Genomic DNA, 224,084 nt, shown 5'->3' on the forward strand with positions numbered 1-224,084 from the left:
CGAGAATGTAGTTGGTGTTGGAGTACCCGAAGCCCTGGCCCGGCCCGAAGTAGGGCTGATGGGACATGGCGATCTCCACGAGCTGTTCCGGACGGTATTTCTCGTAGCGGTGCTTGAAGAACTCCGGACCCACGAATTTGGCGAACGCCTCCTCGTCATTGCCGTAGTTGAAGATCCCGCTGGAGTGGTTGAGCAGTTGCCTGATGCTGATCTTGCCGCCATCGTTGCCGTTGCCTTTCACCACCCCGGGCAGCCACTTCTCGACCGTGTCGTCGAGGCTCAGCCTGCCTTCGGCCGAGAGTTGCAGGATCACCGTCGCCGTGAACGCCTTGCTGGCACTCCCGATGCGGTACCGCTCCTGAGGCAGGCGCTTTCGACCGGTTCGGGTGTCGGCCACCCCCGCCGAGCCGAACCACGACCGACGGCCGTCACGGACCGCGGCGAGGATGCCGGGAAGACCGCCTTCGGTCACAGCCCGGTCGAGCGCACGCTGGACCGCCGCATGGCTTGGGGCGACCGCCGCCGAGGACGTCTCGGGAATCGCCATGACGCTCGTCGCGACCGTCGTCATGCCGACGATCACGCGGGCTGTGCGGGTGAGAGAGAAGATCCTTTTCATTGGTCACACCACGTCCCAGGTGACCGGAAGCCGGTGCAGGCCGTACACATCCGAGTGGGCGCGCAGCGGCACGTCCTCCGGCGGGATGGCCAGGCGCAGCGTCGGGAAGCGCGCGACCAGCGCGGGAAAGGCGACCCGCATCTCGACACGGGCCAGTTGCTGACCCAGGCACTGGTGGATGCCGTGGCCGAAGGAGGTGTGCCCGGTGGCGTCCCGGCGCAGGTCGAGAGTGTCGGGGTCGGCGTACTTCGCCGGGTCGCGGTTGGCGGCCTGGACCGAGACGGTGACCGTGTCACCGGCCTTGATCAGGTGACCGTCCAGCTCGACGTCTTCCAGCGCCGTTCGTATCCCGGTGTGGACGATGCTCAGGTAGCGCAGCAGTTCCTCGACGGCCTGGTCGGTGATGCCCGGGTCAGCGCGCAGGGCGGCGAGCTGGCCGGGGTGGGACAGAAGGGCGAAGGTGCCCAGCGCGAGCATGTTGGCGGTGGTGTCGAGGCCGGCGCCCAGCAGCAGCACCCCGATGTTGGTGAGCTCCTCATCGGTGAGGTCGCCGGTGCTCAGGTCGCTGAGCAGGTCGTCGGTGGGTTCGGCGCGCTTGGTGAGTACGAGCTCGCGCAGGGTCTCCTGCAGCGCGGCGAAGGCGCCGTAGCGCTCCTCCACTGTGGTGTCGTTGTCGTTCACCGTCGCCGCGTGACGCTGGAAGGACTCGCGACCGGCATAGGGGACGCCGAGCAGCTCGCAGATCATCAGCGCGGGGATGGGTTGCGCGTACGCCGTCACCAGGTCCACCGGCGGGCCGTGCCGCTCCATGGCGTCCAGGAGCTCGGCGGTGATCTGCTCGACGCGCTCGGTGAGCAGGCGCATCCGGCGGACGGTGAACTTCGCGGTGAGCAGGCCGCGGTAGCGGGTGTGCTCGGGGGCGTCCATCCCGATGAACATTCCGGGCGGCGCGGGCGGGGGCTGCTCCATGGTGCCCGCTCCGGGCAGCGGGGAGCGCATGAGCTCGTGCCGAGAGCTGAAGCGGGGGTCGGCCATCACCGCGCGGGCCAGGGCGTGGCCGGTGACCAGCCAGCCCACGTGCCCGTCGGGGAAGGCCAGCCGGCTCAGCGGCCGCCGCCGCGCCAGCTCCTCGGGCGGGTCGAAGGGACAGCCCGCGGGGCGCGTCATGGGAAGCCCTGTCAAGACGGTCATCTCTACTCCTTCAAGTCGCGATAGTACTCCTTCAGGACTTGCCAAAAGCTACGTTGCATTCAATATAAATGTCAATCAGCAAGACCGACATTTCACCATTTGAGCAGGTTAGAAGCGGAAATAATTGCAATGGCTATACGCCTGAATGCAACTGCCGAGTTGCAATGGATGGCGGGCGAACGCAATAATGGCCGTCGGACCCAACGGCAGGAGGCGTGGACAAGTGCCAGGAGGCAGGCTGACCGATCAGGACCGCCGGCAGATCGCCGCAGGACTGGCCGACGGGCTCACCTACGCCGAGATCGCCAGGAGCCTGGCCCGGCCGACATCGACCATCACGCGGGAGGTCATGCGCAACGGTGGAGCGGGCGCCTACCGGGCCGATCAGGCGCATCAGGCGACCGAAGGGCGCGCGCGCCGTCGCCGGACCCCCTCACCGCCGGCCGCGCCCGCCGCCACCGCCGCATACGGACGTGACCCCGAAGCGGTGCACGACTTCACCGAACGCGCCACGGCGCTGCTGGTCCAGCAGGGACTCCCACGAATGATCGCCAGAGTGCTGACCTGCCTGTACGTCACCGACAACGGCAGCCTCACCGCCGCCGAGCTGATCCAGCGGCTGCGGATCAGCGCGGCGTCGGTCTCCATGGCCGTCGGTTACCTCGAAGAGCAGGGGCTGATCAGGCGCGAACGCGACGCCCGGCGGCGGCGTGAGCGCTACGTCATCGACGACGACGTCTGGTACCAGGCGTTCCTGCTGAGCGCGCAGCGAAACGTCATGCTGGCCGAGGTCGCCCTGGAGGGAGCCGAGATCCTGGGCGCCGCCACACCCGCCGGCGCCCGGTCAGAGTACATGGGCCAGTTCCTCAAGCACACGAGCGAGGAAATGGTTCAGCTGGCCGAGCACTGGCGAGAGAGGCTCACGGCCAAGCGACGCGCCGCGAGCACATGAGCGCGCGCAGTGAATCACTTCCCGGTGGGCTGGGCGCGGACGTGCAGGCGTTCGCCCTGCGGGCCGAAGAGGGACAGCAGCTCGACCGGATCGCGACCGGCGTTGCCGAACCAGTGCGGGATACGCGTGTCGAACTCGGCCACCTCGCCGGGCGTGAGGATCACGTCGTGCTCGCCGAGGACCAGGCGCAGCCGCCCGGCCAGGACGTAGAGCCACTCATAGCCCTCGTGCACGCGGGGATCGGGCTCGGTGCCGGGCCAGTTCGGCGGCATGACCTGCTTGAACGCCTGAAGCCCGCCGGGCCGGCGGGTCAGCGGGATGAAAGTGGAGCCGAAGCGCTGGAACGAGCGCAGTTGCACGCGCGGGTCCCCGGTGGGCGGCGCGTCGACGAGCTCGTCCAGTGTCACCTGATGGGCGCGCGCCAGGGGCAGCAACAGCTCCAGGGTCGGCCGGCGCTGCCCGGACTCCAGCCGCGACAAGGTGCTGATCGAGATGCCGGTCGACTCCGACAGCTCTGTCAGGGTGGCTCCGCGCTGCTGACGCAGGGTCCGCAGCCGCGGCCCGACGGCATGCAGAACGTCGTCCAGGGCCGGCCCGTCATCGTCCATGAAATCCACCTTGCCACAACGGCAAACAACTCAGCCGCCTGACTGCGCGCTCACCAGCGCCTCCCCGGCGTCCGTACGGTCATAGAACACCGACCGCCCGGCCCGCCGACGCCGTACCAGCCGCGAATCGAGCAGGACCTTGAGATGACGGCCCACCGAGCCCAGGCCCTGACCGGTCAGCGCGACGAGCTGGGTGGTGCTCTTCGGGGTGTCGAGCAGCATCAGGACGTTGGCCCGCGCGGGCCCGAGCAGCCTGCCCAGCGCCTCGGGCACCGGCGCGCGACCGGCTTCGGCCAGCGCTCCAGAACACGGGTACACCACGGCGTGCCGGTGCGCCGTGTCCCACGAGACCCAGGTCTGGCTCGGGGTGACGGGGACGAACATCAGCCGCGCCCCGGACAGCTCGCGCGGCGGGTAGTCGTACGTGCTGATCTGCAGCCGGTTCTCGCCGAGCCAGCGCATCCCGGGGCGCATGTCGTCGAGGGTCGCCGCCCAGCCGCCCTGGCTCAGCCGCGCGGTGCGGGCGATGACGTCGGCCTCGATGACGCGCCGGCGGCGCGGCCAGTAGGGGAGCACCGCCTGCGTCCACACCCACTCCAGCACCTCGGCGGTGCGTTCCGGCAGGTCGCCGCGGTGGAGCGGGGCGGGCAGGGGGCCGCCGAGCGACACGGTCAGGTCCGCGCGGGCGGACTCGGGCGGTGTGTCGCGGATGCGCGCGAGCTCCTGCTCGAAGACGGGCTCGGTGTCGTCGGAGGGCGTGGGGGTGAGGAAGTCGGCGTTCCAGTTGCGGCCCAGAGCGGCCTGGATGAGCAGTGCGGTGACCGGGTCGCGGGCCTGCCGGGCGCGGTAGGCGGGCAGGTGAGCGTCGAGCCACGCACGCTCGCCCGGATGCGCGGCCGTGCCCCGCTCCAGGGTCTTCAGGCTCGCGATGGCCTCGGCCAGGGGTGAGACGACGAACCGGCTGCCCGCGAGCGTGTCCGCGTTGACCTGCCACCAGCCCATGGTTTCGCCTCCCTGCGAAACATTAACGCCCCGTCGGCAGGGCCCCCGACACTTTCCGCCATGCGCACCTATCGCGAGCTTTTCCGTACGCCGGAGTTCACGCCGCTGTTCCTGACCGCCGCCGCACAGGGGGCCGGCCACACGGTGAGCGGGCTGGCTCTGGGAACGCTGGTCTACTCGGCGACCGGGTCACCGCTGTTGTCGGCTCTGGCCATGTTCGGCCCGGCTCTGGTTCAGGTGATCGGGGCGGCCACGCTGCTGTCGGCGGCCGACCGGTTACCGCCGCGGGCCGCGCTGACGGGTCTGGCGCTGGTCTTCGGCCTGGTCACCGCCGCGCAGGCCGTTCCGGGGTTGGCGGTGTGGGCCGTCTTCGCGCTACTGCTGGGGCAGGGGTTGATCGCCTCGCTGGGCGGGGGAGTGCGCTACGGGCTGCTCAACGAGATCCTCACGCGGGAGGGGTACCTGCTCGGCCGCTCGATGTTCAACATGGCCGACGGCGCCGTGCAGATCTGCGGGTACGCGCTAGCCGGCGTGCTCGTGGCCGTCCTGTCGCCGCGCGGCGCGTTGCTGACCGGCGCAGCCCTGTACCTCGTCGCGGCGGCCGTGGCCCGCTTCGGCCTCAGCCGCCGGCCGCCGCGGGCCGCCGGACGGCCGTCGATCACCGAGACCTGGCGGGACAACGCCCGGCTGTGGTCGGCCAAGCCGCGCCGCTACGTCTACCTCGCCATGTGGGTGCCCAACGGGTTGATCGTCGGCTGCGAGTCCCTTTTCGTGCCGTACGCGCCCGAGCAGGCGGGGCTCCTGTTCGCCTGTGCCGCGCTCGGCATGCTGGCCGGTGACGTCGTGTCCGGCCGGTTCGTGCCGCCGCGGTGGAGGGAGCGGCTCCGGGTGCCGCTGTGCCTGCTGCTCGCCCTGCCGTACCTGATCTTCGTCCTGCACCCGGCGCTGCCCGTGGCGGTGGCGGCGATCGTGCTCGCCTCGGCGGGGTACTCGGCGAGCCTGCTGCTCCAGGAGCGCCTGATGGCGCTGACCCCGGAGGAGCTGAGCGGGCACGCCCTGGGGCTGCACTCCTCGGGGATGGTCACCATGCAGGGCGTGAGTGCCGCGCTCGCGGGTGCCGTCGCGCAGCTGACCTCGCCCGCGACGGCGATAACGGTGATGGCGGCGGCCTCGGTCGCGGTCACCCTGACGTTGGCCCCCGGGCTGCGGCACCCGCTACCAGCGATCCACCTAGGCTCCTGACCTCTCGTACGTACGGGTCACGGCCCAGCACACCAGCAACGCCACCCCGAACACCGGCAGCCAGCCCAGCCGGGCGAGCACCCAGCCGAAGCCGTCCGGGGCGGTGTGCAGACCGGGCAGCGCGTCGTTCACGAAGAGCCCGGCCACGGTGACCGTGATCAGCGCGGTCTGGTGCCACAGGAAGATCGTCATCGCCGACAGGTTCACCAGCGCCACCGCCGCCCAGGCGGCCGGGCGGCGCAGCGCCCGCCGCAGCGGGCCGAGCAGCAGCAGGGCCGCTCCGCACTGGGCCAGACCGAAGCAGACGACCGCGAGGGAGGGCGGGTCGAGGTTGGAGACCGGGGTGCCGGGCACCCCGACCATGGCGGCCGGGTATCCCGCCCACAGGACGAGCCCGGCCGCGGTGGCGGCGCCGCCGAGCAGCAGCGCCCAGCCCATCCCACGGCTGCTTAGCTCGCCCCGGGCCCAGGCCGCGCCGAGGCAGTACGGCACCAGCCACCCAGCCACCACGTTGACCCAGCCGAGCCAGGCCGGCCCGCCCAGGCAGTACAGGATCAGGTCGCCAAGCAGGACGGCGGCGAGCGGCCACAGCGGGTGCAGCCGGGCGACCAGCGGGGTCAGCGCCGTCAGCGCCGCGAACACCAGCAGGAACCACATCGGCGACAGCACCAGCTTGACCAGCACGCGCACGGTGTCCAGGGCGACCCCGGAGGCCAACAGCGCGCTCGCGACCACGGCCCACACCACCAGCACGGCCACGACCGGCCGGAACAGCCGGGCCATCCGCCCGCCGAGCCACCGCCCGTACGTCATGCCGCGAGCGCGGGCGCGGACGTGACCCGCCGCCCCCACCTGTCCACCCACCAGGAAGAACACCGCCAGTGTCTGCAACACCCAGGAGACGGGAGTGAGCTCGGGCAGGTGCTTGAGCGGGCTGGCGGCGCGCACCGTGCCGTCGCTGACAACCACGGCGGTCACCAGCCAGTGGCCGAGCACCACGCCGAGGATCGCCAGGGCGCGCAGCGCGTCGACGCCCCGGTCGCGGCCGGCCGGGGTCGACGCCTCGATCCGCCGGATGAGCTGGGAGGATGCCATGGCGCCGAAGCTACGGATCGCCCCTTGTGGTCGGCTTCCCCCTGGGGAGCGCACCCTTGGCGTAGCTCCGAGGTATCAGGCGGGTCAGTCCTCCGGGTAGGAGCTTGCTCCTAGCCGCACATCATGCGAAGGGCTGACGAATCGCATCAGCCGGTGAAGAGGCTGGATTCATGAAGATCAGAGCCTTGATGGCCGGCACCGCGCGGGCGGTGGGCGGGAGTCCCCAGCAGCCCGTCGAGGGCGCCGAAAGGGCGGGCTATCTGGCTCACCGGTGCGGCGACGACTCCTTCCTCTTCGACGGGACGCCGATCCGGCCGAGCGCGGGCGCCAGATCGAACGCCATTTCCGCGAGGAACGGCCTCTGGCGCCCCGCCAGCTCAACAAGGGCGAGTCCCTGCACGCGTTGCGCCGTGACCTGCACTAGGCCCACCAGGGCGTGGTCACCAAGCCGCACCTGTCGCAGCAGACCGAGCAGGCGTGGAACGCCGGGGGCCTCTTTCCGTCCGATGGAGCGAGACGGGACGACCCGGCCGTCCGAACCCGGCGGCGCGCCGAGGACGCGCCGCCGTCGTTGACAACCGGAAAACGCGCCCCGTATCGTCGGTGCCATCATAAACGGGGCGGTCTTTCCGAATAAGCCACCCGCTCTCAGGCTCTTGAACGAAACGAAGGTGGAGAAAGCCGTGTCGGAGTCAACCCCGAGTACCCGCGAGGTCGTCGAGCGGTTCCTGGCCGCCGCCCTCGACCCCATCGGCGAGACCCTCGCCGACCTGTACGGCGACCCGGTCGTCATCGAGATGCCGTTCGCCCCGCCTGGGTTCCCGCCGAGGACCGAGACGACCAACGCCGAGCTGCGCGCCCGCTTCTCCGGCGGCGCCGCGATGCGCACCTACGACAAGATCGACGGCGTCGTGATCCACGAGACCACCGACCCCGAGGTGGCCATCGTGGAGTACTCCGTCCACGGCAAGCGCGCCTCGGACGGCGAGGGCTTCGTCCTGTCCTACGTCAACATCATGACGATCCGGGACGGCAAGATCGTCCATTCCAAGGACCACACCGACCCGATCAACGCCCTCCGCGCGCTGGGCATGCTGCCCAGGCTGCTCGAGGCCCTCAACAAGGAAGCCGCAGGCTGACCCCCGAGCGGGACGCGCGATCGACGTGGAGAGGGAGGCGACGGGCATGCCCGGCCGTTCCGAGAAAGAACCGCTGGAGCCGGAGCTCCGCGCCCTGATCGGGATCCTCCTGGTCGGGCTGGTGGCGGTGCTGTTGGACACCACCATCGTCAACGTCGCCACCGCGCGGCTGGCCAAGGACCTGCACACCGGCGTGTCCGTGGTGCAGTGGGTGAGCACCGGGTTCCTGCTCGCCCTCGGCGTGAGCATCCCACTGACCGCCTGGGCCGTCGGCCGCTTCGGCGGCCGGTCGGTGTGGCTGGCGGGCGTCGCGCTGTTCACGGTCGGCTCGGTGCTGGCCGGCGTGTCGTGGGACATCGGCAGCCTGATCGCCTTCCGGGTGGTCCAGGGACTCGGCGGCGGACTGATGCTGCCGGTGCAGCAGACGCTGCTGGTGCGCGCAGCCGGTCCGGCGCGGCTGGGGCGCTTGATGGCCGCGATCAGCCTGCCCGCCGTAGTAGTCCCGATCCTGGGCCCGGTGGTCGGCGGCCTGATCCTGCAGGCGGCGAGCTGGCGCTGGATCTTCGTCATCAACGTGCCGATCGGCCTGGTCGCCTTCGTCCTGGCCTGGCGCGGGCTGGACCGCGACCGGGACCGGCAGCGCCGCCCGCTGGACGTCGCGGGCCTGGTGCTGTTCGTCCCCGGTGTGATCGCCGTGCTCTACGCCCTGACCCGGGTCGCGCAGCTCGGCACCCAGCAGGGAACCTGGGTGCCGCTGGCCCTCGGCGTCCTGCTCCTGGCCGGGTTCGCGGTCTACGCGGCGCGGGTCGGCGACGCCGCGATGATCGACGTCCGGCTGTTCCGGGTCCCGTCGTTCGCGGGCTCCTCGGTGCTGTTGTTCCTGTCCGGGCTATCGCTGTACGGGGTGGCGTTCCTGCTGCCCCTCTTCTACCAGCAGGTCTGCGGATACTCCGCGCTGACCGCGGGACTACTGCTGACTCCCCAGGGCATCGGCAGCCTGGCGGCGCGCAGGTCCGTCGGCAAGCTCTCGGACCGCTACGGGTCGCGTCCGGTGGTGCTCGCCGGGCTAGCGTGCGCGCTGGTCGGGAGCCTGCCGTTCGGCTGGGCCGGCGTCCACGGCGGCCAGGTGCCGCAGATCGCCGGCCTGCTGGTGCGCGGGGCGGGGCTGTCGGCGGTGAACATCGCCGTGATGGTGGCCGCCTACCAGGGCCTGTCCAAGGACCGGATCCCGCACGCCAGCAGCACCACCCGGATCCTGCTCCAGGTCGGCGGCTCGTTCGGGGTGGCGGTGGCCGCGGTGGTGCTCCAGCACGAGCTGGCCGGGCACCCCGGCGGCCCGGCGGCGCACGCCTCCGGGTTCGGCGCCGCGTTCCTCTGGATGACAGCGCTCACCGTGGTCGCCGTGCCGCCGGCGCTGATGCTGCCGGGTAGGCGGCGGCCGGAACCCGTGGCGGCCACGGCCGCGCCGCCCGTGACCCCGGCAGGGTCTGAGGCGCAGAGTTGACCGGGGTTGAGCCGACCACCCAGCGGCGGCTCGGCCCTGCGCCCCGGCGGCCCCGCCGCCGGGGCGAACCCGTCGGCGCGGGGCCGTTCCACCCGGCGCCGCCCGGCCCGGCGCCTGAGCGCGCCGCTCCGAAAGGCATGCACTAACCTGGAAAAATCCGGCCGGGCCCGTCGGGTCGCGGCTGTCACCGAGGGATCCGTACATGGCCATTGAGACATCCGCACCCGCTGAGATCCCGGCCGCCGAGCGCGCGGCCGCGCCGGCGATGCGCGCCGACGCCCGCCGCAACCGGGCCCGGGTGCTGGAGGCCGCGCAGGAGGCCTTCGCCTCCGTGGGGCTCCAGGTCGGCCTGGACGAGATCGCCCGCCGGGCCGGGGTCGGCGCCGGGACCGTCTACCGGCACTTCCCAACCAAGGAAGCCCTCTTCGACGCGGTGATCCTGGACCGCGCGCAGCGCCTGGTGGACCGCGCCGAGGCGCTGGCCGACGCCCCCGACCCGGGCGAGGCCTTCTTCGCCTTCATCTCCGGGATGCACCGGGAGAGCGCCGCCAAGCGCGACCTCATCGACGCGGTGGCCGGGATAGGCGTCGACATCACCGCCAGCCTCACCGACGTCAACCGGGACCTGTATGCCGCCGTCGAGGTGTTGATGCGCCGGGCCCAGCAGGCCGGGACGGTGCGGACGGACGTGGACATCACCTTGCTCAAGGTTCTACTGCGCGCCGTGTTCATCGCCAACGACGGCGTGGGCGGCGGGCCGAAGGAGGCCGAGGGCGTGATGGCTGTGATCTGCGACGGGTTGCGCACGGAAGCGGCCCGGTGAGCGCGATGTCGGTCTCACACGCGAACGGCCCGGCGAGACCAGTTCCGGTCTCACCGGGCCGTCGGCGGCCCCGCTCGTAGCGGAAACCGAGCGCGAAGCCATCCGCGAAGCCACCCTGGAAGGACTCGACGCCGCCGCCCGCAAGGGCAAGCACGGTGGCCGGCCACCCGTAATCACCGACGACATGCTGCACACCGTGCTCCGCCGCCGGGCAGGCGGCGAATCCGTCGAACAGATCCGCCCCGACCTGATTATCCCCACCGGCAAGCGCAAGGGGCAGAACCCCGGCCTGGCCAGCATCTACCGGGCACTCGCCCAGAAGACCCAGGCCTACCCTGAAGCCGTCGCCCAGGCCCGCGCCGACTTCGCCGACTCCACACCGTCGGGTGACCTCGCGACTCACGACGGCAGTAACTCCGGCGTGCCCTCGCTCATCGCCCCTGCAGCAAGCGATCTCATCCCCAGCCACAGAGTCCCAGGTGGGGTGCGGCTCTTGGGCCACCGCCCCGCCGGACGCTGTCCCGTTGGTGCGAACATCAATGGGGGCGGGGACCGAGCGCCAGTCAGGCACCCGGCTATTGCTGAACATTACCATATGATTACGCTCAGTAGCGGTCGATCGGAAGCTTCGATCACAGTTCTTCTGGCAACCACAGGTAGGCATAGCTGGCGCTGGCAACAGTTCGTACCCTGACCCGCATGAGCGAGGAAACCGAGCTGGTCCGGCGCGGCTACAACGAGCTGTCCTACCGCTACCGGGGCGACGAGGACGACGACGGCGCATACGCGCCGTGGCTCGAAGAGCTCCATTCCCGGCTGCCGCCACGCGGGGACGGCGGGCACGCCCTGTTCTGGGCCCGCAAGCCGGCCGGCTGACGAGATTCCGGGTGGGGTGCGGTAATCCGGGAGCGGCCGGAGGGACTACTGGGTGTGGACGATCCTCAAGAACGATTCACCGACCTCTACGACCGGCACTACCGGAGCGTGCTCGGCTACGCGCTGCTGCGCGCCGAGCGTGACGCGGCCGAGGACGTCTCCAGTGAGACGTTCCTCGTGGCCTGGCGGCGGCTGAACGACCTGCCCGAGCCGCCGCTGCCGTGGTTGCTCGGCGTGGCGCGCAACCTGCTGGCCAAGCAGCGCGACTCGCGCCATCGCCGGCAGGCGCTGGTCGACCGGATCACGGCGCTGACCACCTCGCGCGACCATGTCGGCTGGGACGTGGCCGACCACGTCATCGACAGGGAGAGCGCGCTGGCCGCGCTGTCGGCCCTGCCGGAGCAGGACGTGGAGGCGATGGTGTTCGCCACCTGGTACGGCCTGCCGCCCGAGCAGGCGGCCGCGGTCATGGGCTGTTCGGTCCGCACGTACAACGTCCGGCTCCACCGCGCGCGCAAACGGCTCGCCACCGCGCTGCGCCTGGAGCCGGGCGGTACGCGCCCGCGAGCCCGGACGACCCCCGCGACCCGTACGTCCGGTGGCCGGTTCCAAGAGAACCCGGAGACCTGATGCCCGCAGCACCCCACCACTCGGAGAATGACATGACCGACCGCCTGTTCGCCCAGCTCAAGCCGATGGAGCTGGAGGAGATGACAGAAGAGGCCCACCGGCGGCGCCGCGCGGCCGACCTGGCCGCCGCCTTCCGGACGCCCCGCTCCGCGCCCCCGTCCCGACGCCGGATCCGGGCCCCGTTCCTGCTGGTCGCGGGCACGGCCGCGGCCGGAGTGGCCGCCGCGGCGGTGATCGTCGTGACCGGCTCAAGCAGCGCGCCCCCGACCGCCACCGCGTCTCCCACCATGCCCGCCACCGGGCGGACCGCGATCGCGGCCGAGCCGGTGGACGCCCGCTCGTTCCTGCTCGCGGCGGCCGCGACCGCGGTGCGTGAGCCGGCCACGTCCGGCCGCTACTGGTACGTCCGCGAGCGCACCTTCACGAAGGTGCACGTCGTGCCGGGCGACTACATGACCCAGATCAAGGCCCTGCTGGCCGAAGAGCAGCGGAAGGAGAAGGAGCTCAAGGACAAGCCGGGCGAACTCGCCGCCCAGCGCAAGGAGATCACCGAGAAGATTACCGAGCTCAAGCAATCCGAGCTGCCGTACCTGGCCTTCACCGCCGACACGCAGGAAACCTGGCGCGCGATGAAGCCGGGCGCGGCCAGCCGCTACGTACGCGACCCGGACGTGAGCGTCACCTTCGGCTCCCCGCAGGACGAGGCCGACTGGAAGGCCGCGGGCTCACCCGCCCTGACGGAGAAGAGGCCCACCACTCGCGACGACAGCAGCGAGCGGGTCCTGTCGATCGACAACCCGAGCCTGACGATCCAGAACATCTCGCGGCTGCCCACCGGCGAGGACGCGTTGAAGCGCCGCCTGGACACCCTGTTCAAGCAGAGCCCCAACAGCGCCCGGGTCGGCAGGGCCGTCTACCTGTGGCAGACGGGCGTGGACCTGATGACCGCGCCGATCACGCCAGGCACCCGCTCCGCCCTGTTCAAGGTGCTGGCCGGCCGGGACGGCATCACCTCGCAGGGCCGGGTCACCGACGCGGTGGGGCGTGCCGGGGTCGCCCTCTCGACGGCGGGGGACGACGGGGTGGAGTTCCGGATGATCATCAATGAGGACACCGCCGACCTGCTGCAGTACGAGGTCGTGGAGAAGGGGCAGCCGCTCCTGCGGGTGGCGCTGGAGCGGATGGGCTGGGCCGACCGCCTGGGAGACGTCCCGTCCTGACGCGGCGTCGAGGCCCGCACGGGGGCAGGTGCGGGCCTCGACCCGCTTATCAGTTCAGGGTCGGTACGACGCCACCCTCGGCCCGTTCGATCGTGACGCCCGACATGTTCCTGGCCCATCGGCCGGTGATCTCGCTGAACCGCGCGGCCTGGGGAGGTGTGTGGCCCAGGCCGATCGCGTAGCGGGCCTGCCGGGGGCCGCGCTCGAACGGGCGCGGCCAGGCGTGAACGTCCGGCACCCCGGCCTCTTCCAGCCAGGTGAGCAACTCCAGCATGCGTCCTCTGACGCGGCCGAGAGCCGCGTCCAGTTCCTCAGAGCGCACGGTCAGCACCGCCCAGGCCGCGTGACGGCGGTGGAGGGGCGGCGGTGCCGGCAACTCCGCGGACCGGCCGTTCTCCGTGAGCTCCCATGCCTGATAGAGCTCGCGGGTGAGCAGGTCCAGGCCGCCGGAGGTGACGTGGCGAGCGCAGTTGCGTACGGGAGCGCTGGGCGTCATCACGGTCATCGTGGCCGGGGTCGGAGGGTTGGCGGCGGGGGTGAGGGTGACCGGCTCGTGCCAGTCCCAGGCGGCCCACGTGCTGAAGAAGTGGCGTAGGAGATCGGTGTCGGATCCGTCTGCGGCATCGAGGATGGTACGGGCGGCCAGCACCGTCCAAGCCAGACCGGGCAAGCCGCCGAACGGGGCCACGTCCAGGCCCTTCGCCCGAGCCCACGCCTTCACCTGGCGGGCGAGGCGGGCGAAACGCTCGTGTGCGGGGCCCACGGCGGCGCGGATCGCGTCCGCGTCGCTGACGGCGCTCAGGGCGATGGCCGCCGCCTCGCCCAGTTCGGCGCGGCGGGAGACGAGCCGCGCCGGAGGGATCTGACCGGTTGCCACCACGGTCAGATCGACGTCCAAGCCGGACACGTGCAGGCGCAGGCCGGGCACCCGTGCGCCGATCACCTGCCGCAGCCGGACGGCCTCAGGCAGCGCCGCCCGCACCCGCGCCTCCACGTCCATGCCGGACTCTTCCCCGTCGGGCAGTGCCGCCACCAGGTCCAAGTCGGCTGCGGGGAGCGCGCAACCCATCCGTCGGGAGCCCGCGACGTGCACGATCCCGGGACGCAGCGCCTGCGCCAGTCGGCGAGTGACGCGATCGGCCAGGTCGTCCAGGCCCGGAACCGGCTCGGGATCGAGCGCGGGCGGGGCAGCGGTGGGCTGGGGTTTGGTGGGCTCGGGCAGCCATCGGAGTTCGCCCGTTCCCAGGGTGATCATCGCGCGCGGGCGCATGGGTTCGTCTCCTCGCCGCGATAGCAGCACGACGGCCCCGACGCGCGCGATCATCGCGTCGAGCCGGATGCCCGCATGATCGGGGGCGTCCACGCGGCCCAGGGTCAGATACGGCGTGAAACCCTCCGGGCGGCCCACGCAGCGGGGGAAGCGCTGGTGGAGGACGTGGCGCAGGCGGGCCCATGGGGCTGGATCGGCGGCGGCCGGGTCGAGCCAGACGGTCGCGTCCTGGCGGTGCCGGAAAGAGCGGATCCCCTCCAGCCGTACGGCGAACGGCTGAATCTCGGCGACCGCCGCGGCCAGCAGCGGCGCCGCCGCATCGAACGCCGACTCCGGTACGAACCCGAAGAGCAGGTTGACGTGCGGCGGCCAGCGGGTCACCTGCGGATCGCGCGTCCGGCGGACCGCCTGAATGGGTGGCCACAGCTCCTCAGGCGGAATCCAGGCCACCGCCGTACGCGCGGTCGGCGGCATGTCCAGCACCCCGGCGGGCGCGCTGCCCGTGACGTCGAGAACGGCCTCCACCCCGTAGTGGTCGGAGGCGTGCAGCCCACCGGGATCGGGAGTGTCTCCGCGCAGGGCGGCGGCGACGGTCCGGGGGCGGCCACGCACCAGCACGCGGTCCAGCCGGGCGGCCCGCCCGGACAGCGAGGACAGCGCCGCCAGCGGGTTGGCGCGCGGGTCGAAGGTGGGCGTGTCGTCGCCGGGCCCGTGCGCCTGCGTCCAGGCGTCGCGGAGCCCGAGCGCCGACGCGGGGACGTCCGTGCCGTCGTTGAAGTCGCCCATCAGGACCAGGTCCCCCTCGACGCCGGCCAGCCCTTCGGCGATCCGGGCGAGCTCGGCCCGCCGCCGCGCCGCGCCGTCGGTGGTGTGGTCGCTGGTCAGATGGGTGGTGGCGACGACGAGCGGGCCGGCGGCGGTCTCGGCCGCGAGGGCGGCGACCGCCTTGTGCGGGCCGAGCCGGTGCCAGGCCGCCTCCCGTACGGGCAATCGGCTGAGCAGCAGCAGCCCGCTGTCGGCGACGTCCTCGCCGCCCGGGTCGGTGCCGACGGTGTAGCGGGCCCGCACCCATGGGGCGGCCAGCAGGAGCGACAGCAGCGCGGGCTCGACCTCCTGCAGCGCGATGACATCGGCGTCGGCCGCTTCCAGGGCCGCCAGCAGCAGCGGTCGGCGACGCGCGGTGTCGATGCGGTCGCTGTCGTAGCGGTCCCACAGGGTGTTCCAGGTCAGGACGCGTACGGCCGCACCTGTGGACGTCTGCGCCGCTTCCTGGCTCGCGCTGGGCCGCCAGCCGGCGGCCGGGTCCCAGGTGTGCGGGGTTCTGGCGCTGAAAACGGGCGCACGCAGGCGGCGCGGGGCGCCTACCCGGCCCGCGTCGCAGATGTCGATCCGGTCCAGTCCGGTGGCGCGGTCCCAGATCAGCTCGCCGTCCGCCTCGACGAACAGCACCCGGTGCCACGGGACGTCGCCGCCGGGCACGAAGGTGGGCAGCGGGACGCGCTTGGGGTCGGCGCCCCGCTGGCCGACGCCGAGCACGAAACGTGAGGGGTCGAAGCGGGGGTCCCAACGGACCCAGTGGTAGATCTCCTCGCTGGTACGCATCACGCCTCCTCCCCCTCCAAGGCGCCGTCCACGTCATCGACGGTCCCGCGGGCGCCGACGTACCAGGTGTGATGGGCCTGACCGGGATACGGCGGGACGTACCGGCGCACCTGGTCGTCCAGCACGTGCGGCGGCACCGGATGGGCGCGGCGGGCGTTGCGCCGGTGCAGCTCGTCCTCCTCCACCAGAGCGACCACGTGCGTCGTCAGCGCGGCGCGGCGGCGCGCCACGGCGTGGACCAGGGATCGCTGGTGCTGATTGAGCGAGGTGGCGTCCCACACCACGGTGCCACCGGCCGCCAGGGCGGCATCGAGGCGGTGCAGTCCCTCGCCGAGCACTTCCCGGTTGGCCCGCTGGTTCGCCCGCGAGCCTCTGGCAGCGCGCAGATCGTCCAGCGACAGGTACGCGTCGACCCCCGATATACCGGCCACCTCCGGCAACCCGGCCGTCTCCGTCGGAGCGGTCGCCTCTGGCAGACCGGCCCTCTTCGCCAGACCGGTCGCGAACGTGCTCTTTCCGCTGCCCGACGGGCCGACCAGATGCACCAGCCGGGCGAACCGCCCCGACCGCCACCGCCAGGTCGCCGCCACGGCCTCCTCAACCGTGGCGACCTTCCCCTTGGCCCAGGCGTCGCGCGCCTCCGCCCAGCAGCGCTCGGCCGTCTCCCCGCCGAGGCCGGCCAGGGCCGCGCGCAGACCGGTCCGAAACGGCTCCAATGGACGCGGCCCGAGCAGCCCGGCGTCCTCGGCGTACAGGGCCGACCATTCGACCTGCTCACGCTCATGGCGGGCCTCATCGTCCACGCGCCCAGTCAGCACGGCCGCCGCCACGGCGTGCAGCACGCCCAGGTCGGCGGCCAACGCCATGCGTCCCAGCCCGGCCCGCCGCTGCTCGTCCGGGTACGGCCGGCTCAGCGCGCCGTGCAGCCCGGTCAGATCCGCGACCCGCCGCGCCAGCCGCATGCCCAGCGGCCTGGCCAGCCGGGCCGCCAGCCGGGCCCGCGGTATGGAGTGCAGTGCCGTGGCCAGCACGCCCGCCAGCCGAGCGTCTCCACAGCGGCCGATCGCGTCCAGTCGAGCCGACACCTCGGCCACCGCCTCAGGGGCGATGCTCCCCGCTTCGGCTGGGGCGAGGCCCACCGAGGTCAGCAGGGCGTTCACCTCGCAGTCCGCGCCCGAGCGCACCGACCACAGCGCCGCGCCCGGGCCGAGAGTGTTCGGCACGACGGTCGTGTGCATCCAGTGCGTGCCGGTCTGGACGTGCCCCCGGCGCACCCACTTGGCCACCCGCCCCGCGAACTCCGCCCGCCCGAATCCTTCGACGGTCCGCACCACGTAGCCCTCTTGCCGCTCCGGGTTCAGCCGCAGCACGCGCAGCGCCCGCTCGTCGAACACGCCGCGCCACAGCACCGGCGGGACCGGAATCCCCAGACCGCCCAGGAAGGCGACCGTGCGGTCCCAGTCCAGGCATCGATCGTCGTCCCAGACCGAGAAGCCGTAGAACCAGCTGTCCAGTTCCTGGTAGGCGATGGAGTGCCGGGCGTACATGTTCTCCCCGCACACCCGCCACCCCGCCGGGATCCGTCCACCGATCCGCCCTTGCAGAGCCTTGACCCACGCTCGGGAGGGATGGTGAGCCGAGTCCAGCGACCGGGCGTGCATCCCGTCGGTATAGAGGGTGGTGTTCTCTCCGTCGAGCTTCTCCGTGACCACGACCTCGCGCCCGCGCAGCCCGGACAGGTCTCCCGCGCGAACGTCGTCCGGCGTCACACCGGGCGACCAGGGCAGGTGAGAGGTGCGCGGATAGTGCACGCGCATGATCCCTCCTCTGACAGCTGAGGTCACTGTACAAGCGGCAAGAGAGCGCCTCCATCGGATAAACGGCCGATCGCCTGCCGACCATTGCAGAATTCTTGACAACTATATTTTTCGGTGAGAGGCTGAGGGCACCTCAGACAAGGAGCACAGCGATGAGAAAGATCGTGGCGGGCCTGTTCATCTCCCTGGACGGCGTCGTGGAGTCCCCGGAGAAGTGGCACTTCCCCTACTTCAACGATGAGATGGGGGAGATCGTCGGCTCACAGATGGAGCAGGCCGACGCCATGCTCCTCGGACGGCAGACCTACCAGGAGTTCGCCGCCCACTGGCCGCACCAGGACCCGGCCGAAAACCCCTTCGCCGACCGCATGAACAACACCCCCAAGTACGTCGTGACCAACACCCTCGACACCGCCGAGTGGCAGAACACGACGATCATCAAGGGCGATGTCGCGGCCGGGCTGACCGAGCTCAAGCAGCAGCCAGGCAAGGACATCGGCATCACCGGCAGCGCCGCCCTGGTCCGGTCGCTGCTGGCCGACGGCCTGCTCGACGAACTGCGCCTGCTGATCCACCCGATCGTGGTCGGCTCCGGCAAGCGCCTGTTCGAGGAGGGCACCGGGCAGATCCCGCTGCAGCTGGCCGACTCCCGGACACTCAGCACCGGCGTACTCTCCCTCACCTACGCCGGGGCGTGACTTGGCTGGAGGCGAGCCGCCCTTCACCGGTGGCCGCTGGCCCCGGTGGCGTCGCCGGGCAGCCCCGGCTGCGCATGGAAGGTGATGTCGGCGTCGACGTCGGGGCGGATGCGCTCGGGGGGCAGGCGCATCAGCAGGCCGTCACAGCGGCAGGGCGAGCCGCACCGGTGACAGTGGCAGTCGCCCACCACCGAGGCCTGTTCCCAGTATCGGTGGACGGTGGTCACCGGCTCCCAGCCGGCCGCCTTCAGCACTCCGTCGGCACGCCCCGGCCGGTCGCGTAGCCACACCATCGCGTACGCCTCGGTGCACCGCTCCCTCAGCCAGGCGGTGCGCTGGGCGGCGAGGGCGGTGCCGAGGCCACGACGGCGTACCGACGGCACCACGGCCATGGTGCTCAGGATGCCGACCCGGCGGCCATCGGCGGACGGCGGCGTGGGGGAGAGGATCCCTTGCGGCATCGGGGCGGTGAACGCGCGATATTCCTCGTCGTCGACCACCTGGGCCAGGGCCGCGCCCACCGGCGTCATCGACCCCTGCGGGAAGGCCGCCAGGAACTGCACCCTCTCGTCATCGCGCATGTGCCGCAGGAGCCGGTCGACGGTGAGCACACCGTGGCCGAGAGCGGCGTTGACGACGGCGGCGGCCGCCGCGACCCCCCGCTCGTCCCCGAGATGAAGCCGGGCGATGAACCAGCCGGGCGGCGTGATGGGCGAATGCATGCGAGTCACGGTCCTCGTTATATCTGGGTACCGTTCTCGAATTCAGGTGAACGAAATTCACGTATCTCCAGCAGAGTACTATGATCAGAGTGGTTTGAATTCCGATCCAGGAGATACGCATGCGGCAGAACCCGGCACGACGGGCGGCGCTCCTCGACGCCGCCATCGAGGTACTGGCCCGCGAAGGGGCGCGCGGGCTGACCTTCCGTGCCGTCGACGTCGAGGCGCAGGTGCCCAACGGCACGGCCTCCAACTACTTCGACAACCGCGACGACCTGCTCACCCAGGTCGGCCACCGCTTCTACGAACGGCTGGAACCCGAGGCCACGATGGTGGCCACCGCGCTGGAGGGACCGCGCGACCGCGACCGGGTCACCGAGCTCATGCACGACCTGGTGGACCGGGTCAGCCATTTCCGCTCCGGCTACCTGGCCCTGCTCGAACTCCGCCTGGAGGCCACCCGCCGCCCCGAGCTGCGCCGCCTGCTCACCGAGCGCATCCGCGCCGACGTCGACGCCAACATCACCTACCACGTGGAGTCCGGCCTGCCCGGCGACGCGACCACCGTGGTCCTGCTCTACCTGGCCCTCAACTGGCTGATCCTCGAACGGCTCACGCTGCCGGACGTCTTTCCCGAGAGCCAGATCCACGACCTGGTCACCGACGTGGTCGAACGCGTCCTGCCCGGCCCCGGGCGTTAGCCGGGCGTCAGCCGAGCCAGTGTTCGTGGACGTTGGTCGGGCGTCAGCCGAGCCAGTGTCCGTCCCGCATGAGGTCGCGGCCCTCCAACTCGTCGGCCTCGCGCCAGGCCTGCAAACGCTGGGGCTGGATCCGGAAATAGAGGTAGGGGCTGCTGAGCCGGCGCGGGTCGAAGCCGGTCTTGGCGGCGAAGGCGTCACCGATCTGGTCAGAGAGCTCGCCGGCCGGGACTGCCTGGACGCTTCCCTCGATGAGGACCACATCGCGGGTCGGGCCGATGCCGAGACGGACCTTGCCGGTGGCCTGAAGGTTGCGGCTGGTGGGGCTGGCGGCCGGAGTGGAGATGAGCAGGGTGGCGCCGTCCCAGAGGAAGGACAGCGGCACCATGTAGGGCGTCCCGCCTTCGCCATCGGCCGTGGCCACCCAGGCGTCGACGTCCCGGGCGAGCCGGTCGAGGGTGTCCTGCTTGCGCTGGTGCAGGGTACGGGGCGAGTCGCTCATCGGAAGAGGTCCCTTCATGCTCAAGATCGATGCCTGACCTTACAGAACGACCTCGGACCGCCGCTTCACCGTACTGCCCACAGGCCTGCCGGCCGGGGATCCTGGCAGACTGAGACCGGCCACCCCGTGCCCCGGGCAACTGTCGAGGAGGATCGGTGCGTTACGTGTTGATGTTGTGCAGCGACGTGTCCGATGAGACGGTCGCCGGGCAGGATCCGGACATGGTCGGCTGCGGTGGCTGGAGCGAGGACATGGAGCGCCGCGGGATCCTGCGGGGCGCGATGGGGTTGCGGCCCAGCAGCGACGCGACGATCTTGCGCGTACGCCGTGAGGAGGTGCTGCTGACCGACGGGCCGTTCGCCGAGACGAAGGACCAGATCGGCGGGTTCAGCGTGATCGACTGCGCCGACCTCGACGAGGCCATCGAGCTGGCCGCCGCCCATCCGTGGGCGCGCGTGGGACAGATCGAGATCAGACCGGTCTGGCAACCGTGACGGACACAGATCGCGACCAGGCCGGACGGGCGACCGAGACGGACACAGATCGCGACCAGGCCAGCCTGGCAACCGTGACGGGGCAGGTCACCACGGCGGTCGCGACCGCGTTCCGGCAGGAGTGGGGGCAGGTCGTCGCCACGCTCATCCGGATGACCGGCGACTGGGACCTGGCCGAGGAGTGCGCGCAGGACGCCTTCGCCGCGGCCCTCGAACGGTGGCCGCGCGACGGAGTACCGCGGCGGCCGGGCGCGTGGCTGACCACGACGGCCCGCAACCGCGCGCTCGACCGGCTGCGCCGCGACGCCGTCGGGGCCGAGAAGCTGCGGCAGCTGGCGCTGCTCGACGCTCAGGACGGCGAGCGGGGCGGTGACGAGAGCGGGGTGGGCGATGACCGGCTGCGACTGTTGTTCACCTGCTGCCATCCCGCGCTCGCTCTGGAGGCGCAGGTGGCGCTGACCCTGCGTACGCTGGCCGGGCTGACGACGGCCGAGATCGCGCGGGCGTTCCTGGTCACGGAGCAGACGATGTCCAGGCGCCTGGTCAGGGCCAAGTCGAAGATCCGCAACGCCGGCATCCCCTACCGGGTGCCGCCCGCCCACCTGCTGCCCGAGCGCACGACGGCGGTGCTGGGCGTGGTGTATCTCCTGTTCAACGAGGGATACTCGGCCAGCGCGGGCGCCGATCTGGTGCGGCGCGATCTGTGCGGCGAAGCCATCCGCCTGGCCAGGGTGCTGGCGCGGCTGATGCCCGGAGAGCCGGAGATACGCGGGCTGCTGGCGCTGATGCTGCTGCACGACGCCCGGCGGGCCACCCGGGTGGACGCCGCCGGCGTGCTGGTGACCCTCGAACACCAGGACCGCGGCCGCTGGGACACCGGCGAGATCGCGGAGGGCGCCGAGATCCTGGAGCGGGCGCTGCTCGAAGGCCGTCCCGGCGCGTACCAGGTGCAGGCGGCCATCGCGGCCTGCCACGCCACCGCGGCCAAGGCCGCCGACACCGACTGGGCGCAGATCGTCGCCCTGTACGACCGGCTCGCCCTGCTGGTCCCCTCACCGGTGGTACGCCTGAACCAGGCGGTGGCCGTGGGTATGGCCGATGGCCCCCGGGCGGGGCTGGCGCTGGTGGACGGCTTGGCGGAGTCGGGGGAGCTGGACGGCTACCACCTGCTGCCGGCCACGCGCGCCGACCTGCTGCGACGTCTGGGACGCGACGGCGAGGCGGCCGACGCCTACCGGCGGGCGCTCGACCTGGCCGCCAACGACTCCGAACGCCGCTATCTGGCCGGACGACTGGCCGAGGTCAGCTGAGGGGACGCGGGTGTCGGTTCCGGCTTGTCCCGTTCGTCGGTGAGGCGAGATGACCGGCCAGGGAAAGAAGGAGCCTTATGCACACCGTGCTCTCAGCCGACGGCACCCGCATCGCGTACGACCGGTCGGGCAGCGGCCCGGCGCTGATCTATGTGACCGGCGCGCTGTGCGACCGCTCCACGGGTGCGCCGCTGGCCGCGCTGCTGGCGCCCTACTTCACCGTCTTCACCTATGACCGGCGCGGGCGGGGAGACAGCGGTGACACAGCGCCCTACCAGGTCGAGCGCGAGGTGGAGGACCTGGCGGCGGTCATCGCCGAGGCCGGCGGGGCAGCGGCGGCGTACGGCATGTCCTCGGGGGCGGCGCTGGCGCTGCGGGCGGCCGCTCAGGGGGTGGCGATCACCAGGCTGGCGCTGTTCGAGCCGCCCTACAGTCCCGACGACGCGGACCGGCCGGCGCGAGCCCGCGCCTATGAGGCCGAGCTGACCGAGCTGCTGACCGCGGGACGGCGTGGGGACGCGGTCGAGCTGTTCATGACCACGGTGGGGCTGCCTGCGGAGCTGATCGGCCGGATGCGGGGCGCGCCGATGTGGCCCGCGCTGGAGGCGCTGGCGCCCACCCTCGCCTACGACGCGGCCGTCATGGGCAACGGCTCCACGGGCAGCGCGTTGCCCGTGGAACTGGCGGCCAAGGTGGGCGTGCCCGTCCTGGTGGCCGACGGCGGCGCCGGCCCGGCGTGGCTGCGCGACATGGCGCGGCGCCTGGCCGACGCGCTTCCGGAAGGGCGGCACCGCACGCTGGAGGGTCAGACGCACGACGTGGATCCGCAGGTCCTCGCCCCGGTGCTGCGGGAGTTCCTCAGCGATCCCACCGTATGATCGCCTGATGTCCAAGAACCTGCTGGCCGGCGTGGCCCGATGATCACTCCCAGGGAGCTCAACCGAGCCACGCTGGCCAGGCAACTCCTGCTCCAGCGGCACGCGATGCCGGCGATACAGGCGGTGGAGCACCTGGTCGGTCTGCAGGCTCAGGCGCCGTTCCCGCCGTACTTCGGGCTCTGGTCGCGTCTGGAGGGGTTCCGGCCCGAGGAGCTGGCGGGGCTGCTGACCGGGCGTGAGGCGGTGCGGATCGTGCTCATGCGCGGCACCGTGCACCTGGTCAGCGCCGCCGACTGCCTGACGTTACGGTCGCTGACGCAGCCGCAGCTCACCAAATACCTGAACAGCGCGTACGGCCGGCAGCTGGCGAGTCTGGACCTGGCGGCGGTCATCGAGGCGGGCCGCGAGGCGCTGACCGGCGCACCCCTCACCGCGGCCAAGCTCGGAACACTGCTGGCCGGGCGCTTCCCCGGCACGAACGCCGCCGACCTGGCGCAGGTCATGCGCATGCTGGCGCCGCTGGTCCAGGTACCGCCCAGGGCGGTGTGGGGCAAGGCCGGGCAGACCGCGTACGCGACGGCCGAGTCGTGGCTGGGCCGCGAGCTGCATCCCTCGCCGTCGCTGGAGGACCTGGTCATGCGCTACCTGGCCGCGTTCGGGCCCGCGACCGTGGCCGACGTACAGGCGTGGTCGGGGCTGACCGGGCTGCGCCAGGTGGTCGAAGGGCTGCGTCCGCGGCTGGTCGAGCTGGACAGGGGGCTGTTCGACCTGCCGGACGCGCCCCGGCCCGGCCCGGAGGTGGAGGCGCCGGTGCGGCTGCTGGCGCCGTTCGACAACGTGCTGCTCAGTCATGCCGACCGTACGCGGATCATCTCCGACGAACACCGCAAGCGCGTCATCACCATCAACGGGCAGGTGCTCGGCACGGTCCTCGTCGACGGGTTCGTACGAGGGGTATGGAAGCGGGACAAGCGGGTGGTCAGCGTCGAGATGTTCGCACCGGTGTCGCCGGGGCAGGCCCAGGAGATCCAGGAGGAGGCGGCCAGACTGCTCGCCTTCGCCGAACCGGGCCAGGCCGGCGAGGTCAGAGGGATCTGATGGCGGTTTTCCGCAAGGGATGGTGAGGGTTTCCGCAATGTGCCGGGGCAGGCGCGGTCCCTAGCGTTGACGGGTGCTCCTGAACACTCTCGCGGCGCTCTTCCTGGCCGTACTTCCCGCACTTCCCGCCCCGCCGACCCCCACCTCGATCGACGGGTTCATCACCCAATATCGTGAAGCGACCGGATTGCCGGGTGTAGCGGTGGCGGTCACCAAAGGGACGCAGGTCGTCCACGCCGCGGGCTACGGCCGGACCGCGACAGGCGAGCCCGTGACCGCCGACACCCCCATGGCGCTCGCGTCGGTCAGCAAGTCCTTCACCTCGCTGGCCGTCCTGCAACTGGTGGAGAAAGGCCGGGTCGAGCTCGACAAGCCGGTTCGCGGTTATCTGCCCGAGTTCCAGATGGCCGATTCCCGGGCGGCCGACATCACGGTGCGCCAACTGCTCAACCAGACGTCGGGCATGGCCGACTCGGCCTTCCACGAGAAGAGCCTGCCTCAGCCCGACTCGCTCCAGGGCTCGGTGAGCCGGCTCAGAGACGCGCGGCTCGCCTCAAAGCCGGGCACCGCCTTCAGCTACCACAACACCAACTACCAGGTCGCCGCCCGGCTGGTCGAGGTGGTGAGCGGCGAGCCGTTCGCGGGCTACCTCAAGACGCACGTGTTCACGCCGCTCGGCATGCGCCACAGCAGCACGATCGACACCGATCGGGACCTGCCGGGCAGCGCCCGGGGTCACCTCTACCTCCTCGGCCAGGCGATCGCCGTGCCGGAGCCGCGCGGGTTCGGCAACGGCTCCGGCGGCGTGCTCAGCAGCGCCAACGACATGGCCCGCTGGCTGATCGCCCAGAACGGCGGCAGCGGCATCCTGTCTCCCGCGAACGTCAAGGAGCTGCGCACGCCCTCCGCCCAGAACCCGGACTACGCCCTCGGCTGGGAGCTCGACCGGACCGCGGGCGGCACACCCGTCGTACGCCACGGCGGCGACCTGTTCACCTCCACCGCCCAGCAGTTGCTGATGCCCGAGTCCGGTTACGGCGTGGCGGTCATGGCCAACACCGGCATGGCCTTCGCCGACAGCGCCGCGCTCATGGACGGCCTGGTCGCACTGATCGAGGGCCGGCGGCCGGACTCGCCCTCCTCTCCCTTCCTGGCCACCGACCTGGTGTTCACGCTGCTGACGCTGGCGACCGTCGCGCTGGCGGTGCGCGGCGTGGCCCGCTCCCGGCGCTGGGCCGCCCGCCGGACGGGCTGGCAGCGATGGCGGCTGCTGCCGTACTTGTTCCCGCTCATCCTGTGTACGGCCATCGCCCCGGTCTTCCGGGTGCTCGCCCGAGGCAGCGACATTGCCTGGATCCAGGTGGCATACCTCTACCCGACGTTCATGATCTGGCTGGCGACGGCCGCGGTGGCGGGGACGGCACTGGTAATCGCGCGCCTCTGGCCTTCACGTTCATGACGGCCATCGTCGGCACCGTTCTGGCCGGACTCAGTTGCCCACGCCAAGGTGGGACATGAACGCGGACGGGTATCGGTCGCCGCGGGCCGCGCCCGGCGGCACCGCCTTCTCGATTTCGGCGAGGTCGTCCGCGGTGAGGTTCAGATCCATCGCGGGCAGCGCCTCGGCCAGCCGCTCGCGGGTGCGAGCGCCGACCAGCGGCACGATGTCCTCGCCCTGCGCGGCCACCCAGGCGATGACCAACTGGGCGACGGTGCGGCCCTTCGCCTCGGCGATCCGGCGCAGGGCCTCCACGAGGGCGAGGTTGTGTTCCACGTTCCCGCCGGAGAAGCGCGGGCTGAGGCCGCGGCTGTCGCCGGGCCCGGCGGTGTGGCCGGCGGTCCAGTGCCCGGAGATGAGGCCACGGCCGAGGACGCCGTACGCGGTCAGGCCGATGCCGAGCTCCCGCAGTGTGGGCAGCACGTCCGCCTCCACCGCGCGGGAGATCAGCGAGTACTCGATCTGCAGGTCGGCGATCGGGTGTACGGCGTGCGCCCGGCGGATCGTCGCCGCGTCGACCTCCGACAGGCCGATGTGCCGCACGTGTCCAGCGTCGATCATCTCCTTGATCGCGCCTACCGTCTCCTCGATCGGCACCGCCGGGTCCAGCCGGGCGGGACGGTAGAGGTCGATGTGGTCGGTGCCCAGCCGGGTCAGCGAGTAGGCCAGGAAGTTCTTCACCGCCTCGGGACGGCTGTCATGCCCGCCGAACTCGTGACCCGGCCCCCGCAGCATGCCGAACTTGACGCTCAGCTTGTAGCTGTCGCGATCCCGGCCGCGCAGCGCCTCGGCGAGCAGCAACTCGTTGTGGCCCATGGCGTAGAAGTCGCCGGTGTCGATCAGTGTGACGCCGCTCTCCAGCGCGGCGTGCACGGTGGCGATGCTCTCCGCGCGGTCGGCCGTGCCGTACGCGCCGGACATGCCCATCGCACCCAGGCCCAGCGCGGAAACGACCGGTCCGGTGCGGCCCAGGGTTCGCATCTGCATCACATTCTCCTCGTTGTCCTGACGTCGTCCCCCCAACCTTGGGCCCGGGCCGGGACGGGCGGGAGCGGAGCGTTCATCGTGGGAGAGTCGCTCCCTGGCTCGGCTCGCCCGCCGCGAGAGACCATGGGGTCATGCAACGTGACCAGCTCGCCGACTTCCTGCGCCGCCGCCGGGAGGCGATCCGCCCGGCGGAGGTGGGCCTCGCCGACGGCCCTCGCCGCCGCGCCGTCGGCCTGCGCCGGGAAGAGGTGGCGATGCTTGCCGGCATGTCGGTGGACTATGTCGTACGCCTTGAGCAGGGCCGCAGCAGCCAGCCCTCGACCCAGCTGCTCGGCGCGCTGGCCCGGGCGTTGCGCTTGTCCGACGACGAGCGTGACCACCTGTTCCACCTGGCCGGCCACCGGCCCCCGCCCGCCGACGGGGTGGCTCGCCTGGCCCGCGCCGGCCTGATGCGCATGCTCGACCTGCTCGGCGACACCCCGGCCCTGGTGCTGTCCGATCTGGGCGAGGTCCTCGCCCAGAACCGGGCGGACGTCCTGTTGATGGGCGACCACACCGGCTTCTCCGGCGACCGGCGCTACGTCGCGTACCGGTGGTTCACCGAGCCCGCCGCGCGCGCCGTTTGCCCGCCGGAGGAGCAGGAGCGTCACTCCCGCCAGCTCGTGGCCGACCTGCGCGTGGCCGCCGGCCGCCGGTCCGGCGACCCCACGGTCGCCGCACTCCTCGACCGTTTGCGGGCCGCGAGCCCCGACTTCGGGCGGCTCTGGGCCGAACACGAGGTGGCGGTCCGGCGCGCCGACCGCAAGACCATGCTGCACCCGAGGGTGGGCCGCCTGGTGATGGACTGCGAGACCCTGGTCACTCCCGACCAGGGTCAGCAGCTCCTGGTGCTCACCCCGGCGGACGCCGAGACCCGCGAGCGGCTGGAGCTGCTGCGCGTACTCGGTATCGAAGAGTTCCCCACGGGGGCAACGGGCACGCCCGCCCGGTGAAGCGGCCGATGGGCACGCTCACCACCTCGATCTACACCACCACCGCCATCGAGACCGGCGCGTGGCCCTGCCGATGGTGGCCGGTAGCGGGGGAAACACGCCCGCCATCTGTTCACCGGATGCCTGGCGCCGAGCCTACTGAGGCCGGACGTTGTGGTTTCGGGCGAACAGGTTGCCGGGGTCGTACTGACGCTTGACCGCCGCGAGCCGCTCGTAGGTCCGCGTGGGATAGATCGCGGCGACATCCTCCTCGGTGGCGGAGGTGAGGAAGTTGGCATAGGCGCCGTTGACGTGGGGTGCGAGTCTCGTCCAGATCGCGTCCAGAGCAGGACGCGCGGCCTCCACGACCGGCTGCGGCCCCAGGATGGTGGTCACGAACATCAACTCCGCCTGGCGATGCGCGTAGGCGGTGGCATCGTCGCAGACTCGGGACACCGCACCGCCGACGCTGCGGACGGCGATGAACGGCGACCCCTGCGCGGCCCCGACCTCGACAAGGGCCCGAAGGAGCTCGGGCACCGAGGCCTTGCCGACGAACGCGCTTCGGGTGACCAGCTGGATGCCCGGCGGCGGGGTGGCGCCGTCCACAAGCGCGTCCGCATAGGGCCTCAGCGCGACATCGTCGTCGACCACCGTCCCGAGCCGGCGGAGCGGGTCGATGGCCCGCGCCGCGAGATCCGGGTCATCGCCGTCGAAGGCGACGCGGATCTCGACCGGCGCTTCGGGCCCGCCCGCGAAGGGATTGGCGAACTCCACGACGGAGGTGAGCTCTTCGGGCGCGGTACGGAGGTGGTCCGCCCAGCCCTGGAGCACGGTGGCCGCCTCCGACGCCGGGAAGGCGATCCTGCCGAAGAAGATGTCCGTCGTGGGGTGGGCCGCGAACTCGAAGGCGGTCACGATCCCGAAATTGCCGCCGCCACCGCGAATCGCCCAGAACAGCTCCCGGTTCTCCTCCTCGCTCGCCTGTACGACCTCTCCGCCGGCCGTGACCACCTCCACGGTGACCAGGTTGTCCAGCGCGAGGCCGTACTTCCTGACCTTCCAGCCGATGCCACCGGTCAACGTCAGCCCGCCGACGCCGACGCCCTTGGTGTCGCCTGAGGAGATCGCCAGGCCGTGCGGGGCCAGGGCGGCCACGACCTGACCCCAGGTGGCGCCGCCGCCGATCCGTACGAGATGACGTTCCTTGTCGATGACCTCGACGTCCGCGAGCTTGCCGAGGTCGATCACGACACCGTCGTCAAGGGTGCCGAAGCCCGCGAAGCTGTGCCCCCCGCCGCGTACGGACAGCGAAAGCCCCGCGCCGGCGGCGAATCTGACACCTGCTTGGACGTCCTCGACGCTCTTGGGCCGCAGGACATAGGCAGGGCTGCCCGAAGCCAATATCGAGCGGCTGGCCGATGTGTACTCGGCTGCGCCCGGTTCGATGATGTCGCCGCCGAAGTCATGGCGAAGGGTTTCAAGCGCTGAACTCATGACGTTCCTTCCAAATTTTCACGAGAGCCGGACTGGTGGGGCGGTGAGGTGCGCGACCGGCCCAGATGGACTCGATCCCGGGCCGGCGGGGATCGGTCTGCCGGTCAGTTCGCCATGCCGTCGAACATGCCGGGCTGGTAGGAGCCCCCCGGGTTGCGCACGATCACGTTGAGCCGGTTGTTGGCGTTGATCATGGCGATCAGGAAGACCAGCGCGACGATCTGGTCGTCGTCGTAGTGCTCGCGCGCCTGGGCCCAGGTATCGTCGGACACGCCGTGGTGGGCGTCAGCGAGCCGGGTGCCCTCCTCGGTGAGCGCGAGCGCGGCCTGCTCGGCCTCGGTGAACACGGTGGACTCGCGCCAGGCGGCGACCAGGTGGAGCCGGACCGCGCTCTCCCCGGCGGCCGTGGCGTCCTTGGTGTGGTAGTCGACGCAGAAACCGCAGCCGTTGATCTGGCTGGCGCGCAGCATCACCAGGTCCTGGATGGCCTGGGGGAGCGGCGACTGCTGGATCGCCAGGGAGGCGTTGTAGATTCGCTTGGCGATCTTGGCGCCGAGCTCGTTGGCCATCAGGTCCATGCGGGGTTCCATGATGTGGTCCTCATTCGCGGTGGTAGGTGCCGCCATCGTCGGCGCGGCGTCCTGGCGAACAAGAGATCCCGGCGACCCGATCCTTGTGACAGCGCGGCGATGTGACGTGCGCCACCGATTTTGGGTGTCACAAAGCGGTGGGGACCGGGATCTCATGCACGGCACGGTCGAGAACGAACAGGCAGGAACCAGTGATGAGCGGACAGCGAGGAAGCGGACAGCGAGGAAGCGGACAGCGAGGAAGCGGACAGCGAGGAAGCGGACACAGTGAGAAGCCGACGGACACAACAGGGCCCCTCGCTCATGACAGCCGCATGGACGCTGTCGTGGATTCGGCCACCGAGGCGTTCCTCGCCCACCGCAACCTGCTCTTCACGGTCGCCTACGAGATGCTCGGCTCGGCCACAGACGCCGAGGACGTCCTGCAGGAGACATGGTTGCTGTGGGCGGGCGTCGACCTCGGCATGGTGCGGGATCAGCGTGCCTACCTGGTCCGGATCACCACCCGCCAGGCGCTGAAACGGCTGCGTACGCTCGGCCGGCGCAAGGAGTCCTACGTCGGCCCCTGGCTGCCCGAACCGCTGCTGACCGCGCCTGATGTGGCCGAGGACGTCGAGCTGGCCGACAGCGTCTCGACGGCGATGCTGCTGGTGCTGGAGACGCTTCAGCCGACCGAGCGGGCGGTGTTCGTGCTGCGCGAGGTGTTCGATCTGGACTACGACGAGATCGCCGACGCCGTCGGCAAGAGCCCGGCCGCGGTCCGCCAGATCGCCCACCGGGCACGGGGACACGTCGCCGCGCGCCGGCCACGCGACGTCGTCTCCCCGGCCGAGACCAAAGCCGCGCTCAAGGCGTTCCAGAAGGCGATCGAAACGGGCGATCTGCAGCGCCTGCTCGACATCCTCGCGCCGGACGTCGTCCTCCTGGCAGATGGCGGCGGAGTCAAGCAGGCCGCGCTGGTGCCCGTCGTGGGGGCCGACCAGGTGGCCCGCGTGCTGGGCAACCTCACCCCCGTGGCGTCGCTTCAGCCTGCACAGGTCAACGGCCACCCGGCACTGATCGTCCGGCTCGACGGCATGATCGACACCGTCGTGACGGTGCGCATCGACGGCGGCCTCATCGCCGGGCTCTACGCCGTACGCAATCCCGAGAAGCTGTCGCGCATGGAGTGGGAGACCGCTGTGAGCCGCTGAGGCCGCGGACGATGTCGGGCACACCTCGGGAAATGCCGGTACAGCGTCGCGCGTCCCACACCGGCCTCGTCCGCGATCTCCGCCATCGCCGCGTCTGACCGTCGGCCCAGCACCCGGGCGGTGGCGTCCAGGATCGCCGAGCGAGTCCGCCGCATCCCAGCATCCGATTTCACCACTCGACCAGGCTAACGCCCCATGACGAGACATCTGCCTCTCGCCATCGTCTCGGCGATCTCCTGATCGGCGTCTCGATGGCCACCGGAGAGCCGCAGGCGTCCATGAAACGGGCTCGCCCCTAAGCGACCGTGAGCACGATCTTGCCTTGGATATGCCCTCGGGCGGCGCGCTCGTGTGCCGCCCGGGCCTCCGCGAGCGCAAACGTGCTGTCGATCGCGACGCGAACCGTGCCTGCGTCGAGCAAGCGTCCCAGTTCGGCGAGCTGCGCGCCGTTCGAGCGGACCTGGGTTCCCGAGACCGTGACGCCCAGCTTCGCGATCTCTTCGTCATCGAAGTCGCCGGGGAACACCGGGTACAACGCGCCGCCGCGCTTGAGCGTACGCAGGAAACGACCGCTGTCGCGGCCACCGACGGTATCGAGCACGAGATCAAGGTCGTGGATGAGTTCCTCGGGACGGCTCTTGGTGTAGTCGAGGAACTCCTCGGCGCCGAGCGTGCGCAGAAACGACTCATGCGCGCCCGAGGCCACCGCGACAACGCGGGCACGTTTCCACTTTGCCAGCCTCCTCGCGGTCGCGCGTACCGTCGTGACCGCGCAAGGCGCCGACGCATCGCTGCACGACGTCGCCCGCAGGGCCGGCGTCGGGCTCGGCACGCGCCTGGAGGTTGGTGGCGGTGCCGCGCCGTACACGAACAAAGCCAGGAACAGCAGGGCGGGGTTGCCGGCGACGGCGGCCAGGCCATGGTGCTCGTACGTCCCGACGGCTATGTCGCCCTGACCGTCGAAGCTCACGAGCCCGGCACCGTGCTGAGCTACCTCAAGGCATTGAAAGCCCTGCCGCCTGGTCGGTAACACGGTTCGCGACGGTCATGCCTGGCCGAGGCCGGTGCAGTGTGTGATCGTCGCGTCGTCGGCCGCCACCGCGTGGCGCGCCTCCGCCTGCCGGACACGATGGATGATCTCGCCGGGTCCGCTCGACGCCAGGACGGCCATGACCCCCGGCCAGTCGGCGAGCTGGAACCGGTCCACGATGCGGCTGGCTCCATTGCTGAGCAGGACGGCGCCGGTCAGCTCGGAGATCGCACAGCTTCCGGTGAGCGCCTCGTCTGCCGCCCGTGGATCGTCCTTGGCCACCCAGAAGCCGCCCGGCTGGTTCCGGTTGGCGCGCAGCTCCCGCAGGATGCGGTGGTAGTCGTCGCTGCCCTCGGCGGCGGCCTCGAGCGCGGGCTCGTACGACCGGCTGATGATCACCTCCCGGGGATCGGAGATGACGAGCGGCGCACCGTCGGCTCTGTCGAGCACGAGGACCGCGTCACCGAGCACCAGGTACTCGATGAGACCGTCGGACAGACGCAGGATGGCCACGGCCGCCGACGGGCTGATGGGGTCGGCGACGTCGCAGGTGTCGCGGTGATCGTCCGTCACCTGCTCGATGGCCTCGGCGAGCAGGGCCGAAAGGCCGCGGTCCCGTACGAGTGACGCAAGGGTGAGGAGGCTGCCTCCCAGGCGGCCGGCGTACCAGGGCACGCCGTGGCGGCAGGTCGCCGCGCCGCCGGGGATGCCGGCGCCGTCGACCAGCACCGCCGCCGTCGGTACGGCGCCGGTGAAGTCCTCGTTCACGCGGCCGATCCGTGCCGCGGCGCTCGTCATCGTCACCCGCATGTCCTGGGGCCTCCCGCCCTGGGGGCAAGGATCCCGCAGGCTAGGTCGTGTTCCAGGGTGCGGGCGTAGGACTCGACGGTGGCGACGATGTCGACGGCGTCGGGGTCGAGCAGCCACTGGGTCTGCAGGCCGTCGAGGGTCGCGAGGATCTCGGCGGCCTTGGCCTCCGGGTCGAGGTCCGGGCGGGCGACGCCGTCGGCCTGCGCGGAGCGGATGCTGTCGGCCACGATGGCGCGCATCGCGCGGTAGCGTTCGACGAAATGTTCATGGCCGGGCGAGCCCGGCTCGAGGCTCTCCGCCACCAATACCGTGAACAGTTTGGCCAGCCCGGCCCGCTGCTTGTTGCGGCGCGCGAACTCCGGCAGGGCCCGAAGCCGCCCGGAGGGTTCCATACCGAGCAGTTCCAGGGCGAACGCCTCGCTGTCCAGGTCGCGCCGCTCGATCACCGCCAGCAGCAGGCCCGCCTTGCTGCCGAAGTGGTGCAGCAGACCGGGCTCGGTGATGCCCGCCCGGGCCGCGACGTCGGCGAGCGAGGTGCCGCGGAAACCGCCGCGGGCGAACATCTCGCCGGCCGCCGTGATGATCTCTTCCCGCCGCAGGCGAGCGCGTTCCTGCCTGCCGGGCCCTTGTCTGCTCGGGGTCACGGTGTTAAACCTAACCCAACTCACTTACCGAGTACTAGGTAAGTGAACCCCTCTCCGGTACGAGCAGCGAGGTGCGACGATGCCGCCGAGACCCCACCGCATCCGGCCCCTACTGATCATCGCCGTCGCCGTGCTGGGCGGGCTCTGCACCGGTTCGCCGGCCCAGGGCGCGCAGCGGGAGCCGGTCATCCTGGTTCACGGCTGGAACGGCTCGCCCACCGAGTTCGCCCAGATGCGGACGGCGCTGGAGCAGGCCGGCTACCCGACGTACGCGATCGACCTGCCCGGCGAGGAGAACCTGGCCAACGCCCAAGCCATCGCCGACCTCGTGGAGCAGGCACGCGGCGAACACGGCGGCAGCAAGGTCAGCCTCGTCGGGCACAGCATGGGAGGGCTGTCCGCGCGGCACTACCTGAAGTCCCTCGGCGGCGCCGCCAAGACGCTCAGCTACATCTCGATGGGCACCGGGCACCTCGGCTACTGGCCCGCCTGCCTGCTGCCTGCCGGGCAGGGCGGGCAGATGTGCCCCACCAGCGGCTTCATCACCCAGCTCAACAGCGGCGACCCCACGCCGGATCCGGTCACGTACACGTTGCTGACGAGCTCGCTCGACGAGACGCGCAACGACGTCATCGCCGGTGTCTGGTGCCGGGCCGAATTCGCCGGCGTGCCGCATGCCGACGAACCGACGTCACCGGTGTTCATCGACGCCGTCCTCAGCGCTCTTGACGGGCGTTGCCCCTCCTAGGCCTCGTTAGAGTCCTGGGGTTTCCAACGGATTTGCCTGACCTGCACTGATGCAGGACGCTGGAACTGACGGCTCGGTGCGCTTACGACGACAAGCCGGGGTTCGGGTACGGCGCGGGCGGCCGCCCGATATGGACGGCGCGGGACCAGGACGCTGAGGTCATCCGGGCGGTGTTGCGCAAGGCGGGACGGCAGGAGTTCAGCGAGCGCCACGGTGGGTTCGTCGTCGAGGAAGGCGGCGACGGAAGGCCGTTCCAGGTCACCTGCGCCGACGACGCCGAGGTGCCCGCGCAGGCTGCCCGGCTCACGCCCAGGTCGGCGGTGATGCCCTTGTAGGTCGCCCCCTCGGTGGACTCGTACAAGGCCACGGCATTGGCCCTGAACTCGTCCGAGTAGTCCTTCAACGCCATTGGCGGTGTCTCGCTTCCTCTGGATCAAGCAAGATCCAGTATCAGCGTGTCCACCAAGCAGGGGGAGGCCCCGGACGAGCTGGCCACGATGCTGCCGTTCACGCCGATCGCCTCGCTAGTGATCGAGCTGGACGCGCGCACCGGCTTCCTGGACTGCTTCACCCACGCCGGCGGGCGCAAGCTGGCCAAGTCGGCGGAGACCAAGTGCAACATCCTCGCTGTGCTCATCGCGATGGCCACCAATTTGGGCCTGGCACGGATGTCGGAGGCAGAGAGATTTGGAACGGAATCCGGCGTTAGCGGGGTTCTCCCAGGTCAGTGGACCCCTGCCGTTGCGGTCTTCCGGACGTGATTAACGCCGGATCCCGTTCCATCGTACAGACGGTTGGCGGTGAAGAATGATCATGGTTCGGGAGGCGACCCCAGATTTCGATGTGGTGAAGGCGTGGCGGACGGCCGGTGCCGGTCTGGGACGATCTGAGGCATGGCGCGTGGTGATGGTGGCGGCAGGGACGGCCGAGGCGAGCCCGAGTGGCGGCCGGTGAGCGACATGGACATGATGACCGCGCTCGTGCTGGAGCAATTGGGCGCCAACCGCGAGCAGTTCGGGGTTGAGGAACCTGCGGACAACCGTTGGCGGTACCCGCGAGTAACTTAGTTGCGGGCTTCAGCAGGGTCGTCCCCGCGCTGCGAGTCAGCCTCGTCAACCCCGAAGCCCGAGGGTGAGATCCCCTCGGGCGACCCTCAGGCCCGGAGGAACGCGGCGATCGGCGCGGCCTGGCCGAAGACAGCGTGACCCACCTCGGGCAGCAGATGCACGGTCGCCTGCGAGATGCACTCACGCACGCGCCGCGCGGTCTGGTGGGAGTCGAACATCACGTCACGACCGCCGACGATGACGAGGACGGGCATGGTGAGAGCGCGCAACGCCTCGTCGGGGAACACCGGGAGCCTCTCCCTGCGCGGGTTGAAGTGCGTGAACGTCAGGACGACGGCGTCGAGCGCCTGCCGGTCCCTGTCCCCGTCCAGTCCTGCGACCGCCATAGCCGACTCGCGCAGTTCGCCGCGCCGGAACAGGCGGGTCAGCAGGGCCTTGAACATCCACCCGACCTTCTGCCGTCCCACGCCACCTGGGCACATCAACGCCAGGCGGGTCACCCGTTCTGGACGGCGGATGGCGTAGTCCAGGGCCATCCAGCCGCCGAGGGACGTGGCAACGAACGCGGCGTCGATGATCCCGAGCCCTTCCAGCACGTCGTCCAGCCAGAGTGCCACGGCGTCGGAGTCCAGGGCGGGACGCGAGGGCGCGCTCAGACCCGGCTCGCCGACGAGGTCGACGGCGTATGTGCGGAAGTTCTGAGACCAAGTGGCGACATCTCCTCGCCACATCGACGCGTTCGCGCCCGAACCGTGCAGCAGCACCAGGGGCGGCGCGTCGTGCGGGCCGGAGATGAGGACGAAGGTCTCGCCCTGACGGGTCGGCACCCGTAGCCGCTCGGCGGGAACCGGCCAGGCCTCCAGCGCCTGCCGGTAGTGCTCGAGGAGCTCGCGTCCACCAGCTTCGGACTTGTAGATCATGGTCATGACGCCTGCTCGCGTATCCCGAGGATGTATGCCGCGGTAAGTGCAACGGCACGGTCTTCGTCATGTGACAGATCCGCGAGGGCTCGTGACGCTGTGGTTCCAGGGATGTCCGCGAGCGCCTGCGTCAGCCGTCGGCGTGCCGACGATTCGACGGTGTCAGGGGCAAGGCGATCGACGAGCATGGAAGCGATCCGATCCGCCGACGCGGGACGACTCGCCAGCGCGCTCAGGGCATCGGCCGCATCGACGTCATTCGTCCCCTCGACAACCATGTCGATGAGCGTCGGAACGGCTTCGGCTACGCCACGGGCCCCCAGCGCCAGAGCCGCGTACCTGCGGACCACGATGTCGGGGCTCGTAAGGGCCTCCTGCAGCAGCGCGGTCGCCGTACCGTCCGAAATCTCGGCGATGGACTGGACGGCACGCTTGCGCACCTCGGCCACCGGTGAGCCGAGACCCTCCGCAAGCAGCGCCAATCCGTCGTCGCCCGATTGCGCCAGCGCCCATCGAAGGGCTCCGGCGACGTTCGGGTCCGTCTCGCTCAGCACTGCCTCGACCAGGGCTTCCACCGGCACCGGGCCCTCTTCGACAGAGGACAGGGCCGCGCGCTGGCGCCTACCGGCGCTCTTCGACCCCAGCGCTTGCAGGAGCGCCACGACCTGGAGGACGTCTCGCCAGCCCGCGGGTTCGGCAGCGCCGATCCGGCGCAGTCGCGTGAGCAGCTGTGTCTCAGCCGCGATGCGTTCTCGCGTCTGGCGGATGAGGTCGTCGACGAGCCCTGCGGGCCGGAAGTCAGGATCATCCAGTGCGCGCCCGACTTCACGCAGCGACAGCCCCAACGACCGCAGGCTCTCGATATGAAAGATCCGCCGGATGTCCTCGCTGGAGTACTCTCGATAGCCGCCATCGCTGCGACCCGTCGGCCGCACCAGGCCGAGCGAATCGTAATGCCGGAGCATGCGGGCGCTGACCCCGGACCGCCGTGCCACATCACCGATCAACACGGCCCGTCACTCCCCCTCGCCGGTGCCGCCGAGGGCCACCACACGCTTGGCCTCCTCGATCGCGAACGCCACCCCGGCATCCGGGTCGCGCAACAGCTTCTCCGTGGCGATCGCGTGCGCGCGTACCCGTGGGTCGGGATCCGTCGTCGCGGCGCGCAGCGTTGGCACCATCACCTCACCGAGCGCGACTAGCGCCCTGCTGAGGCTCAGCCACATCTCACGCCCGCCGCGCCCGAGCTGCGTCGACAACACCGCGGCCAACTCGGGCACTTCACCGTCTGGCACAAGCACGACCGCCGCCCGCCAAGCGCTCCGCGCCACCTCATCATCGGCGTCGCGCAGAAGCGCCCGTGTGATCGCCGGCCACGCATGCCGATCCCCGATCTTGGACAGCGTGTGCAACGCCTGGCTTCGTGCCTGGGCATGCTCCGAGCCAACTTCTTCGACAAGCGCCGGGACCGTCATTGACGCCGGGTGGCGCGTGAGCGCCCATGTCAGCATGTCACGCACAGAGAATTCGGGCTCGATCGCGCAGCGTTCGATGAGCTTGTCGATGAACCGCAAGTCAGGGCTCGTACCGAGCGCCAGCGCCGCCCGCAGCCGCACTGACGAGTCGCCGGCCTCCAGTCCCTGCAAAGCTGGGAACGCATCCGTGTCCTGTTTCGGCATAGCCATCGGGACCACCTCCTTGGCGCCAGTGAAGACCTTGTCACAGTGTCAAGGTCAAGCGAGGCCACGCAGCGAGGTCGCCAGGCATCCGCTGAGGGCCCCGAGCGGGTGAACCCGACCAGCCCAGCGCGAGCAGCAACTGGCCGATTCCGCCGCATCTACGGCCCCGAGAAACAAGCCCTCGGCGTCCTGGCCATCGAGATCGAGCTGGCCAGCGAACCCACGACCTGAGCACCGCGGACATCGGACGCCTGCACCCTCACGTGGGCAAAGTGGCCCAGGTCGTCGCGGTCGTCGAGGATCTCCTCCGGCAGCGTCACGACCCGGGTGATCCGGCGCAGCGCGACCAAGGTGTCATGCAGTTCCCTGGTGGCGCGTTCCCGCTCGCGCGCCACCAGCCGGGTCAGCGTGCTGATCCCCGGCAGCAGCACGTCGTTCTGGCGCAGCCAGCGCACCGCGTACTGGAAGCACGCGGTCGGGCCGTCGCCGGTGTTCCAGGCGTGCGCCCGCACTTTGCCCGCCAGCTCGGCCTCGGCCGAGGCGAAGTCCTTCAGCCCCGAACGCCTTGGCGATCTCCCAGGTGTGCTCCCGCCGCGTCGTGTCCCGCTCGGTGTAACGCTTCACGCAGGACGGATCCTCGATCCCCAACTGGGCGCCGCCGACGTCCAGGACCTCGTTCGGCACCTCCAGCGGATCAGCCAGAAAGCACCCCAGATAGCGAACGCTCACGAGCTGCAGAGCGAAGCCGCACCTGATGGGGCCGGCCGCGATGCCCCTTGATGAGGGCCGTGTCCTCGTTGTCGAGGAAAAAGATCTTCTCCATCTCGGCCCGGGAGGGCGGACCGTCGTAACGGCCGTACTTCGCCGCTTCTGAGTCGCTCAGGAAGTCGACAGGCATGCAAGCAACGTATGACTCAACAGACACATCGTCATCAGAGCAATACAACTGTTACCAAGTGCTATCTACTGTCACAGTCGGTAGCTCAATGTCGCGCTGTGAAACCGAACGGAATCTGGCGCGGGCCGCGTTCGGAGGCAGGGAAACGCTCGGCTCGCTGACCAGCGGGAACCTCCGTTAACGCCGGATTCCGTTCCAAATCTCTCTGACCCCCGATGTCGGAGGCCTGTGGGGTGTCCTATGACGTGCTGGCCTGGACGATGGAGTGGTACGTGCGGGAGGAGACGCTGCGCGAGGCCAACACGGTCATCCTCGTTCACCACTATCAGCTGGAGCTGGCCAAGGTGTTCGGCGGCGGCACCATGAGCTCATCCGACGGCCAGCGTTTCCCGGTCCGGGGTAAGACTCTGACCGGCCGGATCATGGTCACACGGCGGTCAGGTGCTGTCGACCTACACCCACGTCTCGGATCTTCTCTGCACCACTGTGTTGTCAGAGCGGCCGGTAGGTCTTGTATCGCCCCTCAAGCGAAGCTTTGGCGGCATCGGCTACGTCCTCTCGCGGGGAGGATGCGCATGAGGTGAGGAATGCCTTGACACGTGAGCCGTTCCAGCCAGCTGCTGCGGCCGCAGGCCAGAAGCGAAGTCCGCCGTAGGGAGTGCGCTTCTCGACAAAGTTCAGGATGCGGTCGATGGCGGGCTCGTCAAGAGTGAGGCGGAGCATTGCGACCGCACGCAGGGCACCGTCGGCGAGCATGTCGTTGCCCGTGCTCAGACACCAGTCAAGCGGCGCCGGATCGTTGGGGTGGTCTCGGCCGAGTCGGACGATTCCGTCGCCAATGGCGACATAGATCATCGTGGCGTCCAGCGGCTTGAGCGCGAGTTCTCTGAGCAGCGGGAGAGCGGGCTGGTGGCCGCACGTCGCCAGCGCCATGATCATCTGGTACTGCGTTTCCCAGGTCCGCGGATCGCGGATCTCTCGCCGCAGGGCGTCGAGCAGTGCAGGGCCAGCTGCGGGGTCTGCCAGAGCACGCAGCCTCTTTGCGGCGGCGCGGCGGCGCGGCGATCGAGTGTCGGCAAGTGTAGTGATCGCCTCCGGCAGGCCAAGCGCCACCGTTCCTCCTCATCCGGCTTGGACAAACGAGAATTTATCGCATCCGTCTGTCCCGGTCGGAGGCTTCTTTGCACTCCCGGTGGGCGGTGGCGTGATGGCCGCTGAGGTGATGCGAACAAGCCCCGTTGGGCGCTTGACGGTGTGGTCAGCGGGACGGGAGGCCGGCATCCCGAGGTCGGTTTGGCCGGGTGTGCCCAGGCGTGTGGTCCGCCGCCCTTGAGCGCGCTTGCTTCGCAGGAAGGTGCGGGTGAGGTCGATGCCTTCGATCTCGCCCCGCCAGTTCTCGTCAACGGCGCCTTGCCGGCGGGCGAGGAGATCTTCTTCGAGTTCATCGAGGCGGGGCAACATCCTGGGGTTGATGCTGAGCACCGGGCAGCGGATGCAGGCTTCTCTGAACTTCATGTTCAGGCTTCTGCGACGCAGAGTCTCTGATGGCCTGCTGCTCGGCGTGTCGCGGGCGCTCCGGCACTTGCGGAATGGCGCAGCATCATGGGACAGAATCTGCTCAGCGGTAGCGCCTCACCTCGTCAAGCGTCGAAACCTGCAGGTGGAAGTCAGCCAGCTTTGGCGAAGTCGAGATGGCGGGTGTCACCGAGGTTGATGACCTGGCGGCTGTGGAAGAAGTCGTCTTCATGCAGCGTGGTGATGCTGCCGGATGACACTCGGAAAAAGGCATGGCCGACCGCCTTGATCGGCATCTTGATCCAAGACGCCACAACGACCGTCAAGGAACCACCGTGCGTCACGATGATCTGGTGCTCGCAGGGACGCTGCACGATCTCGTCCATGGCCGCGTAGACGCGCTGCACCAACGCCGCCTTGGTCTCGGCACCCTCCACGCCCTCGTCGTGTTCCAACCGCTCTCCAGCAGGCGGCGGCGGGACGAATCGCTGATTCAGCCACTCCTGCGGCCTTCCCTCCGCCTCTCCGTAGGATTTCTCCCGCAGTCTGCGGTCCAGGATTGGTGTTACGTCGAACAACTCGGCAACCTTCTCGGCCGTTTGCCGGGTGCGCTGCAGATCCGAGGAGAATAGCTCCACATCGGCGCCGTCCGGGATCTGAGCCCGCAGTGCCTGGGCAATGGAGGCCGCCGCGCTGAGGCCGGCCGGCGTCAACTGCGAATCATGCCAACCGCCGACCACCCCCTCAACGTGGTGCGTCGCCTCTGGATGGGTGACGACGTAAATGGTGCGCATGAGTGAGCCCTTCCTGTAGGGAGGCTGTTCCTGAGCGATCTTAAGAGTGATTCACGAGTTCTCTGAGTTTCGATGATCACGCCTCTGCCGCTGAGCGTGGTCACGGGCTGTCAGCGGCGATGGTGCAACGACGACATGGGAGAAGAGCGGCATCCCAGGTAGATCGTGGTGCCGCAGGCCGCGAGGTCGGCGAGCGCTGGGCGAGCTTGCCTTCGGTGGCGGCCAGGCTGACCCGCAGGCCCTCAGCTTCGCCGAGCCAGCCCTGTTGTTTGGCTTCGGCGAGCCGGTCGATGAGGTTGGCGTGGATTTCTTCGAGCCGGGGTTTCTGAGCTGGGTCAACGCGAAGGAGTGGGCATCTGACACAAGCGTTTTCATGCGCGCAAGGGGTTCCATAATCGCGGCCGCATACTCCGAGTACGACTTTCCGTAGTTCGAAATGCGAGAGGAATCCTTCCCATTCGCCGGCGGTGAGGTCACGTATTCCTCGCTGGGGCGTTCGGCTCGGCGGCGGGCGATGAACGCGCGGTGGTGGGTGATGACGTCGTCGGGGTAGATCGTGGCGTAGCCCATCGTGGTGTCGAGCAGGGCGTGCCCGCATATCTTGGCGGCGATGTGGGGTGGGAGGCCCGAGCGCAGCCGCGTCGGTGACGAAGATTCGACGGAAGTCATGCGGCCGCCAGTCGAGGGGTTGTCCGGCGATGGTGATTTGCGCGGCGGCGGAGGTGGCGATCAGGCGTTCGCGGATGTAGCTGCGGGTCAGGGCACGATCCTCGGAACCGTAGCGGCGTTGGAACAGGAACGGCATCGGCGCGCTCCACGTCTGTTCGAACACGTCGTAGGGCGGAGACCAGCGGAAGAGCGGCCTGGCCGCGCCCGATGCGGAAGATGATCGCTCCGGGTCGATATCGACCATCCCCACACCGCACCGGTCAGGACCGTACGAGCCGTAGCTGGAGTGATCAACTATCGGAACAGGCCCGCATTGGTACAGATCAGGCAAATCCGTTGGAAACTTCCCTAGGACTACGACGAGGCCTCCTAGATGACGAGGGAAGAAATGCGATAGCCGATCGTGCGTGCGGCCAACTACTGTCGCGCGGGTGGGAAGCGATCTTCTGCCGTTGCTGTGGCTGTGCGGGCCGTCAGGTGTCGGGAAATCCTCGCTCGGCTGGGAGGTGTTCGCCCAGCTGAGCCGGGGCGGTGTCCGGGCGGCGTTCGTCGACGCCGACCAGATCAGCCTGTGCTACCCCCAGCCCGAGAGCGGCACCCATCGGATCCGGGCGCGGAGCCTGGCCGCGATGTGGCCCAACTTCCGGGAGCAGGGGGCACAGTGCGTGGTCCTGTCGGGTTTCGTCGACACCGCTGAGGAGGTTCGCGAGTACGCGGAGCGTCTGCCTGACGCCGCCTTCACCGTGTGCCGGCTACGCGTGGGCGCCGGGGAGCTCAAGGAGCGGTTTCTCGGGCGAGGATGGCGTCCCGATCTGGTGGCGGAGGCCGTCGCCGAGGCGGAGGCGCTGGAGCGCGGTGACTTCGCCGACCTGTGCCTGGACACCGGCGGGCTTACCGTGCCCGAGGCGGCCCGGATGGTGCGCGAGCGATCCGGTGGATGGCCGCGTCCCGGCTCGGACGTCGGCTTCGTTTCCCGCCCGGCCGCACCACTCTCCTATGACCCGGTCCCGGTGCTGTGGCTCTCCGGCGCCACCGCGGTGGGGAAGTCGACCGTCGGTTATGAGATCTTCTCGCAGATCGTCCGGACCGGTGTACGAGCTGCTTATGTGGATCTGAAGCAGGTCGGCATGTTACGGCCCGCCGCGGACGACGACCCGGACGGCCATCGCCTCAAGGCGCGCAATCTCGCGGCCCTCTGGGCCGGATACCGCGCGGCCGAGGCCAGGTGCCTGGTCGTCTCCGGGCACGCCGACCGGGACGACACCGTCCGCGACTACGCCGAGCTGCTTCCCGGCGCGGCGCTGACGGTGTGCCGTCTGCATGCCGGGCCCGCGACGCTGGCCGAACGGGTCATGCGGCGCGGCCGGGGAGGTGGGCCGGCGATACCGGGCGATGAGCTGAAGGGACTGGACCCCGAAGCCCTGCGCCGCGTCGCCGGGCGGGCGGCGGGCGAGGCCTCGGCGCTCGACCGTGCCGGAGCGGGTGACCTGCGTATCGACACCGACGACCGGTCGGCGCAAGAGGTGGCCGATGAGGTAAGGGCGCTCATCGGTGACTGGCCGGGCTGAGCCGAGCCGAACCGCTTGACATCCGCCATCTTCATAGGATAGTTGTGCTATCCAAAGCTAGATATTACAACTATCCAATGGGGAGACGTCATGGAGACGAGCATCGTCTTGGTGGTGGCCCTGCTGGGCTTCCGCGCGCTGGGAGCCTTCGGGGTCGGCCGGTTCGCCTCGTGGCCGGTCAGTGCGGCGCATGGGCTGGCCGTCATGCTCTTCATGACGGCCAGCGCGCACTTCGTCCCGGAAAGCGTCACGGTCATGCCCACCCACGCGGACCTCGTGCGCATGGTGCCGCCCTTCGTGCCCTTCGCCGACGCGGTGGTCTACCTGACCGGCGTGCTGGAGCTCATGGGCGCGGTGGGTCTGATCATCACCAGGACGCGCTGGTCGGCCGGGATCGGGCTGATCGCCCTCTTCGTGCTGCTGCTGCCGGCCAACATCTACGCCGCGCTGGCCGACGTGCCCTTCGACGGCGGCGAGGCGTCCCCGTTGTGGCTGCGGATTCCCGAGCAGGTCCTGTACATCGCCGTCGCGCTCTGGGGCATCCACTCGGCGCCTCGGGTGTGGCCGCTGCCGCTTCGCGTGGCGGCACTTCGTAGGTGATGTCGTACGTGGCGGCGAGGCGCTGATCGAGCGCGGCCGGGCCGACGGCGGGCCGCCTTGCGCGATGATTCCGTAAACATACCCGATACCCTGTTGACCTTGTAGGGAATTGGTGGATACGTGAAGGGATGAGCCTCTGGACCCCGGACCCCACGTTCTATCCTTCGCCCAGGGACGCGGCCGGCGCACCCGCCGAGAAACTGGCCTATGTCGCCGCCTTCGACCGGACGGCGACCAAGCCGGACGCGCTGGCCGTAGTCGACACCGACGCCGCCTCACCGCACTACGGCCAGGTGGTGGGCTGGAGCGACCTGCCCCACACCGGCGACGAGCTGCACCACTTCGGCTGGAACGCCTGCAGCACCGCCCTGTGCCCCAGCGCCCCGCACCCGCATGTCGAACGCCGCTACCTCATCGTGCCCGGACTGCGCTCCTCACGCATCCACGTCTTCGACACCAAGGACCGCATCAGCCCGGAACTGGTCAAGGTCATCGAGGCCGGCGAACTGGCCAAGCGGGCCGGCTACTCCCGGCCCCACACCGTGCACTGCGGACCCGGCGGGATCTACCTGTCCGCGCTCGGCGGCGCCGACGGCAACGACGGGCCCGGCGGGATCGCGCTGCTCGACCACACCACGTTCGAGGTGCTGGAGCGCTGGGAGGTCGACAGGGGGCCGCAGTACCTGGCCTACGACTTCTGGTGGCACATCAACCACGACGTGCTGATCACCTCCGAGTGGGGCACCCCGTCGATGATCGAGAACGGCGTGGTGGCGGAGCTGCTGCTCGGCCACAAGTACGGCCATAAGCTGCACTTCTGGGACCTGCGCAAGCGCAAGCACGTCCAGGAGGTCGACCTGGGCGAGGAGCACCAGATGGTCCTGGAGCTGCGCCCGGCGCACGACCCCACCCGCACCTACGGGTTCGCGGGGGTCGTCACCAGCACCGCGGACCTGTCGGCCTCGGTCTGGCTCTGGTTCCACGAGGAGGGCCGCTGGCAGGCCCGCAAGGTGATCTCCATCCCCGCCGAGCCCGCGAGCGCCGACCTGCTGCCGCCCGTCCTGCGGCCCTTCGGCGCCGTGCCGCCCCTGGTCACCGACATCGACCTGTCGGTCGACGACCAGCGCCTGTACGTCTCCTGCTGGGGCACCGGCGAGATCAAGCAGTACGACGTGTCGGACCCGGCCAACCCCGTCGAGCTGGGCTCGCTCAGGATCGGCGGCATCGTCCGGCAGGCGCCCCACCCCGCCCAGCCGGCACTGCCGCTGCGGGGCGGCCCGCAGATGGTCGAGATCAGCCGCGACGGCCGCCGCGTCTACCTCACCAACTCCCTGTACGGCGCCTGGGACGACCAGTTCTACCCCGAGGGCGTCGGCGCCTGGATGGCCAAGATCGACACCGGGTCCTTCACCTTCGACACCCGTTTCTTCCCGCACGGCGAGGCGTTTCGCGGCCTGCGCCCCCACCAGGTACGCCTGCAGGGCGGCGACGCCTCCTCCGACTCCTACTGCTACCCGTGACGATCGCCACCGTGCTCCTGCTGGGCGCCTTCCACGGCCTGAACCCGGCCATGGGCTGGCTCTTCGCCGTGGCCCGCGGCCTGCAGGAGCGCAGCAGGGACCTGCTGCTGCAGTCGCTGCCGGTCATCGCGCTGGGCCACCTGGGCTCGGTCGCCGTGGTCGCGCTCGTCGTCGGCGTCACCGGCTCGCTGGTCACCGGCCGGGTGCTGTCGATCGGCGGCGGGGTGGTGCTGGTCGCCTTCGGCCTGTGGCGGCTGCTGTCCACCCGCCACTTCCGCTGGGTGGGGATGCGGCTGTCGCTGTGGCAGCTGGCCGGCTGGTCGTTCCTGATGTCCTCGGCCCACGGCGCCGGCCTGATGCTCCTGCCCGTCTTCACCGGCCTGCACGCCCCCGGCCACCAGGGCCACGCCCTGACGGGCGGCCTGGCGGTGGCCGCGCTGCACACGCTGGCGATGTTCGCGGTGGCGGGCGTCATCGCCGTGGTGGTGTACGAGGTGGCCGGGCTCACGGTGCTGCGGCGCGCCTGGTTCAACCTGGACCGCATGTGGGCGCTGGCCCTCGTGGGCGCGGGGGTGATCACCCTGGTTCAGGCCTAGGCGCCCATTTCCTCTGGGAGTGGTCACATCGGTGGTGTCGGGTTGGTCAGTGCTATGACTCTATGACTTGCCTTGACGGAGGAATGTGACGATGGACGAGGAAGAGTTTCTGGCCGGCCGGTTCGAGGAGCACCGCTCCCACCTGAGGGCCGTGGCCTACCGGATGCTCGGGTCGCTGAGCGAGGCCGAGGACGCCGTACAGGAGGGGTGGATACGCCTCAGCCGCAGCGACACCAGCGAGGTGGACAACCTCGGCGGGTGGCTGACCACGGTCGTGGCCCGGGTGTGCCTGACCATGCTGAGCTCGCGCGAACGGCGGCGCGAGGATTCCTTGGAGGCGCGCCTGCCCGACCCGGTCGTGAGCCCCGCCGAAGGCGTCGATCCCGAGCATGAGGCCCTGGTGGCCGACTCGGTCGGGCTGGCGTTGCTGGTGGTGCTGGACTCGCTCGAGCCGGCCGAGCGGCTGGCGTTCGTGCTGCACGACATGTTCGCGGTGCCCTTCGAGGAGATCGCGCCGATCGTGGGGCGTACCCCGGTCGCGGCCAGGCAGCTGGCCAGCCGCGCCCGCCGCCGCGTGCGAGGCACGGCCCCGGTGCCCGATCCGGATCTGGGCCGTCAGCGCGAGGCCGTCGACGCCTTCCTGGCCGCCGCGCGCGATGGAGACTTCGAGGCACTCCTGCGGGTGCTCGACCCGGATGTCGTGGTCCGTTCCGACCGCGGCGCCGAAGGGGCCGTGATGGTGGCGCGCGGGGCGGCGGTGGTGGCCAAGCAGGCGATCATGTTCCGGCCGGTCGGCTCGGTGGGGCATCCGGTGCTGGTCAACGGGGCCGCCGGATCCGTCGCCACGGTCGGCGGCCGGGTGGTCTCGCTGGTCGCCTTCACCGTCAGCGGCGGCCTGATCGCCGAGGTCGTCATCCTCACCGACCCCGACCGGCTGGCCCGGCTCGACCCGATGTCGGCGGCGGGCTGACCCAGATGCTTCACGCCTTGCCGTAGGGGTGCGAGAAGACGCCCACCCGATAGGTGACGCCGGCTCGTCGTGGCCCTCGGGCGCGGATAATGTTGGCGCGATGGCCCGAACCCCGCCCCCGAGCCCCGACGGCCCGCCGGACCAGGCGCCCGACGCGCCCGGCGTCAGGGCGTTCCTGCCCTTCGTCCTGCTGGCCGCGGGCGCGGTATGGGAGACCGTCGACGGCTCGCTGCGGCCGGGCTGGCTGTCGTGGGCGGGCCTGGCCGCCATGTCGGCCCTGTACACCCTCACAGTGATCACGGCCTTCCGGCGCCGCACGGTGGCCGCCCGCATCGCGCTGGCCGGGCTGGCGGCCGTGGTCTTCGGGCTGGCGATCGTGCTGGGCGGCGGCTGGTACTACCTGTTCCCGCTGCTCGGCGTGGCGTGCGGCATCACCCTGCGCGGCAGGGCGGTGCGGGTCGCCACGGCGGCGCTGCCCCTCGGTACGGCGCTGGTGGTGTGGGCCGGCGGCGGCAGCCTGGAGTCGATCCTGGCGTTCTCGTGGGGGACCTTCAGCGCGGGCCTGGTCGTGGCCGTCATCCTGCACCTGCACATGGTCATCGGCGAGCTGAACCGGACCCGGCGGCGCCTGGCCGAGGCGGCCGTGGCCGAGGAGCGGCTGCGCTTCTCCCGCGACCTGCACGACCTGCTCGGGCACACCCTGTCGGTCATCGTGGTCAAGGCCGAGGCCGTACGCCGGCTGGCCCGCCGCGACCCCGGCCAGGCCGAACGCCAGGCCGCCGACATCGAGGCCGTCGGCCGGCAGGCACTGACCGAGGTGCGTGAGGCGGTGACCGGCTACCGGGCGGGCGACCTGGCCGACGAATTCGCCCGCGCCCGCGACGCCCTGGCGGCGGCTGGTGTGCGGGCCCGCGTCCGCCGTACCGGGCCGCCACCGGCGGCGCGGGCCGAGGCGCTGCTGGGCTGGGTGGTACGCGAGGGCGTCACCAACATCATCAGGCACAGCGGCGCCACGGAGGCCGAGATCGACCTGACCGGCCTGACCCTGACGATCCGCGACAACGGCACCGACGGGCCACGGCCCGCCAAGAGCGGCGAGAGCCCCGACGGACCCACCGAGAGCGACAGCGGCGCCGTCGGCCCGCAGCCGGCCGGGAGCGGCAGCGGGCTGCGCGGTCTGGCCGAACGGCTCGGCCAGGCGGGCGGCAGCCTCGAGGCGGGCCGCCATCCGGGCGGCGGCTTCCAGCTCACCGCCACCCTCCCACCCGGCGTTTAGGCGCTGCTGCCGACCACCCGGACCGCCACGTGGCGTGAGAGCGGCTCACAGTTCGGCACAATTGCCGATGTGAGAGTCGACTTGCTGGGACCGTTCGAGATCCGAAACCGCGATGGGGCCGTGGTGGAGGTTCCTGGGATTCGGCTGCGCGCGCTGCTGGCCGCGCTCGCCCTCGAGCCTGGCCGGATCGTCACGCGTGCGCGGCTGGTGGACTGGATCTGGGGGCAGCAGCCGCCCGCGGACGAAGTGAACGCCTTGCAGGCGCTGGTGTCCAGGCTGCGCAGGGTGTTGCCGGAGGGTGTGATCGAAGCGGATTCCGGCGGATATCGGCTGGCCGTGGCTCCTGATGCCGTGGACGTGTCCCGGTTCGAGCACCTGGTCGGCCAGGCCCGTGCCGCCGAGCCTGCGGCGCGGGCGGATCTGCTGCGCTCGGCCTTGGCCTTGTGGCGCGGCACGGCCATGGCCGACCTCGCGCTGCAGGGCAGCGACGCGTTCGATGCCGCGCTCACGCGTCTGGACGAACTCTACGTCGCCGCGCTCGGGGACCGGGTGGATGCCGATATTCGCCTCGGCCGGGGCTCGGAGCTGGTCTCGGAGCTGACCGAGCTGGTCGCCACGTACCCGCTGCGGGAGGGGTTCGTGGCGGCCTTGATGCGAGCGCTGGCCGAGGCGGGGCGTGGGAGCGAGGCGCTGAGCGTGTACCAGCGCACGCGCGAGCGCCTCGCCGAGGAGCTGGGCGTCGATCCATCGGCCCAGCTCTCCGCGCTGCACACCGCTTTGCTCCGTGGCGAGCTGGGCGAGCGGGCGGACAGCCACAAGACGAACCTGCGCGCCGAGCTGACGAGTTTCGTCGGCAAGAAGAACGACGTGTCCGCGGTCGCCGCCCTGGCCGTCAAGCACCGGCTGGTCACCTTGACGGGGGCGGGTGGCTCCGGCAAGACGAGGCTGGCCGCCGAGACCGCTCGGACGATGCTCGCCGATCTGCCGGATGGGGCGTGGCTGGTCGAGTTGGCCTCGGTGGGGGAAGGCGGTGATCTGGCGCAGGCCGCCCTTACCGCGATCGGCCTGCGTGACCAGGCATTGCTCGGTGGCGCGCGGGGCGGGGAGCCGATGGATCGGCTCATCGCCGCGGTCCGGGAGCGCGCGATCTTGTTCATCCTGGACAACTGCGAGCACGTGATCGAGGCGGCCGCGGCTTTCGCCGACCGGCTTCTGGGGGAGTGCCGCAGGCTGCGGATCGTGGCCACGAGCAGGGAAGCGCTCGGTATCACCGGGGAGGTGCTGTGGCAGGTCGAGCCGCTCGCGCTGCCCGCGAGCGGAGCCGATCCCGCCGAGGCCGGGTCCTCGCCCGCGGTGCGGCTGCTGCGCGACCGCGCGGATCTGGTGCGCAAAGACATCGGCTCCGACATCGACACCCTCTCGGCCATGGCGCGGATCTGCCGGGCGCTCGACGGGATGCCGCTGGCGATCGAACTGGCCGCGGCCCGGCTGCGCACCATGTCCATCGATCAGCTGGCGCGCCGGCTCGATGACCGATTCCGGCTGCTGACCGGCGGCAGCCGGACGGTGCTCGCCCGGCACAAGACGCTGCGCGCGGTCGTGGACTGGAGCTGGGATCTGCTGAGCGAGACCGAGCGCGGCGTGCTGCGGCGGCTGTCGGTGTTCTCCGGCGGGGTGAGCCTGGAAGCGGCCGAACGGGTGTGCGGGCAGGAGGCGTCCGCCGGGGAGCCGGTGTTCGACGTGCTGACCGCGTTGATCGAGAAGTCGCTGCTGCTGGCCGACGGCGGGGGCGTGCCGCGCTACCGGATGCTCAACACCATCAGGGAGTACGCGGCGCAGCGGCTGGCCGAAGCCGGGGACAGTGAGCCGGCGCGCCGGGCGCACCTGGCGTACTTCACCGAGATGGCCGAGACGGCCGAGCCGCGCCTGCGCCGGGCCGAGCAGGTGGAGTGGCTGTCCAGGCTCGGCGCCGAGCACGACAACATCAGTTCGGCCCTGCGCGGGGCGATCGCCGAGGGCTGGGCTCAGGAGGCGATGCGGCTGGTCGCGGCCGCGGGCTGGTACTGGTACCTCAGCGGGCACCGGGCCGAGGGCGCCGAGCTGAGCATCGCGGCGGCCTCGCTGGAGGGTGAGGCGTCCGATGAGGTGCGGGCGCTGGCCTACCTCATCGTGACGATCTTCGTGACCTCCGGGGTCAGCGGCGATCAGTATCAGGCGCGGGAGTGGATCCAGCAGGCGCACCGCTTCGCCCAGCGCAGCGAGTCTCGCCACCCGCTGCTCGGGTTCGTCGGGTTGCTGGAGCGGACGCTGCAGGGCCCGGCGGAGTTCATGCCCGCCTTCGAGCCGCTCATCGCCGACGACGATCCGTGGGTGCGGGCGCAGGCCAGGCTCACGCGTGGCCGGTTCCGGCTCACGCTCGGCGGCGACGAGACCGGCGTGGACCTCGACGCCGAGACCGCCCTTGCCGAGTTCCGTACGCTGGGTGATCGGATGGGGATCTCGCTCGCGCTGACCTTCCTGGCCGACCGGCTCGCCATGCGCGGCGAGTTCGCCCGCGCGTGTGAGCATTACGAGGAGGCGGCCACGGCGCTGACCGAGGTGGGCGCGCTCGAGGACGTGGTCGGCATGCGGGCGCGGCTGGCCCAGCTGTACTGGCTGCTCGGCGACGAGCGATCCAGCACCTCCACCATGGCCGAAGCGCAGCGGATCGCCGAGCGGATGGTCTGGCCCGACGCGCTCGCCGAGCTGGCGCTTTCGCAGGCGCAGCTGGCGCGCCTGCGCGGCGAGCCGGACCAGGCACGCGAGCACCTGGCCACGGTGTGGGCGGTGCTGGGCGAGGCGGCCATGGCCGACTCCGTCCGTGTCCAGACCATGGACCTGTACGGCTACCTCACCGAGGACCTGGACAAGGCCCGCGCGTATCGGGCGGAGGCGTTCCGCGCGGCCACGGCCATAGAGCACACCCATCCGCCCACCATCGCCTATGTGCTGATCGGGATCGCGGATCTCGCGCTGCGCCAGGGACACTACGAGCAGGCCGTACGGCTGCTCGGGGCAAGCGACGCCGCGCGCGGCACGCTGGACCGTTCGCAGCCGGACGCCTCCAGGATCGCCGCGCAGGCGCGCGCTCGCCTGGGCGAAACCGTGTTCGCCGAGGCGGCCCGTGCCGGGCAGCGGCAGGACTGGCGCGAGCTGGCCGCGATCACGCTCGCTTCGTGAACGTCGCACGAGCCATTGGGGGAATCCGGTCGTCTCGTGTGCCGGAAGTTACGGCGCACCATGGTCCGCGAGTCGGCCAGAGAGGCTGAGATGGCGTTCATCGTCCGCTCACCTCCTTGTTTGCGTGACCGGTGAGGGCGAGGAAGACGTCGTCCAGATCGGGTGTGTGCACCGACAGTTCCTCGACCTCTATGGAATGGGCGTCGAGCCGATCGATCAGCGCGCGCAATGACCGCACCCCGCCATCGCCGGGAACACGCAAGGTCAGCTCGTCGTGGTCCCTGGTGGACTCGTGCAGGACCCGCGCCGCGACGTCGAGTGCGTGCCGATCGATGAACCGCAGCCGGACGTGGCTGCCGGGAATGCGGCGCTTGAGCTCATCGGCGGTGCCCTCGGCGACCAGCCGGCCCTGATCGAGTACGGCGATACGGTCGGCGAGCTGGGCGGCCTCCTCGAGATACCGGGTGGTGAGGAAGATGGTCGTACCCTCGGCGACCAGTTCCCGGATGATCTCCCACATGGTGCGGCGGCTGCGCGGATCGAGTCCCGTCGTGGGCTCGTCCAGGAAGATGATCTGCGGGTCGCCGACCAGCGTCATGGCGAGGTCCAGCTTGCGGCGCATGCCGCCGGAGTAGGACACCGCCAGCTTGCCCGCCGCTTCGGCCAGCTCGAACCTCTCCAGCAGCCGGCCGGCGATGCGCTTGCCCTGCGCCTTGGGCAGGTGCAGGAGGTCGGCCATCATCAGCAGGTTCTCCTCGCCGGTGAGCAGGTCGTCCACCGAGGCGAACTGCCCGGTGACCCCGATCGCCGCGCGCACGGCCTTGGTCTCGGTGGCCACGTCGTGCCCGGCGACGACCACCTTCCCGGCGTCGGGGGTCAGCAGCGTGGTCAGTACGTTCACCGTTGTGGTCTTGCCGGCGCCGTTGGGCCCGAGCAGGGCGAAGATCGCGCCGGTCCGGACGTTCAGGTCGATGCCGTCGAGCACGGTCTTGTCTTTGTAGGCCTTGCGCAGCCCCGAGGCCGCAATGGCTGCTCCGTTCATGGGCTCTACATTCGCCGACCACTCTGATATCGGGCCGTCGCCGTCCTGACACGGCCGCTGACACCGGATCAGGCCTGATCGCCGGTGACCGGCCCTCGCGCCGGCCGCCGGCCATGCGGTGTCAGCGGCCGTGTCAGCCCGGCGACGGCCCCGTATCAGAACGGTCGGCGAAAGTGGACGCCATGGAACACACCGTTAGCACGATGCCGACCGAGCGTCAGCCCGGCTGCCCCTTCGACCCGCCCAAGGAGCTGATCGAGGCCCGCGAGCACGGCCCGATCAGCCGCCTGCCCTTCGCCGACGGGCACCAGGGCTGGCTGATCACCGGTTACGACCTGGTCCGGTCGGTCTTGGCCGACTCGCGGTTCAGCTCCCGCAGGGAGCTCATGCGCCACCATCCGTGGATCGACTTCGGCGACATCGAAGTCCCTCCGGCACCGCCGGGCGAGTTCCTGCTCATGGACGAGCCGCAGCACAGCCGGTACCGCAAGCCGCTGGTGGGCAAGTTCACCGTGCGCCGGATGCGGCTGCTGACCGAGCGCGTGGAGCAGATCACCGCCGAGTGCCTGGACGCCATGGAGAAGGCCGGCCCGTCGGCGGACCTGGTGACCGCGTTCGCCAAGCCCATCCCCGCGATCGTGATCTGCGAGCTGCTGGGCGTGCCGTATGAGGACCGGGACGCCTTCCAGGGAAACGTCGACAAGTTCATGGACGGGGAGACCGGCGACGAGGAGCTGATGGCGGCCTACACCGCGGTCCAGACCTACCTCGCCGAACTCGTGGCGGCCAAGCGCGCCAACCCCACCGACGACGTGCTCAGCGACCTCCTCGACAGCGATCTGACCGATGAGGAGCTGAAAGGGATCGCCCTGCTTCTGCTGGCGGCCGGGCTCGACACCACCGCGAACATGCTGGCGCTGGGCACTTTCGCGCTGCTGCAGAACCCGGAGCAGCTGGCCGCGCTGCGCGCCGATCCCGCGCTCACCGACAAGGCGGTGGAGGAGTTGATGCGGTATCTGAGCGTGGCCAAGACCTTCTTCAGGACGGCGCTGGAGGACGTCGAGCTGGGCGGCCAGACCATCAAGGCCGGCACGATGGTCATCCTGTCCCTCAACACCGCCAACCGCGACCCTGAACGCTTCCCCAACCCCCACGTCCTCGACCTCCAGCGGCAGGACGGCGGGCACCTGGCCTTCAGCCACGGCATCCACCAGTGCCTGGGCCAGCAGCTGGCCCGGGTCGAGATGCGCGTCGCCTTCCCCGCGCTGCTCAACCGCTTCCCCACGCTGCGCCTGGCCGTAGCGGCCGAACAGGTCGCCCTGCGCCCGGAAGCCGCCGACATCTACGGGATCAAGAGCCTCCCGGTCACCTGGGACGGGTGAACGCGGCCGCGATGCTGCCCAAATCTGGCATTAAATGACCGATTTGTGGCAAGGAGTTTGACGCGTGGTGAACTAGAACGCCGCGACCTCTTCATATTTTGTGGAGATGGAAAAGCTGACGGGGATCATCAGGGCGGCGCTGTTGGTCGCCCTGACCTTGGCCGCTTCCGCCGTCGGCTTGGGCGGGACCGCGATATTGACCCGCGACGAAGCGCCCCGGAGTCTTCCGATCACCGCGTCGATCTCCGGCTCCGGGTCCAGCGCGCAGAAAGGCGCGATGGACGCCTGGCGTGTCGACTTCCACGGGCTCCACCCCGACCTGCGGGTGGACTACAACGCCAACGGCTCGGGGGCCGGCATCCGCGACTTCATCACCGGTGTCACCGCGTTCGCCGGCTCCGACGTCGCGATGCAACCCGCCGAACAACTGCTGGCCGACAGGCGCTGCCGCAGCCGCGCGGTGCACCTGCCCATGGTGGTGGGCCCCATCGCCCTGGCCTACAACCTGCCGTTCTCGCCCGATCTGAAGCTCTCACCCACCACCCTGACCGGCATCTTCAGCGGCCGGATCACCCGATGGGACGCCGCCGAGATCGCCGCCGACAACCGCGGCGCGGACCTGCCGCACACCGGCATCCGGCTCTTCCACCGCTCCGACGACTCGGGCACGACCTACAACTTCACCGCCTATCTCAAGGCGGCGGGCCGCTGGCCGTACGAGCCGTCCAGGAAGTTCTCCCTCACCGGGCAAGGCGTGACCGGCTCGGCGGGCATCACCGAGGCCATCCAGCGCACCGAGGGCTCCATCGGGTACGTGGAGTACGCCTTCGCCGGCGACGCCGGCCTGCGCACGGCCGACATACGCAACGCCTCCGGCCAGTTCGTCGCCCTCTCGCCCCAAAGCGCCACCAAAGCCCTCGAAGGCGCCCGGATCACCGGCCACAACGGGGATCTGATCGTCACGTTCGACTACCTGGCCAAGAACAAGGACGCCTACCCCATCGCCCTGATCACCTACGAGATCATCTGCTCCCAGAACCCAGATCCGCTGGTGCGGACCTTCCTGAGCTACACCGCCAGCGACGCCGGCCAGTCCTACCTCTCCCTGTACGGCTACGCCCCGCTCCCGCACGACCTCCTGGCCAAGGTACGTGCCCGGCTCGGCGTCACCACCTGAACGAGCCGGCGGGAACCCCCGGCCGCCCGCCGGTGCACGAAAGACGTGAGCAGGTCCTGCGCCTGGAGCCGCGTACCGGCGCGCGGCGGGGCGCCATCACCCTGCCCGGCCTGCGTGAGGTACGGCACGCCGAGCCGTCCTACGGCTGACCGCGGCGGCGAAGGCGGAGATGACCGGGTGCGGGCGGCTGCCGTCGCCGGACAGCTCCGGCTGGAACAACGTGGCCAGGTAGAACGGGTGGCCGGGCAGCTCGGCCACCCGCACCATGCCGTCGTCGGCGTGCCCGGAGAAGACCAGTCCGTGCTCGACGAGCTTGTGCTTGTAGGCGTCGTTGAGGCCGTAGGAGCAGCTGTATGCCTCCATGGTGAGGGGGGAGCCGATGATCTGCTCGATCAGCGAGCCGGGCCTCAGCCGTACCAGGCCCTCGTGTCCGGCCAGGGAGCACTCCAGCGGCAGCAGCAGGAACTCACGCGCGTCCGGCTCGTTCTCGGCGTGCGCCACGTCGAGCCCACACACGCCGCGCGCGTACTCCAGCAGCATGTGCTGAAAGCCGCCGCAGGTGCCCAGCACGGGGATGCCTCGCTCGCGCGCGGTGCGCGCGGCGCTGATCACGCCTTCCTCACTGCGGTACGGGCTGCCGGGCACGATCCAGATGCCGTCGAAGCGTTCGAGGGCGTCGTCGTGGGCGTCGGTGGAGGGGATCCAGTACGGGTCGAGCGCGATGCCGTCACGCTCACGCAGCGCCTGGATGATCAGTGGGATGCGGGCGTGCGCGCGCACGCTGGGCGAGCGGTCTCCGACCAGGGCGATTTTCATGCCTCCATGGTGCGGCGAACCACCGCTTAAGCACCAACGATGATGTCTGCACATGCTATAAGAAATACTGATGGACCCTCATCTGCTGCGTACGTTCGTGACCGTCACCGAGGCGGGCTCCTTCTCGGCGGCGGCCGAGCAGCTCGGCTACACCCAGTCGGCCATCTCCCAGCAGATCGCCGCGCTGGAGAGCGACCTGGGCCTGCCGCTGCTCCACCGCCGCCCGGTCGCGCCCACCGAGGCGGGCCTGCGCCTGCTGGAGCACGCCAGGCCGCTGCTGCTGCGCATCCGCGCCGCGCGGGCCGACGTGCTGCGCACCGCCGCACTGCCCGCCCACCGCCTGACCCTGGCCACCACGCCCCTGGCGCTCAACTCAATCCTGGCCCTACGTCTGGCGGCGGCGCGGGCGGCGCAGCCGCGGCTGCGGGTGACGGTACGCACCTGCGGCAGGGACAAGGTGGCCAGGCAGGTGGCGGACGGCAGGGCCGAGGCGGGCCTGACCGACGGGATCACCGCGCCGAACGACCCGCTGCGCCTGCCCGAGGTCGGACCGATGACCACGGTGGGCGTGGCCGAGGAGGGCCTGGTCGTGGCGCTGCCCGGCGACCATCCTCTGGCGAGCCGGGCAGGGCTGCGGCTGGCCGACCTGGTCGACGCGCACTGGCTGCAGACGACGTTGTGCCCGCTCGAGCGGCTGCGCGACCTGATGGGCGACGGCTTCCGGCCCGCGCTCGACTACACCGGCGACGACGTGCACACCGTGCTCAACCTGGTCGCCGCCGGCCACGGCCTGACGCTGCTGCCCGCCTCCGCCGGCCACGGTGTGCCACTGGTGGCACCCCGGCTGGTGCACCGCGTCGAACTGCTGCACGCCACCCTGCCGCCGGGCCCCGCCGCCGACCTGGCGGCGCGCCTGTCCCCGTGACAGCGATCTGTGCGCGAGCTGGAGCGTCCGCCCGCTCGGGCGTGGAAAGCGGTCGGGCGTGGAAAGCGGTCGGGCGTGGAAAGCGGTCGGGCGTGGAAAGCGGTCAGGTGTCGAAAGCGGTCAGGTGTCGAAAGCGGTCAGGTGTGGAAAGCGGTCAGGCGTGCCAGTCCGTCACGCCGCCCGGGACGGGCGCCTGCGGGTCGTAGGGCTCGCGGGTGAAGATGAAGGTGTTGAGGTCGAGGTGGTCGGCCCCCACCCGCAGCGTCTCACCGGCGTAGTAGCCGTCGAGCCCCAGCCAGGTCCCGTCATCCTGCGGCACGAACCGGGAGGAGCGGCCCGCACCGCCCACCGGCGTCAACGCCAGCCCGCCGTCGGGCAGCAGCCGCAGCGCGTACGGCTTGGGACCCCAGTGCCACAGCCCGGTCAGCGCCAGCAGGGCGGGGTCGGCCGCGCAGGGGCGCCACTGCTGCGGCAGGCGGGGCTCGTGTTCGTCGAGGATGTCCAGCAGGTCGTTGGGCAGGGTGTAGCTGAGGCCGCTGGTGGTGTTGGCCAGGAACAGCACGCCCACCTGGTCGGCCGGATCGGCCCACACGGTGGCCAGGAACCCGGGCATGGACCCGGTGTGGCCGGCCAGGCGGCGTCCGGCGTGCCGGGTCAGCTGCAGGCCGAGCCCGTAGCCGGAGGTCCAGGCGTCGCCGTCGTCGACGGTGGCGGGCTCGCGCATCTCGGCCAGGGTGGCGGGGGACAGGACGCCGCCGGTGTCGCCGGCGACGAAGGCCGCCCAGCGGGCCAGGTCGGCGGTCGTGGACCACAGCTGACCGGCGGGCCCCATGGCGGCGGCGTCGTGTTCGGGCTCGGGCAGCACCACCTCGGCCCACGGGTGGACGGCGTAGCCGGTGGCGTGCGGGGCGCGCGGCCGCTCGGTGGTGGCCGACAGGCCGAGCGGCTGCAGGACCTCCTGCTGTACGGCGCGCAGCCAGGGCATGCCGCGCAGCCGGGCGATCACCTCGCCGAGCAGGCCGTAGCCGATGTTGGAGTAGTGGAAGCGGCGGCCGGGCCGGTGCTTGGCGTGCTGGGGCCCGAGCCGGGCGAGCAGTTCGCCGGCCGGCAGGCCGGGGGTGCGTTCCCACCAGCCGGTGGGCGGTTCGGCGCTCAGGCCGGCGGTGTGGGAGAGCAGCTGGGCGATGCTCACCTCGCCGAACGGGGTGCCGGGCAGGTGTTTGGCCAGGGGGTCGAGCAGGTCGAGGCGGCCTTCGTCACGCAGCCGCATGACGACGACGGCGACCATGCTCTTGGTGATCGAGCCGAGCCGGTATTGGGTGCTGTCCGTGGGGGGCAGCCCGCCATCGGCGCCGGGGCCGGTGAAGCCGCGAGCGCCGAACCAGGCCAGCCTCCCCTCCCGTACGATGGCGGCCGTCAGCGACGGCACCCTGCACTCGGCCTGTTCGACGGCCAGCCTGCGCAGCAGCGCCCGCGCCGTCGTCTCACTCACCTGACTCATGGGCGCCAAGCCTAGTGCTCAGATGGGCACCAGTTCCGGCCCGATCAGCTCGCCCTGGTGGGGCTGCGGGTGGGCCTGGTCGTGGTTGTAGTGGCCGGCCTACCAGACGACGACGTTGGTGGCGTCGATGCTCTCGCTGTTGAGGAAGCGCCCGATGGCGGCCGCACGACCAGCAGGTTCCACAGCTCGTCGGCGCCCCGCAGGACGCGTACCCGCACCTGCTCGGGACCGCCGTGGTCGGCCAGGGGAGTGACGCCTTCGGGCACACGGGCGGCGGGCGCGGCTGGAAGGCCCAGATGTTGTCACGGGCGTACGGACATGCGCCCCGGCGGGCATGAGGACGGCCCCGGTCGGCGAGCGACCGGGGCCGGATGATGCGGGTAGGTCAGTCGGCGCAGATGGCGAAGACGCTGATGCCGACGTCGTTGTAGCCGTCCTGGCGGCCCAGGGCGATCCAGCCGCGCCCGTCATCGGTGGGGAAGGAGCCGACGAGGATCGCCCCGTTGCCGCGGGCCTCGGCGCCACCGCCCAGGACCTTCTTGGCGCCGGGGCAGTAGAGGGTGCGGCGCTGGAAGTTGGGCACGTTCGCGTTGGGCAGCGTCACCAGCTGGTATCCGGGCGGCAGCGCGGAGGCGTGGTGGGCCGCGGGTGCGGTGGTGGCGTTGGCTGCGGTGACGGCGGTGGCTGTCGCCACGCACGCACCGGTGAGGAGGACGGCCAGGGCGAGGGACTTCTTGTGCATCGCTCTCCTTGAGTTGTTCCCCGGATCACCCCGCTGCGGCGTGCGGGCAGCACGAACCCGCCGTCGAAGTGGGGTGATCCAGGGAGCCAGGGCCTACACGAAGAGTATCCACACCACTACCGTGAGTGTCGATAGGTAATCTTGTTCGAGCGCGAACCTGTCAATATGCAGCTATATGCCTGCATGTCGGCGGCGGCCTGATGTTACGCTCAAAAGTGATCACTCCTCTGCGAAAGAAGGCCGCCCATGAGTGACACACAGTTCCCGCTCACGCTGCGCGTCACCGTCAGCGGAGCGACACCGGACGAGATCAGGGAGAAGGCCAGGGCCCAGGCGCTGGACTTCTTCGGCCCCGACTCCGAGCTGGACGTCATCAGCGCGGAAGCCGAGTGCGACCCCGAGCACGGCATCGGCTACCAGGCGGTCGTCGTCTTCCGGCGCGTCGCCTAATGAGCGCGGCGGATGCGCATCGACGGTCAAGCCGTCGCCAACAACGATAGCAGTGGAACAAATAATATTCGCGGCGAGACCAAAGGCCGGCGTCCAATATCCCCGGCACCCCCGCAAGAAATCCACATCAGAATTTTCATGTTCCGGAAAAAGGGCCCGGCCGCCGCTCGATAAATCTTGATGCACGTCTTGACTATTGCCGCGCACGCCATGTCACGATGGAAGGGCAAGCGAGAGACACACAACGGGGGTGGCCCGTGCTCAAAGAAATATTCGTTACCGGGGCCCTGGTGGCGACCGCCATCGTCCCTTCGGCGGCCGCACTGGCCCAGCCCGACAGGGCCCGCGCTCTCGGCAACGCCGCCGCATCCACCTCGCTCAGCCACTGCACTTCGACAAGCGCCGGCAAGCCATGCAAATGGCTGGAGGGAAAGAACAAGAGGTGCCTGTGGTGCAAGTCGAAGAATGGCGGATACACGCGTAGTTACTGCGAGAACAAGAACTCGGGATCTTCGGGAAACATGGGCTCGCCAGGAAATGCGCCCGAGAAACCGAAGCAAGAGGGAATCCTCTGCAAGGGAGACCTCGACGACGCCGGCGTCTCCTGCACCAGGTGCGTCAACCTCAAGACCGGAAAGATATTCTCCACCACCTGCAAGGGAGAAAAGGCCGGCGACCCGGCTCCCTAGTTCCCGTCCTGAATAGGATCCCTGGGCATAGGCGTCGCGACGTGCGGCCCCTATGCCCACACGGGCACCAGGCCGCCCGCCCCTTGCTCTATTCTTGGGCCGGAGAGCGCCCAGGAACAGGGAGAGACTTGTTCGGTGAAGCAAGGTCCGGCCGATCTCCCCGCCACCCGTTTGGACGCTGTCCTCGAACGCTTCACTTATGGCCCTGACGAGGACAGCGGCTACACGATCGCGCGGGTGGCGACCGAGCGGTCGGGCGCCGAACTGCTGACCGTGGTGGGGCCGCTGCTGGGCGCGCAGGTGGGCGAGTCGCTACGGCTGAGCGGCCGCTGGACCTCCCACCCCAAGTACGGCAAGCAGTTCGAGGTGTGGTCCTACACCACCGTGCTGCCGGCCACCATCCAGGGCATCCGCCGCTACCTGGGCTCCGGCCTGATCAAGGGCATCGGCCCGAAGATGGCCGAACGGATCGTCGACCACTTCGGCACCGACACCCTCGAGGTGATCGAGCAGGCACCCGAGCGGCTGGTCGAGGTGGCGGGCCTGGGCCCCAAGCGGACCAAGCTGATCGCCGCCGCCTGGGAGGAACAGAAGATCATCAAAGAGGTGATGATCTTCCTGCAGGGCGTCGGCGTGTCCACCTCGATCGCGGTGCGCATCTTCAAGCAGTACGGCGAAAGCTCCATCTCCGTCGTCAAGAGCCGCCCGTACCAGCTGGCCGACGACGTGTGGGGCATCGGCTTCAAGACCGCCGACACCATCGCCCAGGCGGTCGGCATCCCGCACGACAGCCCCGAGCGCGTCAAGGCCGGGCTGCGCTACACGCTGTCGCAGGCGGCCGACGACGGACACTGCTACCTGCCCGCGCCCAACCTCGTCGGCGACGCCGTCAAGATCCTCGAGGTGCCCGCCGACCTGGTCGCCGGCTGCCTGGAGGAGCTGGTCGCCGAGGAGGGCGTGGTACGCGAGCAGATCCCGGCCGGCGACACCATCGTGCCCGCGGTCTACCTGGTGCCCTTCCACCGGGCCGAGCTGTCGCTGGCCTCGGCGCTGCTGTCGCTGCTGCGCGGCGGGCATGACCGTCTGGCCGCCTTCGCCGAGGTCGACTGGGAGCGGGCCGAGCAGTGGCTGCGCGGCCAGACGGGCGCGGACCTGGCCACCGAGCAGCGCCAGGCCGTACGGCTGGCGCTGACGGAGAAGGTCGCGGTGCTGACCGGCGGGCCGGGCTGCGGCAAGAGCTTCACCGTGCGCTCCATCGTGACGCTGGCCCGGGCCAAACGGGCCAAGGTGATCCTGGCCGCGCCCACCGGCCGGGCCGCCAAGCGGCTGGCCGAGCTGACCGGCCATGAGGCGACCACCGTCCACCGGCTGCTGCAGCTGCGGCCCGGCGGGGAGGCGACCTTCGACCGCGACAACCCCCTGGACGCCGACCTGGTCGTCGTCGACGAGGCGTCCATGCTCGACCTGCTGCTGGCCAACAAGCTTGTCAAGGCGGTCGCGCCAGGCACGCACCTGTTGTTCGTGGGGGATGTGGACCAGCTGCCCTCGGTCGGCGCGGGTGAGGTGCTGAAGGACCTGCTGGCCGCCGAGGACATCCCCCGCGTACGGCTGACGCAGATCTTCCGCCAGGCGCAGGAGTCGGGCGTGGTGGTCAACGCCCACCGCGTCAACACCGGCCTGCACCCCAAGCTGGAGGGCATGACGGACTTCTTCCTGTTCCCGTGCGAGGAGCCGGAGGAGATCGCGGCGCTGACGGTCGATGTGGTGGCCCGGCGCATCCCGCGCAAGTTCGGCCTCAACGCCCGCCGCGACGTACAGGTGCTGGCCCCCATGCACCGCGGCGCCGCCGGGGCCGGCGCGCTCAACATCGCGCTGCAGGAGGCCCTGACCCCCTCGCGCGAGGACCTGCCCGAACGCCGCTACGGCGGGCGCGTCTTCCGCGTCGGCGACAAGGTCACCCAGCTGCGCAACAACTACGAAAAGGGCGCGGCGGGGGTCTTCAACGGCACCGTCGGCATCGTCGTCGACATCCGTCCCGACGAGCAGAAGCTGATCGTCTCCACCGATGAGGACGAGCAGGTCGACTACGCCTTCGACGAACTGGACGAGCTGGCCCACGCCTACGCCGTCTCCATCCACCGCTCCCAGGGCAGCGAGTATCCGGCCGTGGTCATCCCCCTGGCCACCAGCGCCTGGATGATGCTGCAGCGCAACCTGCTCTACACCGCGATCACCCGGGCCAAGCGGCTGGTCGTCATCGTCGGGTCCCGGCGCGCGCTGGCGCAGGCCGTACGGACCAAGGGGGCCGGGCGGCGCCACACCAGCCTGACCCACCGCCTGGCCCAGCACTGAGGCCTCTTTACCCCTGTTGCGCCCGGCTGACCTGGGCTTCCCAGCAACAAGTGATTTAAATGTTACCGAACTATCCCAAACTCATCCGCGTCTTACATGCAGGAGCATTAAGGTCTTTGACATTGAGTTTGCTGTTATGGGGGAGAGGACTGACTTGAACGTCACGCCCGGTTGGAGGAAGCCCGTCACGGGCATGGCCCTGCTCGCGGCCGCGGCACTGACCGCATCCTGCTCGAGCGCTCCCCCCGCTCCGGGCAACGCCGACGCGGGCAAGGTGACCACCTCCGCGACCCCGGAAGCGCCGACGATCAAGATCTCACCCGCCGAGGGCAGCTCGAAGATCAGCCCCGAGAAGAAGATCGTCGTGACCGCCGCCGGCGGCACCCTGGAGGAGGTCTCGGCCGAAGGCGGCGGCAAGAGCGTCGAGGGCACCTTCAACGCCGACAAGACCAAATGGGTCTCCAAAGGCACCCTGCTGCCCTCCAGCTCCTACAACGTCAGCGCCAAGGCCGGCGTGACCAGCGCGGCCAGCACCTTCAAGACGCTCAAGCCCGAGCGCGAGCTGCAGGTCGCCGACGTCACGCCGAGCGCCAAGGGGGAGACGGTCGGCGTGGGGGCGCCGATCATCGTCACCTTCAACCAGCCCGTCAGCGAGAAGGCCTCCGTCGAACGCGCCCTGGAGGTCGACGCGCAAAAGCCCGTCGACGGCGCCTGGCGCTGGATCAACGACACCACCGTCATCTACCGCACCGCCAAATACTGGCCCGCCCACCAGAAGGTGAAATTCAACGCCCGCCTCACCGGCGTCAAGGGCGGCAAGGGCATGTACGGCGTCAAGGACTCCGCCACCACCTTGAAGATCGGCGCCAGGGTGATCAGCAAGGTCGACACCAAGAAGCACATGATGTACGTCTACCGCGACGGCAAGCGCGTGCAGACGATGCGCATCAGCGCCGGCATGGCCACCACCCGCGAGTACACCACCACCTCCGGCGTCCACCTGACCATGGAGCGCGGCAACCCGGTCCGCATGATCTCGCCCGGCCGCAAGAAGGGCGACCCCGGCTACTACGACGTCATGATCAACCATGCCGTGCGGATCTCCAACTCCGGCGAGTACGTCCACGCCAAGGACAACGTCTGGGCCCAGGGCCGCTCCAACGTCAGCCACGGCTGCATCAACTCCCGCCCCGACCAGGCCCTGTGGTTCTACGACCACTTCCAACGCGGTGACGTCGTCGACATCAAGGGCACCAGCCGCGACCTGGAGTGGAACAACGGCTGGGGCTTCTGGCAGCTGCCCTTCTCCAAGTGGAAGAAGGGCAGCGCCCTGTAGGCCACGCGCAGGCCCAAAAGCGCGTCGCAGCAGTCTGGCTGGTGCGCAGGAGGACTTCCACCTCTGGGTTCAGCAGCTGCCGGCACCGTGCTCATGCCTGCGATGGCGTGTTCCATGTGCGGTACTGATCGATGCCCTCGCCGATGACGCGCAACGTGGAGGTCGAACCGGACGGACCGAGCACGCAGGTGGCGCGTACGCTCCGCATCATGCCGCCGCGTGGCGAGCCGAGGAGCACCGCATAGCCGCTGCCGGACAGTTGCGGCCAGTACTACGGCGACGGCGTACCCGGCCTGATTGAACCTCTCCAGGTGCGGAGTCGTTCGCGTCGGTCTGCCGGCTCGGGGCAGCATACGTGGGGGTGGGACGGAGCTCCTGCGGGAGACGTACCCGAGCGTCGATGATGCTCATCCCGCGACCACCGCGCCATAGGCGTGATCGGCGACCGGCTCGCTGGCCAGCCGGATGGGAGCCGGCAGGTCTGCTGACTCCTCTCCCGCCCTTGAGGGAGCCCCCATGAGACGGCAGGCCAGCTCGACGAGCTGGTCCTGCACTTCGGCGACGCTCAGCCGACCGTCAGGCCGGTACCAGTTGGCGACGCCATTGCACATCTCCAGGAGGGCCAGGCGGGCGACACGCTGATCCGTGAGCTGGAAGACGCCCGTGCTCATGCCATGCTCGATGACCCTGGCGAAGAGCGCCTCGTAGTCGTCGCGCAGGCCGATGAGTGCCGTGTGGTCATCAGGTCTCAGAGCCCGGATCTCCTGATCGGTCACCTTGGCCGTCAGCGGGTTGAGCGCGCACAGCCCCACGTGCACCCGCACCAGGCGAGCCAAGTGGACGCCCGGATCCGCAGACACGCCGACCGCCTCGATCGCGGAACGCAGCAACTCCTCAAGGCATGATCGCATGATGCTGGTGAGGATCTCCTGCTTGGACCCCGCGTAGTGGTACAAGGTCGCCGAGTTGACACCTGCGGCCCGCCCGAGCTCCCGGATGCCCGTCGCGGCATACCCCTTCTCCGCGAACAGGCTCACCACCACCTGCTGGATTTCCGCAATCCCCATGAACCATTCCCTATCGATCGATTGATCGGTACCGAATCATGGCGGGAACGTCCGGTCAAGGCCGAGCCACCTCTGTACGTGTGAGCAGAACCGCAATGCGCTTGTGCGAGATCCCGTGCCCGGCATGCCGTCAACCAGCCGGAAACGGGGCGACGGCCCTTCCGCTGTGGGTGAAGCGATTGCGCCGTGGGCGATAGGGGAGTGCCGCGCAAGAGCAAGGACGGCAGGGTGAGTCCAAGACCCACGACGAGCGAAGAGGTGGTCACCATGGCGATCGCGCAAGCGCTGGGGCCCGGCCAGTGGCTGGCGGCCGAGATCGGCGACAGCGGCACCTGGAGGGTCGCGCTCAACGCGGAGCATCGCCGCGAGGTGCTCGCAGCCGTACGGGCGGTGGAGGCGGCCGGGCCGGCGCCGCGGGAGATCGCCCCGGAGGTCTTCCCGCTGCCGAGGCTCGGGCCCATCCTGCGGCGAGTGCGTGAGGAGGTCGTGGACGGTCACGGCTTCGCCCTGCTGCAGGGGGTGCCCGTCGACCGGATGAGCGAGCGGCAACACGAGATCGCCGGCCTCGGCCTCGGCTGCCACATCGGCGCCATCGTCTCGCAGGGACCCGGCCCGGTGCCGCTGGTGCACGTACGAGACACCGGCGCCGACCCCTCCCGGCCACGCACCCGCAGCTACCAGCACAGCGGGCGGCTCGGCTACCACAGCGACCCCACCGACGTCGTCGCCCTGCTGTGCCTGCGCCCGGCCAAGTCGGGCGGTCTCAGCCTCGTCGTCAGCTCCGTGGCGGTGCACAACGAGCTCGTCCGGACCCGCCCCGACCTGGCCGAGGTGCTGTACCAGCCGTGGTGGCACGACCGGCGCACCGGTGAGGGCCCCGACAGCTTCTACACCAAGCCGCTGTGCACGCCACGCGCCGACGGCAGGGTGTCGATCTCCTACGGGCCCGACTACATCCGCTCGGCCCAGCGCGGCGCCTGCGTGCCGCCGCTCACCCCGGCGCAGCGCGAGACGATGGACCTGCTCGACCGGCTGACCAACGACCCCCGGTTCGTGCTCACCATGGACCTGCGGGAGGGCGACATGCAGTTCCTCAACAACCACCTCGTCCTGCACGGCCGCACCGCCTACGAGGACCACCCAGAGCCCGATCGCCGCCACCTCATCCGCCTGTGGTTCACCACCGGCTGAGACCTCCAAGCAGGTCGTCGCTCACCAGGTGACCCACACGTCCTGCAGCCCCCCGGACAGCAGCCCCGTACGCAGCCGCAGATCACCGGGAGCATCGCGCAGGCCCAGCCCGGGCAGGCGCCGGGCCAGCGTGCCGAGCACGACCTGAAGCTCCATCCGGGCCAGCGGCTGGCCGAGACAGAAGTGCGGCCCCGCGCCGAACGCCAGATGCTGGCCCGCGTTGTCGCGGCGCGCGTCGAAGTGGTCGGGATCGGCGAACTTACGCGGATCCCGGTTGGCCGCGGGCCGGCACGGGATCAGCGTCGTACCCGCGCCGACCCTGACCCCGCCGAGGTCGGCCTCCTCGGTCGCCACCCGCGGCATGCCGATCACGCTGAGCGTGCTGTCCAGCCGCAGGACCTCCTCGACCGTGCCCGGGATCAGCTCCGGGTCCTGCACCACCGCCGCGTAACGGGCCGGGTCCGACAGCAACATCGCCACCATGATCCCGATCATGTTCGACGTCGTCTCGTGCCCGGCGAGCAGCAGCGCCTGCACGGTCGCGATCAGCTCCTCGTGGCTGAGCCGCCCGTCCTGGCTGTCGGAGATCTGCGTCAGCTCGCTGAGCATGTCATCGCCCGGCGCCGCACGCTTGGCATCCACCAGATCCGACACATACGCCCCGAACTCCTCATACGCCTTCTCCACCTCCGATTGCTCGTAGCGGGTCAGCGTCAGCATCACCTGAGACCAGTGCGCGAACTTGTCCTGATCCTCACTCGGCGCCCCCACCAGGGCGCAGATGACCCGCACCGGCAGCGGCAGGCCCAGCTCGCGCGACAGGTTCGCCGGGCAGGCGCCGGCCAGCATGCCGTCCACCAGCTCATCGGCCATCCGCTGCACCCGCGGGCGCCACGCCTCGATCTTGCGGATGGTGAACGAAGGGGTCAGCAGCCGCCGCCACCGCCGGTGCCCGGTCCCGGCGATCATGCTCCCGCTCGCCATGCCACGGGCGAAGATCCCGCCGTCCGCGGTGGTGGACACCCGCGCGGCCGCGGCGCCGCCGCGGCTGAAGCGCGGGTCGGTCAGCAGCGTGCGCACATCGTCGTAGCGGGTCACCAGCTCGGCGGTGTCGCCGCTGGGCAGCTGTACGTGCGCCACGGGGCAGCCGTCCTGCAGCTGGGCCCACTCCTGCGGCGGCTGCAGGGCCTCTGTCCGGTCGAAGGGGTAACGGGAGACGGGTTCGGCGGTCATCGTGGCGTCCTCCTGCTGACTGATGGGACACCCAAGATTCTAAGGCGACAGCCTTAAATCTTGACAGTAGTCAGACCAGCGCCCATCACGAAACCCGCGTCAAACCCGCGTCAGACCAGCGCCAGCTGCGGGAACCGCGGCTCACGCGCCGGCGGCTCCGGCGGCCCCGACCGCATGCCATAGACCCGGCACAACTGCCCGATCTGCCCCGTGATCCGCTCCTCATAACCGGCCGCCGGCAGCCCCGCCGCGTCGTACAACTCCTCATAGCGCTCCACCAGATGCGGATGCGCCTCACCCAGCCACTGCAGATACCACTGCCGCGTCCCCGGCGGCAGCCGCAACACCACCGGCTCCACCACCCCGGCCCCCGTGGCCGCGATCCGGCGCACCGTCGCCGACAGCTGATCGGCCCCGTCACTGAGCAACGGCAGCACCGGAGCCATCAGCACCCGGCACGACACCCCCGCCTCCACCAGCGCCGACACCAGCTCCAGCCGCGCCTGCGCACCCACCGCACCCGGCTCCACGCCCCGCCGGATCCGCTCGTCGACGAACGCGATCGAGACCGCCACCTGCGCCCCAGCCCGGGCCAGCAAAGCGGCGTCCCGCAACACCAGCGGACTCTTGGTGTAGACGGTGAACGGCACCGCCGCCTCACCCAGCGCCTCCACAATGCCCGGCATCAACCGATAGGTCGCCTCCGCCTGCTGGTAACAGTCACCACTGACCCCCACCGCCAGCGCCTCACCACCCCAACGCGCCAACTCCACCCGCAACCGCGTCACCGCGTTGGGCTTGACCACGATCCGGGTGTCGAAATCCCGCCCCGCGTCCAACCCCAGCCGCCGATGACCCGCCCGAGCACCGCAGCCAAGGCAGGCATGGGCGCAGCCACGATAGGGGGAGACACCCCACCGCTGAGCGATACCCGCACTCTGCGGCACCCGCTCGATCATCGTGCGGGCCTGCGTCTCGTAGAAGCCGTCACGCAGCACCGCCCGCCGCTCGATCAACGGACGATCGTCTGCGGCCTCAACAAGCGAAAGCGCGTCCCAACCCACACCCCCAGTGGAACACGCATTCGACTCCCTTTTCAAGCGCTTCCGCCTCGCCGGCCACCCACCGGCGCCATGCGGCTCCGGGTTCGACACAGGCGCTCTAGCTCACCACACTCATCCTCATGGCCTCGGCAGTGACGGGCAGTGGCTCCCGCGCTACACACGATCACGCCGCGGCCGTCTCACCGCCGTTCACGGGAAAGGATTCCACCATGGCCTGGCTGCTGCTCGCGTTCGCCATCGCCGCCGAGGTCATCGCGACCACCGCGCTCAAACTCAGCAACGGCCTCTCCCACCTCGGCTGGGCCGCCATCGTCGCCATCGGCTACCTCATCTCCTTCGTCCTGCTGGCCCGCGCCCTCAAAACGCAACTCGAAGTCGGCACCGCCTACGCCGTGTGGTCCGGCGCCGGCACCGCCGCCATCGCCCTCATCGGCGCCGCCTTCCTGGGCGAGACCCTCACCCCGCTCAAGATCGGCGGCATCCTGCTCATCATCGGCGGCGTCATCGTCCTCAACCTCGCCGGCGCCCACTGACCCCTGGCACCTCGCCCGCCCGCCCGCCCGCCCGCCCGCTCGCCCGACGAAAACCTCTCGCGCCCCGAAGCCGGGTTATCTACACTGCCCCCGTGCTCAAACCCCACTACCCGATCCTCACCGACCGCCTCCTGCTGCGCCCCTTCACCCCCGACGACCTCCACCCGCTGCACGCCTACGAGTCCCGACCCGACGTCGCCCGCTACCTCTACTGGGAACCCCGCGACCTCGACACCGTACGCACCTTCCTCGAAAAGAAGATCACCCGCGTCGCCCTCCTGAACGAAGGCGACGCCCTCGACCTCGCCATCACCCTGCGCGAGAGCGGCCAACTCATCGGCAACGGCGTCCTGATCTGGACCAGCCAACAGCACCGCCAAGGCGAGATCGGCTACATCCTGCACCCCGACCACCACCGCCGCGGCTACGCCCCGGAAGTCGGCCGCGAACTGCTCCGACTCGGCTTCGAAGGACTCGGCCTGCACCGCATCGTCGGCCGCCTCGACGCCCGCAACACCGCCTCCGGCCGCGTCCTGGAGAAACTCGGCATGCGCCGCGAAGCCCACCTCATCGACAACGAGCAGGTCAAAGGCGAATGGTCCTCCGAGGTCATCTATGCCATGCTCGACTCCGAATGGACACCATAAACATCCTCCACCTCGCCCTGGCCGCCGACTGGGCCGACGCCCAGCCGGCGGGGGAGTACCGCATCTCCACCCTCGGCCGCACCCTCGACCAAGAAGGCTTCATCCACTGCAGCCGCGACCTCGACCAACTCCACGGCGTGCACACCGCCTTCTACGGCCACCTCACCCAGCCGCTGCTCATCCTCCAGATCGACCCCGCCGGACTCGACATCCGCCTCGAAAACGGCTTCCCCCACCTGTACGGCCCACTGCCGCTCAACTCGGTCACCGCCGTACACCCCTACGCCTGACCTTCCTCCGCGCGCTCGCCCCCGAGCGGACCTTCGGGCCGGACCGGCTGCCCGCCACAACGAACGCGAGCAGCCGCCCCGCAACCACTACAGCGTCAGGGTCCATCCGTTGATGAAGCCCTTGTCGCCCTTGGCGAGATCTTCCGCACGCAGCTTCCAGGTGCCATTGGCCGCCGAAGCGCTGGCGTTCACCCAGTAACTCTCGTCAATATTGTCGGTGCCGTCCTTGGCATCGGCGGCGCGCAGCGGATACACCTTGCCATCCGGCGCGACCAGATCGAGCTTCAGGTCACCGCGCCAGGTGTGGTCGATCTCGACATGAACCCGGGAACGGGTGGGGGCGTTGCCGTTGATCCAGGCCAGGACGATACCGGATTCGGCGACACCGGGATCGGGGATGGCGGTGTCGTCCCAGTTACCGAAGCATGGCAGCCGGATCGACCAGCCGTCGATGAAACCGGTGTCGAGATATTCGACGTCCTGCACCCGCAGCTTCCACGTACCACTGGCCGGGGACGCGCTGGCATTGACCTGATAGGTCTCGTGCAGAATGTCGGCGCTGTCATTGGGGTCATTGGCCTGCAACGGGTAGACCTTGCCATCCGGAGCGAGCAGGTCGATCTTCAGCTCGCCACGCCAGGAGTGGTGAATGTCGACGTACACCTCGGTAGTGGCGGGCGCGCTGCCGAGCAGGCCGGCGACCGCGATGGACGACGTCACGGTGCCATGGTCGGGAATCGCGATGTCCTTCATGTTCTCGTAGTACGGAACGGGCCAGGCGCCGGCGTCAGGAGCCTTCCCGAGCACGGCGGCGTCCACCTGGATACGGGGAGTGGTCACGCCGTTGTAGGCGATGGCCTTACCGGTGCTCTTCAAAGCGGTCTCGAGCTGGGCCAGCGGCGCGTCGGGCATGGCCTGGCGCAACACCGCCAAAGCGCCGGTCACGTGCGGGGCGGCCATCGAAGTGCCGTTCAAGGAGGCCCACTTGTTACCGGGCACGGAGGAGACGATGGACACACCAGGAGCGAACAGATCCAGCAGAGCGCCGCGGTTACTGAAAGCGGCCACACCATCCTGATCGGTGGTCGCACCGACGGTGATGGCCGAGGACACACAAGCCGGCGCGGCCACGGCGGTGCCGAAGCCGTCATTACCGGCCGCGATCACCGTGGCCACACCCGCGGTACGCAGACCGTCGATGATCGCCTTGCGCGGGTCACCGTCGCAGGCGGCGGTGTACTGGCCACCACCCAAGCTCAGGTTGGCGGCCACCAGCGGCACCCCCTCGTCCTTCAGCTCCAGCACCTTCTCCAAGCCGGCGAGCTGAGCGCTGGTGAAACTGAGCACGCACGGGGCCGCACCCGCCCCGCACAGGTCTTCGGAGGTGAACTTGCTGAACACCTGGATGGCGACGACCTCAGCGCCGGGCGCGACGCCGGCCGGCGGGGCGCCGGTCACGCCCGTGCCGTCGCCGACCGCGATGCCGGCCACGTGGGTACCGTGGTCGCAGTCCAGCGCGGCATCGGCGCACGGGCCCTGGTCGGCGTCGGCCGCACCGGGACCTTCCTGCTCGGCGGTGCCGTCGGGACACAGGCTGGTGGCGGAGTAGTCGGCGTCGATGGGGGAGAAGCAGGCCTCCTCCAGCACCCGGTCCTTGAGGAAGGGGTGATTGACCGCGACGCCGGTGTCCAGCACGGCCACCACGCTGCCGGCGCCCGTCTTGCCCGCCGCCCTGGTCTTGTCCGCGCCGATCAGCGGGACACTCTCGGCCAGCACCGGCCGCACCGGCTTGTCCTCGCTCACGCTCACCACGCTGGGCAGCTTGGCCAGCCGGTCCAGCCCGGCCTGGTCGACATGCAGGGTGATCAGCGGGAAACGAGTCAGCTGCTGAACGACCTGGCCGCTGGAAGCCGCGTCCGGCAGGTCGGCGAGGGTCTTGCTGACGACATTCACCCGGATCTTGCCCGCCGCGGCCACCCGCGCACTGAGCTGGGGTTCGATATAGGGGGCCGCCGAAGTGCCCTGCTGAGCGGTCGAAGTGCCCTGCTGTACGGTCGAAGGGGTCTGCTGTACGGCCGAAGCGGACGCTGCGGGAGCCGTGGGCGGGCCCGCTGCCGCCTGGACCGGCCCGCTCGCGAGCACCATGGTCGCCAGCGCCGCGATGACACAGGATAAGACTCGTAATTTCATGACGTACCGCGCCTTACATGAAAGAGGTGCAGGGAGACGACGCCGGCATGAGGGGTGGCCGGACGGCGACCGAAGCCGCCATCCGGCCGAGGGAAACCCCCGAAAAGGTCAGAGCTCAGGAGTCACGTCGGGCTCGCGCAGTTCTCAGGGGTTGCCGTACTTCTTGACGAACTGGTAGTACGTCCAGGCCCACGCCCTGCAGTCGGGCCGCACCAGGATGAAGTAGCCGCCACACACCTTGTCACGCATCGTGATGTAGAAGCGGTTGTCCACGTCGAGCTTTCGCGCACGGGTGTTGTCGAGGTAGTACCTGTAGTGCTTCTTCTTGTTGGCGATCAGGCCGTACCCATAGTCGTGGGAGTCACAGGCAGGCCGCATATCGAAGTTATGCGGCTTGTCCGGAGACTTCGTGCAGTGGTCGTAATAGATACCCCTGACCTTGAAGCCACTGGCGGTCCGCTTCCAGTCGGGCTTACGCCACTTGCCGCCATGCCACGCCCAAGCCGAGCAGCCCGACTTCGTGTACCACATCCAGGTCGCGGCCGTGCTGCACTTCTTCGGGTAGGACTGCGGGGGATCCACACCATCCGGCAGGAAGTCACCGGCCGGCGGCTCGGTGGCGTTGGGGTCGTCGAGCCCGGCCGCGCCCACGGTCGTCCCGCCGTTGGCCGGCATGTCGGTACCGGTCGCGGTCACCTGGGGAGCCGCGACACCCGCCGGGAAGGACAGCTCCCACCCGCCGTTGGTGACGGAATCGATCGACGACAGACGTCCCACCGGGTCATAGGAGTAAGTCCCCTGCACGACGCCGACGCTGGGGTCGCTCACCGTGCGCAGCAGGCCGTTCGGGTCGTAGGAGTAGCTCGCCTCGGTCTGCGGCGTCTCGCTTCCGTAGGTGACCGCGACCTCCTTGAGCCGGCCCGCGAAGTCGCCGTTGGAGGTGCCGGTGGCCGTGGTGGCCGTGGCGTAGGTGAACTTGGTGACCGACGCGGGGTCCGACACGCCGGCCGGCTCCTTCACGGTGCTGACCCGGCCCTGGGTGTCATAGGTGATCGAGGACTTGCCGAAGGCGGCGCTGCCCACATCGGTCACGCGCCAGGGGTCGGCGCTCGGCGCCCCGGCCGGCCGTGACCAGGTGTAGGTCAGCTGGAGGTCACCGGCGCTGACCGGAGTGCCGTCGGCGTTGGTGAAGGTGTCGTCGTCCGCCTCCTGGGCACCCACATCCGACACGAGCGTCTCGATCGTCGTGGTACGCATCGCGCCGACGTTCGCGTCCCACCTGGTGGTCTCAGTGATCTTGGATCCACTGTCGGCCTGGTAGGTCTGGATACCGCCACCGTCAGGGAAGGACACGCTGCTCTTCAAGGGGTAGCGGGTCGAGGTCCCGTCATCGAGTTCCGTGACGACAAGAGTGCCGTTCTGGTTCTCCAGCTTCCGGTTGATCTGACCACCGGCGAACTCTGCCTGCCAGCTCGGCCCGAAAACACCCAGCTCAGGGCGGGTGGCCGGAGCCGACTGCGGCCGGGCCAGATCGCCACCGGCCAGCGCCACACCGTGCTTGCGGCTGATAGCGCCCGCCGACACGTCCAGCTCGGTGAGCTTGAAGGTCTGGTTGTCGGCGGAGTACTGGCCGGGGCCGATCTCCTGCACGTCGGCCGGCGGCGGGTCGGCCAGCACGGCGGCGGAGACATTCGAGGTGACCGTGGCGGCGGAGACCTCTGGGGCGAGGAAGGGGATAAGCATCGCCGTGACGGCGACGGGGAGCGCTAATCGGCGCAAGTGGTGCCTCCCGGTATAGCTAAAAAGTGATCTGATCACCTGGAGGATAAGCGCTGGTAAATCGCTTTGACAAGAGATTGACAATTTCACGGTACGATGTTAAATCGCCGGTGGCGCCATACCTCGGATGGGAATTGTTTATAAGTTTCCGCAGGTCAGAGGCACTTTATAGTGAGCTTATGGCGAATTTATGGCGATCGTGTGGGGCCTTCGATAATAATGACCCCACGGCCCGGCATGAAGACATATTCAGCCATTCACGAGTACGGGACCACAGTAAAGTGACCGCCGCCAGACAGACGAGCCGACTCGATCTGGAACCCCGCGTCCCATCCTCACCCTCCCGCTGAACGGTGCCCCCGAAAACGGGTGGACCTCGCAGATGGTGATCGCCTAGCTTGGACTCTCACCCCAACGTGAGGACTTCGCGCGCATGACGCCGCCTGCTCTTTAGACCTGACACCCACCTGCGCATTGGTCGCCGACGACGCCGTCGGCTCCGTTTTCCATGCCCTTCGTCAGGTCTTCAGAGAGATCATGTCTTCACATCCCCATATCGCGCTGCCCTGGGCCGTGCGACGCACCCGCCTGCCCCTGCTCGCCCTCCGCTGCGTGGCCTGCCCCTGCGGCCACGCCACCACCGGCAACGGCAGATTCCGCGTCAACGCCAACGGCAAACTCCTCGACGTCTGGCTCCTGGTCAACTGCGTTTCCTGCGACCGGACCAGCAAACTCACCGTCCACGACCGCGTCCCGGTCCACACACTGCCCGCTGACCTCCTGGCCGGTTACACGGCCAACTCACCTACCCTCGTCGCCGAGACCCTTCTCGACCCGCTGACCGCCCGGCGCAACCGGTTCGCGCTCGCCTGGGACGGGTGCTGGGAACTCCACGCACCTCCCGTCCCCGAGGATCCGTGGCCCCTGAAGATCACGGTCACCTTCGACGATCCCGTACCAGTCCGCCCCGAACGGCTCATCGCTCATGGATTGGGCATCAGCCGTACTGAGATCGCCCGCAGAGTCAAGATCGACATCCCGCTGAACCGCAGGACGAAACTGGACTTCTCATTCGTCCTGGTGTGGTCGCTCCAGTAGGACCAGACGCTGTCCGCCGAGGCAGAACACGGCCGTGCCGTGCTCTGCCTCGGCCGGCTCGACACAGATCCACCCAGAGGTCTCGGCGACCGCAGCGCCAGTACTGGGGGCCGGTACTTGGGGGCCGGTACCAGGCCGGCACCAGGCGACAAACAGCACACCCGCCGGCTCTTCCCCAGCCGCCACCGCGGCCCGCCCCGGTCAGCCTGCCACGCGATGCGCAGATGCACCCAGGGGCTCGCCAGGCACTGAATCCACCCCTACGCGCACAACACCCGCTGAATCCGCGCCGCCGCGAACCACAACCCCGCCACCGCCATCACCACCAGATAACCCGCATGCCCCAGCAACCCCCACTCCGGCACACCCGAAGCCAGACCCCGCACCAACTCCACCGCGTGATACAGCGGCGTCACCCGCACCACCACCTCCAACACCCCCGGATAATCCGCCACGGGGGAGAAGGTGCCGGAAAACAGAAACAACGAGAACTGCGCCGCCGTCATCAGATCAAAATCCTGCCAGCCACGCAGCACCGTCGACACCGCCATCCCCAGCGCGCCGAACGACACCCCCACCAGCATCGTCGCCGGAAACGCCGCCAGCGCCCACACCGGCTCGGCCAGCCCCAGCACCACCATCACCACCAGGAACAACGCCGTGTAAACAGAGCTGCGCACCATCGCCCAGCTCAACTCACCCAGCGCCACCTCGATCGGCCGCACCGGCGTCGCCAAAACCGCCTCGAACGTCTTCGTATAACGCATCTTGAAGAAGAAGTTGAACGTCGTCTCCGACAACGCCCCGTTCATCGCCGACACCGCCAGCATCGCCGGCGCCACGAACACCGCATAGGACACCACCCGGCCATCACCCAACGGGATCCGGCCCACCAGCGCACCCACACCCACGCCGATCGACAGCAGATACAGCAGCGGCTCGAAGAACCCCGAGACCAGAACCAGCCAGTACGAAGCACCCGAACGCAACGCGCCCACATTGCGGCCCACCACCGCACCCACCCGGCCCGCCGACACACGACCCGCCGAAACCCGGCCGGACACCAGCCGCCGGGCCACCGCCAACGTCACCATCATCAGTCCTGAAGTCGCTTACGGAACGCGTAACCCGCCCACCACAGCCCACCCGCCGCGAAGACCACCAGGTACCCGGCATGCGCCCACACCGGCCACGGGGGAGCGGCCCCCGACGTCGCCGCCCGCGCCAACTCCACCCCATGCCACAACGGCGACACATAAGCCACCGGCCGCGCCAGCACCGGCAACTGCTCCACCGGGAAGAACACCCCCGCGAACAACGTCGACGGCAACATCACGAACCGGAACAGCAACGCGAAATAACTGTCATGATCGATCGTCGCCGAGAACGCCGTCACCGGCGCCGCCACAGCCACCGCCAGCAACGCCGCCACCAGCGGCGTCAGCACCACCCACGGCGAGGACAACGCCCCGAAAACCCCCACCACCAGCAGAAACACCACCACCGCGATCTCGACCCTGAACACGATGTACAGCAGCCAGCCACCGACCATGTCCCACACCGACACCCGCGTCGCGAACATCGCATGCGCCCCGCGATTCCACCGGAACTCACCGAACACCGCATACGTACACTCGCCGACCGCCATCTGGAACGCCGTCGAAGCCAGCACCCCCGGCACGATCCACTCCACGTACGGCACGCCGCCCACCTCACCGACGTAACCGCCCACCCCCAGCCCGATACTGGCCAGGAACAGCACCGGCAACACGAACGACGAGAACAACGACGCCCGCCACAACCGCTTGTACAGCGTCAGATGCCGCTCCAGCACCGCCACCGTCGGATGCGCCATCACTCCACCAACGTCCGGCCCGTCAGATGAAGGAACACATCCTCCAGCGACGAACGGCGCACCAGCACACTGGAGGGCACCAACCCACGCCGATGCACCTCCGACACCGCCGCGTCCCCGTCCTTGGCGTACACCAAGATCCGATCCGGCAGCACATCCACCCGATCACCGATCCCGGCCAGCGGCGCCACGAAATCCGCCAACTCCTGCCCGCCGAAGCGCACCTCCACCACCTCGGGCGAGGAATGGGCCTCGATCAGCGAACGCGGCGACCCCTCGGCCACGATCCGCCCACCGTCCATCACCACCAGCCGATCGCACAACTGCTCGGCCTCATCCATGTAGTGCGTGGTCAGCACCAGCGTCACACCCCGCTGCTTCAACCGGAACAACCGCTCCCACAGCAGATGACGCGCCTGCGGATCCAGCCCCGTCGTCGGCTCGTCCAGCAACACCAGATCCGGCTCGTTCACCATCGCCCGCGCGATCGTCAGCCGCCGCTTCATCCCGCCCGACAGCGGCTCCACCCGGCTCGAGGCCCGATCACTCAGCTGCGCGAACTCCAGCAGCTCCTCGGCCCGGGCCCGCGCCTGCGCCCGCGACAACCCGAAATAACGAGCGTACGTCGTCAGATTCTCGCGAACCGTCAGATCAGGATCCAGGTTGTCCAGCTGCGGGCAGACACCCAGCCGCCCCCGAATCCGCGGCCCCTCCCGCACCGGATCCAGCCCGAAGATCCGCAACTCACCCGCCGACGGCATCGACACGCAACTGATCATCCGCATCGTCGACGACTTACCCGCCCCATTGGGACCCAGGAACCCGAACGCCTCACCAGGCGCCACGTCGATATCGATCCCGTCGACCGCGACGAAATCCCCAAACCGCTTCACCAGCCCACGCGCGCGGACCAGCGACTGCTCACCAGACACGAGCTCAGACCATAACCAACGCCACCGACAGAATCGACCGGTTAAACGCCGCCACACTGAGACCCATGAACACCCGAGCAGCCGCCCAGCGCTTCGCCGACACCTGGCAGCACGGCTGGACCCACCACGACACCGACCGCATCGCCACCCTCTACCACCACGACGCGGTCCACACCTCCATGCCCTTCCGGCCACCACACCGGGGGAGAGGCGCCATAACGGACTACATCCGCTGGTCCTTCAGCACCGAAACCGCACCACACGTCACCTTCGCCACCCCCATCGTGGACGGCGACCAGGCGGTCATCGAATTCCGCGTCCACGCCACCGACGACGGCACACCCATCACCCTCGCGGGCTGCGTCATCGCCCGCTTCGACTCCGACGGGCTCGCCGTACAGACCCGCGACTACTGGCACACCACACAAGGCCACGTATGACCACGCACAAAGAAGCGGTCAGCCCACACACGCAACAAAACCTCTACAAATCGGGCCCGAAGACCCGCCCCGGCACCCGCACAGAACCGGGCACCGGCACAAAAACGATCAGCCCCCCACCCGCGCCCGCGCCGGACCGGCGACAGGAGCCAGAGAAGGCGCGGGAGCCACCGGGGGAGCGGCCTGCCCAACCGGGGCCGAAGGACGCGTCATCTGCTGCGTCCGCTCCATCTCGGCCCGCCGCTCGGCGCAACCACCTCCGCAGTAACCGTTCGTCACAATAAGACGACCTCGCAGTGTCGTATAGGACTCCCGGCCCGTAGCGGGCAGAACTCCCTGACACACCGGACATAACACCGACTGGTTCCCCACGTGCTGCTCCTCTCGCGGCGCGATAGCAGATTTCCCACCCTAAGGCGATCCAGCCAGCAAGGACAGTGAATCAACCGAAGGTCAACCTATCGGTCAGAGCATGGCGGCCTCACGCACCGTAATGATCAAGAACCGCGCCGGCCCACCAGAAGCGGCCGTCACCTCCCGTAACACCCCCTGGCCAGGACCCGTCCGCCACCGATCGACGGTGCGAGGACCAGGGTGACCAACGTCACTATGCGCATCCGCCGACCCACCCCGAGTCAGGACCCCTCTCGAAGAGCGCTACTTGACATAATGTTCATTATCAAGCAATCAAACATGTCCCGCATACGGCATCTTGTTGCCACCTAGACTGAGAAATATGCCGAACTTAGGACCCACGGAGATACTGCTCATCTTCGCACTGATCATCGCTGTGGTCGCGATCATCACCTTCATCGTCATCCGGGCGTCTTTGCGCCGCTGATCTCCGGCGGGCGGCGTTACGATCGAGAGATGCACAGCCTGGCGATCTCCACCGCGGGTCTCGTAGCGCTCACCGCCGTCGTCACCGCCCTGGCCATCTACCTGATCATCCTGGCCGTCCGACTGACCAGGAACCCCCGCAACCGCCCCACCCCCAGCCCCGACCTCGTCGACCAGGCGCGCGAGATGAAGGCTCTCGGCCAGCTCCAGGAGGCCGTCTTCCTCGTACGCGGCGAGACCGGCATGAGCCAGCGCGCCGCCGCCCGCTTCGTCAACCGCCTCTAAATCACCCGAAAATATGCGATACCAGACAGAAGCGGGATTCTGTCTGGTATCGCATACAGCCGCGCCACGTGCGCGATGCGGTTCCCGCAGGGACCGGGTGCCGGGTCACGGTGGCCGGTGAAGTTGGGCCCCTTTTGCGACAGGACAGAAAGCCAGCGCAGAAGGGGCGGAATCCCGGCGGGGTGCCGCAAGTGTCAGGCGGTCCGGTGCCGGGTTTCGGTCGCGCGGCGGGCCTAGCTGTCGGAACGTAGCAGGGGGCTTCGGGGCCTCTCCCCCACATTCGATTCCGACAAATCTGGTTATTTGGGGCTGGTCCGGGCGGATTTTTGCGCAGATGTGTCATCAGCACTTGCTGGTTCATGTCAGCATCGAAGGCATGTACGGGCTATATGGGACTGCCGTAAACATGTGGGACCGGTGGGGTCACCCGCGCCCAGGTGTGCCCGGCTGAGCCGGCCCCTCTCCCCCGGGCTCGCACAGGGCGTGCCCCCGTCACCCTCGAACGACCCGCCTGAAAGAAGCTCTCCCTTGCGTATTCTGCTGCTCTGCTCCTCCTTCAACGGCCTGACCCAGCGCGCCTGGCTGGAACTGCGCAGGGCCGGTCACGACGTCACCGTCGAGCTGGCCGTCTCGGAGCAGGTGATGCTGGAGGCGGCCCAGCTGGCCAAACCCGACCTGATCATCTGCCCGTTCCTGAAGGAGAAGGTCCCGGCCCCGCTGTGGCAGAACCACCGGACGATCATCATTCACCCCGGGCCGCCCGGTGACCGTGGCCCGTCCTCGCTGGACTGGGCGATCGCCGACGCCGAGCCGGAGTGGGGCGTGACGGCGCTGCAGGCGGTGGAGGAGATGGACGCGGGGCCGATCTGGGGGTTCAGGACGTTCGCGATGCCGACCGAGCCGCCGCGTAAGTCCGCGCTCTACAACGGGCCGGTGGCCGATGCGGCGGTGGAGCTGGTGGTGGAGGTGGCGGCCAAGGCGATGGACGCGGCGTTCGTGCCGGTGCCGCTGGATTATCGTTCGCCGCTGGTGCGGGGGCGGTTGCGGCCGGCGATGCGGCATGGCGACCGGGAGTTCTCCTGGTCGGAGCCGACGGACGCGGTGCTGCGCCGGGTGCGTTCGGCTGACGGGGCGCCGGGCGGGCGGGTGCTGCTGGAGGGGCGGTTGATGCGGGTGTTCGATGTGTATCGGGGTCCGGTGGTGGTGGGGACGCCGGGGTCGGTGGTGGCGCGGCGTGAGGGCGCGGTGCTGGTGCATACCGGTGATGGGACGGTGTGGGTGGGGCATCTGCGGGCGGAGGAGCCGGGGGCGATCAAGTTGCCGGCGGCGATGGTGCTGGGTGATCGGGTGGCGGGGCTGGAGGAGCGGCCGGGTTACAGCGAGGTGACCTATGACCGTAGTGACGCGGTGGGGGTGGTGAGTTTCGACTTCTACAACGGCGCGATGTCGACCGAGCAGTGCCGGCGGCTGGCGTCGGCGTTGCGGTACGCGGCGGCGCAGGATACGCGGGTGCTGGTGGTGCGGGGTGGTGAGGTGTTCTCCAACGGCATCCATCTGAATGTGATCGAGGCGGCGCGTCATCCGGAGCTGGAGGCGTGGATGAACATCAATGCGATCAATCAGGTGTGTCGTGAGGTGATCGCGTGCACGGGGCAGCTGGTGGTGACGTCGGTGGGCGGTAACGCGGGCGCGGGTGGCGTGATGATGGGGCTGGGCGCGGATCGGGTTTTGGTGCGTGAGGGTGTGGTGTTGAATCCGCACTATCGGACGATGGGGTTGTTCGGGTCGGAGTTCTGGACGTACGTGCTGCCTCGGCGGGTGGGTGCGTCGGTGGCGGGGCGGTTGACGGGTGAGGCGTTGCCGGTGGGTGCGGCGCAGGCGGTGGAGCTGGGGCTGGCCGATCGGATGATGGCGGGCTCGCGGCTGGAGTTCGAGCGGTCGGTGCTGGAGTATGCCGAGCGGTTGGCGGCCGGGGATGATTATGAGCGGCTGCTGGGGATCAAGCGGGAGGCGCGGGAGGCCGATGAGCGGCGTAAGCCGTTGGAGGCTTATCGGGTGGAGGAGCTGGCGGAGATGAGCCGGGACATGTTCGATGACCGTAATGGGTTCCGGCAGGCGCGTCAGGCGTTCGTGCACAAGCGTAAGGTGGTGGCGACGCCGGATCATCTGGCGGTGCATCGGGAGTTGTCCGGCGCGTCGGCGGGGTCGGGTGCGGCCGCATCTCATATGTGAGATATGTTGTCGTGTTATGACTGATGATTATCTCGTGCGGATCGGCCGGTTGATTCGCGACGCGCGCCAGCACCGTGGGTGGACGCAGCTGCAGCTGGCGGACGCTCTGGCGACGAGCCAGAGCGCGGTGAACCGGATCGAGCGCGGTAACCAGAACATCAGTCTTGAGATGATCGCCCGGATCGGTGAGGCGCTCGACAGTGAGATCGTGTCGCTGGGCTATGCCGGGCCGATGCATCTGCGGGTGGTGGGCGGGCGGCGCCTGTCGGGCAGCATCGATGTCAAGACTTCCAAGAACGCGTGCGTGGCGCTGCTGTGCGCGTCGCTGCTGACCTCGGGGCGGACGATTCTGCGTAAGGTGGCGCGGATCGAGGAGGTCTACCGGATCCTGGAGGTGCTCGCCTCGATCGGGGTGCGGGCGCGGTGGATCAACGAGGGCAGCGATCTGGAGATCGTGCCTCCGGCTCGGCTGGAGCTGGAGGCGATGGACACCGAGGCGGCGCGGCGTACCAGGAGTGTGATCATGTTCCTGGGGCCGTTGATGCATCGTACGGATCAGTTCCAGATTCCGTACGCGGGCGGCTGTGACCTGGGGACTCGTACGGTGCAGCCGCACATGTCGGCGTTGCGGCATTTCGGGCTGGACATCACGGCGACGGGCGGTTTCTATCACGCGCGGGTGGACCGGGGGGTGTCGCCGTCGCGGCCGATCGTGCTGACCGAGCGGGGTGACACCGTGACGGAGAACGCGCTGCTGGCGGCGGCGCGCCACGATGGTGTGACGGTGATCCGTAACGCCTCCTCCAACTACATGGTGCAGGACCTGTGCTTCTTCCTGGAGGAGCTGGGTGTGCGGGTGGAGGGTGTCGGCACGACGACGCTGACGGTTCACGGGGTGGCCTCGATCGATCGGGATGTCGACTACTCCCCCTCTGAGGACCCGGTGGAGGCGATGAGCCTGCTGGCGGCGGCGGTGGTGACGTCGTCGGAGCTGACGATCTGCCGGGTGCCGGTGGAGTTCCTGGAGATCGAGCTGGCGGTGCTGGAGGAGATGGGCCTCGATCACGATCGGGGCGCGGAGTACGCGGCGGCCAACGGGCGGACGCGGTTGGTGGATCTGACGGTGCGGCCTTCGAAGCTGGTCTCCCCCATCGACAAGATCCATCCGATGCCGTTCCCGGGGCTGAACATCGACAATGTGCCGTTCTTCGCGGCGATCGCGGCTACGGCGCAGGGTTCGACGCTGATCCATGACTGGGTCTATGACAACCGGGCGATCTATCTGACGGAGCTGACCCGGCTGGGGGCGTCGGTGAAGTTGCTGGATCCGCATCGGGTGCTGGTGGAGGGTCCGACGCGCTGGCGCAGCGCGGAGATGATGTGCCCGCCGGCGCTGCGGCCTGCGGTGGTGGTGTTGCTGGCGATGATGGCGGGCGAGGGCACGTCGGTGCTGCGCAATGTGTACGTCATCAACCGGGGGTATGAGGATCTGGCCGAGCGGCTGAACGCGCTGGGGGCGCGGATCGAGACCTTCCGCGACATCTGATTTTCTGTCGGTGGGGCCCGCTACCGTCTGCCTGTGTGGATCTTCGGTGGATCTTCGGTGAGGGGGGACGGTGCGGCCTGCTGAGCTGGATCGGCTGACGGTGGTGGAGGCGGCCGATCGCTATGTGGAGCTGGTGCGGGCCAAGACGTTGACGGGGGCGTTGTCGCAGGCGACGGCGGAGCTGTATGCGCGTGATGTGGCGACGTTGGTGGCGTTGGCCGGGGAGTCGACGGTGCTGGACGATCTGTCGGGTGAGGACGTCGACGCGATCTTGCTGGCGTTCGCGCGTAGGCCGGACGGCCGGCGTTCGGTGGGTGGCGGGGGGCAGAGTCCGTCGTCGCAGGCGCGGTTTCGGCGTTCGATCTCGGCGTTGTTCAAGTACGCGTCGCTGGCGGGTTGGGTGCAGATCAATCCGATGACGTTGTCGACGGTGACGGCCAGGGAGCGGGGCGGGTTGCGTCCCGAGCGGCGGGCGTTGACGCGGGAGCAGGCGCAGGGGTTGATCGGGGCGGCGCGCTCGGCGGGTGAGGCGCCGGCGGCGGGGCGGCGTGATCAGCGGACGGAGTTGCGTGATGCGTTGATCGTGTTGCTGTTGTCGACGCTGGGGCCGCGGGTGTCGGAGCTGGTGCGGGCCAATGTCGAGGATTTCTACACCAATGACGGGGTGCGTTATTGGCGGATCTTCGGCAAGGGGGGCCGCACCCGGGATGTGCCGCTCCCCCACGATGTGGCGTTGGCGTTGGAGGCTTATCTGGCGCGGGAGCGGGCGGCGTTGCCGGACAAGGCGTTGTTGTTGTCGTGGCGGGGGCGGCGGCTGGCGCGTGGTGATGTGCAGGCGGTGATCGATCGGGTGCAGCGGCGGGTGGCGGCCGAGCAGCGCCGGTCGGTGACGCCGCATGGGTTGCGGCATACGACGGCGACGCATCTGCTGGCGGACGCGGTGGACATGGACGCGGTGCGGCGGGTGCTGGGGCACAGTGATCTGTCGACGCTGGGGCGTTACCGCGATGAGTTGCCGGGTGAGCTGGAGGGGGCGATGCGGGCGCATCCGTTGTTGAAGCGGGCCGACCCGGATCGGTGAGCGGGCCCGCTGTCGCGGGTGATGTAGTGCTTTGAGTCGGTCGCGCAGGTGGGTGCGCAGTCGTGCGGGGCCATGGATGTCACCTGGAGATCCTGAGTGTCACGCCGGCGGCCGGGCGAGTTTGGCGGCGACGGCGTCGAGGATCCAGTCCAGGCCGGTCGCGAAGGACTCCTCGGCGTCCACCTCGGTGCCGTCGTAGACGGCCTTGGTCAGTGCCGGGAAGCGGCCGGTGTCCAGCATTTTCCTCAGATGCGGGCCGGAGGCGCGCTGCCAGTCGCGCTTGGACAGGCCCGTGGCGCGCTCGGCCCGCAGGTTCGCGATCTCGCGTCTGATCGCGCCGGTGTAGTAGGCGCCGACGGTCTCCACGGCGCGCATGACGGTGTCGAGGTCGGCGAGGCCGTCGAGGGCGGCCAGTGTTGCCTCGGTCACGGCGAGGGCGTTGGGGCCCAGGGTCGGACGGCCGCCGAGCAGGTCGGCCAGCCATTGGTGACGCAGGGTGGCCTGCCTGGTGCGGTGGGCGTGGGTGCGCAGCGCCTCTCGCCAGTCGCCGGGCTGCTCCTCGGGGAGGATCTCGGCGTGGACCTCGTCCACCATGAGGTCGAACAGTTCCTCTTTGGTGGAGATGTATCCGTACAGTCGCATCGGGCCGGCGTCCAGCCGGGCGGCGACCTTGCGCAACGACACCGCTTCCAGCCCGCCCTCGTCGGCCAGCGCGATGGCGGCGGCGACGATGCGCTCCCGGTCGAGCGGGGCGGGGCGTGTCGGCGGCTCCGGCCGGTCCCACACAGTCATGGTTACATCGTACTGTTGCGATACACTGTATTGGTAAAATACAGTATATCGACATGAGACATCGTATCGCCGCAGTGGGAGCCGGCCCCGCCGGCCTTACCTTCGCCCGCGTCCTGCACCGCCTTGATCACCCCGTCACCGTCCTCGAACGCGATCCCGCCCCTGACGCCCGTCCCCCGGGCGGCACGCTGGACCTGCACGAAAAGCTGGGCCAGCTCGCGCTGGACAAGGCGGGGCTGCTGGCGGGGTACCAGGCGCTGTCCCGTCCCGAGGGGCAGGCCATGCGCATCCTGGACACCGACGGGACCGTCCTGCGCGACTGGCGACCCCGTCCGGATGACCGGGCCAATCCCGAGATCGACCGCGGGCAACTCCGTGACCTGCTGCTCGGCCCTCTGGAGGTTCAGTGGGGGCGGGGCGTGACGGAGGTGGTGCCGGGGACCCGGGATGGCGTGCTGGTCCATTTCGCGGACGGGCGACAGGAGACCTTCGACCTCGTGGTCGGCGCGGACGGCGCCTGGTCCCGGGTCCGCCCGGCACTCTCCTCCGCGACGCCGCACTACACCGGCATCACCTCGGTCGAGACCTCCTTGGACGACGTCGACACCCGCCACCCCGACCTCGCCCGGCTGATCGGCGACGGCTCCGTGGCCGTGTACGGCGCGAACCGCTCTCTCGTCGCCCAGCGCAACAGCGGCGGCCACGTCAAGGTGTACGCCAAGTTCCGCGCGCCACTGGACTGGCACACGAACCCGGACTGGCATATGGACCAGGACCTGCGCGCGGGCCTGGACGCGGGCATGGACGCGAACCTGGACCTAGCCGACGTCGAGGCCGTGCGATCGAGCCTGCTGGCCCTGTTCGACGGCTGGGCCGCTCCCGTCCTCGACCTCCTGTGCCAGGGCGCCGCTTTCGTCCACCGCCCCTTGTACGTCCTGCCCGTGTCCCACACCTGGGCCCACGTCCCCGGGGTGACGCTACTGGGCGACGCCGCCCACCTGATGCCCCCGTTGGGGGTGGGCGCAAACCTCGCGATGCTGGAAGGCGCCGAACTCGCCGAGTCCATCGCCGCCGCCGCCGGCTCTGGCGATCTGGACAAGGCTGTCCGCGTCTTCGAGGAGCAGATGTGGGCGCGGGCCGGCAGGTGGGCGGAGATCACGGCGGCCGGCCTGGAACGCCTCGTGAGCTCTGACCCCGCCCAAGCCCTGGCCCTCTTCGACGAAGTCCAGTCGTCCTGACCGGCAGGCGCGAGAGCGCCAGCGGCTCGCCACGGCTTCACGGGGCAGCGCGGCGCCGAACTCGTCAACGCCGGCGCTCCATCGAGGCCGCCCGCCGCAGCCTCGGCCACGCCTTCACCGAGACCACCCAGCCGTACGCCCTGCTCTCTGACCAGATCTCTGACCAGATCTCTGACCAGATCTCTGACCAGATCTCTGACCAGATCGCCGAATCCGCGCCGCACGCCGACGCCGGAGCCGGGTGAGGAGCTGAAGGATCTTCATGGCCAGGAGCAGCCTCGCTCGCTGCCACCACGATCCTTCGCACGCCGACGGCTGTCCGCCGGTTCCTCGCCCCCGGTCCCGCCCGGCTTGGGCGGGTGCGGCGGCGGTGATCGGTGAGGCGGGCGCCGGTTTCGTCTCGCTCAGGCGGGTGTGGCGGGGGTGAGCCGAAGGGCGAGGTGGTCGAGGGAGACGCCGAGGACGTCGGCCAGGGCGGCGATGGTGAAGAAGGCGGGCGTGGGGATGCGGCCGGTCTCGATCTTGCGGAGGGTCTCGGCGGACATCCCGGCCGCGGCGGCGACCTCGACGATGCTGCGGTCGCCGCGCACGTCGCGCAGCAGCAGGCCGAGCTGCTCGCCGCGCCGTCGCTCTTCGGGGGTCAGCGAGGGTCGGACCATGCGTGCAAGTCTACAGCCGGGATGCACAGATCAGCGCGATACAAATACCGGTATAGTTATCGACATGGTGGAGATCAAGACATCGGCGGAGATCGACGCGATGCGCGAGGCGGGCCGCGTGGTGGCGCGGGCGCTGCAGGCGATCGTCAAGCACGCGGCGGTGGGGGTTCGGGTCGACGAGCTGGACGAGGTGGCGGCCGGCGTCATCGCTGAGGCGGGTGCCAAGCCCGCGTTCCTGGACTATCACCCGCCGTTCGCGCCGACGCCCTACCCGGCGGTCATCTGCGCGTCGATCAACGACGTGATCGTGCACGGCATCCCGGACCGTTACCGGCTCAAGGACGGCGACCTGGTCAGCATCGACTGCGGCGCCTACCTTGACGGGTGGGCGGGCGACTCGGCGGTCAGCTTCGTGGTGGGGCTGCCGCGCGTCCGTGACGTGGCGCTCATCGAGGCGACGCAGGAGGCGCTGCGGGCGGGCATCGCCGCGATGCGGCCGGGCAACCGGATCGGCGACATCGGGCACGCCATCTCCTCGGTCGCGGTGGCGGGCGGCTATGGCGTGCCGATCGACTTCGGCGGGCACGGGATCGGGCGGCGGATGCACGAGGACCCGCACGTGGCCAACCATGGGCGGCCGGGCCGCGGGCTGGTGCTGCGGCCGGGCATGGTGCTGGCGATCGAGCCGATGTTCACCGCGGGCGGCGACGGCCGCTACCATCCGGCCTCCGACGGGTGGGCGTTGCGGACCGTTGACGGCTCGCGCGCGTCCCATAGCGAGCACTCGGTGGCGATCACCGACGATGGGCCCGTCATCCTCACCGAAGTTTAGGAGCCGTGTGGTGTGGTCGGTTGCGGGCCCGTGGTGGTCTCCTGTACCACGGGCCCGCAACGTTCCCGGAGGCGCTCCCGGTTGAGGGTCAGGGGGTCAGGGGGTCAGGGCGTTGAGGCGCAGGCGGATGATCGTGGCGGCGGCCGGTCCCGCCTCCCAGCTGCCGTCCAGCGGGGTGACGGTGACGTCGCCCGCGGCCAGCAGGGTGCGGTCGGCGTCGGTCACTGGGTCGGGCGCGGCGGCCGGCAGGGGCAGGATGCGGTAGCAGGTGGCGCACGCGGTGGAGTCGAGGGTGTAGTCGGTGGAGAAGGGCAGCGAGGTCCCCAGCTTGGCGACGGTGACCTTGCCGTTGGGAGTGACGGGGTAGTTGACGTTCAGCGCGGTGCGGGCGGGCAGGACGGCGCCGCGTGAGGTCGCCGCCAGCCGGTCGACGAGTTTGACGGCGAAGGCGATCGACTGGTCGGCGCTGGGGAAGGAGCCGCCGCTCCTGGCGACGCTGACCGCCACGGCCGGGATGCCGCCGGTGATGGCGGTGATCGTCGCGGCGACGGTGCCGGAGTAGTTGGCGGTCGCGGCGACGTTCTCGCCCGGGTTGGGGCCCGACACCACCAGGTCCGGCGGGTTGCCCGCGAACACGACGCGCGTCCCGAACGCGACGGCGTCGCTGGGACTGCCTCCGACGGCCCAGACGCCGGGCTCCTTCTGGGTGGCCTGCAACGTGGTGCCGAACCTGGCGTTGATCGCGGTGCCGGTGATGCTGACGTCGCTGTCGGGGGCGACGACCGTCACCTCGTGGCCCGCCTCGATCAGCTTCTGGCGTAGTCCTTGCAGGTAGACCGAGGTGTAGCCGTCGTCGTTGGTGAGCAGGATGCGCAGGTGGCGCGGCTCGTGCGCCTGGGCCGGGGCGGGGTTCGCCACTGCCAGGAAGGTGAGTAACAGCAGGGGGATAAGGGCGATGCGCTTGAACACGGTCTGTCTCCTTGCCGGCTCTTACCTTCGCGCCGGAGCGGGTCCGCGGTGACGCTCGGGATGGGGTGACGCTTCGGAATGTAAGAGGCGGCACGGCGGCGGGGGAAGATCGTGCGACCCCAGATGAACCCCTGATTAACGGGTGAGGCGGTTCATGCCGGGCGGACGGGCTGGCGCAGCAGCGTGCGCGGGTCGGGGTCGTCGAAGGCCGTCAGGTACACCTCGTGGTGCGGCCCGTTGGGAACCAGTGCGTGCTCGTCCATGAACTCCTCCATCGCCTTCAGCGTCACGGGTTCCTCGCTGAAGGGGCCGTGGTGCAGCATCTGCACGCACGGTCCCTCGGTGAAGACGGCCACCCGTACGCGGTCGACGGCCGCGCCGCTCGCGCGTACGGACTCGCGGGCCTGCTCCAGCCGTCCGGGCTCGGGTGCGGCGGGCAGGGGCAGCAGCAGGTGCCAGCGCCACTGCTCGCGCGGCACCTGCAGCCCCGGCCGCTCGTCCTCCACCCACCACAGGCCCTCCAGCGGTCCGGCGGGGCCGCCCATCGCGCCGGCGACGGCGTGCAGGGCGCTGATCGCGGACAGGTGCTCGGTTCCGCCGGGCTCTCCCAGGCCGGTGACGTTCAGGCAGGTGACGGGGCCTTGGGTGGTCAGTTCGGGGTTCATGACTCCTCCTCCAAAGGGATCATCAGGTGGGTGATCAGCTGGTCGGGCGGGGTGCGGGCCGGGTCGGAGACGTACACCTCGCGGATCGGGCCGCGCATGGGGTGGCGGCGTTCGGCGCACCAGGCCAGGACGGCGTGGGCGGTCAGGGAGATCTGGTCGTAGGGGCCGAGGTGGGTGGCGGCGGCGAACGTGCCGCCGGGCAGTACGTCCACCTGTGCTCCCCCGCCGGCCTGCCAGCCCTCTGCCAGGACGAGCGCGGCGCTCACGTCGAACTCGTCGGCCAGGTCGACGGGGAACAGGCCGATCAAGCGCGGGCCGCCGGCCGCCACTCCCCCACCGGGGAGCGCTGCAGGCATGTCAGCGGCAACTGGGCTCCTGCCGGAGTTCCCGGCGGGCGCTGCGGAGTCGGAGCCCATGTCGGAGCCCATGTCGGAGCCCATGTCGGAGCCCGCGTCGGTGCCCGCGTCGGATCGGGTCTGCGGCTCGTACAGCAGGCCGGCCGTCAGGCGGGACATCGCGGCGCTGGTGGCGCGGCCGATGTCGGCCGTGCCGGTGGCGCGTTCGCGGACGAGCGCGACGCGGTGGGCCGGTTCGGTGACGATGCGGACCTGGGTGGCGGGCAGGCCGTCGGTCATGACGCGTTCCAGGGAGGCCAGCGTGCGCCGCCGCCGGGCCAGTTCGGCCTCCAGTGAGTCGTGCACGGACTCCAGGGCGCCTTCGGTGCCGGCCAGGACCTGGCCGACGACGGGCAGCGGGACGTCGAGCGATCGCAGCAGCCCGATCGACATCGCTGTGCGGGCCTGCGCGGCGCGGTAGTAGCGGTAGCCGGTGGCGGTGTCCACGCAGGCGGGCCGCAGCAGTCCGATCTCGTCGTAGTGCCGCAGCTGCTTCACGCTCAGCCGGGTGAGCCGGGCGAACTGCCCGATCGGCAGGAGGTCGTCGTCCACGTCCCCCAGCATGGTGCCTCCCACTGCGGGAGAGTCCAGCTGGGGCTTGTGCCTGAGGTATACCGCGTTCACATGAACGCGGCGGGCCCTTTTCTGGGTGCCGGGTGGCCGGTGGCGGGGGCTCAGCCCGAGGTCGTCCTCGGGCGTCCCTTGCGGCGGATCTTGATGTCGCGCATGTCCGTCACCGCGACGCGCAGCAGGCGGTAGGAGTACCCGTGGCCGTCCAGGGCCGCCATCGCGGCCGCGGTGGCCTCGTGCTCGCCGTCGTCGGGGCCCGCGGGGATCTGGCAGCGGAAGGTGAACGCCGACACGCTCTGGTCGTGGGTGAACGTCCCGGCCTCGGTGAAGGCGGCGCCTGCCGCGGCTCGTACGGCCTCACGCGCGGCCTCGTCCAGGCCCTCGAACGTGCCTCGGATCGTCACTCTGAACAAGGGTCAGTCCTTACGTGTGGCGTAGGTGCGAAGACGCTCTCCGAGCAGGTCCTCGTAGACGTCGATGAGTTCGAGCACGGCTGCGGCGATCGTGTCGGCGCTCTGCCGCGCGGTGGTGCGCTCGCCGATCTCGGCGTACACCAGGGCGTGGAAGCCGCCGATGTGCCAGGCCACCATGCGGGGCAGGGGGTCGCCGGGCGCGGCGCCGCTCTCCTGGGTCAGGACGGCGGCCAGTTCGTCGGTCATCTGCCGGCCGAGGTCGCCCAGGCGGGCGGTGAGGGTGGGGGCGGCGCGCATCATGTCGAAGACGCGGCCGAAGCCGTCGGTCAGGCCGATTGTGCGTTCGCGCCGCCGTACCTCCTCGCGCAGGTGCTCCAGCACGGCGGGGACGGCGGCCTGCCCGGTGGGGCGCCGGCGCACGATGTCGGCCAGGCGCTGGGGTGAGGCCTCCTCGGGCGGCAGGACGAGGTCCTCCTTGGTCGGGAAGTAGTTGTAGACGGTGTTGACGGACACCTCCGCCGCCGCGGCGACTTCGGCGATGGTGACGTGTTCGAAGCCGCGTTCGACGAACAGGGTCGTGGCGGCGTCGCGGATGCGGTGGCGGGTCTGCTGCTTCTTGCGTTCCCGCAAGCCCTCGGTCATGCCGAATAGCTTAACTCAACTCCAAACTTTAAGTCGATTGCAACTTTGGAGTGGAGTGTGGTTCTATCGGCGGCATGCCTGAACCAGCCATCCACGTCCGGGGCCTGACCCGTACCTTCACCCTCGCCAAAGGCCCCGTCCACGCCGTACGCGGCATCGACCTGACCGTGCGGCGCGGCGAGATCCTCGGCTTCCTCGGCCCCAACGGCGCCGGCAAGACCACCACCGTGCGCATGCTCACCACCCTCCTGCCGCCCAGCGGCGGCCACGCCCAGGTGGCCGGGCACGACCTGCTCGCCGACCCCGCCGGGGTACGCCGCCGCATCGGCTACGTCGCCCAGTCCGGCGGCCTCGACCCCGGCTGCGGCGTACGCGAGGAGCTCATCACCCAGGGCCGGCTGCACCGCCTGACCAGGAGGCAGGCCGGTGAGCGGGCCGAGGAGCTGGCCGGCGACCTGGCTCTGGCGGAGCTGATGGAGCGGCCGACCGCCGCCCTGTCCGGTGGCCAGCGCCGCCGCCTGGAGATCGCGCTGGGCCTGGTCAACCGGCCGCAGGTGCTCTTCCTCGACGAACCGAGCACCGGGCTGGACCCCGGCAGCCGCGCCGAGCTGTGGGAGCTGGTCCGCCGCATCCGCGCCGACCACGACACCACGGTCTTCCTGACCACCCACTACCTCGACGAGGCCGACGCGCTCGCCGACCGCATCGTCGTCGTGGACGCCGGAGCGGTCGTCGCCGAAGGCACCCCCGCCGAGCTCAAGTCCCGCCACACCGGCGATCCGGCCGCCAGCTTGCAGGACGCCTTCCTGGCCATCACCGGCCGCACCACCGCCGGCCAGCCCCTGCCCATCTAGACCCACCTGCCCATCTAGACCCACCTTCCATCCAGACCAGCTTGTCCATCCAGACCCACAGGAACACAGACCTCATGACCCTGCTCACCGACACCGGCATCATCTTCGGCCGCTACCTGCGCGCCACGCTGCGCTCCACGACCAGCCTGCTGTTCGGCATGCTGCAGCCGCTGCTGTTCCTGACACTGTTCGGCCCGCTGCTGACCAGGCTCGACCTCGGCGTGGGCGGATCGTCCTGGCAGGCGCTGGTGCCCGGCGTGCTCGTCCAGCTCGCCCTGCTCGGCGGCTCGTTCGTCGGGCTCGGCCTGCTGGTGGAGCGCAACCTCGGCGTCATCGACCGCATGCGCGTCACCCCGGTCAGCCCCCTGGCCCTGCTGCTGGGCCGTACGCTGCGCGACGTCGTGCAGCTGATCGCCCAGTCGATCCTGCTCGTCGTGCTCGGCGTGGCCTTCGGGCTGCGCGCCCCGCTGGCCGGGATCGTGCTGGGCCTGCTGTTCGTCGCCGTCCTGGCCGCCGCCCTGTCGGCCCTGTCCTACGGGCTGGCCATGAACGTCGGCACACCACCGGAGTTCGCGGCCATCGCCAACACCGCGGGCATGCCGCTCATGCTGCTGTCGGGCCTGCTGCTGCCGATGAGCCTGGCGCCGGGCTGGCTGGAGGCCACCTCCCGCGTCATCCCGTTGCGCTACACCGTCGAGGCGGTACGGCAGCTCTTCCAGGGCCACTACGCCAATGGCAGCGTGCTGGCCGGTGCCGCCGTCACCGTGGCCCTGGCGGCCGTGTGCGTGTTCGGCGGCGCCCGCCTGTTCGGCCGCAGGCGGGCCTGACCGGAGCTCAGGCGCTCAGGCGCTCAGGCCGAGAGCCGCCGCCGTCACGGCCCGGGCCCGGCGCGGCTCCAGCAGCAGGTCCACCGAATCCGACAGCTGGTCCACGCACCCCACCACCGGCAACCCCCTGATCACCGGGTCCGACACCGATCCCAGCAACGCCTGGACGAACCGGTCGCCCCCGATCACCCGGAAGGGCCGGTCGTGGAAGTCCCGTATCCGCTCATCCAGCGGCTCGGCCAGCGCCACCCGGTTCTGCAGTGCCGCCAGCCGGCCGTATGCGGCGGCCAGCCCGTCCTCCCGCTCCCGCCATGACCGGGCGGCCACCGCCAGCCCCAGCGACTCCCCCAGCTCCGTCGAGCCGGGCATCCGCGCCAGGGCGCTGCCCAGCCATTTGGCGTAGGGCGGGTAGCGGCGGCGCAGCAGCAGCGCCAGCCGCATCACCTCCCGGCTCAGCCGTGCCCCCACGACGGCTGAGCCGAGCTCATCCCCCACCTCTCCCGACCGGCCGGGGAACGGCTCCTCCTGGGCGATGCGCCGCCACTGGCAGGCCAGCACGTAGCGCCACACATCGCCCGGATACCAGCGCAGCGCCGCCCGAGCCTCCTCCAGCCCGCCCAGCCCGTCATGGAAGACCTCCCCTGACGTCACCTCCGCCAGGCTCTGCCAGGGCACCGACAGCCAGTCCAGCAGCGACACCCCCCGCCGCGGGTCGAACCCCAGCCGCCGCACCAGCCACGCCCGCAGATCGGCGACGATCACGCCCGGCCGCCGGGAGCCGTGATAGTCGAACACCGTCTCCAGCCCCCGAAACCGCTCGGGAAGGCCGGCCAGCACCTGCGCCTGCACCTGCTCCACTCGCTGCGGCTCCACGAACACCAGCACCCGCGGACCCCAGTCGTGATCGGCGGAGCGGCCGGTGTCGAACGCCAGCACCTCCGACCCAGGTCCGATCAACGCGGCACTGTGCGGCACGCGCTCCACCAGCGGCGCCACCACCTCGGCATAAAAGGCTCGGGACAACTCGATACCAGGCACAAAATCGGACATCACACTGTCAACTGTGCCTGACGGCCTGCCGAACCTCATCCGATTTTCCGGCCGCCCCGAACGGCACCCTGAACACAGCCCCGAACCCCGCCCGTACGCCGCCTCGGGATAGCCCTGAGACCGCCACCGATGCGCCCCGCACCGGGCCCCGCACGCCCCGGACACTGCGCGCCCGGGGCGTAGGCGTGCCTGACATCGCCCGCAAGCTGGTCATCCCAGAGGGCAAGAACAAGGGCCGGCATCCCTCGGTGGCCAGCGTCTACCGGGTGCTCGCCGACGGCGAGAGCGCCGTATTCCGAACTCCGCCGGGGCCCCATCGCTGTCGGCGCCAAGAGGTTCCTCGGCACCGACAGCGATGGTCACCTCTACAGCCAGGGATCACCCCATGCCACGTTTCGAGCAGCACGGTAGAGATCGCCGTACCGCTTGGACACGTTCTCCTCGCGCAGCCCGTCCGCACACAAGGTCAGCGTGACCAGACCCTTGCGAGTGCGTGGATGACGAAGAACGCGGCTTTTCGCAGGTATCGCAGGCGCGGACGTCGCGATGACATAGGAGAACTTCTCGTCCTCGAACCCCAGCTCCGCTGACTTGAGCCGGCGGTGCAGCCCGGTGCGGGGCAGCCGAGCGGAGAAGTGACACCAATCTCCTCCCGCAAGCGGACACGAGGCAGAGTGCGGGCACGGCGCCGCGACGCGCATGCCGAGACCGATCAGCTCGTCGCGAGCGGCCAGGACGCGAGCATGTCCCGGCGGTGTGCCGGGTTCGACGATGGCGATCGTCGCGGCCTGACCGGCCAGCCACCGTACGACCGGATCGCGCACAGCCGCCGGCAGTTCTCCCAGCACGTAGGACAGCGTGATGAGATCTGCTGGTGGCGTGTTGAGATCGGCCCGGATCTGCGATCTGCGCCACGTCGCGTTCCTGACCGCCGGATGGATGGCCGAGGCGGCGAGTTGGCGGCCGAGCTCGATGACGGCCGGGTCGCGCTCGACCACGGTGACGTGCCGTAGGGATGGCCAGGTGGTGGTGGCCGCCCAGACGGCAGCGCCGGTGCCGCCGCCGAGGTCGAGGTGACTGGCTGGTTGGAAATCGGGCACGCACGCGGCGGCTTGGGTGAGCGCTGCGGTGATGGCGGCGTAGGTGGCGGGCATGCGGGTGGTGGCGTAGGCGGCCACGTCGAGCGCTGAGCGAAGAACCGGCTCGTGGATGGGCTGCCGGTAGCGTGCGGTGAGCCGGCCCGCCGCCCGGGCCAGGTCCTGCTCGCGGTGACGAGTCGCCAGGGCGTCGAGGGCATGGCTGAGCTCAGCCGGAAGAGTGATCATCGATTTCCCCCGGGGGCTCAGGCAGCGCGCAGCGGTCGCCAGGCGACCACGGTGATGGCGGTCATGGCGGCAGCGGCCACCCAGAACGGCGTGGTGATCGTCACGGCTTGGGCGATCAACCCGCCGAGCAGCGAACCGGCCGCGGCGCCGCTCACCTGGGTGAGGGCGTAGACGCTGCCGACCCGGCCGCGCAGTTCGTCTGGCACCGCTCGCTGGACCTGGGTGGACACAATGATCCCCCAGATCACGCTGTGCACGCCGAAGACGAGCAAGATCCCCGCTGCGACCAGCGGCTGTGTCGTGGCCGCGAGAATGGTGTGCGTGCAGATCTCGACGATCAGGCCGCCACGCAGCAACGTCCTGGCCCCGAATCGTTGTCTCAGCCGCGGAGCGAGGAAGCTGCCGGCCAACCCGCCGAGCCCGAAGGTGGTGAGCAGGAGACCGTAGCCGACTTCGCTGAGCCCCAGCCGCTGCTGCGCGTAGAGCGCGAAGATCGCGAACGCGGCGCAGAAGGCCACGTTGGCCACGCCCATGGTCACCGCGAGCGTGCGCAGCAGCCGATGCCGCCACAACCAGCTGATCCCGGCCGCGATGTCCTCGCGCACGCTGCCGCCGACGTGGCCGGATCCGGACGGGGGGATGCGGGCGGCCGAGGTCAGTGCCGCCGCGATGAGGAAGGTTGATGCGTCGGCCGCGAACGGCAGGGCCGCGCCGACGGCGAACAGCCAGCCGCCCAGCGGCTTGGCCAGGATCTGGTTACCCAGGACGCTGGTGGTCGCCATCCGGGAGTTGGCCTTGGTCAGCTGCTCAGGTGTGACGGTGACGGGCACCAGCGCGGAAAAGGCCGTGTCGACGACCGTCTCACCGGCACCAAGCAGGAAGAACACGAGGTAGATGAGGGGGACGGAGGCGGTCGAGGTGGCGACCGCGATGGCCAGGACGGCCAAGGCCAGCCCGCGCAGGAGGTTGACGACGATGACCAGGCGGCGGCGGTCGAGCCGATCGACGTAGACGCCGCTGATCAGGGCGATGATCAGCCAGGGCAACTGCTGGGCGAAGGCGGCTCCGGCGACAAGGGCCGGGTCGCTGGTGAGGGAGGCGACGAGCAGCGGTCCTGCCGCCATCGTGATGCCGTCGCCGACGTTGGACACCGCCGAAGCGGTCCACAGCTTGGAGAAGTCCGCGCCGAACCGCGCGGACTTGAGGGCACGCAAAACAGAGCTCCTCAGCAAAGGAAACGGTCAGAGATCGAAGACCGCTTCGCCGCGAGGAGCGTCGACCTGCTGCTTAGCGGGCGCGCCCTCGCGTCGAAACGGTGACCGTGACCTTGCTCTGCTGCATCAGTACCTCCAGGGCGCGACCAATATCACGCAAAGGCTAGCCCACTTCGTCTCGGCCTACTCGGCCGCGCCCTGTACCGACGATCACATATCGGGCCTCACCGCGGTGGGCCAGCGGAGTCGGCTTCCGGCTCCAGGTGACGGTTCATGTCGAGCTCGAAGCGCCCGTAACCGGCCGCCGCGACCGTGTCACCGGCCGGCGCCGCCGGGAGGTCACGGTGGATGAGCTGGAGGTGCTCGCGCACGCCCTGGCCGTGCCCCTCCTGCTGCTGATCTTCCCTGTCGGCGACCTGGACCGGGTTCCCACCACCCCGCTGGAGCCGGCCGTTCACCCGCGTATGGCCTGGAAGACCGCCACAGGCGCGGAGCCACCGGTACGAGTGCACACCGACGACAAGCCCTACGCCGACCGCAGCACCATCGGCCGCAACGGCCTGACCCGCCTGGAAGCCTGGCGCACAGTGGTACGGCCGATCGAGCTCTACCAACAACTCTCCGACGAGACCCAACACATGATCAAGGCCACCGGCCGACTAACCCACCTCGACCAGGTCAAGCAAGGCCACTTCTCAGAAGCCCAGCATCTCCGCGAGGTCCGCCAACACCACCTGACCGAGATGGCCACACTGATGGAGACGATGATGGACAGCGGCATCCGCACGCCCGCCTACGATGCGCAGACAGCGCAGGACATCATCGAGACCGGGCTGCTGGCACGGCCCGAGGCACTCCAGGCTCTGCCCGCCTCGGCAGAGGACGACTGATCGAGCGAGGCTTTCAGATTACGCAGGGCTACATTGCGTCCGGTCGCAGCGACCCGAGCGATGGGCCTGATGGGCCGCGACCCGCAACCACGCGACACGTCCGGCTACGTCGAACCCGCTCTGTACGACACAGCGCGGGGAGCTCACTCGTGCCGCAGGCGGCGCGCCAAGGCCTTACGCCACCCGCGACGCCATGACCGCGCGGCGCCGGTAGCCGATCCGCTCGTACACCCCGATCGCCGCCGGATTGTCCTCATCCACCATCAGCGCCGCCCGGCCCCGCGCCGCCACCAGTTCGCCCGAGGCCCACCGGCACAGCCGATGTGCCAGCCCCCGCCCGCGAAACCGGGCCGCCGTCGCCACCCCCGCCAGGAAGCCGACCGACGGGGCGCTCCACGCCTCGGCCGCCACCGCCGCCAGCTCGCCGCCGCTGCGCACTCCGGCCCATCGCCGCACTCCGGGAACGCCCGGCACCGCGTACGAATCCGGCGCGGCGACCGCCAGCAACCCGGCCACCTCCACCTCCATCTCCGGCTCCAGCCACCCGGCCGCCGCCTCCCCCGAAACCGGAGCAGGAGCCGGAGCGGGAGCCGGAGCCGGGGCGGGAGGGCCGGGCAGGCTCATCCACCAAAACGTGCCCGCCACCTCCAGCTCCGCCAGCCTCGCCGTCACCTCTGCCACCAGCCCGGCCTCGCCCACCGGCCGATACGACGGCCCCATCTCGCCCAGCGCATGCCGTACCAGCCGCGTCGCGCACGCCGCGCCGCCCCACACCGCCAGCCGGTCACGACGCGACAGCCCCGGCGAAGCCGCCACCACCGCCTCACCCGCCGCCCACACCCGCACGCCGCCCGACAACCCCTGCGCCGCCCACATCAGCAGATCGTCGTCCCCGCACGCCGAGCGCACCTCATCCAGCCGCGAAAGCTCAACGATCACAGAATCGAGCCCGGCCGGTAGGCCGCCGCCTCGGGGTAGGCCGCCACGACCTCGCCCACCGACCGTGACACCGCCGCCACCTGCTCGGCCGCCGCCCCGGTGAACGACACCCGGTCGGCCAGCAGCGCCGCCAGGCCCGCACGGTCCAGCGGGAAACGCTCATCGGCAGCCAGCCGGTCCAGCAGCTCATTGGCCGCGCCTTGCGAGCGCATCGCCAGCGCCGAAGCCACCGCGTGCTCCTTGATCAGCTCGTGTGCCTGCTCGCGGCCCACCCCGGCGCGGACCGCCGCCATGAGCATCTTCGTGGTCGCCAGGAACGGCAGGTAGCGGTCCAGCTCCGCCGAGATGACCGCCGGGAAGGCCCCGAACTCGTCCAGGACCGTCAGCATCGTCTCCACCAGCCCGTCGAAGGCGAAGAAGGCGTCCGGCAGCGCCACCCGGCGCACCACCGAACACGACACGTCACCTTCGTTCCACTGGTCGCCCGCCAGCTCGGCCACCATCGAGGCGTAGCCGCGCAGCACCACCGTCAGGCCGTTCACCCGTTCGCACGAGCGGGTGTTCATCTTGTGCGGCATCGCCGACGAACCGACCTGCCCCTCCTTGAACCCCTCCGTCACCAGCTCATGGCCGGCCATCAGCCGGATCGTCTTGGCCAGCGAGGAGGGCGAGGCCGCCAGCTGTACCAGGGCCGAGACGACCTCGAAGTCCAGCGAGCGCGGATAGACCTGTCCCACGCTGGTCAAACGCCGCTCGAACCCCAGATGCGCGGCAACCCGCCCCTCCAGCTCCGCGAGCTTGTCGCGGTCGCCGTCCAGCAGGTCCAGCATGTCCTGGGCGGTGCCCACCGGCCCCTTGATGCCCCGCAGCGGGTAGCGGGCGATCAGCTCCTGCAGCCGGGCGAAGGCCACCAGCAGCTCATCGGCCGCCGAGGCGAACCGCTTGCCCAGCGTCGTGGCCTGCGCCGCCACATTGTGCGAGCGGCCCGCCACCACCGTCGCCTCATGCTCCTCGGCCAGCCGCGCCAGCCGGGCCAGCAACGCCACCACCCGATCGCGTACCAGCAGGAGGCTGTCGCGTATCTGCAGCTGCTCGACGTTCTCCGTCAGGTCGCGCGAGGTCATGCCCTTGTGCACCTGCTCGTGCCCGGCCAGCGCGTTGAACTCCTCGATGCGCGCCTTCACATCGTGGCGCGTCACCCGCTCCCGCGCGGCGATCGAGGCCAGATCGACCTGCTCGACCACCTTCTCGTAGTCGGCCACCGCGCCCTGCGGGACCGTGACCCCGAGTTCGGCCTGCGCCCGCAGCACCGCCAGCCACAACCGCCGCTCGGCGATCACCTTGTACTCGGGAGACCACAACCGGGCCAGCTCCGGGGAGGCGTAACGGGCGGCCAGGACGTCAGGGATACGCGGCTTGGAAGTCACGTCGGACAAGTCTATTCACACAGCTGCGCCCGCACGGCACCAGGCCGGACGGGCGCAGCACCCCCTGACTTACGGGGTCGGAGCCAATACCTTCGCCTCTTGCCGCTTCGGCTCGGCCGGCTTGCGCCGCAGCCGCTCCTTGGCCCTTTCCACCATCGTGTACAGGGTCGGAACCAGCACGAGCGTCAGCAGGGTCGAGGTGATCAACCCGCCGATGACCACGACCGCCAGCGGCTGGGAGATGAACCCGCCCTGCCCCGTCACACCCAGCGCCATCGGCGTCAGCGCGCAGATCGTGGCCACCGCCGTCATCAGGATCGGCCGCAACCTGCGCCGGCCGCCCTCGATCACCGCCTCCACGATCCCCAGCCCCTGAGCGCGGTACTGGTTGATCAGGTCGATCAGCACGATCGCGTTGGTCACCACGATCCCGATCAGCATCAGCATGCCGATCAGCGCCGGCACACCCATCGCCGTATCGGTGGCCACCAGCAGCCCGATCGCGCCCGTCGCGGCGAACGGAATCGACACCAGCAAGATCAGCGGCTGCACGAAGCTGCGGAACGTCGCCACCATGATCATGAACACGATCGCGATCGCCGCCAGCATCGCCAGCCCCAGATCCGCGAACGCGTCCTGCTGATCCGCCGACGCGCCACCGATCTCATAAGAGGCGCCCGCGGCGAGCTTCACTCCGTCCAGCTTCGTCGTCAGCGCCTGCGTCACGCTGCCCAGGTCCGAACCCGTCGCCTTGGCCGACACCGTCGCCGAGCGCTCACCGTCGATCCGCGTCACCTGCGTCGGTCCGGCGACCTGCTCGACATCGGCCACCGACGACAGCTTCACCAGGCCCGTCGCCGTGACCAGCTTCAGCTTCTCGATCTCCTTGACGTCCTGGGGCGCCTCACCCACGCGCAGCACCAGGTCACTGGCCCGCCCGTCCATGGTCAGCTGACCCAGCGGCGCGCCGCGGAACGCCTGCGCCACCGACTGCCCGATCTGCGCCTCCGACAGCCCCTTGGCGGCCGCCTTCTCCTTGTCGACCCGTACCTCGACCCGCGGCGCGCTGGCCTCCAGGTTCGACGACACATCACGCAGGCCCGAGACCTGGCCCATCGCCGTCTTGACCGCCTCCGCCGCGCTCCGCAGCGTCTGGGCGTCGGCCGCCTGCACGACCACGTCGATGGAGTCGGAGGAGAATCCGCCGCCGCCCGAACCGCCGACCGTCACCTCGCCGATGCCCGAAAGGCCGCTCAGCTTGTCGCGCAGCGCCTGCTCCACCGCCGGGGTGTCGGCGCCGTCCTTCAGCGTCAGCGAGTAGGAGGCCCGATCCGCGCCGCCGCCGGCGCCGCCGCGCATCGCGTTGCCGCCGCCGACGTTGACCTGGTACGTCTCCACGCCGTCCAGGCTGGCCAGGAGGCCCTCCACCTTCTTGGCGGCCGCGTCCGTGGTGGCCAGGTCCGTGCCCACCGGCATCTTCTGCGACACCGAGATCGTGTTCTGGCCCGCCGAATCCAGGAAGTTGGTCTGCAGCCTGCCCGCCAGCCCCAGCGTGCCGACCATCACCGCCAGCCCGATCAGGATCGTCACCAGCTTGAACCGGGTCGCGAAACGCAGCACCGGCAGATAGGCGCGCTGCAGGGGGCTGCGCAACTCCTTGGCCTCGGCCGCCTCCCGCTGCGCCCGCGCCTCCTCCGGCGTCAGCACCGGCGCCTTCAAGAACCAGTACGCCATCACCGGCACCACCGTCAGCGACACCACCAGCGAGGCCAGCAACGCCACCGCCACCGTGACCGCGAACGGGCCGAACAACTCACCCACCATGCCACCGACCACCGCGATCGGCGCGAACACCGCCACCGTCGTCAGCGTCGAGGCCGTCACCGCGCCCGACACCTCGCGAACCGCCGACAAGATCGCCGACAGCTTCGCCTCGCCGTAGCCGAGATGGCGCTTGATGTTCTCCAGCACCACGATCGAGTCGTCCACCACCCGGCCGACCGCGATCGTCAGCGCGCCGAGCGTCAGCATGTTCAGTGAATAGTCGCCCGCCCACAACGCGATCAGCGCGATCACCACCGACAGCGGGATCGACACCGCCGTCACCAGCGTCGAGCGCACCGACAGCAGGAACACCAAGATGACCAGCACCGCGAACACCAGGCCCAGCAGGCCCTCGGTGGTCAGGCTCTCGATCGACTGCTGGACGTAGGGGGCCTGGTCGAAGACCACCCCGACGGCCGTCTCCGACGAATCGCCCAGCGACCTGCCCAGATCGGGCAGCTTCTCGCGGATGGCGTTGGAGATCGACACCGCGTTGCCGTCGGGCATCATCGTCACCGACACGCCCAGGCTGGTCCGGCCGTCGGTACGGGTGATCGTCGTCGCATCGGCCAGGCCACGGGTGATGTCGGCCACCGAACCCAGCTTCACCGGCTTGAGCGGCTTGGGCTGCGCGAGCGTGGCCGTCTGCGCCGGACGGCCACCCGGCTGCTGCTGCCCGCCCGGCCTGCCCTGCTGCGGCTGCGCCTGCGGCTGGGCCTGGGCCGGGGTGGCCTGCGGCTGGGCCGGAGTCAGATACAGGTCCTTCAGCTTGTCGATCGAATCGACCCGCTCACCCACCTGCACCGTCAGCGAGGAGGAGCCGGAGTTCAGCGTGCCCGCCGGGATCGGTGTCCCGTTGGCCTTCAGCACCTCCGGGATCTGCGCCGCCGACACCCCGGCCAGCGCCATCTTCTTCAGGTCCGGCTTGATCGTGACGACCTCGTCACGGGTGCCCGTGACCGTCGCCTCCCGTACCCCCTGCACGGCCTGCAACTGCGGCACCATGATCTGGCGCAGCTTGTCGGCCATCGCCCGCTCATCGCCGCCGTCGCCCACCGCCAGCACCAGCACCGGAATGTCATCGGTGTTACCCGCGACCACCTGCGGATCCACACCGGAGGGCAACTGCGGCTGCACCCGGCTGACCGCCAGCTGCATCTTGCTGATCGACGCCTCGATGTCGGTGCCGAAGGCGAAGGCCACCTGAACCTGGGTCATGCCCTCCTTGGAGGTGGAGGTCATCTGCTCCATGCCGGGAATCCCCTGGAAGGAGTCCTCCAGCGGCTTGGTCACCTGATCTTCCACGATCTCGGGCGAAGCCCCGGGATAGGACGCGATCACGAACGCGCCGGGAAACGACAGCGACGGCAGCAACTGCTGCTTGAGCTGCGGGATCGTGAACGCGCCGAACGCGGTGATCACGATCGACAGTAAGATCACGAGGCTGCGGTTGGCAAGACTCAACCGGGCGAATGCGGTCATGAGCGTCCCTTCAGAATTCGCCCCAGACTAACACTTCGCCTTGTACGAATATTTAGCCTGCCTTGGCTTTCCTGATAACATTCTCAGGAAGCGAGAGGTGAGTGTGGACGACGAACGCCAAGACCTGATCCGCCGGATCACCGAGACCCAGCGCGGCCTCGGGCGGGCCCTCAGCCAGACCCGGTCCCCGTTATTCACCTCCAACCTCACCATGCGCCAACTCAAGGTCGTCATGCTGCTGTCCCACACCGGCTCGGCCTCCGGCCAGGAGCTCGCCCAGAACCTCGGAGTCGGCCTGGGCACCGTGACCGGCATCGTCGACCGGCTGGTCAGCCATGGGCTGGTCAGCCGGCGCGAAGACCCCCACGATCGCCGCGTGCGCCGCATCGAGCTGACCGACGCGGGCGCCCAACTCCTGGCCGAGATCAACGACGTGGGCCTCGATCACTACCGGCGCATCATGGACCACCTCGACACCGAGACCCTGCGCCGCCTGCTGCAGGTGACCACTCGCGTCCGCGAGGTCGCCGACCGGCTCTATCCGTGACTCTCCGTGCGCTCGGCTCCTAAATGAAGGTATTTATTCGATTATGTGTTTGAGTTTTTGGCCCCGCCCGAGCGCCTTTACAAAGTAGATTCTTCGGACATGCGAGACAGAACCGGCGGCAGGCCGTTCTCGTGGACGATCGTCAGGCGGCGGGTGGCCCTGGTCACCGCCACATAGAGGTCCTGGCCGCCCATCGGCGACTGCGCCATGATGGCCGCCGGCTCCACCACGATGACGGCGTCGAACTCCAGCCCCTTGCACTGGGTGACCGTCAGGACCACCACGGGCGCCTCCAGGTCGCCGCCTCCCGGCAGCAGCGCCGCCACCCGCGCATGAGCGGCGTCCGGGGCCAGGACGGCCAGGCGGCCCTCACCGATGTGCGCCAGTTCCTCGGCCACCAGCGCGGGCAGGCCGCCGAGGCCCATCCGGACCGCGCGCGGCTCGGCCTCCCCGTCCCTGACCGACTCCGGCACGCTCTGGGACGGATCGACCACGCGCAGGACGTCGGCCGCGACCCGCATGATCTCCGCCGGAGTCCGGTAGTTGACCAGCAGCCGCTCCTCGCGCCAGCGGCCACGCACGTAGGGGTCCAGAACCTCGCCCCACGAGCGTGCGCCCGCCGCCGAACCCGTCTGCGCGATGTCGCCCACCACCGTCAGCGAGCGGGCCGGCACCCGGCGCATGACCATCCGCCACGCCATCGCCGACAACTCCTGCGCCTCATCCACGATCACGTGACCGTAGGCCCACTGGCGGTCGGCCGCGGCCCGCTCGGCGGTGCTCAGGTCCGGGCCGGTGTCGGCATGGCGATCGGCCAGGACGTCGGCCCGGTCGAAGATGCCCTCCTCCAGCAGGCCCGTGCTCTGCAGCACCTCCTGGGCGTAACGCTCGGCCTCCTGCCACTCGCCCTCGGCATCGCGCGAGGCCGACCGCTCGGCCGAGTCGTCCTCGCCCAGCAGCTCGGCCGCCTCATCCAGCAGCGGGATGTCACCGACCGTCCACGGCGCATCCGCCGACCGCACCAGCGCCCGCCACTGCAGCCCCGGAGGCGAGACCTGCCACAGCGTCTCCGGCGAGGCCAGCAACTCGCCGATCAGGCGCTGCGGCGTCAGCTCCGGCCACAACGCCTGCACCGCCTCGTATATCGCCGGCTCCTGCCACAGCCGCGCGGATGCCAGCGCCAGATCGACCTCGTCCAGATCGCGCTCCAGCTCGAGCGGCTCGGCCAGCTCCGGATCCTCCCATTCCATCTCCGCCAGCCGCAACGCCTCCTCCACCGCCCGCGCCTCGGCCCGCGCCAGCTCCTTCAGCAGTTCGGTGACGAACAACTTGCGCGCCATGTTGTGCGGCAGCCGCACCGCCCGCGCCCGCTCCCGCAACGCCACGCACACCGCGCGCGGCACCCGCAGCACATGGCCGTCCAGCGCCACCTCCAGATCGCCCTCGGGCAGCCGCTGCCGCTCACGCACCGCCGCCGCCACCACCTCGGCCATCCGCGCGTCGCCCTTGACCACCGCCGCCTGCGGCCCGTCGGCCGCCGTCGCGCGCACCCCGGGGAACAACTCCCCCACCGTCGACATCACCACCTGCGTCTCGCCCAGCGCCGGCAGCACCTGGCCGATGTAGCGCAGGAACATCGGATTGGGCCCCACCACCAGCACACCCCGCCGCTCCAGTGTGTCGCGGTGGGTGTAGAGGAGGTAGGCGGCGCGATGCAGCGCCGCGACCGTCTTGCCGGTGCCGGGGCCGCCCTGCACCACCAGCGCCCCCTGCAGGGAGGCGCGGATCACCCGGTCCTGCTCGGTCTGGATGGTGGCCACCACGTCACCCATCCGGCCCGTGCGGCCCCGGCGCAGCGCCGCCAGCAGCGCCGCCTCGCCGACCAGCATGCGGCGCTCGCCCTCGCTCATCCGCTCCAGATCGAACACCTCGTCATCCAGGCCCACCACCGTGCGGTCGCGGGTGTGCAGGTGACGGCGGCGCAGCAGGGCGCCGGGATCGCTGGCCGTGGCCACGTAGAACGGGCGGGCCGCCGCAGCGCGCCAGTCGACCAGCACCGACTCGTGCTCCTCATCGCGCAGCCCGATCCGGCCGATGTAGGTGGTCTCGCCGCCGCTCTCGTCGATCCGGCCGAAGCACAGACCGCGCTCGACGCCCTCCAGCTGGGCGAGGCGCCGCGCCTGCTCCGAGGCGCTCACCTCACGCTCGACCCTGGCCTGGCGGGTGCCCAGCGCACCGCCCCGGCCGTACACCTCACGCAGCACCGCCCGCGCCCGCTCACGCGCCGCGTCGAGTCTGCCGTAGAGCATGGACACGGTCCCCTGCTCGACGTCAAGGGCTTCCGCGAGAGCATCTTGACGATTAGCCATTCGCTGGTATACTCCTAACGGGAGGCTTTTATATAGCTTTTGACTTTAAGTGCCAAGTGAGCGAGCTTACCGCCCCTCCCGCCTTCCCGCAACCGCCCGCGCGCACGCAGCGCATGCCGCCTCTCACGCAGGCGCGCCCGCCGCTGCGCGGCCCCGCCCACAGCGACAGGGGCCCGCGATGCCTCAGGGCCCTGCGACCGGGGCCGAGGAAGCGGCCCCGACCGGGGCGGCTTCCTCGGCTGACTCAGGCGACGCGATGGTCGTCGAGGGCATCGAGATTCCAGTCGATCCCGATGCCGGGAACATCGGGCGGCCTCACCTGGCCGTCCTCGATCACCAGCGAGCTATGGGTGATCGCCCGCAACTGCGGGATGTGCTCGACGTACATCCCGTTCGGCACGGCGGCGGCCAGGCTGACGTGCAGTTCCATCAGGAAGTGGGGGCTCACCGCGACGTTGAACGCCTCGGCGGCGTGGGCGACCTTCAGCCAGGGGGTGATCCCGCCGATGCGGGCCACGTCGACCTGCACGATGCCGACCGCGCCCGCGGCCAGGTAGTCACCGAAGCGCTGCAGGGAGTAGAGGGATTCGCCGACCGCCACCGGCACCGAGGTGGAGGCGGCCAGTCTCCGGTGTCCGTGCAGGTCGTCGGCCGGCAGCGGCTCCTCGAACCAGGCGATGCCGAGCGGCTCGTAGGTCCGGGCGCGCCGGATCGCCTCCGCGCAGGTGAAGGCCTGGTTGGCGTCGACCATGACCTCCAAGCCCGGTCCCACCGCCTCGCGCACGGCCGCCAGGCGCTCGGCGTCTTCGGCCAGCGACGGCCTGCCCACCTTGACCTTCACCCCGCGCATCCCGGCTGTGGCCGCTCGCTTCGCGCCGTCCACCAGTTCCTCCACAGGCAGGTGCAGCCAGCCGCCCTCGGTGTCGTAGACGGGCAGCCGCTCGTGCGCGCCACCCGCCATCCGCCACAGCGACTCACCGCTGCGGCGGCCGCGCAGATCCCACAGCGCGGTGTCGACGGCGGCGAAGGCCAGTGAGGTGAGGGCCCCGACGGTGGTCGCGCGCGTCTGGTCGAGCATGTGCCGCCACAGCGCCTCGACCGGCCGGGCGTCGCGGCCCAGCAGTGCCGGGACCAGGTGGTCGGTGATGAGTGACATGACGGCCCGCCCGCCGGTCCCGATCGTGTAGGAGTAGCCGGTGCCGCACAGCCCGTCGGAGGTGTGCACGGTGACGAGCACCGTCTCCTGCTTGACGAAGGACTGCATCGCATCGACGCGGACGGCCGCCGGTTGCAGGTCGACCATCTGGACGTCGATTCGTTCGATTCGGGTCATGTCATGTGCTCCTGGACAGGGCCGATGAGGGACTCACTTGAGCGCACCCAGGGTGATGCCGCTCGTGACGTAGCGCTGGAAGAGCAGGAAGAGGATGACGATCGGGAACGTCGCGATGACGAGGCCGGCGAAGAAGGCCCCCTGGTCGCTGACGAACTGGCCCTGGAAGGAGAGCAGGCCGACCGACAGCGTGCGGTCCTGCGGGCGGCTGAGCAGGACGACTCCGAACTGGACCTCGCTCCACACGAAGATGAGCCCGAGCAGCGTGACCGAGACGAAACCGCCCTTGCTGACGGGCAGGACCACGCGCAGCAGCGCGGCCAGTTCTCCGTAGCCGTCGATCTTGGCCGCTTCGAGCAGTTCCCGCGGCACGGCGGCGAACACCGAGCGCATGATGAGAGCGATGGTGGGCGTCATGAACGCCGCGTAGACCAGCGAGATGCCCGCCACGCTGTTGAGCATCTGATACCTGCCCAGCAACTCGAACGTCGGGATCAGCGCGACGACCAGCGGGACGCTCAGGGCCAGGACCATGAGGCGGCTGACCGTGTTCGACAGGCCCCTGCTCGCCCGGGCCAGGCCGTAACCGGCGAGGCTGCCGCAGGTCACGCCGATGGCCAGGCTGCACAGTGCCACCAGCACGCTGTTGATGATGTACCTCGACAGCGGCGCGCCACCGACCACGCCCCGCCAGGCGTCGGCGTAGTTCGACAGCACCCACTTACCGCCCAGCCCCAGCGGGTGGGCGTAGATGTCGCTGGTCGGGTGCAGCGACAGCAGCAGCATCGACACGAACGGCACGAGCGTGATCGCCGTCCAGACCAGCAGGAGTGTGTAGCCGGCGTACCAGAGGGGGCCGTGTCGCCACAGCGATCGCCGCCGTGCGGCCGACCGCGTTCGGCCGGCGGTGCGCGGCCCCGTCATCGCGTGTCCAGGCTCTGCTGGCGGAAGATCCGCATGACCATGATCCCGATGACGGCGACGATCAGCGTCGTGATGACCGCGGTGGCCGAGCCGTAGCCGTAGTCCTGGTCGACGAAGGACTGCTTGTAGACCAGCACCGGTAGGATGCTCGTGGAGTTACCCGGGCCGCCTCGGGTCATCGCGTAGATGATGCCGAAGGCGTTGAAGGAGAACACCGAGGTCAACGTCGTGATCGTGCCCAGCATCGGCACGATGTTCGGCAAGGTGATCCGAAACAGCCGTCCGGCCGCCCCGACGCCGTCGAGCGTGGCCGCCTCGTGCACCTCCTCAGGGATGGTCTGCATCGCGCCCAGCAGGATCAGCATCGCGTACCCGGTCTGCGTCCACACCGCGACGAAGATCGCCGCGTACAGTGCCGTCGAGGACGACGCCAGCCAGGCGTGATCGTCGCCGAGCCCGAGCAGGGCCAGCAGTGAGTTCACCACGCCGGTCGTGGGCTGGAAGGCGTTGGACCAGAAGATGCCCGCGATGCTGACCGGGATGATCACCGGCAGGAACCAGACGACCTTGAAGATCCGGGCGCCGGGGACCTTGCGGCTGATCGCGTTGGCCAGCAGACAGCCGAGGGTCACCGTGCACACCACGGTCCCGAGGAAGAACTGCAGGCTGGTCCCGATCGACTCCCAGACCAGCGAATCACCCAGCAGCCGCCGGTAGTTGTCCAGGCCGTGGTAGGCGACCGCGCCGATGCCGTCCCAGCTGCCGAGGCTGATGCGCACCGATCCGGCGATCGGGTAGGCCACGAGCGCGAGCAGCAGCACCAGGGCCGGGGCCAGCACCGCGATCGGGAAGATCCGTGCCCTGCGGCGAGGCGGCCGCGGCGTGCCGGCCGTCGCCGGCATGACTTTGTCGGCGCTCATCAGTCCGACGCTCCCGACACCTTGCCGGACTGCAGGTCCTCCAGCGCCGACTGGTACTGCCGCGCCGCCTGCTGCGGGGTCAGTTTGCCCGCCACGAGCTTCTGCAGCACCGGCACCGAGAACGCCTGCCCGAGGGTGGAGGGCACCGTGGAGTCCCAGATGTTGACCGATCCGACGGACTGCGACAGCTCGAACTGCTGCTGCACCAGGTCGCCGAGGTTGGACAGGCTCGATGCGGGGATCGAGCTGAACACCGGGAGCGAACCGGTGGCGGCCACGACGCTGACCTGGTACTTGTCGGTCATGAAGAACTGAAGGAACTTCTTGGCCAGATCCGGGTTGGCCGCCTTGACCGGGACCACCAGGGTGTCACCGTTGAAGGCGTCGAAGGGCGTCTTTCGGCCCGGGGTGAGCGGGGGCAGCAGGAACCAGCCCATCTCAAAAGAGGGCTTGGCCTCCTTCAGGCTCGCGTGGGTGTAGTTGCCGCCCTGCAGCATCGCGAGTTTTCCGCTGGTGAACAGCCCCTGGGCCTGGTCGGTGTCCATGCCGAGCATCCCGTTCTGGTAGATGCCCTTGTTCTGCCAGTCCTGGATCGTCTGCAGCACCTTCACGAAGCCGGGGTCGGTGTACTTGACGTTCGTGGGGGACCCGGGTGTGAAGTTGGTGAGCAGGGCGTCGTAGTCCTCGGCCGGCACCGCGGTGGGCAGCAGCGCGTCCAGGGTGTGCCCCAGGTCGTACGGGCTCGAACCGCCCACGCCGAATCCCTGGTAACCGGCGGCCTTGACCTTGCCCACCATGGACTCGAAGTCGGCGACGGAGGCGACCTGGTGGTCGATCGGGTCGGGGATGCCGGCCTTGGTGAAGGCCGCCTTGTTGTAGTAGACGGGGTTGATCAGCAGTTGCTCGTACAGGACGCCGTAGTGCTGGCCGTTGGTCGTGTAGTAGTCGACCTGGCTCTTGGAGTACTTGTCCGCCAGGCCGGCGGCCTTCCAGACCTCCTCCAGCGGGGTGAGCTGCTTGTTCTTCAGCAGCGCCGACCAGACACCCGTGCTGCGCTGGAGGTAGCCGATGTCCGGGGTGCCGCTCGAGCTGAGCAGGGCCACATTGGGGCCGCGGGAGCTGGCGGAGTCGACGCCCTCGAAGGTGACCACCGTGCCCGGGTTGGCCTTCTCGAAGTCCTTGCCGACCTGCTGCATGGCGGCGGCCAGCGGCCCGGTGGGGATCTGGACCCGCAGCGTCTTGCCGTCGCCGCCACCTGGTCCGGTGCCGGTGCCGCACGCGAGGACGGCGGCCGCGAGCAGGAGGCCGGCCAGGAGGGGCCTGGCTACCTGGACAGTTCTAGACAGTGACACGGGAGTCGTCCTTCCAGGGCGCCGACAGCTCTATGGCGATGACGTCGATGAGCGCGCCGGTCGGTGGTGGCACGGTGATGAACAGTTCGCCGAGCGGCTCGTCGTCCGCTCCGTTGGCCTTGTGCACTTCCTCGTTGAAGCTGTAGTGCAGCGGTTGCTCGGTGCCGAGCAGGCGAACGCCGACGACCGAGCCGATGGGAACGTTCCTGACGATGAGCACGTCCTGCGGCCGCAGCAGCAGGTGGAGGTAGAGATTGTTGCCGCGCTGCGTGGCCGGGCCGTGGAAGTCGAGACGTTGCGGCGCGGGCGCGGCCCCCACGATGCTCTCGCCGTGGCCGGCCAGCCAGCCGCCGAGCTGCTTGAGCGTGGCGACCTCGGTCGGCACGAGCGAGCCGTCACCTCGCGGCCCGATGTTGAGCAGGAGGTTGCCGCCCCGGGAGGCGACCTCGCTCAGGTAGGAGGCGAGCAGCCGCGGGCTCTTGTAGTCGAGGTCGTCGGGCCGGTAGGCCCAGCTCTCGCTCATGGTGAGACACAGCTCCCACGGTCCGCCCGGCGGCCGGCGCGGCATGCCCTGCTCGGGGGTCGCGTAGTCGCCCTGGCCCGGCAGCCGGTCATTGATGATCACGTCCGGCTGCAGGGATTTGATCAGCTCGCGCAGCTCGGCGGCGTGCCACTCCTCCTCGGTACGCTCCCACTCCCCGTCGAACCACAGCAGGTCGATCGTGCCGTACTCGGTGAGCAGTTCGGTGAGTTGTCCCTTGACGTAGCCGAGGTATCGCGCCCACTGCTGCGGTGTGGGCCGCCGGTGATGGTCGTGGGAGTAGGGACGATCGGCGTCGGTGAAGGCCGGGTAGTCGGGATGGTTCCAGTCGAGCAGCGAGTAGTAGAGGCCGACCCGCAGGCCCTCGGCGCGCAGGGCGTCGAAGAACTCCCGGGTGATGTCACCCGCGTACGGCGAGGCCGCGATGGAGAAGTCCGACTGCCTCGTGTGGTACATCGAGTACCCCGCGTGATGGCGGACGGTGAAGACCACGTAGCGGGCACCCGCGTCGCGGGCGAGCCGCGCGACGGCTCGCGGATCCCAGCGCCGCGGGTCGAAGGTGGCCGCGCTCGCCTGGTACTGCGTGATGGTCATGTCGGCTTCGGGTTGTGTGCGGCCCGGAAGAATCGAGTGGCCGACCAGGGGCCAGCCGATCTCCACGCCTTGCTGACTCGCATGGTCCCAGTGCACGAACAGGCCGAAACCCGCCTCGCCGAACCAGTCGGGAATGCTCACGAGCTCATCCTTTTGCGTTGGGCAAGCCTGCCCAGATCGGATACGATACGATTTGCATGAGGATGCAGGGCGTTTCGGGCATGTGTCAACCATGAAAATGGAGGGGAGATGAGTGACTCAACGCCGGTGACGGGTGCCGCCAGCGGCTCGGCTTCCGATGAGCCGGCCAAGGTCAGCGTCCGCGAATCGGTCTTCCAGGCGCTGAAGGCCCGGCTCATGGATCACGACCTGGAGCCTGGGGCGAAGCTGTCGATCGACGGGCTGGCCCGCGAACTCGACGTGTCGCAGACGCCGGTCCGCGAGGCGCTCGCGCGCTGCGAGTCGGAGGGACTCGTCGTCCGCCGGCCGAACACGGGCTACCTGGTGGCCCCCCTGCTCGACCGCGCCGCCCTCGACGACCTGTACGACGTTCGCCTGCTGCTCGAACCGTCCGCCGCCGCGCGTGCCGCACGCCACGCCACGGCCGCCGAGGTGGCCGCCATGCGGGCGTCGCTGGAGCAGATGATGTCACCGCTGGTCGGCGACACCTACCAGGCCTATCGCGGCTTCGCGGAACTGGACGCCCTGTTCCACAACGCGATCGCCGAGGCCAGTGGCAGCCCGCTCATCGCCGACACGCTGCGCAGGTTCCGCGCCCACACCCATGGTTACCGCCTCTACTTCCGCCACGGGATCGCCACTCACGCCGCCGATGAGCACCGCGCGGTGCTCGAGGCGATCTGCCGCAATGATCCCCAGGCGGCGGCGAGCGCCATGACCGCCCACCTGCAGGCGTCGCGCTCACGCCTGACGAGCGCCTACGAAACCTGACCCCGCCAGCTCCGCCCACCCACTGTCGAGGAGCGATCGCCCAAGCTGGAGCTGATCAGAGGCGAACGCGGCCCTGAGTGCCGGCGCGAGCGCTACCTCATCGCGGCCCGGCCGCCTGCCGCAGGCTCTCCAGCGCGTCGGCCAGCAAGGGGTTGCCGTTGGCCTGCCGGTGCAGGGCGACCACGGTGCGGTGGGCGGCGGGCAGGTCCAGGCGCGTCGCCACGACGCGATCGTCGGGAACATGGCCAAGGGCGGGCACCACCGCCACACCCAGCCGGGCGGCCACCAGGTGACGGACCACGTCATAGTTGTTGCTGCGAAAGGTGACCGCGGGCACGAACCCGGCCGCCGCGCACAGCCGGGCCAGGGACAGGGCGCCGCCGGTGCCTTCGCGGCTGGTGATCCAGCGTTCCCCGGCCAGCTCCGACAGCTCGACGCCCGGGGCGTGGTCGCGGGGGCGCAGCAGGAGCAGCTCCTCGCGCAGCAGGCGGTGGACGGCCAGGCCGTCGGGCCACTGCCGCGGGGTGAGGCCGTACTCATAGACCAGCGCCAGGTCCAGGGCGCCGTCGATCACCCGCGGGATCAGCTCCTCGGGCTCACCCTCCTCCAGGAGGATCTCCGCGCGAGGGTAGCGACGGGTGAAGGCCGACAGGGTGGGCGGCACCAGCCGTACGCCGGCCGTGGGGAAGCTGCCCAGCCGCAGCCGGCCGGTGGTGCCGGCGGCCAGTTCGCGCACCTCATAACCGAAGTCCTCCAACGTGGCCAGCACCCGCTGACTCAGCTCGACCAGCCGGTGCGCCGCCGCGGTGGTGCGCACGCCGCGCGCCTCGCGCTCGAACAGCTCCAGCCCGGTGTCCTTCTCCAGCGCCGCGATCTGCTGCGAGACCGCCGAGGCCGTGTAGCCGAGCTCGCGCGCCGCCAGCGCGAACGAACCGGTCCGGCACACCTCTCGCAGGGTGACCAGATGCAAGGGTTTGATCATGCCGACTCCGCGCCGCCAGTAGAGCACCCTAAGCAATGCTTAGGCTTTGGCTGGAAATCTATCGGTCTGCTGGGGCTTGGAATCACTCGGGATCACCTCCATCGTGGACAAAGCCATCCGGACCTGGAGGAGATAACGCATGGTCATGGTCTCTCAAGGGCGGCTGCGCGCGGCGTTCGCCCGGCGCCTGTCGGAGATGTACGGGCAGGAGGTGCCCGCCTACCGGACGCTGGTGGAGGTCTGCCAGAAGGTCAACGACGGCGTGCTGCGGCGGGCGGGAGCCGGCGCCGAGCGGCTGGGCTCCATCGAGCGCGTCACCGCCGAACGACACGGCGCCATCCGCGTCGGCACCCCGGCCGAGCTGCGGCAGGTCTCGCGGATCTTCGGGGCGCTGGGGATGTACCCGGTCGGGTTCTACGACCTGCGTGAGGCCGCCGCCAGCGCCGTGCCCGTGATCTCGACCGCCTTTCGTCCCGTCGCGGCCGACGAGCTGGCCGGCGATCCCTTCCGGGTCTTCACCTCGATGCTCACCCCGGCCGATCCCCGCTTCTTCGACCCGGATCTGCGCGAGCGGCTGGCGAGGTTCCTGGCCGGGCGGCAGCTGTTCCCGCCGGAACTGCTGGAGCTGGCCGATCGGGCCGCACGCGAGCGCGAACTGCCGCAGGAGCAGGCCGCGCGCTTCACCCACCTGGCCGTCCAGGCGTTCGCGCTGGGCCGCGAGCCGATCGACCAGGCCTGGTACGAGACCCTGGAACGCATCTCGGCGGTCGCGGCCGACATCGGCGGCGTGAGCAGCACCCACATCAACCACCTGACGCCACGCGTACTGGATATCGACGACCTGTACGCGCGGATGACCGAACGCGGCATCACCATGATCGACCAGATCCAGGGACCGCCACGCTGGTCCGGCCCGGACGTGCTGCTGCGCCAGACCTCCTTTCGCGCCCTGGCCGAGCCGCGCGCGCTGCGCCGGCCTGACGGCGGCCTGACCACGGGATCGCTGCGGGTGCGCTTCGGCGAGGTGGAGGCGCGCGGAATCGCGCTCACCCGCGCCGGCCGCGAACGCTACGACGACCTACAGGCCAGAGCTGACACCTACCCTGACTCCCGCACTGACGACCGCACTGACGACCGCACTGACGACCGCACTGACGACCGCTCGGCCGACCGCTCGGCCGACGGCCGCGCCGACAACCGCGCCGACAACCGCGCCGACGGCACCGATGGCCGTGCGCGGGCCGCCCGGGCCCTGTGGGAACGGGAGTTTCCCGCGACGGAGCGGGATCTGGCGGTCGAGCGACTGGCGTTCTTCACCTATCAGCCGGTGCCGGATCGCCCGCGTGACGGGCGGCGGCCCGGCACCGGTCTCGCCGACCTGATCGACCACGGCTGGGTAGGCGCCGAGCCCATCGTCTACGAGGACTTCCTGCCCCGCTCGGCTGCCGGGATCTTCCAGTCCAACCTCACCGGGCAAGGCGTCAAGGACGACAGCCACACCGCCGCCGACTACGACAGCGACTGGCTCTCCGGCGCCATCGGGGCCGAGGTGCTGGACCCGTTCACCCTGTATGAGAGCCAGCAGCGGCGATCCCTGCAAGAGACCGCCCACGCGCTCGGCCTGCCCGAGATCACCTGAGCCCCGAGCCCGACCTCGTCTCGCGACCACCGCGACCACCGCGACGGAGAGCCCTTCATGACCACGACCACCCTGCCCGCCACCGGCGTCCTGCGGCGACGCGCCCTCGACATCCTGGCCCGCCTGGACGTCACCCCGGACGAGGGCGACGACCTGCGCGCCCGCACGCCGATCACCGGCGAGACCCTGCTCGGCCTCAGAGCCGCGACGCCCGCCGAAGCCGACGAGGCGATCGGGGCCGCGCACGAGGCGTTCCTGGCGTGGCGCACGGTGCCCGCGCCCCGCCGCGGCGAGGTGATACGCAGGCTGGCCGAGCTCCTGCGCGAGCACCGCGACGACCTGGCCGACCTCATCACCATCGAAGCGGGCAAGATCCGCTCGGAGGCGCTCGGCGAGATCCAGGAGATGATCGACATCTGCGAGTTCGCGGTCGGCCTGTCGCGCCAGCTCTACGGGCGCACCATCGCTTCCGAACGGCCAGGCCACCGGCTGTCGGAGACCTGGCACCCGCTGGGCGTCGTCGGCGTGATCTCCGCGTTCAACTTCCCGGCGGCCGTGTGGGCGTGGAACACCGCCGTGGCACTGGTCTGCGGCGACACCGTCGTCTGGAAGCCGTCGGAGCTGACGCCGCTCACCTCCCTGGCCTGCGACCGGCTGCTGGCCGCGGCGGCGGCCGAGAGCGGCCTACCCCGCGAGGTGCACCGGCTGCTGCTCGGCGAGCGCGCCATCGGGGAGCGACTGGCCGACGACCGGCGGGTGGCGCTGGTCAGCGCCACCGGCTCGGTCCGCATGGGGCGCCAGGTCGCTCCACGGGTCGCCGCCCGCTTCGGCCGGTCTCTGCTGGAGCTGGGCGGCAACAACGCCGCCGTGCTCACCCCGTCGGCCGACCTCGACCTGGCCGCCTCCGCCATCGTGTTCGCCGCGGCCGGCACCGCCGGACAGCGCTGCACCACCTTGCGCCGGCTCATCGCGCACACCGACATCGCCGAAGAGCTGATCGACCGGCTCACCACCGCCTACGGAAAGCTGCCCATCGGCGACCCGTTCGACGACACCACCCTGGTCGGGCCGCTCATCTCCGCTCAGGCGCACGAGGCGATGCGCCAGGCGCTGAGCGCCGCGCGCTCCGAGGGCAGCGAGATCCTGGCCGGCGGTGGCCGCCGGCTCGCCGCCGCCGCCCCCGCCGCCTACTACGCCGAGCCCGCCATCGTCCGCATCGGCGCACAGTCGGGCATCGTCCGGCAGGAGACCTTCGCGCCGATCCTGTACGTGCAGACCTACCAGACCCTGAACCAGGCCATCGCCCTGAACAATGACGTGCCCCAAGGATTGTCCTCCAGCATCTTCACCCGGGACCTGCGAGAGGCCGAGCGGTTCCTGGCCGCCGACGGCTCCGACTGCGGCATCGTCAACGTCAACATCGGCACTTCCGGCGCGGAGATCGGCGGGGCCTTCGGCGGCGAGAAGGAGACCGGCGGCGGGCGCGAGTCCGGCTCGGACTCCTGGCGCGCCTACATGCGGCGCGCGACCGGCACCGTCAACTACTCCGACCAGCTGACCCTCGCCCAGAACGTGAGCTTCCTCTAACGCCCGCGCCACGTCCCATGCCACGGTCCGGACCAGCGACCCGGACCAGCGGACCAGACCAGCGGTTCTGATCGCTGGACCGACTCAGGGGCTCAGCGGCTCAGACCAGCGATCCGGACCGGACCGCGGCAGCCGGTCGCGTTGATTGTTTGTACAAACGATCGATAGAATTGCGCGTATGGCAGAGCTTCCGGAAGTACCGGCTCGTCGTGTGCGTACCGTGCTCGGGGATGTCGACCCCTCGGCGCTCGGGCACACGCAGCCACACGAACACGTCCTGAGCGACATGTCGGCCATCATCCAGCCCTGGGGTCTGCGGCCGGTGGCCGACGACGGCGTCGGGACCGGCATCGGCAGGGAGTTCCCGGCGTCGGTGCGCGCCCGGATCGCCGAGCCGGTCCGGCTGGACAACTACGACTGGATCCGGCGTACGGTCCTCAACCTGGACAACCTGCGGCTGCACTCCGAGCAGGACGCCACCGAGGAGCTGATCCTCTACCGCGTGGCCGGTGGCGGCGCGGTAGTGGACTCCTCCTCGGTGGGGCTCGGCCGCGACCCGCTCGGGCTGGCCCGGGTCTCGCGTGCCAGCGGGGTGCACATCGTGATGGGCAGCGGCTACTACTGCCGCGACTACCATCCGGCGGGGCTGGCCGACGCCTCGGTGGAGGCGATCAGCGCGGAGATCGTCGCGGACGTGCGCGACGGCGCGGGCGAGACCGGGGTCCGCGCCGGGCTCATCGGCGAGATCGGCCTGAGCTGGCCGGTGCATCCCACCGAGGACAAGGTGCTGCGCGCCGCCTGCCGCGCGCAGGTGGCGACCGGGGCGCCGCTGCAGATCCATCCCGGACGCCATCCCGAGGCACCGCTGCGGGCCATGCGCGCGGTCGTGGAGGCGGGCGGCGATCCGGCCCGCGTGATCATGTCCCATCTCGACCGTACGCTGTGGCGGCCCGAGGACCTGCTGGAGCTCGCGGGCGCGGGCTGCTACCTGGAGTTCGACCTGTTCGGCCAGGAGTCCAGCTACTACGCCTTCAACCCCGACGCGCGCCGGCCCAACGACCGTACCCGGATCGAATGGCTGCGCAGGCTGATCGAGTCCGGCTACGGCGAGCGCCTGCTGATCGCGCAGGACATCTGCCAGAAGGTCTACCTGCGCCGCTACGGCGGCCCCGGCTACACCCACATCCTCGACAGCGCCATCCCGCTGATGCGCCGCATGGGAATGAGCGAGAGCGAGATCATCATGGTGACCGTCACCAACCCCGCGACCGTCCTGGCTATGGGATAGTCGGCGCCATGGCCACCACCAACCAGACGGGCAACCAGACGGGCGGCAGCCGGCACACGAAGGGCGGCCGGATGAAGGCGACCTCCGCGCGGCGGGCGCAGTCGGCCCGTACGGAGCTACGGCTGCTGCGCACCGCCTGCTGGCTGTTCTCCGAGCGAGGCTTCCACGGCACGGGCATCCGCGACATCTCCGTGGCCGCGGAGGTCGCCGTCTCGGCGATGTACTACTACGCCTCCTCCAAGGATGAGTTGCTGGAGGCGGTCACGCGCCGGGTCATGGAGGTGCTGGCGGCCGGCAGTGAGGAGACGGTCCGCGACATCGACGACCCCGCCGAACGGCTGGTCGCGCTCATCGCCGTGCACGTCGCCTTCCACGCGCGCAACCCTCGCGCCGCCAAGGTGGCCGACCACGAGTTCCAGGCGCTGACCGGGCAGGCCCGGCGCGACATCCTGCGACTGCGTGACGCCTACGAGAAGGTGTGGGCCGACACTCTGGAGGCCGGCGTCCGTGACGGCGTCTTCAAGGACCGCGGCAACGTCGCGCGGCTGGCGCTGCTGCAGATGGCGACCGGGATCGCGCACTGGTACCGCCCGGGCGGGGAACTGGACATCGCGCAGCTGTGCGAGCGGTTCGCCGACATGGGGCTCGCGCTGATGGGCGCCGGCCGCGACGGGCGGCCACTGGAGGCGCGCGACCTGAGCATCCCCGACTCCGATGTGCTGCTGGAGCGGGTCGAGCTGGCGATAGAGCCGCGCCGCAAGCCGAGCGGAGTGTGACCTGCGGCCCGCGAGCACGCGGGCCCGTCAGTGTCTTGACATCGCCGCTAATTTGAGCGATCGTTCGACAACATATCGGCCTCGACGAGGAGAGCGACGTGACGCCTACAGACCATGAGGACGGGCGGCGGGCCGCGTCGTCCCCGAGCTCGACCGGCGCGCTGGACCCGAGCACCGCCGAGGAACTGGACCCGAGTCCGGGCGGCGAGCTGGAGCAGGCCGCCGCGCTCGTCCGCGACCTCTACGGCCTGGAGGGCCGGCTGACGCCGCTGCCGGGGGAAAAGGACCGCAACTTCCGGTTGAGCACCGCCGGCGGCCAACGCTACGTCCTGAAGCTGCACGCGCCGGACACCGACCCCGCCGAGCTCGACCTGCAGGACGCGGTGCTGCGGCACCTGGCCGGGCAGGCCGGCGCGCCACCGGCCCCGCGCGTGGTGGCGAGCCTGGCCGGACGCCGATCGGCCGCCGCCCTGTGGGCCGACGGCCCGCGTACGGCCAGGGTGCTCACCTGGCTGGAGGGCCGTCCCTGGGCGCAGGTCGAGCCGACGGCGCGGCGTCTGCGCGACCTGGGCCGTCACGTGGCCGCCGTCGACCAGGCGCTGGCCGGCTTCACCCACCCCGGAATGCGGCGCGAGCTGGTGTGGAACCTGACCGGCGCCCCCGCGGTCGCCGCTCTCGCGCCGCTGCTGGAGGGCGAGCTGCGGCCGCTGGTGAGCGAGGTGTTCGACCGCTACCGCGCGCATGTCGCGCCGCGCGTCGCGGCGCTGCCCCACCAGGTGATCCACAACGACGCCAACGAGCTCAACATCCTGGTGGACGACGCCGGCGCGGTGGCCGCTCTGATCGACTTCGGTGACGTGGCGTGGAACCCGCGGGTCTGCGGGCTGGCGGTGGCCGGGGCGTACGCGATGCAGGGGCACGCTGATCCGCTGCGGGCGGTGCTGCCCCTGGTGAGCGGGTACGACGAGGTGTCGCCGCTGCGGCCGGCCGAGCTGGAGGTGCTCTTCGACCTGATGCGCACCCGGCTGGCGATGAGCGTGTGCCTGTCGGCCCATCAGCACGCCAACAACCCCGCCAACGACTACCTGCTGGTCAGCCGGCGCGGTGTGACGCAGGTGCTGCGGCGGCTGGCCGGGACCAGCCCGGATCTGGCCCACTTCCGGCTGCGCGAGGCGGTCGGCTTCGCGCCCAATCCGCTGGCCCGCGCCGTACGCCAGCACTTCGAGTCCGGCGCCGCCCGGCCGCTGCCCCTGCTGGACGAACACGCCGCGCCCGCAGAAGACGCCGCCACATCGGCCCGCTACGGCGAGGCGTCCACGCCGTCACCCGGAACGCGGCCGCAGATCAACCTGGCCTGCGACCTGCCGGCCGGCGCGGGCGTCACGGTGCGCTGTCCCCTCCCCTCGCTGGTGCACAGCGTGAACGCCGGCCGCGGGGTCGTCGTGCTCGAACACCGCACCGGCGACGGCGTGCCGTTCTGGACCCTCTACCGGCACCTGGACCCGGGCTCGATCACGCACCTGGCTCCCGGCGACGAACCGGCTCCGGGCTCGCGCCTGGGGAGCGCCGGCGGGACGGCGCCGCCGCGCGTGCAGGTGCTGACCCACCTGCTCGGCATGGGAGCCGGCATCCCGGACACCGCGCCCGCCGACGAGGCCGACCTGTGGACCGCCGTCAGCGTCGACCCCGGCCTGCTGCTCGGCCGGGCGGGCGGCGCGGCGCGGCCACGGCGCAAGACGGCCGGCATCGCCGCGCGCCGGCGGACGAACCTCAGCCGGGCGATGAGCCTGTCCTACCGTGAGCCGCTGCACATCGTCCGGGGGGAGGGCGCCTATCTCTTCGACGCCTCCGGCCGGCCGTGGCTGGACCTGGTCAACAACGTCTGCCATGTGGGGCACTGCCATCCTCGGGTGGTGGCCGCGGGCCATCGGCAGGCGGCCCGGCTCAACACCAACACCCGGTATCTGCACGAGTCCGTCGTGGAGTACGCCCGCCGCCTGGTGGAGCTGCTGTCCGACCCGTTGCGGGTCTGCTTCTTCGTCAACTCCGGCTCCGAGGCCAACGACCTGGCGCTGCGGCTGGCGACGGCGCATACGGGCGCCGAGGACGTCCTGGTCCTCGACCACGCCTACCACGGCCATCTCAGCTCGCAGATCGCCCTGAGCCCGTACAAGTTCGACCGGCGTGGCGGGCGCGGCCGGCCGGGCACCACCCATGTCTGCGAACTGCCCGATCCCTACCGGGGCCGGCTGCGCGCGGGACGCGACGACGATCTCGGCCGGCGCTACGCCGGTTCGGTCGCCGACCGGCTCGCCGAGCTGGCGTCGGCCGGGCGCCGCCCCGCCGCGTTCTTCGCCGAGTCGCTGCAGAGTTGCGGCGGTCAGATCGTCTACCCCGACGGCTACCTGCGCGGCGCGTTCGAGCATGTGCGGCGGGCCGGCGGGGTGTGCGTGGCCGACGAGGTGCAGGTGGGGCTGGGACGGGTGGGCCGGACCTTCTGGGGGTTCGAGTTACAGGGCGTCGTGCCCGACATCGTCACGCTGGGCAAACCCCTGGGCAACGGTCATCCGCTCGCCGCCGTGGTGACGACGCCGGAGATCGCGCGCTCGTTCGAGACGGGGATGGAGTACTTCAACACCTTCGGCGGCAACCCGGTCTCGGCCGAGATCGGGCTGGCCGTGCTCGACGTCGTACGCGAGGAGGGTCTGCAGGCCCACGCGCGCCGGCGCGGCGAGCAGCTCCTGCGCGGGTTGCGCCGGCTCCAGGAGCGGCATCGGCTGATCGGGGACGTCCGCGGCGAGGGGCTGTTCCTCGGCGTGGAGCTGAGCCTCGATGACCGGCGGCCGGCCGGCGCGCGGGCGAGCGCGGTCAAGGAGGCGGTGAAGGCGCGCGGGGTGCTGGTGTCGACGGACGGGCCGGACGACAACGTGCTCAAGATCAAGCCGCCCCTGGTGCTGAGCGGGGCGGACTGCGAGATGTTCCTCGATGTCCTCGGCGAGGCGCTGGGCGAGGTCGAAGCATCCCTTTGAGGCGTCATGCCTTGACGTAGCCATTTATTTGAGCGATCGTTCGACTACTTAGCTTGACGATGGGTGGTTCAGATGCAACGCGTGCGGACAAAGACCGTCGCGGCCACTGCGGTGGCGCTGGCGATGCTGGCGGCCGGCTGCTACCGCGACAACGGCGCCGCCTCGACGCCGGCCCCGGGCAAAACACCGCGAAAGGACCTCGTCACGATCACCCCGCCCGGGACCGGGCAGGTCGACAGCGTCACCTGGGCGCTGTACCGCGGCACGACCTCGATCGACCCGATCACCGCGGGCGACTATCCCGAGATCACCGTGACGAGCCTCATGTGCGAGTCACTGTTCCGCCAGACCCCGGACGGCTCGGTCGAGCCCGGCCTGGCCACACGGCTGGACTTCCCCGACCCGAAGACCGCCGTCCTGACGCTGCGTGCGGGCGTGCGGTTCTGGGACGGCTCCCCCATGACCGCCGAGGACGTCGCCTTCAGCATCGAACGCAACCGCGACCCCAAGGGCGGCGGCTACTGGGTGCCCGTCCTGGACCGGGTGACCTCGGTCCAGGCCAGCGGCCCGCTGGAGGTCACCCTGAAGCTGAAGCAGCCGGACTACTGGCTGCGCGACGTCCTTTCGTACATGCCGGGCATGGTGGTCTCCAAACGCTACGTCCAGGCCAAGGGCAAGGACTACGGCACGGTGAAGGGCGGCGCCATGTGCACCGGCTCCTTCAAGCTCGGCCAGTGGCGCACCGGCGACGTCCTGTCCGTGGTGCGCAACGACGGCTACTGGAACCGCGCCGAGTCGCCGCTGGTGCGGCGGATCGACTTCAAGGGCATCCCCGACGAGGCCACGCTGACGGCGGCGCTGCTCACCGGAGAAGTGGACGGCGCCTACCTCGAACTGCCGCTGTCGACGATGGAGCAGGTCCGCGCCAGCGGCACCGTCAAGGTCTACCACGGCCCGTCCTACCTCATCGACGCGCTCATCGTCGCCGACATGGGCCGGGGCCCGCTCGCCGACCCGCGCGTGCGCCGCGCCCTGTCGCTGGCCATCGACCGCGAGTCCTACATCCGCACCCTGTACAAGGGCGGCGCCCAGCCGGCTCGCGCCCTCGGCACCCCGGGCACCTGGGGAGCCGAGCGCGAGGTCTTCCAGGCCGCCTGGGACGCGCTGCCCGCTCCCGGCGTGGACCTTGACGGCGCTCGCAAGCTCATCCAGGAGGCCGGCGCGAGCGGTAAGACCGTGAGGTTCGGCATGAGCAACGAGCTCAACAAGCTGGCCACCGAGGCCAACCTGGTCAAGTCGGCGGCCGAGAAGATCGGCCTCAAGGCCGAGTTGAAGGCGGTGTCCACCGACGCCTACAGCGGGTTCTTCCTCGATCCGAAGGCCCGCGCCGACGTCGACGGCTTCTTCACCACCAACTATCCCAACTGGGCCGATCCTGGAGCCCTCTACGCGGCACTGTCCGTGCCGGGCGGCCCGCAGGACTACGGCCGCTACCGCAACCCCGAGGCGGCGAGCCTGCTGCAACGGGCCCGTGGCAGCGCCGACGCGCGGCAGCGGGCCGAGGCCACCGTAGGGGCGCAGGCGATCGTGACCAAGGACCTGCCCTGGATCCCGATCGCCGCCCCGGACACGGTCCTGGTCCTGAACGCCAAGCTCACCGGCGCCACGGTCTCCTCCCAGCACCTGTTCGCCCCATGGGCGAGCAAGCTCGGGGCGGTGGGCTAGGCACATGGCCGCCTACCTCATGCGACGGGCGCTCATGCTGGCCGCGACCCTGCTCGTGTCGAGCTTCGTGGTCTTCGCCGGGCTGTCGCTGGCACCGGGCAACCCGCTGGCCACGCTCTCGGGCGGCCGGTCGCTGCCGCCGGAGAGCGTGGCCGTCCTCGTGCAGCGCTACCACCTGAACGAGCCGTTCCTCGTGCAGTACGTCACCTGGCTGGGCAACGCCGTGCGCGGCGACCTCGGCATGTCGATCATCCTGCGCCAGGACGTGTCGGACCTCATCTCCTCCCGCAGCGGAACGACCATCGCCCTGATCCTTTACGCGGCCCTGATCGTGCTGGTGGGCGGGGTGGCGCTCGGGCTGCTGGCGGCCCTGCGGCCGGGGATCGTGGACGCGATCGTGGTGATGTCGACCGCGCTGGTGGTGGCCGTCCCGCCCTTCGTGGCGGCGATCGTCCTCATCGGCGTCTTCGCGGTGCGGCTGCGGTGGCTGCCGGCCCTCGGCAACGGCGCGGGGCTGTGGGAGGGGATCCGGCATCTCACCCTTCCGGCCCTCGCCCTGGCGGCTGCCGCCACCGCGGCCGTGGCCCGGGTCACCCGCACCACCGTGCGCCAGGAGATGGGCCGCGAACACGTCCAGACGGCGATCAGCCGGGGGCTGCCCTACGCGGCGCTCGTGCGCCGCCACGCCCTGCGCAACGCCGCCGTCCCGATCAGCACGCTGGCCGGCATGACGGTCGCCTCGATGATCGCGCTGGCGGCCGTGGTGGAACGCGCCTTCAGCCTCAACGGGCTGGGCGCCTACCTCGTCAGCGCCGCCCTGTCCAAGGACTTCGCCGTCGTACAGGGCATATCGCTCGTTCTGGTCACCGCCTTCGTCCTGGTCAACACCCTGGTCGACGTCGGGGCAGCGCTGCTGGACCCCCGGATCAAGCTGGGCGGGCGAGCATGACGGCGCTCGCGCTGCGGGGAAGAGGCCGCCGCGGCGCCCTGGGGGTGCTCGGCACGACGGCCGCGATCGTGATCATCGCGGCGGTCGTCCTGTCGGTGCTCGGACCGGCGCTGTCGCCGGTCGACCCGGACGCCAGCGACTTCGCCAACGCCTACGCCCCACCCGGACCCGGGCACCTGCTCGGCTTCGACGGCCAGGGCCGCGATCTGCTGGCGCGCCTGCTGACCGGCGCGCGGACCTCGCTGCTGGGCCCCTTGTGGGTCGTCGCGCTGAGCATGACGGCGGGCACCGTCATCGCCATCGCGGCCGCCTGGCGCGGCGGCTGGCTGGACTCCGTCGTGTCGGCGGCCCTGGACGTGATCTTCGCCTTCCCGGGGGTCCTGCTCGCGATGCTCGTCGCGGCCGTCTTCGGTCCCGGCTTGAGCGCGGCGGTGCTCGCCCTTTCGGTGGCCTACGTCCCCTACATCGCCCGGCTGCTGCGCAGCGCGGCCCTGGCCGAGCGCCGCAAACCCTACGTCCAGGCGCTGGAGGTGCAGGGAGCCGGGTCGGTGGCGATCTGCCTGCGCCACCTCGTGCCCAACCTCATGCCGCTCCTCGCCGCCCAGGCCACGCTCTTCTTCGGGTACGCCATGGTCGATCTGGCCATCGTGTCCTACTTCGGCCTCGGAGTGCGGCCGCCCGCCGCGGACTGGGGCGTCATGGTCGCCGGCGGGCAGTCGGGCGTCCTTCAGGGCTATCTCGCCGAGTCGTTGCTGGCGGGCGGCTGCATCGTCGTCCTGGTCGTGGCGTTCAACGTGCTCGGCGAACGGCTGTCCGACGACTCCGGGCAGGGCGGGACATTCGGCCCGTCGCGCTGGTGGCGTCCCGGGCGAGGAGGCACCGCATGAGCGACCCGCTCGACAGCCGCATGAGCGACCTGCTCGACATCAGCGGCCTGACGGTGACGCTGCCGCTGGGCGGCCGGCAAAGGACGGTCCTCAGCGAGGTGTCGCTGAGCGTCGGCCCGGGCGAAGCGGTCGGCCTGGTCGGCGAATCGGGCTCGGGCAAGTCCATGACGGCCCGCTCGATCGTGCGACTGCTACCCGCGGGCGCGCACACCGAGGGCAGCATCCGCGTCGGCGGGGCCGACGTCGCGGCACTGCGCGGGCCCGCGCTGCGCGAGCTGCGACGCCGCGTGCCCATGGTCTTCCAGGATCCGCGCGCGCACATCAACCCGGTGCGCACGGTCGGTGACTTCCTCACCGAGGCCCTGCGCGTCCACGGGCGCACTCCCCGGCGGACGGCCGAGGAGCGCGCCGTGCGCACGCTGGAGGAGGTGGGCGTGGCCGGCGGCCGGCGACGGTTGCGGCAGTACCCGCACGAACTGTCGGGCGGACTGCTGCAACGCGTCATGATCGCGGCGGCGCTGCTCGCCGAGCCGCGGCTGCTGCTGGCCGACGAGCCCACCACCGCGCTCGATGTCACCACGCAGGCCGAGGTGATGGCCATCCTCGACGAGCTGCGCCGCGAGCGCGCTCTGGCCATGCTGTTCATCACCCACGACCTCGAACTCGCCGCGGCCGTCTGCGACCGGACCGCGGTGATGTACGCCGGCCGCGTCATGGAGGTGCGCGCGTCGGCGCTGCTGCACCGGCACCCGTTACATCCCTACACCGCGGCGCTGACCGCCGCCCGGCCGTCCCTGGATCGGCGGGCCGAGCGGCTGGTGACCACCCCGGGCCGGCCGCTGTCGGCCTTCGAGGCGCCGGACGGCTGCCCGTTCGCCACCCGGTGCGCGCACGTGCGGCAGCCCTGCCACGACACCCGGCCGGGCCTGCGGCCCCTGGCGGGCGGGCAGGTGGCCTGCGTCCGGGCCGAGGAGCTGCACCAGGAGCGGGCGGTGCCGCATGAGTGAGGCGATCCTGCGGGTCGAAGGACTGCGCAAGGTGTTCGGGCAGGCCGTCGCCGTAGAGGAGGTGAGCTTCTCGCTGCCGCCCGCCGGCGCGCTGGCCGTCGTCGGCGAGTCGGGATCGGGCAAGACCACCGTGGCCCGCATGATCGTGGGCCTGGAACGGCCGACGGCCGGGCGCGTCACCGCCTGCGGCCGCGACCGCTCCCAGCCGGCCCGCTCGGCGCGCGAACGCCGCCGACGCGGCGGCGAGGTCCAGATCGTCTTCCAGGACCCCTACGCCAGCCTCGACCCGCGCCAGAGTCCCGCCGCCGCGCTGGAGGAGGTCCTGCGGCTGCACACCCGGCTGGATCGCGGGCGGCGGCGCGCCAGGGTGGCGGAGCTGGCCGACCTCGTCGGGCTCGACGAACGCCAGATGGCCGCGCGGCCGGCCGGGCTGTCGGGCGGCCAGCGCCAGCGGGTGGCCATCGCCAGGGCGCTGGCGGCCCAGCCGCGGGTCCTCATCCTCGACGAGTCCGTCGCCGCGCTGGATGTGTCCATCCAGGCGCAGGTCCTCAACGTGCTGTCGCAGGTACGCGAACGCACCGGCGTGGCCTACCTGTTCATCAGCCACGACCTCGCCGTGGTGCGCCAGGTCAGCGACGAGGTCATCGTCATGCGGCACGGCTCGATCGTCGAACGCGGACCCACCGGCCAGGTGCTCGACGCGCCCGAGCATCCGTACACGCGTCTGCTGCGCGCGAGCGTTCCCGGCCCCGGCTGGCGCCCCACCCGCCGCATCACTCAGCAAGCTCAGGAAGCTCAGGAAGCGAAGGAGACACGATGACCGAAAGCACCCCAGCGACCGAAACCACCCCAGCGCTTGGGGAACCGGTCGGCACCGGGCCCGACGGGTGGCCGAGCGCCACCGAACTGGCCGAAGGCGTCGCGGCCGGTGAGATCGGCGCGCGCGAGGTGCTGGAGGGCTACCTGGCGCGCATCGACGCGCTCGATCCCGCGCTGAACGCCTTCTGCCACCTCGACCACGAGCGGGCTCGCCAGGCCGCCGACGCAGCCGACGCGCGGGTTGCGGCCGGCGGGCCGCTGCCGCCGTTCCTGGGCGTCCCCATCGCGATCAAGGACCTGCATCCGGTCCGCGGCTGGCCGCTGTGCAGCGCCTCCAACGCCGTCGAGCACCGCGTGATGGCCGCCGACGCGCCGGCCGTCAGGGCGTTGCGGGAGGCGGGATTCGTGTTCGTCGGCGCGACCACCTCGCCCGAATTCGGCACCGTGTCCGTCACCGAGTCGGCGCGTCACGGCGTCACCCGCAGCCCCTGGGATCTGACGCGCAGCCCGGGCGGTTCCAGCGGCGGCGCGGCCGCGGCCGTGGCGGCCGGCCTGCTGCCCGTGGCACACGGGTCCGACGGCGCGGGCTCCATCCGCGAGCCGGCCAGCTTCTGCGGGCTCGTCGGGCTCAAGCCGAGCCGCGGCCGCGTCCCCTCCGACGCCCACTACATGGAGGGCTTCGCGACCGAAGGGGTACTCACCCGCACCGTGCTGGACACCGCGGCGATCCTGGACGTCTTCGCGGCGGCCCCCCAGTCCACCTGGTACAGCGCTCCCCCGGCTGAGGCACCCTACCGGCGCCAGGCCGGGCGTGACCCGCGGCGGCTGCGCGTCGGGCTCAACCTGCAGCCCGCCTTCCCCGCCGAGGTGCACCCCGCGGCCCTCGCCCTGGCCCGCCGGGCCGCCGACCTGCTGGCCGACCTCGGTCACGAGGTGGTCGAGCAGACCATTCCCGGACTCGACCCCGACTGGTTCCAGCCCCGCTTCGAGATCCTCTACGCCACGGGGTCGGCCGACTGCGCGGTCGTGGACGAGTCCGCCGTCGAGCCGCTCAACCGCACCCTTCGCCGGGCCGCCCGCGAGACCGACTCGCTGACGTACGTGACGACCATGCTCGAACTGCAGCTGCGCTCGGCCGAGATGTACCAGGCGTGGCAGGCCGTCGACGTCGTCCTGACCCCGACCAACCCCGTCCTGGCGCCGAGCGAGGGCGCCCTGTGGCAGGGGCAGGACGCCGACCCGTGGCTGCCGCTGCGGCGCGCGGAGGAGACCGCCTCGCTCACGGCCCTGTCGAACATGCTGGGCCTGCCCGCGATCTCCATCCCGCTGGTGGAGCAGCCCGGCGGCCTGCCGCTCGGCGTCCAGCTCATCGGCGGCCGATGGCGCGACGGCACCGTCCTGGCCCTGGCCGGCCAGCTCGAACGCGCCCACCCATGGCGACACCGCAGGCCCGCAGGCCTGCCCCGGTGAACGACACCCCTCACATCCCTCAGGAGGAACACCTCATGGATCTGACCGGCCCGCCGACTTCGACGATCATCGACTTCCGCGTACGGGTGCCCAGCGCCGCCCGCCCCCCGTTGTCGGCCGGCGGCGACGTCTACACCCAGTACGAGGCGGTCCTCGACATCGGCGACGGCTGGCACAAGGGCATGGACGATCTGCTGGCCGAGCTGGAGGAGGCCGGGGTCGGGCACGCCGTGCTGCACGCGGAGTACGAGCACGGCGACTACGCCGACGCGCTGAATGAGGAGGTGGCCGAGCAGGTGCGGCTGCGGCCCGACCGCTTCTCCGGCTTCGGGACGGTGACGCTGGAGCCGCTGTCGGTCATGCGCGCCGTACGCCAGGTCGACCGGGTGGCCGCGCTGGGACTGTCCGGGATCAACGTGCAGCCGTCGTTCTTCGGCCACGCGATCGACGACCGGCAGCTGTACCCGGTCTACGCCAAGGCCACCGAGCTGGGGCTGGCGATCGCCATCCACACCGGCGTCAACTACTCGCGCCGCCACCCCATCGAGGCCGAACGCCCCATCCGCCTGGACCAGGTCGCCTGCGACTTCCCCGAGGCCACGCTCATCGCCTGCCACGGGGCGTGGCCGTGGGTGCCGGAGATCGTGGCCGTGGCCCGGCGTCACCCCAACGTGCTCGTCGACTTCGGCGGCCTGGCCCCCAAGTATCTCGGCGTGCCGGGCTCGGGCTGGGAGACGATGCTGCGCTTCATGGACCGGGTCCTGCGCGAGCAGGTGCTCTTCGCCACGGACTGGCCGGTGTTCCCGCACCTGCGGGCGCTGCGCGAATGGCATGGCCTCGGCTTGCGGGCCCAGACGCTGGACGCGCTGCTGCACGACAACGCCAGGCGGCTGCTGTCGCCCGCCCATGAGACGGTGCCGGTATGAGCCTTCCGCGGCTGGCGCGCATCACCGACTACGTCACCCATTGGGCCACCCACCGTCCGGCCCGGGAGGCGCTCGTCGGCCCCAGCGGCCGCTGGACCTACCAGCGGCTGCGTGAGGACGTCGACCGCTGCGCGGCCGCGCTGCTGGCCGCCGGCGTGCGCCGCGGCGACCGGGTGGCGCTGCTCGGCCACCCGCAGCCGGAATGCTTCGTGCTCTTCCTGGCCACGGCGAGCATCGGCGGCATCTGGGTGGGGCTGAACCCCAAGTACACGATCGCCGAGCTGTCCCACGTGGTCGCCGACAGCGAGCCGGCGCTGCTGTTCGGCATGCTCGACGACGCCACGCAGCCCGCGACACTGCACGCGCTGCGCTCCCTCGCACCGATGCGCGTGGTGACCAGCGGACGCGCGGTGGAGGGGCTGTCGCTGTCCTACGAGGAGTTCCTCGACGCCGCAGAGCCGGCAGAGCGCCTGGCCGGCGCCCGCGAGCAGGTCCAGCCGCTGGACCCGGCGGCGATGATCTACACCTCCGGCAGCACCGGCAGGCCCAAGGGCGCGCTCGTCCCGCACCGGGGGCTGGCCCACTGCGGCGTGGTGCAGGCTGGACGGTGGTACGGCCAGGCGCCCCGCAAGCTGTGCGACCTGCCGCTCAACCACATCGGCGGGCTCGGCGACATCAGCACCTCGATCCTCACGGCCGGCGGCACGGTCGTGTACATGCCGCGCTTCGATCCGGCCGGCGCCCTGCGCCTGGTGGAGCGCGAGCGCCTGACGCACCTGTACTGCATTCCGACGCAGCTGCTGGCGATGGTGGGGACGCCGCAGTGGTCGCAGTGCGACCTCGGCTCGCTGGAGTACATCCTGTGGGGCGGCGCCCCCGCGCCCCACAGCCTGCTGCGGAGGCTGGCGAAGACGGGCGCGCGGCTGGCCACCAGCTACAGCCTCACCGAGTCGACCGGTTCGGTGACCTACACCGATCCGGGCGACCCGCTGGAGGTGCTGGCCTGGAGCGTGGGCCGGGTGGATCCGCACTACGAGGTCACGCTGCGCCCTCCCGACGGCGACGGCGGCGGCGCGGCGGGCGCCGCCGGCGAGTTGCTCATCCGGGGCGACTTCATCACCCGCGGCTACTGGCGCGCCCCGGATGCCACCCGGGCGGCGATCGACGGCGAGGGCTGGCTGCACACCGGCGACCTGGCCGTACAAGAACCTGACGGCCACATCCGCCTGGTCGGACGGCTCAAGGAGATGTTCAAGTCGGGCGGCTACAACGTCTACCCCCGCGAGATCGAAGCCGCGATCGAGGAACATCCGGCCGTCGCGCTCGCCGCCGTGGTCGGCGTGCCCGATGAGCGCTGGGGAGAGGTCGGGCACGCGTTCGTCGTGGCGGCCGGGCCGGTGACAGTGGGTGAGCTGCGCGACTACGCCCGGGCGCGGCTGGCCAACTACAAGGTGCCCAAGGTGTTCCGGCTGGAGGCCGAGCTGCCGAAGCTGCCCATCGGCAAGATCGACAAAGTGGAGCTGCGCCGGCGCGCCGGCTCCCTCTGACCTTTTGGAGAGCTTTATGACTGTGCTGCGGAACTTCATCGACGGCGAGTTCACCGATCCGCTCGCCTCCGAAACGATGCCCGTGCTCGATCCGGCGACGGGCGAGACGATCGCGCAGGCCCCCCGATCCGGCCCCGAGGACGTCGATCGGGCGGTGGCGGCGGCCAAGGCGGCCTTTCCCGGCTGGTCCGAGACCACCCCGGGACAACGCGCGCTCGCGCTGCTCAAGCTGGCGGACGCGATCGAGGAGCACGGGGCGGAACTGGCCGGGCTGGAGTCCGCGAACGCCGGCAAACCCCTGCACGTGGTCATCAGCGATGAGATCGGCGCCATGGCCGACAACCTGCGCTTCTTCGCCGGCGCCGCCCGCTGCCTGGAGGGCAAGGCGGCCGGCGAGTACGTGGCCGGCTACACCTCGATGATCCGCCGCGAGCCCGTGGGCGTGGTCGGCCAGATCACGCCGTGGAACTACCCGATGATGATGGCCGTGTGGAAGATCGGCCCCGCCCTGGCCGCGGGCTGCACCAGCGTGCTCAAGCCCGCGCCCACGACCCCGCTGACCACCCTCAGGCTCGCCGAACTGGCCGCCGCCATCTTCCCGCCCGGCGTGCTCAACGTCGTCGTCGGCGGCGACGAGCCGGGCGCCGCGCTGGTCGAACATCCCGATGTCGAGCTCGTCTGCCTCACCGGGTCGGTCGAGACCGGCAGATGGGTGGCCGAACACGCGGCCCGCACCCTCAAGCGCACCCATCTCGAACTCGGCGGCAAGGCACCGGTCGTGGTGTTCGACGACGCCGACCTGGAGGCGGCACTGGAGATCATCTCCGGCGCCGGCTTCTACAACGCGGGCCAGGACTGCACGGCGGCCACCCGGGTGCTGGCCGGCCCCCGCCTGTACGACGACCTCGTCGCCGGCCTGGCCGAGAAGGCCAAGGAACGGGTGATGGGCGACATGAGCGCGCCGCAGACGACCCTCGGCCCGCTCAACAGCCTGCGCCAGCGCGAGCGGGTGGCCGGCTTCCTGGAGCGGCGGCCCGGCCACGCGGAGGTCGTCACCGGGGGCCGGGCGGCCGAGCGGCCCGGCTTCTTCTTCGAGCCGACGGTCGTGGCCGGGCTGCGGCAGGACGACGAGCTGGTCCAGCGGGAGATCTTCGGCCCGGTCATCACCGTCCAGCGCTTCGGCGCGGAGGATGAGGCGATCAGGCTGGCCAACGGCACACCGTACGGTCTGGCCGCCTCGGTCTGGACGCGCGACATCGGGCGGGCCCTGCGCATGTCGAAGGCGCTGCGCTTCGGCTGCGTCTGGATCAACGACCACGTCCCGCTCGCCTCGGAGATGCCGCACGGCGGCTTCAAGCAGTCAGGTCACGGCAAGGACCTGTCGGCGTACGCGCTTGAGGACTACACCCTCGTCAAGCACGTGATGGCCAGCCTGCGCTGAACACCGGCCGCCCGTGCCTTTCTCACTCAGGAGCGCCGAACCACCCCCACGTAATCTATCGATCGTTCGAAATGGTGATTGCCCATGATGCCAAGGAAAGCAGTGGGATGCCTCCTGCTGGTGATGGCCCTGCTGGCCGCGGGCTGCGGCAGCGAACCGGCCGGGAACGGCGCCTCCCGCGAGGCCGGGACGCCCCGACGCGGCGGGAGCCTCACGATCCTGCGCGCCGCCGACATCGACGGCTGGGATCCCGACAAGGCCATCCAGCTGGCCACCTTCCAGACCCTGCCGCAGGTGATGGAGGGCCTGGTCCGCTACGCGCCCGACGGCACGTCGATCCAGCCCGGCCTGGCCGAAAGCTGGAAGCTCGACACCAAGGCCAAGACCATCACCTTCACGCTGCGCCCCGGCCTGACCTTCAGCGACGGGCGGCCGCTGACCTCGCAGGACGCCGCGTTCTCCGTCGAGCTGTGGCGCAAGGGACTGTCCCTCGGCACCCTGTACGCGGCCATCACCGGCACCGCCACCCCCGACCCGCGCACCCTGGTCATCAAGATGAGCAAGGCCAGCACGTTCACCCTCACCTGGCTCAGCAACGGCTCCTCGGTCATCGTGCCGAAGGACTTCGGCGGCATGGACCGCAAGGACTTCTTCGCCAAGCCGATCGGCGCCGGCCCCTTCGTCGTGACCTCCTACCGGCCGGGCCAGCAGCTCATCCTCCAACGCAACCCGCGCTACCACGACCCCGCCCGCCCCTACCTCGACCGCCTCACCTACGACGTCGTCGCCGACCCCAACCAGCAGATGCTGCGTTACCAGAGCCGCCAGGCCGACGCCATCGAGGCGGTGCCGCTCGACCTGGCCACGCAGATCCCGCGCGAGGAGCAGGTCGTCGTCCACCCCTCGGCGACCATCCACGGCATCTTCGTCAACGCCGCCCGCCGACCGGGCAACGACCTGCACTTCCGGCGCGCGGTCAGCCTGGCCATCGACCGCGCCCGCTACATCCAGGCGGTCTTCGGCGGCCTGGCCACACCGGCCACCGGCGCTCTGCCGCCGCGCGTTCAGGGCTCGGTCGGCTGCGGCTGCACCTACGAGACCGGCCTGGACAAGGCCAAGCGGGAGCTGGCCCAATCCTCCTACCGGCCCGGGACCAAGGTGGAGCTGGTCGTCGACGCCACGACGCCCTTCTCCACCCGCGCCGGCGAGACCGCCGCGGCGCTGCTGCGCGCCGCCGGCATCGAGGTCGAGCTGCAGAAGCTCGAGGTGCAGGTGCTCGTCGACCGGCAGGCCAAGGGCGCCTACGACCTGTCACTGGGCGAGGTCGGCAGCGTCTCACCGACCGTCGGCGACATCTTCGGCCTCATCGTGGCGACGGGCGGGCTGTACTCCGGCCTGCCGATGAAGACCATCTCCGACGCCTTCACCCGCCTGGAGGTCGCGCGGACCGACCAGGAGCGGGCCGCGGCGGTGCGCGTGGCCGAGACCTGGATCCATGACAACCTGCCCTACATCCCGACCGCCTTCCCCGATCGCCTCTTCGCCGTCTCCCCCAAGGTGAAGGGCCTCAAGCTCACCCCTTTCCTGTCCTATCCGGCCGACCTGCTCTGGGCGGCGTGAGCATGCCGGCCGGACGGTTGCGCTTCGTGGCCGGCAGGCTGACGCAGGTCGTGCCGGTGCTGGTCGCGCTGCTGCTCATCGTCGTCCTGCTCCAGCAACTGATGCCCGGCGATCCCGCGCGCGTCATCGCCGGACCCCGGGCCGGCGCGGAACAGGTGGCGCGGGTACGCCACGACCTCGGACTCGACCAGTCGATATGGGGCCAGTTCTGGACCTACCTGGCGCACCTGACGGACGGGGACCTGGGCCGCTCCAACCGCACCGGGATCCCCATCTCCACCATCGTGGGCGAGCGGGCCGCCGTGACGGTATGGCTGCTGGCCGGCGGCCTCGTCGTGAGCACGCTCCTGGCCGTGCCCGCCGCGCTGGTGATGGCGCTGCGCCCGCGCTCGGCGGCGGCACGGCTGTGCGCGCGCTCGCTCACGATCATCCTCAACTGCCCGCCCTTCTGGGTCGGGCTCATGCTCGCCTCGGTGCTGGCCCTGCGGACCGGCTGGCTACCGGTCGGCGGCTTCGGCGAGAATACCGGCGACCGGCTCCGTTCGATGGTCCTGCCCTCACTGACGATCGGCCTGGCGGCGATGCCGCTGCTGGCCCGCAGCGGCGCCGCGAGCCTGCGCCAGGTGCTGGCCGCCGACCACATCACCACCGCCCGGTCGCTGGGCCTGTCCGGATGGCCACTGGTACGGCGCCACCTGCTGCGCAACGCCCTGCCACCGGCCGTCACCCTGCTGGCCGTCCAGGCCGCCGCGCTGCTGTTCGGCGCGGTCATCGTCGAGCAGACCTTCGGCCTGCCGGGGCTGGGGGCCGAGATGGTCAACGCGGCCAGCCAGCGCGACTTCCCGGTCGTCCAGGCCCTCACGCTGATCTTCGGCACCGCCATCATCGGGATCAACCTACTCGCCGACCTGGCGGTCGCCCTGCTCGATCCGAGGACGACATGGCGATGACCACTCCGCCGCCGCTCCTGGACAACGCCGTACCCGTGGCATCACGGTCGGCCCGCGCTTTCGGCTGGACCCGGTCGGCGGCCGTCGCGCTGCCCGCCCTCGCGGTCCTGGCCGCCCTCCTGGCACCAGTGCTGGCTCCTGCCGACCCGGCCCAGCTGACACTCGACCAGCTCCGGCCGCCGAGCGCCGCCCATCTGCTCGGCACGGACGCGCTCGGCCGGGACGTGCTGTCGCGCCTGCTGTTCGCGCTGCGTACCGACCTGCTGCTGATGGTGTTCGCCGCGGGCCTGCCGATGCTCCTCGGCACGCTGATCGGCGCGGTGGCCGGCTACCGCGGCGGCGTCCTGGACGCCGCGCTGCGCTGGGCGGCCGACATCTTCCAGGCGCTGCCGGTGTACGTGCTGCTCATCGCCTTCGTGTTCGTGCTGGGGCCGGGCACCTCCTCGCTGCTGGTGGCCTTCAGCGTGCTGGGCTGGGTCGTGTACGCGCGGCTCATCCGCACCGAGGTCCGCCGCGTACGCGAACGCGACTACGTCTCGGCCGGCTACCTGCTCGGCCTCTCGCACACCGCGGTGCTGCTGCGGCACGTGCTGCCGAACGCGCTGCGCCAGTCGCTGGTCTACCTCGCCACCGACATGGGGATGGCGCTGCAGGGCATCGCGGTCCTGTCGTTCTTCGGGCTCGGCGTCAAAGCGGGCACGCCCGAGCTCGGCGCCATGGTGGCGGAGGCTCAGGTGTTCCTGCGCAGCCACTGGTGGCTGGCGGCGTTCCCGGGCCTGACGATCGTGATCATCGGATCGAGCATCGCGGCCCTCGGCGACCGGCTGGGCGATCGAGGAGGGGCCGGATGACGTCGTACCCACTGCTCGAAGTCGAGGGGCTGCGTGTCGCCCTCCAAGGGGGTGGCACCCTGCTCGACGGCCTCTCCTTCGCGGTCGCGGCCGGGCAGTGCCTCGGCATCGTCGGCGAGTCGGGGTGCGGCAAGTCGCTCACCCTGCGCGCCACGATGGGACTGCTGCCCGCGGGCGTCGAACGCACCGGGGGCGAGATCCGCCTGAGCCACCAGGCCGATGCCGCACCCACCGCCGTTCCCGCCGGCCAGGCGGCCGGACGCGGATTGGCGATGGTCTTCCAGGACTCCCACGCCTCGCTCGATCCCACCACCCGCGTCGGAGCCTTCGTCGCCGACATCGTCCGCCGCCGCACCGGCGCCTCGCGCGCCACCGCCAGGAGACGGGCCGTGGAGCTGCTGGCCGCGGTCGGCGTACCCGACCCCGGCCTGCGCTTCCACGCCTACCCGCACGAGCTCAGCGGCGGCATGCGCCAGCGCGTCGCGATCGCGCTGGCCCTCGCCACCGACCCACGGGTACTGCTGTGCGACGAACCGACCACGGCACTGGACGTCACGCTGCAAGCCGAGATCCTGCGACTGCTGGACGCGGCACGAACCGAACGGGGGCTCGGCATGGTCTTCGTCAGCCATGACATCGCGGTGATCCGGCAGATCGCGGACGTGGTCGCGGTCATGTACGCCGGGCAGATCATCGAGGCCGGACCCGTGGCCGACGTACTCGACCGATCCCGCCACCCCTACACCCGAGCCCTGATCGACGCCGTCCCCACGCTTGAGGGGCCCATCGGCCGCTTCCGCCCGATCGCGGGCGCGCCGCCCGCCCCGGCCGACTACACCCCGTCCTGCCGCTTCCGGGCGCGCTGCGCCCACCAGGTCGCGGCCTGCTCGGGCGTCGTCCCCGGCATCGACGCGCTCACCATCGAGCACCGATCGTCCTGCATCCACTCGCCCTGCAACCACTCCTCCTGCAACCACTCCTCCTGCAACCACTCGCCCTGCGTCCACGAGCCGGAGGCCACATGAGCGCGCTGATCCAGGTCCGCAGCCTGGTCGTGGACCACCCGGTGCGCGCCGGATTCCTGCGGCGGCGCCGCCTGCGCGCCGTCGACGGGGTGGACCTGGAGCTGGGGCGGGGCGAGATCCTGGGGCTGGTGGGCGAGAGCGGATGCGGCAAGTCCACCCTCGCCCGCGCGATCGTCGGACTGACCCCGCCGACGGCCGGAGGCGTGCTGCTGGACGGCGTGCCCGTACCCGGGCGACGCCCACCGGGCATGCGCCGCCGGATACAGATGATCTACCAGGATCCGGGCTCCTCGCTCGACCCGCGCCGCACGGTCGCGCAGACCCTCGCCGAACCGCTGCGCCGCACCCTGCCCGCCGAGAAGCTCGCGCACCGGACACGAGAGCTGCTGGAGATGGTCGGACTAGGTGAGCGGCAGGCACACGCGCTCCCGCGCGAGCTGTCCGGCGGTCAGCGCCAGCGCGTCGCGATCGCGCGTGCCCTGGCCGTCGAGCCGGAGGTGCTGGTCGCCGACGAGGCCGTGGCCGCGCTCGACGCCTCGGTGGCCGGCGCCGTGCTCAACCTGCTGAGCGACCTGCGCGAGCGGCTCAGCCTGTCCGTGCTGTTCATCTCGCACGATCTGGCGACCGTACGGGGGCTGTGCGATCGCGTCGCCGTCATGTATCTGGGATCCATCGTGGAAGAGGGGCCCGTCGTGCGGGTCTTCGCCCGGCCGGGGCATCCGTACACCCGCGTGCTGCTCGACGCGGTGCCCTCCCGCGACCGGCGGCGCTCCGGCGGCGCGGCTCCGGAGCTCAGCGGACTCGGTGAGCTCGGTGAGCTCGGTGAGCTCGGGAGGCTCGGAGGCGAGCCGCCGAGCCCGCTGCACATCCCGCCCGGCTGCCGGTTCCACCCGCGTTGCCCGCAGGCGGCGGCGGTGTGCGGCACGTCGGAGCCGTCCGAGGAGCGGCGGGACGGGCAGCGGGTGTGGTGCCACTTCGCCTGGCGCCAGGCGCGCTGAGCGGCTCACCGGCCCTAGGACGGGCCGTGGTGGCGCTCCGCCGGGAGTGACGCTACGCGCTCTGGGTGGACCGCTGGCCCCAGGACGGGCCGTAGTGCCGCTCCATGTTGTCGCGCATGAACCGGACCACTTCGGCCGGGGCCTTGTCCACCGAGCCCGCGTCGTGCGGGGGCTGGGGGTCGTACTCGATCCCCAGCTGTACGGCCTGGGCGTAAGCCGGCCCCGCCAGCCGGTCGCACAGCAGCAGCGCCATGTCGATGCCGGAGGACACGCCCGCGGACGTCATGATCTTCCCGTCCTCCACGACGCGCCGGGACACCGGTTCGGCGCCGAAGCAGCGCAGGCTCTCCAGCTCGTACCAGTGCGAGGTGGCCTGACGTCCCTGGAGCAGACCCGCGGCCCCGAGCAGCAGCGAGCCGGTGCACACCGATGTCGTCCATGTGCTCGTCTCGTACGCCCGGCACAGCCAGGTCAGGACCCTCTCGTCGGCCAGCAGCCCCTGCGTGGTGCTGCCGCCGGCGACGACCACGATGTCCGGCCGCGCCATGCTCTCCAGCGGATCGGCCACCAGCCCGAAGCCCGGCTGATCGGCGGCGCACATGCCTGGTGTCCCCGACACGAAGCGCACCCGCGGATCGGGCAGGCGCCGCAAAACCTCGAACGGCCCGGTGGCGTCGAGGGAGGTGAAACCTTCGTAGATGAGGATGGCGACGTCCACGTTCTTTTCCCTGCTCTCGGCTCAGTTCTCGTCACGTCCGGCACGATTGATTTTATCGACCGATCGATTAAACTCGCTCCATGGTAAGCGTTGGAAACGACATAGACCAGCGCGTACGCGCGGACATCGCCGTCCTCGGCGGCGGCACGGCCGGCGCGGTCGTCGCCGGGCGCCTGATCGAGAACACCTCTCTGTCCGTGGTGGTCGTGGAGGCCGGGCCCGACTACGGGCCCTACGACGCCGGACGGTGGCCGCACGAACTGCTCGACAGCTCCACGCTGCCGCAGACGCACGACTGGGGATACCGGGGCCCCGGCGCCGTGCCCGGACACGACCTGCCGCTCGACCGAGCCCGCGTCATCGGCGGTTGCTCCTCCCACAACGGCTGCTCCCAGACGGTCGGCCACGCCGCCGACTACCGGGCATGGGGAACGTCCTGGACCGACGCCTCGGTCACCGAGTTGATGCGCCAGGCGGCTGCCAGGCTGCGCGTCCGCCGGGACTGCGACGACGACCTCACCCCGTTCCAGGCGGCGGCGATGGAGGCCATGATCCTTTGTGGTGTACCGCGCACAGACGACCTGGACGACCTCCTCGGGGGCGCCGGCTGCGGACCTTCACCGGTCAACAACCCCGACGGTGTCCGCTGGAACAGCGCCTTCGCCTACCTTGACCCCGTACGCGACTCCCTGGAACCGGGTCTGAACCCCGTGCGCTTGGAGCCGGGGCAGGGCTTCCTGCTTCCGGCGCGAGGCGACCGGCGCCCGGGGCGCAGCCACTCGGATCCGGCGGGCGGCGACCTGAAGCCGAGACGGAGCGACCGGCGACTGCGCGTGGTGGACCACGCGCTGGTCGACCACCTCGAACTCCACGGCTCGCTGGTCCGCCGCACGCACGTGCGGCGCGGGCAGGAGCGCCTCACCGTGGAGGCGGACCGCTTCATCCTGTGCGGCGGCGCCTACGGCAGCCCCGAGGTACTGTTGCGCAGCGGCATCGGCCCGGCCGACGACCTGACGGCGCTCGGCATGGCGCCCCACCTCGACCTGCCCGGCGTCGGCCGCAACCTGCATGACCATCCCACCCTGGAGCTGCGGTTCGCCGCGAGTCAGGAACTGGTGCGCCGACTCGCCGACTACGAGCGCGGCCGGCCGGTCCCGGACGAGCAGGTCATCGGGAAGGCCCTGTCGGCCGGCGGGCGCGCCCCGTACGACCTGCATCTCCTCCCATGGACCGGTAAAGAACCCGGAGGCTGGACCTGCGTACTGCCCGCCGCGTGTCTCACGCCGCGATCCCGGGGCACGCTGCGGCTGACCTCACCCGACCCCGGGGCCAGACCTCTGATCGACCACGCGTACCTGACGGACCCCGACGGGAGCGACCTTGAGGTGCTGCGGCACGGCATCGACCTGTGCCGCCGCATGGCCACCTCACCGGCCCTGGCCCCTCTGCTGGGGCGGCCCCTAGACGAGTTCACCGCAGCCTGGCTGGAGGAGTTCGCCGAGGATCCGCGCGACGGACGCGGCAGGCATCGACGCGACGGGCTCGCTATGGATAGACGCGACGGACCAGCCGCAGATCCGTCGCGCGACGAGCCCTCAGGCCCGGCCCGCGGCAAGCCCGCAGGTCCGTCCTCCGGCCAGCCCACGAACCCCTCGCGTGGCAAGCCCACTGGCTCGCGAGAGGCCGCGATGCGTGCCGCCGCCGCACACTACTGGCACCCGGTGGGCACGTGCGCGATCGGCACGGACCCGGCCGCGGGAGCCGTCGTCGACGCCACCGGGCGGCTGTACGGCAGCGACAACCTCTGGGTCATCGACGCCTCGATCATCCCGGTGATCCCCCGGGCCACGACCAACCTCCCGGTCGTCGCCCTCGCCGAACACCTTGTCCGCACACTGTTCTGAAACTCCTCCGCGGCGCTACCGGGCCCATCCAGGGGGCGCATCAGCCGGCCGAGCCGACGGGTCGCACGCACCAGCCGGCCGAGCCGACGGGTGGCGCGCCCTGGCTGGTCGAGCCGAACCGGCCCGCGAATCGGAGGATTCCGGGTCGGCAGGGCTCAGGAGAGGTCGCCCTTGGCCAGGGCACGCGCCGTGAACCGCTCGGCGTCGATGATCACCCGCTCGTGCGTACCCTCACCGATGACGTCCACCCCGTCACCGGCCGCCACCTCGAACCGCAGCCGCCGCCCCTCCACCGACACCAGCCGCACCCGGCAGGTCACCGTCATCCCCGCCGGCGTGGGCGCCTGGTGGGTGATGTCGACGCGCGTGCCGACCGTCTGCTCACGCGGCCAGTCCAGGTACGGCAGGACGGCCCGTACACACGTCCACTCCAGCAGCCCGACCAGGAACCCGGTGGCGAACACCGGCGGCATCACCCCGAACTCCGCCGACTCCGGATACAGCCCCGCCACGATCTTGCTCTCCGGCACCAGGAACGCGAACTCGTGCTCAAGCCCCGCGACCAGCCCTTCAGCCATGTACTCCACCGATCATCCGGGCGGCCGCGGCCTTGGCCCGCAGCATCGCCGACCGATCCCCATCCACCACGACCCGGGCATTGGCCCCGTCGATGAGCAGCAAAAACGCATAACCCAGCCCGTCAGGGTCGGCCAGCCCGGCCTGCTCGGCCAGCTCGGTCAACCGCTGCCGCAACCACCCCTTGTACGCGGAGATCACCTTGCGCGCCGGATGGTCCGGATCGGGCAGTTCCACCGCGGCGTTGGTGAACGGGCACCCGCGAAACCCCTCGCTCCCATGCCCCCGCGCCAGCCAGTCGAACACCGCCAGCAGCCGCTCATGGGCCGACCCGCCGCTGTCGAGGAGGAACTCGGTCAGCTCCGCCTGCCGTACGGCCCGCCGCCACTCCAGTACGGCGGCCACCAGGTTCTCCTTCGACCCGAACTGGGCGTACAGGGTCGGCTTGGACACCCCGGCCCGCTCCACCAGCGCGTCAACACCGGTGGCCCGGATCCCCTCGGCGTAGAAGACCTCGGTCGCCACTTCCAGCAGCCGCCGCCCACCCGGACTGTACTTCTCCACCACGCCATACTGACAGGTCTGTAAACCCTATACAACCCGCCCGCTGGGATAGCGAGGTGCGGCACGGAAACACATTGCTTTTCCCGCAAGGGCGGCACCCCCCAGCAGCACCGGCGCACCAATCATCAGCCCGAACAACGTGCTGGCCAACGCGATGCTGCGCGCCGTGGACATGGTCCGCCCACGGCTGTGGGCCACCAACCCCGACCGGGTGGCCTTGTGCGTCGGCGCGCAGATCAACGGCGCCCCGCACCTGGGCACCAGCCTGGTGCAGACGGCCGCGTTCCTGCTGGCCAAGGCCACCAAACGCAAGCCCCCGCGAACAGCAACTGGCCAACATCCGCCGCATCTATGGCCCCGAGAAAGAAGCGCTCGGCGTACTTGCCCTCGAAATCGAGCTCATCGAACCCGCCACCGGCTGAGATACCACCGAACCCGTCACCACCACAACGGACCGCGCACCGAGGCCATCGCTGTGTTCCGGGCCCCAGCGTTGCCGGGTCTGCGGGCGGAAACCGCCGATCCAATGGGGTTGCCGGCACAGACCAGAGCGGGGCACGAGCACGATGTCCCCATAGGACGCCGTGCACGCACCCTCGACGGTCTCGTCGACCGTCCGCCGTCCGCCAAAGTGGTGCTGCCACAGTGAGAGGTCACGTCCAGCCAGGCGGCGGTAGCGGTTGGCAGCCGGCCGCAGGTGGCGCTAGCGCACCCAGCCGGTGTAGCGGCGGCCGCCCTTCGGCTCCTCGCGCCATCCGGAACGGCGTGCTCCACTCTCGGGTTCGAGTGCGGCCGAGACCGCCCGGACGAGCCAGGCGTTGACGGAGAGTCCTTCGCGTCCGGCCGCCTCCTCGATGCGCGGCTTGAGCTGCTCGGGGACACGCAGCGAGATCCGCGACGTGCCGCCGTCCTCACCGTCCTGCGGCACCGCCACACCGGCCTCCGAAGCCCCCCGGGCCCCTGAAGCGCCCCCCGCGCCCGATCCCCCTGGAGCCGCCGGGCCGCCCGAAGCCGTCCGCCGCCGACCACCCGCCACACCGGGCAACGCGTCAAAGCCGCCCTCACCCCCGTCCTCGAACGGGCGGTCCGTGGGCGGCGGCGTCACGACGAAGGAAGGGTCGCGCCCGCGCAGCCGTACGTCGACCGAGCCCGGTGCGAGCTCCCGGGTGATCTCGTCGGCGGCGGCGGACAACGCCTCCAGCAGAACAAGCCGCGTCGCCGACTCCAGCGGCAAGGTGAGGCGCTCGGCGAGGGCGCGCGCGTCATCGCCACCCGCCTCGGCGGCGACCGCGAGTTCGCGGCGCAGATTGTCGACGTACGGCGCGAGATCCATGACATCACTATGACGCCATAAAGACGCCATGGCAACCCCGCCGCCTGGCCTGAAGCGCAGTTCACCTTTGACACCACCGCCTGTGGAGGGCGCCGCCAGCGCTCCAGCCGGATCGTGCCGGTACGGGACACGACCTCGCAACCGGCCGCGAATATAGCAGGACAGACGATCACGCGGGGACGGCGGCGCGAGCTGTCGCTCAGGCGGCGACGGCGACATGACTTGCCACTCGGACAGCACGATCGGCCGCTCGGGCGACATGACTGCCCGCGCTCGGGCAGCGCGACTTGTCACCCAGGCCCTGGCCGTCGATCCCACCCGCGCGGCGATCATCATGCCGTTAACCGGCGCCGAGATACCGTACCCAGATGGAAACCGTCACCCTGGACCGCCTGGACCGCTGTCTGGCACACGCGCTCCAGATCGACGGCCGAGCGCCCTTCAGCAAGATCGGCGAAGTGCTCGGCGTCTCCGAGAACACGGTCGCCCGCCGATACCGGCGACTGCGTTCAGCCGGGATACTCCGCGTCGTCGGCGTGGTCGACGGACTCCGGCTCGACCACGTCTCCTGGGCGATCCGGCTGCGCTGCACCCCCGACGCCGCGAGCGCGGTCGCCACCGCCCTGGCACGCCGCAACGACACCGCCTGGGTGAGTCTGCTCTCCGGCGGCACCGAGATCGCCTGCGGCACACTGGCCCGGACACCAGCCGAACGCGACGCGTTCCTGCTGGAGAAACTTCCCCGCAGCCGGCAGGTGGTGGGCGTCACCGCACACCGCATGCTGCACAGGTTCGCGGGCGGCCCGGCGGGATGGGCAGGCCTGCGGGCGCTGTCCACCGAGCAAGCCGCCGAACTCCTCGTCGATCCGGTCATGCACAAAGAAACCGCCTCGCCCCTCGAGGAAACCGTCCAGCTCGACGAAGCGGACCACGCGCTGCTGGAAACCCTGTCCAAGGACGGGCGTACCACCCATACCGACCTGGCCGCGATCACCGGCTGGTCGGAGTCGACCGTACGGCGACGCATGGCGCACCTACGGCAGGCCGGAATCCTCTACTTCGACGTCGACATCCCACCCGAACCCCTCGGCTTCCACGCCGAAGCCTGGCTGTGGATGTCCGTGAAGCCCGCCAAGCTCGCCGCCGTGGGCGAGGCCCTGGCCCAGCACCCGGAAGTCACGGTGGCCGCCGCCACCACGGGTCCGGCCAACCTCTTCGCGGGCGTCACCTGCCGCAACTCCCGCGACCTGTATCGGTACCTGACCGAACGCATCGGATCGTTGAAGGCCGTACGGCATGTAGAGACGGCCCCGCTGATCCGGACCGTCAAGCGAGCAGGCGCCATCCTGCCCGGCTTCCGCCAGGAGGGGTCCGCCTTCCGGTAGGAGGGGCCCGACCTCCGACAAGAAAAGCCCGGCCTCCGCCTGAAGGGGCCCGGCGCGATCTGAGACCGCTCGCCGGATTCCGGCTGATTGCCCGCCCGCCATGCCGGAAATCGCCGCGTCGCGGCACCTGGATCGCCTTCGCCCCGATCCGACGCCGACAGTTGCCGATGACCAGAAGGGAATCACCACCATGCATGTGATCGTCATCGGCGCCGGACTCGGCGGCCTGTGCCTGGCACAACGGCTGCGCCGGCTCGGCATCAGCGTTTCCGTACACGAGCGAGACACGACGCCGCTCCTCCGCCCCCAGGGCTACCGCCTCCACATCAACGCCGACGGCCGGCGCGCCCTCGAACACGCCCTCCCGCAACGACTATGGCGACTCTTCCTGGCGACGGCGGGGACACCCGGCCCCCGGTCGGTGTTCCTCGACGAACAGCTCCTGCCGCGATGGACGGCGGAGGCGGACTCCGGGCCCGCGCCGCTGGCGGCCGACCGGCTGACCCTGCGTCAGATATTGCTGTCCGGGTTGGAAGACGTCGTGACCTTCGGCAAGACCTGCACCGGCTTCGAAAGCACCCCGACCGACAACACCGCCGCGAACGACCCCATTGTCACCGCGAACAGCCGCATAACCGCCCACTTCGCCGACGGCAGCACCGTGACCGGCGACGTGCTGGTAGCCGCCGACGGCGTGAACTCCGTCATCCGCCGTCAGCTCCTCCCCCACGCCCGCGTCATCGACACCGGCCTGCGCCAGCTCTACGGCAAGATTCCCTTGACCGCCCGGACCAGAGCGCTGTTCAGCGACGACATGTTCAACGTCTTCACCGCGATCGTCGGCCCCGGCAGCGCCTTCGTCGGCGTGGCTCCGGTGGAGTTCCCGGGGCCGATGGACCAGGCCGTCGCCCGGCACGCCCCCGGCGTACAGCTCCGCGACATACGGGACTACATGACCGTCAGCTTCGGAACCCGCCGCGAACACCTCCCCCGCCCCGACGACGAACTCCACCAGATGACCGGCGCCGAACTCCGCGCGATGGTGCTGGACCTGATCGACGGCTGGCATCCCCACGTCCAGCGCATCGTGCGGGAGTGGGATCCAGCCAGCATCTTCCCCGCCATCCTGCGTACCAGCGTCCCCATCGAGCCATGGCCCACCAGCGCCGTCACCCTGCTCGGTGACGCCATCCACGCGATGAGCCCCGCTGGCGGGGTGGGCGCCAACACCGCGCTGCGCGACGCGGCCACGCTGGCGGACGCACTGAACGAGGCGGCACACGGACGCCCGCTGGTCGCGGCGCTGCGCGAATACGAAGCCGCCATGATCGGCTACGGGTTCTCCGCAGTACGCGCCTCCGCCGACAACGGCCACCGCTTCCTCGGACAGAACCCGCTCCCCGCCGCGTAAATCCCCGGGCACCCGCCCCCACGGAGACCCCGTGGGGCAACCGTTCGGCGACGCGATCGCGTACGGGCGCGGCGCGGGCGAATCGGTCTCGATTTGGGTGTCCCAGCGGGTAGTCACGCCAGGCGCGCCCGCACCGAGGATGACGGCGATCTGGAATGGCGGGTGGAGCTGGTCGACCGCTTCGGCACCGTCAAGCCCCTCATCGACATACTGGCCTCGGTGATCCCGTGGTTGCACCGCGGCGGGCTTACCGATCCTGGCCGCGTTGCGCGCGCTGCCTCGCCTGATGGCCGCGCGCAAGCCCGGACAGGAGCACATCAAGGGCTTTGAGGACCTGGTGACCGGGTCCTGGCGGGCGGCTGATGTTCGGCAACCCGAAGCTGGACCCGCCCTTGATCGACAGGCCCTCTTACACCTTCTGCATTCTCGAGGCCCTGCACGCGGCCCTGCGACGGCGCGACGTCTACGCGGTCGGCGCGACAAGTGGGGCAACCCGCGCCCGGCTGATCGAGGAACGGCTGTGGGTACGTGAGCGGCGGCGGTGTTGACCGCGCTCGGGCTGGACGCCGACCCGGCCGTGCACCTGCGCGAGTTGGCCGCGGCCCTGGTGGCCATCGGTTTGCTGAAACGCTCGTTCACCGCCGCCGAGCTGGCGTCCGAGACCGAGCGGGCGGTGGGCGGAAGCTGCACCGGCTGGAGCTGGCGCACACCCTGGCGGCCGCAGCTGACATGCAGTTCCTCATGGCGGCGGGCGCGGCGTCCGCGAGAAGTCGCTGAAGGGGCAGGCCGCCCGCGAGCGGGGCCGCCCCAGTGGGCGGCCCCGGATGTTAGACGCCATGATCGAACTGTCGTGGGCCAACAGACTAGCGCCGGCGGCACTCAGCCGAAGAAGTTGCAGGCACGGTTTATCCTTCCTTCCTCCAAGCTCACGACTCCGTAACCGGTGGCCAGAGGAGTGGCGGAGGCATCAGGCTGGATGAGGTGCCAGGAGAACAGGGCCAGATCATGGTGGCTACTGATCACCTTGGTCACCGCGAGCACAAGGTTGCCGAGTTTCTCCTCACGTGCATCACCTATGGCGGCTGCGATGTTGTTGCGGCCTTCGGCCGTCCAGTCGGGATCAATGACTGTGGCGTTCTCCGTGAAGATCGCCTCGATTGTGGCGTTGCGGTGGTCACGATCCAGGTCGTTCCATGCGGCGAAATAGGTGTGGACGATGTCGTCGATGGGCTCGCTCATGACGTGATCTCCTCAGTGTCTGCTGCTGCTTGAGAGATGGGGCGGCGGCTCTCGGCCAGTTCAGTAACCGACGGTGAAGCGTCGCTGGACGAAGCGCGGGAGTTCCGCCTCGTCGATGAGGGCGACGGCGGCATCCTCCGAGGAGATGCGGCTGCGTCCGTCTGCGTCGAGGACCGCCTGGTCGCCGCCGATCCGGAACCGGCCGGTGCGCCGGCCGGGGGCGATCTCCTCGGCCGGGCTGAAATAGGTCCAGAGTCGATTGGAAGTGCGGAGGACGTTCAGGGCGTCCCGATGTCCGCGTACGGCGGCGGCATACCCTCTCGGCAGCCCCAGCTGGTCGAGGCTCTCGTGCAGGAGTTCGTCGGAGTCGGCTCGTACGAGGCCGGGCTCGATCTCCAGGCTGCCGGCGCCGCCGATCACGATCAACCGGGTCCGGAGGTGGCTCTCCAGCGCCTTGAGCAACGCTCGGGCAGCGGTGGCGTAGACCGTGGGGTCAACGATCGAACGCGACACGGTGTCGGCGAAGTCATTGGCAGCGTTGCCGGGCTGGTATCCGCTGATCAGGACGTCCAGTCCGGGCAGTACCGCGGCGATGCTTTCGGCGTCGAGGACGTCAACGCTCTTCCAAACGATGTTATCTCGCTCTTCGCTGATCCGGCCGGCGTCGCGGGTGAGCGCTGTGACGTGATGCCCCCGGTGGAGGGCTTCGGTGACCACGCGGCTTCCGATGCCGCCCGTGGCTCCGATGATTCCCATGTGCATGAAGTCTCTCCTTCAGACTTGTGTGGTGCGCAGAAACTATACGCCGTGAAGTTTAAATACGTTACACAGACCGGTGACGCTGTAGAGTGTCGGCTGTGGGAAGCACAGGAGGACGCCGCGAACGGCTGCGGGCCGAGACGACAGCGGAGATCAAGCAGGTCGCGCTGAGGCTGATGGCCTCGGGCGGACCCGACGCGATCACGCTGCGGGCCATCGCCCGCGAGATGGGCATGACCGCCAACGCCATCTACGGCTACTTCGCCACCCGCGACGACCTGGTCACCACGCTGATCAACGAGGTGTACACAGCACTGGCCGACGCGGTGGACACTGCATGGGCCAACGCCCCTGCTGCGGATCCGGCCCATCGGATCCAGACGTGGGCGCGAGCCTTCCGGGACTGGGCCCTGGCCAATCCCGAGGGATTTCGCCTCATCTATGGCGACCCCGTGCCCGGCTACCAAGCCCCCGAGGGAGGCGCCGCCCCGGACGCCGCCCACCGCGTCTGTACGGGCATCGCCGCCCTCGCGGACGCCGCCTGGCCACACGCCGAACACCTTTACGCGCACAGCGACTTCCAGTGGCCCGACTTCGACGGCGGGCTTCTCAGTAAGGTTCGCCCGGCCTTCCCCGACCTGCCGCCAGCAGGCGTGGCACTCGCCCTGCGCATCTGGGGCCACCTGCACGGCCTGGTGTCACTGGAGATCTACGGACACCTGCAGACCCAGACGATCAGCCCCGACAAGCTCTTCCAAGAAGAGCTGACCCAGCTCGTCCGGTCGCTGGGCATCAAGCCCGAGGGGTGACGGCCCTCGCGCGGCCGGATGCACGCCGCCGCCCGGGTGGCCGACCCCCATCCGGCCCCCCGCCCCATCGCGAACGCTCGTGCGCCGGATGCTAGTTTGACCGTTCGTGTCTGACTACCTAGGTAATCTATTCTCCCTGGCCGGCCGGCGAGCGCTGGTGACCGGCGGCAGCTCAGGGATCGGCTATGCCATGGCCGAGGCGATCGGCCGTGCCGGGGCCGACGTGGTGATCGTGGCTCGCCGGGAGGCCGAGCTCGACAAGGCCGTACACCAGCTGCGGCAGCACGGCGTGACCGCCTCCCGCATCAGTGCCGACCTCGGCGACCGCGCCGCCGTGGAGCGGGTCTGCGCCGGCGCCGGTCAGATCGACATCCTGGTCAACGATGCCGCCAACAACATCCGTAAGCCCATGGCCGAGCTCACCGACGACGACTACGAGCAGACCATCGCGGTCAACCTGACCGCCCCCTACCTGTTCGGCCAGCACTTCGGCCCGAGCATGGCCGAGCGGGGCTGGGGGCGGATCATCAATGTGGGCTCGCAGCAGACCGTCAGCGCCTTCGGCAACAGCGGTGTGTACGGTGCGGCCAAGGCCGGGATCGCCGGACTCACCCGGTCGCAGGCCGAAGCCTGGTCAAGCCGGGGCGTATGCGTCAACACGATCATCCCCGGATTCGTGCTGACGCCGCTGACCGAGCCGGCTCAGGCCATCCCCGGCCGGGTCGAGGAGCTCGCCGCGCGCCACATGGTCGCCCGTAACGGCGTGCCTGGCGATTTCGCCGGTGCCGCGGTGTTTCTGGCCGGTGATGCCTCCGCGTTCGTCACCGGCCAGATGCTGTTTGTCGATGGTGGCTTCTTCGTACACTGAATCGGCCGAGCGCCTTTACTTTGTAGATTACTTGCGGCGGATATGGCGTACCTCCGCGCCTTCGTGCCAGGTGTCGATGACCAGTTCGTCGCCCTCGACCCGAGTCCACACCACCTCGGACAGGTCGATCCTGAACAGATGCGAGTCGGTGCTGGGCAGACCCGCCTCGGCCAGCACCTTCGGATCGGTGACCTCCATAGCCCGGCCGGCCAGTTTCACGTCGCCGGCCCATGACGACGGATCCGCCTCATCAGGGTCGGGCGAGGTGACGTGGATGGCCATGCGCGGATCTCGCCGCAGGTCGAGCGCCTTGACCGCGCCGGGCATGGACCCCATCCACAGCTCGCCGCCGTCCAACCGCGACTCGGTGCCGCTCACCCGGGGAGAGCCGTCCTTTCGGAGCGTGGCCAGCACCTTGTGCTTGTGACGCTCCAGCACCTCCCGAGCGATCGCCGCCAGTTCCGGGGCCTGGATCTCGAACTCTTTCCACGACGTCATACGAACATCATGAACGACGAGCCGGCGGAAGCCTAAACCGCAGACCTCCACTCAGGAATGAACGGGACGCCCTCACTCCCGGTCCGGCTCTTGGGACAGTTCGTGCGACAGCTGCTCCAGCTCCGCTCCCCCCGCCATCAGCCCCGTCAGCTCCTCCCGCGTGATGTCCCCCTTGCCGTACTCCCCCAGGCTCGTCCCCCGGTTGAGCAGCAGGAACCGGTCCCCCACCGGATAGGCGTGATGCGGGTTGTGCGTGATGAAGACCACGCCGAGGCCCCGGTCGCGGGCCCTGGCGATGTACCGCAGGACGACGCCCGCCTGCTTGACGCCCAGTGCCGAGGTCGGCTCGTCGAGGATGAGCACGCGGGCGCCGAAGTGGACGGCCCTGGCGATCGCCACCGACTGCCGCTCGCCGCCGGACAGCGTGCCGACGGGCTGATCGACGTCGCGGATGTCGATGCCCATGGCCCGCAGTTCCTCGCGGGCCACCCGCCGGGCCGTGGCGACGTCGAAGGCCAGGCCCTTGCGGGGTTCGGAACCGAGGAAGAAGTTCCGCCAGACCGACATGAGAGGGATCATCGCCAGGTCCTGGTAGACGGTGGCGATGCCGCGGTCCAGCGCCTCTCGCGGGCTGCCGAAGCGCACCTCGGCGCCGTCGACGAGGAAGGAGCCGGTGTCGTGCTGGTGCACACCGGCGAGGATCTTGATGAGTGTCGACTTGCCGGCGCCGTTGTCGCCCAGGACGCAGGTGACCTGGCCCGCCTCGACGCTCATCGACACCTCGCGCAGCGCCAGGACCGAGCCGAAGGTCTTGCCGATGTCGCGCGTCTGGATGATCAATGCTTCACCTCCTCGGCATACCGCCGGACCAGCCGGTTGGCCAGCGTCGCCAGCAGGAGCATGGCGCCGAGGAAGAACTTGAACCAGTCGGCGTCCCAGCCCAGGAAGACGATGCCCTTGTCGGCCATGCCGAAGATCACCGCGCCGATGGCGGCGCCGATCGCCGAGCCGTACCCGCCCGTGAGCAGGCAGCCGCCGATCACGGCGGCGATGATGTAGATGAACTCCTGCCCGATGCCGATGTTGGCCTGTACGGAGGTGTAGCGCAGGGCCAGGATCGAGCCGACGAGCCAGGCGGCGACCGCGGTCGTCATGAACAGCGCGATCTTGGTACGGGCGGCGGGCACGCCCACCGCGCGGGCGGCCTGCTCATTGCCGCCGACCGCGAAGATCCAGTTGCCCACTCTGGAACGCATGAGCACCCAGGTCGCCGCGGCGGTGACCAGCACCCACCACAAGATCGCCACGCGAAAGGAGGTGCCGCCGATGTCGATGGTGCCCGCGAAGATCGTCCGGGCGCTCTCGTAGCCCGTCGCCCTGCGCAGGCCGCTGACCTGTACGGTGCCGGTCAGGGCCTTGGTGACGCCCAGGTTGATGCCCTGCAGCATGAGGAACGTGCCCAGCGTCACGATGAAGCTGGGCAGCCGCGTCCTGGTGACGACCAGCCCGTTGGCCAGCCCGACGAGCAGTGCGACGACCAGCCCGACGAGCATGGCCGTCCACACGTCGAAGCCGTAGCGGGTGGCGAGCGTGACCAGGATGAGCCCGGTCGTGCCGGTCAGCACGCCGGCCGACAGGTCGAACTCGCCGCCGATCATCAGCAGCGCGATCGCGACGGCCATGATGCCGAGCGTCGCGGCCGGGTCGAGCCAGTTCGCGATGCCCGCGGGCGAGCGGAACACCGGCGACTGCGCGGCGAAGAACGCGAACACCGCGATCAGGCCGACCACCGCGCCGAGCTCCGGACGGATCAGCAGCCGGCGTGCCAGGCCGACGCTGCCGATCCGTTCATCGGCGGGAACAGTGGTCACCGGGTGCCCGCTTCTGCCAGTTTGGCCACCTGCTCGGCGTTGTCCTTGGTCACGAAGCCGGGGCCGGTGTTGACGGGCAGGCCACCGCCGACGGTGTTGAGGTTGTTCTTGTACAGGTAGAGGAAGACGATCGGCAGGTAGCCCTGCAGGTACTGCTGCTGGTCCACGGCGAACAGGATCTCCCCATCCTTGATCGCGGCCACCACATCGCCCGACAGGTCGAACGTGCCCAGCTTGGTCTGCGTCCCGGCGTCCTTGATGGCGTCGCGGGCGGCGATGGCGACCGCCGGGTTCAGCGTGAGCACACCGTTGAGCTGCTTGTCGGACTGCAGCTTGGCGGTGACCTTGGAGGTCACATCCGCCAGGTTGCTCACGTCGACCTGCAGCCGCTCGACCGTGCCGCCCAGCGTGGCCTCGGCGCCCTTGCACCGCTGGTCCAGGCCGACGTTGCCGGCCTCGTGGATGACGCACAGCAGCTTGGTGACGCCGGCGGCCTTGAGCTGCTCGCCCGCGCCGCGCCCGGCCACCTCCTCGGACTGCCCGACGTGGGTGATGGCGCCGAAGGCCTTGGAGGAGTCGGCGCCGGAGTTGATCGTCACGACGGGGATCTTGGCGGCGACGGCCTTGCCGATGGCCTCCTTGAGGGCGTCGGGGTTGGCCATGGACACCACGACGCCGGCGACCTTCTCCGAAACCGCCTGGTCGATGAGCTGCGACTGCTTGGCCGGGTCGCCGTCGCCCTGGTAGGTGACCTTCACGGCGTACTGCTTGCCGGCGGCCTCGGCGCCGTTCTTGACCACGTCCCAGAAGGAGTCTCCGGGCCCGGCGTGGGTGATGACGGCGAAGGTGGCGCCGCTCGCCGCGGCGGGCGCGGATCCTGCGGCGGGTGCGCTGCTCTGCGCGGCGGGTTGCGGCGCGGAGGAACAGCCGCTCAACGCCAGAGCGCCCAGCAACGCCACCACGATCGGGATTCGTCTCATCCGACACCTCCAAGACCAACGGGCTCGTCCCTGGTTCTACCCCAATGTCATCTGCTTGTATAGACATGCGGACCAATGGTGACAATCATGGTTTCGTCCTGATGTCAGGACATGATGGTCGCCGCACATCCGAGGAGGACGAGCCCGGGGACGCCGAGCCGCGATCACCTTCGAGTCTACGCCGCCTACCTGGCCGAACCCTTGAAGGTAGAACGGAATCATTCGTTCCCGTATGCTGGAGGGATGACGACCTCAGCACCGATGAGCGGCCGCAAGGCGCAGGCCGCCCGCAACGACGAGTTGATCCTCCAGGCGGCACGGGCGGTGTTCACCGCCGACCCGGGCGCCCCGATCGCCGCCGTGGCCGAGCGGGCGGGCGTGGGGATCAGCGCACTCTATCGCCGCTATCCCAGCAAGGAAGCCCTGCTGCAGAAGCTCTGCTTCGACGGGCTGATGGTGTACATCGCCGCCGCGGAGAAGGCGCTGGCCGACCAGGGCGACCCCTGGGACGCCTTCGCCACGTTCATGCGGGAGATCGTCGACGCCGACACCCACTCCCTGACGATCGCGCTGGCCGGGACGTTCCAGCCGACGCAGGAGCTGTACGAGGCCGCCGTGCGGGCCAGTGACCTGGCGACCCAGGTGCACGGAAAGGCGTCCACCGCCGGGGTGCTGCGACAGGACGTCACGGTGTCGGACGTGGCGCTGCTGTTCGAGCAGCTGGCCTCCGTCAAGCTGGGCGAGCACGAGCGCACCGAGCAGCTCCGGCACCGCTACCTGGCGCTGTTGCTCGACTCGCTGCGGCGGCCGCCGGCCCACCGGCCGCTGCCCGGCCCCCCGCCGCAGGACGCCGAACTACGGGCCCGCTGGACGCCCGGCTCGTCGTGATCCACCTCAGTCCTCCCCCGCCTTCCAGCGGAACAGGTACGACATCACGAAACCGAACAGCCCGGTGACCCCGGCCGCCACGGTCATCGCCATGCCGAGGTTCGACACGGCGCCGGAGACCAGCCCCGGGGCGCCGGCGACCAGGCCGACGGCCTGAATCAGCACCACCACGACGCCGAGGACGAGGAACACGACGAGCCCGATCTTGAACAGCGCCATCGTCACGCGCTTGAGGGTGTCCACTGCAGATTCCTTTCGAGCGGATCAGCGGAAAGCGGGTCAGAGGAGTGCGGGTCAGCGGAAAGCGGGTCAGATCGGCAGCACGCCGGTCGCCACCAGCACCCCGAGTGCCAGGATCGGGATGACGAACCAGATGATGAGCCGGCCGAAGGTCCTGGCCGGGTCCACTCCGGCGATGCCGCTGGCGATGTAGATGGGGGCCGCGCCGGGCGGAGAGGCGCCCTCGGTGGAGGCGAAGATCATGATGGCGGTGGCCGCGGCCACGGGCGAGACTCCGGCCGCCGTCAGGGCGCTGAAGGCCACCCCGCCGACGGCAGCGATCGTCGCGCTCCCGGTCAGCGGCGCCGCGATGATCACGATCAGCAGTCCGACCAGCGTGGCGATGACGGCGACCGGCGCGTTCAGGCCCTTCATGATGGCGGTGAGCTGCTCGACGAGGCCGAGCTCGCCCAGGCTGGCCGCGGCCGCGAAGGCGAAGAACAGCGTCGCGCCGATCACGGCGTAGCGCGGGGCCATGTCGCCCAGCAGCTCGTTCCAGGCCCGCCCGGTGCGCGGCAGCCGCTTCCAGGCCACGGCCAGCGTGGCCAGGATGGTCAGCACGGGGATCCAGACGACGATACTGATGTCGTCCGCGGCCTCGCCGACGCGCGACTCCATCCACTTGATACCGAAATCGAGGGTCAGGACCACCGGTACGGCGATGCCCGCATACACCAGCAGCGACGTCCACCCGGCGCGCAGGGCGGCCCGCAGCGGGATCAGGTCGGCGGCGTCGGTGGCCTCGATCCGGTGGCGCCGTACCCAGACGAACACCACGACGAAGCGGTAGAGCACGGTCCACAGCCCGCCGACGAGCGCGGGCACGAACAGCTGGTCGGCCGTCAGCACGGGCGCCACGGCGGCCGAGCCGAGCAGCAGGAACATCGACGAGCTCGGCGGGATCGAGATGCCCAGCCCGGCGTTGCCCGCCACCAGCGCGGCGGCCAGGTCCGGCCGCCAGTTGGACCTGGTCATCCACGGGATCGTCACCGACCCCACCGAGGCGGCGATGCCGGACCCGGACCCGGCGGGCCCGCCGAGCAGCGCCGCGGCCGAGGTGGAGACGTAGCCGGCGCCGCCGCGCAACCGTCCGAAGATCGAGTTGAGCACCGTCACCTGCTCCTGGATCAACCCCAGCTTGGTGAGCAGGTAGCCCATGAACACGAAGGCCAGGGCGGCGAAGACGACCTCCTCGGCCAGCGCGTCGGAGATGCCCGCCCAGGCCAGGCTGAGGAAACCGGTACCGCCGAACAGGCACACCCCGAGGAAACCGATGAGCATGGCCTCACCGATATTGCGTTTCAGGACGCCGTTCCAGACGACGATGATGGCGATATAGGCGACTAGCGCCCAGACGGCGATGCCCATGGCGAAATGGCCTCCGTTGGGGGTGATATCGAAAAGTGAGCTGCGGCTTGTGGAGTCGGTGCTCGGGCACGGGAGAGCCGGCCACGGCGAAAGACACGCGGGAAAGACACGCGGGAAAACCAGCCGCCACGAAAGGTCAGCCCTCGGGCGTGGGAAGCCGGACGCCGCGAAAGCGCGGAGCCGGCCGCCGCGAGAGGTCAGTTCTCGGGCGCGAGCCGCTCGGCGAGGTCTAACGTACGGCGGGCCTTGGCGACGATCGGCGCGTCGACGAAGCGGCCGTCGGGCAGCGCGACGGCGCCCGTCCCGGTCCGCTCGGCCTGCTCGGCGGCCTGGACGATCTCGCCGGCCCGCTCCGTCTCCTCCCGCGTGGGAGTGAACGCCCGCCTGATCACCGGGATCTGGCGGGGATGGATCGCGGTCCTGCCGAACAGGCCCAGCGCGCGGGCCGCCCGGCAGGAGGCCGCCAGGCCGGCCTCGTCCTTGACGTCGGGGTAGACCGACATCGGCACGGGCGGCAGGCCGGCGGCCGCGGCGGCGATGACCGCCTGGAGCCGGAGGTGGTTCATGGCGCTCTCGTCGGTGATCGACAGCTCGGCCGCCAGGTCCTGCTCGCCGAGCGCGATGCCCGCCACGGCCGGGTGGGCGGCGACGGCGTGGGCGGCGACGATCCCGGCCGCGGACTCCAGCAGCGCGTACGCCCTGACGCCCAGCCCGTCCAGGACGCCGACCGACTCGACCTTGGGCAGCCGGACCGCGCCGAGCCCCGGCAGGCCGGCGAGCGCGTCGAGGTCGTCCCGCCCGCGCCCGCCCGCCAGGTCGTTGACCCTGACGTGCACCTCGACCGATCCGATACGGCTCGCCAGGTAGGCGGCGGCGTTGGCCCTGGCCTCGTCCTTGCGGGCGGGCGCGACCGCGTCCTCCAGGTCGATGATGACCACGTCCGCCCCGGAGGCGACGGCCTTGTCGAACCGCTCGGGCCGGTCGCCGGGGACGTACAGCCAGGTGACGGGCAGCCGGGTGACAGAGGTGCTCACGCGATCACCCCGTCCTCGCGCAGCCGGGCGATCTCCTCGGCCCCGTAGGCGAGCTCGCCGAGCACCTGGTCGGTGTCCTGGCCGAGGGGCCGCCCCGGCCAGGAGACCGCGCCGGGTGTGTCGGACAGGCGGAACAGCACGTTCTGCATGGTGACCGTGCCCAGTTCTTCGTCCGGCACCTCGATGAAGGTGTCGAGGGCGGCGTACTGCGGGTCCTTGGCGATGTCGGAGACGTCATAGATGGGGGCGACCGCCGCCTGGGCCTCCTTGAAGCGGGCGATGACCTCCTCGGCGTCGCGTTCGGCGATCCAGGAGGCCACGGCCTCGTCGAGTTCGTCGACGTGCTGGACCCGGCCATGGCCGCTGGCGAACCAGGGCTGCTCGACCAGGTCGGGCCGGCCGACCAGGGTGACCACGCGTTCGGCGATGGGCTGGGCGCTGGTGGATATGGCCAGCCAGCGGCCGTCGCGGGTGCGGTAGGTGTTGCGCGGCGCGTTGCTGCTGGAGCGGTTGCCGGTGCGCTGAGGTATGACGCCGAGCGCCTTGTACGCGCTCATCTGCGGGCCGAGAATGCCCAGGATCGGCTCGATGATGGCCATGTCGACCACCTGGCCGCGTCCGCTCTGCTCGCGGGCGCGCAGGGCGACCATGATCGCGTACGACATGGCCAGCCCGGCGATGCCGTCGGCCAGGGCCAGGGGCGGCAGGGTGGGCGGGCCGTCCGGCTGGCCGGTCATGGCCGCGAACCCGCTCATCGCCTCGGCCAGCGTGCCGAAACCGGGCTGACCGGACATCGGGCCGAACTGCCCGAAGCCGGTCATCCGTGCCACGATCAGGCGGGGGTTGATGTCCATGAGGTCGCCGGGGGCCAGGCCCCAGCGTTCCAGGGTACCGGGGCGGAAGTTCTCGACCAGCACATCGGAGCGTTCGACCAGGCGGCGCAGGATCTCCTGCCCCTCGGCCCGCGACAGGTCGACGGCGGCGGCGCGCTTGTTGCGCGACAGCGTCTTCCACCACAGGCCCACCCCGTCGACCGAGGCTCCGTGCCCGCGGGAGGGGTCGCCGCGGCGCGGATGCTCGATCTTGATCACGTCGGCGCCGAAGTCGCCGAGCATCATCGCGGTGGATGGCCCGGCGAACAACGTCGCGGCGTCGATGACCAGCAGGTCGGCGAGGCTCGTCATAACGATGTAACTTATAAGAAATATCTCATAGGTCAATACGCTTCTCAGATTGCGGGACACTGATGGTCATGCCGACCAGCGAGCCGCGTCCTCCCATGAGCAAGGCCGAATACGTCTACAGCGTGCTGCTCGAGGAGATCCGTACAGCCACGATCCCCGGTGGCACCGCCCTGCGCGCCGGGGCGGTGGCCCGCAGGCTCGGCGTCTCGGTCACGCCGGTCCGCGAGGCGCTGCGCAGGCTGGAGAAGGACCGGCTGATCAGCTATGAGGCCCACCACGGCGCGACCGTGGTCGACCTGGGCGACGACGCGCTGGAGGAGTACTACGGCCTGCGGGCGGTCGTCGAGGGCCTGGGCGCCCGACTGGCCGCCGCCCGGATCACCGCCACCGACCTGGCCGCGCTGCGCGAGTTGCACGCCTCGATGATCCGCGACGTCGAGGAGGGCCGGCACGACCGGCTGGGCGAGCAGAGCAGGCAATTCCACCTGCGCATCGCCGACATCGGCGGCCCGGCCTTCCTCGGCCAGCACGCCAGGGCGGTCCGCGACAGCTTCCCCGTGCCCGCCGGGGCCTCGCTGTGGCTCGACGACGAGCAGGTCAAGCTGCAACTCGACGCGCACGAGGGCATCCTGGCCGCGCTGGCCGCCGCCGACGGCACCGCGGCCGAGCACATCATGATCGAGCACGTACGCCAGGCCGGCGACTACCGCAAGGGCCACTGACCGCCCTCGGCCGTTCAGATGGCGCCAAGCCCCACTCGTGAACTGGTTGATGGGCCTCAGTCGGTGAGCGTCCCGCGGACCTCCTCCAGCACGTCGGGGGTACAGTCCATCTGCTCCAGCCGGTCACCGGACCGGGTCAGCTCTACGAGCCCTCCCAGGGCGCCACCTCGGCGAGGGCGGAGCCGCGCAGGTCGAAGCCGCCGACGTGGGCCAGGTAGTCGCCTTCCTCCAGCGGGTCGCCGACGTAGACGCCGCCCGCCTGCCGTACCAGCAGGGCGCCCGCCGCCACGTCCCACGGGTGGGAGCGGGTGCCGTATGCGACGTCGGCCCATCCGGCGGCGACGTGCGCGAGCTTGAGCGCGGCGCTGCCCGGCCTGCGTACGGCGGAGAAGGACTCCAGGAAGCGGCCGTAGCGGCGCAGCGCCCGCTCACCGTCGAGTTCCAGGTCCAGCGGCGTGGGGTAGCTGGCCAGCAGCATCGCCTCCCTGTCCTGGGTCGCCCCCTTGCTGCGGATCGGGGTGCCGTTGCACCAGGCGCCCAGGGTGGAGGCGGTGAACTCGTCCTCGCGCACCGGGTCGTACACGACGCCCGCCACCAGCTCACCGGCCACCGCGGCGGCGATGGAGACGCAGAAGAACGGCAGGCCGGCGGCGAAGTTGGCGGTGCCGTCGATCGGGTCGACGTACCAGCGCAGCTCGCCCGAGCCGGTGAGGCCGCCCTCCTCCCCCACGATCGCGCTGCCGGGCCAGCGGGCGGTGATGACGGTGCGGATCGTCTCCTCCGCCGCCCGGTCATGCTCGGTGACCGGGTCGTGGAAGTCGCGCTTGGTGGCGACCGGCGGCCTCGATCTGAAGGCCTTGCGCAGCCTCGGCCCGACCGCCCTGGCCGCCTCCGAGGCGGTGTCGAGCAACTGTGTCGCGTCCATGTCCTCTCCCAAAAGGTCTCCTCCAGGGGCACTTCACGCTCATCAGCACGGTCATGCCCAATTCCGCGCGTTCGACGTACATGCCAGGATTGTCCTCGTCCTATCATGTCAAGACAGCAGATTGTCATGACCTACCGGCTACTCGCGAGATTTGTCAGGACATTCTGACCTGGGTTAACCTGATCAGCATGACCGCGAACCTGGCGATCGACCTGGACCGCTCCAGCCCCGTGCCGCTCTACTTCCAGGTGGCCGAGCAGATCGCCGAGGCGATCCGGCGAGGCGACCTGGCGCCCGGCTCCCGGCTGGACAACGAGATCCTGCTCGCCGACAAGCTGGGCCTGTCCAGGCCCACGATCCGCCAGGCCATCCAGTATCTGGTGGACAAGGGCCTGCTGGTGCGCAAGCGCGGTGTCGGCACCCAGGTGGTGCACGGGCAGGTCAAGCGCTCGGTCGAGCTCACCAGTCTCTACGACGACCTGCGCCGCTCGGGCCAGGAACCGGCGACCCAGGTCCTCGCCCTGGAGCCCCGGCCGGTGAGCGAGGAGATCGCCGCCGTCCTCGGCGTCGAGCCCGGCGTCGACGTGCTCTACCTCGAACGACTCCGCTTCGCCGCTGGCGAGCCGCTGGCCGTGCTGCACAACTGGCTGCCGCTGGGCCTGGCCCAGCTGACCGCGGCCGACCTGGAGGGCCGCGGCCTGTATGAGCTGCTGCGCGGCGCGGGCGTGCGGATGCGGGTGGCCAACCAGCGCATCGGCGCCCGCGCGGCGAACCAGGCCGAGGCCAAACTGCTGGACGAACGGCGCGGCGCCCCGCTCCTGACCATGCTCCGCACCACCTACGACGACCAGGGCAGGGCCGTCGAGCACGGCTCACATGTCTACCGGGCCTCGCTCTACTCCCTCGAGGTCACCCTGATCGAGCGCTGAGGCCGCGCGCCGCTTGACGAACCAGGTGGTGGCGATGCCGCCCAGCACCGCCGCCACGAGCCCCACCCACGAGAAGCCCTTCAGCCACTTCTCGGCGACCATGCCGAGATAGAAGATCACCGCGGTGGTGCCACCCGCCCAGACGATCCCGCCGAGCACGTTGGCGACCAGAAACCTCCAGTACGGCATGCGCAACGCCCCCGCCAGCGGCCCGGCCAGGATGCGCAGCAGCGCGATGAAGCGCCCGACGAACACGGCCCACACCCCGAACCGGTCGAAGTAGTGCTCGGCCCTGCCGATATGGCGGGGCCCGAAATGCTTGGGGAAGCGCCGTCCGAGCCGCTCGAACAGCGGCCTGCCGCCCTTGCGGCCGATGGCGTAGCCGATGGAGTCGCCGACGATCGCCCCCGCGCTCGCGCAGACGCCCACCCACACGGGGCTGACGACGCCCTTGGCGGCCAGGAGCGCGGCGCTGACCAGCACGATCTCGCCGGGCAGCGGGATGCCGAGGCTCTCGACCCCGATCACCAGCCCGACCAGGGCACACAGCCACGCGGGCGGGATGGCCTGCAGCAGTTCGTCGATGTGCACCCAGCAACCCTAGCCCGGCGGGCCGCATGCCGCCCGCCATAGGCGGACCTCCATCTTCAGGCGGTGGCCTGGTCGAGGAGTTCGAGCAGGTGGTGGTACGGCTTGCCGGTTGCGCGGGTGAGGCCGAGTTCGCAGGTGCGGTTGACCGAGGCGTGCGCGGCGAAGTCGCCGACTCCTACGGCGGCGGCTTCGGCGCGGGTGGCCGAGGCGGTGAGCTCCGGGTGGAGCAGGCCGCGGTCGCCGGCGAAGGCACAGCACTGCCACCCGTCAGGGACGACCACCCGCTCGGCCACCGCTTCGGCGATGCGGGTGATGGCGGCGTCCAGGCCGAGGCGGGTGGAGGAGCAGGTGGGATGCAGCGCCAGGGAGGGGCGGCGGCGGTGCACGGTCAGGCGGGGCAGGAGCTGCTCGGCGGTGAAGGCGACCGCGTCGATCACCTGGAGGGCCTCTCCCAGCGATTCGGTCAGGCGGTGGAAGCCCTCGGTGCAGGAGGCGGCGTCGCTGACGACCGGGATCCGGCCCTCGCCGGTGGCTTCAAGCAGACTATCGCGGACGCGGCGGGCCATGACGTCATGGCCGTCGGTGTAGCCCTTGGACGACCAGGGAGTGCCGCAGCACAGGCCGCCGATCCCCTCCGGGACGTGCAGCCGCACGCCCGCGCGCGCGGCCAGGCGGGTGAAGGCGGACATCACGCCGGGGCCGCCGTCGGCGGGGGCGAACAAGGTGTTCAGGCAGGACGGGACGTACACCGCGTCCGCGTTCCGCACCGGATCCGGCCGGCGGCGCTTTCCGCCCTTCGGCAGGTCACGGGTCCACCGCGGAACGGCCTCGGGGCCGGCGACGGCGCGGGCGGCGCGGGCGGCCGCCTCCGGGAGACGGGGCGGGACCGCCTTGGCCGTGTCCAGCGCCAGGTCGAGCGCGCCGGTCACCCCGCTCCAGTGCTTGGCGGCGGCCTTCCAGCCCTTCTGGGCCAGGCGGCCGTGACGCTCGCCGCGCAGACGCTTGGTCAGGTCGCCGGTGTTGATCAGGACCGGGCAGGCGGTGGCGCACATGCCGTCCACCGCGCAGGTGTCCACGGCGTCGTAGCCGTACTCGGCCTCCAGCTGGCGGACGAGGGCGTGGTCGCGGGCCTCAACCGCGGCGGCCAGCTCGCGGCGCAGCACGATGCGCTGGCGCGGGGTGGTCGTCAGGTCGCGGCTGGGGCAGACCGGCTCGCAGTAGCCGCACTCCACGCACCGGTCCACCTCGGGCTCGACGGTGACGACGGCCTTGAGGTCACGCAGGTGCGCGTCGTCCCGGTCGGTCAGGACGACGCCGGGGTTGAGCGCGCCGGCCGGGTCGCACAGGCGCTTGACCTCGCGCATCACCTCATACAGCTCCTCGCCGTACTGGCGGCGCACGAACGGGGCCATGACGCGGCCGGTGCCGTGCTCGGCCTTGAGCGTGCCGCCCCGGGCAAGGACGGCCCGCACCATGTCCTCGGTGAAGTCGGCGTAGCGCTCCAGGTCGGTGTCGAAGCGCTCGTTGAGCATGAAGTGCAGGTTGCCGTCCTTGGCGTGGCCGAAGATGACGCTGCGCTCGTAGCGGTGCTCGGAGAACAGGGCGATGAGCTCGTCGCACAGGTCGGCCAGGGCGGGCACCGGAACGGCGACGTCCTCCAGCAGGGCGGTGGTGCCGCTGGGGCGGGCGCCGGCGACGGAGGCGTACAAACCCTTGCGGATATGCCACAACGCCGCCCGGCCGCCCGCCTCCCTGCTCAACCGAGCCGGGGCGGACAGCGCCAGCCGCGGGAACAGCTCCTCGGCCGTCCGTTCTCGTTCGGCCAGCAGATCCGGCTCCGATTCCTGCCATTCGATCAGCAGCGCGGCGTGCTCGGCGACGGCGAGTGTGCGCAGCACGTCGTCGGCCTTGGGGTCGGTCTGGGCGACGCGCAGGGATTCGGCGTCCAGCAGTTCGACGGCGGCGGGCGTGGCGGCGACCAGGCCGGGCATCGCGGCCATGGCCTGGCGCAGGGTGGGGAAGACGAGCAGGCCGGTGGCGGCCAGCCGGTGGGCGGGGACGGTGCGCAGCACCGCCTCGGCCACGAAGCCCAGGGTGCCTTCGCTGCCGATGACCAGGTGGGCCAGGATCTGTGCGGGCGATGAGTGGTCGAGGAAGCTGTTGAGGCCGTAACCCATGGTGTTCTTCAGCGAGAACTGGGCGGTGATGCGGCCTACCGAGCCGGGGTTGCCGCGCACGCGGTCGCGCAGCCGTTCCAGCCCCTCGGCGAGCGCGGGCTCCAGGGCACGCAGCCGCTCGTCGGCGTCGGGGGCGCCGGTGTCGATGACGGTGCCGCTGGGCAGCACCACCGTCATCGACTCCAGCGTCCGGTACGTGTTGGCGTGGGTGCCGCACGTCATGCCGCTGGAGTTGTTGGCCACCACGCCGCCGATCGTGCACGCCGACTCGCTGGCCGGGTCCGGGCCGAGCTTGCGGCCGTAGGGCGCGAGGCGGGCGTTGACCTGCCGCAGCACCGCGCCGGGTTGCACCCGTACCCGCGCCCCGTCGTCCAGCACCTCGATGCCGCGGAAATGCCGCCGGGTGTCGACGAGGAGGTGCTCGCTGACCCCCTGCCCGCTCAGACTGGTGCCGCCGGAACGGAAGGTGAGCGGCAGGCCCGTACGCAGCAGCGCCGCCACCTGCTCCGCGCTCTCGGGCACCAGCACCGCCTGCGGCGTGAGCAGGTAGTGCGAGGCATCGTGTGCCATGCCGAGCCGGTCGCTGGCTCGGGTGCGGGCGATCCCGGGGACGGCTGCCTCCACCGCCGACAGTACGGCGGGATCGGGGACGGGCATGGTGCTGCTCACGCGTGCTTCTCTCACAGTCGCGGATCGATGTGGATCTTCGGGCCGGGCCCGGCGTCGTCGGGCCGGTGCCCGGCCAGGACGTCGGCCGTCGCGTCCAGGCCCACCGTGGCGCCCACCAGCGGGCGGGCGTCCAGCGAAGCGTCGGCATAGGCGGCGATGGCGCCCGCCAGCCCGGCCGAGCCGCCGAGGATGCCGACGGCGGTGACGTCCCGGAGCAACAGATCGCGGGTGTCGAGAGTACTCGGTGTCCCGGCCAGGCCGATGTAGACGACGCGTCGCGCGGGCTCGACGAGGTCGAGCGCCAGGGCGGGCAGCTGCGGGGCGTTGGAGGCGTCGACCACGGCATGCCACGGCAGCTCGGGCAGTGTCTCCCGGGTCCAGACGCCGGTGAGGCCGAGGGTCCGCGCGACATCCGGGGTGTGCAGGCCCATCAGGTGCGCCTCCACCCCTTCGGCGCGGGCGAACAACGCCACGAGCAGCCCGATCGCGCCCGTGCCCAGGACCAGCAGTCGCTCCCCCGGCCGCAGCCCGGCGGCGCGGAAGGCCCTGAGCGCGTTGGCGCCCGGCTCGACCAGCGCGCCGAGTGTGGCGTCCATCGTGTCGGGCAGCGCGTGCAGGGCCGTGGCCGGCAGGGCGAGCCGCTCGGCCAGCGCTCCGGGACGGCCGCGGCTGATGCCGATCTCGACCATGTCGGCGCAGACGTGGTGGTGGCCGGCCCGGCAGCGGTCGCAGTGGCCGCAGCCGAGCATGGTGTCGCCGGTGACCCGGCGGCCCAGCCAGCCGCCGTCCACCCCCTCGCCGACCGCGCTGACGACCCCGGTCCACTCGTGGCCTGGGCGCAGCGGGTACCAGGAGCGGCCGGTGCGCAGGTAGCTCATCTCGCCGGTGAACAGCTCCACGTCGGTGCCGCACACGCCGGCCCGCTCGACGTCGACGACCACCTCGCCGGGGGCGGCGAGCGGTGCCTCGACCTCCTGGACCTCGGCCTTGCCCGGGCCGGTCAGGACGAGGGCGCGCACTAGCGGGGCCCTGCGACCAGCTGGCGCTGGCTGCCGAGCCCGTCGATGCCGAGCTCCATCACATCGCCGGGCTGGAGCCAGATCTGCGGGTCGTGGCCCATGCCGACGCCCGGCGGGGTGCCGGTGTTGATCAGGTCGCCGGGCTCCAGCACCATGAACTGGCTCAGATGGTGCACGATGACGTACGGATCGAAGATCATCGTCTTGGTGGTGCCCGTCTGGCGGCGCACGCCGTTGACGTCCAGCCGCATACCGAGGCCGGTGACGTCGGCGATCTCGTCAGGGGTGACCAGCCAGGGGCCGGCCGGGTTGAAGGTCTCGGCGGACTTGCCCTTGCTCCACTGCCCGCCGCGCTCCATCTGGAAGGCGCGCTCGCTGACGTCGTTGACCACGCAGTAACCGGCGATGGCCTCACGCGCCTGCTCGACCGAGTCCAGGTAGGAGGTACGGCGGCCGATGACGATGCCCAGCTCCACCTCCCAGTCGGTCTTCGTCGAGCCGCGCGGGATGCGCACCTCGTCGTAGGGGCCGATCAGCGTGTTGGGCGACTTGGTGAACAGGATCGGCTCGTCCGGGACGGCCTGCCCGGTCTCGGCGGCGTGGTCACTGTAGTTCAGGCCGATGCACAGGATCTGGTGCGGCCGGGCGATCGGCGCGCCGACGCGCTCGCCGGCGAACCGCGCCACCTGGCCGGCGGCGATACGTTCGGCGACCGGTCCGGCCAGCAGGGCCGTGCCGCCGGAGCCGAAGAAGCGCTCGTCGAAGTCGGGCGTCAGGTCAGAGACGTCCACGTAGTGGGTGTCGTCCACGCGGACGACGGGCTTTTCGGCGCCGGGGGCGCCGATGCGCATGAGATACAAGATCAGTCTCCGTGAATCGGCAGGATTTCTTCCATGGCGTTGGCGGGCTCGGACCTCACGACGGGTCCTTGCCGTAAACGATGGCGTGGATGGCGGGCAGGTCGGCGATGAGCTTGTCCAGCGGCGTGCGGTAGGCCAGGCCGCTGACGCTGATCGCGCCGCTGGGCACGGCGGGTGAGTTCAGGTACGCCGGAACCGCCAGGCAGTTGACGCCCGGCTCGTTCTCCTGGTCGTCGACGGCGTAGCCCTGCGCGCGGACGCGTACCAGCTCGGCGTGCAGTTCCTCGGCCGTGCCGACGGAGCGTTCGGTCCGCCGCTCCAGCGCCCGGCCGCCCGCCCACGCGCGCACCGCGTCCTCGTCCGGCAGGAGGTGAGAGAGCAGCATCTTGCCGACACCGGTGCAGTGGGCCGGGTTGCGCCCGCCGACGACCGAGGTCAGCCGTACCGCGCCGGCGGCCGGGTCCAGCTTGGAGCGGTAGACGACCGAGGTGCCCTCCAGCACCGCGTAGTGCACCGTCTCGCCGTACCGCTCGCACAGCGCCTTGAGGATCGGGGTCACCCGGACGTGGTCGGGCCGGGCCTCGTGGTGGGCGAAGGCCATCCGCAGGAACTCATCCCCCAGTACGTACTGGCCGTGGCCGTTCTGGGTGGCGAACCCGGCGCGGCGCAGCGCGGCCAGGGCGCGATGCGCGGTCGGCTTGGGGCTGGCCACCGCGCGGGCCATCTCCTCCAGGCCGATCCCGTCGGGGTGGCGGGCAAGCTCGGCCAGCACCGCCAGCACCCGGTCGGACCCGACGAGCTTGGGCTCATCCGTAGGCTCGGACATGATTCCGAATGTTAGACCATCATTCCAAGCAGGAAGTTGCCCCATCCGGAGGCGCCCGACGGAGCAGTTAGTGGACCGTGGTCATCATTTCTGGCTGGTATCGCAGCTCTTGACCCTGCGAGCGCCAAAGGACTTGTACACTTCGTTCTGAAAGCACACAGTTACACAAGGTAATAATCCACACATCTAGTGCAAATCGCATCTGCGATTCCTCGTGGCGTCCGGACCCCGCGCCACGTCAGATGTCGAAGTCGGCGGCTGGGCATGTCCCCGGACTCGTGAGGGTCCTGATGGGGAGAAGGCTCCACAGTCGGCAGATGTTCCAGTGTGGGAACACAACAGGGGAGCCGAGCACATGGAGCCACTGCACCTGACGACAAGCCGTCAGGGGGCGAAAGTTATCGTGCACGTCTCCGGGGAGCTGGACATCGCCACCACCTCGGTGCTGCGCGATCACCTGCTCGACATCCTGAGGGAGACCTTCAACGGACACCGGAAGATCGACGAAGTCGTCATGGAGCTGAGCGGGCTGTCGTTCATCGACGCGGCCGGCCTGGGCACTCTGGTGAGCATCCAGGATCACGCGCGGCGCAACGCCATACCGTTGCTGCTGTCCGGGATCCCCCCGCAGGTCGACCGGCTGCTCCTGATCACCGGGCTCAACCACCACTTCCCCACCCGCCCGCCACCACCCGGGCCCTACACCCACATGCAGGACTGACGCCGCGCTCAGGTCACGCAGTCCCGGATCGCGGCGTGGGCGGCCTCGCGCAGGCGGGCGTGCACCACGGCGTTCGCCTCCCGGTCCGTGCGCACCTCCACCAGGCGCGGCCCCTCGCCGCGCAACGCCTTGGGCAGGTCGGACAGGTCCTCCACCAGCTGGTACGGGGTGCCCGTCGAAGCGGCCACATAACCGAGATCGACGCCGTGCGGCGTGCCGAAGACCCGCTCGAACGGATCCCTGACCGCCGCCTGCGGCAGCAGCGAGAAGATGCCGCCGCCGTTGTTGTTGACCACCACGAGACACAGGTCGGGCCGCGGCTCCCGGGGGCCCAGGATGAGGCCGTTCTGGTCGTGCAGGAACGACAGGTCGCCCATGAGCGCGTACGACGGCCCGTTGTGCGCCAGCGCCGCCCCCATGGCCGACGACACCAGCCCGTCGATGCCCGACGCGCCCCGGTTGGCCAGCAGCCGCAGCCCCCGCCGGGGGCGCATCGCCTGATCCAGGTCGCGGATCGGCATCGAGGAGCCGCAGAACAGCAGCGCCCCGTTGGGTATCGCGTCGACCAGGTCGCGGGCCAGCCGGGGCTCGCTGGTGCCCGAGGCGTCGAGCACCTCGTCGATGGCCGACCTGGCCGCCTGGTCGGCCTGCCGCCAGGCGTGCAGCCACGTGTCGTCACCCGAGGCGACGGGGATCTCCACCGCCTGCGCCACCTGTGTCGCCGACCGGGTCGGATCGGGCCAGCGGTCGAGGTCGGTGGCGACCACGATGTGCTCCCCGGCCCGCCGGAGCCACGACAGCAGCGGCCGCGACAGCCCGGGACGGCCGAGCGTGACCACCACGTCGGGGCGGTGGGCGTCGGCGAACTCAGGCGTGCCGAGCAGGTAGTGGTAGGTGGACACGGCATGGTCGCCGTAGCGTCCGCCGCCGTTCGGCTCCGACACCACCGGCCAGCCCGCCATGCCGGCCGCGGCGACGTAGCGGCGGACGTTCGCGGCGCCGTCGCCGACCACCAGCACGCCGCGCCTGGTCGGCGGGATGTGCAGGGCGATGGGTGGCGGCGCGACCCGGGCGCGCACCCAGGGGCCGTTGGCGTCGGAGCCGAGCGACTCGCACCACGAGGTGTCGCCGTCGGGGATCAACGGCTCCCTGAACGCCAGGTTCAGGTGCACCGGCCCCGGAGCGGCGGGCCCGGAGGCGCGCTGGTAGGCCCGGCAGGCCAGCGATCGCCAGTAGGCGACCTGCCCCGGCCGGTCCTCGGGCACGCCGACCTCGGCGAACCAGCGGATCGCCGAGCCGTACAGCTTGATCTGGTCGATCGTCTGGTTGGCGCCGGTGCCGCGCAGCTCGGGCGGGCGGTCGGCGGTGAGCACGAGCAGCGGGACGCCCGACTCGCTCGCCTCGACGACGGCCGGGTGGAAGTTGGCGGCGGCGGTGCCGGACGAGCAGATCAGCGCGACCGGCCGCTCGGCCCGCCTGGCCAGGCCGAGCGCCAGGAAGGAGGCCGACCGCTCGTCGATGCGCACATGCAGCCGCACCCGCGACTCGGCGTGCAGCGCCAGCGCCAGGGGGGCCGAGCGCGAGCCGGGCGCGACCACGACGTCGGTGAGGCCGCAGCGCACCAGCTCGTCGACCAGGACCGTGGCCAGTGCGGTAGCGGGGTTCACAGTGACGCCTCCTGCATCCGGCGAAGCCACGAGGGAGATTCAATCTCAAATGCTGACAAAAGCTGAAAATTCACCGCAGGACGTCGTACGGCCAGCCGCCCGTCCACGGGCACCAGCGAATCGTCCACCACATCACCCGTGAGCAGCGGCATCGTGCCCAGCCCGCACGCGTAGGGCAGCTCCGGCAGCGCCGCGGCCAGCGCGAGCCCCGCCGCCAGCCCCACCGAGGTCTCCACGGCGCTCGACACCACGGCGGGCAGCCCGCACGCCTCCACCACCCGCAACGCGTTGCGCACCCCGCCGAGCGGCTGCGCCTTGACCACCGCGATGTCGGCCGCCTCCGCGGCCCTGACCCGCAGCGGGTCCTCGGCGCGCCGGATCGACTCATCGGCCGCGATCGGCACATCGACCGCCCGCCGCACCGCCGCCAGCTCCTCGAGCGTGGCACAGGGCTGCTCGGCGTATTCCAGGTCGAAGCGGTCGAGCTCCTTGAGGTGGCGTACGGCCTCGCCGACCTCCCAGGCGCCGTTGGCATCCACGCGCAGCCTGCCCGCCGGGCCGAGCGCGTCACGCACCGCCTCCACCCGCGCCAGGTCCTCGGCGAACGTCTGACCCCGCTCGGCCACTTTGACCTTCGCCGTGCCGCAGCCCGACCCGCGGACGAGCTCGAAGGCCTGCTCGGCGGCCACGGCGGGCACGGTCGCGTTGACCGGCACGCTGTCGCGCACCGGCTCCGGCCAGCCCTCGAAGGCGGCCTCGCGGGCGCACGCCAGCCAGCGGGCGCACTCGCGCGGACCGTACTCGGGAAACGGCGAGAACTCGCCCCAACCGGCCGGACCGTGCAGCAGAACCCCTTCCCTGACGGTCTGACCCCGGAAACGGGTGCGCATCGCGACCCGGAAGACGACGGGAGCCCGGAAATGCACGGGAGAACGCGTCACGACCCTCCCTGCACCGCTGACCGACCTGTCGCCATTAACCTTACGAGCATGTTGAGGAAGCCGTCGCATCCGGACCGGCCGTTGCACGCCGTGGTCGGACCCCCGGGACCCGAGCTCTTCGCGGCGATCCGTGATGCCCTGTCCGGCGACGGCCCGGCGATCCTGCCCCTGCCTGACGCAAGCGCCCCCGGCGCGCTCCGCCCGACGCACGTCAACGGCGCCCGCCAGGACGACGGCGAGGGCGTGCCCGACGACGTGGCCGTGGTCATCGCCACCAGCGGCAGCACGGGAGCGCCCAAGGGCGTGATGCTGTCGGCCACCGCGTTGCGCACCTCGGCGGCCTCCTCACTGCGCCGCCTGGAGGCGGTCAAGGGCGAACGCTGGCTGTGCTGCCTGCCGACCTCCCACGTGTCGGGCTTGCAGGTGCTGGTCCGCGCCCTGCTCTGCGAGAGCGAGCCGATCATCCACCCACGCTTCGACCCCCACGAGGTGCTCGCCTCGGGCGCCGACCACGTGTCGCTGGTGCCGACCCAGCTCCACCGTCTGGTCGAACTGAACGCCGACCTGTCGGTCTTCCGCTCCATCGTGCTCGGCGGCGCCGCCCCTCGGGCCGGCCTGCTCGCCGAGGCTCGGGCGCTCGGCGCGCGGGTGGTCACGACGTATGGGATGAGTGAGACGAGCGGCGGCTGCGTGTACGACGGCCGGGCCCTTTACAATGTAGATCTCAAAATCGGCGACGACGGGCGCATCCGCGTCGCCGGCCCGGTGCTCTTCTCCGGCTACCGTTTCGGCGAGCCCGCCCCCTTCGACGGCGACTGGTACGTCACCTCCGACCTGGGCGAGCTGACCGGGGGCCGGCTGCGCGTGCTGGGCAGGGCCGACGACGTCATCAACACCGGCGGCGAGAAGGTGGTGGCCGCCTCGGTGGCCGAGGTGCTCGGCGGCCACCCCGAGGTGGCCGACGTGGCCGTGATCGGCCGGCCGGACCCCGAATGGGGAGAGATCGTGGTGGCCGTCGTGGTGCCCGCCGACCCCGCCGGCCCGCCCACGCTGGACCAGCTCCGCGCCTACTCCACCGACCGGCTCCCCGCCTACGCCGCGCCGCGCCAACTGCGGCTGATGTCCCGTTTGCCGCTGCTAGCGAATGGTAAAACGGATCTCGTTCGCCTTAGGACAGGAACCTGATGAGTTGCGGGTGCGTCTTATGGAGGAGAGCAAGGAGGGAGCCTTCATGAACCAGACCCGCAAGATGTGGGCATCCGCGGCGGTCGTCGGCGTGATCCTCGTCGGCGGAGCCTCAGTCGCGGCGGCCGCCTCGGCGGGCAGGCTCGACAGGGTCGGCAAGGAGACCAGAGCAGTGGTGGAGAAGGAACCGTCCGCCCAGCCGCCGTCCGTTCAGACCGATCAGCTTTCGCAGCTGACCGTCTCGCCCGCGCCGAGTGATGGCAACGTGGTGTCCAAGGAGCTCAACCAGGACCCGCAGAAGGTCATCGAGTATTGGACGGACAAGCGCATGGAGGACGCCCAGCCCATGCCCATGCCCGAGGTGAAGCCAGGCGAGTTCACCACCGGGGAGTGACGCTCCTCGCGTGTGGGGTGGGTCACCTTTAGGGCGGTCCGCCCCTTTTTTGTCCGTCCGGGAACAAATAGCGCTGGACGGCGTTATTGATACTGGTGCGCCGAGCGGCCGCAGCCGCCCCACCACAATCTTGGTCTGATCGAATTCGACTCCGTATGGAGGAGGTGTCCTCATGCCCCGAACCGCCGTGGCGACCCCATCCACGACCCTCGACCAGCTGATTGACCGAGGGCGAGCGCAGGGTCACCTCTCCTTGGCGGAGCTGCGTGACGCGTTCGCCGAAGCCGGCCTCAGCCCCTCGGACGGCCGTTCGATCCTGCGCGAGCTCACCGAGGCAGGTGTCAGCCTCGCCGCCGAGAACGAGCCGTCCCTCGGGAAGGCGGCCGCACGCAAGACCACCCGTAAGACCACGACCAAGCGAGCGAAGTCTACCCGCTCGAAGGCCGCGGAGCCAAAGACGGAGTCCGCGGAGCGGTCCGCCCAGCCCGCCGCGCAGGACGAGGACGCCCCCGACGACCTCGTGCTGAGCCCGGAGGCCGCGGCCTCGGACGAGCCCGAGCTGGAGTCCGAACCGATCGACCTCGACGACAACCAGTCGGTCATGGGCGACTCGGTCCACACCTACCTCAAGTCGATCGGCCGCCGTACGCTGCTCACCGCCGCCCAGGAGGTCGAGCTGGCCAGGCGGATCGAGGCCGGCCTGTACGCGGAGTACAAGCTGGAGACCCACCCCGGCCTGTCCGCCGCCGCCCGCGACGACCTCGAGCTGGTCATCGATGACGGCAGGGCGGCCAAGGACCACATGCTGGAGGCCAACCTCCGGCTCGTCGTCTCGGTCGCCAAGAAGTACACCGACCGCGGCATGTCCCTGCTCGACGTGGTCCAGGAGGGCAACCTGGGCCTGATCAGGGCCGTGGAGAAGTTCGACTACACCAAGGGCTTCAAGTTCTCCACCTACGCCATGTGGTGGATCAGGCAGGCCATCCAGCGCGGCTTCGCCGACTCGGCCCGGACGATCCGCCTGCCCGTACACGTGCTGGAGATGCTCTCCAAGCTGTCGCGCATCGAGCGCGACATGCACCAGAGGCTGGGCCGCGAGCCCACGCCCGAGGAGCTGGGGATCGAGCTCGACAAGACCCCCGACCAGATCGAAGAGCTGCTGCGCACCAGCCGCCAGCCCATCTCGCTCAACGCGACGATCGGCGAGGACGGCGAGACCACGATCGGCGACCTCATCGAGGACGTCGACTCCCCCGAGGCGTCGGAGATCGTCGACCGCCAACTGCTGGGCGACCAGCTGCGCGGCGTGCTCGGCAACCTCACGCCGCGCGAGGCGAAGATCATGGCTCTGCGCTTCGGCCTGGTCGACGGCAAACCGCACACACTCGACGAGATCGGCAAGCACCTGGGCCTGACCCGGGAGCGCATCCGGCAACTCGAGAAGGAATCGCTTTCGAAGCTGCGCCACCCGAGCAATACCCGCCCCTTGCTCGACTGGGCCAGCTGATCCGCGACGAAGCCCCGGCACTCCTCGTGCCGGGGCTTCGTCATGTCCCTAGCGGACGGCGGGCACCGGGCGCGGCACGCGCGGGATGCCCCACAGCCGGTTGTCCTCGCGCAGCGTACGCAGCCGATCCACCTCGGCGGTCCACGTGGCCCCCGTGGGCGTCGCCTTGGCCTTGCGGCGGGCGATGCGGTCGTCGTAGGCCTTGACCCCGAACGTGGCCCGCTGCCCGCTCTCGGCCGCCCGCAGCGCCTCGCTGAGCGCCTTGTCGAAGGCCACTCCGGCGGCCAGCAACTCGAGCTCGTCCGCGGCGGCGGCCCGCAGGTCGCGCAGCGTCCCCTCGGCCAGCCTGGCCCGGTCGAGCAACTCGGGGTAGCTCTTGGAGATCTCCACGTCCGCGTGGTAGCGGACCTCAGCCTCGCGGCTCACCCGCGGCCGGAAAAACGCCATCGACTCTGCCCCTCATCCCAATCGGCTCGTATCAGGCGACCAGGGTACGCCCGAGCGCGACACGCTCCATAATCGGACCCGCGTTGCGCCCTTTACATAGTAAGATGATCTCCATGCCCGCCAAGAGACCGCCCGTTCCCCTCTCCCGCGAGCGCATCATCGACGCCGCCCTCCACATCGCCGACTCCCAGGGGCTCAGGCGCCTGACGATGCGCAGGCTCGGCGACGCCCTCCAGGTGGAGGCCATGGCCATCTACCATCATCTGCCCCGGGGCAAGGAGGCGCTGATGGACGCGCTGGCCGAGCACGTCACCGCCGTCCACGTGGAGCAGGGCCCCACCTGGCAGGACACGGCCAGGGCGTGGTGCCGGGCCGGTCGCGAGCTGCTGCGCGAGCACCCCGGCGTCCTGGCGCTCGCACTGACCAAACCGCCCAAGGGCGGCACCGCGCTGGCCATCAGGGAGCAGACGGAGCAACTCGCCGACGCGGGCCTGAACGACGCGCCGGAGGCCGTACGGGCGCTGCGGGCCTTCGTGTTCGGCAGCGTCGCGGTCGAGGTCCAGCAGTCCGGCTGGGCCGACCCCGAGGTCGACGAGTGGACCAGGCGCGACGAGCGCGCCGACGTCGACTTCGAGCGTGGTCTCGACGCCTTGCTGAAGGGCTTGCAAAGCTAGTGGGCGTGTCGAGCTTGGACCGTTATCCTGTATAAGGCACGCTGTGTCGAAGGTCACACTTTCGCATCCTCCTGTAACAGTCCTAACGGACTATGTCCGAACGTGTGACATACGCCGCACACTTGAAAGAAAGACAACACCCAAGCTGTTCCCGCCCCTTTCCGACCTGCGGGAGCCATTCACGAGATATCGGAGGCACGCCGATGTGCCCGCACGACCCGGCCTGTCCGGCAGCCGAGGCGCCCGACCGCGAGGCCGCACGTACCCTCGCCTGCCACCCCGAGCAGGGGTGGAGCCTTCTCTGCAACGGCGTCGTCCTCTTCGAGGACACCGGGGAGCTCCTGCCTGGCGGCACCGTCATCGCTCCGCACCGCCCGGATCCGCTCGTCGGCGCCGCCTGAGCCGCGACCCGCTCGTCGGCGCCCCCTGGGGCACGCCGTTCACCCATAGCCGACGATCCATTCGGCGACCACCTCGCCCACCCGGGCGGGGTTCTTCTTCAGGTCGTGCCCTTCGCCCGGCAGCACAACCAGGCGTGCCGCGTCGGCGGCGTCGGGCACGCCGAACGGATCCCGCTCCCCATTGACCACCAGCACGTCCACGCCCGCCTCGCGCAGCTCGCCGGCCCTCGACTTCTCGGGCCTGCCCGGCGGGTGCAGCGGGAACGCGAGTGCCACCACCGCGACCGCGCCGACCACCTCGGCCGTACGGCAGGCCACCCTGGCCCCGTTGCTCCGGCCGCCCTGCACCAGCGGCAGCCCCGGCCATCGCGCCCGCAGCTCGCCCAGCACGACCTCCCACGCCTCGTCCTGCCGGACGGCCGAGCCCGGCGCCCGCGCCCCCGCGAGCCGGAACGGCTGCGTCACCCTGGCCACCACGGCCCCCGCCTTCAGCGCCGCGTCGCGCACCGCCAGCAGATCGGGCGCGTCCACTCCCCCGGCCGACCCGTGCGTCAGCACCAGCAGCAGCCGGGGCCGCTCCACCTCGTCGAACTCGACCTGCGCCGGGCCGCGCGGGGTCATGATCCGCATGTCAGAACCGTACCTGGGGATGAGTTCACCATGGCCCTCAGGGCTGATGACGGCGTGCCGCGCAGCCGCGATGATGAGCCTCATGCCAGACATGCGCCCCATCCGCGAGGATCTGCAGGCGACGCTCGACGCCCGCCGCGACCTCGGCCCCGAATACGAAGCCGCCCTGGTCGAGTCGTTCGTGGAGCGGCTCGACGCCACGATCGCCGCCCGGGTGCGCGCCGAGCTCCAGGCCCACGGCGCCGGTCCCGGTCCGAGCAGGTCCAAGAGCCCGGGGGCGGCGATGATCCCGATCGCGCTGGGGTCGATGGGCATCGGCATCCCGCTGACGGCCATCGCGGCCTCCCGCGGAGGCGGGTTCGGCTTGGCCATCGCCTGGTTCGCCATCGTCCTGATCAACGTCGCCGCAGCGGCCGCCATCATGCGCCGCGGCTGACTCCCGCGCGGCCGCCCCCGGCCGCTGGAGGGTGCTCGGTCCTACGAGGCGCTCGCGTGAGGGAGAGGTCGGTCAGGTGTCGCGGTCGTAACGCAGCCGCACCTCCGCGGCCAGCGTCTCGTCCTCGTGCTCCAGCCCATAGGTCCAGACGCGGCCCGCGTCGTCGACGCGGCCACGCAGCGGCAGGGTCCTGGCCAGCAGCTCGATGGCCAGCCCGCTCGTCGGCGCGTCGCCTCCGTCCTCCACCGCCCCGGCGAACTCCGCGCACGCGAGCTCCAAGTGCGCGATGCCGAGCTGCACCCGCAGCCGGGCCACGTCCTCCTGGGAGGCCACCTCGAGCGCCTCCAGCAGCACCTCGGCCGCCTCTCCCGGCTCGCCCCGCTCCAGCAGCAGCTCGGCCAGTTGCTGCGCGGCGTGCGCACCGACGTCCGGCCCGGCGTCCGGCCCGGCGGCGGCCAGCGCGGCCCGCAGCTCGTCCTCCGCCTCGTCGTAGTCGCCCGCCAGCACGGCCAGCCGGGCCAGGGCGAGACGCGCCAGCGGGACGTAGGCGGCCGTGCCGACACCCAGGACCGCCTGCCACGCTCCCCTGGCCTGCTCGGCGCGGCCCTCGCGCTCGAAGCCCTGCGCGAGGTGACAGGCCGCCTGAGCGGCGAACTCCGGATGGCCGGTGGCCAGCGCGACCCGGGCGGCCGCCCGGGCCCCCTCCGGGTCGCCCCGCTCGTCGAGCACGACGGCCAGGCCCACGGCGGCCTGCGCCCGGTCGGGCTCTTCGGGGTCGGCGGCCAGCTCGCTGAGTATGGCCGCCGCGCCGTCGAGATCACCGTGCTCGGCCAGGCGGCGAGCGGTGTCGAGAGGCGGGACCTGCAGCTCTGAGAACGTCAAGAGAGCTCCTTAGGCGACGGTCGGACCGAGCCTAACGAGTTCCGGTGATCATGTCTTCTCACTGGCCACGTTCAGCCTGGGTGGCGGGAAAAAATCCCAGAAAACGGGCGTAGCCCTCCCCGCCGAGCACAACGGCGGAGAGGGCCACGGTCACGCGAACGTGACGGCCGGATCAGTCACGGACCCAGACAGCCGGGCTAGTCACGGACCCCGACAGCCGGGCTAGTCACGGACGCAACAGCCGGATCAGTCACGGATCCGGCAGCCGGGCGAGTCAGGGACCCGACAGCCGGATCGGTCGTGGACGCGGCGGACAGGTCAGTCCTCGTACGCCTCCAGCGGCGGGCAGGAGCAGACCAGGTTGCGGTCGCCGTAAGCCTGGTCGATGCGCCGCACCGGCACCCAGTACTTGCCCTCCCGCAGCGACGGCAGCGGGTAGACCGCCTCGGTACGGCTGTAGGGGTGGGCCCACTCGTCGGCCGTGGCGGCCTCGGCGGTGTGGGGGGCGTTGCGCAGCGGGTTGTCGGCGCGGTCGTAGGCGCCCGAGGCGACCCGCGCGATCTCGCCCCTGATGGCCACCATCGCGTCAACGAACCGGTCGAGCTCGGCCAGGTCCTCGCTCTCGGTCGGCTCGATCATCAGCGTGCCGGCCACCGGGAAGGACATGGTCGGCGCGTGGAAGCCGTAGTCGATGAGCCGCTTGGCCACGTCGTCGACCGTGACGCCGGTCTCCTTGGTGATCTGCCGCAGGTCGACGATGCACTCGTGGGCCACCAGGCCGCCGCGCCCGGTGTAGAGCACCGGGTAGTGCGGGGCCAGCCGCCGGGCGAGGTAGTTGGCCGACAGGATCGCCTGCTCGGTGGCCGCGGCCAGGCCATCGCCGCCCATCATCCTGACGTAGGCCCAGGAGATCGGCAGGATGCCCGCCGAGCCGTACGGGGCCGCGGCGACCGCGCCGACCGGTGAGCCGGGGCGCAGCGGGTGGCCCGGCAGGTAGGCGGCCAGGTGGCCGCGGACCGCGACCGGGCCGACGCCGGGGCCGCCGCCGCCGTGCGGGATGCAGAACGTCTTGTGCAGGTTCAGGTGGGAGACGTCGGCGCCGAACTCACCCGGCTTGGCCAGCCCGACCAGCGCGTTGAGGTTGGCCCCGTCGACGTAGACCTGGCCGCCCGCATCGTGCACCTTGGCGCAGACCTCGGTGATCGTCTCCTCGAAGACGCCGTGCGTCGACGGGTAGGTGAGCATGATCGCGGCCAGCGCGTCGCGGTGCTTGTCGATCTTGGCGTCGAGGTCGGCCAGGTCCACGTTGCCCTCGGTGTCGCAGGCCACGACCACGACACGCATGCCGGCCATGACGGCGCTGGCCGCGTTCGTGCCGTGCGCGGAGGACGGGATGAGGCAGATGTCGCGGTGCTCGTCGCCGTGGTCGCGGTGGTAGGCCCGGATCGCGAGCAGCCCGGCGAACTCTCCCTGGGACCCGGCGTTCGGCTGGATGGAGACCGCGTCGTAGCCGGTCACCTCGGCCAGCCACTCCTCCAGGGTCTCGATGAGGTGGCGGTAACCCGCGGCCTGCCCGACGGGCGCGAAGGGATGGATCCCGGCGAACTCCGGCCAGGTGATGGGCTCCATCTCGGTGGTCGCGTTCAGCTTCATCGTGCAGGAGCCGAGCGGGATCATGGACCGGTCGAGGGCGATGTCCTTGTCCTGGAGTCTGCGCAGGTAGCGCAGCATCGCGGTCTCGGAGTGGTGGCTGTGGAAGACCGGGTGGGTGAGGTAGCCGGACTCCCGCCTCAGCGCGGCGGGCAGCGTGTCCAGCCCCTCGTCGGTGAGGAGGCCGGCCACCGGCCCGCTGACGCCGAAGGCGGCGGCGACCTGCTCGAGGTCGGCCGCCGTGGTCTTCTCGTCGCAGGCGACGGAGACGTGGTCGGCGTCGGCCTGCCACAGGTTGACGCCGCGTTCGGCGGCCTGCCGGACGACCTCGGCGGCCCGGCCGGGCACCCTGGCCAGCACGGTGTCGAAGAACTCCTGGTGGACGACCTCGACGCCGCCGCGGCGCAGGCACTCGGCCAGCGCGGCGGCGTGCCGGTGCACGCGGGCGGCGATGCGGCGCAGCCCGTCGGGGCCGTGGTAGACGGCGTACATGCCGGCGATGACGGCGAGCAGGACCTGCGCGGTGCAGATGTTGCTGGTGGCCTTCTCGCGCCTGATGTGCTGCTCGCGGGTCTGCAGGGCCAGCCGGTAGGCGGGCGCGCCGTCGGCGTCGACGGAGACGCCCACCAGGCGGCCGGGCATCTGCCGCTGCAGTCCTTCGCGTACGGACATGTAGGCGGCGTGCGGCCCGCCGAAGCCGAACGGCACGCCGAAGCGCTGCGAGGAGCCGATCGCGATGTCGGCGCCGAGCTCGCCCGGCGCGGTGACCAGGGTCAGCGCGAGCAGGTCGGCGGCGGCCACGACCAGCGCGCCCGCGGTGTGCGCCCGCTCGGCCACGGCGCGGAAGTCGCGCAGCCGGCCGGAGGCGCCCGGGTACTGGACGAGCACGCCGAAGCATTCGGGCAGCTCGCCGTCGAGCGCGTCCTCGATGAGCGTGATGCCCAGCGGCTCGGCGCGGGTGGCCAGCACCGCCTTGGTCTGGGGCAGCGCGTCGGCGTCGACGACGAACACGTCGCTCTTGGACTTGCCCGCGCGCCTGGCCAGCGTCATCGCCTCGGCGGCGGCCGTGCTCTCGTCGAGCAGGGAGGCGCCCGCGACGTCGAGCCCGGTCAGGTCGGAGACGACGGTCTGGAAGTTGAGCAGCGCCTCCAGGCGGCCCTGCGAGATCTCCGGCTGGTAGGGGGTGTAGGCGGTGTACCAGCCCGGGTTCTCCAGCAGGTTGCGGCGGATCACCGCCGGGGTGATCGTGTCGTGGTAGCCCAGGCCGATCATCGAGGTGAGCACCCGGTTGCGGCCCGCGATGGCCCGCAGCTCGGCGATGACCTCGCTCTCACTGGCCGCGGCGGGCAGTGAGAGCGAGTCCTTGATCCTGATGGACTCGGGGACGGCCACCGCCACCAGGTCGGCCACGGACTCGAATCCCACGGCCTCGAGCATGCGCTGCTGCTCGGATTCGGACGGGCCGATGTGCCGGGTCGAGAACGGCGGAGCTGACAGATCGGTCATGGAGGTGCCTCCCGAGGGCTATGGAGACCGGCGCCTGGGCGCGGGCGAGTGCCGGATCTCCCCCTCTGTCATGGCGACCTGAGAGCTTCACCCCATGAGGGCTTGCACCGTCGGTGAGGCGCGCCTGGCGGGCGTGCCTGCTTTCCAGAGTTGCCTACCCCGAGCGGTACGGGTGCCTGAGAGATTCCGGGGAGGGTTGCTCCTTCGGCGCCCCGGGACCAGCCCGGGACTCTCCCGCAGGGGGTCGTCAGCCTTGCGCTCTAAGGTTACTACCGTATTGCTACCCTATGCGGCGCGCCCGCCGCCGCTGGGCCAGCTCGTCAGCGGGGTGGTCGGCCGGGACGCTGTCCTCGACCGCCGCTCTTTCCCCCGGCAGCTCCGCGAGGGAGCCCTCGACCTCGCGCCAGACCCGGCCGAGCGCGATGCCGAACACGCCCTGGCCGCCCTGGAGCAGATCGATCACCTCGTCGGCCGAGGTGCACTCGTAGACGCTGACGCCGTCGCTCATGAGCGTGATCTGCGCGAGGTCGCCGACCCCGCGGTCACGCAGGTGTTGCACGGCCGTACGGATCTGCTGGAGGGAGACTCCGGTGTCGAGGAGCCGCTTGACGACCTTGAGCACCAGGATGTCGCGGAAGCTGTAGAGCCGTTGGGAGCCCGAGCCGTGCGCGGCTCTTATCGTCGGCAGGACCAGCTCCGTGCGCGCCCAGTAGTCGAGCTGCCGGTAGGTGATGCCGGCCGCCGCGCACGCCGTCGGGCCGCGGTATCCGATGTCACTCGGCAGTGTCGTGGGCTGCTCGTCGAAGAGCAGGCCCTGCTCTCCGGCACGCTGCCGCGCACTCTCACGCCGCACCGGATCTTCCTGGCCGGCCGTCTTTCCCTCGCCGCTGCTGACCGCCACGCGGACCTCCGGCTTTCTCTCATCCCGTGGCCTGATCTGGGGGTTCGTAAAAGCGCGGCCACGGGTTTCACTTGCACCGTAGGACCGTGACCATGTGCAGTCAACGATCCGGCTCGGCGCGTCGTGAAGCGTAAATGCACTGAAATACCTACCCCGCCCGGCCAAAGTCTTCGGGGGTGATCGTGTCAAGGAACTCCCTGAACTTCTCCACCTCGTCCTCTTGGTCGTCGGGGATGATCACCCCGGCCTCCTGGACGACCTCCTCACTGGCGAAGATTCGTGCTCCGGTGCGCAAGGCGAGCGCGATCGAGTCGGAGGGCCGCGCGCTCACCTCTACGCCGTTGGAGAACACCAGGTCGGCGAAGAAGATACCGTCACGCAGGGCGACGATGTTGACCGCGCGCAGGCCCACGCCAAGAGCGCTCAGCACGTCCCTGAACAGGTCGTGCGTGAGTGGCCGGGCTGGAGGCTCCTCCGCTTGGGCCAGAGCGATGGCCGTGGCTTCGGTCATCCCAATCCAAATCGGCAGGAACCTCTCCCCGTGTGCCTCCTTGAGCAAGACGATCGGCTGATTTGTGGGCATCTCTACGCGGACGCCCACGACCTCCATCTGCAACACGGGCTGCTCCATATTCGACTGGTCGGCGACCCCGGCACAGCTATTGAGCCGGTCCGCTTCTGCATTTCAACGTAACACCCGAGGGGCCTTGTATGTCCCGCTGGTCCGGTCATCGGCCTAGAACGGTTCGCACGCCCGTACGCACCAGGGCGGCGTGCAGGTCGAGCAGCAACGCCGACAGCTCCCTGGCGGCCTCGTCGGCCTCTCCGATGGCCCCTGGGGCGCGGCGTTTGAGTATGGGAGCGACCGTCTGCTCCACCAGACCGCACTCGCGCTCGGCGGCGGCCTTGACCGCGCGCAGATGCCGGGCGTGCAGGCCGAACCGGGCCAGGGCGCCGACGCTGCGCGCCACGTTGAGCGCTTCCTCGTCGTAGCGCCTGGCCGTCGCCGCGAGCAGCCCGTAGTCCTCGAGCTCGGCGAGGGTGTCCTCGTCGAGCCCAGCCGCCTCCAGCAGTTCGGCGCGGCTCAGCCGCACCTCCCGCGCCTGCGGCCGGTCGGTCACGGCACGCGGGCGGCCGAAGTGCTCGGCCATCTTGTCCTTGATCACCCGCAGCGGCAGGTAGTGGTCGCGCTGCTCGGTGAGGATGTAGCGCAGCTGCTCGACGTGCAGGTGGGTGAACTTGCGGTAGCCCGACGGGCTGCGCTCCGGCTCGATGAGCCCCTCGCCCTCCAAGAAGCGGATCTTGGAGATCGACACATCGGGGAACTCGCCCTGGAGCATGGCGAGCACCTCCCCGATGCTCATGTGCGAGCGTGCCGCCTGCGCGCTCATGCGGCTTCCTCCGTGAGCCGCATGAACGCGGTGACTATCGGTCGCTCGCTGCGCTCGCTCATGCGCCGGCGGCGGTCCGCATCAGGAAGACGAGGCGGAACTTGCCGATCTGCACCTCGTCACCGGAGTGCAGCGGCACCTCCTCGATGCGCTCCCTGTTGACGTAGGTGCCGTTGAGGCTGCCCACGTCGCGCACGGAGAACTGGCCGCCGCGAAGGCGGTAGAACTCCACATGCCGCCGGGAGACCGTGATGTCGTCCAGGAAGATGTCGCTCTCGGGATGGCGCCCCGTGGTGGTGAGGTCCTTGTCAAGGCGGAAACGGCTCCCGGCGTTGGGCCCCCTGGTCACCGTGAGCAACGCCGCGCCAGGCGGCAGCTGCTCCACCAGCGCGCGCTCGGCGAGGAGCATGTCACCGGTCTCAGCCTCGTACGCCTCGATTCCCGCGACAGAGATCGTCGATGTGGTGTCCCCGGCGACCTCGGTTCTGGTCAGCGGTGACCCACAACGGGAACAGAAACGGGCATCCTCGGGGTTGGCGTGCCCGCACTGCGTGCAGTAGACGCTCGGCATCGATCGGCTCGGCCTCCTACCGCGAAGACGCGGCAACGGGGATCTGGGCGCGCCTCGCTTCGCTCTTCAAGTTTGCGAATGCCGCAACTTACGCTGATCAGCGGCAAAGGTCAAGGCGGGGCGCTGGACGACGGGTTCGGACGGTGACAAAGTTACCGCCGCCCGAGCCCCAAGGTCCATGCCGCCGCGCGTTTCTACATTACGATCTTGTACGTTCCGCCGCCACCGATCCGCCAGTGTCACTCTCCGTGACAGTTTCATGCGGATTGCCGTACGATTTCGGTCCCGAGGGTCAGGAAGCCGCCTCCTCGACCACGCGGGCCCAGTGCTCCAGGAGCGACTGCGCGGTGTCCATGTCGGCGGCCTCGGCCCACAGATCGGTGACCGGCTCGGTGGCCGCGGGCAGGATCAGCACCCAGCTCCCATCCTCGGCGGCCACCCGCACCCCGTCGGTGGTGTCGACGCGGCAGCCCTCCGGCTCGGCCTCGGCCGCCTCGATGACCGAGCGCATGACGGCGCCCTTGGCCGCCCACGGGGTCGGCACCGTACGCTTGAGCAGCTTGGCCTCGGGGATGCGCGCGTCGATCTGGCTGAGCGAGAGCCGGGTGCGGGCGACCAGGCCGAGCAGCCGCATGAACGCCGCCACCCCGTCGATCGCCGGGCCGAACTCGGGCACCACGAAGCCGCCCCTGCCGTCGCCGGCGAAGATCATGTCGTCGTCCACCGCGGCCGAGGTGAGAGCGTCGACCGCGGTGGAGGTCCACCGCACCTGTACGCCGTGGAAGCGGCAGACCTGCTCGGCGACCCTGGTGGTGGTGACGGGCAGCGCCACCCGGCCGGTCCTGCGCTCGGCGGCGATCAGGTCGAGCACGACGAGCAGGGCCCGCTCCTCGCCGATGAGCTGGCCCATCTCGTCCACCAGCGCGATGCGCTCACCCACGGGGTCGAACCGCACCCCGAAGGCCGCCCTGGAGGAGCTCACGAGCTCCGACAGGCGCTGCAGGTCCCTTCGGCGCTCGGCGAACGTCTCCGTGGGCGAGATGTCGTCCAGGCGGGCGTTCACGGTGAGCACGTCGACGCCGACCCGGCCGAGCAGCGTGGGCAGGACCAGCGCCGAGGTCCCTCCGGCGCAGTCGACGACGACCTTCATGTCCCTGATGCCGGTCATGTCGACGCAGCGCAGCAGCTCGTACGCGTAGTCCTCGACCGCCCTGGCGGGAAAGCGGAGCTCGGCGATCTCGCCGGGGAAGGCGCGCCGGAACTCCTGGCGGGAGAAGACGCGCTCCAGCTTGCGCTGGGCGGCCGGGGGCAGGTCGGCGCCGCGGTCGTCCATGATGACGATGTCGATGCTCTGCGGGTCGCCCGCGGTGGTGCGCAGCGCGATGCCGCCCGCGGCCGACTCCCTGGCCGTGTGGAAGCGGGCCACCGGCAGCGGCGCGGCCTCCAGGTCGAGGACGTTGATGGCGCTGGCGTTGAGCGCGCCGATCACGGCCCGCTTCAGCGCCCTGGCGGCCAGCGAGGAGTCGCGCGAGGTGACGACGTGCTCGCCCTTCTTCAGGGTGGTGGCGTACGCGCTGGCCAGCCGTACGCACAGCTCGGGGGTGATCTCCACGTTGACCAGGCCGCTGACACCGCGGGGGCCGAACAGGCTGCGCTGGCCGCGCGACTCCCAGATGACGCTGGTGTTGACGACGGCGCCGGCCTCGATGGTCTTGAACGGGTAGACCTTGACGCCGCTGGAGACGTACGCCTCGGGCTCGATGACGCACTCGTCGCCGATGACGGCGTTCTCCTCGATGCGGGCCCCGGCCATCACGTCGGTGCTCTTGCCGATCACGCAGCCGCGCAGGTGGCTGCCGGGGCCCAGGTAGACGTTGTCGTGGACGACCGCCCGGTGCAGGAAGGCGCCTTCGCGCACGACCGTGTTGTTGCCGAGCACCGTGTACTCGCGCAGCTCTGCGCCGCCCTCGACCTTGGCGTACGCGCCGACCAGCAGCGGGCCCTTGAGCACCGCGTCGGGGTCGACCGAGGCCGACTCGGCCACCCAGACGCCCGGCGACACCTCGAAGCCGCCGATGTCCACGGCGACCCGGCCGGACAGGGCGTCGGCCTGGGCCTTGAGGTAGCTCTCGTGGGTGCCGACGTCCTCCCAGTAGCCCTCGGCGACATAGCCGAAGATGGGGGCGCCGCGCTCCAGCAGGGTGGGGAAGACATCGGCCGACCAGTCGACGGGCTCTCCCGAGGCGACCGCGTCGAGGACCTCGGGCTCCATGATGTAGATGCCGGTGTTGACGGTGTCGGAGAAGACCTGTCCCCAGGTGGGCTTCTCCAGGAAGCGCTGGACCCGGTTGCCCTCGTCGACGATCACGATGCCGAACTCGAGGGGGTTGGGCACCCGTTTCAACCCGATAGTGACAAGCGCCGAATTTTCACGGTGAAAACGGACCATATCCGACAAATCGATATCGGTCAGGGCGTCACCGGAGATCACCAGGAATCGGTCATCGCGCAGGCGGGCCGCGGCGTTCTTCACGCTGCCCGCCGTGCCCAGCGGGACGTCTTCGGTGGCGTATTGCAGGCTCATGCCGAGTTCGTCGCCGTCGCCGAAGTAGTTGCGCACGAGCGCGGCCAGGAACTGGAGGGTGACCACGGTCTCGGTGATGCCGTGCCGTTTGAGCAGCCGCAGCACGTGCTCCATGATCGGGCGATTGACCACGGGCAGCAGGGGCTTGGGCTGGTTGGCCGTCATCGGACGCAGCCGAGTGCCCTCTCCACCCGCCATGACGACCGCCTTCACCCGATCACTCCTCCTTGGCCGTGGTTACGAGCCGTCGTACCTGTATCCCATACAGCACCCCCGACCACCAGTACAGGCCGGTTCCCCAGAGCGCAAAGGCCCACCCGACAATTCGTGCTATATCGGCATACCACCCAGTGTGGGAGGCAAGGAAGAGCAGAGGGAAGGCGTACATCAGGTTGAACATGGCGGCTTTGCCCAGGAAATGCACCTGAAGTGCCTTGTAACCGCTCTTCCGAAGTACGGGAAAGAAACACGCGACGAAGAGTTCGCGACCCAGGATGATCGCCACCAGCCACCACGGAATGACGTCGCGCACCAGCAACGCCAGGATGGTGGCGAAGACGTAGAGCTTGTCGGCCGCCGGGTCGATGATCCGGCCGAGCCTGCTCATCTGGTTGAAGGCGCGAGCGATCTTGCCGTCCAGCCAGTCGGTGAATCCGGCGACCGCGAGCACGAGGATCGCCCAGGCGTCCGCCTTCGGTCCCAATACCAGCCAGAGGAAGACAGGAACGCCGAGGAGGCGCAGGAAGCTCAGCAGGTTCGGAACCGTCCAGATCCGATCCTCGGCGGAAGTTTCGCTCACGCTGCCGACCCTACTGCGTCGCCTTTCTCCGTAGCGGGGTTGGCATCGGCTCGTCCTCGCCGACGACCTTCCCGGCGGCCTCCCCGAGGCTCCCCTACCGCTCTCTGGCGGCTCTCTGGCGGCTCTCTGGCCGCTCTCTGGCCGCTCTCTGGCCGCTCTCGCCGAGGCCCTCCTGGTGGCGCCGCTCGGATCGGCGCGCCGCAGGAGGTTAACGTCGGTCCTCAGCGCGCAGGTGAAGAGGATGAAGCGGAACATCCTGATCGTGATGTGCGCGGGCCTGTTCGTCGTCCTGCTGGACGTGACCATCGTGAACGTGGCGCTGCCGTCCATCGCGGCCGGCCGGCACGCCGGGCTCGCCGACCTGCAGTGGGTGGTCGACGGCTACCAGATCGCGCTCGCCGGGCTGCTGCTGACGGGCGGCACGCTGGGCGACCGCTTCGGACACCGGTGGGTGGTGCTGGCGGGGTTCGCGCTGTTCGGCGTGGCGTCGGCGGGCTGCGCGCTCGCGCCGGGCGTCGGGGCCCTGGTGGCGGCGCGGGCGGTGCAGGGCGTGGGCGCCGCGCTGCTCCTGCCGGGCACGCTGGCGGTCATCACCCGCACCTTCCCCGGCGACCGGGAACGGGCCAGGGCCATCGGGGTATGGGCCGCGGTGGGCAGCGCGGCCCTGCCCGCCGGGCCGCTACTCGGCGGGGTGCTGATCCAGGCGTTCGGCTGGCCGTCGATCTTCGCCGTCAACGTGCCGATCATCCTGATCATCTTCGTGGCGGTACTCCGGGTGGCGCCGGCCGACGAGCCCGAGCGCCGGCCGATCGACCTGCCGGGCACGGTGACGGGCGCGGGGACGCTGCTGGTCCTGACGTACGCGGTGATCCAGGCGGGCCGCGACGGGCCCGACTGGCGGCTGTTCGCGCTCGCCAGTGCGCTGCTGGCCGCGTTCGTGGTGATCGAGAGCCGGCGGGAGACGCCGATGCTGCCGCTCGGGCTGCTGCGGCGCCCCTCGATCGCGGTCGGCACGATCGGCTCGGCGACCATGAACTTCGGGATCAACGGCATGATGCTGCTGATCACGCTGTATCTCCAGGGCGTGCTGCGGTTGTCCCCGATGACGGCGGGCGCGGCGCTGCTGCCGCTGTTCGTGCCGCTGGCGCTGCTGGCCGCCCCGTTCGGGCGCCTGACCGGCCGGTACGGGCCGCGGCCCGTCATGGTCGCCGGGCTCCTCACCCTGGCGGTGGGCATGGGGCTACTGCTCCTGGTACGGCCGGCCGCGCCGTACCAGGTGCTGCTCCCGGCCCTGGCCGTCATCGGACTGGGCGCGGCGCTGCTGACGCCGAGCGTGGTCGCCCTGGCCATGAGCGACCCGCCGCCCGGCAGGGAGGGGCTGGTGAGCGCGATCAACAACACCGCCCGGCAGGCGGGCGGCGCGATCGGCGTCGCGGTCTTCGGCGCGATGGCGGGCGCTCCCGGCGGGCCCCGCTTCATCGGCGGGCTGCACGGAGCGGCGGTGGTGGCGGGCGCGGCCTACCTCGGCGTGACGGCCCTGACCCTCACCCTCAGCCTCACCACCCGCCACCGCCCCGCAGCCCTCGTCTGACCGCCTCCGGCCCTCCTCTGTCTACCCCATGACCCGCGACCGACCTCCGGCGCCAAGCCGCACCGCGCGGGGCCGTAGCGCACGGCCGGTCGGGCGGCCGGTCAGGTGCGGACGAAGTTGTGGGTGTGGCCTGCCGGCTTGAAGCCGAGCCGTTCGTAGAAGTCCTTGGGCCAGTCACCGGCGTCGGCCATCAGGAACACCAGCTCGCTGCCGGCCGCCTCGGCGAGCAGCGCCCTCATCAGGGTGCGGGCGTGCCCCCTGCCGCGGTGGCGGTCGCCCGTGTAGAGGTCCTCGATCTGCGTGACGTCGCCGTGCCGGTAGATGTCGGCACGCGCGGCCAGTTCGCCGTCCTCGGACCGTACGCCCCGGAAACCGACCGTGTCGGCGCCGCGCAATCGCTCCTGCACGCGCCTGGCGAGCTGGTCGATCATGTCGGCGGTGGCCTCGGGCAGGGTCTCGCGCCAGCCGGCCCGGAGCGTGGGCAGCAGCGCGGGCAGGTCGAGGTGCTCCGCGGGTGCCGCGTCGTGCGGGAACGTGCCGCGGAAGACCATGACCAGGTTGGTCTCGTGGGTGTAGCCAGCGGCCTCGAAGGCGGGCGCGTACGCCTGGCCCAGGCGGTCGTCGTCGACGTTGACCAGCCGGTGGGCGTACCCGGCGAGCACCTGGTCGGCCGCCTTCAGCGCCGCGCCCGGATCGTCGCCGGACCAGATGACGAGCTTGTTGTCGTCGTACGAGCCGGGGTAGCGGTCGTTGAGCACAGCGAAGCCGCCCGGCACTTCGACGATCCGCCCCGCCTTCCGCCGGGTGAAGTCGTGCGTGAAGGCCACACTCCGGGCGAAGTCATCCTGAGACGCGCCGCCGGTCATGGGCGGGCCGCCGCGATGAAGCGTCTGATGAGGTCGGCGTCCTTCACCCCGGGCGCCACCTCGACCCCGCTGGACACGTCCACGCCCCACGGCGCCGCGGCGGCGACGGCCTGGGCGACGTTGGACGGGTCGAGGCCGCCCGCGAGCAGCCAGCGCCCCGAGGGGCGGCCGCGTACCGCCGCCCAGTCCCAGGGCTCGCCGGAGCCGGGGCGGGGCGCGTCGACGATGAGCAGGTCCTCGTCGTAGGCGCCGCAGCGCAGGTCGGCCTCGGCGTCGACGGCCCTGACCAGGGTGTGGCCGAGATCCTTCAGGGCGGTGAAGTCGCCGTGCGGATGCCGGCCGTGCAGCTGGACGCCGCGCACTCCGGAGGCGATCGTGGCGGCGCGGACGGCCTCGGGGGTCTCGCCGCGGAACACGCCCACCGTGAGGACGTGGGCGGGGACCGCCGCGGCCAGTGCGGCGGCCCGCTCGGGGGTCACCTGACGAGGGCTTCGGGTCAGCACGAACCCGATGGCGTCGGCGCCCGCCTCGACGGCGGCCGCCACGTGCTCGGGCTCGCTCAACCCGCAGATCTTCACGTACACAGCGACGAGCCTAACGGCGGCCGGCGGCGACCGGGACTCCGGCGACCCCGAACAGCCCGCAGGCGGATCAGCTTCAGGGGATCACCCGGAGGGCCCGAACAGCCCGTACACGGGTCAGCCCAGGGGATCACCCGGAGGGCCGCCGCGGGGGTGGCGAAGGGGCCGGCGCAAGGAGTGGTGTACCGGGCGGAACGCCGCGTCCACCAGGCCGGTGCGGTAGGCGACGACGGCGGCCTGGATCCTGTTGCGCAGCCCCAGCTTGTCCATGGCGGCGGCGACGTGGGACTTGACCGTGGTGACGCCGACGCTCAGCTCCTCGGCGATCTCCGCGTTGGACAGGCCGGTGCCGACCAGCGCCAGCACCTCCAGCTCGCGCTCGGTGAGCCCGGCGGGGACCGGTACGCTCGCCGCCTCCTCGGCGGCCAGGAAGCGGGCGACCACCCGGCGCAGTACGGAGGGGGCCAGGAGCTGCTCGCCGGTCGCGGCCCTGCGCACGGCGTCGACCATGCGTTCTGGCTCGTCGTCCTTGACCAGGAAGCCGACGGCGCCCGCGCGCAGGGCGGCGTAGACGTTGGAGTCCTCGGCGAACGTGGTGAGCACGACGATCCTGGCGGCCGGCCGCGCCACCAGGATCCGTCTGATCGCCTCCAGCCCGTCGACCCGGGGCATGCGCAGGTCCATCAGGATCACGTCGGGCAGGTGGAGTTCGGCCAGGCGTACGGCCTCGGCGCCGTCCTCGGCCTCGGCCACGACCTCCATGTCGCCCGTGACCTGTAGGAGCATGCGTACGCCCGCGCGGACCAGTGCCTGATCGTCGGCGACCAGCACGCGGATCACGCGCCACCTCCCGTGAGGCCCCCAGTGAAGAAGCGGTCGGTGACGCACCTCGTGCGCCCTGCGACGGGCGCAGTGGCGTGCGGCTCAGTGGTGTGCGGGGCCGGGGCTGTGGCGTGCGGGGCTGTGGCGTGCGGGGCTGTGGCGTGCGGGGCTGTGGGCATGTTCGCGGTGAGCAGCCAGCCGCCGTCCTGGTCGAGGCCCGCGCTCAGCGTGCCGCCGAGCGCGCGGACGCGCTCGCGCATGCCGGCCAGGCCGCGGCCGGAGGAGGGCAGGCGTTCGATGGTGGTGGGCGGGGAGCCGTTGCGTATGTGTACGGTCAGCCCTTGGCCGGCGGAGGTGACGGCGACACTCACCTGAGTGCCGGGACCGGCGTGCTTGAGCACGTTCGTGAGACCTTCCTGGACGATGCGGGCCGCGGAGGCGCGGGCCACGAGGGGGGCGTGCGCGGTGGCCGGGTCGAGCTCCAGCTCCACCTGGAGGCCGGCGGCGGTCATCCGCTCGGCGGACTCGCGTATGACGGCCGCGGGGTCGGCGGCCATGTCGGGCCGGCGGCCGGGGTCGCGCAGCACGTCGAGCAGCCCGCGCAGGTCCTCCAGCGCCTGGTGGCCCGTCTCGCGGATGTCGGCCAGCGCGTCGGCGACGGGCCCCTCGGGGGCGGCGTAGCGGGCGGCGCCGGCCCGCAGGACCATGGCGCCCACGTGGTGGGCCACGATGTCGTGTACCTCGCGGGCGATGTTCTCGCGCTCGAGGAGCTGGTCGGCGCGTACCTGGGCGACCGCCAGCCGTGCCGACTCGCGCAGCCGCAGCCCCTCGGCCTCGGCGGCCGCCTGCCGTACACCCAGGTAGCGGCCGATCGCGACGGGTGTGGTCACCAGGGCCATCAGGACGGCGACGCGGAGCGCGGTGACCTCGGTCGAGTCCTGGACGATCGCGATCGAGGCGAGCATGGTGCAGGTCACGTAGGTGACCGTGATCCAGGCCCAGGAGGCGATCCGCATCGCGAACACGCAGAGCGCGATCAGCGTCAGGGTCAGGCAGGTGGTGACCGCCTCGTTGAGATACTGGTCGGCGGCGATCAGCAGCGCGCTCTGGAACATGAACACCAGGCCGGGCAAGCGCCGCGCGACGCCGAGGGAGAGCCCGCCCAGCACCGCGAGCAGCCCCACGCCCCAGACCGGCGCGGTGCCGCTGTGCCATTCGGTCCAGGTGCTCAGCACCGTGAAGGCCACCCCGCCGCCGGCCAGCAGCACGTCCGGGGTGAGGTCGGCGTCCTTCAGCCGCCCGGCGGGGCCGCGCAGGTAGGCGCCGATGAGGACGGGCAGGGCGGGGACGAGCACCGAGTACATCCACGCGTTCGTGGTGAACGCGATGCCCGGGTCGGCCAGGTTGACCGCGGTCGCGGCGACGGCCACGCCCAGCGCCAGGCAGGTCGGCCGCCGGCCCGAGCGGTAGGCGACCAGGCCGATGGAGACGCAGAGCAGCATCTGGGCGGTGTTGGAGGTGAACGACCCCACCTGGTCGGTGAAGACGAGGAAGGCGGCCAGGTAGAGGCTCACCGCCAGTGGCGCGCGCCTGACCAGACCCATGGGCGCGCCCACGCCCACGGCCATCGGGATCACCTCGTTGCCCGGCAGCAGCGCGGAGCCGCCGCCCTTGGCCGACAGCAACACGTCGAGAGCGGTCCCCGCGGCCGCGAGCACCAGGTCGAGCGGCACACCACGCCATCGCATGCGCACACGGTATCCGGGTGGCGCGCACCCGATGGCGCTCCCGCCGCTCCTTCGCGCCGCTCCTCCCGCCGGAGGAGGCGGTCTCCTCCAAGTGGCCGCGGCATCGTCCCTTGGGGGGACGAAATCGGGGCGAGAACTCCCTTACGTTTGTGGTATGCCCAATGACAGCGCAATGTTCCTCGGCCAGTTCCTGCGCGCTCCGGCCACCATCGGGGCGCTCGCGCCCAGCTCCCGGTGGCTCGCGGCGGCGGTCTGCACGCCGGTCCCGGAACGCGGCGAGCCGACCGTGGTCGAACTCGGCCCTGGTACGGGGCCCTTCACCGCCGAGATCCAGCGCCGGCTGGGCGGGCGTGGCCACCATCTGGCCGTGGAGGTCAACCAGTCGCTGGCGGCGCTGCTGGCCGAGCGGTTCCCCACCGTGGACGTCGCGCACGACGACGCGACCGAGCTGCGCCGCCTGCTCAGCGAGCGCGGCCTGCGGCAGGCGGACGTGGTGGTCAGCGGGCTGCCCTGGGCGGCCTTCCCCGACGACCTGCAGCGCGGGCTGCTCGGCGCGGTGGCCTCGACGCTGAGCTCGGCCGGGGCGTTCACCACCTTCTCCTACATCCACGCCGTCCCGCTGAACTCGGCGCGCCGCTTCCGCGCGCTGCTGGCCGAGCGGTTCGAGGAGGTCGTGAGGGGTCGTACGGTGTGGCGCAACATGCCTCCGGCGTTCGTGTTCCACGCCCGCCGGCCTCGACCCTGAACAGAACTTACTTCTACGATGGTGTGATGGATTTCACCCTTCCCGAAAGCGCCCTGGCCGTCCAGCGTGGCATCGGCGACATCTGCGCACGCTATGACCTTGACTACTGGCAGCGGTGCGAGGCGGACAAGCGCTGGCCGGAGGAGGTCTGGGCGGAGCTGGCCAAGGGCGGGTGGCTGGGGCTGGCCGTGCCCGAGGAGTTCGGTGGGGGCGGCCAGGGGCTGCTGGAGCTGGCGGTGGCGACGGAGACGCTGGCCGCCTCTGGGGCGGCCGGCGGCTCGGCGTTCACGTACGTGCTGACGCCCGGGTTCGGCGCGCTCACCCTGGCCAGGCACGGCACGGCCGAGCAGCGGGCGGCGCTGCTGCCCCGGCTGGCCACGGGTGAGGTGGAGACGTGCTTCGCGCTGACGGAGCCGGACGCGGGCTCCAACTCGCTGGCGATCACGACGGCGGCCCGGCGCGACGGCGACGACTACGTGATCAAGGGTCAGAAGATCTGGATCACCGGCGTGCAGCGGGCCACCTGGATGCTGCTGGTCACCAGGACCGTCCCGGCGGCCGAGGCCAGGCCGCGTACGCACGGGCTGACGGTCTTCCTGGTGAACGTGCCGCAGGCGGTGGCGTCCGGTCGGCTGTCCTACCAGCCGATCCCGAAGCTCGGCGCCAACACGACGCCGTCGAACATGGTGTTCTTCGACGACCTCCGGGTGCCCGCCTCCAGCGTGGTGGGGCAGATCGACCAGGGCGCGGCGGTGCTGTGGGACATCCTCAATCCCGAGCGCGTCCTGCTCGCCGCCTCCGCGCTGGGCGGGGCCGAGGTCGCGTTGCGGGTCGCGGTGCGGTACGCCAAGGAGCGCGAGGTGTTCGGCCGGCCGATCGGCGCCAACCAGGCGATCGCGTTCCCGCTGGCCCAGGTCAAAGCCAAGATCGAGCTGGCCCGCCTGATGATCTACAAGGCCGCGTGGTCGTTCGACCGGCGCCTGCCGTGCGGCACCGAGGCCAACATCGCCAAGCTCACCGCCTCACAGGCGGCGTGGGAGGCGGCCGACGCCGCGTTCCAGACGTACGGCGGGATGGCGTACTCGCTGGAGTACCCGGTGGCCAGGCTGCTCACGGACGCCCGCATCGGGAAGGTGGCGCCCGTGACGGAGGAGCTGCTGCTCAACTACCTCGCGACCCAGGTGCTGGGGCTGCCGCGCAGCTTCTGACCACACGTACAGATCGACGGTGTGGCCGATCTGCCACGCGCACCAGCGTCCGGCGAGCCGCGGCTTCGTCTCCCGGGGCGGCGTTCTCGGCCTCGGCGGACAGGCCCGTTCCGGCGCTGGTGCGGCAGCAGCCCTTCCACACCGTCCAAAGGTCACGCCTACCCTGGGCACGCGGGTGAAACCGCAGGTCAGCCGAACTCCGGTGACCGTTTCTCGCGCACCGCCCGCACACCCTCCACCACGTCGGGGCCGCTGAAGCCGAGGAACTCCATGGCGAGCGAGGCGTCGAAGGTGGGCCCGGCCATGCGCAGCCAGTTGTTCAGGGAGTATTTGGTCAGGCGGATGGCCTCCTGGGAGCCGGCCGCGAGCCGCACGGCGATCTCCATCGCCTTGTCGTGCACCTGATCGTCGTCGACGCACAGGCTCACCAGGCCCATCCGCTCGGCCTCCGCGCCGGTGACGGGCTCGCACAGCAGCAGGTGGTACTTGGCCTTGGCCAGCCCGCACAGCAGCGGCCAGATGATCGCGGCGTGGTCGCCCGCCGCGACGCCGAGCCTGGTGTGGCCGTCGATGATGCGGGCGGTGCGCCCGGCGACGGAGATGTCGGCCAGCAGCGCGACGGCCAGCCCGGCGCCCACGGCGGGCCCTTGGACGGCCGAGACGATCGGCTTGGCGCAGTTGAGCACGTTGTAGACGATGTCGCGGGCCTCGGCGAACACGCGCAGCCGGGTGGCGTGGTCGCGGGTCATCTCCTCGATCATCGACAGGTCGCCGCCCGCGGAGAACGCCTCGCCCTCTCCCCTGATGACCACCGCCCTGACGGAGTCGTCGCGGTCGACGTCGCGCCAGATCTCGGCCAGCTCGCGGTGGCCGGTCATGTCGACCGCGTTGCGTCTGCGCGGCTCGCTGATCGTGATCCGCAGCACGCCGTCGGCGGGCGTGTCGAGCTTCAGCTTCTCGTAGGCGCTCCGGTATGTCACAGGGCCTCCCGCAGCCGGTCGGCCACGTAGTCGCGGGCCTCGACGGCCTGGTCGAACAGGCCGGGCAGGGCGAAGAAGCCGTGGATCGCCCCGTCGAACCTGCGTGTCTCGACGGGCACCCCGGCCTCGGCCAGCCGCGTGCCGTAGCGCTCGCCGTCGTCGCGGAGCACGTCGTATTCGGCGGTCACCACGGTCGCGGGCGCCAGCCCGGCGACGGACGGCAGCCGCAGCGGGGACAGCCGCGGATCCGCCGGGTCGGCCTGGCCGGCGTAGTGAGCCAGGAGCCACCCGAAGTCCTCGGCGTCGAGGCCGAAGCCCTTGGCGAACTCGGTGTGGCTGGCGGAATCCATGGCCGCGTCGAGCGCCGGGTAGACGAGCACCTGGTGGGCCAGGCGCAGCCCGGCGTCGCGGGCCTGCCAGGCGGCCACAGCGGCGAGGTTGCCGCCGCAGCTCTCGCCCATCACCGCGACGCCGCCGTCGCACTGGTAGAAGGCGGGGCGGGCGAAGATGTCGCGCACCACGGTCCAGGCGTCGTCGGCCGCGGCCGGGAACGGGTGCTCGGGGGCCAACCGGTAGTCGACGGAGACGACCACCGCGCCGGTGCGGATCGCCAGGTCGCGGCCGAGCGCGTCGCTGCGCTTGATGCCGCCGCTCATCCAGCCGCCGCCGTGGAAGAAGACCACCACGGGCAGCGCGCCGTCGCCCCGGTCGGCGCGGTAGACCCGGATGGGCACGCCCTCGGCGCTCTCGTCGCGGACGAAGGGCAGGTGGGTGAGCGGCCCGCGCTGGAGCGCGAGGTCGTCCCGGGCCCGGGCCTCCTGGATCCCGGCCAGGTCCAGCCCGGCCGGCCCGGCGCCGGGATCGGACAGGTAGCGCTCGAGGTACTCCTGCGCCTGGGGGTGCAGTGGCATGATCGAAGCCTAGCGGGCCGCCTCCACGAGCGCATCGAAGATCCGTCCGTCCTCGCCCCGCTCCGGGTGCCACTGCACGCCGACCCCGAACCGGTGGCCCTGCAGCTCGATGCCCTCGACGATCTGGTCCTCGGCCCAGGCCACGGCCAGCAGCCCGTTGCCCAGCCGGCGTACCGACTGGGTGTGCGGCGCCACCACCTCGACCTTGTCGCCCACCGCCTTGCCGAGCTTGCTCGACACGCTCACCTGGATGACGTGCGGCGTGCCCGCCTCGGCGTGCCGCTCGTTGTCGAGCACCTCGGGCAGCCACGGGATCAGCGTGCCGCCCTGGGCGACGTTCAGCACGTGCATGCCGCGGTCGATGGCCAGGATCGGCACGTCGGCCTGTACGGCGGCGCGGGCCAGGGCCAGCTCGAACCTGTCGCGGTGCCCCTGCGCCTCGGGCACCCGCTCGTCCTGCTCCTCGCCGTAGGCGCCACCGCCCACCTCGACCCCGCCGGCCAGCACCACGCCCCGCAGCCCTCGTACGTAGTCGTCGATCGCGTGCAGGTTCAGCGGCGGCAGCACCATGGGGGCGCCCCCGGCACGCTCGACGGCCTTGGCATAGGACGGGGGCGACAGCACCGCCTCCCGCACCCAATCGCCCCAGCGGGCGGCTTCGAAGTAGGCGGTGATGCCGATCAGCGGTCGGGACATGCAATCTCCAGGGTGCCTGGTGGAGTACGTGCCGCCGCCGGTGGTGACGACGGCCGCACGCCCATCATGGCGTACACCATTTCGGTTATGTCACCTCTCCTGAAGATCCCTGCCGCATAAGGGGTCATCACGGCACCGTGAGAAAGACCGGCAGCTCCGCCGCGGAGTTGGAGAACAGGGACGGTACCGGGACCAGCGCCGCGGGCGGGACGGCCAGCGACAGGCCCGGATAGCGGCGGAAGAGGGCGGGCAGCGCCTCGGTGGCCTCCAGGCGCGCCAGCGAGGCGCCCAGGCACAGGTGGGGACCGCCGCCGAAGGCCAGGTGCCGGCGCTGCTCGCGGGTGATGTCGAACCGCGCGGCGTCCGGGCCGTGGTGCTCCCCGTCGCGTCCCACCGCGCTGTACGGGGCCAGGATGGCCTCTCCGGCGGGGATGGTGACGCCGGCGATCTCGATGTCCTCCAGCGGGTAGCGGGCCATGAAGTTGCCGATGGGCGCGTCCCAGCGCAGCGTCTCCTCCACCACGGCCGACCAGGTCTCCTCGCCGCCGGCCACCGCCAGCGCGCGCTGCTCCGGGTGGGTGAGCAGGGCGCGGGCGCCGTTGACGATCAGGCTGAGGGTGGTCTCGTGCCCGGCGGCGAGCATCAGCCACAGCGTGCCGACCAGCTCCTCGTCGGTGAGCCGCTCCGGGTCGTCGCGCTGGGCGGCGATCAGCTCGCTGATCAGGTCGTCACCGGGCGCGGCGTGCCGCGCGGCGACGAGCCGGTCGAGCAGCAGGTAGATGTCGCGCTGGGTCTTGAGCACCTCCTCCGGGGCGGTGGTGGAGCGGAAGATGCTGTCCACCAGCTCCCGCAGCTCCGGGCGCTCCTCCTCCGGCACCCCGACGAGCTCGCAGATCACCTGCATGGGCACCGGGTAGGCGAAGTGCTTGCGCAGGTCGACGGTTCCGTCGGCGGCCGCGTGCGAGGGCAGGTCGTCGAGCAGCCCGCCGACGATCCCGGCGATGCGCGGCCGCATGCTCTGGACGCGGCGCGGCGTGAGCGTCTGGGTGACGAACTTGCGCAGCCGGTGGTGTTCCCGCCCGTCGGCGGTGAGCATGTTGGTGACCTTGACCATGCCGATGAGCGGCCAGTCGTCGGCGATGCTGCCGTCACGGACGGCCGTCCAGTTGTGCCAGTCCTTGCTGACCCTGCGGTCGGCCAGCAGGTCGGCCAGCAGCGCGTGATGGGTGACCGACCACGCCTCCACGCCGCCCGGCAGGACGACGCGGACGACGGGGCCCAGCTCCCGCAGCCGGGCGGCCTCGCCGTGGTGGTCGGTGCCGGCGGGGTCCAGGGTGACAACAGGGATCATGAACGGTCTCCAAGCGCGCGGAAGTGGACGGGCAGCGAGGCGGGGCAGCGGGTCCACGGTGACGGGTGCGGGGTCAGCTCCGCGGCGTCCACGGACAGGCGTACGTCGGGCAGCAGGTGCAGGGCCGTCTCCACGGCGGTGCGGGTGATGAGCCGGGCGGGGACGGGGGCCGGGCAGACGTGCGGGCCGGCGCTCCAGGCCAGGTGGGCGCGGTTGCCCAGCTCGATCTCCGTCGCGCCGCCGTGGACGCGCGGGTCGTCGTTGGCCGCCGACAGGCCCAGGATGAGCGCATCGCCGCGGGCGATGCGCCGGCCGCCCAGTTCGGTGTCGCGCAGGGCGTACCGGGCGGGCATGTTCGTCATGGGCGGGTCGCGCCAGAGCACCTCGTCCAGCGCGTCGTCGACGCCCAGCCGCCCGCCGCGCACCCGGCCGGCGAAGCGCGGGTCGGTCAGCATGAGCCGGAAGGTCTGCGCGATCCACGTGGTCGTCGTCTCCTGCGCGGCGGAGATCATCACCACCATCGACTGCAGCACCTCGGCCTCGTCACGCAGGTCGGCGTGGGCCAGGAAGTGGCTGGTCAGGTCGTCGGACGGGGTCTCCTTCCTGGCCCGCAGCAGGCCGCCGAGCATCTCCTCGAACTTCCTGTTGCCCGCCTGGGAGTCCTCGGCGCTGCCGAACAGGGCGCGCAACGCCGCCAGCAGCTCGTGGCCCTGGCCGGCGTCGAGGCCGAACAGGCCGGCGATGGCCAGCATCGGGACGACGGCCGCGTAGTCGCCGACCAGGTCGGCGGCGCCGCGGTCGGCGAAGCCCTCGATGAGCTCGCGGCACATGGTCTCGACGGAGCGGCGCATGCGGCGCTGGTCGATCGCGGCAACCCCGTCGTCGATCGCGCGGCGCAGGCGGCGGTGCTCGGCCCCGTCGGCGCCGATCACGTTGGGCCGCCAGAACATCATCGGCCCCAGCCCCGAGTCGGGCGGCACGACGCCTTCCTGGAACAGCCGCCAGTTGCGGGCGTCGCGCGAGTACAGCTTCTCCTGCCGGGTGATGGTCAGCAGCTCCTGGTAGCCCATGACCAGCCAGGCGCCGACGCCCGGCTCCAGCTCCACCCAGGCGACCTCGCCCCAGTCGCGGCGCAGCCCGCGGAGGACGCCACGCGGGTCGGGGCAGGTCGTGGTGGCGGACAGGGGGATCATGAGGGGCCCTTCTGCAGGGCGAGCGCGTGCTCGACGAGGGTGATCAGCGCGTCCACCGAGGAGGAACGGCTCCTGGCGTCGCAGTTCACGATGGGTGTGCCGGGCTCCAGGTCCAGGGCCTCCCGCAGCGCCTGCGCGCTGTGGTCGGCGGAGTCGGGGAAGTGGTTGACGGCAACGGCGAAGGGCAGGTCGCCGCGGAGTTCGAGCTGGTCGATCACCTCGAAGCTGCCCTCGATACGACGGGTGTCGACCAGGACGAGCGCGCCCACGGCGCCCTCGCCGAGACCGGCCCACAGGTCCCAGAAGCGCCGCTGGCCGGGCGTGCCGAACAGGTAGAGCGCGGTGTACGGGCTGAGCGTGATGCGGCCGAAGTCCATGGCCACGGTGGTCGTGGTCTTGCCCTCCAGCCCGGCCAGGTCGTCCACGCCGACGCTGGCCTGCGTCATGGTCTCCTCGGTGCGTAACGGCTCGATCTCGCTGACCGCGCCGATCATCGTGGTCTTGCCGACGCCGAAGTCGCCGACCACGAGGATCTTGACCGCCTGCTGCACGGTGTCGGGCAGGTAGCGGTCAGCTGAGCCGGCGGAGCCCATTGAGCACCTCCTGGAGGGTCGTCAGGTCGGGACGCCCGGCTTCCGGGATGCGGGAGCGGGCTATCAGGTGGCCGGAGTCGACCAGGTCGGAGGCTAAGATCCCGGCCACGCTCAGCGGCAGCCGGAGGTGCGCCGCCGCCTCCGCCAGCGACAGGAGCCGCCCGCACATGCGCAGCAGGTCGCGCGCCTGGCGGGTGGCAGAGGGTGGCAGGGGCTTGCCGGCGTCGGCCACGACGAGCAGGGTGTCGAGGCCGATGGTGTTGCGGGTGGGGCGGGCCCGGCCCTGGGTCAGCACGTAGGGGCGTACCGCGCTGTCGTGGTACTCGCCGCTCATTTCCGCGCGGCCCGGCGTGCGGGGGTGCTGAAGTTCCTCTCGCCGATCTTGATGACCTGGGCCTGCATCTGCTGCGCGATGAGCCGCGGGTCGACCACCGACTCGGTGATGACCACCAGATGGGAGCCGGATCCGGCGGCGCGGGCGAACAGGAAGCCGCCTTCGAAGCCCACCATCAGCTCCCTGACGCCCCGGTTGCCGCCGCCGAACTCGCGTCCCACACTCTGGGCCAGCGACTGCAGTCCGGAGCAGGCGGCCGACAGCCGGTCGGCGACGTCCCTGTCCGTACCGGCCGAGCGGGCCTTCAGCAGGCCGTCGGAACTGAGGACGACGACGTGGCGGACCCCGGGGACCCAGACGACCTCGGCGATCATCCAGTCCTGGTCTTGGTGCATCGGTACCCCGTTCATCATCAGTCGTCGTTCGTCATCCGTCCGACGTTCGTCATCGGCCGTCGTTCGTCATCCGTCCGACGTTCGTCATCGGCCGTCGTTCGTCATCCGTCCGACGTTCGTCATCGGCCGTCGTGTGCCCCTGCGTCGGGGTCGTGGTCGAAGAAGGCGGCCATCCACTCGCCCGCCTGCTCCGGGGTGGCGGGCGGGTCGGCGGCCGGTCCCGCCGCGGCGAGCCGCTCGGTGTCGGAGCCCGCCTCACCGCGCCGTGAGCGCCTGCGCGGCAGCGCGCCGCCGCCCGCCGAGTCCTCCGTCGTGCCGCCCGCCCCGGCGACCTGCTCGCCCAGGGGACCGGGCGGGGCCGGCACGGGCTCGTCCGGCACGGGCTCGTCCAGCGTGGGGTGGTCCTGGGCGGGCTCGATCGGCCGGCCCTCGTGGCGCGCGGGCCGGGCTCGCGGCGGCGCCTCGACCGGCTCCAGCGTCTCCACGAGCGGGCCGGGCACCAGGACGACCGCGCGCACCCCTCCGTACGGCGAGGGCATCAGGTCGGCCAGGAACCCGTGGCGGCGTACGTAGTGCCCGATGACCGCGAGTCCGGTCTGCGGGATCTCCCCCACCTCGCCCACGTCGACGGAGCGGCGCCCGGAGACGATCTCGCGCGCCTGCTCCAGATGGTGGTCGTCCATGCCGACGCCGCCGTCGTCGATCTCGATGACGGCGCCGCGCTGCACGTTGCGCACCGCCACGAGCACCGTGGTCGCCGGCGGCGAGGACTGGGTGGCGTTGGCGAGCAGCTCGGCCACCAGGTGGATGAGCGGCTCGACCACGTGGGCCGCGACGGCGGTGTCCGGGTCGCCCGACACCTCCACCCGCTTGTAGGCGACGATCCTGGAGGAGGCGGCCCGCACCACGTCGACCAGCGCGAGCGGATTGGGCCACTGCTGTCCCGGCCACTCGCCGCACAGCACGGCGAGGCTCTGCGCGTGGCGGCCCTGCTGGGCGGCGGCGTGGTCGACCTGCATGCTGGTCTCCAGCACGTCCGGGTTGCCGGGGTGGCGCTCGGCCATCACCGAGACGTTCTCCTGGATGCGGTGGGCGGAGGTCTGTACGCGCCGGGCCAGCGCCAGCAGGGCCAGCCGCAGCGACTCCTGCCGCTCGCGGTCCTGCCCGGCGGCCTCGCCGACCGCGTCGAGCACCTCTTCCAGCAGCTCGGCCGCGTCCTCGTCGAGCCCCTGGCTCTGGTACGGCGGGGGCACCGTGTCCTGGGCGATAACGGCCGGGATCCGCGCGTCCACCAGGTGCCTGACCGCCTCCTGCAGGGCCTTGGACCGGGCCGCGACGTGCTTGCTCCACTGGGTGTTGCGTTGCTGGAGGTGGTGCTGGAACTCGGCCTCGCGCTGGTGCATGGCGCTCTCGCGGCGGCTCATCGTCCGCAGGGCCTCCTGGTGCGCCTGACGCAGCGCCGCCACGGCGGCCAGGGCGAGGAGCGAGAGCGCCGCGGCGGCGACGCACGCCCAGACGACGCCGCTGCGGCTGTCGAGGAGCAGGGCGGCGAAGGCGCAGCACGCGGCGACCACCGGCAGGGCCAGCGCCGCCGGCCAGAGCCACTGCGCCTGAGGTGACGGGGCCGCCTTCGGCGCCGGCGTCTGAGGAGCGGGCCGCTGAGGAGCGGGCGTCTGAGGTGACGGCGTCCGACGTGCCGGAGCTTGGGGCTGTGGGGGTTGGGAACGAGCCATGGTCACCTTCGCGAACGGGCTGGAGTATGCGCTGGTCTCAAGCGGGAGGCGGCTACGGAGACCCCCTCTGCCGAAGCAAGCGGCATCTCCCCTTCCAGTCCGTTGCCTCTGCGTCACTCCCAGTGGCGACGCGTCCGCCAAGATCCGATTATTCCGACTCTACTAAATGAGTCAATCCATTCCCCGCCGCCTGTCAGATATATACCAAAGGTGCATTTTATCCCGCTTTGTCGGGATATGTCCGGTCTTGGGGGCGGCGGCGCGTCTGACAATTCCCGGCTGATCCTGTCAATGAATCGCGTCTTCATATCCAGCCAGGAAGGGCCCGATAAGGACCACCCGAAATGTCACCGTCATAATATCTGGGCCCCCATGGCCCTTGTCCAGGCAAAACCCGTCGCCCACAATCCAGAGGACACCGCCGGACCACAGGAAGGAAACTCATCGTGCCTGCGAACAATGACGTATTCGCGTACGACCCCTCGCAAACGAGGTGCTGACGATGGCCCGCTACCGACCCCCTCTGCCGGACGCCACGAGCGCCGCCTTCCTCGCCGAGGCACTGGCCGAGACCAATGCCCTGCGCGCCGAGCACCACGCTCCGCCGCTGGTCCTGGACCAGGAGCTGGTCGAGTACGCCAGGTCCCGCGCCGCGTCGCGATCGGAATACCCGGACACGGAGGCCGGGCACCAGGGGTTACGGGAAGGCACCGGGGAGAACCTTTTCTGGGGCGCCGGCTCGAAACAACGGCCGCTCGACGCGGCGAAAGCGGTTGCCGAATGGTACGAGGAAATCAAGGGCTACGACTTCGCCGACCCTGAAAACGTCGCCGACTGCGGTCACTTCACCCAACTGGTATGGAGGGAGAGCCGGCGGATGGGCGCCGGACGCGTGGCCGGACGGGGCCCGGATTTCTACGAGACCTACATCGTCTTCGTTTTCGAGACGCCCGGCAATAAGCCCGGCCACTTCGCGGAGAACGTACGGCCCGCCTGACTTCCGGCCCGGGAGCCGTGCCGCCGACGACTCCCCCTCCGCCCGATCACTTCAGTCACATATGCGAATAAGACACACTTTCACTTTGATGACCGAAATCTTCCCCGCCTTGAACGCGGAAAATCACGTTATCGTCACGGACAGTTTTGCTCCGCACTGTATCGGGGCGAAACGGTTGTGACGCTCAGGAGGTGGTGTAAGACTCGAATTCGAGCGAGCAGTCGTGCCGGGGCCCGCCGCCGCTCATTACCCGGAGCCGTCAGGGAGGTGTAACGACACGACCGGAAGAATATTCCGGTCAAAGGGTGGGGTTAATTTCATGTCGTTGAATCCGCGCCTGGTAAAGGAGAGTTTCTCCGTCGTGGAGCCGGTGGCCGACAAGGCCGCCGCCTACTTCTACGGCCGGTTGTTCGCCGAGAGTCCGCAACTGCGGGGCATGTTCCCGCCGGCCATGGACCTGCAGCGCGACCGGCTCTTCGGCGCTCTGACCCGCATCGTGTGGAGCCTGGACAGCCCGGCCAGTCTGGCGTCCTACCTCGGCCAGCTCGGGCGGGACCACCGCAAGTACGGCGTGATCGCGGAGCACTACACCGCGGTCGGCAACGCCCTGCTCGCGACCATCAAGCGGTTCGCCGCCGACATCTGGAACGAGGAGATCGAGGCCGCCTGGGCGGCCGCCTACACCGCCGCCGCCAACCTCATGATCGAGTCGGCCGAGTCCGACTCCGGCGTCTCGCCCGCGTGGTGGCTGGCCGAGGTCATCGACCACGAGCTGCGCGCCCCGGACATCGCCGTCCTGACGCTGCGGCCGTCGCAGCGCCTGCCGTACACGGCGGGCCAGTACGTCAACGTGCAGGTCTCGCGGTGGCCGCGCGTCTGGCGCACCTTCTCCATCGCCAACGCGCCGCGCCCGGACAACACGATCACGCTGCACGTGCGCTCGGTCCCCTGCGGCTGGGTGTCCACCACCCTGGCCAGGGACACCCGCATCGGCGACACGATCATGCTGGGGCCGCCGATGGGCACGATGACGCTGTGCGAGCGCAGCTCGCGCGACGTGCTGTGCGTGGCGGGCGGCACCGGCCTGGCACCGATCAAGGCGATCATCGAGCAGATCATCGCCTCGGGCCGCCGCCCCAACATCCATCTCCTGGTCGGCGCGCGGACAGCGGCGGAGCTGTACGACCTGCCGGACCTCATCCGGATGGAGTCGTCCTTCCCCTGGCTGCGGGTGCTGCCGGTGGTCTCCGGCCAGGCCGGCTACGAGGGGATGCGCGGCCGGCTGCCGGAGGTCACCCAGCGCTTCCACTCGTGGGCCGAGCATGAGGTGTACGTGTGCGGGCCGTCCGGCATGGTCAGCGAGACGGTCCGGCGCCTGCGGATCGACGGCGTACCCCTGTCCCGCATCCACCGCGACATCGTCCAGGGAGAGCGCTAGGGGGCGGCGGGCCGCTGGAAGGCGGCGGCCGTCTCCTCGTCGTTGGGCCAGAAAGTCTCGATGGCGAGCTCGGCGACCGTCACGTCCAAGGGCGTGCCGAACGTGGCGATCGTGGTGAACATCGACAGGATCCGCGTGCCGTGCCTGATCCGCAGCGGCACCAGGATGTCAGCCGGGCCCGGCACGTGCGCCACGTTCAGGTCCACGCCGGGGTAGGTGTAGGCGGCGAGTTCGTCGTGCAGCTCGGCCAGCTGCCCGGAGCCCGACGCCTCCGCCTGCCTGCGCAGCTGGTGCAGCAGGTGGGCGCGTACCTCCGCCAGGTTGACCAACCGGCCGCCCATCGCGTCGGGGTGCAGCGACAGCCGCATCACGTTGACGGGCTCCTTGAGCAGCTCAGCGGGCACTCCGTCCATGAACAGGGCGGCCGCCGAGTTGGCCGCCACCAGGTTCCAGGCGGCGTCCACGACCAGCGCGGGGTAGGGCTCGTGCCCGGCGAGGATCTTGTCGAGCGCCTGCCGGACGACCTGCATCTCGGGGGCGCGTACCTCACGTTCGGGGAAGACCGGTGCGAACCCGGCCGCGACCAGCAGCCTGTTGCGGTGGCGCAGCGGCACCTCCAGCTCCTCCGACAGCTTCATCACCATCTCCCGGCTCGGCCGGGCGCGCCCGGTCTCCAGGAAGCTGACGTGGCGAGCCGACACCTCGGCCTCGATCGCCAGGTCGAGCTGGCTCACCCGCCGCCGCTGCCGCCAGGACCGCAGCAGCTCCCCGAACGATTCATCTCCCACCGCGAACGCGCCATTGACCGACCCCATACGGCAACGCTACCGACAAGAGGGAAGCACGGCGATTACCTCGTACGTAATCGCGCAGCAAATCGCCCAGTCCTCGGCGCTCCTGGTCACGGCGTGGCACGATGGCCGGGAAGCGAACACGGGAGCGATGGGAGCTTGTTATGAGCGACGCAGTGCTCGCGATCGGCACCCGCAAGGGCCTGTTCCTCGCCCGCTCGACGGACGGCGGCCCGTTCGAGGTGGCGCCGATCCAGTTCTCCACGGTCGGCGTGACCTCGGTGGCGATCGACACGCGCGCCGCCGCGCCGCGGATCCTGGCGGGCATCGAGTACGGCCACTTCGGCCCCTCGGTGATGTACTCCGACGACCTAGGCGAGAGCTGGCAGGAGGCCGAGCGTCCCCCCATCGCCTTCCCCGAGAAGACGGGCGCGACCCTGACCAGGGTGTGGCAGCTCATGCCGTCGCCGGCCGAGCCCGAGGTGGTCTGGGCCGGGGTGGAGCCGGGCGCGCTGTTCCGCTCGGAGGACCGCGGCGTCACCTACGAGCTGGCCGAAGGGCTGTGGGAGCACCCGCACCGGCAGCACTGGCAACCGGGCGGCGGCGGCCTGTGCCTGCACACGGTCGTCAGCCATCCCACCGACCCGAAGGTCATGGGCGTCGCGGTGTCGACGGGCGGCTTCTATCGCACCACCGACGGCGGCCTGTCGTGGGAGGCCGCCAACCAGGGGATCCGCGCGCCGTTCATGCCGGAGGGGCAGCAATATCCCGAGTACGGGCAATGCGTGCACAAGGTCGGCATGCACCCATCCCGGCCCGAGCGGCTCTTCCTGCAGCACCACTTCGGGGTCTACCGCAGCGACGACTTCGGCGGCTCCTGGCACGACATCGGCGCGTCGCTGCCGTCCGACTTCGGCTTCCCGATCGTGGTGCATCCCACCCGGCCCGACACGATCTACGTACTGCCGCTGACCGCCGACATCGACCGCACCCCGGTCGGTCACCGCTACCGGGTCTTCCGCAGCCAGGACGCGGGCGGCACCTGGCAGCCGATGGAGCGCGGGCTGCCCGAGGGGCCGGTGCACGCGAGCGTGCTGCGTGACGCGATGACCGCCTCCGAGGCGGGGGTGTTCTTCGGCACCCGCGACGGCGAGGTCTACTGCTCGCGGGACGACGGCGGCACCTGGTCGACGGTCGTCCGGCACCTGCCCGACGTGCTCAGCGTGCGCGCGGCGGTGCTGTAACCCATGGCCAAGAACGTGATGATGGTGGTCTTCGTCCTGCCCAACTCGCTGCGCCGCTGGGTGAGCGGCGACAGCGAGGTGAAGGTCTTCGCCGTCGCCGCCGACCAGCACACCCCGCCGACGCTCGGCTCCGCGCTCGACATGCTGCGGCGTACGCATCCGCTGCTGGAGGAGCGGCTGCGCGACGACTACGGGCGCATCCGCCGGCACATCAACATGATCGTGTGCGGCGAGAACGCCCGCGGCCTCGGCAGCCTCGACTGCGCGCTGCCACCGGGTGCCGAGGTCTACGTCATGCCGGCCCTGGCCTGACCACCCGCACCCATGCGAATCACACCTTGCGCCAGCCCGGGACCCAGGCCCCGTCCTCGATGACGTAGTCACCGAACAGGGCGGGCGCCTCCTTGACCATGAGCGCGCCGATGTGCTGGAACAGCAGGCGGATCTCCTCCTCGGCCCCCGCGGCCGTGCGCGCCTCGATCGTGTGCCGCAGCGTGCGTACGTTGGCCGTCCAGACCAGGCCGGTGGCCAGCCCCTCCGGGGCGAAGCGGCGCATGAACGAGGTGCGGTGCTTCTTCTCCGAGAACGGCACGCCCTCCTCGTCGAGCCCGAAGTGATCGGCCATCCAGACCTGGAACTGCTCCATCTGCTCCAGCATGGCCGTGGCCCGCTTCATCAGCTCGGGGTCGGTCTGGGCCCACTCGGGGAACCAGAACGGCAGCTCGTCGAGGCGGACGAAGCGCAGCGACTCCTGCGAGATGGCCACCCCGGGGCGGTGCCTGACGAGCTCGTGGGTGAGCACGCGGCTGACGTTGTGCAGCACGAAGCTGAAGTTGAGGTGCTCCAGCACCGAGCCGTGAGCGCTGGCCAGGATGTTGCGCAGGTAGTCGCCCTGGTCCTCGCGGATGCGCACGACGTTGGGGTTGAGTCCGGGCTCGAAGGAGCGGTAGCACAGGCGCCCGGCGAACTCGGCCAGGTTCTGTGCGTCGAGGTCGCCCCGGTCGAGCCGCTCCAGCCAGCTCTCGCCGCCGACCTCGCCCAGATAGCGGGCGAGCTCGTCGTAGTCGAGGTCTGGACGGGCGACGAGGAACACCTCGGGTTCGACGGTGCGCATGGGCGAGCCCCCGCTCGGGTTAGGCGATGTGATGGCCCCCAGCAAACCAGGTCGCGGACCCGCGCGCGACTCGGCGCGGGGCCGGGCCGGACACTTGTCCCTTCAAGTTTTTCGCCCTACAGTCAGCACCCTCGATACTTGAAGGGACAACTTATGAACGTCGTCCTCTGGGTCCTCCAGGCCCTGCTCGCCGCCGCCTTCCTCATGGGAGGGTTCATGAAGTTCACCCAGCCCAAGGAGAAGCTCCAGCCGCGCATGGGATGGGTGGATGATTTCAGCCAGGCGCAGGTCAGGGGTATCGGCGCGGTGGAGTTCCTCGGCGCGCTCGGCCTGGTGCTGCCCTGGGCCACCGGCATCGCCCCGATCCTCACACCCCTGGCGGCGGCCGGCCTCGGCATCACCATGATCGTCGCCGCCCAGGTGCATCGGCGGCGCAAGGAGAGCTTCGCGGTTAACCTGGTACTGCTGGCGCTGACGGTCATCGTCGCGGTCGGCCGATTCTGACGCTGGGGGTCTGTTGGTCGAAGGGCTCGCCCATGACGAGCAGCGAGCGTGGCAGGGCCTGCTCGCGGTGATGCTCGTCGGCATTCCACGGGTGGAGCGCACGTTCCGGGCGTACGGGCTGGTCCACATCGAATACGGCCTGCTCAACACGCTTGCCGCCGGGCCGTTGCGGCTGAGCGACCTGGCCACCCTGGGCAACGTCTCGATCAGCCGCCTGAGCCACCGGGTGAGCAAGCTGGTCGAGCGCGGCTACGTACGGCTGCGGCCCGACGAGAACGACGGCCGGGCCAGCGTCGCCGAGATCACCCCCGAGGGACGGGCCGTCATCACCGCGATCGCGCCCGAGCACGCGCGGGCCCTGCGCGAGGTGCTGTTCGACCACCTGTCGCCCGAGCAGGTCGCCGCGCTGGCCGACGCCATGCAGAGCGTCGGAGCCAAGCTCGGCGCCTGCATGGCGGACGACCGTGGGAGAGAGGGCCCGGCCCACACAGTTCAAAGCCGGTAGACCCGGCGGGCATTGCCGGAGCCGATCATGTGGGCCACCCTGGCCGCGTCGGCGGCGCTCCACTCCCCCGCGTCGAGCCGCGACTTCAGCGCGGCGGCCAGGGCCCGGCGGAAGTAGAGGGCGCCCAGATGGCCGGTCTCGGCCACGCCGTGGCAGCCGGAGCCGAAGAGCTGCTTGTGGAACGGCGCCAGCTCCAGCATCTCGTCCATGATCCGCGCGGACCCGGCGGCGCTGTGCGCCAGGGCGAGGCCGATGTCGACGTAGACGTGCGGGAAGACGCCGGCCAGGTAGGCGGCCTGACGTTGGAAGGGGTAGCCGTGCAGCAGGACCACCGGCACGCCGGCCGGCTGCAGCGCCCTGACGAACGTGGTCATCCGCGCCGGGTCGGTGCGGTGCAGGCGGGAGTAGGACAGATCACCGAATCCGGCGTGGAACTGCAGGGGCAGACCGCGGTCCCTGGCCACGTCGACCGCGGTCCACAGCAGGTGGCGCAGCAGGATCGGGTCGGTCAGCGGCTCCTTGGGGTCGGACAGCCGGCGGTTGGCCGCCGCGATGACCGAGCCCCTGCTCGGCCTCGACGGGTCGAAGTCGAGGCCGCACCGGTGACCGATGACCGTCGCCATGCCCACGGCTCTGGCGGCCCTGGCGGTGAGCTCCTCGGCCAGGCTGTCCATGTAGTCGAGGGCCGTCTCGGCCATCTCCACGACGTCGTGCTCGATCTGCTCGATGCCGACGACCTCGTTCGCGCTCGCGTCGCCGTGGCGGGCCAGCTCGGCGGCGGTCAGCAGCTCGGCGCTCTCCATGCCGGTGTCGACCAGGAGTGCCCCAATTCCGGCGGCCCGCAGCAGCCGCCGGTTGACCTCGTCGGCGCCGAGATCGGCCCGGCGCGCCAGGTAGACGGCGGGGGGCGCGTGCGGCTCCAGGCCGAGCACGGGCGCGCACCAGCGGCGGATGGCCGCGCCGATCGGCGCGTCGAAGTGGGTGGTGCCCGGCGGCGCGGGGCAGCCGCCCTCGTTGATCAGCAGCTCGAACTGGGCTCTGGACAGGTCGTCGCGGCGCACCCCGTGACAGTGGTGGTCGACGAGCGGGGCGAGGAGGGCGTCACGCACCGTATCGGGAAGATCTACGGGGAGCATGCGGAGACTCTAGGTGGCCTCCGCACGCTCCCGCGGCCGTTTTACCTACCCGAAAGACGCGCTAGATCCTCACGTGTGAAAGAGCCCCCGGGCCCAGACCTCACCGGCGGGCGAGGCGGAGCACGTTGGCGATGACGCGCGCGCCCGCGCCGCCCTCGGCGGTGAGGATGGACTCCGGATGGAACTGCACGGCGAAGCGGCGCCGCTCGGTGTCCTCGATGGCCATGACGTTGCCGTCGGGCGTCAGCGCGGTCGGGGTGAAGCCGACCACGCCGGCCCGCTTGGCGTGCAGGGAGTGGTAGCGGGCCGCCACGAACTCCTCGGGCAGCCCGTCGAGCAGCGCGTCGCCGCCGCCCAGCCGGGTGACCTGGCCGCGCTTGCCGTGCTCGGGGTAGTCGAGCAGTTCCAGCGAGCCGCCCGCGTGCTCGACCATCGCCTGCAGACCGAGACAGACACCGAAGACCGGCAGGTCGCGGGCGTAGATCTCGTCGATGAGCGCCGACATGCCGAAGTCGGAGGGCCAGCCGGGGCCCGGCGACAGGACGACGAGGTCGGGCGCGATGTCGTCGAGCATGGCCGAGGGGAAGCCGTGGCGCAGCGTGACGACGTCGGCGCCCTCCTGGCGGAAGTAGTCGGCCAGGGTGTTGACGAAGGAGTCCTCGTGGTCGACGAGCAGCACCTTCATGCCCTGACCCGGCTGCTCGCGGACCGGGACGACCGGCTTGGCGTGCGGCTGGTTGACCGCGGCCAGGGCGCCGAGCAGGGCGCTGGCCTTGAGCTCGGTCTCGCGCTCCTCGGCCTCGGGGTCGGAGTCGAACAGCAGCGTGGCGCCGGCCCTGACGGTCGCCAGGCCGTTCTTGATCTGGGCGGTGCGCAGGGTCAGGCCGGTGTTCATGGAGCCGTCGAAGCCGATGAAGCCGATGGCGCCGCCGTACCACCTGCGGGTGGTGGCCTCGTGGTCCTCGATGAACTGCATGGCCCAGGTCTTGGGCGCGCCGGTGACCGTGACGGCCCACATGTGGGTCAGGAAGGCGTCGAGGGCGTCGAACTCGGGGCGCAGCCGGCCCTCGATGTGGTCGACGGTGTGGATCAGCCGGGAGTAGAGCTCGATCTGGCGGCGGCCGATGACCCGGACGGAGCCGGGCACGCAGATGCGCGACTTGTCGTTGCGGTCGACGTCGGTGCACATGGTCAGCTCCGACTCCTCCTTGACACTGGTCAGGAGGGTGCGGATGGCCTCGGCGTCCTCGATCGGGTTGCTGCCACGGGCGATCGTGCCGGAGATGGGACAGGTCTCGACGCGGTCGCCGCTCACCCGGACGAACATCTCGGGCGAGGCGCCGACGAGGTGCTCGCCCTCGCCGAGGCTGATGATGAACTCGTAGGGGGCCGGGTTGCTGTGCCGCAGGCCGCGGAAGAAGCTCGACGGGTCGGCGCAGGGGGCGTGGAAGACCTGGCCGGGCACGACCTCGAACAGGTCGCCGCGCTTGAACTTCTCCTTGGCGGCGGCCACGACCTTGGCGTAGTCGCCCCGCTTCGGGTCGGCGGGCACCTCGGCGGGCTCGGTGAGGGGCACGGAGTCGCCGGTGCGCTCCAGGCCGCGGGTGGTGGCGCCGTCGACGGTGAACTCGTAGCGGTATTCGACGCTGGTCTCGCGCTGGCGGTCGATCACCACGAGCCTGTCGGGCAGGTGCAGCACCAGGTCACGCTGGTCGTCGGGGCGGACGAGCTCCTGCCTGATCGGCTCGAACTGGAAGGCCAGGTCGTAGCCGAAGGAGCCGTAGAGGCCCAGGTGCGGGTCGTCGCCCCGGAAGGCGGCGATGACCTCGCGGATCGCGGTGAACACGGTGGGCCGGCGGCTGCGCATCTCCTCGGTGAGCAGGTCGCCCGACTCGGGCACGTAGACCTCGACGTGGTCGGCGGTCGGCTCCTCGACGGGCTTGCCGGCGGCCAGCAGGCAGGAGACCACCGCGGGCAGCACCACCCTGCCGCGGGCGTTGAGCGCCCTGGCGGAGATGTGGCGGCCCCTGGCGACCAGTTCCAGGCACGGGTCGACGTAGCCGAACGCCCATCGGCTGTAGCGGCCCGGGTAGTCCATCCCGGAGGAGAAGGCGCCGCCGCGTCTCTCTCCGAGCGCCGTCACGATCTCTTCCAGCGCTTCCTCAGGCACCTGGCGTACCTCGCGCTCGACGCCGATGCCCCCGGCGGTGGTATATCCGCTCGTCTCCACTGCTGCCCCTTGTCGAAAACCGATGATCGAACACCGACACTGATGCCCCGGGGGCGGACACGAGAAAGGCCGCCTTCCGGGGCGGCCGTCCGTTGAGGAATGCGAATCACGCGCCGCCTACTAGCGGCGCCACCACTGAAGCTGCAACGAGATTCGCATGTGGCAAGCGTAACCGGCGCGCGATGATCACGCAACGCGCCCGCGCCGGGTCGCCCCCAGATGGGCGAAACGCCCGGCAAATAGGGGTGCGCAACTCCTGACGGGAGTTCTGACGAACGGCTAACTTTAGCAATCATGGAACGCCCCCCGTTACTAGCGTGGCGCTCGGTCACGTTGATCTCGATCTTGTTGTTCGCGGTGCTGCTGCTGCTCAGTGGCAGCTACGGATATCACCGCGATGAGATGTACTTCCGCGTGCTGTCCGAGCACCCCGCCTGGGGGTACGTCGATCAGCCCGCGTTCGCGCCGATGGCGGCCAAGCTGTCGATCGCCGTGTTCGGCGACACGCTCTTCGGGATCAGGGTGCTGCCCGCGCTGGCCGCGGCGATCCTCGTGGTGCTCGTCACGCTCATCACGCGCGAGCTGGGCGGCCGTGGCGTCGCGCAGATCCTGGCCGCGCTCGGCACGGCGACCGGCGCCTACACCTTCATCGCCGGGCACACGCTGCTGACGCTCAGCTTCGACCTGCCCTTCTGGGCGGCGGCCATCCTGTTCATGACCAAGGCGCTGATGCGAGAGCAGCCACGGTGGTGGCTGGCCGTCGGCGTGATCGTCGGGCTGGCGACCTACAACAAGCACCTGATCGTCATGCTGGTGCTGGGACTCGCGGTCGGGCTGGTGGCCGTGGGGCCGCGCCGGGTCCTGGCCAGTCCCTGGCTGTGGGGTGGCGCGCTGATCGCGGCGGCGCTGGCCGTACCGAACCTGCTCTATCAGGCCACGCACGACTGGCCGCAGCTCAAGATGGCGGCGGCGCTGAGCGGGGACCGGGGCGGCGAGATGCGGGCGCTGTTCGTGCCCATGCAGCTCACGCTGTTCGGGCCGGTCGTGACCGTGATCGGCGCGTTCGGCTGGGTGCGCCTGTGGCGCGAGCGGCGGGTGCGGGCGCTGGCCGTCGCCTACCCCGCCGCGGCCGTGGCGACGCTGATCAGCGGCGGGCGCTTCGACTACACGGCCGGCCTGATCCTGCTGCTGTTCGCGGCGGGCTGCGTGAGCGCGGAGGCGGCGGGTCTGGGCAAGGTACGGCTGGCCGCCGGGTCCCTCGTGGTGAACGGCCTGGTGTCGGCCGTGATCGCGCTGCCGCTCATCCCGGCCGCCGGCCTGGCCGCCACTCCGGTGCCGGCGATCGACGAGGTCGTGCGCGAGTCCATCGGCTGGCCGCAGTTCGCGGCCAAGGTTCAGAACGTGCTGCGCTCGCTGCCGCCGCAGGACCAGGCGCGGGCCATCGTCATGACCGGCAGCTACGGCGAGCACGGCGCGCTCGTGCGCGCCGGGATCCCGCGCGTCTACAGCGGCCAGAACCAGCTCCACGAGTACGGCCCGCCGCCCGAGAGCGCCACCGTCGCGGTCATGGTGAACATCGGCCCGCGCGGCATGGACTTCCAGTACAACAGCTGCGAGCAGAAGGACCGCGTCGACAACGGCCTCGGCATCGACAACGAACTGCAGGGCATGGGCATCTTCCTGTGCCGGGGACTCAAGCAGCCGTGGAGCGTCGCCTGGCCCCGCTACCAGCACTTCGACTGACCGCCCGGCCGTTGGGGTGCCCCCGGTCTACCGGACCCCGGGCGGCATCTGTTACTGGTAGGTAATGCGACGTGTGCGGGTCCGGCGTGACCTTCCCATTCCGATGCCCGACGGCGTGACCCTCCTGGCCGACCATTACGCACCGGTCAGGGGGGAGCGGGCGCCGGTGATCCTCATCCGTTCCCCCTACGGCCGGCGCGGCCTGTTCGGCTGGATGTGCGGCCGGGGCTTCGCCAGGCGTGGCTTCCAGGTGGTGATCCAGAGCTGCCGGGGCGGTTTCGGCTCGGGCGGGACGCTGGACCCACTCGGCGACGAGCACGACGACGGCCTGGCCACCGTCGCCTGGATGCGCGCGCAACCCTGGTACGGCGGGTCGTTCGCGATGTTCGGCCCCTCCTATCTCGGCTACGCGCAGTGGGCCATCGCGGCCGAGGCCGGGCCGGAGCTGAAGGCCATGGCCACGCAGATCACCGCCTCGCAGTTCAGGGACGCCGCCTACGTGGGCGGGGCGTTCGCGCTGGAATCCGCGCTGAGCTGGACCACGCTGACCGACGCCATGTCCCGCCCGTTCGGTGGTACGGCGATGCTGACGGCACCCCGGCTCACCCGCCGGGCGGTCCTGTCCGGGCGGCCGGTGGCCGAGCTGGACCAGGTGTCGGCCGGGCGTCCGCTGCCCTTCTTCCAGAACCTCCTGGAGCACCATGCCGACCCCGCGGTGCCGTACTGGGACAAGCGTGACTTCTCCCCGAAGGTCGGCGAGGTGGAGGCGGCCGTCACCATGCTGGGCGGCTGGTACGACGTGTTCCTGCCGTGGCAGCTCAAGGACTACCAGGCGATGCGGGCGGCCGGACGGCGGCCGTACCTGACGATCGGGCCCTGGTACCACGTGGACCGCCGGCACGGGCGGCCCGCCATCGCCGACGCGCTGGCCTGGTTCCGCGCGCACCTGCTGGACGATCCGTCCGGGCTGCGCCCCGATCCGGTGCGGCTGTACGTGACGGGGGCCGAGGAGTGGCGCGACTATCCCGACTGGCCGGTGCCCGGGATGCGGCCGGAGCGCTGGCACCTGCGGCACGGCTTCGGGCTCGGCACCGAACTTCCGGGCCAGGACGAGCCCGATCGCTTCCGCTACCACCCGGACCATCCGACGCCGGTGCTCGGCGGCCCGGTGCTGCTGGCCGACTCCCGGCCGAGGGATCAGCGGCGGCTGGAGGCGCGGCGCGACGTGCTCGTCTACAGCTCCGCCGCGCTGGAGTCGGACATGGAGCTGATCGGGCCGGTCGGCGCCGAGCTGTTCGTCAGGACGAGCACGCCGTACGTGGACGTGGTCGTGCGGGTCTGCGACGTGCATCCGGACGGCCGTTCGCTCAACGTGTGCGAGGGTGTGCGGCGGCTGGGTCCCGACTCGGCGTCCGATGACATCCGGCGGGTGCTGGTGGATCTGTGGCCGATCGGGCACCGGTTCGCCCGCGACCACCGGATCCGGGTGCACGTCGCCGCCGGGGCCTACCCGACGATCGCCCGCAATCCGGGCACCGGCCGGTCGCTCGGGCTGGGCGGGGAGATGGTGCCCGCCGACGTCGAGGTGTTCCACTCCCCCGAGTATCCGTCGGCCATGATCCTGCCGCTGTGCGCGCCGCGCGGTTGATGTCGCTGCTCCTGCTGCTGCAGGGGCGCGGCGGGATGACGGCCGCGGAGCTGGCCGGGGAGCTGGAGGTGTCCGAGCGGACCATCCACCGCGACGTGCTCGCGCTGTCGGAGTCGGGGGTGCCGGTCTACGCCGACCGGGGGCGCGGCGGCGGCTACCGGCTGCTGGACGGCTACCGTACCCGGCTGACCGGGCTCGACCGGGCCGAGGCGGAGGCGCTGTTCCTGTCGGGGGTGCCCGCGGCGCTGCGCGAGATGGGGCTGGAGGAGGTGGCCGCGACGGCCCGGCTGAAGGCCGCCGCGGCGCTGTCACCCGGCGTGCGTGACGCGCCCGCGACGGCCGCGCAGCGCTTCCATCTGGACGCGCCCGGCTGGTTCGCCGGCGACTCCCCGCCACCGGCCGCGCTCGCGCCGCTGGCCAGGGCCGTCTGGCGGGATCTCGCGGTGACGGCCGTCTACAAGGGCGCTAAGCGGACGGTGGAGCCGTACGGGCTCGTGCTCAAGGCCGGCGCCTGGTACCTGGCGGCCAGGAGCGGCGAGCGGTTCCTGATCTACCGGGTGGACCGGTTCGGGGAGATCGACGTGCTCGCCCGGGTCTTCGAGCGCGATCCGGGCTTCGATCTGGCGGCCTTCTGGGCGGGGCAGTCGGGGGCGTTCACCCGCTCGCTGCTGCGCGAGACGATCACGCTGCGGCTGAGCGAGGCGGGCGTGCGCCTGCTGCGCCACATCGCCGACCCGGCCGCCCTGCCCGACGCGCTGGCCTCGCTCCAGCCCGACGGCACGGTCCGGCTCGGGGTGGAGTCGGTGCGGGTGGCCTACGGCCAGGTGCTGCGCTTCGGCCCGGAGGCGGAGGTGCTCGAGCCGCCGGAACTGCGCGCGCTGGTCGCCGAGGCGGCGGCCCGGCTGGCGACCCTCTACCGGTAACCCTCCTTGCCAGCTCTACCGGTAGCCCTCCTTGCCGGCTCTACCGGTAGCCCGGCCGGCGACCTCTACCGGTAGTCCTCCGGATCGGCCTCCTTGCCGGCCTCCTGGACCTCGACCATGAAGCGCCACACATCCGGCCTGCTGCCGTCCACGTCCGTGAACCCGTACACCTGGGCCAGCTCGCCGCTGGAGACCGACCGGCCCGACCAGCGCCGCTTGTCCGGGTCGGTGGCCAGGGCGGCGACCGCGCGGCCCACGTAGGCCGGGGTCTCCGACACCGCCCACGAGGGGTCGGGCGCCGCCTCGCGCCAGGTCTCCTCGGTGACGCCGAACAGCTCCAGCATGGCCTCCGAGCGCAGGAACCCCGGCGTGAGCGCCACCGCCGTGCCGCCGTACGGCTCCAGGTCGTGCGCCTGGCTGAAGGCCAGCCGGTTCACCGACACCTTGGCCAGGTCGTAGTACGGCGAGACCCGGTAGTGGGTGTCGTTGTAGCCCGTGGTGCCGTCGGTCACCTCGACCACCAGCCCGCCCGGGTGGCGGATCAGCAGTGGCAGCAGGTGGTGGCTGGTGATGAGGTGGGTGTCGATCGCCAGCCTGAGCAGGCGCAGCCCGTTGTCCAGATCGTGCTTCCACACCGGCGTGTCCCACTCGTACAGCGACTCGCCGCCCCACACGTCGTTGACCAGCACATCAAGCCGTCCCTGCTCGCGCTGGATCCGCTCGGCCAGCGCCTTGACCTGTGCCGGGTCCAAATGGTCCACGCGCACCGCGATGCCGGTGCCGCCCGCCCGCGTGACCAGCTCGGCCGTCTCCTCGATGGTCTCGGGCCGGTTCAGCTCCGAGCGGCCTTCCCGCGTCGATCTGCCGGTGCAGTAGACGGTCGCACCGGCCGCGCCCAGCTGAACCGCTATTCCTCGTCCTGTTCCACGGGTCGCGCCCGCCACCAAAGCAATCACGGGGTCCATGCTCGCCCGGAAAGAGGACATCTCTTGTCATGTTTTTCGCGGGACCCCTGTGATAAGTAGGGAGTTACTATGAACAGCGAATTCGAGTTACGCGGGGTCAACCACGTCGCCCTGGTCTGCTCGGACATGAAGCAGACGGTGGACTTCTACTCCGGCGTGCTCGGCATGCCGCTGATCAAGACGATCGAGCTGCCGATGGGCTGGGGGCAGCACTTCTTCTTCGACTGCGGCGGCGGCAACGCGCTGGCCTTCTTCTGGTTCCCCGACGCGCCCGAGGGCGTGCCCGGCGTGTCGGCGCCGCGCCACCTGCCCGACCGGGGCGAGCTGCTGTCGGCCGTCGGGTCGATGAACCACATCGCCTTCGACGTGCCGCCCGAGCGGATCGCGGAATACCGCGAACGGCTGCTGGCCAAGGGCATCGACGTCGGCGTGCTGCTCAACCACGACGACAGCGAGTTCGGTGTGGCGCCGCAGATGCACGAGGGCGTGTTCGTCCGGTCCATCTATTTCAAGGATCCCGACGGGGTGCTGGTCGAGTTCGCCGCCTGGACCCGGCCGGTCGGGCAGCCCGGTGACGTACGGCACGAGCCGAGGACCGCCGCCGAGCGGACCGTCTGAGCGAGCGGACCTCATCGCGAACCGACCGTTCGTCGCGGGGAGCCGACCACTCGTCGATCGGTGACCTGAGCGAAATAATCACCTCACTAGTCTGCGAGGGCAAGAGCCGCATCTCCCCTAGGAGACCGCCTTGCCCGATGACAAGAGTGACCGCAGCCCCTGGAACTGGCTGCTGCTCCTCCCCATCGCCATCCCCCTGCTGACGTTCCTGTACAACTCCGACGAGCCCCGGCTGCTGGGCTTCCCGCTGTTCTACTGGCTGCAGATCGCCTTCATCGCCCTCGGCGTGATCACCACCACGCTGGTCTACCAGATGACCAAGCGCCGGAGGCAGCGGTGAGCGAGCACCTGACCGAGATCATCGTCTTCACCGTCCTGTTCCTGGTGGTCAGCGGCATGGGCTTCTTCGCCGCCCGATGGCGCCGGCCCACCGACCTGGCCAGTCTCAACGAGTGGGGGCTGGGCGGGCGCAGCTTCGGGGCGTGGATCACCTGGTTCCTCATCGGCGGTGACCTCTACACCGCCTACACCTTCGTGGCCGTGCCCGCACTGCTGTTCGGGGCGGGCGCCGCGGGATTCTTCGCGGTGCCGTACACGGTGATCACCTACCCGATCGTGTTCCTCATCATGGTGCGGCTGTGGTCGGTGTCGCACGTGCACAGCCTGGTCACACCGGCCGACTTCGTGCGGGTACGGTTCGGCTCGCCGACGCTGGCGCTGCTGGTGGCCATCACCGGGATCGTGGCGACCATGCCGTACATCGCGCTGCAGCTGATCGGCATCGAGGCCGTGCTGAAGACGATGGGCGTGTCCGGCAGCGGGTTCCTCACCGACCTGCCGCTGATCATCGCGTTCGTGATCCTGGCGGCCTACACCTACCAGTCGGGGCTGCGGGCGCCCGCGCTCATCGCCTTCGTCAAGGACATCCTCATCTACCTGGTCATCCTCGTCGCGATCATCTACATCCCGGCCCGGCTGGGCGGCTGGAGCCAGATCTTCGGCGACGCCACGGCCAAGTTCGCCGCGACCCCGGCGCCCGGCGACGGGACCCTGCTCAACGCCAACAACCAGCTCCAGTACGTCACGCTGGCGCTGGGCTCGGCGCTGGCGCTGTTCCTCTACCCGCACAGCGTCACCGGCGTGCTGGCCTCGCGCAACCGCGACGTGATCAAGCGGAACATGTCGGCGCTGCCCGCCTACAGCCTGCTGCTGGCGCTCATCGCGCTGCTCGGGTACATGGCGATCTCGGCGAAGATCAAGCCGATCGGCACCGACGTCAACACCGTCGTGCCACAGCTGTTCGACCAGATGTTCCCCGACTGGTTCGCGGGGGTCGCGTTCGCGGCCGTCGGCATCGGCGCGCTCGTCCCGGCGGCCATCATGTCGATCGCGGCGGCGAACCTGTTCACCCGCAACATCTACCGCGAGTACATCAACCGCGATCCGACCGACGCCCAGGAGGCCGGGGTCAGCAAGGTCACCTCGCTGGTGGTGAAGGTCGGCGCGGTGCTGTTCATCCTGCTCATCGACCCGCAGTTCTCCATCGACCTGCAGCTCATCGGTGGCGTGATCATCCTGCAGACGCTGCCGTCGGTCGCCATCGGCCTGTTCACCCGCTGGTTCCACAAGGGCGGGCTGATCGCGGGCTGGGTCGCCGGGATGGGCGCCGGCGTCCTCATGCTCTACAACGTCGCCAACCCGGCCACCAAGCACGAGCACTTCGGCGGTTCGGCGTTCGCGCTGGCCAAGCTGGGCCTCGACACCAAGATGACGATCTACGCGGGCTTCCTGGCGCTGGCCGTGAACCTCATCGTGGCGGCGCTCGGCACGCTGCTGTTCCGGGCGCTCAAGGTCGCGGACGGCCCCGACGGCACCGCGCCCGAGCACTACACGGCCGACGAGGGAGACCCGCGCATCAAGGACCTCGACCTTGCCGGTTCGACGTGAGTCTCAGCATTCAGCTGACATTTAGGCCAAACCGTAACCCAGCCGACATTGGGATTAATCCCCTGGAAAAGCTAATGTCCTCCCATTGACGAGATGTCAGGAGCCGGTTCAGAGCGTAGACCGGCTCCTGATCCATGCTTCGGAGGGGTCGATGACAACCGGGGAACCCGGGCGGGCACGTAGTGACCGCAGCCCTTGGAACTGGCTGCTGGTGCTGCCCATCGTGCTGCCGCTGCTGACCTTCCTGTTCAACGCCGACGAGCCCCGGCTGTTCGGCTTCCCGCTGTTCTACTGGCTGCAGATCGCCTTCATCATCGTCGGCGTCGGCTGCACCACGATCGTGTACAGGATGACCAAGTGAACGCCAACGTGACCGAGCTGGTCGTCTTCGCGGTGCTGTTCCTCGCGGTGAGCGTCATGGGGTTCGTGGCGGCCAAATGGCGGCGGCCCGAGAACATCGAGAGCCTGCACGAGTGGGGGCTGGGCGGCCGGAACTTCGGCTCCTGGATCACCTGGTTCCTGGTCGGCGGCGACCTCTACACGGCCTACACCTTCGTGGCCGTGCCCGCGCTGGTGTTCGGGGCCGGGGCGCTGGGCTTCTACGCCCTGCCGTACACGGTGGTGGTCTACCCGCTGGTGTTCCTGGTGCTGGCCCGGATGTGGTCGGTCTCGCACGTGCACGGCTTTGTCACCCCGGCCGACTTCGTCCGGGCCCGCTTCGGATCGCCGACGCTGGCGCTGATCATCGCGATCACCGGCCTGGCGGCCACCATGCCGTACATCGCGCTGCAGCTGGTCGGCATCGAGGCCGTACTGAAGACGATGGGCATCACCGGGCACCTGCCGATCATCATCGCCTTCGCCATCCTGGCGGCCTACACCTACCAGTCGGGGCTGCGGGCGCCGGCGCTGATCGCCTTCGTCAAGGACACGCTGATCTACATCGTGATCCTGGCGGCGGTCATCTACATCCCGGCCAAGCTGGGCGGCTGGGGGTCGATCTTCGACGCGGCCAAGGCCAAGTTCGACGCGAGCCCGGCGCCCGGCGACGGGATCACCCTCAACGCCAACAACCAGCTCCAGTACATCACGCTGGCCTTCGGCTCGGCGCTGGCGCTCTTCCTCTACCCGCACAGCCTCACCGGCGTGCTGGCCTCCAAGAACCGCGGCGTCATCAAGCGGAACATGGCGGCGCTGCCCGCCTACAGCTTCCTGCTCGGCCTGATCGCGCTGCTCGGCTTCATGGCGATCGCGGCGGGCACCAAGGGCGTCGTGGGCGCGAACGGCAAGGTGGACAACAACACGATCATCCCGGCGCTGTTCGACCAGATGTTCCCCGACTGGTTCGCGGGCGTCGCCTACGCGGCCATCGGCATCGGCGCGCTCGTCCCGGCGGCCATCATGTCGATCGCGGCGGCGAACCTGTTCACCCGCAACATCTACCGCGAATACCTGCGCAAGGACGCCACGGACGCGCAGGAGGCCAAGGTCTCCAAGCTGGTGTCCCTGGTGGTCAAGGTGGGCGCGGTGCTCTGCATCCTGCTGCTCGACCCGCAGTTCTCCATCGACCTGCAGCTCATCGGCGGCGTGATCATCCTGCAGACGCTGCCGTCCGTGGGGCTGGGCCTCTACACCCGCTGGTTCCACAAGGGCGGCCTGATCGCCGGCTGGATCGCCGGGATGAGCGCGGGCATCTGGATGCTGTACATGATCCCGAACCCGGCCAACGGCAAGGCCCACTTCGGCGGGTCGGCGTTCGGCCTGTCCAACCTCGGGATCGACACCAAGATGACGATCTACGCGGGCTTCCTGGCGCTGGCCGTGAACCTGATCGTGGCGGCGCTCGGCACGCTGGTGTTCCGGGCGATGAAGGTGGCCGACGGACCGGACGCGACCTCTCGCGAGGACTACTTCGCCGACGAGGGCGACCCCAAGGTCAAGGACCTGGACCTGGCGTCGTCGCACTGATCGCCTTCCTGCCCGGTTGACGGCCGGTTCCCGGTGGGGAACCGGCCGTCAGCCGGTCAGGATCGGCTAGCCGTCGCCGAGATATCCGGGGTTGGCCACTTCCAGCTTGGCCCGTACGGCATCCCTGAGCGCCTCGACCAGAGCCGAGTCGTCGAAGCGGCCCTCACGCACCGCCGCCGCCAGCTCCGCGTCGTCGGCCACGCCCAGCCCGGCCAGCCGCCGCTCGTGCTCCCTGGCCTGGGCCGGGCCCAGCTCGATCTCCCGCTCGACCATGCCGAGCACGTTGATCGCCACCCGTGTGTGGAATCGCACCCGCCCCTCGACCGCGGGCAGCACGTCGTCGGCCAGGAACTCGCGGACGGCCGCCACCAGATGGGCCGCCGAGGGAACGTCGTGCGGGGTTGCCATAAGGAACTCCTTTGACTCATCAGCGACAGTCCCATCGGAACGGCTTCGATTCGCGGATCGGCCCGCTTTCCGACACGGTAGCTCTTGAGCTGCCAGCCGTTACCACCCATTCTGTAGTGGTATTCCCGGACCGTTCTCTTGCCGACGATCCAATCCACATCCTTGGTCGAGTGCCGGATGACGACTTTGATGCGCAACGGCCTGCTGACCGTTCGCGCCAGTGGTGCGCACGAGGTCTCCGCGTACCGACGGATGGTCCCATTGCGCGGGCCGCTGCACCCAGGCCGCCCAGATGAGACGACGGTTTTGCAGGTGACCTGGCAGGGACGGGCCGGTCGCGAACAATGTCGTCCCCGCCGGCGTCCAACCCTTCATGATCCATGTGACCCTCTCCCTGGCGCTGGCCCTGTCCCCGGTGACCGTGACCGAGATTCCGAAGAACTTCCTGCTCATGGAGCGCGACGCGCGCAAGCCGCTGAGCCCCGACGAGGCCGCTGAAGTCAGTTACGAGATCAGCGACAAACTCACCAGGCCGTTGGAGCTGAACCCGTGCGGGCACCGGCGCGCCGTTGACGGCGGCCGGCTGGCGGCCCGCACGATCACGCTCGGGACCTCCGCCCCCAGCGGCTCCTCCGAACAGCTCATCATCTACAAGAGCCCGCGTGCCGCCCATGCCGTGCTCACCCGGCTGCGCGCCGAGGTCAAGCGATGCGCGCGCAAGGGCGACCCGTCGTCGCCCGAACTCTCGATCCGGTGGCGGACGAACAAGACCAAGGCGGGCGATGAGGCTTGGGGCATGGGGTACCAGACGCGGCAGGACGGCCACGTGAACCAGACCGTCACCGGTATCGTCGCACGCAAGGGCAGCGCACTGATGATCTACACGACCGACGAGGGAAGCTACAACCCCGGCGGCCTGGCCAAGAAAGCCAGGAAGATGGCGGCCAAGGTGTGCGGGTTGCCCGGCGTGTGCTGACCCTGCCACGTCGAGCCGGCGGGCGGCCTGGAAACGCGACCGAATCCGTTGACCGGGCAACGATTATCGGTTGTGATCCTGTCATGAGCTTCGCCGTCCCAGACAGCGTCCGTCCCATTCGTGATGCCGTCCACGCGTTCATGACCGAGCGGGTCGAGCCCGCCGAGAACGTGCTCCACCAGGGCGGGCCCGCCGCCGGGGCGGCGCTCGACGAACTGCGGGCCGAGGCCAAGAAGGAGGGCCTGTGGGCCCTCGGTCACCCGCGTGAGCTGGGCGGGGGCGGGCTGCCCTTCCTCGACTACGTCTACGTCAACGAGGTGCAGGGGCGCAGCGAGTTCGGGCAGATCGCGCTGGGGACGTACACGCTGCAGGACTCGCTGATGCTGCACGAGCACGCCTCGGCCGAGCAGCGGGAGCGCTACCTCGACCCGCTGGTGCGCGGCGACATCTCGCCGAGCTTCGCGATGACCGAGCCGTCCGTGTCGAGCAGCGATCCGACGCAGCTCAGGACGGCCGCCGTCCTCGACGGGGGCGAATGGGTGATCAACGGGCACAAGTGGTTCACGACCGGCGCGTCCCGGGCCGCGTACACCACCGTGATGTGCCGGACGGAGCACGACGCGGCTCCGCACCGGTCCTTCTCCATGATCCTCGTGCCGACCGACACGCCGGGCTACGACATCATCCGCGAGACGCCGGTCCTGGGGCTGGACGGCGCGCACTGCGAGGTCCGCTACGACAACGTCCGGGTGCCCGCCTCGAACCTCCTTGGGGAGCGCGGCGACGGGTTCGTGATCGCGCAGCGGCGCCTGGGGCCAGGACGGATCTTCCACTGCATGCGCTGGCTCGGCCAGGCGCAACGGGCCTTCGACCTGATGTGTCGCCGGCTGCGCGAGCGGAGCGCGTTCGGCGAGCCGCTGGCCGCCAAGCAGCTCATGCGCCAGCACGTGTTCGACTCCTACACCGAGATCCAGGCCGCGCGGCTGCTCACGCTCGACGCCGCGCGGGCCATCGACGCCGGCTCCGAGGCCCGGGTCGAGATCGGCGCGATCAAGGTGGTCGGCTCGCGCATGCTGCACAACGTGATCGACCGGGCCATCCAGGTGTACGGCGCGGCGGGGCTGACTCCGGACACCCCGCTGGACCGGATGTACCGGCACGCCAGAGCCGGGCGGATCTACGACGGCCCCGACGAGGTGCACATCGACTCCGTGGGACGGCGGATACTCGGCGCCTACGCGGCGGGCGGGAACTGGGAGTTCGGGCTGCGATGACGGAGGCGGTCCACTCGATCGTCCACTCGATCGTCGGCGAGGTCTTCGGGCCCGGCGCGTCGGCGCCCTTCAGCGCGCGGCTCCCCGGCGGGGCCTCGCGCGAGACGTGGGCGCTCGACGTGCTCGACGGGGACGAACGGCACGAGCTGATCCTGCGCCTCGACTCCCCCGGCGCCGCCCTGGAGGCCGGTGGCAGCCTGGCGAGCGAGGCCACGCT

The 224,084-nt window shown here is 70.5% G+C and carries 216 protein-coding genes, 3 pseudogenes and 1 riboswitch (2 of these 220 only partly in view); of the genes and pseudogenes, 109 read left to right on the forward strand and 110 right to left on the reverse strand.

Going from position 1 to position 224,084, the window contains the following annotated elements; translation table 11 throughout:
• Positions 1–619: the 5' portion of a serine hydrolase domain-containing protein gene (locus tag AB0H88_RS15945; protein WP_357644907.1), read on the reverse strand. It extends 566 nt beyond the left edge of the window; the window shows 619 of its 1,185 coding nt (coding positions 1–619); the start codon lies at positions 617–619; its stop codon lies beyond the left edge, outside the window.
• 3 nt (positions 620–622) lie between these two features.
• On the reverse strand, positions 623–1,810 hold the full coding sequence (locus AB0H88_RS15950) for a cytochrome P450 (protein WP_357644909.1): 1,188 nt from the start codon (positions 1,808–1,810) through the stop codon (positions 623–625).
• A 187-nt stretch (positions 1,811–1,997) separates the two neighbouring features.
• Between AB0H88_RS15950 and AB0H88_RS15955 the strand changes: the two are divergent.
• Both AB0H88_RS15955 and AB0H88_RS15960 read left to right on the forward strand, forming a co-directional pair.
• Positions 1,998–2,231, forward strand: a pseudogene (locus AB0H88_RS15955) (helix-turn-helix domain-containing protein); the annotation flags it as partial.
• A gap of 123 nt (positions 2,232–2,354) precedes the next feature.
• Positions 2,355–2,762: pseudogene (locus AB0H88_RS15960) on the forward strand (helix-turn-helix domain-containing protein); the annotation flags it as partial.
• Between the two features lie 14 nt (positions 2,763–2,776).
• Here the strand turns inward: AB0H88_RS15960 and AB0H88_RS15965 are convergent.
• Entirely contained in the window at positions 2,777–3,370 is a 594-nt protein-coding gene (locus AB0H88_RS15965; protein ID WP_357644911.1) for a helix-turn-helix transcriptional regulator, read from the reverse strand.
• 30 nt (positions 3,371–3,400) lie between these two features.
• Positions 3,401–4,372, reverse strand: coding sequence for a transcriptional regulator (locus AB0H88_RS15970; protein ID WP_357644913.1), 972 nt, complete (start codon positions 4,370–4,372; stop codon positions 3,401–3,403).
• Positions 4,373–4,432: 60 nt separating this feature from the next.
• On the opposite strand from AB0H88_RS15970, the gene AB0H88_RS15975 reads away from it, so the two are divergent.
• A complete protein-coding gene (locus AB0H88_RS15975; protein ID WP_357644915.1) occupies positions 4,433–5,614 on the forward strand; it encodes an MFS transporter in 1,182 nt (393 codons plus the stop codon).
• Here AB0H88_RS15975 and AB0H88_RS15980 read toward each other — a convergent pair.
• On the reverse strand, positions 5,603–6,709 hold the full coding sequence (locus tag AB0H88_RS15980) for an acyltransferase (protein ID WP_357644917.1): 1,107 nt from the start codon (positions 6,707–6,709) through the stop codon (positions 5,603–5,605). The genes AB0H88_RS15975 and AB0H88_RS15980 overlap by 12 nt on opposite strands.
• A gap of 271 nt (positions 6,710–6,980) precedes the next feature.
• On the opposite strand from AB0H88_RS15980, the gene AB0H88_RS15985 reads away from it, so the two are divergent.
• The 7 genes from AB0H88_RS15985 to AB0H88_RS16015 all read left to right on the forward strand — a co-directional run bounded on the left by AB0H88_RS15985 (position 6,981) and on the right by AB0H88_RS16015 (position 12,901).
• Entirely contained in the window at positions 6,981–7,133 is a 153-nt protein-coding gene (locus tag AB0H88_RS15985) for a hypothetical protein (RefSeq protein ID WP_357644919.1), read from the forward strand.
• A 259-nt stretch (positions 7,134–7,392) separates the two neighbouring features.
• Positions 7,393–7,848, forward strand: coding sequence for a nuclear transport factor 2 family protein (locus AB0H88_RS15990; RefSeq protein WP_357644921.1), 456 nt, complete (start codon positions 7,393–7,395; stop codon positions 7,846–7,848).
• A 46-nt stretch (positions 7,849–7,894) separates the two neighbouring features.
• Complete coding sequence (locus AB0H88_RS15995) at positions 7,895–9,352, forward strand: MDR family MFS transporter (protein WP_357644923.1); 1,458 nt, start codon at positions 7,895–7,897, stop codon at positions 9,350–9,352.
• Between the two features lie 202 nt (positions 9,353–9,554).
• On the forward strand, positions 9,555–10,175 hold the full coding sequence (locus AB0H88_RS16000; RefSeq protein WP_357644925.1) for a helix-turn-helix domain-containing protein: 621 nt from the start codon (positions 9,555–9,557) through the stop codon (positions 10,173–10,175).
• A gap of 699 nt (positions 10,176–10,874) precedes the next feature.
• On the forward strand, positions 10,875–11,051 hold the full coding sequence (locus AB0H88_RS16005) for a hypothetical protein (RefSeq protein WP_357644927.1): 177 nt from the start codon (positions 10,875–10,877) through the stop codon (positions 11,049–11,051).
• Positions 11,052–11,105: 54 nt separating this feature from the next.
• The gene (locus AB0H88_RS16010; protein ID WP_357644929.1) at positions 11,106–11,681 is read left to right on the forward strand and encodes a sigma-70 family RNA polymerase sigma factor; all 576 of its coding nucleotides are present in this window, start codon (positions 11,106–11,108) and stop codon (positions 11,679–11,681) included.
• Positions 11,682–11,713: 32 nt separating this feature from the next.
• Entirely contained in the window at positions 11,714–12,901 is a 1,188-nt protein-coding gene (locus AB0H88_RS16015) for a CU044_5270 family protein (protein WP_357644931.1), read from the forward strand.
• 49 nt (positions 12,902–12,950) lie between these two features.
• Here AB0H88_RS16015 and AB0H88_RS16020 read toward each other — a convergent pair whose 3' ends face one another.
• Both AB0H88_RS16020 and AB0H88_RS16025 read right to left on the reverse strand, forming a co-directional pair.
• The gene (locus AB0H88_RS16020; RefSeq protein WP_357644933.1) at positions 12,951–15,773 is read right to left on the reverse strand and encodes a poly(A) polymerase; all 2,823 of its coding nucleotides are present in this window, start codon (positions 15,771–15,773) and stop codon (positions 12,951–12,953) included.
• Entirely contained in the window at positions 15,773–17,590 is a 1,818-nt protein-coding gene (locus AB0H88_RS16025) for an RNA ligase family protein (RefSeq protein WP_357644935.1), read from the reverse strand. Before AB0H88_RS16025 ends, AB0H88_RS16020 begins: the two co-directional genes overlap by 1 nt.
• Before the next feature lie 152 nt (positions 17,591–17,742).
• On the opposite strand from AB0H88_RS16025, the gene AB0H88_RS16030 reads away from it, so the two are divergent.
• Entirely contained in the window at positions 17,743–18,288 is a 546-nt protein-coding gene (locus AB0H88_RS16030) for a dihydrofolate reductase family protein (RefSeq protein ID WP_357644937.1), read from the forward strand.
• 23 nt (positions 18,289–18,311) lie between these two features.
• Here AB0H88_RS16030 and AB0H88_RS16035 read toward each other — a convergent pair whose 3' ends face one another.
• On the reverse strand, positions 18,312–19,010 hold the full coding sequence (locus tag AB0H88_RS16035; RefSeq protein ID WP_357644939.1) for a GNAT family N-acetyltransferase: 699 nt from the start codon (positions 19,008–19,010) through the stop codon (positions 18,312–18,314).
• Positions 19,011–19,129: 119 nt separating this feature from the next.
• Here AB0H88_RS16035 and AB0H88_RS16040 point away from each other — a divergent pair, with 119 nt between their 5' ends.
• Positions 19,130–19,711, forward strand: a complete 582-nt coding sequence (locus AB0H88_RS16040) for a TetR family transcriptional regulator (protein ID WP_357644941.1) — start codon at positions 19,130–19,132, stop codon at positions 19,709–19,711.
• A gap of 43 nt (positions 19,712–19,754) precedes the next feature.
• Here AB0H88_RS16040 and AB0H88_RS16045 read toward each other — a convergent pair whose 3' ends face one another.
• Positions 19,755–20,210, reverse strand: a complete 456-nt coding sequence (locus tag AB0H88_RS16045) for a pyridoxamine 5'-phosphate oxidase family protein (RefSeq protein ID WP_357644943.1) — start codon at positions 20,208–20,210, stop codon at positions 19,755–19,757.
• Positions 20,211–20,365: 155 nt separating this feature from the next.
• On the opposite strand from AB0H88_RS16045, the gene AB0H88_RS16050 reads away from it, so the two are divergent.
• From AB0H88_RS16050 to AB0H88_RS16070, 5 genes are all read left to right on the forward strand, one after another.
• Positions 20,366–20,704 carry a YciI family protein gene (locus AB0H88_RS16050; protein WP_357644945.1) on the forward strand — a complete coding sequence of 113 codons (339 nt, stop codon included), beginning with the start codon at positions 20,366–20,368 and terminating at the stop codon, positions 20,702–20,704.
• The gene (locus AB0H88_RS16055; RefSeq protein WP_357644947.1) at positions 20,701–22,014 is read left to right on the forward strand and encodes an RNA polymerase sigma factor; all 1,314 of its coding nucleotides are present in this window, start codon (positions 20,701–20,703) and stop codon (positions 22,012–22,014) included. The genes AB0H88_RS16050 and AB0H88_RS16055 overlap by 4 nt, the downstream gene beginning before the upstream one ends.
• A 77-nt stretch (positions 22,015–22,091) precedes the next feature.
• Positions 22,092–22,892, forward strand: coding sequence for an alpha/beta hydrolase (locus tag AB0H88_RS16060; RefSeq protein ID WP_357644949.1), 801 nt, complete (start codon positions 22,092–22,094; stop codon positions 22,890–22,892).
• A 39-nt stretch (positions 22,893–22,931) separates the two neighbouring features.
• Positions 22,932–23,990, forward strand: coding sequence for a winged helix DNA-binding domain-containing protein (locus AB0H88_RS16065; RefSeq protein ID WP_357644951.1), 1,059 nt, complete (start codon positions 22,932–22,934; stop codon positions 23,988–23,990).
• Positions 23,991–24,063: 73 nt separating this feature from the next.
• Positions 24,064–25,449: a serine hydrolase domain-containing protein gene (locus AB0H88_RS16070; protein WP_357644953.1), complete on the forward strand. Its 1,386-nt coding sequence runs from the start codon at positions 24,064–24,066 to the stop codon at positions 25,447–25,449.
• Positions 25,450–25,479: 30 nt separating this feature from the next.
• On the opposite strand, the gene AB0H88_RS16075 is transcribed toward AB0H88_RS16070, so the two are convergent.
• Positions 25,480–26,475, reverse strand: a complete 996-nt coding sequence (locus AB0H88_RS16075) for an aldo/keto reductase (protein WP_357644955.1) — start codon at positions 26,473–26,475, stop codon at positions 25,480–25,482.
• A gap of 131 nt (positions 26,476–26,606) precedes the next feature.
• Between AB0H88_RS16075 and AB0H88_RS16080 the strand changes: the two genes are divergently transcribed.
• Positions 26,607–27,467: a helix-turn-helix transcriptional regulator gene (locus tag AB0H88_RS16080; RefSeq protein WP_357644957.1), complete on the forward strand. Its 861-nt coding sequence runs from the start codon at positions 26,607–26,609 to the stop codon at positions 27,465–27,467.
• A 135-nt stretch (positions 27,468–27,602) separates the two neighbouring features.
• Here the strand turns inward: AB0H88_RS16080 and AB0H88_RS16085 are convergent, their stop codons facing one another.
• Positions 27,603–28,943 (reverse strand): FAD-binding oxidoreductase, encoded by a 1,341-nt coding sequence (locus AB0H88_RS16085; RefSeq protein WP_357644959.1) that lies wholly within the window; start codon positions 28,941–28,943, stop codon positions 27,603–27,605.
• A 104-nt stretch (positions 28,944–29,047) separates the two neighbouring features.
• Complete coding sequence (locus AB0H88_RS16090) at positions 29,048–29,533, reverse strand: carboxymuconolactone decarboxylase family protein (RefSeq protein WP_357644961.1); 486 nt, start codon at positions 29,531–29,533, stop codon at positions 29,048–29,050.
• A 314-nt stretch (positions 29,534–29,847) separates the two neighbouring features.
• On the opposite strand from AB0H88_RS16090, the gene AB0H88_RS16095 reads away from it, so the two are divergent.
• A complete protein-coding gene (locus tag AB0H88_RS16095; RefSeq protein ID WP_357644963.1) occupies positions 29,848–30,726 on the forward strand; it encodes an RNA polymerase sigma-70 factor in 879 nt (292 codons plus the stop codon).
• On the opposite strand, the gene AB0H88_RS16100 is transcribed toward AB0H88_RS16095, so the two are convergent.
• The 4 genes from AB0H88_RS16100 to AB0H88_RS16115 form a co-directional block, all read right to left on the reverse strand.
• Positions 30,663–30,881, reverse strand: a complete 219-nt coding sequence (locus AB0H88_RS16100; protein ID WP_357644965.1) for a helix-turn-helix domain-containing protein — start codon at positions 30,879–30,881, stop codon at positions 30,663–30,665. The genes AB0H88_RS16095 and AB0H88_RS16100 overlap by 64 nt on opposite strands.
• 140 nt (positions 30,882–31,021) lie before the next feature.
• Complete coding sequence (locus AB0H88_RS16105; RefSeq protein ID WP_357644967.1) at positions 31,022–31,696, reverse strand: zinc-binding dehydrogenase; 675 nt, start codon at positions 31,694–31,696, stop codon at positions 31,022–31,024.
• Positions 31,697–31,771: 75 nt separating this feature from the next.
• Complete coding sequence (locus AB0H88_RS16110; RefSeq protein WP_357644969.1) at positions 31,772–32,560, reverse strand: integrase; 789 nt, start codon at positions 32,558–32,560, stop codon at positions 31,772–31,774.
• Positions 32,557–33,210, reverse strand: coding sequence for a TetR/AcrR family transcriptional regulator (locus AB0H88_RS16115; protein ID WP_357644971.1), 654 nt, complete (start codon positions 33,208–33,210; stop codon positions 32,557–32,559). Before AB0H88_RS16115 ends, AB0H88_RS16110 begins: the two co-directional genes overlap by 4 nt.
• Before the next feature lie 79 nt (positions 33,211–33,289).
• On the opposite strand from AB0H88_RS16115, the gene AB0H88_RS16120 reads away from it, so the two are divergent.
• Positions 33,290–33,958, forward strand: a complete 669-nt coding sequence (locus tag AB0H88_RS16120; RefSeq protein WP_357644973.1) for an alpha/beta fold hydrolase — start codon at positions 33,290–33,292, stop codon at positions 33,956–33,958.
• 82 nt (positions 33,959–34,040) lie between these two features.
• Here the strand turns inward: AB0H88_RS16120 and AB0H88_RS16125 are convergent, their stop codons facing one another.
• Positions 34,041–34,367 (reverse strand): hypothetical protein, encoded by a 327-nt coding sequence (locus AB0H88_RS16125; protein WP_357646418.1) that lies wholly within the window; start codon positions 34,365–34,367, stop codon positions 34,041–34,043.
• A 46-nt stretch (positions 34,368–34,413) separates the two neighbouring features.
• On the opposite strand from AB0H88_RS16125, the gene AB0H88_RS16130 reads away from it, so the two are divergent.
• Both AB0H88_RS16130 and AB0H88_RS16135 read left to right on the forward strand, forming a co-directional pair.
• On the forward strand, positions 34,414–34,719 hold the full coding sequence (locus AB0H88_RS16130; protein WP_357644975.1) for a Tn3 family transposase: 306 nt from the start codon (positions 34,414–34,416) through the stop codon (positions 34,717–34,719).
• 132 nt (positions 34,720–34,851) lie between these two features.
• Positions 34,852–35,025 carry a hypothetical protein gene (locus tag AB0H88_RS16135; RefSeq protein ID WP_357644977.1) on the forward strand — a complete coding sequence of 58 codons (174 nt, stop codon included), beginning with the start codon at positions 34,852–34,854 and terminating at the stop codon, positions 35,023–35,025.
• 86 nt (positions 35,026–35,111) lie between these two features.
• Here the strand turns inward: AB0H88_RS16135 and AB0H88_RS16140 are convergent, their stop codons facing one another.
• The 6 genes and pseudogenes from AB0H88_RS16140 to AB0H88_RS16165 all read right to left on the reverse strand — a co-directional run bounded on the left by AB0H88_RS16140 (position 35,112) and on the right by AB0H88_RS16165 (position 38,522).
• Entirely contained in the window at positions 35,112–35,951 is an 840-nt protein-coding gene (locus AB0H88_RS16140; RefSeq protein WP_357644979.1) for an alpha/beta fold hydrolase, read from the reverse strand.
• Positions 35,948–36,955, reverse strand: a complete 1,008-nt coding sequence (locus AB0H88_RS16145; RefSeq protein WP_357644981.1) for a HEAT repeat domain-containing protein — start codon at positions 36,953–36,955, stop codon at positions 35,948–35,950. Before AB0H88_RS16145 ends, AB0H88_RS16140 begins: the two co-directional genes overlap by 4 nt.
• 6 nt (positions 36,956–36,961) lie before the next feature.
• Positions 36,962–37,630: a HEAT repeat domain-containing protein gene (locus AB0H88_RS16150; protein WP_357644983.1), complete on the reverse strand. Its 669-nt coding sequence runs from the start codon at positions 37,628–37,630 to the stop codon at positions 36,962–36,964.
• 152 nt (positions 37,631–37,782) lie between these two features.
• Entirely contained in the window at positions 37,783–38,178 is a 396-nt protein-coding gene (locus AB0H88_RS16155; protein ID WP_357646383.1) for a DUF4158 domain-containing protein, read from the reverse strand.
• A 55-nt stretch (positions 38,179–38,233) separates the two neighbouring features.
• Positions 38,234–38,353, reverse strand: a pseudogene (locus AB0H88_RS16160) (hypothetical protein); the annotation flags it as partial.
• Entirely contained in the window at positions 38,319–38,522 is a 204-nt protein-coding gene (locus tag AB0H88_RS16165) for a DUF4158 domain-containing protein (protein ID WP_357644985.1), read from the reverse strand. The gene AB0H88_RS16165 and the pseudogene AB0H88_RS16160, both read right to left, overlap by 35 nt.
• Positions 38,523–38,737: 215 nt before the next feature.
• On the opposite strand from AB0H88_RS16165, the gene AB0H88_RS16170 reads away from it, so the two are divergent.
• A complete protein-coding gene (locus AB0H88_RS16170) occupies positions 38,738–39,106 on the forward strand; it encodes a Tn3 family transposase (protein ID WP_357644987.1) in 369 nt (122 codons plus the stop codon).
• Here AB0H88_RS16170 and AB0H88_RS16175 read toward each other — a convergent pair.
• From AB0H88_RS16175 to AB0H88_RS16190, 4 genes are all read right to left on the reverse strand, one after another.
• Positions 39,015–39,635, reverse strand: a complete 621-nt coding sequence (locus AB0H88_RS16175) for a hypothetical protein (RefSeq protein ID WP_357644989.1) — start codon at positions 39,633–39,635, stop codon at positions 39,015–39,017. The two genes, AB0H88_RS16170 and AB0H88_RS16175, sit on opposite strands and share 92 nt — an antisense overlap.
• 9 nt (positions 39,636–39,644) lie before the next feature.
• Complete coding sequence (locus AB0H88_RS16180; protein ID WP_357644991.1) at positions 39,645–40,037, reverse strand: hypothetical protein; 393 nt, start codon at positions 40,035–40,037, stop codon at positions 39,645–39,647.
• Between the two features lie 152 nt (positions 40,038–40,189).
• Positions 40,190–40,831 carry a histidine phosphatase family protein gene (locus AB0H88_RS16185; RefSeq protein WP_357644993.1) on the reverse strand — a complete coding sequence of 214 codons (642 nt, stop codon included), beginning with the start codon at positions 40,829–40,831 and terminating at the stop codon, positions 40,190–40,192.
• A gap of 100 nt (positions 40,832–40,931) precedes the next feature.
• A complete protein-coding gene (locus tag AB0H88_RS16190; protein WP_357644995.1) occupies positions 40,932–41,744 on the reverse strand; it encodes a hypothetical protein in 813 nt (270 codons plus the stop codon).
• A 187-nt stretch (positions 41,745–41,931) separates the two neighbouring features.
• Here AB0H88_RS16190 and AB0H88_RS16195 point away from each other — a divergent pair, with 187 nt between their 5' ends.
• From AB0H88_RS16195 to AB0H88_RS16225, 7 genes are all read left to right on the forward strand, one after another.
• Entirely contained in the window at positions 41,932–43,068 is a 1,137-nt protein-coding gene (locus tag AB0H88_RS16195) for a hypothetical protein (RefSeq protein WP_357644997.1), read from the forward strand.
• 90 nt (positions 43,069–43,158) lie between these two features.
• On the forward strand, positions 43,159–43,668 hold the full coding sequence (locus AB0H88_RS16200) for a hypothetical protein (RefSeq protein WP_357644999.1): 510 nt from the start codon (positions 43,159–43,161) through the stop codon (positions 43,666–43,668).
• 128 nt (positions 43,669–43,796) lie between these two features.
• Complete coding sequence (locus tag AB0H88_RS16205; RefSeq protein WP_357645001.1) at positions 43,797–45,188, forward strand: selenium-binding protein SBP56-related protein; 1,392 nt, start codon at positions 43,797–43,799, stop codon at positions 45,186–45,188.
• Positions 45,176–45,784: a hypothetical protein gene (locus AB0H88_RS16210; protein WP_357646385.1), complete on the forward strand. Its 609-nt coding sequence runs from the start codon at positions 45,176–45,178 to the stop codon at positions 45,782–45,784. The genes AB0H88_RS16205 and AB0H88_RS16210 overlap by 13 nt, the downstream gene beginning before the upstream one ends.
• A gap of 91 nt (positions 45,785–45,875) precedes the next feature.
• Entirely contained in the window at positions 45,876–46,754 is an 879-nt protein-coding gene (locus tag AB0H88_RS16215; protein WP_357645003.1) for a sigma-70 family RNA polymerase sigma factor, read from the forward strand.
• Between the two features lie 100 nt (positions 46,755–46,854).
• Positions 46,855–48,030, forward strand: coding sequence for a sensor histidine kinase (locus AB0H88_RS16220; protein WP_357645005.1), 1,176 nt, complete (start codon positions 46,855–46,857; stop codon positions 48,028–48,030).
• 69 nt (positions 48,031–48,099) lie between these two features.
• Positions 48,100–51,249, forward strand: coding sequence for a BTAD domain-containing putative transcriptional regulator (locus AB0H88_RS16225; protein ID WP_357645007.1), 3,150 nt, complete (start codon positions 48,100–48,102; stop codon positions 51,247–51,249).
• Positions 51,250–51,346: 97 nt separating this feature from the next.
• On the opposite strand, the gene AB0H88_RS16230 is transcribed toward AB0H88_RS16225, so the two are convergent.
• Positions 51,347–52,291 (reverse strand): ATP-binding cassette domain-containing protein, encoded by a 945-nt coding sequence (locus AB0H88_RS16230; RefSeq protein WP_357645009.1) that lies wholly within the window; start codon positions 52,289–52,291, stop codon positions 51,347–51,349.
• Positions 52,292–52,473: 182 nt separating this feature from the next.
• Between AB0H88_RS16230 and AB0H88_RS16235 the strand changes: the two genes are divergently transcribed.
• Complete coding sequence (locus AB0H88_RS16235; protein WP_357645011.1) at positions 52,474–53,673, forward strand: cytochrome P450; 1,200 nt, start codon at positions 52,474–52,476, stop codon at positions 53,671–53,673.
• A 106-nt stretch (positions 53,674–53,779) separates the two neighbouring features.
• Complete coding sequence (pstS, locus tag AB0H88_RS16240; RefSeq protein ID WP_357645013.1) at positions 53,780–54,850, forward strand: phosphate ABC transporter substrate-binding protein PstS; 1,071 nt, start codon at positions 53,780–53,782, stop codon at positions 54,848–54,850.
• A gap of 96 nt (positions 54,851–54,946) precedes the next feature.
• Here pstS and AB0H88_RS16245 read toward each other — a convergent pair whose 3' ends face one another.
• The gene (locus tag AB0H88_RS16245) at positions 54,947–55,666 is read right to left on the reverse strand and encodes a gamma-glutamyl-gamma-aminobutyrate hydrolase family protein (RefSeq protein WP_357645015.1); all 720 of its coding nucleotides are present in this window, start codon (positions 55,664–55,666) and stop codon (positions 54,947–54,949) included.
• 70 nt (positions 55,667–55,736) lie between these two features.
• On the opposite strand from AB0H88_RS16245, the gene AB0H88_RS16250 reads away from it, so the two are divergent.
• Positions 55,737–56,591: a LysR family transcriptional regulator gene (locus tag AB0H88_RS16250; RefSeq protein WP_357645017.1), complete on the forward strand. Its 855-nt coding sequence runs from the start codon at positions 55,737–55,739 to the stop codon at positions 56,589–56,591.
• A 154-nt stretch (positions 56,592–56,745) separates the two neighbouring features.
• On the opposite strand, the gene AB0H88_RS16255 is transcribed toward AB0H88_RS16250, so the two are convergent.
• Together AB0H88_RS16255 and AB0H88_RS16260 are read right to left on the reverse strand one after the other, a co-directional pair.
• The gene (locus AB0H88_RS16255) at positions 56,746–58,092 is read right to left on the reverse strand and encodes a serine hydrolase domain-containing protein (RefSeq protein WP_357645019.1); all 1,347 of its coding nucleotides are present in this window, start codon (positions 58,090–58,092) and stop codon (positions 56,746–56,748) included.
• Positions 58,093–58,477: 385 nt separating this feature from the next.
• Entirely contained in the window at positions 58,478–58,834 is a 357-nt protein-coding gene (locus tag AB0H88_RS16260; protein ID WP_357645021.1) for a hypothetical protein, read from the reverse strand.
• A 246-nt stretch (positions 58,835–59,080) separates the two neighbouring features.
• Here AB0H88_RS16260 and AB0H88_RS16265 point away from each other — a divergent pair, with 246 nt between their 5' ends.
• From AB0H88_RS16265 to AB0H88_RS16280, 4 genes are all read left to right on the forward strand, one after another.
• Complete coding sequence (locus AB0H88_RS16265) at positions 59,081–59,284, forward strand: hypothetical protein (protein ID WP_357645023.1); 204 nt, start codon at positions 59,081–59,083, stop codon at positions 59,282–59,284.
• Between the two features lie 257 nt (positions 59,285–59,541).
• Entirely contained in the window at positions 59,542–59,973 is a 432-nt protein-coding gene (locus AB0H88_RS16270) for a hypothetical protein (protein ID WP_357645025.1), read from the forward strand.
• 135 nt (positions 59,974–60,108) lie between these two features.
• The gene (locus AB0H88_RS16275) at positions 60,109–62,325 is read left to right on the forward strand and encodes an ATP-dependent RecD-like DNA helicase (protein WP_357645027.1); all 2,217 of its coding nucleotides are present in this window, start codon (positions 60,109–60,111) and stop codon (positions 62,323–62,325) included.
• A gap of 193 nt (positions 62,326–62,518) precedes the next feature.
• Positions 62,519–63,661 carry an Ig-like domain-containing protein gene (locus AB0H88_RS16280; protein WP_357645029.1) on the forward strand — a complete coding sequence of 381 codons (1,143 nt, stop codon included), beginning with the start codon at positions 62,519–62,521 and terminating at the stop codon, positions 63,659–63,661.
• 407 nt (positions 63,662–64,068) lie between these two features.
• Here the strand turns inward: AB0H88_RS16280 and AB0H88_RS16285 are convergent, their stop codons facing one another.
• Positions 64,069–64,728 carry a TetR/AcrR family transcriptional regulator gene (locus tag AB0H88_RS16285; protein ID WP_357645031.1) on the reverse strand — a complete coding sequence of 220 codons (660 nt, stop codon included), beginning with the start codon at positions 64,726–64,728 and terminating at the stop codon, positions 64,069–64,071.
• A 267-nt stretch (positions 64,729–64,995) separates the two neighbouring features.
• On the opposite strand from AB0H88_RS16285, the gene AB0H88_RS16290 reads away from it, so the two are divergent.
• Positions 64,996–65,919, forward strand: a complete 924-nt coding sequence (locus AB0H88_RS16290) for a TauD/TfdA family dioxygenase (RefSeq protein WP_357645033.1) — start codon at positions 64,996–64,998, stop codon at positions 65,917–65,919.
• Positions 65,920–65,940: 21 nt separating this feature from the next.
• Here the strand turns inward: AB0H88_RS16290 and AB0H88_RS16295 are convergent, their stop codons facing one another.
• Together AB0H88_RS16295 and AB0H88_RS16300 are read right to left on the reverse strand one after the other, a co-directional pair.
• Entirely contained in the window at positions 65,941–67,152 is a 1,212-nt protein-coding gene (locus AB0H88_RS16295; RefSeq protein ID WP_357645035.1) for a cytochrome P450, read from the reverse strand.
• Between the two features lie 110 nt (positions 67,153–67,262).
• A complete protein-coding gene (locus AB0H88_RS16300; RefSeq protein ID WP_357645037.1) occupies positions 67,263–68,168 on the reverse strand; it encodes a radical SAM protein in 906 nt (301 codons plus the stop codon).
• Positions 68,169–68,425: 257 nt separating this feature from the next.
• On the opposite strand from AB0H88_RS16300, the gene AB0H88_RS16305 reads away from it, so the two are divergent.
• The 3 genes from AB0H88_RS16305 (at position 68,426) to AB0H88_RS16315 (ending at position 69,686) form a co-directional block, all read left to right on the forward strand.
• Positions 68,426–68,749 carry a multidrug efflux SMR transporter gene (locus AB0H88_RS16305; RefSeq protein WP_357645039.1) on the forward strand — a complete coding sequence of 108 codons (324 nt, stop codon included), beginning with the start codon at positions 68,426–68,428 and terminating at the stop codon, positions 68,747–68,749.
• 92 nt (positions 68,750–68,841) lie between these two features.
• On the forward strand, positions 68,842–69,396 hold the full coding sequence (locus AB0H88_RS16310; RefSeq protein WP_357645041.1) for a GNAT family N-acetyltransferase: 555 nt from the start codon (positions 68,842–68,844) through the stop codon (positions 69,394–69,396).
• Positions 69,384–69,686 carry a DUF952 domain-containing protein gene (locus tag AB0H88_RS16315; protein WP_357645043.1) on the forward strand — a complete coding sequence of 101 codons (303 nt, stop codon included), beginning with the start codon at positions 69,384–69,386 and terminating at the stop codon, positions 69,684–69,686. Before AB0H88_RS16310 ends, AB0H88_RS16315 begins: the two co-directional genes overlap by 13 nt.
• 87 nt (positions 69,687–69,773) lie before the next feature.
• On the opposite strand, the gene AB0H88_RS16320 is transcribed toward AB0H88_RS16315, so the two are convergent.
• On the reverse strand, positions 69,774–71,876 hold the full coding sequence (locus AB0H88_RS16320) for a S8 family serine peptidase (protein WP_357645044.1): 2,103 nt from the start codon (positions 71,874–71,876) through the stop codon (positions 69,774–69,776).
• Positions 71,877–72,020: 144 nt separating this feature from the next.
• The gene (locus AB0H88_RS16325) at positions 72,021–73,655 is read right to left on the reverse strand and encodes a phospholipase A2 (RefSeq protein ID WP_357645046.1); all 1,635 of its coding nucleotides are present in this window, start codon (positions 73,653–73,655) and stop codon (positions 72,021–72,023) included.
• Between the two features lie 537 nt (positions 73,656–74,192).
• On the opposite strand from AB0H88_RS16325, the gene AB0H88_RS16330 reads away from it, so the two are divergent.
• Entirely contained in the window at positions 74,193–74,753 is a 561-nt protein-coding gene (locus tag AB0H88_RS16330; RefSeq protein WP_357645048.1) for a DUF1062 domain-containing protein, read from the forward strand.
• A 260-nt stretch (positions 74,754–75,013) separates the two neighbouring features.
• Here AB0H88_RS16330 and AB0H88_RS16335 read toward each other — a convergent pair whose 3' ends face one another.
• Genes AB0H88_RS16335 through AB0H88_RS16345 form a run of 3 tightly spaced genes read right to left on the reverse strand, consistent with a single transcriptional unit; the run spans position 75,014 to position 77,597 of the window.
• The gene (locus AB0H88_RS16335; protein WP_357645050.1) at positions 75,014–75,850 is read right to left on the reverse strand and encodes an ABC transporter permease; all 837 of its coding nucleotides are present in this window, start codon (positions 75,848–75,850) and stop codon (positions 75,014–75,016) included.
• Positions 75,850–76,608, reverse strand: coding sequence for an ABC transporter permease (locus AB0H88_RS16340; protein WP_357645052.1), 759 nt, complete (start codon positions 76,606–76,608; stop codon positions 75,850–75,852). The genes AB0H88_RS16335 and AB0H88_RS16340 overlap by 1 nt, the downstream gene beginning before the upstream one ends.
• Positions 76,608–77,597, reverse strand: coding sequence for an ATP-binding cassette domain-containing protein (locus AB0H88_RS16345; RefSeq protein WP_357645055.1), 990 nt, complete (start codon positions 77,595–77,597; stop codon positions 76,608–76,610). Before AB0H88_RS16345 ends, AB0H88_RS16340 begins: the two co-directional genes overlap by 1 nt.
• A gap of 8 nt (positions 77,598–77,605) precedes the next feature.
• Here AB0H88_RS16345 and AB0H88_RS16350 point away from each other — a divergent pair, with 8 nt between their 5' ends.
• The 5 genes from AB0H88_RS16350 to AB0H88_RS16370 all read left to right on the forward strand — a co-directional run bounded on the left by AB0H88_RS16350 (position 77,606) and on the right by AB0H88_RS16370 (position 83,964).
• Positions 77,606–77,980, forward strand: a complete 375-nt coding sequence (locus AB0H88_RS16350; protein WP_357645056.1) for a nuclear transport factor 2 family protein — start codon at positions 77,606–77,608, stop codon at positions 77,978–77,980.
• Between the two features lie 870 nt (positions 77,981–78,850).
• Positions 78,851–79,105 carry a hypothetical protein gene (locus AB0H88_RS16355; protein WP_225292743.1) on the forward strand — a complete coding sequence of 85 codons (255 nt, stop codon included), beginning with the start codon at positions 78,851–78,853 and terminating at the stop codon, positions 79,103–79,105.
• A gap of 528 nt (positions 79,106–79,633) precedes the next feature.
• Entirely contained in the window at positions 79,634–81,337 is a 1,704-nt protein-coding gene (locus AB0H88_RS16360) for an enoyl-CoA hydratase-related protein (RefSeq protein WP_357645059.1), read from the forward strand.
• Positions 81,315–82,883, forward strand: a complete 1,569-nt coding sequence (locus AB0H88_RS16365; RefSeq protein ID WP_357645061.1) for a UDP-N-acetylglucosamine 1-carboxyvinyltransferase — start codon at positions 81,315–81,317, stop codon at positions 82,881–82,883. Before AB0H88_RS16360 ends, AB0H88_RS16365 begins: the two co-directional genes overlap by 23 nt.
• A gap of 70 nt (positions 82,884–82,953) precedes the next feature.
• The gene (locus tag AB0H88_RS16370; RefSeq protein ID WP_357645063.1) at positions 82,954–83,964 is read left to right on the forward strand and encodes a tyrosine-type recombinase/integrase; all 1,011 of its coding nucleotides are present in this window, start codon (positions 82,954–82,956) and stop codon (positions 83,962–83,964) included.
• A 99-nt stretch (positions 83,965–84,063) separates the two neighbouring features.
• Here the strand turns inward: AB0H88_RS16370 and AB0H88_RS16375 are convergent, their stop codons facing one another.
• A complete protein-coding gene (locus tag AB0H88_RS16375; protein WP_357645065.1) occupies positions 84,064–84,756 on the reverse strand; it encodes a TetR/AcrR family transcriptional regulator in 693 nt (230 codons plus the stop codon).
• 53 nt (positions 84,757–84,809) lie between these two features.
• On the opposite strand from AB0H88_RS16375, the gene AB0H88_RS16380 reads away from it, so the two are divergent.
• A complete protein-coding gene (locus AB0H88_RS16380; RefSeq protein ID WP_357645067.1) occupies positions 84,810–85,994 on the forward strand; it encodes an NAD(P)/FAD-dependent oxidoreductase in 1,185 nt (394 codons plus the stop codon).
• Positions 85,995–86,398: 404 nt separating this feature from the next.
• Here the strand turns inward: AB0H88_RS16380 and AB0H88_RS16385 are convergent, their stop codons facing one another.
• Positions 86,399–86,653, reverse strand: coding sequence for a helix-turn-helix transcriptional regulator (locus AB0H88_RS16385; protein ID WP_357645069.1), 255 nt, complete (start codon positions 86,651–86,653; stop codon positions 86,399–86,401).
• A gap of 64 nt (positions 86,654–86,717) precedes the next feature.
• On the opposite strand from AB0H88_RS16385, the gene map reads away from it, so the two are divergent.
• Positions 86,718–87,485: a type I methionyl aminopeptidase gene (map, locus tag AB0H88_RS16390; RefSeq protein WP_357645070.1), complete on the forward strand. Its 768-nt coding sequence runs from the start codon at positions 86,718–86,720 to the stop codon at positions 87,483–87,485.
• Positions 87,486–87,581: 96 nt separating this feature from the next.
• Here map and AB0H88_RS16395 read toward each other — a convergent pair whose 3' ends face one another.
• From AB0H88_RS16395 to AB0H88_RS16415, 5 genes are all read right to left on the reverse strand, one after another.
• Positions 87,582–88,454: a 5'/3'-nucleotidase SurE gene (locus tag AB0H88_RS16395; RefSeq protein ID WP_357645072.1), complete on the reverse strand. Its 873-nt coding sequence runs from the start codon at positions 88,452–88,454 to the stop codon at positions 87,582–87,584.
• 152 nt (positions 88,455–88,606) lie between these two features.
• Entirely contained in the window at positions 88,607–89,119 is a 513-nt protein-coding gene (locus AB0H88_RS16400) for a hypothetical protein (RefSeq protein WP_357645074.1), read from the reverse strand.
• Complete coding sequence (locus tag AB0H88_RS16405) at positions 89,116–90,078, reverse strand: MerR family transcriptional regulator (protein WP_357645076.1); 963 nt, start codon at positions 90,076–90,078, stop codon at positions 89,116–89,118. Before AB0H88_RS16405 ends, AB0H88_RS16400 begins: the two co-directional genes overlap by 4 nt.
• A gap of 110 nt (positions 90,079–90,188) precedes the next feature.
• Positions 90,189–90,488: a DUF6204 family protein gene (locus AB0H88_RS16410; protein ID WP_357646387.1), complete on the reverse strand. Its 300-nt coding sequence runs from the start codon at positions 90,486–90,488 to the stop codon at positions 90,189–90,191.
• 12 nt (positions 90,489–90,500) lie between these two features.
• Positions 90,501–91,139 (reverse strand): TetR/AcrR family transcriptional regulator, encoded by a 639-nt coding sequence (locus AB0H88_RS16415; RefSeq protein ID WP_357645078.1) that lies wholly within the window; start codon positions 91,137–91,139, stop codon positions 90,501–90,503.
• A gap of 74 nt (positions 91,140–91,213) precedes the next feature.
• Between AB0H88_RS16415 and AB0H88_RS16420 the strand changes: the two genes are divergently transcribed.
• Entirely contained in the window at positions 91,214–91,993 is a 780-nt protein-coding gene (locus AB0H88_RS16420) for an ATP-binding cassette domain-containing protein (RefSeq protein WP_357645080.1), read from the forward strand.
• A 74-nt stretch (positions 91,994–92,067) separates the two neighbouring features.
• Complete coding sequence (locus tag AB0H88_RS16425; RefSeq protein ID WP_357645082.1) at positions 92,068–92,820, forward strand: ABC transporter permease; 753 nt, start codon at positions 92,068–92,070, stop codon at positions 92,818–92,820.
• A 15-nt stretch (positions 92,821–92,835) separates the two neighbouring features.
• Here AB0H88_RS16425 and AB0H88_RS16430 read toward each other — a convergent pair whose 3' ends face one another.
• The 3 genes from AB0H88_RS16430 to AB0H88_RS16440 form a co-directional block, all read right to left on the reverse strand.
• Positions 92,836–93,870, reverse strand: coding sequence for a DUF4037 domain-containing protein (locus AB0H88_RS16430; protein WP_357645085.1), 1,035 nt, complete (start codon positions 93,868–93,870; stop codon positions 92,836–92,838).
• A 365-nt stretch (positions 93,871–94,235) separates the two neighbouring features.
• Positions 94,236–95,195, reverse strand: a complete 960-nt coding sequence (locus AB0H88_RS16435; RefSeq protein WP_357645088.1) for a small ribosomal subunit Rsm22 family protein — start codon at positions 95,193–95,195, stop codon at positions 94,236–94,238.
• A 17-nt stretch (positions 95,196–95,212) separates the two neighbouring features.
• Positions 95,213–96,409, reverse strand: a complete 1,197-nt coding sequence (locus tag AB0H88_RS16440) for an MFS transporter (RefSeq protein ID WP_357645090.1) — start codon at positions 96,407–96,409, stop codon at positions 95,213–95,215.
• A 263-nt stretch (positions 96,410–96,672) separates the two neighbouring features.
• On the opposite strand from AB0H88_RS16440, the gene AB0H88_RS16445 reads away from it, so the two are divergent.
• Positions 96,673–97,299, forward strand: a complete 627-nt coding sequence (locus AB0H88_RS16445) for a hypothetical protein (protein ID WP_357645092.1) — start codon at positions 96,673–96,675, stop codon at positions 97,297–97,299.
• A gap of 174 nt (positions 97,300–97,473) precedes the next feature.
• On the opposite strand, the gene AB0H88_RS16450 is transcribed toward AB0H88_RS16445, so the two are convergent.
• The 3 genes from AB0H88_RS16450 to AB0H88_RS16460 all read right to left on the reverse strand — a co-directional run bounded on the left by AB0H88_RS16450 (position 97,474) and on the right by AB0H88_RS16460 (position 102,971).
• Positions 97,474–98,238 carry a GNAT family N-acetyltransferase gene (locus tag AB0H88_RS16450; protein WP_357645094.1) on the reverse strand — a complete coding sequence of 255 codons (765 nt, stop codon included), beginning with the start codon at positions 98,236–98,238 and terminating at the stop codon, positions 97,474–97,476.
• Positions 98,235–99,665 (reverse strand): adenylosuccinate lyase, encoded by a 1,431-nt coding sequence (purB, locus tag AB0H88_RS16455; RefSeq protein WP_357645096.1) that lies wholly within the window; start codon positions 99,663–99,665, stop codon positions 98,235–98,237. Before purB ends, AB0H88_RS16450 begins: the two co-directional genes overlap by 4 nt.
• Positions 99,666–99,734: 69 nt before the next feature.
• Positions 99,735–102,971: an efflux RND transporter permease subunit gene (locus AB0H88_RS16460; protein ID WP_357645098.1), complete on the reverse strand. Its 3,237-nt coding sequence runs from the start codon at positions 102,969–102,971 to the stop codon at positions 99,735–99,737.
• A gap of 97 nt (positions 102,972–103,068) precedes the next feature.
• On the opposite strand from AB0H88_RS16460, the gene AB0H88_RS16465 reads away from it, so the two are divergent.
• Positions 103,069–103,518 carry a MarR family transcriptional regulator gene (locus AB0H88_RS16465; RefSeq protein ID WP_357645100.1) on the forward strand — a complete coding sequence of 150 codons (450 nt, stop codon included), beginning with the start codon at positions 103,069–103,071 and terminating at the stop codon, positions 103,516–103,518.
• Between the two features lie 77 nt (positions 103,519–103,595).
• On the opposite strand, the gene AB0H88_RS16470 is transcribed toward AB0H88_RS16465, so the two are convergent.
• The 6 genes from AB0H88_RS16470 to AB0H88_RS16495 form a co-directional block, all read right to left on the reverse strand.
• Positions 103,596–105,887: an ATP-binding domain-containing protein gene (locus AB0H88_RS16470; protein ID WP_357645102.1), complete on the reverse strand. Its 2,292-nt coding sequence runs from the start codon at positions 105,885–105,887 to the stop codon at positions 103,596–103,598.
• Positions 105,888–106,131: 244 nt separating this feature from the next.
• The gene (locus AB0H88_RS16475; protein ID WP_357645104.1) at positions 106,132–107,220 is read right to left on the reverse strand and encodes a mandelate racemase/muconate lactonizing enzyme family protein; all 1,089 of its coding nucleotides are present in this window, start codon (positions 107,218–107,220) and stop codon (positions 106,132–106,134) included.
• Between the two features lie 33 nt (positions 107,221–107,253).
• The gene (locus AB0H88_RS16480; protein WP_357645105.1) at positions 107,254–108,144 is read right to left on the reverse strand and encodes a carbohydrate ABC transporter permease; all 891 of its coding nucleotides are present in this window, start codon (positions 108,142–108,144) and stop codon (positions 107,254–107,256) included.
• The gene (locus AB0H88_RS16485; RefSeq protein WP_357645107.1) at positions 108,141–109,064 is read right to left on the reverse strand and encodes a sugar ABC transporter permease; all 924 of its coding nucleotides are present in this window, start codon (positions 109,062–109,064) and stop codon (positions 108,141–108,143) included. Before AB0H88_RS16485 ends, AB0H88_RS16480 begins: the two co-directional genes overlap by 4 nt.
• Positions 109,064–110,416: an extracellular solute-binding protein gene (locus tag AB0H88_RS16490; RefSeq protein ID WP_357645109.1), complete on the reverse strand. Its 1,353-nt coding sequence runs from the start codon at positions 110,414–110,416 to the stop codon at positions 109,064–109,066. Before AB0H88_RS16490 ends, AB0H88_RS16485 begins: the two co-directional genes overlap by 1 nt.
• Positions 110,403–111,692: an alpha-L-fucosidase gene (locus AB0H88_RS16495; protein WP_357645112.1), complete on the reverse strand. Its 1,290-nt coding sequence runs from the start codon at positions 111,690–111,692 to the stop codon at positions 110,403–110,405. The genes AB0H88_RS16490 and AB0H88_RS16495 overlap by 14 nt, the downstream gene beginning before the upstream one ends.
• 108 nt (positions 111,693–111,800) lie before the next feature.
• Between AB0H88_RS16495 and AB0H88_RS16500 the strand changes: the two genes are divergently transcribed.
• Complete coding sequence (locus tag AB0H88_RS16500) at positions 111,801–112,502, forward strand: GntR family transcriptional regulator (protein ID WP_357645114.1); 702 nt, start codon at positions 111,801–111,803, stop codon at positions 112,500–112,502.
• Between the two features lie 97 nt (positions 112,503–112,599).
• On the opposite strand, the gene AB0H88_RS16505 is transcribed toward AB0H88_RS16500, so the two are convergent.
• Entirely contained in the window at positions 112,600–113,484 is an 885-nt protein-coding gene (locus tag AB0H88_RS16505) for a LysR substrate-binding domain-containing protein (RefSeq protein WP_357645116.1), read from the reverse strand.
• Positions 113,485–113,623: 139 nt separating this feature from the next.
• Between AB0H88_RS16505 and AB0H88_RS16510 the strand changes: the two genes are divergently transcribed.
• From AB0H88_RS16510 to AB0H88_RS16600, 19 genes are all read left to right on the forward strand, one after another.
• Positions 113,624–115,123 carry a VOC family protein gene (locus AB0H88_RS16510; RefSeq protein WP_357645118.1) on the forward strand — a complete coding sequence of 500 codons (1,500 nt, stop codon included), beginning with the start codon at positions 113,624–113,626 and terminating at the stop codon, positions 115,121–115,123.
• 57 nt (positions 115,124–115,180) lie between these two features.
• Positions 115,181–116,710, forward strand: a complete 1,530-nt coding sequence (locus tag AB0H88_RS16515) for an aldehyde dehydrogenase family protein (protein ID WP_357645120.1) — start codon at positions 115,181–115,183, stop codon at positions 116,708–116,710.
• A 178-nt stretch (positions 116,711–116,888) separates the two neighbouring features.
• Positions 116,889–117,998, forward strand: a complete 1,110-nt coding sequence (locus AB0H88_RS16520) for a hypothetical protein (RefSeq protein WP_357645122.1) — start codon at positions 116,889–116,891, stop codon at positions 117,996–117,998.
• An 8-nt stretch (positions 117,999–118,006) separates the two neighbouring features.
• The gene (locus AB0H88_RS16525; RefSeq protein ID WP_357645124.1) at positions 118,007–118,774 is read left to right on the forward strand and encodes a TetR/AcrR family transcriptional regulator; all 768 of its coding nucleotides are present in this window, start codon (positions 118,007–118,009) and stop codon (positions 118,772–118,774) included.
• A gap of 98 nt (positions 118,775–118,872) precedes the next feature.
• Positions 118,873–121,803: an aminotransferase class III-fold pyridoxal phosphate-dependent enzyme gene (locus tag AB0H88_RS16530; protein ID WP_357645126.1), complete on the forward strand. Its 2,931-nt coding sequence runs from the start codon at positions 118,873–118,875 to the stop codon at positions 121,801–121,803.
• Positions 121,804–121,884: 81 nt separating this feature from the next.
• The gene (locus AB0H88_RS16535) at positions 121,885–123,528 is read left to right on the forward strand and encodes an ABC transporter substrate-binding protein (RefSeq protein WP_357645128.1); all 1,644 of its coding nucleotides are present in this window, start codon (positions 121,885–121,887) and stop codon (positions 123,526–123,528) included.
• 4 nt (positions 123,529–123,532) lie between these two features.
• On the forward strand, positions 123,533–124,477 hold the full coding sequence (locus AB0H88_RS16540; RefSeq protein WP_357645129.1) for an ABC transporter permease: 945 nt from the start codon (positions 123,533–123,535) through the stop codon (positions 124,475–124,477).
• Positions 124,474–125,364, forward strand: a complete 891-nt coding sequence (locus AB0H88_RS16545; protein ID WP_357645131.1) for an ABC transporter permease — start codon at positions 124,474–124,476, stop codon at positions 125,362–125,364. The genes AB0H88_RS16540 and AB0H88_RS16545 overlap by 4 nt, the downstream gene beginning before the upstream one ends.
• Positions 125,361–126,371 (forward strand): ABC transporter ATP-binding protein, encoded by a 1,011-nt coding sequence (locus AB0H88_RS16550; protein ID WP_357645133.1) that lies wholly within the window; start codon positions 125,361–125,363, stop codon positions 126,369–126,371. Before AB0H88_RS16545 ends, AB0H88_RS16550 begins: the two co-directional genes overlap by 4 nt.
• Positions 126,364–127,191, forward strand: coding sequence for an ATP-binding cassette domain-containing protein (locus AB0H88_RS16555; protein ID WP_357645135.1), 828 nt, complete (start codon positions 126,364–126,366; stop codon positions 127,189–127,191). Before AB0H88_RS16550 ends, AB0H88_RS16555 begins: the two co-directional genes overlap by 8 nt.
• Positions 127,188–128,660: an amidase gene (locus AB0H88_RS16560; RefSeq protein WP_357645137.1), complete on the forward strand. Its 1,473-nt coding sequence runs from the start codon at positions 127,188–127,190 to the stop codon at positions 128,658–128,660. The genes AB0H88_RS16555 and AB0H88_RS16560 overlap by 4 nt, the downstream gene beginning before the upstream one ends.
• 35 nt (positions 128,661–128,695) lie before the next feature.
• Positions 128,696–129,586 (forward strand): amidohydrolase family protein, encoded by an 891-nt coding sequence (locus tag AB0H88_RS16565; protein ID WP_357645139.1) that lies wholly within the window; start codon positions 128,696–128,698, stop codon positions 129,584–129,586.
• Positions 129,583–131,133 (forward strand): class I adenylate-forming enzyme family protein, encoded by a 1,551-nt coding sequence (locus tag AB0H88_RS16570; protein WP_357645141.1) that lies wholly within the window; start codon positions 129,583–129,585, stop codon positions 131,131–131,133. The genes AB0H88_RS16565 and AB0H88_RS16570 overlap by 4 nt, the downstream gene beginning before the upstream one ends.
• 16 nt (positions 131,134–131,149) lie before the next feature.
• Entirely contained in the window at positions 131,150–132,574 is a 1,425-nt protein-coding gene (locus tag AB0H88_RS16575; protein ID WP_357645143.1) for a gamma-aminobutyraldehyde dehydrogenase, read from the forward strand.
• 102 nt (positions 132,575–132,676) lie between these two features.
• Positions 132,677–134,194 carry an ABC transporter substrate-binding protein gene (locus AB0H88_RS16580; protein WP_357645145.1) on the forward strand — a complete coding sequence of 506 codons (1,518 nt, stop codon included), beginning with the start codon at positions 132,677–132,679 and terminating at the stop codon, positions 134,192–134,194.
• Between the two features lie 2 nt (positions 134,195–134,196).
• On the forward strand, positions 134,197–135,144 hold the full coding sequence (locus tag AB0H88_RS16585) for an ABC transporter permease (protein WP_357646388.1): 948 nt from the start codon (positions 134,197–134,199) through the stop codon (positions 135,142–135,144).
• Complete coding sequence (locus AB0H88_RS16590; protein ID WP_357645147.1) at positions 135,141–135,995, forward strand: ABC transporter permease; 855 nt, start codon at positions 135,141–135,143, stop codon at positions 135,993–135,995. Before AB0H88_RS16585 ends, AB0H88_RS16590 begins: the two co-directional genes overlap by 4 nt.
• The gene (locus AB0H88_RS16595; protein ID WP_357645149.1) at positions 135,992–137,020 is read left to right on the forward strand and encodes an ABC transporter ATP-binding protein; all 1,029 of its coding nucleotides are present in this window, start codon (positions 135,992–135,994) and stop codon (positions 137,018–137,020) included. The genes AB0H88_RS16590 and AB0H88_RS16595 overlap by 4 nt, the downstream gene beginning before the upstream one ends.
• A complete protein-coding gene (locus AB0H88_RS16600) occupies positions 137,017–138,018 on the forward strand; it encodes an ABC transporter ATP-binding protein (protein WP_357645151.1) in 1,002 nt (333 codons plus the stop codon). Before AB0H88_RS16595 ends, AB0H88_RS16600 begins: the two co-directional genes overlap by 4 nt.
• A 52-nt stretch (positions 138,019–138,070) precedes the next feature.
• On the opposite strand, the gene AB0H88_RS16605 is transcribed toward AB0H88_RS16600, so the two are convergent.
• The gene (locus AB0H88_RS16605) at positions 138,071–138,736 is read right to left on the reverse strand and encodes a DJ-1/PfpI family protein (RefSeq protein ID WP_357645153.1); all 666 of its coding nucleotides are present in this window, start codon (positions 138,734–138,736) and stop codon (positions 138,071–138,073) included.
• An 80-nt stretch (positions 138,737–138,816) separates the two neighbouring features.
• Between AB0H88_RS16605 and AB0H88_RS16610 the strand changes: the two genes are divergently transcribed.
• The gene (locus AB0H88_RS16610) at positions 138,817–140,640 is read left to right on the forward strand and encodes a GMC family oxidoreductase (protein ID WP_357645155.1); all 1,824 of its coding nucleotides are present in this window, start codon (positions 138,817–138,819) and stop codon (positions 140,638–140,640) included.
• A gap of 155 nt (positions 140,641–140,795) precedes the next feature.
• Here AB0H88_RS16610 and AB0H88_RS16615 read toward each other — a convergent pair whose 3' ends face one another.
• The 3 genes from AB0H88_RS16615 to AB0H88_RS16625 all read right to left on the reverse strand — a co-directional run bounded on the left by AB0H88_RS16615 (position 140,796) and on the right by AB0H88_RS16625 (position 143,113).
• Entirely contained in the window at positions 140,796–141,218 is a 423-nt protein-coding gene (locus AB0H88_RS16615) for a thioesterase family protein (protein ID WP_357645157.1), read from the reverse strand.
• Positions 141,211–141,780 (reverse strand): TetR/AcrR family transcriptional regulator, encoded by a 570-nt coding sequence (locus AB0H88_RS16620; protein ID WP_357645158.1) that lies wholly within the window; start codon positions 141,778–141,780, stop codon positions 141,211–141,213. Before AB0H88_RS16620 ends, AB0H88_RS16615 begins: the two co-directional genes overlap by 8 nt.
• Positions 141,781–142,483: 703 nt before the next feature.
• The gene (locus AB0H88_RS16625) at positions 142,484–143,113 is read right to left on the reverse strand and encodes a hypothetical protein (RefSeq protein WP_357645160.1); all 630 of its coding nucleotides are present in this window, start codon (positions 143,111–143,113) and stop codon (positions 142,484–142,486) included.
• 368 nt (positions 143,114–143,481) lie between these two features.
• On the opposite strand from AB0H88_RS16625, the gene AB0H88_RS16630 reads away from it, so the two are divergent.
• The 3 genes from AB0H88_RS16630 to AB0H88_RS16640 all read left to right on the forward strand — a co-directional run bounded on the left by AB0H88_RS16630 (position 143,482) and on the right by AB0H88_RS16640 (position 146,457).
• Complete coding sequence (locus tag AB0H88_RS16630) at positions 143,482–144,498, forward strand: Lrp/AsnC family transcriptional regulator (protein ID WP_357645162.1); 1,017 nt, start codon at positions 143,482–143,484, stop codon at positions 144,496–144,498.
• Positions 144,499–144,688: 190 nt separating this feature from the next.
• A complete protein-coding gene (locus AB0H88_RS16635; RefSeq protein ID WP_357645164.1) occupies positions 144,689–145,909 on the forward strand; it encodes an NAD(P)/FAD-dependent oxidoreductase in 1,221 nt (406 codons plus the stop codon).
• Positions 145,910–146,271: 362 nt separating this feature from the next.
• Positions 146,272–146,457, forward strand: coding sequence for a hypothetical protein (locus AB0H88_RS16640; protein WP_357645166.1), 186 nt, complete (start codon positions 146,272–146,274; stop codon positions 146,455–146,457).
• Between the two features lie 331 nt (positions 146,458–146,788).
• On the opposite strand, the gene AB0H88_RS16645 is transcribed toward AB0H88_RS16640, so the two are convergent.
• Both AB0H88_RS16645 and AB0H88_RS16650 read right to left on the reverse strand, forming a co-directional pair.
• The gene (locus tag AB0H88_RS16645) at positions 146,789–147,148 is read right to left on the reverse strand and encodes a nuclear transport factor 2 family protein (RefSeq protein WP_357645168.1); all 360 of its coding nucleotides are present in this window, start codon (positions 147,146–147,148) and stop codon (positions 146,789–146,791) included.
• Positions 147,149–147,208: 60 nt separating this feature from the next.
• Positions 147,209–147,910: an NAD(P)H-binding protein gene (locus AB0H88_RS16650; RefSeq protein WP_357645170.1), complete on the reverse strand. Its 702-nt coding sequence runs from the start codon at positions 147,908–147,910 to the stop codon at positions 147,209–147,211.
• Between the two features lie 95 nt (positions 147,911–148,005).
• On the opposite strand from AB0H88_RS16650, the gene AB0H88_RS16655 reads away from it, so the two are divergent.
• Both AB0H88_RS16655 and AB0H88_RS16660 read left to right on the forward strand, forming a co-directional pair.
• Positions 148,006–148,716, forward strand: coding sequence for a TetR/AcrR family transcriptional regulator (locus tag AB0H88_RS16655; RefSeq protein ID WP_357645172.1), 711 nt, complete (start codon positions 148,006–148,008; stop codon positions 148,714–148,716).
• 106 nt (positions 148,717–148,822) lie between these two features.
• The gene (locus tag AB0H88_RS16660) at positions 148,823–149,584 is read left to right on the forward strand and encodes an SDR family oxidoreductase (RefSeq protein ID WP_357645174.1); all 762 of its coding nucleotides are present in this window, start codon (positions 148,823–148,825) and stop codon (positions 149,582–149,584) included.
• 27 nt (positions 149,585–149,611) lie between these two features.
• Here the strand turns inward: AB0H88_RS16660 and AB0H88_RS16665 are convergent, their stop codons facing one another.
• The 4 genes from AB0H88_RS16665 to AB0H88_RS16680 form a co-directional block, all read right to left on the reverse strand.
• Positions 149,612–150,082, reverse strand: coding sequence for a pyridoxamine 5'-phosphate oxidase family protein (locus tag AB0H88_RS16665; RefSeq protein WP_357645176.1), 471 nt, complete (start codon positions 150,080–150,082; stop codon positions 149,612–149,614).
• Positions 150,083–150,154: 72 nt separating this feature from the next.
• Positions 150,155–150,922 carry an ATP-binding cassette domain-containing protein gene (locus AB0H88_RS16670; protein ID WP_357645178.1) on the reverse strand — a complete coding sequence of 256 codons (768 nt, stop codon included), beginning with the start codon at positions 150,920–150,922 and terminating at the stop codon, positions 150,155–150,157.
• Positions 150,919–151,953, reverse strand: a complete 1,035-nt coding sequence (locus AB0H88_RS16675) for an ABC transporter permease (protein ID WP_357645180.1) — start codon at positions 151,951–151,953, stop codon at positions 150,919–150,921. Before AB0H88_RS16675 ends, AB0H88_RS16670 begins: the two co-directional genes overlap by 4 nt.
• Positions 151,950–152,933: a sugar ABC transporter substrate-binding protein gene (locus AB0H88_RS16680; protein WP_357645182.1), complete on the reverse strand. Its 984-nt coding sequence runs from the start codon at positions 152,931–152,933 to the stop codon at positions 151,950–151,952. Before AB0H88_RS16680 ends, AB0H88_RS16675 begins: the two co-directional genes overlap by 4 nt.
• A gap of 243 nt (positions 152,934–153,176) precedes the next feature.
• Here AB0H88_RS16680 and AB0H88_RS16685 point away from each other — a divergent pair, with 243 nt between their 5' ends.
• Positions 153,177–153,821, forward strand: a complete 645-nt coding sequence (locus AB0H88_RS16685) for a TetR/AcrR family transcriptional regulator (protein WP_357645184.1) — start codon at positions 153,177–153,179, stop codon at positions 153,819–153,821.
• A 6-nt stretch (positions 153,822–153,827) separates the two neighbouring features.
• Here AB0H88_RS16685 and AB0H88_RS16690 read toward each other — a convergent pair whose 3' ends face one another.
• The 4 genes from AB0H88_RS16690 to AB0H88_RS16705 all read right to left on the reverse strand — a co-directional run bounded on the left by AB0H88_RS16690 (position 153,828) and on the right by AB0H88_RS16705 (position 157,686).
• On the reverse strand, positions 153,828–154,064 hold the full coding sequence (locus AB0H88_RS16690) for a hypothetical protein (protein ID WP_357645186.1): 237 nt from the start codon (positions 154,062–154,064) through the stop codon (positions 153,828–153,830).
• A 66-nt stretch (positions 154,065–154,130) separates the two neighbouring features.
• On the reverse strand, positions 154,131–155,468 hold the full coding sequence (locus AB0H88_RS16695) for a TRAP transporter large permease subunit (RefSeq protein WP_357645188.1): 1,338 nt from the start codon (positions 155,466–155,468) through the stop codon (positions 154,131–154,133).
• Positions 155,469–155,665: 197 nt separating this feature from the next.
• Positions 155,666–156,502: a CoA ester lyase gene (locus AB0H88_RS16700; protein ID WP_357645190.1), complete on the reverse strand. Its 837-nt coding sequence runs from the start codon at positions 156,500–156,502 to the stop codon at positions 155,666–155,668.
• The gene (locus AB0H88_RS16705) at positions 156,499–157,686 is read right to left on the reverse strand and encodes a CoA transferase (protein WP_357645191.1); all 1,188 of its coding nucleotides are present in this window, start codon (positions 157,684–157,686) and stop codon (positions 156,499–156,501) included. The genes AB0H88_RS16700 and AB0H88_RS16705 overlap by 4 nt, the downstream gene beginning before the upstream one ends.
• A gap of 68 nt (positions 157,687–157,754) precedes the next feature.
• Between AB0H88_RS16705 and AB0H88_RS16710 the strand changes: the two genes are divergently transcribed.
• Positions 157,755–158,408 carry a GntR family transcriptional regulator gene (locus tag AB0H88_RS16710; protein WP_357645193.1) on the forward strand — a complete coding sequence of 218 codons (654 nt, stop codon included), beginning with the start codon at positions 157,755–157,757 and terminating at the stop codon, positions 158,406–158,408.
• A 142-nt stretch (positions 158,409–158,550) separates the two neighbouring features.
• On the opposite strand, the gene AB0H88_RS16715 is transcribed toward AB0H88_RS16710, so the two are convergent.
• Entirely contained in the window at positions 158,551–159,333 is a 783-nt protein-coding gene (locus AB0H88_RS16715) for an inositol monophosphatase family protein (protein ID WP_357645195.1), read from the reverse strand.
• Positions 159,334–159,521: 188 nt separating this feature from the next.
• Between AB0H88_RS16715 and AB0H88_RS16720 the strand changes: the two genes are divergently transcribed.
• Positions 159,522–160,262 carry a GntR family transcriptional regulator gene (locus tag AB0H88_RS16720; RefSeq protein WP_357645197.1) on the forward strand — a complete coding sequence of 247 codons (741 nt, stop codon included), beginning with the start codon at positions 159,522–159,524 and terminating at the stop codon, positions 160,260–160,262.
• On the opposite strand, the gene AB0H88_RS16725 is transcribed toward AB0H88_RS16720, so the two are convergent.
• Genes AB0H88_RS16725 through AB0H88_RS16745 form a run of 5 tightly spaced genes read right to left on the reverse strand, consistent with a single transcriptional unit; the run spans position 160,206 to position 166,404 of the window.
• Complete coding sequence (locus AB0H88_RS16725; RefSeq protein ID WP_357645199.1) at positions 160,206–160,853, reverse strand: DedA family protein; 648 nt, start codon at positions 160,851–160,853, stop codon at positions 160,206–160,208. The genes AB0H88_RS16720 and AB0H88_RS16725 overlap by 57 nt on opposite strands.
• A 56-nt stretch (positions 160,854–160,909) precedes the next feature.
• A complete protein-coding gene (locus tag AB0H88_RS16730) occupies positions 160,910–163,699 on the reverse strand; it encodes an FAD-binding and (Fe-S)-binding domain-containing protein (RefSeq protein WP_357645201.1) in 2,790 nt (929 codons plus the stop codon).
• An 11-nt stretch (positions 163,700–163,710) separates the two neighbouring features.
• Positions 163,711–164,718, reverse strand: coding sequence for an alcohol dehydrogenase catalytic domain-containing protein (locus tag AB0H88_RS16735; protein WP_357645203.1), 1,008 nt, complete (start codon positions 164,716–164,718; stop codon positions 163,711–163,713).
• Positions 164,718–165,578, reverse strand: coding sequence for a fumarylacetoacetate hydrolase family protein (locus tag AB0H88_RS16740; RefSeq protein WP_357645205.1), 861 nt, complete (start codon positions 165,576–165,578; stop codon positions 164,718–164,720). Before AB0H88_RS16740 ends, AB0H88_RS16735 begins: the two co-directional genes overlap by 1 nt.
• Positions 165,579–165,633: 55 nt before the next feature.
• Positions 165,634–166,404: an IclR family transcriptional regulator gene (locus AB0H88_RS16745; protein ID WP_357645207.1), complete on the reverse strand. Its 771-nt coding sequence runs from the start codon at positions 166,402–166,404 to the stop codon at positions 165,634–165,636.
• Between the two features lie 355 nt (positions 166,405–166,759).
• On the opposite strand from AB0H88_RS16745, the gene AB0H88_RS16750 reads away from it, so the two are divergent.
• Positions 166,760–167,125: an STAS domain-containing protein gene (locus AB0H88_RS16750; RefSeq protein WP_357645209.1), complete on the forward strand. Its 366-nt coding sequence runs from the start codon at positions 166,760–166,762 to the stop codon at positions 167,123–167,125.
• Positions 167,126–167,133: 8 nt separating this feature from the next.
• On the opposite strand, the gene menD is transcribed toward AB0H88_RS16750, so the two are convergent.
• The gene (gene menD, locus AB0H88_RS16755) at positions 167,134–168,792 is read right to left on the reverse strand and encodes a 2-succinyl-5-enolpyruvyl-6-hydroxy-3-cyclohexene-1-carboxylic-acid synthase (RefSeq protein WP_357645211.1); all 1,659 of its coding nucleotides are present in this window, start codon (positions 168,790–168,792) and stop codon (positions 167,134–167,136) included.
• Positions 168,789–169,733, reverse strand: a complete 945-nt coding sequence (locus tag AB0H88_RS16760; protein WP_357645213.1) for an o-succinylbenzoate synthase — start codon at positions 169,731–169,733, stop codon at positions 168,789–168,791. The genes menD and AB0H88_RS16760 overlap by 4 nt, the downstream gene beginning before the upstream one ends.
• Before the next feature lie 48 nt (positions 169,734–169,781).
• On the opposite strand from AB0H88_RS16760, the gene AB0H88_RS16765 reads away from it, so the two are divergent.
• From AB0H88_RS16765 to AB0H88_RS16775, 3 genes are all read left to right on the forward strand, one after another.
• Positions 169,782–170,918, forward strand: a complete 1,137-nt coding sequence (locus AB0H88_RS16765; protein ID WP_357645215.1) for an AMP-binding protein — start codon at positions 169,782–169,784, stop codon at positions 170,916–170,918.
• 46 nt (positions 170,919–170,964) lie between these two features.
• Positions 170,965–171,312 (forward strand): hypothetical protein, encoded by a 348-nt coding sequence (locus AB0H88_RS16770; RefSeq protein WP_357645217.1) that lies wholly within the window; start codon positions 170,965–170,967, stop codon positions 171,310–171,312.
• Between the two features lie 172 nt (positions 171,313–171,484).
• Entirely contained in the window at positions 171,485–172,819 is a 1,335-nt protein-coding gene (locus tag AB0H88_RS16775; RefSeq protein WP_357645219.1) for an RNA polymerase sigma factor, read from the forward strand.
• A gap of 48 nt (positions 172,820–172,867) precedes the next feature.
• On the opposite strand, the gene AB0H88_RS16780 is transcribed toward AB0H88_RS16775, so the two are convergent.
• Complete coding sequence (locus tag AB0H88_RS16780) at positions 172,868–173,266, reverse strand: hypothetical protein (protein ID WP_357645221.1); 399 nt, start codon at positions 173,264–173,266, stop codon at positions 172,868–172,870.
• Between the two features lie 113 nt (positions 173,267–173,379).
• Between AB0H88_RS16780 and AB0H88_RS16785 the strand changes: the two genes are divergently transcribed.
• Together AB0H88_RS16785 and AB0H88_RS16790 are read left to right on the forward strand one after the other, a co-directional pair.
• Positions 173,380–173,940 (forward strand): TetR family transcriptional regulator, encoded by a 561-nt coding sequence (locus AB0H88_RS16785; RefSeq protein ID WP_357645222.1) that lies wholly within the window; start codon positions 173,380–173,382, stop codon positions 173,938–173,940.
• 203 nt (positions 173,941–174,143) lie between these two features.
• Positions 174,144–174,341, forward strand: a complete 198-nt coding sequence (locus AB0H88_RS16790) for a DUF5999 family protein (RefSeq protein ID WP_225292822.1) — start codon at positions 174,144–174,146, stop codon at positions 174,339–174,341.
• Between the two features lie 39 nt (positions 174,342–174,380).
• Here the strand turns inward: AB0H88_RS16790 and AB0H88_RS16795 are convergent, their stop codons facing one another.
• Positions 174,381–174,971, reverse strand: coding sequence for an alpha/beta family hydrolase (locus tag AB0H88_RS16795; RefSeq protein ID WP_357645224.1), 591 nt, complete (start codon positions 174,969–174,971; stop codon positions 174,381–174,383).
• An 82-nt stretch (positions 174,972–175,053) separates the two neighbouring features.
• Here AB0H88_RS16795 and AB0H88_RS16800 point away from each other — a divergent pair, with 82 nt between their 5' ends.
• The gene (locus AB0H88_RS16800; RefSeq protein WP_357645226.1) at positions 175,054–175,407 is read left to right on the forward strand and encodes a hypothetical protein; all 354 of its coding nucleotides are present in this window, start codon (positions 175,054–175,056) and stop codon (positions 175,405–175,407) included.
• Between the two features lie 72 nt (positions 175,408–175,479).
• Here AB0H88_RS16800 and AB0H88_RS16805 read toward each other — a convergent pair whose 3' ends face one another.
• From AB0H88_RS16805 to AB0H88_RS16840, 8 genes are all read right to left on the reverse strand, one after another.
• A complete protein-coding gene (locus tag AB0H88_RS16805) occupies positions 175,480–176,289 on the reverse strand; it encodes a tetratricopeptide repeat protein (protein WP_357645228.1) in 810 nt (269 codons plus the stop codon).
• 318 nt (positions 176,290–176,607) lie between these two features.
• The gene (gene gcvP, locus AB0H88_RS16810) at positions 176,608–179,445 is read right to left on the reverse strand and encodes an aminomethyl-transferring glycine dehydrogenase (RefSeq protein WP_357645230.1); all 2,838 of its coding nucleotides are present in this window, start codon (positions 179,443–179,445) and stop codon (positions 176,608–176,610) included.
• A gap of 154 nt (positions 179,446–179,599) precedes the next feature.
• A riboswitch (glycine riboswitch) is annotated at positions 179,600–179,692 on the reverse strand.
• A 33-nt stretch (positions 179,693–179,725) separates the two neighbouring features.
• A complete protein-coding gene (locus tag AB0H88_RS16815; RefSeq protein WP_357645232.1) occupies positions 179,726–180,346 on the reverse strand; it encodes a MerR family transcriptional regulator in 621 nt (206 codons plus the stop codon).
• A gap of 148 nt (positions 180,347–180,494) precedes the next feature.
• Positions 180,495–180,965 (reverse strand): bifunctional nuclease family protein, encoded by a 471-nt coding sequence (locus AB0H88_RS16820; protein WP_214634355.1) that lies wholly within the window; start codon positions 180,963–180,965, stop codon positions 180,495–180,497.
• 109 nt (positions 180,966–181,074) lie between these two features.
• On the reverse strand, positions 181,075–181,737 hold the full coding sequence (locus AB0H88_RS16825; RefSeq protein WP_357645234.1) for a MerR family transcriptional regulator: 663 nt from the start codon (positions 181,735–181,737) through the stop codon (positions 181,075–181,077).
• A gap of 58 nt (positions 181,738–181,795) precedes the next feature.
• A complete protein-coding gene (locus tag AB0H88_RS16830) occupies positions 181,796–182,308 on the reverse strand; it encodes an FHA domain-containing protein (protein ID WP_357645236.1) in 513 nt (170 codons plus the stop codon).
• A 292-nt stretch (positions 182,309–182,600) separates the two neighbouring features.
• Positions 182,601–185,105 carry a mannose-1-phosphate guanyltransferase gene (locus AB0H88_RS16835; RefSeq protein WP_357645238.1) on the reverse strand — a complete coding sequence of 835 codons (2,505 nt, stop codon included), beginning with the start codon at positions 185,103–185,105 and terminating at the stop codon, positions 182,601–182,603.
• Positions 185,106–185,109: 4 nt separating this feature from the next.
• Entirely contained in the window at positions 185,110–185,691 is a 582-nt protein-coding gene (locus tag AB0H88_RS16840) for a CDP-alcohol phosphatidyltransferase family protein (protein ID WP_357645240.1), read from the reverse strand.
• Positions 185,692–185,932: 241 nt separating this feature from the next.
• Here AB0H88_RS16840 and AB0H88_RS16845 point away from each other — a divergent pair, with 241 nt between their 5' ends.
• A complete protein-coding gene (locus tag AB0H88_RS16845) occupies positions 185,933–187,282 on the forward strand; it encodes an MFS transporter (RefSeq protein ID WP_357645241.1) in 1,350 nt (449 codons plus the stop codon).
• A gap of 101 nt (positions 187,283–187,383) precedes the next feature.
• On the opposite strand, the gene AB0H88_RS16850 is transcribed toward AB0H88_RS16845, so the two are convergent.
• From AB0H88_RS16850 to AB0H88_RS16865, 4 genes are all read right to left on the reverse strand, one after another.
• Positions 187,384–188,148, reverse strand: coding sequence for a GNAT family N-acetyltransferase (locus AB0H88_RS16850; protein ID WP_357645243.1), 765 nt, complete (start codon positions 188,146–188,148; stop codon positions 187,384–187,386).
• Positions 188,145–188,732: a phosphoribosylanthranilate isomerase gene (locus tag AB0H88_RS16855; RefSeq protein ID WP_357645245.1), complete on the reverse strand. Its 588-nt coding sequence runs from the start codon at positions 188,730–188,732 to the stop codon at positions 188,145–188,147. Before AB0H88_RS16855 ends, AB0H88_RS16850 begins: the two co-directional genes overlap by 4 nt.
• Positions 188,733–188,846: 114 nt before the next feature.
• Positions 188,847–189,569: a response regulator transcription factor gene (locus tag AB0H88_RS16860; protein ID WP_357645247.1), complete on the reverse strand. Its 723-nt coding sequence runs from the start codon at positions 189,567–189,569 to the stop codon at positions 188,847–188,849.
• A complete protein-coding gene (locus AB0H88_RS16865) occupies positions 189,566–191,299 on the reverse strand; it encodes a histidine kinase (protein ID WP_357645249.1) in 1,734 nt (577 codons plus the stop codon). Before AB0H88_RS16865 ends, AB0H88_RS16860 begins: the two co-directional genes overlap by 4 nt.
• A 154-nt stretch (positions 191,300–191,453) precedes the next feature.
• On the opposite strand from AB0H88_RS16865, the gene AB0H88_RS16870 reads away from it, so the two are divergent.
• Entirely contained in the window at positions 191,454–192,044 is a 591-nt protein-coding gene (locus AB0H88_RS16870) for an SAM-dependent methyltransferase (protein ID WP_357645251.1), read from the forward strand.
• 26 nt (positions 192,045–192,070) lie between these two features.
• On the forward strand, positions 192,071–193,252 hold the full coding sequence (locus AB0H88_RS16875) for an acyl-CoA dehydrogenase family protein (protein ID WP_357645253.1): 1,182 nt from the start codon (positions 192,071–192,073) through the stop codon (positions 193,250–193,252).
• A 188-nt stretch (positions 193,253–193,440) separates the two neighbouring features.
• Here the strand turns inward: AB0H88_RS16875 and AB0H88_RS16880 are convergent, their stop codons facing one another.
• The 9 genes from AB0H88_RS16880 to AB0H88_RS16920 form a co-directional block, all read right to left on the reverse strand.
• Positions 193,441–194,232, reverse strand: a complete 792-nt coding sequence (locus tag AB0H88_RS16880; protein WP_357645255.1) for an enoyl-CoA hydratase/isomerase family protein — start codon at positions 194,230–194,232, stop codon at positions 193,441–193,443.
• A complete protein-coding gene (locus tag AB0H88_RS16885) occupies positions 194,229–195,143 on the reverse strand; it encodes an alpha/beta hydrolase (protein WP_357645257.1) in 915 nt (304 codons plus the stop codon). Before AB0H88_RS16885 ends, AB0H88_RS16880 begins: the two co-directional genes overlap by 4 nt.
• A gap of 9 nt (positions 195,144–195,152) precedes the next feature.
• Positions 195,153–195,839 (reverse strand): gamma-glutamyl-gamma-aminobutyrate hydrolase family protein, encoded by a 687-nt coding sequence (locus AB0H88_RS16890; RefSeq protein WP_357645259.1) that lies wholly within the window; start codon positions 195,837–195,839, stop codon positions 195,153–195,155.
• A gap of 127 nt (positions 195,840–195,966) precedes the next feature.
• Positions 195,967–197,190: a cytochrome P450 gene (locus tag AB0H88_RS16895; RefSeq protein ID WP_357645261.1), complete on the reverse strand. Its 1,224-nt coding sequence runs from the start codon at positions 197,188–197,190 to the stop codon at positions 195,967–195,969.
• Positions 197,187–198,383 (reverse strand): cytochrome P450, encoded by a 1,197-nt coding sequence (locus tag AB0H88_RS16900; protein ID WP_357645264.1) that lies wholly within the window; start codon positions 198,381–198,383, stop codon positions 197,187–197,189. Before AB0H88_RS16900 ends, AB0H88_RS16895 begins: the two co-directional genes overlap by 4 nt.
• Positions 198,380–198,976, reverse strand: coding sequence for an ATP/GTP-binding protein (locus tag AB0H88_RS16905; protein ID WP_357645266.1), 597 nt, complete (start codon positions 198,974–198,976; stop codon positions 198,380–198,382). Before AB0H88_RS16905 ends, AB0H88_RS16900 begins: the two co-directional genes overlap by 4 nt.
• A complete protein-coding gene (locus AB0H88_RS16910) occupies positions 198,954–199,310 on the reverse strand; it encodes a DUF742 domain-containing protein (protein ID WP_357645267.1) in 357 nt (118 codons plus the stop codon). The genes AB0H88_RS16905 and AB0H88_RS16910 overlap by 23 nt, the downstream gene beginning before the upstream one ends.
• The gene (locus AB0H88_RS16915; RefSeq protein ID WP_357645269.1) at positions 199,307–199,705 is read right to left on the reverse strand and encodes a roadblock/LC7 domain-containing protein; all 399 of its coding nucleotides are present in this window, start codon (positions 199,703–199,705) and stop codon (positions 199,307–199,309) included. Before AB0H88_RS16915 ends, AB0H88_RS16910 begins: the two co-directional genes overlap by 4 nt.
• Before the next feature lie 119 nt (positions 199,706–199,824).
• Positions 199,825–201,438, reverse strand: a complete 1,614-nt coding sequence (locus AB0H88_RS16920) for an ATP-binding protein (RefSeq protein WP_357645271.1) — start codon at positions 201,436–201,438, stop codon at positions 199,825–199,827.
• 502 nt (positions 201,439–201,940) lie between these two features.
• On the opposite strand from AB0H88_RS16920, the gene AB0H88_RS16925 reads away from it, so the two are divergent.
• Positions 201,941–202,435 (forward strand): CAP domain-containing protein, encoded by a 495-nt coding sequence (locus tag AB0H88_RS16925; protein ID WP_357645273.1) that lies wholly within the window; start codon positions 201,941–201,943, stop codon positions 202,433–202,435.
• Between the two features lie 319 nt (positions 202,436–202,754).
• Positions 202,755–203,873, forward strand: a complete 1,119-nt coding sequence (locus AB0H88_RS16930; RefSeq protein WP_357645275.1) for a globin domain-containing protein — start codon at positions 202,755–202,757, stop codon at positions 203,871–203,873.
• Here AB0H88_RS16930 and AB0H88_RS16935 read toward each other — a convergent pair.
• Positions 203,870–204,688 carry a helix-turn-helix transcriptional regulator gene (locus tag AB0H88_RS16935; RefSeq protein WP_357645277.1) on the reverse strand — a complete coding sequence of 273 codons (819 nt, stop codon included), beginning with the start codon at positions 204,686–204,688 and terminating at the stop codon, positions 203,870–203,872. The two genes, AB0H88_RS16930 and AB0H88_RS16935, sit on opposite strands and share 4 nt — an antisense overlap.
• Before the next feature lie 140 nt (positions 204,689–204,828).
• On the opposite strand from AB0H88_RS16935, the gene AB0H88_RS16940 reads away from it, so the two are divergent.
• Both AB0H88_RS16940 and AB0H88_RS16945 read left to right on the forward strand, forming a co-directional pair.
• Positions 204,829–205,908, forward strand: coding sequence for an exo-alpha-sialidase (locus AB0H88_RS16940; RefSeq protein ID WP_357645279.1), 1,080 nt, complete (start codon positions 204,829–204,831; stop codon positions 205,906–205,908).
• A gap of 3 nt (positions 205,909–205,911) precedes the next feature.
• Positions 205,912–206,220, forward strand: a complete 309-nt coding sequence (locus AB0H88_RS16945; RefSeq protein WP_225292858.1) for a hypothetical protein — start codon at positions 205,912–205,914, stop codon at positions 206,218–206,220.
• Positions 206,221–206,239: 19 nt separating this feature from the next.
• On the opposite strand, the gene thyX is transcribed toward AB0H88_RS16945, so the two are convergent.
• Complete coding sequence (gene thyX, locus AB0H88_RS16950; RefSeq protein WP_357645281.1) at positions 206,240–207,022, reverse strand: FAD-dependent thymidylate synthase; 783 nt, start codon at positions 207,020–207,022, stop codon at positions 206,240–206,242.
• 153 nt (positions 207,023–207,175) lie between these two features.
• On the opposite strand from thyX, the gene AB0H88_RS16955 reads away from it, so the two are divergent.
• Together AB0H88_RS16955 and AB0H88_RS16960 are read left to right on the forward strand one after the other, a co-directional pair.
• Positions 207,176–207,526 carry a DoxX family protein gene (locus AB0H88_RS16955; RefSeq protein WP_357645283.1) on the forward strand — a complete coding sequence of 117 codons (351 nt, stop codon included), beginning with the start codon at positions 207,176–207,178 and terminating at the stop codon, positions 207,524–207,526.
• 13 nt (positions 207,527–207,539) lie between these two features.
• A complete protein-coding gene (locus AB0H88_RS16960; RefSeq protein ID WP_357645285.1) occupies positions 207,540–208,031 on the forward strand; it encodes a MarR family transcriptional regulator in 492 nt (163 codons plus the stop codon).
• Here AB0H88_RS16960 and AB0H88_RS16965 read toward each other — a convergent pair.
• Complete coding sequence (locus tag AB0H88_RS16965) at positions 208,019–209,167, reverse strand: amidohydrolase family protein (RefSeq protein WP_357645287.1); 1,149 nt, start codon at positions 209,165–209,167, stop codon at positions 208,019–208,021. The two genes, AB0H88_RS16960 and AB0H88_RS16965, sit on opposite strands and share 13 nt — an antisense overlap.
• 100 nt (positions 209,168–209,267) lie before the next feature.
• Positions 209,268–211,397: an anthranilate synthase component I gene (locus AB0H88_RS16970; protein ID WP_357645289.1), complete on the reverse strand. Its 2,130-nt coding sequence runs from the start codon at positions 211,395–211,397 to the stop codon at positions 209,268–209,270.
• Positions 211,398–211,691: 294 nt separating this feature from the next.
• On the opposite strand from AB0H88_RS16970, the gene AB0H88_RS16975 reads away from it, so the two are divergent.
• The 3 genes from AB0H88_RS16975 (at position 211,692) to AB0H88_RS16985 (ending at position 215,711) form a co-directional block, all read left to right on the forward strand.
• Positions 211,692–213,140: a glycosyltransferase family 39 protein gene (locus AB0H88_RS16975; RefSeq protein ID WP_357645291.1), complete on the forward strand. Its 1,449-nt coding sequence runs from the start codon at positions 211,692–211,694 to the stop codon at positions 213,138–213,140.
• A gap of 103 nt (positions 213,141–213,243) precedes the next feature.
• Positions 213,244–214,788: a CocE/NonD family hydrolase gene (locus AB0H88_RS16980; RefSeq protein WP_357645293.1), complete on the forward strand. Its 1,545-nt coding sequence runs from the start codon at positions 213,244–213,246 to the stop codon at positions 214,786–214,788.
• Complete coding sequence (locus AB0H88_RS16985; protein WP_357645295.1) at positions 214,770–215,711, forward strand: WYL domain-containing protein; 942 nt, start codon at positions 214,770–214,772, stop codon at positions 215,709–215,711. The genes AB0H88_RS16980 and AB0H88_RS16985 overlap by 19 nt, the downstream gene beginning before the upstream one ends.
• Positions 215,712–215,776: 65 nt before the next feature.
• On the opposite strand, the gene AB0H88_RS16990 is transcribed toward AB0H88_RS16985, so the two are convergent.
• Positions 215,777–216,676 carry an SDR family oxidoreductase gene (locus AB0H88_RS16990; protein WP_357645297.1) on the reverse strand — a complete coding sequence of 300 codons (900 nt, stop codon included), beginning with the start codon at positions 216,674–216,676 and terminating at the stop codon, positions 215,777–215,779.
• A gap of 69 nt (positions 216,677–216,745) precedes the next feature.
• Between AB0H88_RS16990 and AB0H88_RS16995 the strand changes: the two genes are divergently transcribed.
• The 5 genes from AB0H88_RS16995 to mctP (AB0H88_RS17015) all read left to right on the forward strand — a co-directional run bounded on the left by AB0H88_RS16995 (position 216,746) and on the right by mctP (AB0H88_RS17015) (position 221,209).
• Complete coding sequence (locus AB0H88_RS16995) at positions 216,746–217,294, forward strand: VOC family protein (protein ID WP_357645298.1); 549 nt, start codon at positions 216,746–216,748, stop codon at positions 217,292–217,294.
• Between the two features lie 130 nt (positions 217,295–217,424).
• Positions 217,425–217,634, forward strand: a complete 210-nt coding sequence (locus AB0H88_RS17000; protein WP_357645299.1) for a DUF3311 domain-containing protein — start codon at positions 217,425–217,427, stop codon at positions 217,632–217,634.
• The gene (gene mctP, locus AB0H88_RS17005; RefSeq protein ID WP_357645300.1) at positions 217,631–219,241 is read left to right on the forward strand and encodes a monocarboxylate uptake permease MctP; all 1,611 of its coding nucleotides are present in this window, start codon (positions 217,631–217,633) and stop codon (positions 219,239–219,241) included. Before AB0H88_RS17000 ends, mctP (AB0H88_RS17005) begins: the two co-directional genes overlap by 4 nt.
• A gap of 151 nt (positions 219,242–219,392) precedes the next feature.
• On the forward strand, positions 219,393–219,602 hold the full coding sequence (locus tag AB0H88_RS17010; protein ID WP_357645301.1) for a DUF3311 domain-containing protein: 210 nt from the start codon (positions 219,393–219,395) through the stop codon (positions 219,600–219,602).
• The gene (gene mctP, locus AB0H88_RS17015) at positions 219,599–221,209 is read left to right on the forward strand and encodes a monocarboxylate uptake permease MctP (RefSeq protein WP_357645302.1); all 1,611 of its coding nucleotides are present in this window, start codon (positions 219,599–219,601) and stop codon (positions 221,207–221,209) included. The genes AB0H88_RS17010 and mctP (AB0H88_RS17015) overlap by 4 nt, the downstream gene beginning before the upstream one ends.
• Before the next feature lie 66 nt (positions 221,210–221,275).
• Here the strand turns inward: mctP (AB0H88_RS17015) and AB0H88_RS17020 are convergent, their stop codons facing one another.
• Positions 221,276–221,617 (reverse strand): DUF6285 domain-containing protein, encoded by a 342-nt coding sequence (locus AB0H88_RS17020; RefSeq protein WP_357645303.1) that lies wholly within the window; start codon positions 221,615–221,617, stop codon positions 221,276–221,278.
• Between the two features lie 382 nt (positions 221,618–221,999).
• Here AB0H88_RS17020 and AB0H88_RS17025 point away from each other — a divergent pair, with 382 nt between their 5' ends.
• The 3 genes from AB0H88_RS17025 to AB0H88_RS17035 form a co-directional block, all read left to right on the forward strand.
• A complete protein-coding gene (locus tag AB0H88_RS17025) occupies positions 222,000–222,593 on the forward strand; it encodes a hypothetical protein (protein WP_357645304.1) in 594 nt (197 codons plus the stop codon).
• 83 nt (positions 222,594–222,676) lie between these two features.
• Positions 222,677–223,867 (forward strand): acyl-CoA dehydrogenase family protein, encoded by a 1,191-nt coding sequence (locus tag AB0H88_RS17030; RefSeq protein WP_357645305.1) that lies wholly within the window; start codon positions 222,677–222,679, stop codon positions 223,865–223,867.
• On the forward strand, positions 223,864–224,084 hold the 5' end (the start) of the coding sequence (locus AB0H88_RS17035; protein WP_357645306.1) for a phosphotransferase family protein. Its footprint extends 742 nt past the window's final position; only the first 221 of its 963 coding nucleotides appear in the window; it begins with the start codon at positions 223,864–223,866; the stop codon falls past the right edge of the window. The genes AB0H88_RS17030 and AB0H88_RS17035 overlap by 4 nt, the downstream gene beginning before the upstream one ends.

It is taken from the genome of Nonomuraea sp. NPDC050680 (assembly GCF_040654555.1).
In the GTDB taxonomy this organism is placed as follows: Bacteria; Actinomycetota; Actinomycetes; order Streptosporangiales; family Streptosporangiaceae; genus Nonomuraea.

Coding starts and splice junctions, on each gene's coding strand:
- AB0H88_RS15950 (WP_357644909.1), bottom strand. CDS start 1,810: ATGACCGTCTTGACAGGGCTTCCCATGACGCGCCCCGCGGGCTGTCCC.
- AB0H88_RS15965 (WP_357644911.1), bottom strand. CDS start 3,370: ATGGACGATGACGGGCCGGCCCTGGACGACGTTCTGCATGCCGTCGGG.
- AB0H88_RS15970 (WP_357644913.1), bottom strand. CDS start 4,372: ATGGGCTGGTGGCAGGTCAACGCGGACACGCTCGCGGGCAGCCGGTTC.
- AB0H88_RS15975 (WP_357644915.1), top strand. CDS start 4,433: ATGCGCACCTATCGCGAGCTTTTCCGTACGCCGGAGTTCACGCCGCTG.
- AB0H88_RS15980 (WP_357644917.1), bottom strand. CDS start 6,709: ATGGCATCCTCCCAGCTCATCCGGCGGATCGAGGCGTCGACCCCGGCC.
- AB0H88_RS15995 (WP_357644923.1), top strand. CDS start 7,895: ATGCCCGGCCGTTCCGAGAAAGAACCGCTGGAGCCGGAGCTCCGCGCC.
- AB0H88_RS16000 (WP_357644925.1), top strand. CDS start 9,555: ATGGCCATTGAGACATCCGCACCCGCTGAGATCCCGGCCGCCGAGCGC.
- AB0H88_RS16005 (WP_357644927.1), top strand. CDS start 10,875: ATGAGCGAGGAAACCGAGCTGGTCCGGCGCGGCTACAACGAGCTGTCC.
- AB0H88_RS16015 (WP_357644931.1), top strand. CDS start 11,714: ATGACCGACCGCCTGTTCGCCCAGCTCAAGCCGATGGAGCTGGAGGAG.
- AB0H88_RS16020 (WP_357644933.1), bottom strand. CDS start 15,773: ATGCGTACCAGCGAGGAGATCTACCACTGGGTCCGTTGGGACCCCCGC.
- AB0H88_RS16025 (WP_357644935.1), bottom strand. CDS start 17,590: ATGCGCGTGCACTATCCGCGCACCTCTCACCTGCCCTGGTCGCCCGGT.
- AB0H88_RS16030 (WP_357644937.1), top strand. CDS start 17,743: ATGAGAAAGATCGTGGCGGGCCTGTTCATCTCCCTGGACGGCGTCGTG.
- AB0H88_RS16035 (WP_357644939.1), bottom strand. CDS start 19,010: ATGCATTCGCCCATCACGCCGCCCGGCTGGTTCATCGCCCGGCTTCAT.
- AB0H88_RS16040 (WP_357644941.1), top strand. CDS start 19,130: ATGCGGCAGAACCCGGCACGACGGGCGGCGCTCCTCGACGCCGCCATC.
- AB0H88_RS16045 (WP_357644943.1), bottom strand. CDS start 20,210: ATGAGCGACTCGCCCCGTACCCTGCACCAGCGCAAGCAGGACACCCTC.
- AB0H88_RS16060 (WP_357644949.1), top strand. CDS start 22,092: ATGCACACCGTGCTCTCAGCCGACGGCACCCGCATCGCGTACGACCGG.
- AB0H88_RS16065 (WP_357644951.1), top strand. CDS start 22,932: ATGATCACTCCCAGGGAGCTCAACCGAGCCACGCTGGCCAGGCAACTC.
- AB0H88_RS16075 (WP_357644955.1), bottom strand. CDS start 26,475: ATGCAGATGCGAACCCTGGGCCGCACCGGACCGGTCGTTTCCGCGCTG.
- AB0H88_RS16080 (WP_357644957.1), top strand. CDS start 26,607: ATGCAACGTGACCAGCTCGCCGACTTCCTGCGCCGCCGCCGGGAGGCG.
- AB0H88_RS16085 (WP_357644959.1), bottom strand. CDS start 28,943: ATGAGTTCAGCGCTTGAAACCCTTCGCCATGACTTCGGCGGCGACATC.
- AB0H88_RS16090 (WP_357644961.1), bottom strand. CDS start 29,533: ATGGAACCCCGCATGGACCTGATGGCCAACGAGCTCGGCGCCAAGATC.
- AB0H88_RS16095 (WP_357644963.1), top strand. CDS start 29,848: ATGGACGCTGTCGTGGATTCGGCCACCGAGGCGTTCCTCGCCCACCGC.
- AB0H88_RS16100 (WP_357644965.1), bottom strand. CDS start 30,881: ATGCGGCGGACTCGCTCGGCGATCCTGGACGCCACCGCCCGGGTGCTG.
- AB0H88_RS16120 (WP_357644973.1), top strand. CDS start 33,290: ATGCCGCCGAGACCCCACCGCATCCGGCCCCTACTGATCATCGCCGTC.
- AB0H88_RS16125 (WP_357646418.1), bottom strand. CDS start 34,367: ATGGCGTTGAAGGACTACTCGGACGAGTTCAGGGCCAATGCCGTGGCC.
- AB0H88_RS16135 (WP_357644977.1), top strand. CDS start 34,852: ATGGCGCGTGGTGATGGTGGCGGCAGGGACGGCCGAGGCGAGCCCGAG.
- AB0H88_RS16140 (WP_357644979.1), bottom strand. CDS start 35,951: ATGACCATGATCTACAAGTCCGAAGCTGGTGGACGCGAGCTCCTCGAG.
- AB0H88_RS16150 (WP_357644983.1), bottom strand. CDS start 37,630: ATGGCTATGCCGAAACAGGACACGGATGCGTTCCCAGCTTTGCAGGGA.
- AB0H88_RS16165 (WP_357644985.1), bottom strand. CDS start 38,522: ATGCCTGTCGACTTCCTGAGCGACTCAGAAGCGGCGAAGTACGGCCGT.
- AB0H88_RS16170 (WP_357644987.1), top strand. CDS start 38,738: ATGTCGGAGGCCTGTGGGGTGTCCTATGACGTGCTGGCCTGGACGATG.
- AB0H88_RS16180 (WP_357644991.1), bottom strand. CDS start 40,037: ATGAAGTTCAGAGAAGCCTGCATCCGCTGCCCGGTGCTCAGCATCAAC.
- AB0H88_RS16185 (WP_357644993.1), bottom strand. CDS start 40,831: ATGCGCACCATTTACGTCGTCACCCATCCAGAGGCGACGCACCACGTT.
- AB0H88_RS16190 (WP_357644995.1), bottom strand. CDS start 41,744: ATGGTCGATATCGACCCGGAGCGATCATCTTCCGCATCGGGCGCGGCC.
- AB0H88_RS16200 (WP_357644999.1), top strand. CDS start 43,159: ATGGAGACGAGCATCGTCTTGGTGGTGGCCCTGCTGGGCTTCCGCGCG.
- AB0H88_RS16205 (WP_357645001.1), top strand. CDS start 43,797: ATGAGCCTCTGGACCCCGGACCCCACGTTCTATCCTTCGCCCAGGGAC.
- AB0H88_RS16215 (WP_357645003.1), top strand. CDS start 45,876: ATGGACGAGGAAGAGTTTCTGGCCGGCCGGTTCGAGGAGCACCGCTCC.
- AB0H88_RS16220 (WP_357645005.1), top strand. CDS start 46,855: ATGGCCCGAACCCCGCCCCCGAGCCCCGACGGCCCGCCGGACCAGGCG.
- AB0H88_RS16230 (WP_357645009.1), bottom strand. CDS start 52,291: ATGAACGGAGCAGCCATTGCGGCCTCGGGGCTGCGCAAGGCCTACAAA.
- AB0H88_RS16235 (WP_357645011.1), top strand. CDS start 52,474: ATGGAACACACCGTTAGCACGATGCCGACCGAGCGTCAGCCCGGCTGC.
- pstS (WP_357645013.1), top strand. CDS start 53,780: ATGGAAAAGCTGACGGGGATCATCAGGGCGGCGCTGTTGGTCGCCCTG.
- AB0H88_RS16245 (WP_357645015.1), bottom strand. CDS start 55,666: ATGAAAATCGCCCTGGTCGGAGACCGCTCGCCCAGCGTGCGCGCGCAC.
- AB0H88_RS16250 (WP_357645017.1), top strand. CDS start 55,737: ATGGACCCTCATCTGCTGCGTACGTTCGTGACCGTCACCGAGGCGGGC.
- AB0H88_RS16255 (WP_357645019.1), bottom strand. CDS start 58,092: ATGAGTCAGGTGAGTGAGACGACGGCGCGGGCGCTGCTGCGCAGGCTG.
- AB0H88_RS16260 (WP_357645021.1), bottom strand. CDS start 58,834: ATGCACAAGAAGTCCCTCGCCCTGGCCGTCCTCCTCACCGGTGCGTGC.
- AB0H88_RS16265 (WP_357645023.1), top strand. CDS start 59,081: ATGAGTGACACACAGTTCCCGCTCACGCTGCGCGTCACCGTCAGCGGA.
- AB0H88_RS16280 (WP_357645029.1), top strand. CDS start 62,519: ATGGCCCTGCTCGCGGCCGCGGCACTGACCGCATCCTGCTCGAGCGCT.
- AB0H88_RS16285 (WP_357645031.1), bottom strand. CDS start 64,728: ATGGGGATTGCGGAAATCCAGCAGGTGGTGGTGAGCCTGTTCGCGGAG.
- AB0H88_RS16290 (WP_357645033.1), top strand. CDS start 64,996: ATGGCGATCGCGCAAGCGCTGGGGCCCGGCCAGTGGCTGGCGGCCGAG.
- AB0H88_RS16295 (WP_357645035.1), bottom strand. CDS start 67,152: ATGACCGCCGAACCCGTCTCCCGTTACCCCTTCGACCGGACAGAGGCC.
- AB0H88_RS16305 (WP_357645039.1), top strand. CDS start 68,426: ATGGCCTGGCTGCTGCTCGCGTTCGCCATCGCCGCCGAGGTCATCGCG.
- AB0H88_RS16315 (WP_357645043.1), top strand. CDS start 69,384: ATGGACACCATAAACATCCTCCACCTCGCCCTGGCCGCCGACTGGGCC.
- AB0H88_RS16320 (WP_357645044.1), bottom strand. CDS start 71,876: ATGAAATTACGAGTCTTATCCTGTGTCATCGCGGCGCTGGCGACCATG.
- AB0H88_RS16330 (WP_357645048.1), top strand. CDS start 74,193: ATGTCTTCACATCCCCATATCGCGCTGCCCTGGGCCGTGCGACGCACC.
- AB0H88_RS16335 (WP_357645050.1), bottom strand. CDS start 75,850: ATGATGGTGACGTTGGCGGTGGCCCGGCGGCTGGTGTCCGGCCGGGTT.
- AB0H88_RS16340 (WP_357645052.1), bottom strand. CDS start 76,608: ATGGCGCATCCGACGGTGGCGGTGCTGGAGCGGCATCTGACGCTGTAC.
- AB0H88_RS16350 (WP_357645056.1), top strand. CDS start 77,606: ATGAACACCCGAGCAGCCGCCCAGCGCTTCGCCGACACCTGGCAGCAC.
- AB0H88_RS16355 (WP_225292743.1), top strand. CDS start 78,851: ATGCACAGCCTGGCGATCTCCACCGCGGGTCTCGTAGCGCTCACCGCC.
- AB0H88_RS16375 (WP_357645065.1), bottom strand. CDS start 84,756: ATGACTGTGTGGGACCGGCCGGAGCCGCCGACACGCCCCGCCCCGCTC.
- AB0H88_RS16380 (WP_357645067.1), top strand. CDS start 84,810: ATGAGACATCGTATCGCCGCAGTGGGAGCCGGCCCCGCCGGCCTTACC.
- AB0H88_RS16385 (WP_357645069.1), bottom strand. CDS start 86,653: ATGGTCCGACCCTCGCTGACCCCCGAAGAGCGACGGCGCGGCGAGCAG.
- map (WP_357645070.1), top strand. CDS start 86,718: ATGGTGGAGATCAAGACATCGGCGGAGATCGACGCGATGCGCGAGGCG.
- AB0H88_RS16400 (WP_357645074.1), bottom strand. CDS start 89,119: ATGAACCCCGAACTGACCACCCAAGGCCCCGTCACCTGCCTGAACGTC.
- AB0H88_RS16405 (WP_357645076.1), bottom strand. CDS start 90,078: ATGCTGGGGGACGTGGACGACGACCTCCTGCCGATCGGGCAGTTCGCC.
- AB0H88_RS16415 (WP_357645078.1), bottom strand. CDS start 91,139: ATGACCGAGGGCTTGCGGGAACGCAAGAAGCAGCAGACCCGCCACCGC.
- AB0H88_RS16420 (WP_357645080.1), top strand. CDS start 91,214: ATGCCTGAACCAGCCATCCACGTCCGGGGCCTGACCCGTACCTTCACC.
- AB0H88_RS16425 (WP_357645082.1), top strand. CDS start 92,068: ATGACCCTGCTCACCGACACCGGCATCATCTTCGGCCGCTACCTGCGC.
- AB0H88_RS16430 (WP_357645085.1), bottom strand. CDS start 93,870: ATGTCCGATTTTGTGCCTGGTATCGAGTTGTCCCGAGCCTTTTATGCC.
- AB0H88_RS16435 (WP_357645088.1), bottom strand. CDS start 95,195: ATGATCACTCTTCCGGCTGAGCTCAGCCATGCCCTCGACGCCCTGGCG.
- AB0H88_RS16460 (WP_357645098.1), bottom strand. CDS start 102,971: ATGACCGCATTCGCCCGGTTGAGTCTTGCCAACCGCAGCCTCGTGATC.
- AB0H88_RS16470 (WP_357645102.1), bottom strand. CDS start 105,887: ATGGCTAATCGTCAAGATGCTCTCGCGGAAGCCCTTGACGTCGAGCAG.
- AB0H88_RS16475 (WP_357645104.1), bottom strand. CDS start 107,220: ATGACCCGAATCGAACGAATCGACGTCCAGATGGTCGACCTGCAACCG.
- AB0H88_RS16480 (WP_357645105.1), bottom strand. CDS start 108,144: ATGACGGGGCCGCGCACCGCCGGCCGAACGCGGTCGGCCGCACGGCGG.
- AB0H88_RS16485 (WP_357645107.1), bottom strand. CDS start 109,064: ATGAGCGCCGACAAAGTCATGCCGGCGACGGCCGGCACGCCGCGGCCG.
- AB0H88_RS16500 (WP_357645114.1), top strand. CDS start 111,801: ATGAGTGACTCAACGCCGGTGACGGGTGCCGCCAGCGGCTCGGCTTCC.
- AB0H88_RS16505 (WP_357645116.1), bottom strand. CDS start 113,484: ATGATCAAACCCTTGCATCTGGTCACCCTGCGAGAGGTGTGCCGGACC.
- AB0H88_RS16510 (WP_357645118.1), top strand. CDS start 113,624: ATGGTCATGGTCTCTCAAGGGCGGCTGCGCGCGGCGTTCGCCCGGCGC.
- AB0H88_RS16515 (WP_357645120.1), top strand. CDS start 115,181: ATGACCACGACCACCCTGCCCGCCACCGGCGTCCTGCGGCGACGCGCC.
- AB0H88_RS16520 (WP_357645122.1), top strand. CDS start 116,889: ATGGCAGAGCTTCCGGAAGTACCGGCTCGTCGTGTGCGTACCGTGCTC.
- AB0H88_RS16525 (WP_357645124.1), top strand. CDS start 118,007: ATGGCCACCACCAACCAGACGGGCAACCAGACGGGCGGCAGCCGGCAC.
- AB0H88_RS16540 (WP_357645129.1), top strand. CDS start 123,533: ATGGCCGCCTACCTCATGCGACGGGCGCTCATGCTGGCCGCGACCCTG.
- AB0H88_RS16545 (WP_357645131.1), top strand. CDS start 124,474: ATGACGGCGCTCGCGCTGCGGGGAAGAGGCCGCCGCGGCGCCCTGGGG.
- AB0H88_RS16550 (WP_357645133.1), top strand. CDS start 125,361: ATGAGCGACCCGCTCGACAGCCGCATGAGCGACCTGCTCGACATCAGC.
- AB0H88_RS16555 (WP_357645135.1), top strand. CDS start 126,364: ATGAGTGAGGCGATCCTGCGGGTCGAAGGACTGCGCAAGGTGTTCGGG.
- AB0H88_RS16560 (WP_357645137.1), top strand. CDS start 127,188: ATGACCGAAAGCACCCCAGCGACCGAAACCACCCCAGCGCTTGGGGAA.
- AB0H88_RS16565 (WP_357645139.1), top strand. CDS start 128,696: ATGGATCTGACCGGCCCGCCGACTTCGACGATCATCGACTTCCGCGTA.
- AB0H88_RS16570 (WP_357645141.1), top strand. CDS start 129,583: ATGAGCCTTCCGCGGCTGGCGCGCATCACCGACTACGTCACCCATTGG.
- AB0H88_RS16575 (WP_357645143.1), top strand. CDS start 131,150: ATGACTGTGCTGCGGAACTTCATCGACGGCGAGTTCACCGATCCGCTC.
- AB0H88_RS16585 (WP_357646388.1), top strand. CDS start 134,197: ATGCCGGCCGGACGGTTGCGCTTCGTGGCCGGCAGGCTGACGCAGGTC.
- AB0H88_RS16590 (WP_357645147.1), top strand. CDS start 135,141: ATGACCACTCCGCCGCCGCTCCTGGACAACGCCGTACCCGTGGCATCA.
- AB0H88_RS16595 (WP_357645149.1), top strand. CDS start 135,992: ATGACGTCGTACCCACTGCTCGAAGTCGAGGGGCTGCGTGTCGCCCTC.
- AB0H88_RS16600 (WP_357645151.1), top strand. CDS start 137,017: ATGAGCGCGCTGATCCAGGTCCGCAGCCTGGTCGTGGACCACCCGGTG.
- AB0H88_RS16610 (WP_357645155.1), top strand. CDS start 138,817: ATGGTAAGCGTTGGAAACGACATAGACCAGCGCGTACGCGCGGACATC.
- AB0H88_RS16615 (WP_357645157.1), bottom strand. CDS start 141,218: ATGGCTGAAGGGCTGGTCGCGGGGCTTGAGCACGAGTTCGCGTTCCTG.
- AB0H88_RS16625 (WP_357645160.1), bottom strand. CDS start 143,113: ATGGATCTCGCGCCGTACGTCGACAATCTGCGCCGCGAACTCGCGGTC.
- AB0H88_RS16630 (WP_357645162.1), top strand. CDS start 143,482: ATGGAAACCGTCACCCTGGACCGCCTGGACCGCTGTCTGGCACACGCG.
- AB0H88_RS16635 (WP_357645164.1), top strand. CDS start 144,689: ATGCATGTGATCGTCATCGGCGCCGGACTCGGCGGCCTGTGCCTGGCA.
- AB0H88_RS16640 (WP_357645166.1), top strand. CDS start 146,272: ATGTTCGGCAACCCGAAGCTGGACCCGCCCTTGATCGACAGGCCCTCT.
- AB0H88_RS16645 (WP_357645168.1), bottom strand. CDS start 147,148: ATGAGCGAGCCCATCGACGACATCGTCCACACCTATTTCGCCGCATGG.
- AB0H88_RS16650 (WP_357645170.1), bottom strand. CDS start 147,910: ATGCACATGGGAATCATCGGAGCCACGGGCGGCATCGGAAGCCGCGTG.
- AB0H88_RS16665 (WP_357645176.1), bottom strand. CDS start 150,082: ATGACGTCGTGGAAAGAGTTCGAGATCCAGGCCCCGGAACTGGCGGCG.
- AB0H88_RS16680 (WP_357645182.1), bottom strand. CDS start 152,933: ATGAGACGAATCCCGATCGTGGTGGCGTTGCTGGGCGCTCTGGCGTTG.
- AB0H88_RS16685 (WP_357645184.1), top strand. CDS start 153,177: ATGACGACCTCAGCACCGATGAGCGGCCGCAAGGCGCAGGCCGCCCGC.
- AB0H88_RS16695 (WP_357645188.1), bottom strand. CDS start 155,468: ATGGGCATCGCCGTCTGGGCGCTAGTCGCCTATATCGCCATCATCGTC.
- AB0H88_RS16705 (WP_357645191.1), bottom strand. CDS start 157,686: ATGACGAGCCTCGCCGACCTGCTGGTCATCGACGCCGCGACGTTGTTC.
- AB0H88_RS16710 (WP_357645193.1), top strand. CDS start 157,755: ATGCCGACCAGCGAGCCGCGTCCTCCCATGAGCAAGGCCGAATACGTC.
- AB0H88_RS16715 (WP_357645195.1), bottom strand. CDS start 159,333: ATGGACGCGACACAGTTGCTCGACACCGCCTCGGAGGCGGCCAGGGCG.
- AB0H88_RS16720 (WP_357645197.1), top strand. CDS start 159,522: ATGACCGCGAACCTGGCGATCGACCTGGACCGCTCCAGCCCCGTGCCG.
- AB0H88_RS16745 (WP_357645207.1), bottom strand. CDS start 166,404: ATGTCCGAGCCTACGGATGAGCCCAAGCTCGTCGGGTCCGACCGGGTG.
- AB0H88_RS16750 (WP_357645209.1), top strand. CDS start 166,760: ATGGAGCCACTGCACCTGACGACAAGCCGTCAGGGGGCGAAAGTTATC.
- AB0H88_RS16765 (WP_357645215.1), top strand. CDS start 169,782: ATGTTGAGGAAGCCGTCGCATCCGGACCGGCCGTTGCACGCCGTGGTC.
- AB0H88_RS16770 (WP_357645217.1), top strand. CDS start 170,965: ATGAACCAGACCCGCAAGATGTGGGCATCCGCGGCGGTCGTCGGCGTG.
- AB0H88_RS16775 (WP_357645219.1), top strand. CDS start 171,485: ATGCCCCGAACCGCCGTGGCGACCCCATCCACGACCCTCGACCAGCTG.
- AB0H88_RS16780 (WP_357645221.1), bottom strand. CDS start 173,266: ATGGCGTTTTTCCGGCCGCGGGTGAGCCGCGAGGCTGAGGTCCGCTAC.
- AB0H88_RS16785 (WP_357645222.1), top strand. CDS start 173,380: ATGCCCGCCAAGAGACCGCCCGTTCCCCTCTCCCGCGAGCGCATCATC.
- AB0H88_RS16790 (WP_225292822.1), top strand. CDS start 174,144: ATGTGCCCGCACGACCCGGCCTGTCCGGCAGCCGAGGCGCCCGACCGC.
- AB0H88_RS16795 (WP_357645224.1), bottom strand. CDS start 174,971: ATGCGGATCATGACCCCGCGCGGCCCGGCGCAGGTCGAGTTCGACGAG.
- AB0H88_RS16800 (WP_357645226.1), top strand. CDS start 175,054: ATGCCAGACATGCGCCCCATCCGCGAGGATCTGCAGGCGACGCTCGAC.
- gcvP (WP_357645230.1), bottom strand. CDS start 179,445: ATGACCGATCTGTCAGCTCCGCCGTTCTCGACCCGGCACATCGGCCCG.
- AB0H88_RS16825 (WP_357645234.1), bottom strand. CDS start 181,737: ATGAGCGCGCAGGCGGCACGCTCGCACATGAGCATCGGGGAGGTGCTC.
- AB0H88_RS16830 (WP_357645236.1), bottom strand. CDS start 182,308: ATGCCGAGCGTCTACTGCACGCAGTGCGGGCACGCCAACCCCGAGGAT.
- AB0H88_RS16845 (WP_357645241.1), top strand. CDS start 185,933: ATGAAGCGGAACATCCTGATCGTGATGTGCGCGGGCCTGTTCGTCGTC.
- AB0H88_RS16850 (WP_357645243.1), bottom strand. CDS start 188,148: ATGACCGGCGGCGCGTCTCAGGATGACTTCGCCCGGAGTGTGGCCTTC.
- AB0H88_RS16865 (WP_357645249.1), bottom strand. CDS start 191,299: ATGCGATGGCGTGGTGTGCCGCTCGACCTGGTGCTCGCGGCCGCGGGG.
- AB0H88_RS16870 (WP_357645251.1), top strand. CDS start 191,454: ATGCCCAATGACAGCGCAATGTTCCTCGGCCAGTTCCTGCGCGCTCCG.
- AB0H88_RS16875 (WP_357645253.1), top strand. CDS start 192,071: ATGGATTTCACCCTTCCCGAAAGCGCCCTGGCCGTCCAGCGTGGCATC.
- AB0H88_RS16885 (WP_357645257.1), bottom strand. CDS start 195,143: ATGCCACTGCACCCCCAGGCGCAGGAGTACCTCGAGCGCTACCTGTCC.
- AB0H88_RS16890 (WP_357645259.1), bottom strand. CDS start 195,839: ATGTCCCGACCGCTGATCGGCATCACCGCCTACTTCGAAGCCGCCCGC.
- AB0H88_RS16895 (WP_357645261.1), bottom strand. CDS start 197,190: ATGATCCCTGTTGTCACCCTGGACCCCGCCGGCACCGACCACCACGGC.
- AB0H88_RS16900 (WP_357645264.1), bottom strand. CDS start 198,383: ATGATCCCCCTGTCCGCCACCACGACCTGCCCCGACCCGCGTGGCGTC.
- AB0H88_RS16905 (WP_357645266.1), bottom strand. CDS start 198,976: ATGGGCTCCGCCGGCTCAGCTGACCGCTACCTGCCCGACACCGTGCAG.
- AB0H88_RS16910 (WP_357645267.1), bottom strand. CDS start 199,310: ATGAGCGGCGAGTACCACGACAGCGCGGTACGCCCCTACGTGCTGACC.
- AB0H88_RS16915 (WP_357645269.1), bottom strand. CDS start 199,705: ATGCACCAAGACCAGGACTGGATGATCGCCGAGGTCGTCTGGGTCCCC.
- AB0H88_RS16920 (WP_357645271.1), bottom strand. CDS start 201,438: ATGGCTCGTTCCCAACCCCCACAGCCCCAAGCTCCGGCACGTCGGACG.
- AB0H88_RS16925 (WP_357645273.1), top strand. CDS start 201,941: ATGGCCCGCTACCGACCCCCTCTGCCGGACGCCACGAGCGCCGCCTTC.
- AB0H88_RS16930 (WP_357645275.1), top strand. CDS start 202,755: ATGTCGTTGAATCCGCGCCTGGTAAAGGAGAGTTTCTCCGTCGTGGAG.
- AB0H88_RS16935 (WP_357645277.1), bottom strand. CDS start 204,688: ATGGGGTCGGTCAATGGCGCGTTCGCGGTGGGAGATGAATCGTTCGGG.
- AB0H88_RS16940 (WP_357645279.1), top strand. CDS start 204,829: ATGAGCGACGCAGTGCTCGCGATCGGCACCCGCAAGGGCCTGTTCCTC.
- AB0H88_RS16945 (WP_225292858.1), top strand. CDS start 205,912: ATGGCCAAGAACGTGATGATGGTGGTCTTCGTCCTGCCCAACTCGCTG.
- thyX (WP_357645281.1), bottom strand. CDS start 207,022: ATGCGCACCGTCGAACCCGAGGTGTTCCTCGTCGCCCGTCCAGACCTC.
- AB0H88_RS16955 (WP_357645283.1), top strand. CDS start 207,176: ATGAACGTCGTCCTCTGGGTCCTCCAGGCCCTGCTCGCCGCCGCCTTC.
- AB0H88_RS16965 (WP_357645287.1), bottom strand. CDS start 209,167: ATGCTCCCCGTAGATCTTCCCGATACGGTGCGTGACGCCCTCCTCGCC.
- AB0H88_RS16975 (WP_357645291.1), top strand. CDS start 211,692: ATGGAACGCCCCCCGTTACTAGCGTGGCGCTCGGTCACGTTGATCTCG.
- AB0H88_RS16980 (WP_357645293.1), top strand. CDS start 213,244: ATGCCCGACGGCGTGACCCTCCTGGCCGACCATTACGCACCGGTCAGG.
- AB0H88_RS16990 (WP_357645297.1), bottom strand. CDS start 216,676: ATGGACCCCGTGATTGCTTTGGTGGCGGGCGCGACCCGTGGAACAGGA.
- AB0H88_RS16995 (WP_357645298.1), top strand. CDS start 216,746: ATGAACAGCGAATTCGAGTTACGCGGGGTCAACCACGTCGCCCTGGTC.
- AB0H88_RS17010 (WP_357645301.1), top strand. CDS start 219,393: ATGACAACCGGGGAACCCGGGCGGGCACGTAGTGACCGCAGCCCTTGG.
- AB0H88_RS17020 (WP_357645303.1), bottom strand. CDS start 221,617: ATGGCAACCCCGCACGACGTTCCCTCGGCGGCCCATCTGGTGGCGGCC.
- AB0H88_RS17030 (WP_357645305.1), top strand. CDS start 222,677: ATGAGCTTCGCCGTCCCAGACAGCGTCCGTCCCATTCGTGATGCCGTC.